This is a genomic window from Pseudomonas floridensis, from assembly GCF_002087235.1.
Lineage (GTDB): Bacteria > Pseudomonadota > Gammaproteobacteria > Pseudomonadales > Pseudomonadaceae > Aquipseudomonas > Aquipseudomonas floridensis.
Genome location: NZ_MUIO01000002.1, coordinates 1 through 230,686, shown reverse-complemented (window position 1 = coordinate 230,686; position 230,686 = coordinate 1). Strand labels below are relative to the sequence as shown.

Sequence of the window (230,686 nt, the reverse complement as noted above, 5' to 3'; positions counted from 1 at the left end):
CCATAGATATTCTTCCTTGAGGCTATAGGTTTCATCCATGAGACAGATAGCCTAGTCAATGTGAGAATCGTTCTCAAGTGAAAAGGCGCTGCAATTGCCATTTATCTGCCTGTTCAAGCGGTTTGCGTCACAGAAAGCTGACCCTGAATCACAGAGGTTTGATACCATGCGCGCCATCGCGTCTAACCAACGCAGTAGCACCCAAGACTTCATTAGCCTGAAGCAACGAAAAATCAAAAAAAGACCCGGCAAAAAGCCGGGTCAAAAACCGTGATTAGCCTGATGAGGAGATAATCTGGAAGCCGACCTAAGACTTCCAGGTTATCAAGCCAGTCTCGCGACCAGCTGATGCAATAATAATCATTATCATTTGCAAGTCAAAGTTTTTATTGCCCTCATTGAAACAAATAATCCATCGGCGACCGCTGATGGATTATTCCTCATGCCCTGATTCCCTCCATTTTTGCCCTCAGTCCAGCGGTAGCTCCGTGGTGCGCTTGACCGTGCTCATGGCGATGTTGGAGTGCGCCTCATGCACATGGGGCAGCTGCAGCAGGTGATCACGCAGGAATCGCTCATAGCTGGCGATGTCCTGAGCGACGACCTTGAGCATGAAGTCCATGCCGCCAGCCATGGTGTAACACTCCAGCACTTCAGGGTGGCCGATGATGGCTTCCTCGAACTCCGCCAGATAACGCCTGCCATGGCCGGAGAGCTTGACCTCGACGAACACGGTCATGCTCAGGCCCAGCTTTTGCGCGCTGAGCAGGGCGACGGTGCGTTCGATGACGCCGTCCTCCTGAAGCCGGTGAATGCGACGCCAGCAGGGCGATTGCGACAGCTCGACCCGCTCGGCGATTTCCGCCGCCGACAGATCCGCATCGTGCTGCAGCAGACGAAGAATCTTGCGATCGATAGGGCTCAATTTAAGCTGCATGAATTGACCTTGTTTTTTGTTTTATTCGAAAAGGGCATGCTCAATATCAGCAGATATTTGTCAATTTAGAAAGAAAAAGCCTCTTTTCTACAGGCAGTCTAATGGCAAGGCCGCCGGGCTGGACCGCCCCGGCGAAATGGACCTTACTCCTTAGAGAAAGCCTGAATAAAAACAAGAGAGGTATCCGTATGTCCCTGGCTGATATTCGTCTGGATGATAAGTACCGGCTCGCCACCGGTAACCTGTACCTCACCGGCACGCAGGCCCTGACCCGGCTGCCGATGCTGCATAAGCAGCGTGATGAAGCACGCGGATTGAATACCGCCGGGTTCATTTCCGGCTATCGCGGATCGCCGCTGGGTAATCTGGACAAGAGTCTGTGGGACGCCAAGGAGTATCTCCAGCAGAACGCCATTCACTTTCAGCCCGGTATCAATGAAGAGCTTGCGGCGACGGCTGTCTGGGGCAGTCAGCAGGTCAATCTGTTTCCGCAGGGCAAGTATGACGGCGTGTTTGCGCTCTGGTACGGTAAAGGTCCGGGTGTCGACCGTTGTGGCGATGTGTTCAAGCACGGCAATTCGGCCGGTGTGGCAGCCAACGGTGGGGTGCTGATCCTTGCGGGTGACGATCACGGCTGCAAGTCGTCAACCATCGCGCATCAGAGCGAACATGCGTTCATCGCATCGATGATTCCAGTGCTCAACCCCAGCAACGTTCAGGAAATTCTCGACTACGGCATCATCGGCTGGGAGCTGTCACGCTACAGCGGGTGCTGGGTGGCGATGAAAACCATCGCTGAAAACGTCGATTCTTCCGCAGTGGTCGAAGTCGATCCACTGCGCATGCAGACACACGTTCCCGAAGACTTCGTTCTGCCAGAAGGCGGGCTGCACATTCGCTGGCCGGATCCGCCGCTGGCCCAGGAAGCGCGCCTCAATACCTACAAGATTTACGCCGCCCGCGCCTTTGCCCGCGCCAACCAGCTCAACAAAGTGGTGATCGATTCGACGCAGCCGCGTCTGGGTATCGTCACGACCGGCAAGTCCTATCTGGATGTGCGGCAGGCGCTCGAAGAGCTGGGCATCGACGAGCAGCTTTGCGATCAGGTTGGCATTCGTGTGCTGAAGGTGGGCATGAGCTGGCCGCTGGAGCCGGTTTCGGTGCACGACTTCGCGCAAGGTCTGGACGAAATTCTGGTCGTCGAAGAGAAACGTAGCGTTATCGAGGATCAACTGACCGGCCAGTTGTATAACTGGCCCGTGGACCGCCGTCCGGTGGTGGTGGGCGAGTTCGACGAACAGGGGCGCTCGCTGCTGCCGAACCTGAGCGAGCTGACACCGGCGATGCTTGCCCGCGTTATCGCCAAACGGCTGGCGCCGTTCTATAGCAGCCCGCAGATCGAAGCGCGCCTGCAGTTTCTCAGCGAGAAAGAGAAGGCGCTTCAGGCGCCGTTGCTCAACACCCAGCGTACGCCACATTTCTGTTCAGGCTGTCCGCACAATACCTCCACCCGTGTACCGGAAGGCAGCCGTGCGCTGGCGGGTATCGGCTGTCATTACATGACCATCTGGATGGACCGGGCGACCGATACCTTTACCCAGATGGGCGGCGAGGGCGTGACCTGGATCGGTCAGGCACCGTTTACCGAAACCCCCCATGTATTCCAGAACCTGGGCGACGGCACCTATTTTCACTCCGGGCATCTGGCACTGCGGGCTGCGGTCGCTTCCAAGGTCAATATCACCTACAAGATTCTCTACAACGACGCCGTGGCCATGACCGGCGGCCAGCCAATCGACGGCGTGTTGCGGGTCGATCAATTGAGCCGTCAGGTGTTCAATGAAGGCGTGCAACGTATTGCGCTGGTATCGGACGAGCCGGACAAATACCCCAGCAAAGAGGGCTTTGCGCCGATCACCACCTTCCACCATCGGCGGGACCTGGACAGCGTGCAGCGCGAGCTTCGCGAGTTCAAAGGCGTTTCAGTGATCATTTACGACCAGACCTGTGCCACCGAGAAGCGCCGTCGCCGCAAGCGCGGCACGATGCCGGATCTGGAAAAACGTGCCTTGATCAACACGGCGGTGTGCGAGGGCTGTGGCGATTGCGGCGTCAAGTCCGGCTGTCTGTCTGTGCTGCCCAAGGAAACCGCTCAGGGCCGCAAGCGCGAGATCGATCAAAATGCCTGCAACAAGGACTTCAGTTGCGTGGAAGGCTTCTGTCCGAGCTTCGTCACTGTCCACGGCGGCACACTGCGCAAACCGGTCCTGCCCAAACAGGTTGAAGCGTTCGCCACGTTGCCGGAGCCGATCCTGCCGTCGCTGGAGCGGCCGTTCAATATTCTCCTGCCCGGCGTCGGCGGGACCGGTGTGACCACGGTTGGCGCGATGCTCGGTTACGCCGCCAATCTGGAAGGCAAGGGCTGCAGCGTGCTCGATCAGGCCGGTCTGGCGCAGAAGTTCGGCCCTGTGGTCAGCCACATCCGCATCGCTGCACGCCAGCAGGATCTGTTCGCAGTGCGCATTGCCGCGGGTGAAGCTCATCTGCTGCTGGGCTGCGATCTGTTGGTCGCGGCCGGTCCGGATGCCATCGCAAAACTCGACAGCGCGATCTCTCACGCGGTGGTCAACAGCCAGCAGACACCTACAGCCGAATTCACTCGCAACCCGGACGCCGTGTTTCCGGTCGAGGCGATGAAGCAGACCATCATCGATGCCGTGGGCGCGCAGAAGACTCATTTTGTCGAAGCGACTTCACTGGCCACCCGGCTGATGGGCGACAGCATCGCCAGCAACCTGTTCATGCTGGGTTATGCGTACCAGTTGGGGCTGATTCCGTTGACTTCACAGGCCATCGAAAAGGCTATCGAGCTCAACGGCGTATCCGTGAACCTCAACCAGCAGGCCTTTCTCTGGGGCCGTCGTACCGCTCATGATCCCGCCGCAGTCGAGGCCTTCGTCAACCCGAAACAGCAGCCTGCCGAGTCCTTACAACTGACCCTGGATCAGCGCATTCAGAGCAACATGGAAACGCTGGCGCAGTACCAGAACGCGGCGTATGCCGGTCGCTACCTGAAGCTGGTGCAACAGGTTCGCGACGCCGAAGTGCGCCTGTTCCCGGGTCAGCAACCGACGTTGACCGAAGCCGTGGCGTTCAACTACTTCAAACTGCTCGCTTACAAGGACGAATACGAAGTGGCGCGGCTGTACAGCAATGGAGATTTCACTCGGCAACTGGAAGCGCAATTCGAGGGCGACTACCGCCTGGAGTTTCATCTGGCACCGTCCTGGCTGGCCAAGCGTGACTCGCACACCGGGCAGCCGCGCAAGCGCAGCTTCGGTCCGTGGATGTTGCGTGCGTTCGATGTTCTGGCGAAATTCAAATTCCTGCGCGGCACCGCATTCGATCCATTCGGTCGCAGCCTGGAGCGTCGCCAGGAACGTGAACTGATCGAGCGCTACGTCAGTGACATCGAGCTGATCCTGCAACACCTGCAGGCGGGCAACCGCCATACGGCGTTGAGCCTGGCGCGTCTGCCCGAGCGGATTCGCGGTTACGGGTACGTCAAGGAAAGTGCGATGAACGCCGCAGCGCTGCAGGCCGATGTACTGCGCCGCAGCCTGAAAAGCGGCGAGGTGGCCGCACCGAAGCTGTACGAAGTGGCTGCCTGATCCCGAAAGCCTGATCTGTATGTCAAGCGTTGCGTCTGCGCCACGCAATGGGTGACATCGGTCAGGCGCGGTATTCGCCCTCGGTCAGGTTGGAAAAGAAGATGCACCCCACCAGCCGGGCGAACAGCCCGAGGGTCTCGGCCAGATCAGGGTCGTCGAACAGCGTCAGTCGCGAGTCCAGCGCGCACAATGCGCCGTACAGGCGACCATCCGGAAGAAAGATCGGCACACCTGCATAGCTCTCGATTTCGTATTGCTTGACCACCGCAAGGTTTGCGTATTTCCCGTTCTGGCTGATCTGCGGTACGAACAACGCCTGCGAGTTGGTACGAAACTCGTTGCACAGCGTTTGCTCCAGATCGAACGCTGCACCTTCTTCCATGCCCAGATGGCTCGGATCGTAGACCGAGCAGGCCACCCATTCTGCCTCGGTAAATTTGGCGATACCGGCAAAACGCATTCCGGTCAGCCTGGTGACCAGCCTCAACACATTAGTGGTCGCCTCGATCTCCGCGATGGCCGATCGCTCTTCAGCGGTCAACAGCCCGCGAGACACCGTCACCTCACACCCCATTTTTGCTTCTCCGAAAGACTGGCTCGATACCGTAGTGGCACGAATCATCGCACATCGGTCAGACACGAACATGCAGTTTTCAACTGCAGCCCTTGCGGTGTGTCGAGTAAAAAGACAACTACGTTGTTGATGTCAGACTTCGGACAACTATCACGCTGCATTCATATGAATGTGGTTATATGCTGGTAAAGTGTTTTTGAGTGGTCGCTGTCAGGTGTTTTTATTAAAGGCTATGACCCTTATTAAATAATTTGAATTTAATCTTTGTCATGAAGTCTTGCGGTTTTTTAACTAAAAGAATGTTTGCTCTAATTGTAAAGTTTAAAGTTTCAATGCCGAAATCTTAATGTTGACGTCACGGCAGGGAGCGAACGGCTACATTAAATTCAAACATTTATCAAGAGTGTTATATGTTTAAAACTATTCTGGGCAATATAAGCGTCAGGTCCAAGCTCGTTCTGGGGTTTACGCTGGTTATCCTGTTGACGGTACTGATTGCCTGGACCGGATGGTCGGGTATCGTGTCGTTGAGCGAACGGAGCGAGCGAACCGCCGACATTGGCAAGCTGAGCACGTTGACGCGTGACATGCGCATCGCGCGTCTATCGTTCAGCATCAATTACGATGCCGAGCGGGCGAGCAACTGGCTCAAAGCGTACGACAACCTCAACAATCACGTGCGTTATGCGGCGACCGTATTTACGTCCGACGTTAACGTGCCGTTGATCGATGCCTCGCTGGCGGCGATGAAAGACTACCGGATCCATTACGATAACTTGATGCAGGCCACTGATGCCCGCGAGGCCACTCGCGCTGTCTTCGGTCGACACGCCGACGCCGCGGCGGAGGACTTGCAAAAGTTGCAAGTATTCGCCAACTCCAGTGAAGGTTCTGAACCGTTGCGGGAAACATCGGCGCAGGCGTTGATGATGTTTCAGAAAATGCGTTTCGATGTTCGCGGCTATACGTTTTCGCTGAAAGCCGATAGCAAAGTGGTTGCCGAAAGCTCGATCAAGTCTGCGACGGAGTTCATGAAAAATCTATCGGGCTTCAGCAGTCAGGCCGACACCGTCAAACACCTTCAGGACGCCATGGCGGCGTACCAGAATGCGATAGGCCAGTTTGCCAGTGCCCAGTTCCGAATCGACGATGCCCAGGCCGGTGTGTCCAAAAACATCGAGATCCTGCTGGCGTCGGCGGATCAGCTTTCCAGAAATCAGGTCACCCTGAGAATGGAAGACATGGACCAGGCCAGGTCGTTGCTCATTCTCTGGCTGGTCTCGGCACTGGTTGTCAGTGTGCTGGCGGCATGGATCATTACCCGTCTGATTGTCGGCCCATTGCTCGAAACCCTGAAACTGGCCGAGCAGGTTGCGGATGGCGATCTGACCAACGACCAGGTCGTCACCCGCAAGGACGAACTGGGTCTGTTGCAAGGCAGCATGCAACGCATGACAGGCAACCTGCGCGATCTGATTGGCGGTCTCAGCGACGGTGTCACGCAAATCGCCAGTGCGGCCGAGCAGTTGTCCGCCGTGACCGAGCAGACCAGCGCCGGGGTGAACAGCCAGAAAAGCGAAACCGATCAAGTCGCCACGGCGATGCATGAAATGTCCACGACTGTGAACGACGTGGCCAAAAATGCCGAGCAGGCCTCGCACGCAGCAGTCAACGCCTCGAAAGAAGCACGGGAAGGGGATGGGGTGGTCGCCAAGGCGATCAGTCAGATCGAAAGCCTTGCCAGCGAAGTCGAGCATTCCAAATCCGCCATGGACGAGTTGAAAAACGAGAGCAACAAGATTGGTGGCGTGCTGGACGTGATCAAGGCGGTTGCCGAGCAGACCAATCTGCTGGCCCTCAACGCGGCGATCGAAGCGGCACGTGCCGGGGAGGCCGGTCGTGGGTTCGCGGTGGTCGCCGACGAGGTGCGCAGCCTGGCGCAGCGCACCCAGACGTCGACCGAAGAAATTGCCTCGCTCATCGGCGGATTGCATAGCCGCACGGCGCAGGTTGCGACCATTCTGGAAAGCAGTCGCACATTGACCGAGAACAGTGTCGAACTCACCCGCAACGCCGGCCAGTCGATCAATAACATCACCTTGTCGATCTCGACCATCGAGACGATGAACCACCAGATCGCCGCCGCTGCCGAGCAGCAGAGCGTTGTAGCCGAGGAGATCAACCGCAGCGTCATGAAAGTGCGGGACATCTCCGAGCAAACCGCGTCGGCCAGTGAAGAGACCGCATCGTCGAGCGTCGAGCTGGCGCGCCTGGGTGTTCACCTGCAAGGGCTGGTGAATCGTTTCAAGGTCTGATGCCCGGCTGATTCATCGTAGCCACCCGACCTCCGGCACGTGCGCAATGCACGTGCCGGATCAGCGTCCCCAGAGCTGCATCGCATAGTCGACAAAGCTGCGCAGTTTCGGCAGCCGGTAACGATCCTGGACGTACAACAGATTCATCGGGCGTCTGGGCAGTTGATAGTCCGTAAGCAGCGCGACCAGTTGGCCGTCTAGCAGATCGCGCTGCACCAGCGCATCGGGCAGCATCACAATCCCCATTCCCGCACGCGCAGCCTGGCACAGGCCTGACGATGTATTGATCACCATTGAACCGTTCACGTCCACCAGCACTTCGCCTTCGGGGCCGGTCATCCGCCAGCGTTTGCCCGCATCGCGCCATTCGTCGCCCGCCGGGTAAGCGAACGCCAGGCAATTGTGCACACGCAAATCATCGGGACGGGCAGGTGTGCCGTGGCGCGCCAGGTACTCGGGCGATGCGCAGATGGTCAGTGTGTAGTCCTGCAACGGTCTGGCAATCAAAGGCGATGACTCGGGAAGGGCACCCAACCGGATTGCGATGTCGAAGCCGTTATCGATCAGGTCAAGCCGCTGATTGGACAGCACCACGTCCAGCCGGACCTGCGGGAAGCGTCGGGAAAACTCGCAAATGGCCGGCGCCAGGCTCTCCGAGCCGAAGGTAAGAGGGGCGGTGATCCGCAGCGTACCGGCGGGTTCGTCCTGCGCCTGCTCGGCGAGCTGTTCGGATTGCGCCACCAGCCCAAGCACTTCAAGGCAGCGCTCGTAGTACGCCGTTCCGAATTCGGTCAGATGCTGGCGGCGGGTCGTGCGTCTCAGCAGGCTGACCCCCAGGCGCTGTTCCAGTGCGCGCAAATGATTACCGACCATGGTCGTGGACATCGAGCAGGCTTGCGCGGCCGCCGTCAGACTGCCTGTCTCGACCACCTTCACATACACCTTCATTGCCTGAAACAGATCCATTATCAAGCCTGACTTTAAAATGATTGAAGTATTTCGCCGTTTATCCAGCTCTAGTGGCTAACGATACTGCAAAAGACACGTTATGCACCCATGGAGCTTCACATCATGACCACCGCCTGCCTGATGAACACTTACCAACCGCTTGCGCTGAGCTTCACCCACGGCCTGGGCACTCGTCTGTGGGACAAGGAGGGGCGCGAGTACTTCGACGCGGTCGCGGGCGTGGCGGTGACCAATGTCGGTCACTCTCATCCAGCGCTGGTGGCTGCCATACGCGAGCAGGCCGGGTTGTTGCTGCACACCTCCAATCTTTACAGCATCGATTGGCAGCAGCGGCTGGCGCTCAAGCTGACCATGTTATCCGGGCTGGATCGGGTGTTTTTCAACAACTCCGGCGCTGAGGCCAACGAAACCGCGCTCAAGCTGGCGCGGTTGCACGGTTGGCATAAGTACATTGAAAAACCGCTGGTGGTGGTGATGGAGAACGCCTTTCACGGGCGCACGCTGGGCACCCTGTGCGCCAGCGATGGGCCGGCGGTGCGCCTGGGATACGGCGCCTTGCCGGGGGAGTTCATAAAGGTGCCGTTTGGTGATCTGGCCGCGTTCGACAAGGTGTGTATCACCCATGGCCACCGGATAGCCGCCGTGCTGGTCGAGCCGATTCAAGGCGAAGGCGGCGTTCGCGTCGCACCGGCCGGCTACTTCACTGCCTTGCGCGAGCGTTGCACCCGGCGCGACTGGTTGCTGATGCTCGACGAAATCCAGACGGGTATGGGCCGTACTGGCGAATGGTTCGGGTTTCAGCACGAAGGCATCGTGCCGGATGTGATCACGCTGGCAAAGGGGCTGGGCAATGGCGTGCCGATCGGCGCCTGTGTAGCGCGGGGCAAAGCGGCGAAACTGTTTACGCCGGGCAGTCATGGCAGCACCTTTGGCGGTAATCCGCTGGCCTGTCGCGCAGGGTGCACCGTGATCGATATCATTGAGAAGCAAGGGCTGGTGGAGAATGCCCGGGCGCAGGGGGCGCTGCTGCTTGAGCGGCTGCAGGACGCGTTGCAAGGCCGGCCTGACGTGCTGGAGGTTCGCGGGCGTGGGCTGATGATAGGTGTCGAATTGCAACAGGCCATTCCCGAGCTGACCAGGCTGGCCGCGCTGGAACATGGCTTGCTGATCAACGTGACCCGCGGCAAGGTCATTCGTCTGTTGCCGCCTCTGGTGCTGAACGCTGCGGAGGTCGAGATGATCGTGCAGGGCCTCGTCGAGACCCTCGACAGCGCGTCTGGCCAGCAGCTCGATCGGTTGGCCTGAGCGCAGGTCGCAGGGCCGGGTTTACGGGGCGACGCGATCCTGGACTATACCGTGATGACCGATATGCGGTAGAACAGGGGGGCATTGCGTGTGTCGACGCAATGGCTACCCCAATGGATTTGAAAGGAGCCCACCATGCTAATCCGGTCCCTGACCCTCGCCACTCTGCTTGTCGCTGCCGGCACGGCCCTGGCCGCCGACGGCGACAGCCCGCTGGCGCAGGAGCGCGGCAAGACGCGTCCCTTGATCATCATCGCTCCCAGCACGGTCGACCCGACGCTCGTCAGTATCAAGAAGGCCTTGGACGAACCCGCCAACCGTGAAGCGTTCGCGCAGCGCAACATGGTGCTGTTCACCGTGGTCAACACTATTGGTGAGCGCAACGGCAAAACGATGGACGCACAGTCGACCATGGCCCTGATTCGTGAGCTGAAACTGGGCGCCGGTGCGCAGACCAAAGTCATTCTGGTGGGCAAGGACGGCGAGAAGAAGATCGAGAAATCCGGGGCAGTCGATCCCAAGGAGATTTTCGCCACCATCGACCAGATGCCGATGCGTGAACAGGAAGCGGCCGTTGCGCCACCTGAGCCTGAGGCCAGGCCGGCACCTGCCGAAAAGGCCGCCAAGCCCGGTAAGGCGGCACCGGCGGGCAAGACGCTGGACGACTGATCACGCAAGTATGGCGCGCAGACGTGGCAGTCACTCGCCGCGTATGTACTGCTCCAGCTGCTGGATCAGGCTGGCCTGTTCGTTGATGGCCTCTTTGACCAGGTCACCGATGGACAGCAGGCCCAGCAGCTCGCCATTTTCCACGACCGGCAGATGGCGCAAGTGGCTGTCGGTCATTATTCCCATGCACGCTTCGACGGTCTGCTGCGGATTGACGGTAATCACCTTGCTGCTCATGATCGCGCTGACCGGAGTGCCGACCGACGAGCGTCCCATCAAGACCATCTTGCGCGCATAGTCTCGTTCGCTGACGACCCCGACCACCACGCCATTCTCGACCACCGGCAAGGCACCAATGTTTTTTTCGGCCATCAGCCTGAGTGCGTCGAGCACCATCTGATCCGGGCCTATAGTGTGTACTTGCTGGTTCTGTTCGGCTTTCAATTTCAATAACTGGGCGACGGTTTTCATGGCGCTCTCCGGGGTGAGAATGACCCTGTGTCTGGGCACAGTGTTGTTTGTGACAGAATCGTGCAGACCGTGCGATCCGGCAAGTGGCAAAACGACTTCAAACCGTCTATAACCCGACGGTCAGTTTTCCGACTGGCGGGTCTGAGCCTGAATGACCTCCAGGAACGCGGGCAGGGGCATAGGCCGGTTCAGGTAGTAGCCTTGCGCTTCGTCGCAGGCCAGTGACCGCAGGCGCGCCAGTTGCCGTTCGGTTTCGACGCCTTCCGCAGTGATGGTCATCGACAGGCTGCGCCCGAGTTGGATGATCGCCTGAACGATCGACAGGCTTTGGGTGTTGGCGTCTATTTCGTTGATGAAGCTGCGGTCGATCTTCAGCGCATCGAATGGAAACATTCTCAGGTAACTCAGCGATGAGTAGCCAGTGCCGAAATCATCCATCGACAACCTGACGCCCAGCGCCTTGAGGTCATTCATCAGCTTCAAAGCCGCGTGAGCGTCGTGGATCATCACCCGCTCGGTGACCTCCAGTTCCAGCCGATGGCTGGGCAGACCGGTCGTCATCAGAACCTGACGGACTCGCTCTACCAGGCCGGGAATACGGAACTCCACGGCAGAAATGTTCACCGACACGCGCAAGGCGTCGTCCCAGTCGGCCGCATCGCTGCAGGCGCGGTGCAGCACCCAGTCGCTCAAGGACAGAATCAGGCCATTTTCCTCGGCCAGGCCGATGAACTGGTCGGGCATGCACAAACCCAACGTCGGGTGCGCCCAGCGGATCAGCGCTTCGGCGCCGGAGAGTCTGCCGTCGTGGACGCTGTAGCGCGGCTGGTAGTGCAGGGTGAATTCGTCGTTCCTGACCGCCACACGCAGGCTTTTTTCCATGTCGCGCAGCTCGGTGATGCGCGTGGTCATGACTTTCTCGTAAAAACGCCAGGTGTTGCGCCCCTCTTTTTTCGCCTGATACAGCGCCAGATCGGAAAACCGGATCAGGTCCTGACTGGTCTCGGCATGCAAGGGGCAGAGCGCAACGCCGATGCTCAGGCCGATGAACACGTCCTGATTGTTGACAGTAAAAGGTCGTTGAACATGCCGAATCAGGCGTTCGCACAAATGCTCGACGTCTTCCATACTGGCCAGACGGGTGCTTACCATCAGGAACTCGTCGCCGCCTTGCCTGGCCAGCAGGCCGTCGGCTGGCAGGCAGAACGCCAGGCGCTCCGCGACCTCACGCAATACGCCGTCACCGACGCTGTGCCCGAATACATCGTTGACCGGCTTGAAGCTGTCCAGGTCCAGATTCAGCATGGTCAGGGAAAAGCCCGGCTCAAAACGGTTTTCCAGCGTGCGGTTCAGAAATGCCTGCATCTGCGTGCGATTGGGCAGCCCCGTCAGTGCGTCGTGCTGGGACAGATGGAACAGGCGCGACTGGTTGTCCACTTCCTGGGTGATATCCGAAGCAATGCCCAGATAGCCGACCACGCGGTCGTCGCGCACGATGGGTCTTACGGCAATGTTGCTGGTCCGTTCCGCGCCTTGCAGCGAGTAGTGGGTACAGCGCAGCAATGCGCGCTCATCCACCGCTCGGTCATGGCGCACCCAGTCACTGAGTGCCTGAGTCTGGCAGTTCAGCAATTGATCCAGGTAGCGTCCGATCCAGGGGTGTGCCGCATGGCCGGTCACGCGAGTGAAACGTTCCGACAGGTAGGTGATGCGTAACTCGGCATCGGTTTCCCAGACCCAGTCCGAGGCGGTTTCGGCGACGTTGCGAAAGCGCTCTTCGCTGCTGGCCAGCGCCGCGCGGTTCTGAGTGATGAGCTCGAACTGTCGGTCCATCAGTTCGGCAGTCCTGATGGTCTTGCGGGTCACGCGTCTGGCGACGAAACCCAGCGTGATCAGAAAAACCAGCAGCACCGGCAGTAGTCCACGGATCAGTTTTTTACCCGGTTTCTCCGGATCCCAGCGCAAGAGCAGACCCGGTTCTGTCTCGACCGAGGGAAACTGGCTGGCATCATCGGGGTCGGTAGCAGTACGCAAGCCGTGTATGCCGTACAACGTGCCCATCTGCTTCAGTTTTTCAGGCGTGAAGCGGTAGGCCAACACCATCACTGACTGAACGGAATCGGTCTGTTGCACTTGCTCATCACCACCGGTGGTGAGCGGCGCGGCGATCAGCAGTACCGGCACATGATCGACCTTGCGGATCTGGGTAAAGACTTCATCACTGTCAGTGCGCTCGCGGGCCTGCATGATGAGCTGATCCTGGCTACCGTCCAGCCAGTCCGTCAGTTGCAGCGAGACCAGTTCGCCGCTGTCCACGGCGTAAGAAGTCCGGTCACGACCGTCGACGACAAAGATGCCTTCGAACCCGAAATCGGTATACAGCGAAGCGCCCAGATTATTGCGCTGATACGCCCACTCCGGGTCGACCTGGATGTGCAGATGCTTGTAAGCGTCGCCCCAGTAGGCGTTGTCCTTGAACGTCGCAATCAGTGCCTTTTCGCGTGATTGCCAGACTTTTTCGACCAGCCGCTGACTCTGCAGCGCGGCATTGTGATTGAGTTGATAGGCGATGTAGAACAGGGCAATGAGTGTGACGAGCGACAGCACGCCCAGCAGGCCGACCATGGTCATGAGCGTGCGGCGTGCCAGAAATGTGTTGCCTGCGGTGGCTCTTGGCACAGAGTCGGGCAAGTCGAGCGATTTCATTGCTGCTGTTCCACGGTCAATAGCGTCGACACGACGGGGCGAAGGCATTGGCTGTCTTGAGCAGACAGACAGGCCTCACCCGCCCGGACATGTGTGCTCGGTCTGACGGTCAGTCCATGGTCAGGTACTTGTATCGGGCTATCGGCGGCGGCAATTGTTTCTTGAACCGACCGTCAGGCGCGCCTTTGCCGCCATAGCCACGTAGAATCAGGCTCCGAATGGTCTGATCGAGGTTGCAACGTTGGATTTACAGCAGGGCTTCATCCTGAGTCGGCACTGGCAGGACACGCCGGCCGGGACTGAAGTCGATTTCTGGTTGGCGACCGACGACGGCCCGCGTCATATCCGTCTGCCATGTCAGCCCTCGGTCGCATTCATTCCCGCCGAACAGCAGGAGCGCGCCCGCTCGCTTTTGCGGGCCGAGCGTGGCGTTGAATTGCGGCCGCTGCAACTGAGTGATTTCCGTCATCGGCCGGTGCTGGGTGTGTACTGCCAGCAGCACCGGCAATTGATGAACATCGAAAAACTGCTGCGCAAGGGCAACGTCGACGTTTACGAGGCCGACATCCGTCCGCCGGAGCGCTACCTGATGGAGCGTTTCATCACCGCACCCGTCCAGTTCAGCGGTACGGCGAATGATGAAGGCGTGCTCTGCAACGCTCAGATCAGGCCGGATGCAGATTACCGCCCTCGATTGAAACTGGTGTCGCTGGACATCGAAACCACCGCGCGTGGCGAGCTGTACTCAATCGCACTGGAAGGCTGCGGCCAGCGCCATGTCTACATGCTGGGCCCGGCCAACGGTGCTGACGAAACGCTGGATTTTCAGCTCGAATATTGTGACACCCGCGCACAGTTGCTGGAGCGTCTCAACGATTGGCTGGCCCTGTACGACCCTGACGCGATCATCGGCTGGAATGTGGTGCAGTTCGACCTGCGCGTTCTGCATGAGCATGCGCAACGCCTGAACGTGCCGCTCAAGCTGGGTCGTGGTGGAGAGTCCATGGGCTGGCGCGAACATGGCAGCCGCAACAATCATTTCTTTGCCGACATCAGCGGGCGATTGGTTATCGATGGCATCGAAGCATTGCGTTCGGCGACCTGGAGCTTTCCGTCGTTCAGCCTGGAGTACGTCGCGCAGACCTTGCTGGGTGAAGGCAAGGCCATCGACACGCCTTATCAGCGCATGGACGAAATCAACCGCATGTTCGCCGAAGACAAACCCGCGCTGGCGCGTTACAACATCAAGGATTGTGAGCTGGTCACGCGGATCTTTGCCAAGACGCAGTTACTGACGTTCCTGCTGGAGCGGGCCACGGTAACCGGGCTGCCCGCCGACCGCAGCGGCGGCTCGGTGGCTGCGTTCTGTCATTTGTACATTCCGCTGATGCATCGCCAGGGCTTCGTCGCGCCCAATCTGGGCGAGCGCCTGCCTGAAGCCAGTCCGGGCGGTTTTGTCATGGACTCGCAGCCGGGTCTGTATGAGTCGGTGCTGGTCCTGGACTACAAGAGCCTGTACCCGTCGATCATTCGCACGTTTCTCATTGACCCGGTCGGGCTGATCGAGGGCCTGCGTCATCCAGACGACAGCGAGTCGGTGCCAGGCTTTCGCGGCGCACGGTTTTCCCGCACCCGGCACAGCCTGCCGGCCATCGTCGAGCGGGTCTGGCAGGGGCGCGAAACCGCCAAGCGCGAGCAGAATGCGCCGCTGTCCCAAGCCCTGAAGATCATCATGAACGCGTTTTACGGCGTGCTCGGCTCCAGCGGTTGCCGGTTTTTCGACCCACGGCTGGCCTCATCGATCACCCTGCGCGGGCATGAAATCATGCTCAAGACCCGCGAGTTGATAGAGGCGCAGGGTTACACGGTGATTTACGGCGACACTGATTCGACGTTCGTCTGGCTGGGCCGTCCTCACGGTCAGGAAGAGGCGGCCAGCATTGGCAAGGCGATGGTGCAACAGGTCAATCAATGGTGGCGTGAGCATTTGCAGCGTACGTACAGCCTGGACAGTGCGCTGGAGTTGCAATACGAAACCCATTTCAAGCGCTTTCTGATGCCGACGGTACGTGGCGCGGAGGAGGGCAGCAAGAAGCGTTACGCCGGTCTGGTCACGCGCGCCGACGGCAGTGAAGAGATGGTCTACAAGGGGCTGGAAACCGTGCGCACCGACTGGTCGCCGCTGGCTCAGCAGTTTCAGCAGGAGCTTTACCTGCGCATCTTCAAGCGTCAGCCGTATCAGGACTATGTACGCGACTACGTTCGCCGCACAATCGCGGGCGATCTGGATGACCTGCTGATCTATCGCAAGCGGCTGCGTCGCAAGCTGGACGATTATCAGCGCAACGTGCCGCCGCATGTGCGCGCTGCGCGCATTGCCGATGACTACAACGACCGGCAGGGTCGCCCGCGCCAGTATCAGAGCGGCGGCTGGATCAGCTACGTGATGACCGTCGCAGGCCCCGAGCCATTGGAAATCCGCACGGCTCCCATTGATTACGACCACTATGTAACCCGCCAGCTGCAACCCTTGGCCGATGCGATCCTGCCATTCGTAGACGATGATTTCAGTACGCTGATTGGCGGACAATTGGGGCTTTTCTGACCCATCACCCGTATCGCGTTGCCAGCAGGCGGTACTCTGCGCACCGGTTACGATTCAACGTTTTAAGGATTCAGCGTGAGCAGAGAACAACTGGAACGGCAGCAGATTCCGATCTATTTCATTGCAGTGCTGACGGCGGCCGTCGGCGCGATTTTCGCACCAGTAGCCTCTCAGATGCTGGCCGGATGGGTGACACCTGCGATTGCCGTGCTCATGTATGCGATGTTTCTGCAAATTCCGTTTCTCGAGGTGCGCCAAGGGCTTGGCGACAGACGTTTCATGGTCGCGCTGCTGATCGCCAACTTCATTGTCATCCCGTTGCTGGTCTGGCTGCTGACCAGAGGTTTGACCGAACACCTGGCGATTCTGGTCGGGGCTCTGCTGGTGCTGCTCACGCCGTGTATCGATTACGTAGTGGTTTTCACTCATCTGGGCAAAGGTGATTCCAGGCTAACGCTGGCGGCGACGCCGCTGCTGCTTGTGCTTCAATTGCTGTTGCTGCCGTTGTATCTGGCCTTGATGCTGGGCAGTGAGTCATCGGTAGTGATCTCGTTGCGCCCCTTCGTCGAGGCGTTTGTGCTGTTGATTGCCTTGCCTCTGGTGCTCGCGGTGCTGACTGCCGCCGGTTGCAAACGCTCAGCCGTCATGCAGCGCTGGAACGCGGCATGGGCCTGGATGCCAGTTCCAGCCATGGCGGCGGTTCTGGTCGTGGTGATTGGTTCGCAGATCCCGACGCTGGTGAACAGCCTGGAGCGTTTGCTGCCGGTGATCCCCGTGTACCTGGGGTTCGCGCTGCTCGCGCCGCTGGCCGGTGCTCTGGTCGCACGGGCGTTCAGGCTGACCGCCATGACCGCCAGATCGGTGGCGTTCAGCACTTCGACACGCAACTCGCTGGTGGTGCTGCCGCTGGCGCTCGCACTGCCTGAGGGGATCAGAGAACTGGCGGCTGCAGCGGTCATCACCCAGACACTGGTCGAGTTGGTGAGCGAATTGATCTATATCCGTGCGATTCCGGCCTTGATCCGCGATACGCGGCCGGTCGAGGTCGCCGGTTAACGCTTAGCGGGATAGCGTCAGCTGTTCGGCCAGCAGCGGCAGCAGCTCTTCGCAGGAGGCCTCGATCTTCTGCTCCAGCAAATCGTCAGCGCGTGTCTTGCCGTGGTTGATCGCTATGATGGGTTTGCCCTGTTCGGCCATCGCCTTGCACAGGCGAAACGCCGACCAGGCCATCAGCGAAGTGCCCACCACCAGCAGGCCCTCGGCGCGCTCCACACTGGACGTGGCTTTCGCGGCCGTGGGCGGGGCGACGTTCTCGCCGAAGAACACCACGTCCGGCTTGAGCCGGTCGCCTTGGCAGTGAGGGCAATGTGGCACCTTGAAGCCTGCCTCGAAGGCCGGGTCCAGCAGCGTGTCGCCATCGGGCGCCTGCGTAGCATGAACGCCCAACAGGTAAGCATTCTGCTTCAGCAGCACGTCCTGAATCGCCGTGCGATCATGGCGCTGATGACACTCCAGGCACAGCACCCGGTGTAGACTGCCATGCAGTTCGACGACATCATGGCTACCAGCCTGACTGTGCAGCGCGTCGACGTTCTGGGTGATCAGCCCGCTAATGGCTTCGTGGTTCTGCAAGCGGGCCAATGCCTGGTGCGCAGCGTTGGGCTGCGCTGCACGAATTCTTGGCCAGCCGAGCATGGCCCGCGCCCAGTAGCGCCGGCGTGCCTCGGGGTTGCCGACGAACTCCTGATACATCATCGGTTGCTTGCCGCGTCGCACGCCTTCCTTGTCGCGATAATCGGGAATTCCGGACGCTGTGCTGATACCAGCCCCGGTGACCACCAAAAACGAGCGCTCAACCATACTTCGGGCCAGAGAATCGAGCTGTTCGCGGGTAGGTCTGTCCAGCATTTCAAACCTCGGCGGGTTGGCAGGTCATGAGCGTGACATTACCATCAAATGCCCACGCTGCATGATCGGTGCTGCGGTTCATACAGTTGTTCTGGCGGTCGATTACATGCGACCTTTGCGTATTGATAAATGACAAGGAAGCCGCGCATGCGCTCATTCGATTTCAAACAGGTCGATGTTTTCAGTGATCAGCCGTTGCTTGGCAATCCATTGGCCGTGGTACTGGGTGCCGATGGCCTGAGCGACGAGCAGATGGCAGCCTTTGCACGCTGGACCAATCTGAGCGAAACCACCTTCCTGCTTAAGCCTGCCGACCCTCAAGCCGATTATCGTGTGCGTATTTTCACTACGCTTACGGAATTGCCGTTCGCCGGTCATCCGACGCTTGGCAGCTGTCATGCCTGGCTCGAGAGCGGTGGCAGGGCGCGGGGCGAGGAAATCATTCAGGAGTGCGGTATCGGTCTGGTCAGGATTCGTCGGGATGGGCAGCAGTTGGCTTTTACCGCGCCGCCCTTGTTGCGCTCCGGCCCGGTGGACGCCGATCTGGTCGAGCAGGTGCGCCACGGACTCGGACTGGGTCCGGGGGCGATTCTGGACGCACGCTGGGCCGACAATGGCCCTGGCTGGCTGGTGGTCAGATTGAGCGACCGCGCCAGCGTGCTTGCGCTGGAGCCGGACGTCACAAAACTGGAAGGGTTGAAGATCGGCGTATTCGCGCTCTGGAACCCGGCAGTGGATGGCGATGAGGCCCAGCTTGAAGTGCGAGCCTTTGTCCCGGGAGACGGGATGCTCGAAGATCCGGTGACCGGCAGCCTGAATGCCGGTATCGCGTTGTGGGTATTGGAAGAAGGACTGACTGCAGACAGCTATGTCGCCAGTCAGGGCGCGGCCATAGGGCGCAAGGGCAGGGTGCAGGTCAATCGCGTGGGTGATGACGTGTGGGTTGGCGGTTCGACGGTGACCTGCATCGACGGGCGCGTTTCGCTCTGACCGGCTGCAGCAGTGCGGATCGTCGCGCAGCCAGTCTTCCTTGGTTAGCGAACCTCCACGGGCAGGACGGGTTGCGCCAGCGAAATCAGTCTCTATGCGCAATCTTCTTGCCGCGTCGGGTGGCGATGTCGTTGGCCTGACCGTCGCGCTGTTTGCCGGTACGGGCTTGAGTGATCAGCGCCGGAATCAACGGACCCTCGGGCAGGTTTTTCCAGAACCTGGACGGGAAATGGCCTTCCATGACCTTGGGGTTCAGGCGCGCCGGGTTGAAGATATGGCTGTAATAGGTCAGCCAAAGCTCGCCATGCGGGTCATCGACCTGACGCGCCATGGTCTGCCAGGCCTCGGGGCAGCGACGTTCATGAAACAGCTGCTTGCCGTCGAAATACACACCGTCCTGCGGCGTGGCAATCATCCAGCGATGCTGGCCCATGCGGCCGATGAAGTGCTCGCTGGCCGAGCGCAGGATGTCGTGAGCCGGTTCATGCCATGCCACGTATTCCGGGCGCATGAGTTCGTCACTCTGCCCGGCGGCGGGCAGCGCCACGAAGCGCAAAAAGGCATGCAGGTGATGCGCTTCACGGCTGATGGACTTGAGTCGTCGATGCAGCTCGCTTCCCAACTTGTCGCCCGCCATCATTGCCGTGCGGTCGCCGTGGCTGACGCGCCACAGCACCTCGTACAACAGGCTCCAGCGCTGCTCGCCGCGGTAGCGAGACGCGCTCTCCAGCAGGTGCAGCAATTCCAGCGGCACCCGTGCCTGAAACGGGCCTTGCGCCTTTGGACATTCTTCGTCGCTGCCGAACAGATCGGCGGCGTCTGGCGACTTCCAGCTGACCCGGCTGGGGTCGATCCCGTGGCTCAGTAGCCAGCGTGCCTGTTGCCGCCACGTGTCGAACAGGTCATCACAATCGAGACAGATCATCCCCACAGTCCCATTTGCTGAGGTTGCGGGCGGTCACGCAACTGATGATGCAGGAACTCGCTGGTGGTCTCGGCCTGAGGCGGATGGTAGTCGCTGGTGATGATGAACGGTTTGGCTTTGGCCAGCACGCAACGCATGCGGGTCAGGTCCTCATAGCGGATACGCCGTTGGCGGCGCAGTTCGACCAGTCGTTGGGTGGTGCGGATGCCAATACCCGGCACGCGTGCAATCAATGCCGGATCGGCGTTGTTCAGGTCCAGCGGAAATACCTGGCGGTTGCCCAGTGCCCAGGCGAGTTTCGGATCGATGTCCAGTGCCAGATCGCCGGGGCCGTCGAGCAGTTCACCGGCGGTGAAGCCGTAGCCACGCAGCAGAAAATCCGCCTGATACAGCCGGTGTTCGCGCATCAGCGGTGGCGCGGCCAGCGGAACGCTGTTCGGGCTGTTGGGGATCGGGCTGAATGCCGAGTAATAGACCCGGCGCAGCTTGAAGTTGCTGTACAGCGACTGGGCGCTGTGCAGGATGGTGCTGTCGTCGGTGGTGTCGGCGCCGACGATCATTTGCGTGCTTTGCCCGGCGGGCGCGAACTTTGGTGCGCGGGGTTCGTTGCGCACGGTCTGCTCGCCGGTGTAAATGGTCTGCATCGAACGCTTGATCGACGCCACGTCCTTTTCCGGCGCCAGCGTCTGCAGGCTCAGGTCGGTGGGCAGTTCGATGTTCACGCTCAAGCGGTCGGCATAACGGCCCGCCTGGGCGATCAGCGCGGGGTCCGCGTCAGGGATGGTCTTGAGGTGGATGTAACCGCGAAATTCGTGCACCTCGCGCAGCAGGCGGGCGACCTCGACCAATTGCTCCATGGTGTAGTCCGCAGAACGAATGATGCCGGAACTCAGGAACAGACCGCTGACGCAGTTGCGGCGGTAGAAATCCAGGGTCAGGGTAACGACTTCTTCAGGCGTGAAGCGGGCGCGCGGTACATCGCTGGAACGGCGATTGACGCAGTACTGGCAGTCGTACAAACAGAAGTTGGTCAGCAGAATCTTCAGCAGGGAAACGCAACGCCCATCGGGCGTATAGCTGTGGCAAATGCCCATGCCATTGGTCGACCCCAGGCCGGACTTGTCCTGCGAGCTGCGCTTGGGTGCTCCGCTGCTTGCGCATGACGCATCGTACTTGGCGGCGTCCGCCAGAATGCTGAGCTTGTCGATGAGCTGCATGGAATTCCCCGTTACTGTTTGCATGTACAGTATCGGGTTGTCCCTGAAGACTCAAGCAAGGCGCAAGGAAGCTGACCGAAGGTCAAGCATGAACGGCTGCTGAATGATGGCAAATTTAAGCGTTATTTTATAACGCAAGATGAATGGCTATGTAATACTGTAACGAATAGTTGCAGGTTGCTCTTTCGTGAAGACATCGCATTCCCCTTCGATTGCACGCTCGGTTCTGGCCCAGTCAGCCTGGAAGCGGATTCTGTTCTCGTTATTCGTTCTCTGCTTGTTGTGGCTGGCCATTGCCTGGTCGGTGGCCATTCCGTGAGCGCGGCCATTGCGCTGGAAAATCTCACCGTCGCTTATGAACGACGTCCTGCCGTGCATCATCTCAGCGGGCGGTTCGAAGCCGGAAGCCTCACGGCCATCGTCGGCCCGAACGGCGCGGGCAAGTCCACGCTGATCAAGGCCATCGCCGGGACCATGAAACCTGCCCAGGGTCGTGTTGATCGGGGTCGCCTGGCGACCCGCACGATCGGCTACCTGCCACAGGCTGCCGAAATCGATCGCAGCTTCCCGTTGAGCGTCGCCGATACGGTGGCGATGGGCGCCTGGCACAGCATCGGGCCGTTTCGCAGCCTGACCCGCAAACACGCTGACCTCACCCGTCAGGCTTTGCAGACCGTCGGGCTGGAAGGCTTCGAAGCGCGCAGCATCGGCTCGCTGTCGTCGGGACAATTCCAGCGGGTCTTGTTCGCTCGCCTGTTGCTGCAGGACGCATCGGTGATTCTGCTCGACGAGCCGTTCACCGCTATCGATGCCCGCACGACGCGTGACCTGCTCGAGTTGGTGCGGGTCTGGCACGGCCAGGGCAGAACCGTGATCGCGGTGCTGCATGACATCGAACAGGTACGCCAGCACTTCCCGCAAACACTGTTGATGGCCCGCGAAGCGATAGCCTGGGGCGAGACGGCCGAGGTATTGAGCGTCGCCAACCTGCGCAAGGCACGCAACATGGCTGAATACTGGAGCGTCAATGAGGCGATGTGCGACGTTGAGGAAGGGCAGTCATGATGCTTTACACCTTGGTGGTTGAGCCCTTCGTCGAATTCGGTTTCATGCGTCGCGCGCTGGTCGCCTGCCTGGCGCTGGGTATCGGCTCCGGGCCGGTCGGTGTCCTGCTGATGCTCAGGCGCATGAGCCTGGTCGGGGATGCCATGAGCCATGCCGTTCTGCCAGGCGCTGCCGTGGGGTTCATGGTTGCAGGGTTGTCGTTGCCGGCCATGGGGTTCGGCGGGCTGATCGCCGGGCTTGCAGTCGCGCTGCTGTCCGGTCTGGTCAGTCGCCTGACGGCGTTGCGCGAAGACGCCAGTTTTGCCAGTTTCTACCTCACGTCACTGGCGGCCGGTGTGCTGATCGTCTCGCTGCATGGCTCCAGTGTGGACCTGCTGCATGTGCTGTTCGGCACTATTCTGGCGATCGACAGCGCTTCTATCTACATGGTCGGCGGCATCGCGTCGTTCACGCTGATTCTGCTCGCCGTGATCTACCGCCCGCTGGTGCTCGAATGCTTCGATCCGGGGTTTCTGCGCGCTGTGGGCGGGCGCGGCTCGCTCTATCACGTGCTGTTCCTGTTACTGGTGGTGCTGAACCTGGTGGCCGGCTTTCAGGCGCTGGGCACGCTGATGGCGGTCGGCATGATGATGCTCCCTGCAACGGCGGCGCGTTTCTGGGCCAGTTCGCTAAGCGCGCTGATGCTCATTTCGACCCTGCTGGCGACCCTCGCCGGTCTGATCGGGTTGATCGTTTCCTACCATTTTGGCGTCGCGTCGGGGCCAGCCATTGTCCTGACCGCCAGTGCGTTTTACGTGATTTCGCTGCTGTTCGGGCGCACGGGCATTGTCCGTCGACTGTTTCCCAAACCTCACCTGGCTCACTGAAAAAGGTATGTCATGAAACGATTGATGTTGTTGAGTTCAATGGCCGCTCTGGCGCTGTCTGCCTTTGCCTCCATCGCCCAGGCGAAGCCGCTTGAAGCGGTGGCGTCCTTCACTGTGATCGCCGATATGGTGAGCACCGTGGGTGGCGATCGCGTGCACGTCACCTCGTTGATCGGCCCCAACGGCGATCCCCATGTTTACGAACCGACACCGACCGATGCTCAGGCCTTGAAGAGTGCAGACCTGACGTTCGTCAGCGGTCTGCATCTGGAAGGCTGGATGGATCGCCTGATCAAGGCGTCCGGCTACAAGGGCCAGCCGATCGTACTGTCCGAGGGCATCAAGACCCGCAGCATGGATGAGGACGGCAAACGCATCACCGATCCGCACGCCTGGAACAGCGCCGCCAATGGGGTGATTTACGTGCGCAACATCGTGACCGCCTTGAAAAAGGCCGATCCCGAAGGGGCCAACCTGTACCAGACCAATGGCGATCGTTACATTGCCCAGTTGCAACAGTTGGATCAGTACGCTCGCGACCAGATCAAGGCCATTCCGGCGGCCAATCGCAAGATTCTCACCTCGCATGACGCGTTCGGCTATTTCGGTGATGCCTATGGCGTGACGTTCCTGTCGCCGTTGGGGCTGTCTACCGAATCGGAAGCCTCGGCGGCAGATGTCTCGAAACTGATCCGTCAGATCAAGGCCGAGCACGTCAGCGCTTATTTCTTCGAGAATTCAGGTGATCCGCGTCTGGTCAAGCAGATTGCCGAGGCCAGCGGTGCGCAGCCAGGTGGTGAGCTGTATGTCGAGGCGCTGTCGCCGCCAGACGGGCCCGCTTCGACCTACGCGAAGATGTTTCGCTACAACGTCGATACGCTGGTTGCGGCAATGAAAAAGGATCAGTAATCCGTGTCCACGCTCAACGGGGTGTAGCGGGTCGATGATATCCAGTCGCCGTACACCTCGGTGAGGGTCAGGCAGTCGGTAAATTGCCCACGTCCGTTTTCTCCGGCGCTCGACTCTGTGTTTCTCGGGTTGCCTTCTTCAGGCGCGCCGGCCGGTGGAATCACCCAAAACGCACTGAATCCTTCAGCCGTGATCCCTTCGGTTCTGACCGTATCGATGAAGTCGTCCAGCGCGACCCATTCCAGCGCTGCGTTGTAGTGGCCGACGAAGGTGTAGAGGGGAAGAGGGTGTTGCGGCGTGGCCCTGTCGGCAAACACCAGGCCGGACAGATAGTGAGCAAGAGCCGGTAAGCGATAAGGGTCAATCTGAGCAGACATATCGTCATCCTCAATGTTCGGAGGGTGGGGGGAATGTCGTACTCCTTCACTACGCGACTCATTGATGATAACGCGCAGCCCTCGTTCGACAAGGGCTGCGCGACAGGCTGCCTCAGTGATTGAGGAATTTGAAGACGGTGGTCTGGGTGTAGGCCTTACCGGGGTCGAGTCGAGTACTCGGGAATTTCGGCTGGTTCGGCGCGTCCGGATAATGCTGGGTTTCCAGCGTGAAAGCGCCCCAATGCGGGTACACCTTGCCGCCCTTGCCGTGAATGCTGCCATCCAGGAAGTTGCCGGTGTAGAGCTGCACGCCGGGTTCGGTGGTGAACAATTGCAGTGTGCGCCCCGACTGTGGATCGCTGACTTCAGCCGCCAGTTTCTTCACGTCGCCCTTGGTGTCCAGCACCCAGTTGAAATCGAAGCCGCCTTGTTTGGGCTCGGCATATTTGAGTTGCTGATGATCATCCTTGATGTGCTGACCAAAGGCGGTGGGCTTGAGGAAATCCATCGGCGTGCCCTTGACGGCGGGCAACTCGCCGGTCGGGATGAGTTTGTCGTTGACGGGCGTGTAGTGCGAAGCGTGCAGGGTGGCGACCTGCTTGAGGATATCGCCACTGCCAGCGCCCGCCAGATTGAAATAGCTGTGGTTGGTCAGGTTCAGCACCGTGGGTTTGTCGGTGGTCGCGCGGTAATCGATCTTCAGCTCGTTCTTGTCGTTCAGGCTGTAAGTGACTTCGGTCGTCAGCGTGCCGGGGAAGCCCATTTCACCGTCGGGCGATACGTACGTCAGTTTCACGCCAACCGACTCACCCGCCTTGGTACTCTCGGCCTTCCAGAGTCGTTTGTCGAAACCCTGATTGCCGCCATGCAGGGCATTGGTCTTATCGTTGAGCGGCACCTGATACGTCTTGCCGTCGAGGCTGAACGTGCCGCCCGCCAGGCGGTTGCCGAAGCGGCCGATGGTGGCACCGAAATAGACCGTGCCGTTGTTCTGATAGCCCTGCACATCATCGAAGCCGAGCACGATGTCTTCCACCTTGCCGGATTTGTCAGGAACCATGAGCGATTGCAGCGTTGCGCCGTACGTAATGATGCTGGCCTGTATTCCATGACTGTTGCGCAGGGTGTACTTCTCGACGGGCGTGCCGTCGGGCAACTGACCGAAGCTGCTGTGGTCGCTTGAAAGCGTTGCGGCGTGCGCGGTCAACGTGCTGATCATGAGAGACAGTCCAAGGGTGCTGAGAAGAGCATGCTTTTTCATCTGATCTACCCGCTTTTATTTTTATTGGTAAGACTATTTGATCGGCTTTTTATCCGATGGAAGGATTTATAGCCCAAAAAATGCAGCTTGAAAAATTAATTGTAATACTATTTAGTAATGCAGGTGTTGCGTTTGCCTGGCAAAGCGGTTCGAGTGGTTTGACAGCCATTCATATGATGATTAGCCTCGGCCCACCAACAGGGCGCAGCGTGAGGCTTCGGGAGATGAGCAGTAATTTCCACGCGTCGACGGTGGATTGGCTGGGTGCCTGGATTGCCGCGGGCAATGTGCTGCCGGGGCAGACGCTGAAGGTTGAAGCTGCGCTGTGCGAAGAGTTGGGTGTCAGCCGCACGGTGCTGCGCGAGGCGATCAAGACGCTGGTGGCCAAAGGTCTGCTGGAAGTCGGCCCCAAGGTCGGCACGCGGGTGCTGCCGTTGCGAAGCTGGAACCTGTTCGATCCGCAGGTCGTCGGCTGGCTGGCACGCAAGGGGCTCCCGGAAGCGTTCGTGAAAGACCTGCTGGACCTGCGCAGGACCATCGAACCAATGGCGGTGCGCTGGGCGTGTGACAGGGCGACGGCGCAACAGATCGAAGAGATTCGCGAGACGTATCGCTTGCTGGAGACCTCAGTCACCGACAAAGGCGATTACAACCTGGCCGACCGGCGCTTCCATGAGGCAGTGCTGGCAGCCAGTCATAATCGCTTCATTGAGCAGATGCTGCCGGCGCTGGGTGCGTTACTGGCCGTATCGTTCGAGGTGACGTCGGGAATGCCGGGGCAGTTGGGCAAGACGCTGCCGCTGCACAAGGAGCTGGCCGAAGCCATCGCCACTCGCGATGCCGGTCGGGGTGTCTGGGCCTGCATGAGTCTGATCGAGCAGGCTGCTGGCGTGATCGATACCTATTTTGCCCGGCAGCAGGAGGAAGGGCACACAGCACGCTGACTGACACCGTTTCATGAGTATTGACCGCTACGCGAGCTTTATTGAAACACCGATATCGTTGCTACATTGACATCAAAAGTGCCTTTACAACAATAACAAAGGACATTTTCATGAACTGGTCGCCCGTCTCCGAGCACCGTTTCAAGCTGGCTGAAGGCGCCTTTTGGGACGCTGCTCAGCAGGCCCTCTACTGGGTCGATATCGCAGGTTTCCTGGCCTGTCGGCTCGTCAATGGCGAGCATCGCCAGTGGCGCATGCCCGAGCCGGTTTCCGCCTTTATCCCCACTGAGCGGGGTGACGCGCTGGTCACCCTGGCCAGCGGCGTCTACCGCCTCGATCTGGATTCCAACAAAACCTCACTTTCGTTGTTCTGCGTCGCGGACCCGGTGTCCGGGAACCGTGCTAACGAGTCCCGCTGCGATGCTCAGGGCCGCCTCTGGCTGGGTAGCATGCAGAACAATATTGACGCTGAAGGTGGTGACGTGCCGCTGATACGTCGTTCGGGCGGTCTGTTCCGCGTCGATCCGGATGCACGGGTTACCCGGTTGCTGGAAGGCCAAGGCATCGTCAATACCTTGCTGTGGAATTCAGCGGGTGACGTGCTGTACAGCGCCGACACGCTCGATGAAGTCATTTATCAGTACCCGATTCTTGATGATGGCAGCCTTGGTCCGCGCAAGATCTGGGCTGCCGGGCATGTGCGTGGATCGCCGGACGGGTCAGCCATGGACGCCGATGGCTATGTCTGGAACGCACGTTGGGGCGGCAATTGCCTGATCCGCTTTGCCCCGGACGGCCGTGTCGATCGGGTCATCGATCTGCCGGTCAGTCATCCCACCAGTTGCGTATTCGGCGGGCCTGACTTGCAAACGTTGTATGTCACCAGCGCCGCGCCTGCCGACGCCAATGGTGAATTTGACGGTGCGGTTCTGATGGCTGACGTCGAGATAACAGGTCTGAATTGCAATCGTTTTGCCGGCTGATTTCTGGCCGGTCAAGGGAGATGTCGGGTGACACTGCCGCAAAGCCTTCACCTGAAGTGACATTCGGTTACATTGCGGTCATTCATAATATGGTATGACTATTTAACCGGTTTCCAGACGCACACGCGTTGCGAAATCGCCACCTTGCTGAACGCTGTAGCTATTCAATAAAAATAAGGAGTTAGCTATGTTGAGTCATCACGGGATACGTTCCCTGTGCTGTGCCGCTGTCGCCACCGCCATCCTTGGCATGAGTGGCATCACGTTTGCTGCCGACAAGATAAAAATCGGATTTCTGGTCAAGCAGCCAGAAGAACCCTGGTTCCAGACTGAATGGACATTTGCCGAAAAAGCCGGTCAGGATCATGGATTCGAGGTACTCAAAATCGCCGTACCAGACGGTGAAAAAACGCTGGCAGCTATCGATAACCTGGCGGCCAACGGCGCGAAGGGGTTCGTGATCTGCCCGCCTGACGTGTCCCTCGGTCCGGCTATCGTTGCCAAAGCAAAAGCTCTGGGGCTGAAAGTGATGGCCGTGGATGACCGTTTCGTCGACGCCCAGGGCAAGTTCATGGAGGACGTGCCGTATCTGGGTATGGCCGCCTTCGAAGTCGGCCAGAAGCAGGGTGCGGCGATGGCGACCGAAGCCAAGAACCGCAAGTGGGATGAGAATGAGTGGAAGGGCACTTACGCAATCATCAACACCTACAATGAGCTGGATACCGGCAAGAAACGCACCGACGGTTCCGTGGATGCGTTGAAAAAGGCTGGCCTGCCTGAAAAGAACATCCTGTTCACGGCGCAGAAAACCCTGGATGTGCCTGGCAGCATGGACGCCACCAACTCGGCGCTGCCCAAGTTGCCGGGCGATGCCAAGAATCTGATCATTGGCGGCATGAATGACAACACTGTTCTGGGTGGTGTACGTGCTACTGCCAGCAACGGTTTTAGCGCTGATAACGTGATCGGGATCGGTATCAATGGCACAGACGCCATTCAGGAGCTCCAGAAGAAGAAAAGTGGCTTCTTCGGCTCTATGCTTCCTAGCCCGGACAAAGAAGGCTATGACACGGCGAAGTACGTCTATGAATGGGTGAAGGATGGTAAAGAGCCTCCGATGTACACCGCCATGGATGACGTGACGCTGATTACCCGTGCCAACTACAAAGAGGTGCTCACCAAGATCGGGCTCATGCCTGCCGCAACAGATAAAGCTGCGGCGGCCAATTGATGCGCGCGCGCGACGACTCCAGGAAAGATCAGGCCGCTATCAGCCTGTAGATGTGAGCTGAGCGGGGGACCTGAATGCAGGTCCCCAACCGTGCGAGGAGATTGGCGTCATGCAACAAGCAATCAAGCAACATTCAACAGGCGGTGCCCTGCGTTTCAACGGCATCGGCAAAGTCTTCCCGGGCGTCAAGGCGTTGTCCGATATCAGCTTCGAAGCGCGCCCCGGCAGCGTGCACGCCTTGATGGGCGAAAACGGAGCGGGCAAGTCCACGTTGCTGAAAATCCTTGGCGGGTCTTACCAGCCCAACAGCGGCAGCCTGCAGATTGGCGACCAGGAACATCAATTCAAGTCCACGGCCGACAGTATCGCGGCCGGTGTGGCGGTCATCCATCAGGAGCTGCACCTGGTTCCCGAGATGACGGTTGCCGAAAACCTGCTACTGGGCCACATGCCAAACCGCTTCGGCCTGATCAATCGCGGTGCCATGCAGCGTCGGGCAGCCGAGCTGCTGAAAGGGCTGGCCGATGAAATCGATCCTGGCACGCGCTTGGGCGATCTTTCCCTTGGTCAACGCCAACTGGTGGAAATCGCCAAGGCCATGTCGCGCAACGCCCATGTGATTGCCTTCGATGAACCCACCAGCAGCCTCTCGGCGCGTGAAATCGACCGTTTGATGGCAATCATCGTGCGCCTGCGCGACGAAGGCCGGGTGATTCTGTACGTGTCGCACCGCATGGAAGAAATCTTTCGTGTCTGCGATGCGGTGACCGTTTTCAAGGACGGACGCTTCGTGCGTACGTTCGAGCAGATGGCCGACCTTGACCATGACCGCCTGGTGACCTGCATGGTCGGGCGCGATATTCAGGACATCTATAACTATCGGCCTCGCCAGCATCAGGGCCCGAGCCTGCGCGTGACCGGGCTGATGGGGCCCGGCCTGCAGGAACCGGCCAGTTTTGCGGTGGAGAAGGGCGAGGTGCTGGGCTTCTTTGGTCTGGTGGGGGCTGGTCGCACCGAGCTGTTTCGCCTGCTGTCCGGCCTGACCCGCAGCACTGCGGGTACGCTGCAGCTGGATGGCAAGCCGCTGACCCTCAAGTCGCCGCGTGACGCCATTGCCGCCGGTATTCTGCTCTGTCCCGAAGACCGCAAGAAGGAAGGCATCGTGCCGCTGTCCAGCGTCGCGGAAAACATCAATATCGGAGCTCGTCCGCGCCATGTCAGTCTCGGCTGTCTGATCCAGGGGCGCTGGGAGCGCGATAATGCGCGCGGCCAGATCCAGGCGATGAACGTGAAAACCCCGTCACCTGACCAGCAGATCATGTACCTGTCCGGCGGCAATCAGCAGAAAGCGATTCTGGGGCGCTGGCTGTCGATGCCGATGAAGGTGCTGCTGCTCGACGAACCCACTCGCGGCATCGATATCGGTGCCAAGTCCGAGATCTACCAAATCATTCACAGCCTGGCCACCGATGGCATCGCCGTGATTGTGGTGTCCAGCGACCTGATGGAAGTCATGGGCATTTCTGACCGTATTCTGGTGATGAGCGAAGGTGCCATTACCGGTGAACTCAACCGCGACGAGGCTGACGAGTCGCGACTCCTGCAACTGGCTCTGCCACGCACGCGCGGCTGAACAACTGGTCCTGGACCATGAACAATAAAAAAGAGGTGCGTATGTCTACCGAATCCAGCCTGCGGGCTCCCCGTCAGGGCTTGAACCTGCGCCGTTTTGCCGATGAGTGGGTCATGCTGCTGGCCGCCGTGGGCATCTTCCTGCTCTGCGCGGTGTTCATCGACAACTTCATGTCACCCTTGAACATGCGTGGCCTTGGTCTGGCGATTTCGACCGTCGGTATTGCCGCCTGCACCATGCTCTATTGCCTGGCGTCCGGCCACTTCGACCTGTCGATCGGTTCGGTTCTGGCCTGTTCCGGCGTCATCGCCGGGATCGTGATCCGCGACACCGACAGTGTGATTCTGGGCGTATCTGCTGCGCTGGCGATGGGCCTGGTGGTCGGCCTGATCAACGGCATCGTGATTGCCAAACTCAGGATCAATGCCCTGATCACGACACTTGCGACCATGCAGATCGTTCGTGGTCTGGCGTATATCTTCTCCAACGGCAAGGCGGTAGGTGTGTCCAACGAAGACTTCTTCGTCTTCGGCAACGGTCAACTGTATGGCGTGCCGGTGCCCATCCTGATCACCATCGTCTGCTTCATTTTCTTCGGCTGGCTGCTTAACTACACCACCTATGGCCGCAACACCATGGCCATCGGTGGCAACCAGGAAGCGGCGCTGCTGGCAGGCGTTCACGTGGATCGCACCAAGATCATCATCTTTGCCGTGCACGGCCTGATCGGTGCTCTGGCAGGCGTAGTGCTCGCGTCGCGCATGACATCAGGCCAGCCCATGGTGGGGCAGGGCTTCGAGCTGACGGTGATTTCGGCCTGTGTTCTGGGCGGCGTATCACTGTCCGGCGGTATTGGCATGATTCGCCATGTGATCGCCGGCGTGCTGATCCTGGCGATTATCGAAAACGCCATGAACCTGAAGAATATTGATACTTTCTACCAGTATGTGATCCGCGGCACGATCCTGTTGCTGGCGGTGATCATTGACCGGATGAAGCGTCGCTGAAATATCCTCTGTAGCCACTCCTGTCTTGTGTCCTGTTTCAGAACACAAGACAGGATGTTGCGCATCAAGTAGAAGTTTTGGGGCTCAGCGCTGAAAACCTTCTGTTCGCAGTCTCGCTATACCGGCACAAGGCAACCAAGATCGTTTGGAATGACTCTTATTTGACCGCTTTCTCCTCGCACAGTGTTGTGCTGTCGGATTGAGCCTCTGTGCAGGCGCGGTCCGACCCAATGAGAGCGGGTTCACTCTGCCGGATGTTCTATGACCCTGATTGATGCGGCTGCGGCGCGCAATTCGTTTGTCGTGAAGTTGGTCGCGTATTTCGTCGTGATTGTGGTGCTCTCGATCATTTCAGTGTTCGCCTGGGTGAGCTGGCAGAGTTACGGCCAGCAGATCAGGGAGGGTGAAGGCAACGTCGCCAACCTGGCGCGGGCGGCCGCTCAGCATGCGGAAGATGCCGTCAAGGAAGTCGATGCAGTCTCGGCCGGCGTTCTGGAGCGCATCGAATGGTACGGCATCGACACCATCGACAAGGACCGTTTACGTGCGCTCTTCGCTAAAAGAAGCAGCCTGATGCCTCAGATTCACGGCTTTTTTGTTTACGACAAGGACGGCAACTGGCTGCTCACGGACAAGACCACTCCGGCGTCAGCGAATAACTCGGATCGCGATTACTTCATTTACCATCGCACTCATCCCGGTGATCGTGATATGCACGTGAGTCACGTGATCAAAAGTCGTTCCACCGGCGCTTATGTGATTCCATTATCGCGCCGCATCGATAATCCCGACGGCAGCTTTGCCGGCGTACTGCTGGTGACGATGTCGGTTGAATACTTCAACAAGTATTACGCGGGTTTCAACATCGATGACAATGGCATCTTCCTTATTTCTCTGGCTGACGGCACGATTCTTACCCGTAGGCCTTACTTCGAAAATCTGATTGGCGCCAGTGTCGCCAAAGGCAATGTCTTCACCGATTACCTGCCTTACGCACGGTCGGGCGTCGCTCATATCAAATCGGTTATCGATAATGTCGAGCGTATCAACGGTTATGTCAGCATCGAACGATACCCGCTCGTTGTACAGGCTGGCATGTCGAAGGCTGGCATTCTCAGTCCGTGGTATCACCAGATGTACACCTCTATGGTCTTCGTTTCGACGGTCATCATTGGGCTACTGCTCTTCGCATTTGTACTCATGCGTCAGATCAACTACGTGGTCACGCTGCAGACGCAATTGAAAAGGACGCAGATCATCCTCGAAAAAATGGCAGCCGAAGATGGCTTGACAGGGCTTCTCAACCGCAGAAGTCTGGATGAGATCCTCCCGCTGGAACTGGTCAATGCAACCGGCCAAAGAACACCGATCAGTCTGTTGATGATGGATATCGATCATTTCAAGACCTACAACGATCTGTAAGGCCACCCGGCCGGAGACGCCTGTATCAAGGCGGTCGCGGGCGCGATCAAGGCGTCGGTCCGACGCCCCGAAGATCAGGCGGTTCGTTATGGGGGCGAGGAGTTCACGGTCCTGTTGCCCAACACGGGCCATGAAGGCGCGCTCAAGGTGGCGCAAAGTATTGTCCGCGAACTTGCCTCGCTTGCCATTGAGCACAGTGCAAACCGCACAGGATCCGTAACGATCAGCATCGGAATCGCAACGGTCGAGGATCCGATGGGACTGACGCCGGACGCCTTATTGAAGGCGGCCGACACGGCGCTTTATGAAGCCAAGCATCTGGGCCGTAATCAGATACGCTGCTCAATCAGTTGACCTGCTGACCGGCTCTGCCCCGGCTTGCTGCGCAGAACGTGTCAACGGACATTCGCTACTCGCTGATTTGCGAAACTGCCTGAGTCCCGGCCAGCCGCGTCAGACCGAACAGCACTGCGCCCACCACCAGCATCACGCCCGCACGCCACCAGGTTTCCGGGCCCTGCTGGGTCAGTAACAACAGGCAGGACAATATCCCGAGAACCGGAACCACCCAATGAACCTGAAAGTGCCCGGATTCGACCTTGTCACGCTTGAGGACCAGCACCGCAACGTTCACGCTGAGGAAAACGAACAGCAACAGCAGCACCACCGTTTCGGCAAGTACCGTCAGGGTGCTGGTGAAGGACAGTGCGATGGCGACCAGTGTGGTTGCCAGAATGGCGAAGCCGGGTGTGCGTCTGCGCGCAAGCACATTGCCCAGCATCGAAGGTAACAATCCCTGACGCGCCATGCCGAAGGTCAGGCGGCTGGCCATAATCATGGTCAGCAGCGCGCCGTTGGCCACGGCAATCAGCGCGATCATTGCAAACCAGGATGAAGGAATACCCAGACCCGAGGCTTTCACCACGTCCAGCAAGGGAGCCTGCGAATCCTTCAACTGCTCGACCGGCAACACCATTGCCGCACCGACCCCCACCAACATATACACCGCGCCGGCGATCAGTAGTGCTCCAAACAGCGCGCGAGGGTAAACCTTACGTACATCTTTGATTTCCTCCGCCAGATTGGCGGAGGTTTCGAAACCCACGAACGAATAGAACGCCAGCAGCGACGCCGCCAGAATGGCAGTCGCCGGCGACGCGCTGTCCAGTTCGAACATTCGTTGCGGCACGCCCTGGCCCTGACCGACAAACCACGCGGCGGCGACGATCACCATAAGCAGGCCGCTCAACTCGATGGTGGTCATCAGCAGATTGGCGCCCAGTGACTCCTTGATACCGCGAGCATTCAGCAGGCCGACGATGATCAGAAACCCGACGCAGACCCATTGCGCAGGAACGCTGATCAGCGCCTGCAGGTAATCACCGGCGAAGGCAACCGCCAACCCCGCCGCGCTGGTGACGCCCGCCGCAATCATTGAAAAACCGACCAGGAACGACAGCAATGGCTTGCCAAAGGCTTTTTCTGCGTACACCGCCGCACCTCCGGCACGCGGGTATTTGGTCACCAGTTCCGCATAGGAGGCCGCCGTTAGTAACGCAAAGCACAATGCAATCAGCAGCGGTGCCCAGATCGCGCCACCGACACGGCCCGCAATGGTGCCCGCCAGCGCATAGACGCCCGCCCCGAGTACGTCGCCAAGAATGAACAGCATCAGCATGGGGGCGGTGATGGCGCGCCTCAGCGAGGTGTTTTCGGAGGTGGCCATTGGCAAAGATCCTTCTTCAGTGGTCTGCGGCGTGTAGAACTCTGAACACCGCTGGACATGATCGTTCTGACTTTCGCGGCGCAGTGATAAAGGCCTGGCACTGAAGTATCCACTCAGCGATTCTCGCGTCGTTCCCGGCATCGCTTCAACAAGCGCTTGCGTGGTCCCTCTGGACGCAATTCGCGGGCTATGGCGCGCAGTATCCATCTGATTCTGCGCACGATGTCGCTGACCAGTGATGGCTTTACGCGTCGCTGCTTTTCAGTTACCGCCGTCATTTAACTCTCCCTAATCACTGGATATAGCCAGTCATGTCTGTCAGAAAAGTGAGTATGGGCAGGAAGGGAAATTCAACGCGGTTGCAAAGGGCGCTGACCAGCGGCGTTCTGCTGAATGCTTCGGAAGATGAAAATAACCGCTGTTAAAAAAGGAGCATGACGCGGCGCGTGCGGTCTCAGCTTTTGTCGGATCAATTCTCATGAGGGCAACACATTGAATATCGCATGCCTGGGATGGGGATCGTTGATCTGGGAGTCGGGCGCTTTGCCACTGGCGGGAGACTGGTATCTGGACGGCCCTCGAATGCCGATCGAGTTCTCCAGAGTGGGCGATGGTGGTGAGTTGTCTACCGCCATTTGCCTCGATGCGCCGTCGCTTACCGTGTGCTGGGCATTGCTCGACGTCGAAACCCTGGACCAGGCGTGCGCTGCATTGCGAGAACGCGAACAGGTATCGTCGCAGCGTGAGGATGGCGTCGGGACGCTGCTGGTCGCCGACAAGCCGGTGGGCGCGATCATGCGCTGGGCGCGTGAGCGTCGTATAGACGCAGTCATCTGGACCGCGCTGCCGCCGCGTTTCAAGGGTGTGGAAGGGCGCATCCTCTCTGCGCAGGATGCCGTTGCCTATCTTCGTGGCCTGACCGGGGACACGCTTGAGCATGCGCGACGCTACATTGAGCAGGTCCCCGAGCAGATCGACACGCCTTATCGGCGCATCATCGAGCGTCAGTTGGGATGGCATTTCGATCGGGCGCGTTGATCCGCAAATATCAAGGAGATGGCCTATGAAAAGTGACAGTCATCAGGATGTCGGCGCGGTGCAGACCACGCTGAAGCAATTGCGCGAAGACCTGCGCAACCTGGAACGCAGCGAGCTGGAGCGTGTGCAGCAGCTCCGCGGGCACCAGACCGTCGATGCGGTTGAGGCGATTGAGCAGTCATTTGTCAGGCTCAATCAGTCGGTCGCGGACATCGAGCAGACGCTTGCCCTGCTCGGTGAGGCGACAGGAGAACTCGGCAAACTCTGAGCGCTCTAGAAGAGACGCGCTGTTTTACGGATGAACCTTGGCCGCGCCGGGAGGTCCTATTCGAGCCTGAAAATCACGGCCGGTCAGTTGAGCCGTGTGGTCCCCATCTCTCTTGAGCCCATGCTTACCATGCCTGAATCTTCACGTTGTTCATGGCGCGTCTGGCTGTGCCTGATCCCGTTGTCATCGCTGTATGCTGCGCCCCTGATGGCGGCTCAGGAGCGGCAACTGGTCGAATCTATCAACGCCTATCGGGCCCAGCCGCAACGTTGCGATGCGCAAGTACCCAAACCCGCCAGGCCTCTGGTGCTCAACGAAAACGTCACGTTGCCCATCGATTTCAGTGGCAGCTCCCGGGAAGCGCTCAAGCTAGCAGGCTACCAGGCGGTGACTGTAAGGACGATTCGGCTGGCGGGCGCGCAAACTGCCAGTGAAGCGTTTGCTATGCTCAAGAATCGCTACTGCGGCGCCTTGCTCGATGCCCGGTACGCCGATATCGGTGTCATCCAGAATCGTAACGACTGGCGTGTAGTGCTGGCCCGGCCGCTGCTCGACAGCACATTGAGTGACGCTCGCGCCACCGGCAAATTGCTGTTGGAACAGGTCAACGCGGCGCGATCCAGGCCGCAGATGTGCGGTAAGCGTCCATTCGCGGCGGCACGGCCTGTGGTCTGGAACGCAACACTGGAGATGGCCGCTCAAGGACATAGCCAGTCGATGGCCAGTGAGAACTATTTTCAGCACCGTGGCTTCGATGGTGACTCACCCGCCGACCGGGCGCGGGCCGCCGGTTATGGAGGGCGACAGATCGGCGAAAACATCGCTGCCGGGCAAAGCTCTGCCAGCAAGGTCATGGCCAGCTGGCTGGCGAGTCCTGGTCATTGCGCCAACCTGATGAATCCGATGTTCACCGAGATGGGCGCTGCTTATTCGACCGGTGCCCAGACCGACTATGGCGTGTACTGGACGATGCTGTTCGGCGCTCCCTAAGTGCCGTACGAAAAGTGGCTGCGCTCGGTGGCACTGCGTTAACAACAGGCTCGGAATGCTGATTTACACCACGTAGGCTCCGCCTCCTTGCCTGTGTTTGCCTCGTCTGACTTTCGCCCGCCGACTTTCCGTACAGAGCCTGGCGGCCAAGCTGCATGACGACCGTTGGTCTAACGCTTGATCGGTCAGAGCAAACCCCGGCCCCGTCCTGATGGTCTGCTGGGGTGAAGCACGAAGCGTTAAAGGCTTGGTTGTTTCTTTTGGCAATGACGTAATCAGGAGTTTCAAAAATGAGCAAGCCAGCTTTATGTCTGGGTTTTTTCTGTCTGTTGGCCTTGCACGGCTGCTTCGATAATTCCGGCAACGAAACAAAGGATAATACCGACGGTAGCAAGTCCTCGGTACAGATGCAGGAAGGCAAGTCAGAGCAGAGCAAGTAACGGCCATGACCCAAGCCATCAGCGCCGCAGACCTGGGGATCGACTTTCGCAAGGATAAGGAAAAGGCCCTGTTCAAATGGCTGGTCGCCAGTTTCCTGATGGGCAAAAGGATTCAGGCGCAGATCGCTTGCGAGGCCTACCGCGTGATCGTCGAGCGACATGATCGCGATACGGCTCGCAAACTCGCGCATTGCACTCATCGTGAATTGGTCGGCCTGCTCGGACAGGCGCACTACGTCCGTTATGACGAGTCCACTGCGCAGAGGCTGTTGGCGCTATGCAAAACACTCAATGAAGGGTACAGCGGCAAGATACTCGACATGCATGAAGCGAGTGAGGGCAGGGCGGACTTCGAGAAGCGTCTGCTGACGTTCGATGGGGTGGGGCCCAAGACAGTGGAAATCTTCATGCGCGAAGCAGCCGGAGCGTTGTATTGAGCCCGGACAGGGCGATGTATATCGGCTGCGCAGGCTGGAGCGTGGCGAGTGCATACGGTGCGGCGTTTCCGTCCGACGGCAGCCATTTGCAGCGCTATGCGACGCGGTTCAGCGCGGTGGAAATCAACAGCTCGTTCTACCACCCTCATCGACCACAGACCTACGCGCGCTGGGCCGACTCGGTGCCTGACGATTTCCGTTTTTCAGTAAAACTGCCCAAACAGCTTAGCCATGAGCGGCGGTTGCATGAGTGCGAAGCTGAACTGGATGCCTTTCTCACGCAATGCACGCAACTGGGCCAAAAGCTGGGCTGTCTGCTGATTCAGCTTCCGCCATCCCTTCACTATGAGCCGCAAGTGGCCGAACGCTTTTTTCAGTGTTTGCGGCAGCGCTATGCCGGAGCGGTTGTGCTTGAGCCACGCCATGTGTCCTGGGGGCAGGCACGACCACTGTTGATCGAGCAGCGTATCGGACGGGTCGCGGCCGACCCTTCACCGCTTCCGGCTGGCGGTGATCCCGCGGGCTGGCAAGGGATACGCTACTGGCGTCTGCATGGTTCGCCGCAGATCTATCACAGTCCTTATGGCGCAGAGCGACTCGCCGCGCTGGTCGAGCCGATGCGTCGTTCGTTGGAGGAAGACGTACCGACCTGGTGCATCTTTGACAACACCGCCAGCGGAGCAGCCGTTGGCGATGCGTTGTTGTTACAGTCTTTGCTTGCGGGCTGATCGCCCGTGTCTGGTCGTGTCAGCCCCGGTCTGTATGAGGTGAAGGCGCATGTTGTAAGTGCTGAATCTTGCAGCGCCAAGATGAGTTTCGCCTCTAGAGCTTGCGCTCGACCTCACGATTCTTTTCGTTGAGCCGTTCGGCGTCCTGTTCCTTCTCCCGGGTGGATGTGGGGGTGATCACCTTGTCAACGCCTTCGCTGGGCGAGTCCTGATCCTCAAGGTCCTTGCGCACTACCTCCACCGGCTCGCCGGACTGGTCCACGGTGGGTGTGTAGGGTTTGTCTTGCGAAGAGGTGTCTTTAGGTCCTGCGTGCGGGTCATTCATGTCGATTCCTCACTGATGATCGTATTCGTTGGAGAGACCCACGCAAGAACGAGTTCGATGTTTTTTGCTTCACATCTGCGAACAGGCCCGTTCACTGCGACGTGGCAGGGTTCAGCAGCAGATCGATGAGGGTGATGGTGGGTTCGTCGAGACTCTGGCGTGCTCGATGCACCAGGCCCACATCGCGGTGAAAGGTTCGTTCGCCAAGCTCTACGGCGCGAATACCTTCGGGCCATGCGCGGTGGCTGGCGGTTTGTGGGATCAGCGCCACGCCCAGACCACGCGCCACCAGTTTGATGATGGCCTCCAGTTCATCCAGTTCGCAGACCTCCCGGACGCTGAACGGCATCTGGCGCAGAAAGCGGTCAACCTGACGGCCGCCGAACGAGGAGCGGTCGTACCGGATCAGGGGCTGCGATGCCAGCAGCTCAGCCCAGTCGTCGCCCGGCATGTCCGCGGGCACGATCAAGCGATAAGGTTCCTGCGCCAGGCTGGTCCAGCGCAGGTCGCTTTGCAGCGAGAACGGTGGCCGGATGATCGCTGCCAGATCAATCTCGCCGGCGTCCACCTGATTCACCAGATTCATCGACACGCCCGGAATGACCCTTGTCCGACAATGCGGCCAAAGTGCATGAAACGCAGCCAGGGCATCCGGTAGCAGCGAGCATTGCATCGAGGCGATGGCACCGAGGGTCAGATGCCGCACAGCAGGCTGTCCGGCAGGGCTGGACCCAAGGTTGTGATAAAGCCGGAGCAGTTCCTGCGCCTGCAATAGCGTTTGGTGACCCATCCGGTTCAACTGCGCAGTGCGGCCCTTGCGCTCGAACAATGCAAAGCCCAACTCGGCTTCCAGGCGTTGCATTTGCGCACTCACAGCCGCCTGAGTGAGGCCGATCCGCTGACCGGCCGCAGCGAAGGTACCGGTTTGCGCCACCGCCACCAGCGTCTTCAGTTCGCGAATCATTCATCAATCTCTTTTGTGTATTGTGGAAATATATATTGATTTTTTTGTTAGGTCGCCCCGTCTATGCTTTTCATCCAGTGTCACAAGGACGCAAACCGACGTCCTCCGACCATTCTGACCGTGGAGCTATTGATGAGCCTTTCTCCGTTTCACCTTGCAATACCGGTATACGACCTGGCCGCAGCGCGGACTTTTTATGGCGAAGTGTTCGGGCTCGCGGAAGGGCGCTCCAGCGCGCAATGGGTCGATTTCGATTTTTACGGGCACCAGTTGGTGATTCACGAGCATCCCAAGACTTCATCCCAAGAGCATGTGCACAGCAACGCGGTAGATGAGCACGACGTACCGGTGCCGCATTTCGGCATCATTCTGCATTGGGAGCAGTGGGAAGCGCTGGCCGAGCGACTGAGGTCGCTGGGTACCCGCTTCGTGATCGAGCCTTACATCCGCTTCAAGGGCCAGGTGGGTGAACAGGCCACGATGTTTCTGTTCGACCCGTGCGGCAATGCATTGGAGTTCAAAGCGTTCAAGGACATGAGTCAGTTGTTCGCCAAATAGTCGGCTGCTGCGCGTTCCGGCAAAGCGAGCAGACACAAAAAAGCCCCGCCAGACCAGGTCTGGCGGGGCTTTGCTTCAAGCGTTACAGGCCTTAAAGCGCCATGTCACTGGCAGGGTTGCTTTCACGCTTTGGTGCAGGCTGACCTGCAGGAGCCGGAGCGGCGGCTGCAGAGGCCTTGTTCACTGGCGGCGGCGGAGTCAGTTGCAGGACTTCGGCGGTGTAAGCCCATTCCTGAGCAACATGATCCGGGTTGTCGTTCAGCTTGGTGCCGTAGCTTGGCACGATCTGGCGCAGTTTTTCCTGCCAGGCCGGGGTCGCTACCTTGTCCTTGAAGACTTTTTCGAGCACGCCGAGCATGATCGGCGCTGCGGTCGAGGCACCTGGCGATGCGCCCAGCAGACCGGCAATGGAGCCGTCCTTGGAAGCAACGATCTCGGTACCCAGCTTCAGGACGCCGCCCTTCTCTTCGTCACGCTTGATGATCTGAACGCGTTGACCGGCCTGCATCAGGCGCCAGTCTTCTTTCTTGGCGTTCGGGAAGTACTGCTGCAGTGCAGCGAAGCGATCATCATCGGACATCATGACCTGGCCGGCCAGGTATTCGATCAGCGGATACTGAGCGATACCGACGCGGGTCATTGGCCACACGTTGTGGGTCGTGGTGCTGGTCAGCAGGTCCAGGTAAGAACCGTTTTTCAGGAACTTGGTGGAGAAGGTCGCGAATGGGCCAAACAGGATCACGCGCTTGCCGTCCAGAACACGGGTGTCCAGGTGTGGAACCGACATGGGTGGCGCACCAGTGGATGCGATACCGTAGGCCTTGCCCATGTGCTGCATGGCCAGGGTCTGGTTCTCGGTCACCAGCCACGAACCGCCGACCGGGAAGCCGCCGTATTCCTTGGCTTCAGGAATGCCCGACTCCTGCAGCAGGTGCAGGGCTGCGCCACCGGCACCGATGAACAGGAACTTGGCGTCGGTCTCGGTTTCGGTACCGTCTTTCAGGTTTTTGTACTTGACACGCCAGCTGCCGTCGTCGTTGCGGCTGATGTCCTGGACTTCGCTGGACAGCTGCAGGTTGAAGTTAGGCTTGGCTTTGAGCGTGGCGACGAACTGGCGAGTGATCTCGCCGAAGTTCACGTCAGTACCGATCGGGCTCCAGGTCACGGCCAGCTTCTGCGCCGGGTCGCGACCTTCCATCATCAATGGAACCCACTTCTTGATCTGCTCGTGGTCTTCGGAGTACTGCATGCCGCTGAACAGCGGGCTCGATTGCAGTGCAGCGTAACGCTTGCGCAGGAACTCGATGTTGTTGTCGCCCCACACGAAACTCATGTGCGGCGTGGAGTTGATGAACGAACGAGGGTTCTTCAGAACGCCGGTCTTGACCTGCCACGACCAGAACTGGCGGGAGATCTGGAACGCTTCGTTGATCTCGATGGCTTTGGAGATATCAACGTTGCCGTTCTTGTCTTCAGGGGTGTAGTTCAGCTCGGCCAGCGCGGAGTGGCCGGTACCGGCGTTGTTCCAGCCGTTGGAGCTTTCTTCGGCCACGCCATCGAGGCGCTCGACCATTTCCATCGACCAGCTCGGCTCAAGCTCATTGAGCCATACTGCCAGGGTCGAACTCATGATGCCGCCACCGACCAGCAGTACATCAACTTTCTTGGCTTCGGCCGAGTGCGCGGGCATCATCCCGAGCGACATGGCCAGACCCAGAAGGGCCGTGTTCACTTTCTTCAACATGCTGTAATCCATTTGATAAATGCCATCCGCCGACTGCTCCTGATGACCGGGAACCGCGTACGCCGCAACGCATGCGACAAACGCCCGCACCTTCAGGGACTAGAGGTGGACATACAAGGCCAATACAATACTGCTCAAGACCTCACTTTATGTCCTACTGCGCTGGCTTCTTATCGTCATTGGATTCAGCGTCATGAAGCGACATGTGCTAATGGGTGCAACGCCGTGTTCGGGACGAATCCCGTCACGCATGCGTAATGCGCACCTGTATCAGCCTGTTCACGGAGTCTTGGACGCCGCACGGGGCCATGGAGACACGCTCTAAAGGCGTTTTTTGTCCTCGCCTGAAGCGACAAGCCATGGTGCCATATCGGCAAGACGCGGCATTTTCGCACACTGTGCCCCCTCGACGCGAGGTGCCAACATGATATCCGTCATTAATGCGCCGCCCGAGGCGCCTCAATGTCTGCCCTGATCTGTATCGCCATTTTTCCGCGCAGCTTTAACCCGTCGGCAGCAATGGCCGAAATGTCGCCTGTTCGAAATCGTCAGAAGGCTCAGGATCAGCCCGACGGCATCAGTCTTGCGGTCAGTCGTGCCGATTGATGAGCAGAACTCACTACTTCACGTAACGCACGACGGCTAATACCCGCTGTTACCCGATGCTAAGGTCCTTCAGCAGGCTCCCTCTGCCCCTGCCTCGGCAGATAAGGGCTGCGGGTGCCAATTCCTACACATGTCGCAACATCTGCCTGGCATGAGCCCCAATCGAATCGTTGAACTTTCGACGTGCCAGCCAGTTAAACATTTATTAGGACCGTAATACCAAAAGGCCCCAGCCTCACGACTGGCTTGGCCGCCCGCTGCAACGGGGGACTGACCCACCCTGATCGGTGCCTCCGCGCCGGACACAATAACGCCCGCCACTTCAGAGCAGTGACGGCTATGACCAGGTGATTCTGATGAGTGATACAAAGACGCACAAAGGACCTGTTGCCGATGATGCCGTGCAGCCTTCGCGGCGTAACTTTCTGAAGTTCGGCGCATCTGGAATTGCCGCCGCAACCTTATCGACCTGGATCCCGGCCGACGGTATGTTGCAGGCCGCGCCTGCGCCGGCGCCGGTCGTGTTGGAGGATACCGATGCACCTGGCGTCGGTGAGCACCGTATTCAATTGAAGGTCAATGGCCAGGCGCATGCTTTGAATGTCCCCGCCAATGCGGTGCTGCTCGACGTGCTGCGTGACCGCCTGCAACTGACCGGCACCAAGAAAGGTTGCGATCACGGCCAGTGCGGCGCCTGTACGCTGCTGGTCAACGGTGTGGCGATCAATTCCTGTCTGTCGATCGCTATCCAGCACGATGGTGACAGCATCACCACGATCGAAGGACTGGCCCAGAACGGTCAATTGCATCCGGTGCAGGAAGCCTTCTGGGAACACGATGCCTACCAGTGCGGTTACTGCACGTCAGGGCAGATCATGAGTGCCGTGGCGATTCTTCAAGACCCGAACATTCCCACTGACGACGCGAGCGTCAGAGAGGCCATGAGCGGCAACATTTGTCGCTGTGGCGCCTACAAGAACATTCTGTCGGCAGTGCAGTCGGCACGTTCGAAAATGCCGGCCTCGAAGACAGGGGGGGCGGTCTGATGAGAACCTTCGATTACGCGCGAGCTACGTCGCCTGCCCAGGCTGTCAGCACGGCAGCCGGACAAGATGCGCGCTTTTACCTCGCGGGCGGCACGACGCTGTTGGATCTGGTCAAGCTGGACGTCATGCAGCCGCAACAGCTCGTGGACATAAATCACTTGGCACTCAAGCAGATCGAATCGTTGCCTGATGGGCGCCTGCGGATCGGTGCGCTGGTCAGCAACACCGACATGGCTAATCATGCGCTGGTGCGCGAGCGCTATCCTGTTGTGTCACACGCCATCCTTGCCGGGGCTTCCACGCAGCTGCGCAACAAGGCGACCACGGCCGGCAACCTCATGCAACGCGTGCGTTGCCCTTATTTTCGCGATGGCTTTTCCGCCTGTAACAAGCGCGAACCCGGTTCTGGCTGTGCGGCCATTGGTGGCCTGAACCGTAGCGTGCATGCGGTACTGGGTACGAGCGATCAATGCATTGCCACACACCCTTCCGACATGTGTGTCGGCATTGCTGCGGTTGGCGCGCAGGTGACTATTCAAGGTCCCAACGGTAGCCGCGACATTCCGTTTGCCGACTTTCATCTGCTGCCAGGCGACAACCCGGAGCGCGAGCACGCGTTGGCTCCCCACGAGTTGGTCACGCATGTGACGCTGGATGCGCCATTGCCCGGCAGCCGCTCCAGCTACCTGAAGCTGCGTGACCGAACCTCGTATCAGTTCGCTCTTGCTTCGAGCGCGGTCGTGGTGGTCATGGATGGCAAGCGCGTGGCGGATGCGCGTATCGCGCTGGGCGGCGTCGGCACCAAGCCGTGGCGTGCCGTCGAGGCGGAGCGGGCGTTGATCGGTCAGCGAGCCGACATGGAAAGCTTCGCTCGGGTCGCCGCGCTGGCCATGCAGGGCGCTAAGGCCTATGAACACAACGCCTTCAAGATCCCGTTGGGTGAGCAGGTCATTGTCCGCAACCTTCGTGACCTGACGGCGTAGGAGTTTTCCATGAGTGAGCAGATTATCGGCACGCCGCAGCGTCGCATCGACGGCGGCAAAAAGGTCAGCGGCGAAGCGCGTTACGCCGCCGATCACCCGGTCAAAGACATGCTGTACGCATATGGCGTTTACAGCACCATCGCCAGCGGCCGGATACTGGCCGTCAATGACCAGGACGCACGCAAGATGCCGGGCGTGGTCGAAATTTTCCATCACGGCAACTTCCCGGACCTGCACCGCACCCCGGATGCCGCCCTGAGCTTCGCCAAGATGCTGTCCGCGAGCAAGGCCGATGAACATCGCCTGCCGTTTGAAGATGACCGCGTGTATTACCCCGGCCAGTTCGTGGCTCTGGTGGTTGCCGAGAGTTTCGAGCAGGCCCGGGCCGCGGCCCATCGGGTGAAGGTCGACTATCAAGAGGCCAAACCGGTCAAGGATCTGCAGGAGGCCTTGCGAACCCAGGGCGCTCGTGATGGCGGAGCAGGGCATACGCGTGGCAACCCGGATGGCGCATTCCTGAGCGCGACCAGAAAAATCGATCAGACGTACACCACGCCGGTCGAAGTTCATAATCCGATGGAAATGCACGCCAGCACCGCCTGGTGGCAGGACGGCAAACTCTATGTGTATGAAAGCACCCAGGGTGTAGTCAACCATCGCAACTTGCTGGCCAACGTATTCGACCTGCCGCCGGACCGCGTCGAGGTGCGCGCGCCGTTCATAGGTTCCGGATTTGGCGGCAAGCTCTGGCCATGGCCGCATTCGGTTGCCGCTTGCGCCGCGTCCAGAGTCACCCGCCGCCCCGTGCAACTGGTGCTGCCGCGAGCGCAAATGTTCACGACCGTGGGGCATCGTCCGGAAACCCGTCAGCGCCTGCGTCTGGCCAGTGATGCGGATGGCAAGCTGGTTTCGATCCGTCACGAGTCGTTCAACAGTACGTCGACTCTGGACGATTACACCGAAAACTGCGGTGGCGTTACCAAAAGCCTGTACGGCTGCGACAACGTATTGGTTAGCCACCGGATCGGCGCTGTCAATCGCGGAGCACCGACATCGATGCGTGCGCCTGGCGCTGCGCCGGGTCTGTTCGCATTGGAGTCGGCCATCGACGAGCTGGCGCTGGCTAATGGCATGGACCCTCTGGCATTTCGCAAGTTGAACCTCTCGGACAAGGATCAAAGTGCCGGGCTGCCCTGGTCCAGCAACCATCTGCCCGAAGCCATCGACAAGGCCGCCGAGCGCTTCGGCTGGCAAGCCCGCAAGGCTGACGTCGGCTCGATGCGGGACGGCGACGAAATCATCGGTTATGGCATGGGTGCCTGCAATTGGGAGGCCTATCAGGTGCCGACCGATGCGCGCGTCATTCTACGCTCCGACGGCACGGCCCTTGCGCAATGCGGCCTGCAGGACATCGGCACGGGCACTTACACCATCGTTGCCCAGACCGTCAGCCAGCTGACCGGCATCCCTCTTGATCGGGTCGAAGTGGAGCTGGGCAGTTCGTCGTTCCCGGCGGGCCCCGTGTCCGGAGGTTCGTGGGTGACCGCCAGCGTGATGCCGGCGATTGCCGGTGCCACGCGTGATGCGCTGCACAAGCTTCGACAGTATGCCGTGGGCAAGAACGCAGCGTTTGCCGGGCAGGACGCCGATTCGATCAAGGTCGAGAACGGCCAGTTGGTCTCGGGCGAACAGCGCGTCAGTTTCGTCGACGTGTTGAAAGGGCAGCGTCTCTCACGCGCCGAGGGCAACTTTCAAAGCGGCATGCCGCAGGCCGGGAAATTCTCGTTTCGTTCGTTCGGCGTACATTTTGTCGAAGTGCGCTGGGACCCGGGCATTTCCAGCCTGCGCGTTTCGCGTGTGGTCAGCGCCATCGACGTGGGTAAGGTGGTCAATCCGCTGGCGGCGCGCAATCAGGTCGAAGGTGCCATCGTCATGGGGATTGGCATGGCGCTGTTCGAAGCCGCTGAATTCGATCCGCGCAGCGGTCTGCCGGTCAATAACAACTACGCCGAGTACGTGGTGCCGGTACATGCGGACCAGCCTGACATCGATGTGATCCTGCTCGACTACCCGGATTACAACCTCGGCGAGTTCGGCGCGCGCGGTATTGGCGAAATTGGCGTGACGGGGCTGGCGGCGGCGGTGGCGAACGCCGTTTATCACGCCACCGGCAAACGGGTGCGCAATCTGCCCATTACCAAAGAAAAATTGATGGCAGGGCGGTAACGATGAAGCAACTTGACTTGCAGGTTATCCAGCAGGCGCGTGACTGGCTGGCAACTGGCAAATCCGTGTGGCTGTGCACCGTGCTCTCGACCTTTGGCTCCGCTCCGCGCGGGCCGGGGGCGATGCTGGTGGCGCTTGGCAGTGGTGAGCATCGTGGTTCGCTGTCGGGCGGCTGTGTGGAGGACGACTTTCTTGAAAGGCTGACTGCCGGTCAGTTCGAGCCGGTCAATCAGGTCGTTCGTTACGGTGACGGCGGCCTGGCTCCAACGCTGGCGTTGCCATGCGGTGGCGTGCTGGACGTACTGATCGAATGCATCACGCCCGGCCCTGAGGCCGACGCACACCTGGCCGCCGTGGAGCAAGCGCTGGCCGGGCGTAGGCTGATCGGTCGCCAAGTGCTTCTTGGTGGCGTGCAGCGAAGCAACGGCCCGGCTGCATTGGGCGAGTCGCGGGTGCACATCGACGGCGAGCGCATCAGTATCCGCATGGGGGCCGTGTATCGCGTGCTGTTGGCCGGTTTGTCGCCGGTGGCCGAGTTCTGTGCCAGTTTCGCCGTCGCCATGGGGTACGAGGTGATCGTCTGTGATCCGCGTACCGAAGTCACGGCCGGTTTTTCGATGGCTGGCGTAGAAGTGCGCGACGTCCTGCCAGCGGTGTTCATTGCTGAAGGCGGCTGCCATGCTTCGACGGCTGTGCTGGCGCTGACCCACGATCCGAAACTGGATGACCTGAGCATGCTGGAAGCAGTTCGCACCGAAGCGTTCTACATCGGCGCCATGGGTTCCATGCGCACCAGCGGCAAGCGTAAGGAGCGTCTGGCGCGGATTGGCGGACTCGATGAGCAGGCGCTCGCCCGGATACATGCACCGATCGGTCTGAATCTGGGCAGCAAGACGCCCGCGGAAATCGCCATTGCGGTCATGGCCGACATTCTAAGGGTCGCCAACGGCGTCAGTCGTCAGACGCTTTAGCGAAGGTCTGGCAGGCCAGCGCCAGTGCCGCTCGCGTGTCGGCATCGCGCAGAATGCCGGGATCATCGCAGGCCAGGACGTCACAGTGCTCAGGGTGGCTTTTGATAATCGATCTAGCGCCCTGATCGCCTTCAAGATTCAGCAGCAGCGGCCAGAAATCTCGCCCGATGATCACCGGATGTCCGCGTTGCCCGTCATGGCCAGGCAGTACGATGCGATGCGGATTCGCCATTGCGGCAAGATTGCGTAGCGTGGCGGGCTGAATCCATGGCATGTCGGCCAGCAGAACGGCCACGGCGTTGGCATCGGATGGCGTCAGCGCGGCGATGCCGCTGGCCAGGCTGTGACCCATACCCAGATCTGCCTGTGGACTGCGCACCACTGTCACGTCTGGCGCAACGCCAAGCGCGTCCGCGTCATCTTCCTCCCTCAATACCACCCAGACATCGCTGAAAGCCTGCTGCGCGTTATCGATGCTTGCGCGCAATAAGGTGCGGCCACAGGGCAGCGTGGCGCGACGCTTGTCACCTTCGAAGCGCCTGCTACGGCCTGCTGCGAGGAGCAGTGCGAACACTCGGGGAATTGGGCGGTCTATGCTGGTCAATCCAGTGCCTTAATTAGCAAGGTGGAGGAAATGGCGCCTGCTCATGATGCGCCAGAGCGCACGATGGCCTAAGCGTGAGACACGCACAATGCCTTATCTCCCTGCCTTTTTGCAGTGACAAGATTTACATTTTCGGGAGTTCCACGTGAACAATCATATTCGCCCAGTCGAACTGGAAAAGGCCTATCGCCTGCTTAACCATGGCCCGACCGTGCTGGTGTCGTCCGCTCACGACGGCGTCCACAATGTGATGGCTGCGGCCTGGGCCTGCGCACTGGACTTCTCGCCGCCCAAGGTCACGCTGGTGATCGACAAGATGACCAAGACCCGCGGCATGGTGGAAAAAAGCGGCTATTTTGCGCTGCAGGTGCCGAATCGGGAGCAATTGAACCTGACGTTCGAAGTCGGCACGCAGAGCCTGATCTTCACCCCGGACAAGCTGGACAAGGCCGGTGCAGAACTGTTTCGCATCGAGGGCCATGACACGCCGCTGGTGGCCGGATGCTCTGCCTGGATGATCTGCAAAGTGATCCCCGAGCCGCACAACCAGCAGACTTACGACCTGTTCATTGCCGAAGTGGTCGGTGCCTGGGCGGATGCCCGCGTGTTTCGCGATGGGCACTGGGAGTTCGAAAAGGCCGACCCGAAGTGGCGCAGTCTGCACTACGTCGCGGGCGGGCATTTCTACACCATTGGTGACGCTGCCGTGGTGGAGACGCAGGAGGAGTGAGGGTTGGTGGGCCAGTCTCGCGCAGTCACGGGACTTGGCGTTCTCGGGGCAAGATATGTGCACTCGACCCGACTGCAAAACAGCGATGAATCCGAAGCGGTCACGTGGCCTGATGCAGGAATTGCCACGGACAGCTTCGGGTCTGTGCATCATTCAGTTGCGATCACGCCACACCGTTTGCGCATTGGTGAACTCGCGCACGCCAAAATGCGACAGCTCGCGCCCGTAACCGCTTTTCTTCACGCCGCCGAAGGTCACACGCGGGTCTGAAGCGCTATAGCCGTTGATGAACACGCCTCCGGTGTCTAGTTGATCAGCCAGATGCTCGGCCAGTTCCAGATCGGCGGTGTACACCGTCGCGGTCAGGCCGAAGTCACTGTCGTTGGCCAGCGTCAGCGCATGCTGAGCATTGCGGGCGGTAATGATCGATGCCACAGGGCCGAACAGTTCCTCCTTGAAAGAGGTCATTCGGTCAGTCACATCGCCCAGCACCGTCGGCGCGTAGAAATTGCCCGGGCCTGCGATTTTTTCACCGCCCAGCAATAACGTCGCACCTTCGGCGAGGGTAGCCTGAACCTGGCCGTCCAGTTCGTCACGCAGATCGAAGCGCGCCATCGGGCCTATATAGGTGGTGTCCTGAGACGGATCGCCAACCACCAGTTTGCGCGTCTCTTCAACGAACCTGCGAGTGAATTCCTCGACCACACCGGCTTCGATGATCAGGCGCTTGGCTGCGGCGCAGACTTGCCCGGTGTTCTGGTAGCGACCGATTACCGCTGCCTTGACGGCCTGATCCAGATCCGCATCGTTGAGCACGATGAACGGGTCGGAGCCCCCTAGTTCCAGCACACTCTTTTTCAGCGCCGCGCCGGCCTGTGCACCAATGGCCTGACCTGCCCGGACACTGCCGGTGAGGGTCACGGCGGCGATTCGTGGATCGGCAATGGCTCTGGACACGCCGTCCTGGGTCACGTTAATGACCTCGAACACACCCTCCGGAAAACCTGCACGCTTCAATGCTGCGCGCATCAAATAGGCGCTGCCCATTACGTTGGGGGCGTGCTTGAGAACATAGGTGTTGCCTGCCAGCAACGTCGGCACCGCGCCACGCAGCACCTGCCAGATCGGGAAATTCCACGGCATCACCGCGAGGATCGGGCCGAGCGGGCGGTATTCGATACGTGCCTTGTCGTGCTCGACCTGAGTCGACTCGGCAGCCAGCATCGCTGGCCCCTGAGCGGCGTACCAGTCGCACAGCTGAGCGCATTTTTCGACTTCGCCTCGAGCCTGCTTGATCGGCTTGCCCATTTCCTGGCTGATCATTCGTGCAATGGATTCCGCGTCTTCGCGCAAGCTCTGGCCCAGTGCGATGATCAAGCGTGCACGTTCGTCGAGGCTGCGGCGCTTCCAGTCGGCAAAGCCGCTGGAGGCCCGGGCGAGGGCATTATCCAGTTCGATGTCGGATTCATAGGCGTAATGGCCGATCTGCTCGCCGGTCGCGGGGTTGATCGAAATTGCATGGGTGGTGCTGGAAATCTGGGTCATGGTGCCATCCTGTTCAGGTGGGAATGAGGCCAGACTACCGCCGTGCTATGCTTCGCGAAACTGAATAATACTGATCGTATCTTTCACATTTGGAGAATGGTGTGGATCTGGTCCAACTGGAAATGTTCAAAGCCGTCACCGAACACGGCAGTATCAGCGCCGCTGCGCAGCACATCCATCGGGTGCCTTCCAACCTGACCACGCGCATCAAGCAATTGGAACAGGATCTGGGCGTGGACCTGTTCATCCGCGAGAAACTGCGTTTACGCCTGTCGCCCGCTGGCTGGAATTTTCTCGATTACACGCGAAGGATTCTGGAACTGGTGCATGAGGCGCGCCTGTCGGTCTCCGGCGACGAGCCGCAGGGTCCGTTTTCCCTGGGGTCGCTTGAGAGCACGGCGGCGGTGCGCATTCCCGCGTTGCTGGCGGCCTATAACCAGCAGTACGCCAAGGTCGAGCTGGACCTGAGCACCGGGCCATCCGGCACGATGATCGATGGCGTACTGGCCGGGCGGCTGGTGGCGGCGTTCGTCGATGGCCCGGTGCTGCACCCTTCGCTGGACGGCGTTCCTGTCTTCGACGAAGAGATGGTAGTCATTGCACCGCTGCACCATGCGCCGGTAACGCGTGGCCGTGATGTGAGCGGAGAGAGCATTTACGCGTTTCGCGCCAATTGCTCGTACCGCCATCATTTCGAGCGCTGGTTCACCGACGATGCCGCAGTGCCGGGCAAGATTCACGAGATGGAGTCTTACCACGGCATGCTGGCCTGCGTCAGTGCCGGGGCCGGTCTGGCGCTGATGCCGCGCAGCATGCTGGAAAGCATGCCCGGTTGTGCGACGGTCAGCGTCTGGCCGCTGTCGGAAGCTTTTCGCTATCTGCAGACCTGGCTGATCTGGCGCCGCGGTACGGACTCGCGCAGCTTGACGCGTTTCGTCGAGCTGGTTCAGGCCCATGACGGTGCGCACAGGCCCGCTTGAGCGCGTGACCGTCGGCGCACGGCGTCACGCCTTTGAGAGACGGTCGGCAATGGTCTGCCCAACCGCCTGGGTGGAGCATTGGCCGCCCAGGTCCGGGGTGACGTCACCGCTGGCTATTACCTGCTCGATGGCGCTGACAATTTCGTCGTGAGCCGTGGTGAAGCGCTCGTCGCCCTGACCGAGAAATTCCAGCATCAGCGCACCCGACCAGATCATGGCAATCGGGTTGGCGATGTTCTTGCCAAAGATGTCCGGTGCCGAACCGTGTACCGGCTCGAACAGGGAGGGGAAAAGCCGCTCCGGGTTGAGGTTGGCCGACGGCGCAATACCAATGGTGCCCGCACAGGCAGGCCCCAGGTCGCTGAGGATGTCGCCGAACAGGTTGGACGCCACCACCACATCGAAGCGCTCGGGTTGCAGCACGAAACGCGCGCAGAGGATGTCGATGTGTTGCCGGTCCCAACTGATTGCCGGGTATTGGCTGGCCATGGCTTCGGTGCGTTTGTCCCAGTACGGCATGCTGATCGCCATGCCATTGGATTTCGTGGCGGAGGTAACATGTTTGCGCTCGCGCTTGGTGGCCAGCTCGAAGGCGTACTTGAGAATGCGGTCGACGCCACGCCGGGTGAACACCGATTCCTGCAGGACGAATTCGTTTTCGGTGTTTTCGAACATGATGCCGCCCAGCGACGAGTACTCGCCCTCAGTATTTTCCCGCACCACGATGAAGTCGATGTCGCCGGGCTTGCGGTTAGCCAGCGGGCACGGCACGCCTGGGAACAGCCGGACCGGTCGGATGTTGGCGTACTGGTCGAATTCACGCCGAAACTTGAGCAGCGAGCCCCACAGAGAAATATGGTCTGGCACCTTGTCCGGCCAGCCGACGGCGCCGAAGAATATAGAGTCGAAGCCCTTGAGCTGTTCGAACCAGTCGTCCGGCATCATCTTGCCGTGCTCCAGGTAATAGTCGCAGCTGGCCCACTCGAAATAGTCGAATTCAAGTTCGATGCCGTGACGCGCAGCCGCCGCCTGGACGACTCGCACGCCTTCCGGCAGCACTTCCTGGCCGATACCGTCCCCGGCGATGGCGGCAATGCGAAATTTTTTGTTGTTCATGGCAAAGCTCTCTCGATGGCTGGGTTGCTCAAGAGCCCTATGCTATAAGCACACGATGCAAAGATAATCAGTCGGTTAATGCATTCAAGGAACACGTTTCGTGAATAATTATCCCAGCCTCGACGACCTCAACGTATTCATTCATGTTGCGCGCCGATCCAGCTTCGTGGGAGCCGCCAGTGAACTGGGCATGTCAGCCGCTTATGTCAGCAAACGCATTCGCCTGCTGGAACAGAACATGGGCGTAGTGCTTCTGCATCGGTCAACGCGCCAGGTGTCGATCACCGAGGACGGCGAGCGGGTCTATGAGTGGGCCAAGGGCATTCTGGAATCGGTGCAGCAAATGGGCGACGAAGTCGCGGCCCTGCACGATGAGCCCAGCGGCTTGTTGCGCGTCGTCAGCAGTCAGGGCTTCGGCCGTCGGTTCGTGGCTCCGGCGTTGTCGGAACTGGCGGCGCGCTTTCCGAAACTCGATGTGCGGCTGGATATTCAGGACCGATTGATCGACCTGATCGAGGAGGGCGTTGATCTGGACATCCGCGTCGGCAATGAAATCGCGCCGCATCTGCGCGCCCGGCATCTGGCGAGCAACTGGCGGGTGTTGTGTGCCAGTCCTGCGTACCTGGCGCGATGCGGCACGCCCATGAGCCTGGCGGAACTGGCCAACCATGATTGCTTGGTCATCAAGGAACGCGACCGGCCGTTCGGCATCTGGCATTTGGGCGGGCCACAGGGCGCTGAGACCGTGAAAGTCACCGGCAGTCTGTCGACCAACCATGGGGAAATCGCCCGTCAATGGTGCCTGGATGGGCGAGGTGTGTTGCTGCGCTCGCTTTGGGATGTGCGTGCCGATCTGGCCGAGGGGCGGCTGGTGCAGGTATTGACCGATTATCGTCAGGATGCCGACATCTGGGCGGTGTACACCTCGCCGCTGATGCGTTCGGCCAAGGTGCGGGTCACGGTGGAGTTCCTGCGCGACTATTTCATCCTGCACCAGGCCGATGCACTCCCGAAACCGCTTTGAGACTGCTATCCCAAGAACAATTCAGTGCCAGACGCATGCTCGAGAAAGCGGACTGTGTGAGCGGACTGTGTGGGACTTGTCCGCGAAAAAGTCTATACATTCCTGACGATGAGTCGGCCGAAGCCCGGCATTCGTGGACAAGTCCACTCCTACAAAAGCGGTCCGCCATTCAGGGCCGTGGGGGCTTGTCCGCGAAAAAAACCATGCACTCCTGACGACGAGTCGGTCGAACCCCGGCATTTGTGGACGCGTCCGCTTCCCAGAATGGGTGTCGCTTCAGGGCTGAGCGGTCAGTGTGCTCCGGCGGCTTTGTTCAGGTCGCCGTTGGTCCATTGGGTGTAGATGCACGCATCCGCCGCGGTCCAGCGTACTTTCACCGCTTCTCCAGCCTGCATCGGCATGCCGGTCGCGGACAGGGCTTTGACGGTCATCGCCGTGCCGCCCGCCGTGACCACCGAGCAGGTCTGACTTTCGCCCAGAAACAGCACCTCGGTGACGGTGGCGTTGACTTCGTTCCAGCCAGGCTCCAGTGCCGTGGTCGATGCCTGCGACAGACTCAGTGCCTGGGCCTTTTCCGGGCGGATCATGGCCAGAATATTCTGATCGGTCTTGAGGCCCGTGGTCAGACGGATCGCCAGTGGCTCGCCTTCGAAGATGGCCACGGCGTTGCCCTGCGACTTGAGCCTCAAGAAGTTGGAGTTGCCCAAAAACGAGGCGACAAAAGCACTGGGCGGGTTCTGGTACAGGTCATAGCCGGTGCCCAGGCCGACGATCTTGCCGTGGCTGAAAATCGCGATACGTTGCGACAAGCGCATGGCTTCTTCCTGGTCATGGGTGACATAAACGATGGTGATGCCCAAACGACGATGCAGTTGGCGCAGTTCATCTTGCAGGTCTTCACGCAGCTTTTTGTCCAGTGCGCCCAGCGGTTCATCCATCAGCAGAATGCGCGGTTCGTAGACCAACGCCCGGGCGATGGCCACGCGCTGTTGCTGGCCACCCGAAAGCTGCGAAGGGCGGCGATGGGCGAAGGCCTCGAGTTGCACCAGCTTGAGCATGGCGTCGACGCGTTTCTCCCGCTCCGCCGCCGGCAACTTGCGGATGGCCAGCGGGAAGGCGATGTTGTCGCGCACGCTCAGGTGCGGAAACAGCGAATAGCGCTGGAACACCATGCCGATATCACGTTTGTGCGGCGGCACATTCACCAGCGACTGGCCGTCCACCAGAATCTCGCCCGAGCTGGGCGTTTCAAACCCGGCAAGCATTGACAGCGTGGTGCTCTTTCCCGAACCGCTGGAACCCAGAAACGTCAGGAATTCACCGTTCTGGATGTCCAGCGAGATGTCGTCGACAGCCGCAAAATCGCCATAGTGCTTGTTGAGGTTACACAGGCTGACCAGGGGTTGCTGATCGGGGCGGGCGAGGTCTTTGATCACGGCACTCATGAGGCACTCCTGGCTTCGTTGCGGCGACGCAGGGTCGCGGCGATGAACATGACCACCACCGACAGGGCGATCAACAGTGTCGAGGCGACGGCGATGACCGGGGTCAGGTCCTGACGCAACGTGGTCCACATTTTGACGGGAAGGGTTTGCAGGGTCGGGCTGGCCATCATCACGCTCAGCACCACTTCGTCCCACGACACCAGAAACGCGAACAGCGCGCCGGCCATCATGCCCGGGCGAATGCCGGGGAAGGTGACCTTGTAGATGGCCTGCAAGCGCGATGCACCGCAGATCACCGCCGCATCTTCGATCGACTGATCGAACAGTTTCAGTGAATTGATGATGGAAATGATGGTGAACGGCAGCGCGACGATCACGTGGCTGACCACGAACGAAAACAGTGTGCCGGTATAGCCGAACTTGAGGAACAGCGCGTACACCGCCACTGCGATGATCACCAGCGGCACGATCATTGGCAGAGTGAAAATACCGTACAGCACGTCCCTGCCGGGAAACGTGCCGCGCACCAGGGCAAAGGCGGTCGGCAGCCCCAACGCCACGGCGCAGATCGTGGTGAGGATCGCTACCTTGAAGCTGGACATCGCCGCGTCCATCCACTCAGGGTTGGAGAAGAACTGTTGATACCACTTGAATGTCCAGCCCGGCGGCGGGAAAACCAGCCACTGGGACGAGCCGAACGACAGCAGAACGATGAACAGGATCGGCAATAACAGGAACAGTGCAATCAGCCCGGTGGTCAGGTACAGCCCCGAGCGCAGACGAAGACTCATGGCATTGGGTGTCAGGAGCATGGCGGCTTACCTCCCGTTGCTGGCACCGACCGCAGATTCCGGCTGGAGCTTGAGATAGAAGTAGAACAGCACCAGGGTGATCACGATCAGCAACGCGGCTGCGGCACTGGCCAGTCCCCAGTTGAGGAAGGATTGCACCTGCTGGACGATGAACTCGGGCAGCATCATGTTCTGCGCACCGCCCAGCAGAGCGGGGGTGACGTAGTAACCCAGCGACATCACGAACACCATCAGGCCGCCGGAAAACAGCCCCGGACGGCACAGCGGCAGAAACACCCGGAAAAAGTTGGTCCAGGGGCTGGCGCCGCAGATCGAGCCGGCCTGCAGCACCATCGGGTCGATGGCCTGCATGGTCGCCTGCAGCGGCAGGACGATGAACGGGATCATGATGTAACTCATGCCGATCACCACGCCGGTCAGGTTGTGTACCATCTCAAGCGGCTGATCGATGACGCCCATCGCCATCAGCGCCTTGTTGATCACGCCCGAGGCCTGCAGCAACACCAGCCACGAATAGGTGCGGGCCAACAGGCTGGTCCACATCGACAGCAGTACGATGTTGAATATCCAGCGGCCCCAGCCGCGCGGCACCAGTGTGATCACCCAGGCCAGCGGAAAGCCCAACAACAGGCTGAACAGGGTGACCAGACCCGCGACCGAGAAGGTGTTGAGCAACACGCGCGAATAGGCCGAATTGGCGAACAGTTGTTCGTAGTTGCCCAGGCCCGGTGCTGGCTCCAGCACGCCTCGAAGCAGTAGACCGATCAGCGGCGCGAAGAAGAACAGGCCTAGAAACAGCAGTGCGGGGATCAGGTTGCGGCTGCCGCGCCAGCGTTGTGTCAGAGAAGGGGTTGGCTGCATGCGTGGCGCCTTGCCTGAAGCCGTACCGGAGATGCCTGAAGCACCTCTGGCCGGGTGGGATTGACCTGATGCAACAGCCGTCATTTTTACTTGACCAGCCATTCGTTCCACCGTGTCGCGATATCCGGACCGTTCTTGGCCCAGTATGCGAAGTCGAGAGTGATTTGGTCGTTGGCGTAGGCAGTCGGCAAGTTCGACGCGAGTGCCTTGTCAAGACGCTCTATGCTGTCCAGGTTCACCGGCGCGTAGGCGCTCAGGTTGGAGAAGTCGGCCTGGCCCTTGGGGCTGGTCGCCGCGGCAATCAACTTCATCGCCGCCTCTTTGTTCTTTGCGCCTTTTGGCACCACGAGGAAGTCGGCCATGACCAGGTTCTGCTTCCAGCTCACGCCTACTGGCGCGCCGTCCTGTTGCAGCGCGTAGACACGGCCGTTCCACATTTGCCCCATCGACGCTTCGCCGGAGGCCAGCAGTTGCTGCGATTGCGCGCCGCCGCCCCACCAGACGATGTCTTTCTTGATGGTGTCGAGCTTCTTGAATGCACGGTCCAGATCCAGCGGGTAGAGCTTGTCGGCGGCCACGCCGTCGGCCAGCAGCGCAAGTTCCAGTACGCCGGGGCTTGGCCATTTGTACAGGGCGCGTTTGCCGGGGTAGGTCTTGGTGTCGAAAATGGCGGTCCAGTCGACAGGCTTTTTGCTGCCCAGCTTATCTTCGTTATAGCCAAGCACGAACGAGAAAAAGAATGAGCCGACGCCGTGGTCGGAAACGAAGCGAGGATCGATCCGGTCACGTTTGATGGTGTTGAAGTCCAGTGGCTCCAGCAAGCCTTCGGCAGCAGCGCGCAGTGCGAAATCGGCTTCGACATCCACCACATCCCACTGCACGTTGCCGCTTTCGACCATCGCCTTGAGCTTGCCGTAGTCCGTCGGTCCGTCCTGCACAACGGTAATGCCGCTGGATTTGGCGAACGGAGCGGCCCAGGCCTGTTTCTGGGCGTCTTGAGTCGACCCGCCCCAACTGACGAAGTTGACGCTTTCGGCGGCCAGGGTGGCAGCGCTGGAGAGAGCCAGCACACCAGCCGCCAGGATCGCCGTTGCACGTTTGTTCAACACCATTTTCACGCCCTCATTTGTTGTGTTTTGAGCGGGCTTTCGTGCCCGCGTATTCGGGAGCAGTAGGTCCAATGGGCCGTTGAAACCAGTCGTCTGTCTGAGGCTTTTACTGATGCTGTCTCAGGTCGAGGAAATCCGAAAAAACGACATGGCTGTGGAATGTCATATTATGGTATTCCAAGCTTTGTGCAAGAGGTTTGCCTGTCACCTGGCCGCCCCGTGGCGGCTTTTTTCTTCGCAGATGCGGTGCTTTCATATGCGTGAAGGCCGCGCAGGCGCCGGCAGTCACGGCGCTGCCTGCTAACGGGATCAGCCTCTAAACGGAATGCTTTCAACCACCTCCAGGTCGTAGCCTGTGAGGCCCGCATATTTCAGAGGCGGGCCAAGATGCCGCAACTTGCCCACGCCCAGGTCCTGCAATATCTGCGCGCCGGTGCCGACTTCCGAATAGATTCGCGATTGCGAACGGGTGTACTGGCGTGGCGGCCGGGTCAGGTGCGGAATGCGCTCAAGCAAGGCCTGCGATGATTCGTGGCTGGCCAGCACCACCACGATGCCGCGGCCTTCATCGGCGACCCTCTGAAGCGCTGCCCAGAGTGTCCAGTTGGCCGGCCCCGTGTACTCGGCGCCCACCAGATCACGGAGCGGGTCGACCACATGCACACGGACCAGCGTGGGGTCGTCGCGGCGAATATCGCCCATCATCATCGCCATGTGTACGCCGCCTTCAATGCGGTCTTCGTAGCTGAACAATCTGAACGTGCCATGTACCGTGGGCAGTTCGCGCTCGCCAATTCTGACGATGGTATGTTCGGTGCTGAGTCGGTAGTGGATCAGGTCGGCAATGGTGCCGATGCGGATGCCATGCTTCTCGGCAAAGCGCTCCAGATCCGGGCGGCGCGCCATGCTCCCGTCATCGTTCATGACTTCGACGATCACCGCGGAGGGGGTCAGGCCGGCCAGGCGCGCCAGGTCGCAACCTGCTTCGGTGTGCCCGGCACGAGTCAATACGCCACCTTCGCGAGCCCGCAACGGAAAAATATGGCCTGGCTGCACCAGATCGTCGGGAACGGCCTGCGGATTCACCGCCGCCTGCACGGTGCGCGCACGGTCCGCCGCGCTGATGCCTGTCGTGACCCCGTTGGCGGCTTCGATCGAGACGGTGAAGGCCGTAGCGAAAACGCTGCCGTTGCTCGGCACCATCTGCTCCAGTCCGAGGCGCTGGCAGTGTTCGTCGGTCAGTGTCAGACAGATCAGCCCGCGAGCTTCACGCGCCATGAAGCTGATCGACTCGGGCGTGCAACAGTCGGCGGCCAGCAGCAGATCACCCTCGTTCTCACGGTCTTCGTCGTCGACCAGCAGGACCATCCTGCCATGGCGAAAATCTTCAATGATGTTTTCGATTCGATCAAATGCCATGCCTGCACCCCCGGTATTTTGATTGCGTGAATCGTGGTATACCATAAGACAGAATATTTCACAGATTACCTATCATTGAAACAGCGAGATCATGATGAGCGCGTATTGGATTGCACAGGTCGACGTGACCGATCCTCAGCAGTACAGCGAATATACCCAGCGCGCGCCAGCCGCCTTCGAGTTGTTCGGCGGTAAATTTCTGGCCCGCGGCGGCCGCTGCGAAGCGCTTGAAGGCAGGGCGGCAGCGCAGCGCACCGTGGTGATCGAGTTCGAATCCTACGCGCAGGCCATCGCCTGCTATCAGTCGCCCGAATATCAGAACGCAATGAGTCATCGGCAGGGCGCGTCCAGGGCCGATATCGTGATTGTCGAAGGCGTGGAGTAGCCAACCGCAAGGGGCGGGGCTGGTAACATGCATTCAGTGCGTTCTAGACTGTGCGCTCACCTGTATTAACGGACTAAACACAGTGCATGCCCCCGCTCCGACGATTGTCATTCAGTGCCTGGCCGAGACCCATCTGGAAAGCCTCACCGCGCTTTACAACGACCCTGTCGTTTGCCGTCAGGTGTTGCAGATGCCCTATCAGTCGATCGAGGTCTGGCGCAAACGTCTGGCTGCCAGCCATGAGCGGCAGATAAAGTTGGTGGCGTTGCAGGGCAGTGAGGTGATCGGTCATATCGGACTTGAGCAATATTCACGTATTCGTCAGACCCACGTCGGCGGTATCGGCATGGTTGTGACCCCGTCCTGGCACCGCAAGGGCGTCGGTTCGAAACTGCTGACCGCCGCGCTTGAGGTCGCCGACAATTGGATGAACCTGCGCCGCGTCGAGTTGACGGTCTACGCCGATAACCAGCCTGCCATTGGCTTGTATGAGAAATACGGTTTTGAAAGCGAGGGGCTGCTACGTCAGTACGCAGTGCGTGACGGCGTGATGGTGGATGCACTGACCATGGCGCGGTTGCGTTGAGTCACGACGATCAAGGGTATGTGGCGGTGCCGGGACATTGTCTGGCAGGCTGCTTTCAGCGGATGAAGTGCACTTTTCCGGTGTCGTCGTTACCGATGTAGAGACCGTAAACGCCGGCTTGCCGTTCTTCGATGTAGCGTTCCAGAATCTGGCGGATAGCGGGGTAGTAGATGCTGTCCCACGGTATGTCTTCTGGCGCGAAGAATGTACAGGCGAGGGTTTCAGGACCGAATTGACCGGTGATTTCCAGCGCGATGGCGCGGAAGATGATGTACACCTCGCTGATCTGCGGCACGCTGAAAATCGAGTAGGGCGAGAGAATCTCGGCGCGGACGCCGCTTTCCTCCCAGACTTCGCGCAACGCTGCCTGCTCGGTGGTTTCGCCGCTTTCCATGAAGCCTGCGGGCAGGGTCCACGTGCCGGGGCGTGGCGGGATGGCACGCTGGCACAGCAGGTATTTGCCCTGCTGCTCGATGATGCAGCCGGCGATGATCTTGGGATTGACGTAGTGGATATACTGGCAACCCCCGCACATCAGCCGGGCATGGGTGTCGCCTGCCGGGATGCGCTGATCGAGATCAGCGCTGCCACATTGGGGGCAGAAGCGCGGCAGGCCCATTTCACCGACCTATACGGGGTTCTTTCAGGGCCACTGGCGCCACGATCTCACGGACCGCGGCGTCGTCATCCTGTTTGGATTTTAGGTATTCAAGGGCCACGCGGGCGGCGTTGCGCACGTGATCGACCGAAGCCTGATGCGCGGCCAGCGGGTCGCCGCTCTTGATCGCTTCAACCATCAGCTCCATCTCCTTGTTGCTGTCGCCGCGGCGGTTTTCCTGCGAAACCGAGGTCGCGCGCAGGTAGCTGATACGCGCCTGCAACTGGCGCAGCTGCGTGGCCGCGACGTGGTTACCTGAGCCTTCTAGCAGCACATCGTAAAAGCCCTGGACCGAATCGATGACCTGCTGCAACTCGCCTTCCTTGAGCGACTGGCGGTTGACTTGCAGGGCTTTTTCCAGCGCCTTGATGTCTTTAGGCTTCGCACGCAGGGTGAACAGTTGAACGATCAGTCCTTCCAGTACGCAGCGCAATTCATAGATGTCGCAGGCATCTGCCAGCGTGATGATGGCCACTCGCGGTCCCTTGGCATCGGCGAACTCCACCAGCCCCTCCGACTCAAGGTGACGCAGTGCCTCGCGCACCGATGTGCGGCTCACACCCAGACGATCACACAGATCCCGCTCGACCAGACGATCTCCCGGCAACAGCTGGAAGTTCATGATCGCGCTGCGCAGCTTGTCCAGCACGATTTCCCGCAGGGTAACGGGATTGCGGTTGACCTTGAAGTTATCGTCGAGTGGCAGGCGTTTCATCGGGAGTGCTCGAAATGGGGCTGTCAGATAAAAACACGGCCTTTGCATGAGGACCGCGTTCATGTCGGCAGCCCGACATTGAGTCGGGCTGCTGCATGGCCCGGACGTGTAAACCGGGTCGCGGCCGAGTTTATCACGGCGTTGCCCGCATCCACCAAAACCGCCCCGGCCGACTCAGACCAGCGCGGGAAGCGCACCCATTTTGCCGCGGTGATACACCATCGGCGTGACGGGCGTTGCCGGCAGAATCAGGTTTTTTACCGCACCGACGATGATCGCGTGGTCGCCGCCGTCGTACTCGCGCCACAGCTCACACTCGATAATCGCCGTGGCGTTGTTCAGCAGCGGGTTACCCAGTTCGCTCAGATGCCACTCGATCCCTTTGGTCTTGTCCTTGCCTTTGCTGGCGAAGGCGTAAGCCTCGGCCTGCTGGTCGGCCGAGAGCAGATGAATGGCGAATTTCTTGCCATCGCGCAGCACCGGGTAGGTGTCCGAGGCATAGTTGGGGCAGAACAGCACCAGCGCCGGGTCGATGGACAATGCGCTGAATGCGCTGGCGGTAATGCCCACCAGATTGCCCTCCGGGTCCAGTGCGGTGACGATAGTGACGCCGGAAGGAAACGACGCCATGACTTCTTTATAAATACCGGGTTCGATCATCGCAGCGGCCTCGTTAACGCATGACAAATGGATCAGGCATGGGCGCCTGCGAAAGATTGATCCATACCGTTTTCAGTTCGGTATAGGCCAGCACGGAGTCTATCCCGCTCTCGCGGCCATAGCCGCTGTTTTTGAAACCGCCGATAGGGGCCATGGCCGATACCGCACGGTAGGTGTTGACCCAGATGATCCCGGAACGGATATCACGCGCCAGTCGGTGAGCGCGACCCAGGTCACGTGTCCAGATGCCGGCAGCCAGGCCAAACCGGGAATCGTTGGCAATCGCCAGCGCCTCTGCTTCGTCCTTGAAACGAATCACCGAGGCCACAGGGCCGAACACTTCTTCCTGCATGATTGTCATCGAGTTGCGGTCGCATTCGAACAGGGTCGGCTCGTAGAACCAGCCTTGGCTTGGAAGTTCCGGCCGCTTGCCACCCAGTTTGAGGCGTGCGCCTTCAGCCAGCGCATCGGCGACCAGTTCTTCGACCACCGCCAACTGTTGGGCAGTGGCCATCGGGCCCATTTCGCTGGTTTCATCCAGCGGATTGCCAATACGGATCCGGCTGGCGCGTTCGGCGAGGCGTTCGACGAATTCGTCGTAGATCTCGTCTTGCACCAGCAATCGTGAACCCGACACGCAGCTCTGACCGGACGCGGCATAGATACCGGCCACCGCGCCATTGATGGCGCTGTCCAGATCGGCGTCGGCAAAAATGATGTTGGGCGACTTGCCGCCCAGCTCCAGCGAAAGTTTCGCGAAGTTTTCCGCGCTGCTGCGCACCACATGCCGTGCCGTGGCAGCGCCGCCGGTGAAGGCGATTTTGCGCACCAGCGGATGGCGGGTCAGTGCCGCGCCCGTGGTCGGGCCGTAGCCGGTGATCACGTTTACCACGCCGGGCGGAATACCGGCCTCCAGCGCCAGCCGCGCCAGTTCGAGCACCGTTGCCGACGCATGCTCGGACGGCTTGAGCACGATCGTATTGCCCGCCGCCAGTGCAGGTGCCAGCTTGATCGCTGTCAGGTACAGCGGACTGTTCCATGGAATGATGCCGACCACCACGCCCATCGGTTCGTGCACCGTGTAGGCGAACAGATCGGGCTTGTCGAGGGGCAGGGTGCCGCCTTCGAGCTTGTCGGCCAGCCCTGCGGTGTAGTGAAAGAATTCCGGCAGATAGCTGACCTGACCACGGGTTTCACGGATCAGTTTGCCGTTGTCGCGGCTCTCCAGTTGCGCCAGTTGTTCCTTGTTCTGGGCAATCAGGTCGCCCAGACGGCGCAACAATTTGCCGCGAGCCGTTGCGCTCAGTCCCCGCCACGCCGGACTTTCGAAGGCTTTCCGGGCCGCTTGTACCGCACGCTCCACGTCCGCCTCGTCAGCGTCGGGCAATTGCGCCCAGGGCTGGGCCAGCGCCGGGTTGAAACTGTCGAAAGTCTTGCCTGACAGCGCGTCGACCCAAAGGCCGTCAATGCACATCTGAAAACGGGTGAGGCTCATGCAACGATCCCCTTGAGTGAAAGGTGAGCGGACACGGACTTGTCGAGAAAGTCCAGCAGCACCTGATTGACAAGGCGCGGCGATTCCACCGGCATCATATGGCGTTGTTCCGGCAGGATCACCACTTGCGCGCCCTTGATACGCTTGGCCAGTTCATGGGCCATTTCAGGGGTGGAGCCAGGGTCCAGCTCGCCAGTGGCGATCAGCGTCGGTGCTCGAATATCGCCAAGATCCTCGGCGCGGTACATATCCTGCGTGGCGAACAGCTTGTATGCAGTCAGGTAACCCTGTGGGTCGTTGCTTGCCAGATGCTGGCGGATGGCTGCGATCTGAGCGGGGTTGGCGGCCTGGTATTCAAGGCTGAACCAGCGTGACAGCGCCTCGGCCGCGTTGGCGTCCGGTCCGTGCGCGGCGGCCTGGCTGGTGCGGGCAATGACGCCTGCGCGCTGTTCCGGGCTGCGGTTGAATACGCTGTTGAGGATGATCAGGCTGGATAGATGCTGCGGAAAATGCAGCGCAAAGGCGCGAGCCACAAGCCCTCCCATGGAGAAGCCGATCAGGGTGGCCTGCGCCAGCCCCAGGTGTTCCATTAGCTCATGCAATTGTTCGGCGTAGCCAGGCAGCCCGGTATCCGGATCGGGTCGCGGACTGGCCCCGTGACCGAGCATGTCGTAGGCAATCACTTGATAGTTCGGCGCAAGCCCGACGATCTGGCCGCCCCACATTTCCTTGTTCAGGCCCACTCCGTGAATCAACACCACGGTGTGGCCTTGGCCGGCGGCCAGATAACTGGTACCCGCCGGGGTGCATTCAGCGGTGAGCTGGCTCATGGATCGCTCCTGCGCAGACATGGATGACTGAGATCACTGCGCCTTTTCGGAGGCCAGTTCTTCCAGGTCGATGTAGCGATTGCCGATGCGCGGATGCAGGCGTCCGCCGTTGGCCGCGCCCAGTACGACGACGATTTCGTCGGCACGTGGCGAGTCCTCGATGTGCATTTCCAGGGTGATGTAGTGAGAGCGCAGGCCTTCATCATCCTTGTGCATCATCGGGATCTGGATGGAAGTGCCCGGTCCGCCGCGCTTGTTGGTAAAACTCAGGTAGCTCTTGGCCTTGACCGCTTCGCGGTAATGGTTGCCGAAGCGCAGGGTGTGAATGACGGCCGAAGCATGTTCGATCTCGCCGTCGGCACCCACCACTGCGGCCTTGCCGTAGGCTTCGATCCTGTCGGCATCGCCGATGGCATCGGTCAGCCGCCTGACCATCAGCTCGCCCAGATCCGAGCAATTGGCGCGAATCTCTGGCTTCAGGTCTTCGACGAATCCACGACCCAGCCACGGGTTCTTGATCACTACCGCCAGCCCGACCATGGTCACTGGTGTGTTAGCGGCCTTGCCACCTTCGATGAAGGTTTCTTCGGTGTAATTGACGATCTTGCGAATTTCAAAGCTCATGCAGAACTCCTGATACGAGCAGTTTTGTATTTCGTATGATGGTATACCATAAGATTGTACGTGCAAGCGTTTTTCTTCGGGCAGGCGCGTGCATGGCGGGCGAGAGCTGGCGGATGGCCTTCACGACCATTCGTCAGGTCTGCGGACCATCGCTTTGAACACAGGCGTTCATGTCGTGACAGATACTCGGTGAGCAATGAATTGCCCAACGTATTTTTTTCACTTCAGGAGAGCCACGAATGAAAGCCATCGTCTATAACGGCCCGCGTGACGTCAGCGTCAAGAACGTACCGGACGCGAAGGTCGAGAAGCCCACCGATGCTCTTGTCAGAGTGACCACCACCAATATCTGCGGCTCCGATCTACACATGTACGAGGGCCGCACATCGTTTGAAACCGGACGGATCTTCGGCCACGAAAACCTGGGTGAAGTGATCGCCGTCGGCGCAGGCGTCGACCGCATCAAGGTGGGTGACCGGGTTTGTCTGCCGTTCAACATCGGCTGCGGGTTTTGTGAGAACTGTGAGAAAGGACTGACCGGCTACTGCCTGACCGTCAATCCGGGTAGCGCTGGCGGTGCCTATGGTTTTGCCGATATGGGCACTTACGAAGGCGGGCAGGCTGAACTGCTGCGTGTCCCATATGCAGATTTCAACTGCCTGTTGCTGCCGGAAGATGCCGTCGAGAAGGAAGACGACTACGTCATGCTTTCTGACATCTTTCCCACTGGCTGGCATGCCACTGAGCTGGCTGGCCTGTTGCCTGGCGAAAGTGTCGCGATCTACGGTGCAGGTCCCGTCGGTCTGATGGCTGCGCACTCGGCCATGATCAAAGGCGCGTCACAGGTGTTTGTCGTCGACAGTCATCCGGATCGCCTGGCCCTGGCCGCGAAGATGGGCGCGACGCCGATCAACTCCGCAGAACAGGAAGCCGTCGAGCAGATTCTCAATCTGACGCATGGCAAGGGCACGGACCGCGGCTGCGAATGCGTCGGCTATCAATGCTGCGACCGACATGGTCACGAAGCCAACCATCTGACCATGAACAACCTGGTGGCCTCGACCAAGCCCACCGGCGGAATCGGCGTCGTGGGCGTATTCGTGCCGCAGGATCCGGGTGCCCACAACGAGCTGGCCAAGGAAGGCAAGATGGCCTTCGATTTCGGTGCGTTCTGGTTCAAAGGGCAGCAGATCCGTACCGGTCAGGCCAACGTCAAGGCTTATAACCGTCGCCTTGCAGAACTTATCCACCACGGCCGCGCTACGCCTTCGCAAATCATTTCCCATCGTTTGAAACTGACTGAAGGCCCGGACGCCTATAAGCATTTCGATGACCGTGATGACGGCTGGACCAAAGTGGTGCTCAAGCCTGCGGCCTGATTGCGCCATTCAGTCGATTGCCCCGCGTCTTAAATGACCGGGGCCTCATCCTTAAGGAGACGTGAACATGAAAGACTTCGAAAACTACCCGAAACCCCCATTTCCTAAACAGCCGCAGAATGTACCGGGTGAGCAGGGCCGCATGGACCCGTATCCCGACTGTGGCGAGCAGAGCTACACCGGTTCGGGACGCCTGCAGGACAAGATTGCCTTGATCACCGGTGCCGACAGCGGCATTGGTCGTGCCGTCGCCATCGCCTTCGCACGGGAGGGCGCTCAGGTTGCCATTTCGTATCTGGATGAGCATGAAGATGCACAGGAAACCGCGCGCTGGGTGGAGGAGGCCGGCAGAAAATGTCTGTTGCTGCCCGGCGATCTGGCCCAGAAGCAGCAGTGCGAAGACATCGTCAGCAAGACGGTCGAGGAGTTCGGGCGCATCGACGTGCTGGTCAATAACGCTGCGTTCCAGATGAGCCATGAAACGCTCGAAGAAATCACCGATGAGGAATGGCTGAAGACGTTCGATATCAACATCACCGCGATGTTTCGTATCTGCAAAGCTGCGGTTCCCCACATGGGACGCGGCAGTTCGATCATCAATACCAGCTCGGTCAACTCTGACATGCCCAAGGCCACGCTGTTGCCCTATGCCACCACTAAAGGGGCGATCGCCAACTTCACCGGCGGCCTTGCGCAATTGCTGGGCGAGAAAGGCATTCGGGTGAACAGTGTGGCGCCCGGGCCGATCTGGACACCGCTGATCGTCTCGACCATGCCGGAAGACGAAGCGTCCAACTTCGGCAGCGAGACACCGCTGGGACGTCCAGGCCAGCCGGTTGAAGTGTCCCCCATCTACGTGCTGCTGGCTTCCGACGAGGCGAGTTACATCTCCGGAACACGCTACGGCGTGACGGGCGGCAAGCCGATTCTGTAACTGGCCCAAAGGCGGCGTCGAAGCCGACGTCGCCTGAATGGCAAGCAGCGTTTTCCTCAGATTTTCCGCTTTTCACATGTTCTTGCCATTCGGTCAGGCAGACTGGCCAAGCGTGCTGACCCGAGCGCTTTCACGAAGCCGCTTGACGATTAGGGATATATACCCCTAAATTTCGGTCAGCTTTTCTTCGAGCGTACGCTTTCGCGCTCCTTCGCAACGACCCATGGAGAGTTGCCATGTACCCTGACGTACAGCTTTATATAGACGGCCAATGGCGCGCAAGCCGCGACGGCCGCACGATTTCGGTTATCAATCCGGCCACTGGCGAGTCGCTCGGCACTGTGGCGCACGCAGGCATCAATGATCTGGACGAGGCGCTGGCTGCCGCCGAACGTGGTTTCGCCGAGTGGCGCAACACTTCGGCCTACGACCGCTACAAGATCATGCAAAAAGCCGCCAATCTGGTTCGCGAACGTGCTGATGCCATCGCACGGATCATGACGCAAGAGCAGGGCAAACCGCTGGCCGAAGCGCGCATGGAAGCCATGTCCGCCGCTGATATCATCGAATGGCTGGCGGAAGAGGGCCGTCGCAGCTACGGCCGTATCGTACCGTCGCGAGGCGTCGCCATCGAGCAGAAGGTCGTGAAGGAGCCGGTAGGCCCGGTTGCCGCCTTCACGCCCTGGAATTTCCCGATCAACCAGGTGGTGCGCAAGCTGTCGTCGGCGCTGGCTGCCGGTTGTTCGATCATCGTCAAGGCGCCGGAAGAAACCCCGGGATCGCCTGCCGAGCTGATTCGCGCATTCGCCGACGCCGGTGTGCCTGCCGGAGTCATCGGTCTGGTTTACGGGGATCCTGCGGAAATTTCCGGCTATCTGATCCCGCACCCGGTGATCCGCAAGGTGACATTTACCGGATCTACGCCGGTAGGCAAGCAACTCGCCGCGCTGGCGGGTCAGCACATGAAACGGGCGACCATGGAGTTGGGCGGCCACGCGCCGGCACTGGTGTTCGAAGACGCCGACCTGGATCTGGCTGCGCGCGTACTGGCTACCGCCAAGTTCCGCAACGCCGGGCAGGTGTGTGTGTCGCCGACACGTATTCTGGTGCAGCGCAAGGTGCTGGACGCGTTCACCGAGCGCTTTGTCGGGCTGACCCGGGAAATCAAGGTCGGCAACGGGCTGGAAAGCACCACGACCATGGGCCCGGTCGCCAATGAGCGTCGCATCCCGGCGCTGGTGGACCTGATCGATGACGCCGTCAAATCCGGTGCAACCCTGTCCGCCGGTGGTAAAGCCGTCGCCGGGCCTGGCTACTTCTTCGAGCCCACCGTCTTGAGCGGTTTGACGCCGGGAATGCGCATCATGAACGAAGAACCGTTCGGCCCTGTCGCATTGCTGGTGCCGTTCGACACTGTAGAAGAGGCGATCGCCGAGTCCAACCGCGTGCCGTTCGGTCTGGCGTCTTATGCCTTCACCACGTCGATGAAAACCGCTCAGGCGCTCAGCACCTACATCGAGGCTGGCATGCTGTCGATCAACCATCAGGGGATCGGCCTGCCGGAAGTGCCATTCGGCGGGATCAAGGACTCCGGTTACGGTTCTGAAGGCGGCACCGAGGCCATCGAGGCGTACCTGAATACCAAACTGGTGACCCAGTACAACTGACTGCACACGCTGTAACGAAAACGGCCGCGATGTCTGCACATCGCGGCCGTTTTTGTATCGGGATGCAGATCAGTCCCGCGCTTGAATGCCAGTCTGCTTCATTACCAGATTCTTTTCTTTCTTGTACTGCAAGGCCACTTCAGGTGCCGGGCCGCTCTGGCCGGTTTCCATCCACTTGCGCAGTCGGCTGGCGTCGGCAAAGTGGGTGTACTTGCCGAAGGCGTCGAGAATGACCACCGATACCGGACGGTTGGCCATGGTCGTCAACAGCACCAGGCAGTGACCGGCCTGATTGGTAAAGCCGGTCTTGGTCAGCTTGATGTCCCAGTTTTCCTTGCGAACCAGATGGTCGGTGTTGTTGAACACCAGGCTGTAAGTCGGCTTGCGGAACGTCACGGTTTTGTTTTCGGTGGTACTCAGTTCGCTGAGCATCGGGTACTTGCGCGCTGCCATGACCAGCTTGGTCAGGTCGCGGGCCGTGGACACGTTGTAGACCGACAGACCGGTGGGTTCGACATACGCCGTGTGCTTCATACCGAGAGCCTTGGCCTTGGCGTTCATGGCTAGAATGAATGCCGGATAACCGCCCGGATAACTATGCGCCAGGCTGGCGGCAGCGCGGTTTTCCGACGACATCAGGGTGATCAGCAACATATCGCGGCGATTCATTTCGCTGCCCAGCTTGACGCGGGAGAACACGCCCTTCATTTCCGGCGTCTGGGAAATGTTGACCGGAATGACTTCATCCATCGACTGTTTCGCGTCGAGTACCACCATCGCAGTCATTAGCTTGGTGACCGAGGCAATCGGCACAATGACGTCGGGGTTGCTGGAATACAGCACTTTATCGGTTTGCAGGTCGATGACCATCGCGCTGCCCGACGCCAGGTGCAGGTTGGAGGGATCGCGATTCAAAGCAGCGGTTTCGTTTGCCAGGGTGGAAGTGGAAATCGCCGAACCTGTAAGTACAAATAATAGGCTCAGAATAGACAGACGAATTTTCAAGAGCAAGGCTCACTCATAAGGTGTGTTAACGAAAGGAAGAAGGGGAAACCCGGCATTTTAGGAGCAGGCTCCGAGCAATGTCGATGGGGGTTGTAGGACGTTTCGATAATAAAGTCAGGAAATAGCGTTTCGTTAAGTTGCGGTTAAGTGGGAAAACTGCTCAAAAGCATCTGCCGTTTGAATAGTCGTGGTGTCTGGAGCCAGCACCGATTAGCATTCCCAGCCATCGAAGATCACGGATTCAAGGAGTCGCGTAATGCTCAAGGGGTTTATCGGCAAGGATTACGTTGTTCTGGTAATCGCAGCCTCACTGTTAACCGTGCTGCTGTTACTGGCCGGCTTCTTTTCACGTCCGTCTGACTGGGCGGGCTGGGTGCAGGCGATTGCGCTTATTGTCGGCATGATGGTCGCCATTGCCGTGCCTGCCATTCAGCGTCACCAGGAAGCAGCGTTGACCCGCAAGCAGTTGCGTGACCGTGAAACGGGATACGCCCGACGCATGCAATACCTGTGCGGTGAACTGAGCGAGTTGCATGCGCGTATCAATTTGAACCTGACGCACTTGCGCGCCACTGATCGCCACAGTCTGAAATTCACCCTGCAGGATTACCTGCATCGCCTGTTCGAATCGCACAAGCAGGACGTAAATGACGACCGGGTGGTGCTGGCCTACGAACTGCGACAGGTAGCCAACGATTTGATCGATGAGCTGGACAGCGGTCGTACGGACCGCGTGGTGTTCATGGCGCTGGAAAAACGCTTGCAGAAGCTGACTCACCGTTGTCAGGTCAACGCGGCCATGGCTGAGCGAACCTGACAGCGTTCACGCCTTTGGGCGAGGAATGGGGGGCGAACGGGGCCTTACCGCATTTGTTTCATGCAAAAAAAACCGCATCAAAGGATGCGGTCAAGGGAGAGTTGCGGAGCAACGCATGAGGTTTCTATGGCGGCAGGGCATCAGCTATCGAGGACGCGACTTTTCAGTTCCTCGGAAAAAGCCTGGGCCACCGGCAGTGACGCGAAGGGGCCGCTGACAGGTTCACCATCCTGAATCAGGTACCAGCACGCCAGCAAACCGCGCTCTCTGAGCGGAGCCGGAACTGCACTGCCTACCACCGACATGATTTGAACGTTGTTCATAGCGACCTCCATCAATCCATGGCGCTACTGTACGGCGCGATCGACGTGCGCAGAAATCGACGTTCTCAATAGTCGTCATTGACGGGAACGAGGGTAGGTCGGGTTGTCGTGGTGAATGCAGGTGTGCGCAAGAAATGAAAAAACCCGCCGGCGAAGGCGGGTTTTTCATCAGCAATTACCAGCGGCCGCGGGGTGGGCCGTAGTAGCCTGGAGGCGGACCGTAGTGGCGATAGTAGCCAGGCGGCGGTGCCGGGTAGCGTTCTACCACTTCATAGGCTGGCTGGTAATACACCACCGGTGGAGGTGGTGGTGGCGCGTAGTAGACCTGCGCAGGCTGCTGGTAGTAGACCGGCTGACGCTCGACGTAGACCGTTCTGTCACGGCTGGACGAAACCGCTGCGCCTACCACGGCCGCACCCACCAGGGCACCCACCACGGCAGGGCCACCCCAGCCACGATGATCGGCGTTCGCCTGGCCTGCAAGGGCCAGCGCACCTATAAACAAGGCAATCTTGGGGATTTGACGAATCATGAGTGTTCCTCGCTCTCAACCCGTTGTCGCGGGCCTGCATTACTCTCAAGCACTGCCACGGGATAACTCTAAGACATCGAATTTGTAAAAAACTGCGAAATCGTTGAGTAAATTTTATGTAAGGTACTTTCCATACAAATCGCCTGAGCAACTTTTTTGCGGTTGCCGGCCAGGCGGAGTTTACGCCTGGCGCACAGGTTTAATCCAATACCATTTAGGGGGAAAGCATGCTTGTCACTGCCAACAAGGACACGTTGCTGTGCATGTCCATGGCTGCGCGTCCGGGAAACTTCGGTGTGCGCTTCCATAACCATCTCTACGAACAGTTGGGCCTGAACTTCTACTACAAAGCCTTCGCGCCGAACGATCTGAGCGCCGCCGTTGCCGGGATTCGGGCGCTGGGCATTCGCGGCAGTGCCGTCTCGATGCCGTTCAAGGAAGACTGCATAGCACTGGTCGATGAACTGGATGCCTCGGCGGCCGCTATTCAGTCGATCAACACCATCGTCAATACCGACGGGCACCTCAAGGCGTTCAATACTGACTACATCGCGGTCGCTCAACTCATGCAGAGCCATGTAGTGCCGCACACCGCGTTCGCCCTGCGCGGCAGCGGTGGCATGGCCAAGGCCGTTGCCTTTGCATTACGCGACGCAGGTTTTACCGACGGCTTGATCGTGGCGCGCAACGAGCAGGCCGGTCGGCGTCTGGCCAAGGCCTGCGGGTTTCGTTGGCAGGCCGCGCTTGGCGATGAGCGGCCGCCGCTGCTGGTCAATGTCACGCCACTGGGCATGGCGGGGCCTCAGGCCGACGAGTTGGCATTCGACGAGCAAGCCATCGCGGCAGCCACGACGGTTTTCGATGTGGTGGCAACGCCTGCCGACACTCCGCTGATCCAGGCCGCCCGCCGTCTGGACAAGCGCGTGATCAGCGGTGATGAGGTGGCGGCGATTCAGGCGCTGGAGCAGTTCGTGCTGTACACCGGTGTTCGACCGACCGATGAGCAGTATCGCAAAGCGGCGGCCTTCGCCCGAGGCTGATCCGCCAGTCTGAACATTTCACGGCTGTTCGAGCTGTGCCAGGCGTGCTTCGAGGGCGGCAACGCGTGCCTCCAGTTCATCAATGCGCTCATTCGAAGCCGCGCTGGTTGCCGTGCGGTCCGGCGCGCTCTGGCGCTGGGCGAGCAGCGCCTGCAGATCATCGGGATCACCCAGTGTGTGCATGTAGCGATCTTCACGCTGGCCCGACTGACGTGGCACCAGCATCGCCAGGTTTCTCGCGATCAGACGCTCCAGTTGGTGGACGACCTGCTCGGCCTCCTCAAAGTCATGCATGCGCTGGCTGCGGGTCAGCAGTTCGTTTACTGTCTGCGGACCGCGCAGCAGAAGCAGTCCGGTCAGAATGACCTGTGCGGGCACCAGTTCCAGACTCTTGTCGACCCTGTGCTCCCAGCGGTCGGCGCGGCTGCCCATCACCAGACGCGTCAGGCCACGGCCTTCCAGCGCGCGCAGACTCTGACCGACCTGACCCTGCGTCAGGTTCATGACCGGATCACGACTGGTTTTCTGATTGCAGGCCAGCACCAGCGCATTGAGGGTCAGGGGGTAGGTTTCAGGGTGTGTGGCCTGCTTTTCGATCAGGCAGCCCAGAATGCGTACTTCAGTGCTGTTGAGTTGCACGGTCTCGGATGCTTCGGTCGAAGAGGGTTCGGTGGACATGGACGCTTCCCTGGGTGATGGCGGTGGATCAGCCTATGAGGTGTTGCGGTTTTTTGCCAGTGCCCAGTGCCTGTGCAGCGCTCTGAAAAAATCTTTGCAAACGTTCTCTGCGAAAAGACTCACGGCCTTCGACCCCTGTCAGGTCTATAATTGCGCCTTTCTCATTCAGGATATGTCATGTCTATTTCCCTGTACGCCGCTTCGATTCCAGTCTTCCAGCAAATGCTCAACGCCCTGAGTGATGTTCTGAGCAAAGCTGAAGCCCACGCGACCGAGAAGAAAATCCAGCCGCCTGCATTGCTGCAGGCTCGTCTGTTTCCGGACATGCTGCCGTTCACACGCCAGGTGCAGATTGCCGTGGATTTTGCCAAAGGCGCTTCGGCGCGTCTGGCCGGGATCGAAATTCCGCAGTACGAAGACAACGAGACTTCCTTTGCCGAGTTGCAGGCGTTGCTGGCCCGGACACTGGAGTTCATTGGCGGTATCAAGCCCGAGCAAGTGGATGGCAACGAAAGTATCGAAATCGTTCTGCGTCCCGGCACCGATAAGGAGCGTCGTCTGAACGGTCAGGCTTATTTGCTGAGCTACGCCTTGCCGCAGTTCTTCTTCCATGTCACCACTGCTTACGACCTGCTGCGCCACAATGGTGTGGAGATCGGCAAGCGTGATTTCATGGGCAAGTTCTAAGGCCATTCACCCCCGTTACCGCCCCCTGCGGGTGTCGTCGCCTGCGTCCCGCGCGTTCGATGACACCTGATCCGCGTCATATCGCGACTGTTCGTTACCTGTGTTTGCAGGCGCATCCTCTGGATGGGCCTGTGTCGTTGTTCTGGAGTTTTCATGCTACTGCCTATTCTGCTGTTGTCGGCTGCCGGATTCACCGTGCTGACCACAGAGTTCGTGATCGTCGGCCTTTTGCCTGCCATGGCCCGCGACCTGAAGGTCTCCGTGTCTCAAGCGGGGCTGCTGGTGACACTGTTCGCCTTCACGGTTGCTGCGTTCGGTCCGTTTCTGACCGCCTATTGCGCGCGTTTTGATCGCAAGCGACTGTTTGTCGGCATCCTGATTCTGTTCGGGCTGTCGAATACACTGGCCGCATTGGCCCCCACTATTGCGGTGATGGGGATCGCGAGGCTGATTCCTGCGCTGGGCCTGCCGGTGTTCTGGGCGCTGGCCAGTGAAACCGCCGTGGATATCGTAGGACCCGAGTTCGCCGGACGGGCTATCGCCAGAATCGGTTTCGGCATCGTCTGCGCCACAGTGTTCGGCATCCCCGTTGGTACGCTGATTTCCGATACGTTCGGCTGGCGCTCGGCGTTTGCGGTGTTGTCACTGCTGGCCTTCGCCAAGGCGCTGCTGCTGACGATGTACCTGCCCAAAACGATTATCCGCAAAGAGCCGGTTTCGATCCTCAGTCAGTTCGGCATCCTGCGCAGCCCGCTGATGCAGGGCCACGTGCTGCTCTCCGTATTGGTGTTCAGTGGCATGTTCACGGCCTACACCTATCTGGCTGACATGCTGGAGCGTCTGGCCGGTTTCGATGGCACGCTGGTGGGCTGGTGCCTGATGGGCTTCGGCGCCGTGGGGTTGCTCGGCAACTCACTGGGCGGGCGCATGGTGGATCGCCATCCGCTGATTGCCAGCATGGCGTTCTGCGCTTTTATGGTGCTCGGTATGGTGGCCGTGGTGCCGAGCATCCATTCCTACATTGCTCTGGCGCTTGCCCTGGCCGTATGGGGCCTGACCCAGGCGGCGCTGTTTCTGGTCAGCCATGTACGCTTGATCAAAGCCGCACCTCAAGCACCTGCCTTCGCCGCGTCACTGAACATCGCCGGCGCCAATATGGGGATCGGCATCGGCGCGGTCGTCGGTGGCCGGGTAATTGATCATCTGGGACTCGGCAAACTGGGCTTCGCTGCCGCAGGCATCATCTCTCTGGCGATCGTGCTGGCCTGGCTGCTGATGAAGGGCAGGCCGGTTCAAAGCCCGGCCTGAATGCTATCGGTGAACAAGGTAGTGCGCGCACCTTCGGCAATGGCGACAACGCCGGGGTGCCGGACCTTTCGCTCGACCGTGATCGTATAGAACGACTCGGTCACCGCGTCGGTCTGGCCGATCATGTCCACGCCATACTGGCTCCGCACCTCGTCAGCGATCACGCTGGGTGCCACGAACAAGCCGCTGCCCGACTTGCCGAAAGCTTTCATCAGCGCGCTGTCATCGAACTCGCCGACGATACGCGGCTGGATCTTCAGGTCATTAAACCAGCGCATCAATCGCCCGCGCACCACGGTGTCCTGGCCAGGAATCAGCAAGGGCGCGCCGTGCATGCACTGGGGGAAGTCGTTGCCGATGCGCTCAGCCATTTCCCGGGTCGCAAAAAAGCTTACGCCGCATTCTCCCAGCTTCTGGCTGTGTCCCTTGATGTCGAGGTGAGGCGGCATCGGGCTGTCGGAAATCACCATATCCAGACGCTGGATCGCCAGATCCGCCAGTAGCCGTTCAAGCTTGTCTTCGCGGCAGGTGATGCGGATCGACTCATCAAGATTCATGGTCGGCGCGATCAGGTGGTACACGATGGATTTGGGCACCACATCCGCAACGCCGATCCGGAACAGCAGTTGCTGTTCGTCGGGCCGCGAGCTCAACAGCGTTTCCAGCTCGTTGCCCAGTTGAAACATCTGCTCGGCATAGGGGAGTGCCATGCGACCGGCTTCGGTCATTTCCAGTTGTCGGCCCACTCGCTGGAAAAGATCCACGCCCAAGGTCGTTTCCAGCAGGCTGATCTGGCCGCTGACGGTCTGGGGTGTGAGGTTCAACTGCTCGCAGGCGCGCACGATGCTGCCGGTCTTGGCCACGACCCAGAAGTAATGCAACTGACGGTAATTGAGCATAATGATCGCCGATTCGTTAAAGCCGAAGTATATCGCTTATAAAATCGAATTTTCCTGATGTTTCAGCTTCCTTAGAATGCCCTTCCAACGCCGGACCGGAAGCGCGTCCGGCCTTGCCTATCGAGGGACACATGAAAAAATCATTTTGCGCTGTACTTTTGACCGCTTCGCTGTTGGTAATGGCAGGGTGCGATCAGATAGAGTCGTCCTCTAAACAGATGCTGGACACGGCCGCCGAGTCAGCCAGGCAGGCAATCGACGACACCCATCAGGCCGCCACCAAGGCGCTCGATGAGACCAAGCGGGAACTTTCAGTATTGGAAGCGCCACAAAGCTCCGCTGAATCAGACAGTAAATCCGGTAAAGACATCTAACGTTCGTTCAACTATTGGCTCAGGCAGGGCAGTGATCTATGGAATACCTATTGGAACTCGCGACAAGTCCAGCCGCCTGGATTGCACTGGCGACGCTGGTCGTGATGGAAGTCGTATTGGGTATCGATAACCTGATCTTCATCTCGATCATCACCAACAAGCTGCCGGAACATCAGCGTCACAAGGCCAGACAGTTGGGTATCGGCATGGCGCTGATCATGCGTCTGGGCCTGCTGAGTACCGTGGCGTATATCGTGCAGTTGACCGAGCCGGTGTTCGACATGTTTGGCCAGGCCTTCTCTTGGAAAGACATGATCCTGATTGCGGGTGGTCTGTTCCTGGTCTGGAAGGCGACGACGGAAATTCATCACAGCATGGACGTCAAGACCGAGGAAGAGAAAACCCTCAGCTCCACTGTCGCGCTGACCATGGGTAGCGCAATCGTGCAGATCCTGATGCTGGACCTGGTGTTCTCCATCGACAGCATCATCACTGCCGTAGGCATGACCGAGCACTTGCCGATCATGATTATCGCTGTCGTGACTGCTGTGATCGTGATGCTGGTGGCCGCCAACCCGCTGGCGAAATTCATCAACGAGAACCCGACAGTGGTCATGCTGGCCCTGGGCTTCCTGATCATGATTGGTATGACGCTGATTGCCGAAGGCTTCGGTGCTCATGTTCCAAAAGGCTATATTTACGCCGCTATGACCTTCTCGGCCGCGATCGAGGGCTTGAACATGATGGTCCGCAAGGCCAAGCGCAAAAAAGCGGCCCGTCAGGCTTCCGCCGTCTGACAGTCCGCTGCAATGAAAAACGGTCGACCCGGATAACCGGGTCGACCGCTTTGCATTTCAGGCCCATGAAAAGCCTGCGCTTACACCGCTCGATGCACCGTGACGGGACGGACCCTTGACTGCCGTTCCGGCTTCACGCGTGGCGGGGCAGGCGGGGTCACCGTGTGAGAATGATGACGACGGGATACGCGCATCACACCCCACAGCATGGCAGTGGCCACGGCGAGCCACGAGGCGACCAGCATCACGATTGTCAGTTCCAGGCTCATAAGTGCCTCCACGTTTCCTGCTTTTGGTGTTGCATTCCTGATAACTGACAGTCTAGTACCGGGTGTGTTGCGATTAATTGACCAATGGCGTTTTAGTATGAACGATTCGATCTATGCAGCTTACGGCACTGTGCTCAAACGCTATACCCGGCGCGTCGAGGGCTCTATGATCAGCGCTCAAATCGAGCGGTGACTGCTCGATGTCAGTTGAAGTGAGGGAGCATGTTGTCGGCATCGATTTTCGCAAGCGCAGTGCGTGGTAAGGGTTCATGGCTAGTGGCTGCGCTGGTACTGGCCCTGTCCGGCTGCACATCCCTGGTCACCGCCCAGATCAAGAGCCTGCCGGATCGCGTTGAGCTGACCTCGGTGCCGTTCTTCCGGGGCAACATTTACCAGAGCGGTCCGGGCGCGCTGGCCAGCATGCTTGCCAATCAGCAGGTTCAGACCACGCCAGGGCTGCTGGACAAACCCCTGCAATTGCCGGGCGCTGAAGATCGTCTCGAGCAGAACATGCCCAAGGTGGCGCGCGAATATGGCTTCATGGTGTATCCGCTGGATGGCGACCTGCATGCGCTGTTGGCGCAGGTGTCGGCCGGTTATCCGGTCATGCTGCGCTTCTCTCAAGGATCGGCATTCTGGAAGCAGCCACGTTACGCCGTGCTGGTAGGGTATAACCGGGTCAAGGAAACCGTGTTGGTCAACGTGGGCATGGACCGGCGATACGTCATGAGTTTCAGCAGCTTCGTTTCCGCCTGGAACGATGGCGGTCGTTGGGCCGTATTGATTCAGTCACCACGACAGTTGCCTGCGCAGGTCGATGCGCAGCGCTGGCTGAGGGCGGCGGCCGAGTTGTCCCAGGCCGGCCAGGAGCAGGCGGCAGGCGAGGCCATCCGGACGTTGAATCGCGCCGTTAAATGAATTAGACATCGAGAACGAAAACGGCGCCCCGAAAGGCGCCGTTTTACCATGCGGTCAGAAACCCAGGCGGTCACGCAGGCTGTAGTACCAGGCGCCCAGTGCGGTCATCGGTGTGCGCAGCAACTGGCCGCCGGGGAAGGGGTAGTGTGGCAGGTCGGCGAACGCGTCGAAACGCTCGGCCTGACCGCGCAATGCTTCGGCCAGCACTTTGCCCGCCAGATGCGTATAGGTCACACCATGGCCGCTGCACCCTTGCGAGTAGTAGATGTTGTCACCCAGGCGTCCGACCTGGGGCAGGCGGGACAGGGTCAGCAGGAAGTTTCCGGTCCAGGCGTAGTCGATCTTCACGTCTTTAAGCTGCGGGAACGCCTTGAGCATCTTGGGCCGGATGATGGCTTCGATGTTGGCCGGATCACGCGCGCCGTACACCACACCGCCGCCGAAAATCAGGCGTTTGTCAGCACTGAGGCGGTAGTAGTCGAGCAGATAATTACAGTCCTCGACGCAATAATCCTGTGGCAGCAGCGTTCTGGCCAGGTCCTCGCTCAACGGCTCGGTGGTGATGACTTGAGTGCCGCAGGGCATGGATTTGGCAGCCAGCTCCGGCACCAGATTGCCAAGGTAGGCATTGCCCGCCACGATGATGAATTTGGCGCGGACTTTGCCCTGCGCCGTATGCACGACCGGGCTGGCACCGCGTTCGATCCGGATCGCCGCCGATTGCTCATGAATCGTCCCGCCGAGGGTTTCAACCGCGGCAGCTTCGCCCAGTGCCAGGTTGAGCGGGTGAATATGGCCGCCGCTCATGTCCAGCAGTCCGCCGATGTACTGATCGCAGGCCACCACTTCGTTGATCCGGCGCTGGTCCATCAATTCCAGTTGCGAATGACCGTAGCGTTCCCACAGACGTTTCTGCGCTTCGAGGTGGGCCAGCTGTTTGCCGGTCAGCGCCGCGAAAACGCCGCCGTCCTTCAGATCGCACTGGATGCCGTATCGCGAGACCCGATCACGAATGATTGCCGCGCCTTCGAAGGCCATCTGCCCCAGCAGCTGGGCCTGACGCGGCCCCACGGTACGCTCGATCACATCGATGTCACGGCTGTAACTGTTGACGATCTGCCCGCCGTTACGGCCTGAGGCGCCGAATCCGACCTTCGCGGCTTCCAGCACCGTGACCTTGAAGCCGTTCTCCAGAAGGAACAGTGCGCTGGACAGTCCTGTGTAGCCAGCGCCAATGATGCACACATCGGTTTCCACCTCGCCGTGCAGCGCTGGGCGGTCAGGCGCCGAATTGGCCGAGGCAGCGTAGTAGGACTGCGGATAGGGCGTGTTGGCCATCCTGGAGCTCCGTTTAATATTCTTGACGATTGCGCCGATGCTACCCGAGATACCTGCGTTCTGCCAGCGTCCGTGCAAAAGACTCATCGCACCAACTTTTATAAAAGTGGCTTTAATTCATAGGGTTAGCGATAAAAACAGATTGACATGAAATTCAAAGCCGGTAGGATGCACACCCACAGCAGGCACGTAGCTCAGTTGGTTAGAGCACCACCTTGACATGGTGGGGGTCGTTGGTTCGAGTCCAATCGCGCCTACCAGACAAAATCCGCTCTGCTGGGCGGTATGAAAAAGGCGATCCGGAAGGGTCGCCTTTTTTTGTTGTGTGGCGGCTGTCAAGCCGCCAAATAATTCGCATATTCAGTCAGTTACTGTAAAAAAAGCCATTGACACATATCTGAATATCCGTAGAATGCCGACCCACAGCAGGCACGTAGCTCAGTTGGTTAGAGCACCACCTTGACATGGTGGGGGTCGTTGGTTCGAGTCCAATCGCGCCTACCAAACAAAATCCGCTCTGCTGGGCGGTAAGAAAAGGGCGACCCGAGAGGGTCGCCCTTTTTTGTCTGCGCGTTTTCAGATTGAGGCGTCGAACCGCAAAGGCCAGCGCAATGGCGGTGGCCCGACGATAGGGGGACTCAGCCCTGACGGGCGAATGATTTGACGATGGACTTGGTCGCCGTACTTGCCTTCAGATCGCTGACGTTCTTTGGAGCAAGCCACTTGCAGGCGGCTATCTCATTTTGCGGTCTGGCCTCGCTGGACTTTGGCACTACGGTAATGAATACGTAGTGGGTCACCCGGTCCTTCTCGTACTCCGCCAGATAGCGCAGCTCCAGATTTTCCAGGCCTGTCTCTTCATTGAGTTCACGCACGGCCGCTTGCGCCGGCGTTTCACCCGGTTCGACCTTGCCGCCTGGCAATGCCCATTTTGATTTCGGTTTGCGCACGTAGAGGACTTCTCCGTCCCGCTTGCAGATGACTGTCGCTCGTTCTTTCATACCCGTCCACCTGGTAAGCGTCCCTCACCTTCAATATCTGCAAGGACTTCATGAACTTGAGACCGGCAAGCAGCCAGTGATAGTCACCAAATTGTAATAAAAAGTTCATTTTCAAACTTCTAGCACGATCAGTGCCATTTTTCATCCGGGGTACGAACGTGAGGGGCGTTCGAAAGCCCTTTGGGATCGGGCTTTCGAAGCGAGCTTTTAGAGATGCCTTACGATTTCTCGCGTCGCAATATGTTGGGCGAGCTTCTGGTAGGTTCTATCGTCGGTGGCAGCGAGCAACTTTCTTCCATCCTTGAAGGTGGTCATGAAGGTGATTTCCTTTTCTTCTCCGGCGAGCATGACGCCTGCGGCGGCGCCCACAGGGCCCAGCATCAGGGCACCTGCAAGGCCGTAACCAATTGCTCCATCCATTTTTATGCTGGACGCCTGGCTGGCAATTTCCACCGACTTGATATCGTTGTGTTTAAAGCTGATACCAGGCCAGGGGAAGAGGGGGGTTACAAGGGTAATGGTGCCAGAGCGGTACTCCCCATCACCTTGAAGAAAATCACCCGCTAAAACCTTGATCTTAGCCATGTGGAATTCTCCATTGTTTGAATGAAGTCGTTTCAATCAAGTAACTATTTCGCGCCCCAAAAAAGTGCGTGTCAATGCCGCGGAGACGAGTTGCGTGTGCCGCAGGCAGCTATATGACGAAAGGTTCAGCGACGTTCGCCCGCGTTTCCGGCTGTCGCAGAAATAGGCGGGCTATAGGTGCGCAGGCTCGAGTCACAGCAGGCGCCGCGTTCTGTTGCGTAGGTGGACAGTAGAAAAGAGGGGGCAGGGGGCTGGCTGTTTCAGGACAGTCGGACTGGCTGGGGAGCCAGTCCGATCCGTTGCGGTGATCAGGCAGCAGGCCGTTCCTGCTTGAGGGTGGCCATGTCGATCACGAAACGATATTTCACGTCGCCCTTGAGCATCCGCTCGTAGGCTTCGTTGATGTCCTTCATGGCAATTTCTTCGATGTCCGATACGATGCCGTGCCGTGCGCAGAAATCCAGCATTTCCTGGGTTTCCTGAATGCCTCCGATCAATGAGCCAGCCAGGCTGCGGCGCTTGAAGATCAGATTGAACACCGCCGGGGACGGGTGTGGCTCGGCGGGTGCGCCGACCAGCGTCATGGTCCCGTCACGCTTGAGCAGTGACAGAAAGGCATCCAGATCATGTGGCGCGGCCACGGTGTTGAGAATGAAATCCAGGCTGTTGGCGTGCGCGGCCATTTCATCAGGGTTTTTGGAGACCACCACTTCATCCGCTCCCAGGCGGCGACCGTCTTCGCGTTTGCTGGCTGACGTGGTGAACAGCACGACATGAGCGCCCATCGCGTGAGCGATCTTGACACCCATGTGACCCAGGCCACCAAGTCCGACGATGCCGACCTTCTTGCCGGGGCCGACTTTCCAGTGATTCAGTGGCGAGTAAGTGGTAATGCCCGCACACAGCAGCGGCGCGACCGCCGCCAGGTTGTCACTGTGGGAAATGCGCAACACGAACTTCTCCTTGACGACGATGGTGTCGGAGTAACCGCCGAAGGTGTTTTCACCACCGAATACCGGCCCGTTGTACGTGCCAGTGAATCCGTTTTCGCAGTACTGCTCTTCACCGTCGTCGCAGGAGGCGCAGCTCTGACAACTGTCGACCATGCAGCCGACGCCAGCCAGATCGCCGACCTTGAATGTGCTGACGTTACTGCCAACGGCCGTGACCTTGCCGACAATCTCGTGACCCGGCACCGATGGATAAAGTGTGTTGTGCCACTCATTGCGTGCAGTGTGCAGGTCGGAGTGACAGACACCGCAGTAGAGAATGTCGATCTGCACATCATCGACGCCCGGCGTGCGCCGTTCGAATTGGTAGGGTTTGAGTCGTTCGGTGGCAGTCTGGGCTGCATAGCTGTAAGTCTTGACCATTGCGATCACCTGTCCGGTAGGGGGTTTGGCGAAGAGTCCGCAGGCCAGCATAGTGCTGAAAACTTGATATTGCCTGCTCCTGCGGGAACATTCTCTGACCGGCGTGGGCGTGGTTTAGTGCCGCAGTGACGCATGTATTCGACGCATTCAACGAGCGGGCTTGCAGGTACAATCCTTGCAGTACAATCACTGCAATAATGTGACAGCGCACTTTCCACCTGTGGTCAGCGGCGTCAATTATATTCGCCGTCGGTTTCTGAATCTGGTGTTTACATGACAGTACCTCCTCTGGCCCCCAGCGTTCGTCAATCGTTTGGCAGCGCAGATGAATGCGCCGGTTCGATGGATCGTCGCGATCGGCATGCCAGTCATCAGGCCATCGACGAGTTGCTGGCCGCAGCACGCCTGCAACTGCCCGATATACCGTGGGCCATCTACGTTGCCGGTGAGCAGAAGCGCTTGCTGGGGCAAAGCGATTTTCCTCACGACTGGCCGGAGCAGATTCCCGTTGACCATTTCGAGACGTTCTGCAGTCACGGCCAGGTTCATCGCTGGATGACGGGCAGGGGCGAGGAAGTGCTGGGCTGGCTGCTCGCACCTCTGGCCGAAAAGGACAACCCGGCGCTGGGAGATCTGGCGCTCAGGCTGGGTTCGCGGTTGCAGAGCGCCGCCCTGTCCAGAGCGCAGAATACCCAGCGAGTGCTGTATGAAATCAGCTTTCTGGCCAGTTCCACCCATGAGCGCAGCACGCTTCTGCATGGCATCCATCAGCAGCTCGGTACGTTGATCGATGCCGAGAACTTCTACCTGGCCTTGTACGACACTCGTTCCGGCAAGATCACCTACCCCTACTATATTGACCGTTTTGACGACGAAGCCATGGCACCCGAGACGTTCGAGTATCTTGATCCTTCCCGGATTTCCATGACGGGCTACGTCCTGACGCAGGGAGAGTCGATGTTCGTCGATGCTGCGGGCATCGCGGAGGCCGAAGCGCTTGGACGGTTCACCTGCATGGGGCGTCGTCCGGAGTTCTGGATGGGCGCACCGCTGAAAAATGCGTCGGACGAAGTGTTCGGCATGGTCGCGATGCAGGTCTACGACGTCTCCCGTGTCTACAGTGTGCAGGACAGGGCGCTGTTCTCGGCCGTGTCCCGGCACGTGGCGATGGCGATGGACAGGCTGCTGCATCGGGCCCATCTGGAGCAGACGGTGCTGCTGCGCACCCAGCAGTTGTCCGCCGCCAACGATGCCCTGCGTCTGGAAGTGGCCGAGCGCGAACGCGCCGAGCATTTGCAGAGCGCGCTGTTCCAGATTGCCGAACTCTCCAGTCGCCCTGGCGACATGAACGAGCTGTTCCAGAGCCTGCACGAAATCGTCGGTGAGTTGCTGGTAGCGCTCAACTTCTACATCGCGCTTTACGACAGTTCGACTGGCGAAGTGACCTTTCCCTATTATGTGGACGAACGCCTGACGCAGCCGCCCGCGCCCCGGCGTGGCCAACGCGGGTTCACCGAATACGTAATACGCCAGCGCTGCCCCTGTCTGATTGACAGTGAAGAGGCTTTGAGGCTCGAGGCTGTCGGCGAGATCGAAGTGCAGAACCAGATCAATCGCTCTACCTCATGGCTGGGCATCCCGCTGTTCGAAGCCGAAGACGTGCGCGGTGTTCTGGTGGTGCAGAGCTATTCGCGGCATGTGAGTTACACCCTGCGTGATCAGGAGTTGCTGACCTTCGTATCGCGCCACATCGATACCGCGCTGTCACGCCGCAGTGCCGCCGAGGCGATTCATACCGCCAACCTGCGTCTGGAAGCGCGAGTGCTTGACCGTACCCGGGAGCTGGACCAGCTCAACGCGAGATTGCAGCACGAAAACGTCCACGATTCACTGACCGGACTGCCCAACCGCAGCCATTTGCAGCAGCAGTTGCAGGTGGCCTGGCAGGACTTCTGTAATCATGGCCGTTCATTGGCGGTCATGTTCATCGACCTGGATCGCTTCAAGATCGTCAATGACAGTCTCGGCCATCACTGCGGAGACCTGTTGCTGGTTCAGGCGGCTCAGCGTTTGCGCAGTTGCATGCGCGACGGTGACCTGCTGGCGCGCCTGGGAGGCGATGAGTTTGCGGTGCTGGGCATGGGGGCGCGATTGAGCGAGGGCGTCGCGATCGCCCAGCGCATACTGACCGCGTTCGAGTCGCCTTTCGTGATCGACGAACACACGGTATTCACCTCCTGCAGCATCGGCGTCGTAGGTGCAGACGGTCAGTTTCACAAGGAACCGGCGGACCTGTTGCGCGACGCCGACACGGCGATGTACACCGTCAAGAACGGCGGACGGGATGGCTGTGCGGTGTTCAACCAGGCGCTGCGTCGGCAGATGTCCGATCAGATGGATCAGGAAGGCGCCCTGCGTACCGCGCTTAAGCGTACGGATCAGCTGATTCCCTATTTTCAGCCCATCACCTGCCTGGAAAGCGGCAGGCTGCTGGCGCTGGAAGCGCTGATTCGCTGGCGGCAACCTGATGGCGAGGTCGTCACTCCCGAGCGCTTTCTACCCGCGCTGGAAGGGCTGCGCCTGATTGGCCGTCTGGACCTGTACATGCTCAGGCAGGTGATTGCGATTCTGGCCGATCCGGCCAATGCACATCTGCCGCCGGTCCATGTGAACTGCTCCAGCTACAGCATCACTCGTCCGGCGTTCGCGGGCGAGGTGCTGGCGATGCTGGCGGAGAAGGGCGTTGCGCCGGCCAGACTGTGCCTGGAACTCACCGAAGGCGCTCTCGTCGCAGAGCCGGAACAGGCGCGGCTGTCCATGAAGCAACTGGCGGATCAGGGTATGTCGGTGGTGCTGGATGACTTCGGTGCAGGCTTTTCCTCACTCAGCTACGTGCATCAGTACCACTTCAGCGGGTTGAAGATCGACAAGTCGTTCATCTTCGAACTGACCACCAGTGTGCGCAGCCGGGCCATCGTGCGGGCAATCGTACGCATGGCCGAGTCTCTTGATCTGACGGTGGTCGCCGAAGGCGTGGAGGACCAGCAGACCCTGGAGCTGCTGCGCGAGATGGGCGCGGGCCAGGCCCAGGGCTATTACTTCGCGGAGCCGGTTCCGCTTGAGCATTTGCAGATTGGCCATGGCCAGACCGCCCACTAGCGGCGACGGATTGTCGGCAACTCTTTGCCGCGATTGACGGTTTCGACGTCGCGAAGGGTCACGCGTCATGTTTCTGTCAATGTCGTCACGTAGCAACGTTCGGAAAATCATGGGCTTACGCGGATATGGCTAATTGGCACCCCTTTTGCTGGTGCACAGGTGCATCACGTCATCAGGAGGTGAAAGATGATCATTGGCAACATTGGGCTCGAACAGCTGGTTTCCCGTGCTGTTGGAGCTGTCGGCCGCAAGAGCCTGGGCGATGTGTCGCAAGACAGCTTCGGCGCGATGGCCGCTGCGGGTCTCGGCAACGGGGCGTTACCGGTTACGTCGCACACCGGCACAGCTGTGTCCACGGACGACACGCAGAACAACGGCGGCTACAACGAGTCGTTCGCACGGATGATGGTCAATCTCAAGAGCGCCGCTGACACGTCGCTTTCCGAGAAGACGGCAGATCGCGACAACGGTGTCATCGGCTCGGCGACCGGGGCTGGTACCGCCGGTAGCGCTTCGACAGGTTCGGTCCAGCAGTTCATGGACACCCTGAAGCAGACCGCCGAAGAGAAAGTGCGTGAAAAACTCACGGGCATCAGCCAGCAACAGTACACGGCAATGACGCCTGAAGATCAGTTGACGATTGATCAGAAAGTCCAGGATGCTCTCAAGGACAAGCAGAATGATGTTGTGGATGACATCAATACGCGTATCCGGGGTATCAAAGCCGGATTGCTGGCCTGACGCTTTTCTGATGCACAGACGCTTTCGCGAGCAGGCCCGCTGCCACTGATATGTGTGACAGCGCGCCTTGTTCGTGGGGCTCTTTTACCGGGCGTTCTTTAGCCCAGCTGAGCGCGATAAGGCAGATCCGGACCTACCCGGGTACACGTCAGCGCTGCCGCCGATAGGGCGAACTCCAGCATTTCATTCAATACTTCTTTTGAAAGGCTCGACAGGCTTTTTGGCGTGTCCAGTTGGCGCTCGCCGAGAAAGGTCAATAGCGCGGCCTGGAACGTATCGCCCGCACCCACCGTATCGACCGTCACCACACTCTTGGCCGGTATCGACCAGGTGCCGTGCTCGCGGGTGAAGATACTTGCGCCTTGGGTGCCGCGGGTCACGATCACCAGATGGGTGTGCCGGTTCAGCCAGCCCTCGGCAACCTGCTGTGGGTCCCGATCTGGGTACAACAGGTGCAAGTCTTCATCGCTGACTTTGATCAAGTGCGCATACTCGGCGAACGCGGCGATCTGGCTGCGCCAGCGCTGGATATCGGGTGCCGGGTTGAGCCGCACGTTCGGGTCCAGTGAAATCATTCGCCGGCCGCTTTCGCGGGCAACCAGAGCCAGCAGCGTGTCGGCAATCGGCTGTACCACCAATGAAAAGGACCCCACATGAATGCCGTGAACCGTGTCGTCCAGCCGGGGCAGATGCTCCAGGCGCAACTGCCGGTCCGCACAGCCTTCACCCCGGAAACTGTAAGTGGGTGAGCCGTCTGCGCCTACCGCCACCATGGCCAGCGTGGTCGGTGCTTCGACATCGATAAGGTGGTCGGCGCTGACCTGTTCCTGCTCCAGCACGGCGCGCAGGCGACGGCCCAGGTAATCGGTGGACAGACCGGCGAACAGGGCCGCTTCGGCGCCCAGCCGACGCAAGCCAATGGCGACGTTGAACGGTGAGCCGCCAGCGATGGCGTCAAACCCCAGCTTGTTGAGTGCGCCATCCTTGTCAGCGCGGGTAAAAATGTCGAACAGGGCTTCGCCGCAAACCAGAAACATAAGTGCTCCGTGAAAAAAGGCAGGTTCAAACTGCTCGTAATTGGTCTCGATAACGCTGATAGACCTGTTGGTAAGCGCCCACGTTCTGTGCAATCGGACGTGTTTCGCTGGCAGGGTCCAGGCGCACGCACCGTTCGCACAGCGCCTTGAGATCGGCGGGCTGATCGCTGGCGGTCGAGCAGCACCAGGCCGCCTGTATCGCCGCGCCCAACGCCGCTGCTTCTGCATAACCGGTGCAGATGACGGGGGTGTCCATGATGTCGGCAACGATCTGCCGCCACACGGCGCTTTTCGAACCGCCGCCGATCAGACGAATTCTCTCGCTCTTGATGCCGCTGGCGCGCAGCAGGTCCAGTCCGTAACGCAGGCCGAAAGTGGTGCCTTCCACCGCAGCCCGGCACAGATTGGCCTGAGTCAGGTTGGTGCTGTCCAGGCCGAGAATGCTGCCGGTGGCGTCGGGCAGGGCGGGCACCCGCTCGCCATTGAGGAACGGCAGCATCAGCATGCCTTCCGCGCCGATGGGCGCGCTGGCCACCGCATTGTTGAACGCGGCGATGTCCAGTGCGAACAGCTCACGCAGCGCAGTCGTGGCATTGGTCAGGTTCATGGTGCAGATCAGCGGCAGCCAGCCGCCGGATGACGAACAGAAGGTTGCAACGGCCCCATGCTCACTGACCGCAGGTTGATCGGCAAACGCATACACAGTGCCAGATGAGCCCAGACTCATGGTGATCAGGCCTGGCTGAATGTTGCCGGTGCCGATTGCGCCCATCATGTTGTCACCGCCGCCGCTGGAAACCAGCGCCAGCGGATTGAGGTCCAGCAGGCGGGCGATTTCCGGGCGCAGAGTGCCGACAGCGTGGTCAGCGTCGAGCAAGGGCGGAAGCGCCTTTTCAAGACGGCCACTCGGGTCGATGTGCGCCAGTAGCGGCAGGTCCCATTCACGTGTGCGCACATTGAAATAACCCGTGCCCGAGGCGTCGCCGAACTCGGTGCGGCAGTGGCCGGTCAGCCAGTAGTTCAGGTAGTCATGGGGCAGCAGAATCTTGTCGATCCGCTCGAACAACTGAGGGTGCTGCTCCTTGGTCCACAACAGTTTCGAGACGGTGTAGCCGGGCGCGATGACCAGGCCCAGACGCTCCAGCGAGCCCTGTTCACCGCCTAAATGGTCAAGCAGACGCTGATTCTCCGGCGCGGTCTCGGTGTCGCACCACAGTTTGGCTGGGCGCAGCACCTGGCCTTGTTCGTCCAGCAACACCAGCCCGTGCTGCTGGCCGGAAACGCCGACGCCTTTGATCTGCTGTCCGGAAATCCCGGCTTGCGTCAGTGCGTCGCCGACCGCGTGTTGCAGCGCGGTCAGCCATTGCTGGACGTCCTGCTCGCGGCGGCCGTTGTGGTCGCTGATCAGGCTGTGGGGAGCCGAGCCTTCGCCCAGCACCTGACCGCTGTCTGCGTCCAGCACCAAGGCTTTGGTGCCTTGGGTGCCGCAATCGATTCCAAGAAACATAGGTGTCCCTCAGAGGCTCTAGGCCAATAGTTTTTTCAGGGTGGCGCTGACGCCCAGTTCACGCAGGTCGGCCAGGTTCTGTTCGAACGCGGCAACGAAGGGCGCGGACTGGGGGATGGCCAGGCCGAAGATTTCCTCGACCTGCAGCAAGCGTTTGGAGATCAAGGCATCGTCGGTGACCAGGCCCTGGCAAAACTCAGCGCGTGGGTCGGGAATTTTGTAGGTCACGCCGTTTTCGTCCACGCCTTTGAGGTACAGCGCCCAGGCGGCTACCACCAGCGAAGCGCGTTCGAGATTGCCTTGGTCGACGATCAGGCGATTGATGGTTGGAATCGTGAACTTCGGAAACTTCGACGACCCGTCCGAGCAGACCCTTTCCAACTGGTCGGCGATGGCCTGATTGGAAAAGCGTTCGATCAGCGTGTCCTTGTAGCTTTCCAGGTCGATGCCGGGCACCGATGCCAGTTGCGGGGTGACGTCAAGGTCCATGTAGGCGCGGATGTAACTCACGAACAACGGGTCATTCATGGTCTCGTGGACGAAGCGGTAACCTTTGAGAAAACCCAGATAGGTCAGGGCCAGGTGGCTGCCGTTGAGCAGCTTGATTTTCATTTCTTCGTACGGTGTCACGTCATCGGTGAACTGCACGCCGACGTGTTCCCAAGCCGGCCGGCCGTTGACGAATTTGTCTTCCAGTACCCATTGCACGAAAGGTTCGCAGACCACCGGCCAGGCGTCGTCGATGTGTTTTTCGTCTGCCAGCTTCAAGCGGTGTGCCGCGCTGGTCATGGGTGTGATGCGGTCGACCATGGCGTTGGGAAAGCTTACGTGTTCAGCCACCCAGTCGTGCAGATCGGCGTCGCGCAGAGCGGCGAACGACAGCAGCGCCTTGCGGGTCACCGCGCCGTTGTGTGGCAGGTTATCGCAGGACATCAAGGTGAAGGCCGCAGTCCCTTCGGCGCGACGTCTTGCCAGTGCCGCGCAGAGAAAGCCGAATACGGTTTTCGGGCTGTCCGGATTCGCCAGGTCGTGCCGGATTTGCGGCAGATGCGCCATGAACTGACCGTTGCTGTCATCGATGCAATAACCGCCCTCAGTGATCGTCAGCGATACGATACGGATGTCCGGGCTGCTCAGCTTGTCGATCAATGCCTGCGGACTGTCTTCAGCCAGCAGCATGCCGCTGATCGAGGCGATGACGCGGGTTTTGGTGTCCGGTGTGTCACCCAGCTCATAGAGCGTGTACAGATAATCCTGCTGGGCGAGGGCGTCCCGGACCGCACGGTCTTCGGGGCGCAGCCCGACCCCGCAGATGCTCCAGTCCAGGCCTTCGCCGGTGTTCATCAGTGCATCGGTGTAAAACGCCTGATGGGCACGATGAAAACCACCGACGCCGATATGGGCGATGCCTTGGCGCGTGTCGGTCGCCGAATAGGTCGGCAAATCGATATCGGCACCCAGGCGCGACAGGTTCTGTTTGTTCAATTTCATGACAGGACTCTCCAGGACTCAGGCGGCAACGGTCTGCAGGGCTTTGGGAATGACCAGGCCGTCAGCGTCGAACAGGTGGCAGTGGGCGCTGTCCAGGTGCAGGCTCAGTGTTTCGCCATATTGGCTGGCCAGGTCGCCGCGAATCCGCATGGTCAGCGCCTCGCCCGAACGGGTTCTTACGTGGCAGAAGGTGTCGCTGCCCAGTCGCTCACTGACGTCGGCAATCACCTGCAACTGGCAATCGCCGCTCTGGGCGATGTCCAGGTGCTCGGGGCGGATGCCCAGCGTCACTGGCGCGCCGACCGCCAGACCGGCGCGGCTGACGGGCAGGGTCACGGTGGTACCGGCATCGAGCTCGACGTCGCAGCTGCTGGCGTCGATCCGCCGGATGCTGCCTTTGAGGAAGCCCATTTTCGGTGTGCCGAGAAAACCGGCCACGAACAGGTTGGCAGGGTGGTGATACAGGTCCAGCGGCGAGCCGACCTGTTCGACCCTGCCGCCATTGAGAACCACCACTTTGTCGGCGAGGGTCATGGCTTCGACCTGATCGTGGGTCACGTAGATCATGGTCGCTTGCAGCTCCTTGTGCAGGCGCGACAGCTCTAGGCGAGTCTGCACGCGCAGCGCGGCATCAAGGTTGGACAGCGGTTCGTCGAACAAAAAGATCTTCGGATTGCGCACGATGGCGCGGCCAATGGCGACCCGCTGGCGTTGTCCGCCCGACAGCTGCTTGGGCTTGCGCTCCAGCAGCGGGCCCAGCTCCAGAATGCGCGCCGCTTCATCGACCTTTTTCTTGATGTCGGCCTTGTTGCCGCCCGCCAGATCCAGAGCGAACGACAGGTTCTTGCCGACGGTCATGTGCGGATACAGGGCGTACGTCTGGAACACCATCGCCAGATCGCGCTTGGCCGGAGTGACCTGAGTGATATCGCGACCATCGAGTTCGATGGTGCCGGAGGAGACCTCCTCGAGGCCCGCGATCAGTCGTAGCAGGGTGGACTTGCCGCAGCCCGACGGGCCGACGAAGACCACGAATTCACGGTCTTTCACGTCCAGGTCGATGCCCTTGATGATTTGATGACCGTCGAAGCCTTTTTGCAGATTTCTGATGCTGAGGTTAGCCATGATGGACTCCTTTTTATTCTGTGGGCCGGGGCTATTTGACGGCGCCGAACGATAGGCCGCGAACCAGTTGTTTCTGGCTGATCCAGCCGAAAATCAGGATAGGCGCGCACGCCAGTGTCGAAACTGCCGACAGCTTGGCCCAGAACAACCCTTCGGGGCTTGAGTAGGACGCGATCAGCGCGGTGAGCGGGGCTGCGGCGGACGAGGTCAGGTTCAGCGACCAGAACGCCTCGTTCCAGCACAGAATCAGCGACAGCAGCGCGGTAGACGCCAGGCCGCCCTTGCAGATTGGCATCAGTACGCGAAAGATTTCCTGGCGGGTGCTGGCCCCGTCCAGGCGCGAGGCTTCGAGAATCTCGCCGGGAATGTCCTTGAAGTAGGTGTAGATCATCCAGACCACGATCGGCAGGTTAATCAGCGTGTAGATGATGATCAGCGCCAGACGCGAATCCAGCAGGCCGAACGTCTTGGCCAGCAGGTAGATCGGCATCAGCACGCCCACCGGTGGCAGCATCTTGGTCGAGAGCATCCACAGCAACGTGCCGCGGGTGCGCTTGGTCTCGAAGAACGCCATCGAGTAAGCGGCAGGAATGGCCACCAGCATGCTCAGAATGGTCGCGCTGAACGAAATCAGCACCGAGTTCCAGGCAAAGTGGAAGTAGTCACTGCGCTCCTGAATGTGCAGGTAATTCTCCAGCGTCGGCGTGAAGAACAACTGCGGCGGCGTGGCGAAGGCGTCGATCTCGGTCTTGAAGCTGGTCAGTACCATCCAGAAGATCGGGAAAAAGATCAGCGCGGCGATGAGCCAGGACAAGGTCCCGAGCAGCAGGCTTTGCAGGCGACGTGATTGTTTGAGCGTCATCATGGCAAGGTCCTCATGACTTGTCGGTGAGGTTTTTGCCGATCATCCGGATCAGGACGATCGCTGCGATGTTGGCGATGACTACGGCGATCAGGCCGCCAGCGGATGCCATGCCGACGTCGAACTGCAGCAGGGCCTGGATGTAGATCAGGTAAGCCAGATTGGTCGAGGCAAAGCCCGGGCCGCCGTTGGTGGTGGTGAAGATTTCGGCGAACACCGACAGCAGAAAGATGGTTTCGATCATCACCACCACGGCGATAGGCCGTGCCAGGTGCGGCAGGGTCAGGTGCCAGAAGATCGCGATCGGTCCAGCACCATCGAGGCGTGCCGCTTCCTTCTGTTCCTGATCCAGCGACTGCATGGCGGTCATCAGGATCAGGATCGCGAAGGGGAGCCACTGCCAGGAAACGATGATGATGATCGACAGCATCGGGTAGTGGGCGAACCAGTCGATGGGTTCGGCACCGAAGAACTTCCAGACCGCCGCCAGTACGCCGGACACCGGGTGGAAAATCAGGTTCTTCCAGATCAGCGCACTGACGGTGGGCATGATGAAAAAGGGCGAGATCAGCAGAACGCGTACGATGCCGCGGCCAAAGAACTCGCTGGCTTCAAGCAGCGCCGAGATCAGTACGCCGAGTATGACGCTGATGGCCAGCACACTGCCCACCAGCAGCAAAGTGTTACCGGCACCCGGCAGAAAGCCGCTGTCAGTCACGAAGTATTCGAAGTTTTCGAGCCCGACGAACTCGTTGTCGCCGGGCGACAGCAGGTTGTAACGGATCAGCGAGAAATAAATGGTCATGCCGAGTGGCACGATCATCCACACCAGCAACAGGGCGACGGACGGGCTGACCAGAAACCAGCCCGGTTTGAAGCGACGGCTTTTGATCGGGGGCAGTTCGCCGGACGTGTCCGTACGAGCAGGAATGGCTGAGGTCTTCATGAGAGGCTCCGAACCGGATGACACATAGGTTGTGTCTGAAAGCAGCGAAGCGGGAAACCTGAGTTTCCCGCTTCCGTTGCGGGGTTACTTTTTGGCGTAACCCGCTCGTTTCATATCGCGTTCGGTCGAGGTCTGCGCATTTTTAAGGGCGCTGTCGACCGTCGCCTGACCGATCAGCGCCGCCGAGAACTGCTGACCCACGCTGGTGCCGATGGCCTGAAACTCGGGAATCGTCACCAACTGGATGCCCACGTAAGGCACCGGCTTGAGGGTAGGGGACTTGGGCGTGACGGCCTTGAGCGACTCCAGAGTAATGTTGGCGAACGGAGCGGCTTTCTTGTACTCATCGCTGTAAGTCGAAGCACGGGTGCCTGGCGGCACGTTGGACACGCCGTCTTTCTCGGCGACCAGTGCGGCGTATTCCCTGGAGGTGGCCCACTGCGTGAACTCGGCGGCGTCCTTGGCATTCTTGGCGCTGGCAGGAATCGCCAGGGCCCACGAGTACAGCCAGGCAGAACCCTTGTCGGTCACTTCATGCGGGGCGTAGGTGAAACCGACGTTGTCGGCGACCTTGCTCTGAGTCTTGTCGGTCACGAAGGAGCCCGCGACGCTGGCGTCTACCCAGATGGCGCACTTGCCGCTGTTGAACAGCGCCAGGTTTTCGTTGAAGCCGTTGCTCGAGGCGCCCGGCGGGCCGGACTGCTTCATGGTGTTGACGTAGAAATTGAGTGCGTTCTTCCATTCCGGCTGGTCGAACTGCGGGTTCCATTGTTCATCGAACCAGCGCGCACCATAGGCGTTGGCCACCGTGGTGATCAGCGCCATGTTCTCGCCCCAGCCAGCCTTGCCGCGCAGGCAGATACCGTACTGTTCCTTGGATTTGTCGGTGAGCTTGCCGGCGAACTCGGCGATCTGCGTCCAGGTTGGACGTTCGGGCATGGTCAGGCCTGCGTTTTTGAACAGGTCCTTACGGTAGTAGGTGATCGAGCTTTCTGCATAGAACGGCAGGGCGAAGAGCTTGCCGTCCACCGACAGGCCGTCGCGCACCGACGGGAACACGTCGTCGAGTTCATAACTGGCGGGCAGGTCCTTCATCTCCTGTAACCAGCCTTTGGCACCCCAGAGTGAGGCTTCGTACATGCCGATGGTCAGCACATCGAACTGACCGCCCTTGGTGGCGATATCGGTGGTCAGGCGCTGGCGCAGGACGTTTTCTTCGAGGACCACCCAGTTCAGTTTGATGTCCGGGTGCTTTTCTTCGAAGGTTTTGGAGAGGCGCTGCATGCGGATCATGTCGCTGTTATTGACCGTGGCGATGGTCACGGTGCCGGCCGTGGCAGTGCCACTGGCCATGAAACAGGTGCTGAGGACGGAACTGGCGAGCAGTACTTTTACTGAGGTCTTCATTGATCACTCCTCTTCCACGCCCAGAGAGCTGCAGAAGGCAGGTTATTGTTTTTGTCTCTTCCGGAGGCAGGAAGATGTGAACTGATTACAACGGCGTTCGGGATGAAAGACAAATCCTGCACTGCACTGTGACTGATACTTTTTTGCAGTGCGCTGACGGCCGCGCCTGTACCGCAAACGCCTTGCAACAGGCGTTGGCGAAGTCTGAGCGTAGACGATGGGTGGCGAGCAGGGGTGAATCAGTACAGGTTTTGTTCGGTGAGACGCTGGACGGCAAGACGTCGGTAACGCGACGGAGTCATGCCTTTGAGCTGCTGGAATCGTCGATTGAAGTTGGAAATATTGTTGAAGCCTGACTCGAAGCACACGTCGGTGACAGGCTTGTCGCCATCGGCCAGCAACTCGCAGGACTTGCTGATACGCAGACGATTGACGAACTCGACAAAGCAACGCCCGGTGGCCTGTTTGAATACCCGGGAAAAATAGGTGGGCTTCATACCCAGGTACTCTGCCACTTCTTCGAGCGGCAGTTCACGGCTGTAGTTGGCGAAGATGTAATCCACCGCCCGGTTGGTACGGTCCACGCTGTGCTCGTCGGCCGTCTGGGTGACCGCTGTGCCGGACAGCAATTGATAATCGTCACTGGCCGCCAGCAACTCCAGCAGGATAAAGAAGTGCCCCAGCCGGGTCATGCCGCTGGAGTCGGCGATTCTCTGCATCAGCTTCATCGCCTGACGGATCGTACGCTTGCAGCGAAACTCGATGCCGTAGCGGGCACGCTCCAGCAACGGCGCCAGCGTCTTGAGTTCGGCGAAGACCTGGTTGCCGCTTTCCAGCAGCTCGTCGGTGAAGTTGACCAGCATGTCGCGCTTGGGCACGACCTCGTCTTCATCGATCTGGCTGATCCAGTTGTGCGGCAGGTTGGGGCCGGTCAGGAACAGACTGGCCGGGTTGAAGTTGCCAATATAGTCGCCCACGAACACTTTGCCGGAACTGGCGACGATCAGGTGCAATTCATACTCTTTGTGAAAGTGCCAGCGCACCAGCGGACATGGAAAGCCGTGTTCGCGGTAAATGATCGACAGACCGTTATGATCGTCCATCAACTCGTAGGACGGGTCCGCAGTTCTTGTTGTTTTGATCATGGCGTGGCCGTTTGCAAAGGTTGCCAGGGCATTAATGTGCCTTATTTTTCGAATCATTGCCCGACCGAAACCGAAAAAACGCTTAGGATCGATCACTCGTGCAGTGAATTGCGAAACCGTGTGGAGCACCATGAAACAGATAGTGTTGATCGGTATGGGCGCCGGTGATCCGGAGCAGATTACTGTGCAGGCCATCAACGCCTTGAACCGGGCCGATGTGGTGTTCCTGCTCGACAAGGGCTATGAAAACGATGATCTGCTGCGTCTGCGCAAGGTCGTCTGTCAGCGATACATGACCGGCGATGATTACCGACTGGTGCAAGTCCAGGACCCACGCCGCGAGGACGATCAACAGTCCTACGAGCGAGGGGTCGAACACTGGCATGAGCAACGCGCGATGCTGTTCGAACGCTTGATCCAGGACGAGCTGACTGCCGATCAGGTCGGGGCGTTTTTGATCTGGGGCGACCCGTCGCTTTATGACAGCACTCTGCGCATTCTCGACCGGGTGCTGGCGCGGGGCAGGGAAGTCTTCGAGTACCATGTCATCCCCGGCATCACCAGCGTTCAGGCGCTGGTGGCGCGGCATCGTATACCGCTGAACCGCATCGGCGAGCCCGTGTCGATCACCACTGGTCGCCGCATCGCCGCAAGCCAGGAGCGGCAGCCGGACAACGTTGTGGTGATGCTCGACGCTCATTGCTCGTTCGAGCGTTTCGTGGGGCAGGGGCTGGATATCTACTGGGGCGCCTACCTCGGCACCCCGGACGAAATACTTATCTCAGGCCGGCTGGATGACGTCTGCGAGCGAATCAAACAGCTGCGCGCCGAGGCACGGGAGCGCAAGGGGTGGGTGATGGATACTTATTTATTGCGCAAGCCGGTCTGACCCTCGCTCACACCTTGCGATTCTTTGCCTCGATCCACTGCGCCATGTATTTGGTGCTTTTGTGGTGATGATGCCGCAGCATCGCGCCGGTGAAGTTTGCCAGGCGATGGTTCGGCAGGTCATCGCGCAGGGCTTCGATGCGTTCCATCAGGCTGGCGCAGTGTTGTTCATGGCGATAGCGGGCGTTGAGCACTGTCCACCCGGCGGTCTGTGCCTCCGTCCATAGCGCCTGATCCTGATAAAGGCGCACCGCGGCCTTGGCAATCAGTCCGGCATCGTGCTCGATCAGCCCTGGCCAGGGCAGTCCGCCGCTCATGGCCTCGGCGCCTATCGATGTGGTGACTGACGGCGTGCCGCACAGCATCGCATCGATGAGTTTGCCCTTGATGCCCGCGCCAAAACGCAGCGGGGCCAGACATACCCGCGCATTGGACATGACTTCAAGGGCATCTTCTGCCCAGTTCATCACATGAAAGCCCTGAGGCGGATTGTGCAAGGCTGTCGCTTTGGGTGGCGTATAGGCCCCGTAGACATGCAGTTGGGCCTGGGGAAGCTGTTGGCGAATCAAGGGCCAGATGGCCGTCTTCATCCACAGCACCGCATCCCAGTTCGGCGCATGCCGAAAATTGCCGATGCTCAGAAAGTGCGCTCGTTGCTCGAACGGCCTGGCGCTTTGCGGGATGTTATCCGGCATCAGCGGACACCAGTGCAACAGTGATGCAGGCAGACCGAACGCAGTAGTCAGCAGCTCGATTTCCACATCCGAAGTCATCAGGTTCAGGTCGCATCGATACAACGAGGCGACCTCGCGCTGCGCCAGATCGGTCCCGGCCATGAGCTGGAAGAGCTCGGGGCTGGACAGTTCCGACAGGCACGAACTACCACGTGCGGCGGACGCATCGTCGCTCAACCGATCTTTCAACCGTTGATGACGGGCGTGGCGCAGGCTCTGCAGATCCGAGGTCTCGAGTACGCGCAGGGCGTTCGGACATTGCTGTTCGACACGCCAGCCAAATTGCTCCTCGATCATGAACTGATCGAACAGGACGACATCCGGTTGCAGCGTATTGACGAACGTATCGAAGCTGCTGTTATTGAGCTCGATGCGGACTTCTTCAATGCCCAGGCTAGCCAGGTCGGCCCGGTGCTCGCCTTCGGTGGCAGGACTGGCAAAGGTAATCTGCCAGCCGTGTTCAAGGAAGCAGCGGATCAGTTGCATGACGTGCCCGCTGGCCGCCGAGGAACGCGGCTCGGGCCATACGTAACCGATGATCAGCAGACGCTGGCCGACAGGGCTGGAGACTGAGTGTTGCAGGCAGGGTGTGACGTGATCAGTGCTGGTCAAGAACGCTTTTTACCTTGTCGCGCAGGTCATCGATGGAGAACGGTTTGCCGATCGAATGCATGCCCGCGGGCACTTCGATATTTTCCGAATAGCCACTGGCGAACAGCACGGGCAATTCCGGGCGCAACTCTCTGGCTTTTTTGGCCAGCTCGGTGCCTTTGAGGTCTGGCAGACCCTGGTCGGTCATCATCAGATCGATATGAGCAGTGTCGTCCTTGAGGATTTCCAGCGCCGCCATAGCGTCTTCGGCTTCAAGCACCTTGTATTCCAGCTCTTCGAGAACGTCGACGATCAGCATGCGCACTATGGTGTCATCCTCGACTACAAGAATAGTGCTGGTTGCGTCCGGCATGGTTGACTCCTTAAAGCCGTAAAATAATGGTGATGCAAGAGGCGCCGCGGTTCGTGCGCTTTGCCGGTCAGTCCAAGGCTCGTGACCTTGAGCTGTCCGCTTTTAATACAGTCCCTGTATCAGTAAATAAAATGCACTCAGAAGTTCAATCCGATGCCGTTGCGTGCCTGTTCAGCATAGTAATACCTGATGCGAGCATTCCACAGACAGATCTGCAGGAGCTTATCGCCTATTTATGTGTGAAATTTCAATCCTATAAGTCAGAAATGAGAGTCTTTTTCATGGCTTTACGGCAAACTCTACGGTTTTGATCCAACCGCCAGGGATTTTTCATGAATCGGACGTCTGTCGTCGATGAACAACGCTTTCGCAAACTGCTGGGGCGTAACGTCGGTCTGCCGCTGGGTGTCGGCGTATTAAGTGCGGTTTTCTTCATTTTGCTGATCAGTTATCTGTTGTCTGCCATTCAATGGGTGGAGCACACGGATCGGGTCATCAACAACACCAACCGCTCGATGAAGCTGTCCATCGACATGGAAACCGGCATGCGCGGCTTTCTGCTAACGGGCGACCAGCATTTCCTCGACCCGTATGAAATCGCCAAGCCGCTGCTGACGGCCGAGTTGCAGGGGCTCAAGGCGCTGGTGGAAGACAACCCCACCCAACTGGACCGGTTTCGTCGCTTGCTGACCCTGCAGGATGAATGGAATGCCTTTGCGCAGGACATGATCAATCTGCGGCGTGCCAATGGCGACTATCAGACGCCGGTGCAGGCCGGGCGCGGCAAGCGTATTACCGATCAGATCCGCACTGAGTACGATCAGGCCGTCGAGATGGAGCAGCAATTGCGTCTGACCCGCAACGCCGAGGTCACGCGCAGCACCATCATGTCGGTGACGCTGTACCTGATTTTCGTGGTCATCGTCAGCGGCATTCTGGCCTGGATCGGTCGACGTGACCTGATGTCCTTGTCCGATACCTACAGCGAGAACCTGCGGCAGCAGGACATCAATGCCGAGCGCCTGCAGAAAGTCGCGTGGTTGCGTAACGGTCAGAGCGAACTGGCCGAGCAGGTCCTGGGGCAACTGACCCTGAACATGCTGGGTCGCAATATTCTGCAGTTCCTGGCTCGCTACCTGGGCGCGTCGGTGGCCGCCGTGTATGTGCGTCAGGAGCATGGCGGGCTGGTACGCGTGGCGTCTTACGGGTTTTCCCGTGAGCAGGAAGAGCGCGAGCAGACCATTCACAGCGATGAAGGCATTGTCGGGCAAGCGGCACGACAGGATCGGGTCATCAGCCTGAACGACGTGCCGGTCGATTACTTCAAGGTCAGCTCCGGCTTGGGTGAGGGCTCGCCACGCAGCGTTATCGTAGTGCCGACCAGCAACGACGATCAGGTCAATGGCGTGATCGAACTGGGATTCCTGCACGCCCTGACCGAGCAGGACGTCGAGTTCCTCGAATTGATCTCCGACAACATTGGCACCTCCATTGAGGCGGCGCGCTACCGCCAGCGTCTGCAGGAAGTGTTGGCCGAGACTCAGCAGCTCAATGAGGAGTTGCAGGTGCAGCAGGAAGAGTTGCGCACGGCCAACGAAGAGCTTGAAGAACAATCGCGGATCCTCAAGGAATCGCAGGCGCATCTGGAGACCCAGCAGGCCGAGCTTGAGCAGACCAACGAGCAGTTGGCCGAGCAAAGTCAGGCACTGGCCGATCAGCGTGACGCGCTGGATCGTAACAATGAAGAGCTCAATATTGCTCAGGTCGAATTGCAGGCGCGGGCCGATGAGTTGCAGCGCTCCAGCAAATACAAGTCCGAGTTCCTCGCCAACATGTCCCATGAGCTGCGCACGCCGCTCAACAGCTCGTTGATTCTGGCCAAGTTGCTGGCCGAGAACCCGACCGAGAATCTGACCGCCGAACAGGTCAAGTTTGCCGAGTCGATCTATTCAGCCGGCAACGACCTGCTGAACCTGATCAACGACATTCTGGACATCTCCAAGGTCGAAGCCGGCAAGCTCGAAGTGCGTCCGGAAAACAGCAGCGTGTCGCGTCTGGTGGACGGCTTGCGAGTCATGTTCCAGCCACTGGCTGCCGAAAAACGTCTGGATTTCACCGTGGAAATGCAGGCGGGCGCGCCCACCATGCTGTTCACCGATCGCCAGCGACTGGAGCAGATTCTCAAGAATCTCCTGTCCAACGCCATCAAATTCACCGAGTCGGGCGCGGTCAGCATGATCGTGTCGCGTCAGCCCGGTGCCGGCATCGCGTTCACAGTACGCGACTCGGGTATCGGTATCGCTGAAGAGCATCAACAGAGCATCTTCGAAGCGTTCCGCCAGGCTGACGGCACCACCAATCGTCGCTACGGCGGCACCGGGCTGGGCCTGTCGATTTCCCGTGATCTGGCGGCGCTGCTTGGTGGTTCCATCAGTGTCACCAGCGCGCCGGGGCAGGGCAGCATCTTCACCCTGGTGCTGCCAGAGCAGTACACCGAGCAGGCCGAAGATCTGACCGGCACCAGCAGGACCGCGGCCGTTTCGCTGCCGGTGGCGCCTTCGCCCGTGATCAGCGCGCCGACCTTGCCGCCGCTTGTCGAGCGGGATGAGGCGATTCCGGTGTTTGCCGATGATCGCGAAAAGGCGCCGTTCGACAAACGCTGCATTCTGGTGATCGAAGACGAGGTGCGGTTCGCGCAGATCCTCTTCGATCTGGCCCATGAGCTGGGTTATTACTGCCTCGTGGCTCACGCCGCCGATGACGGCTTCAATCTGGCCGCACGCTTCACCCCGGATGCGATCCTGCTGGACATGCGCCTTCCGGACCATTCGGGTCTGACCGTGCTGCAACGTCTCAAGGAGCTGGCACCAACCCGGCACATCCCGGTGCACGTCATCTCCGTCGAGGATCGCCAAGAGGCCGCCTTGCACATGGGCGCGATTGGTTATGCGGTCAAGCCCACTACGCGTGAGGAACTCAAAGATGTCTTCGCCAAGCTGGAGGCCAAGCTGACCCAGAAGGTCAAGCGCATCCTGCTGGTGGAGGACGATGCCTTGCAGCGTGACAGCATCGCCCGCCTGATCGGGGACGACGACATTGAAATCACCGCCGTCGGCTTTGCTCAGGAAGCGCTGGATCTGCTGCGCGACAACATCTATGACTGCATGATCATCGACCTCAAGTTGCCGGACATGCTCGGTGACGAGTTGCTGCGGCGCATGTCCACCGAGGAAATCTGCTCGTTCCCGCCGGTCATCGTCTATACCGGGCGCAACATGACCCGTGATGAAGAGGCCGAACTGATGAAGTATTCGCGCTCGATCATCATCAAGGGCGCGCGCTCGCCGGAACGCCTGCTCGATGAAGTGACACTGTTCCTGCACAAGGTCGAATCCCAGCTCTCCAATGAGCGGCAGAAAATGCTCAAGACCGCGCGCAGCCGCGACAAGGTGTTCGAGGCGCGCAAGATCCTGGTGGTGGACGACGACGTGCGTAACATTTTTGCCCTGACCAGTGCGCTGGAGCACAAGGGCGCGGTGGTCGAAATCGCCCGCAACGGTCTGGAAGCGATCGCCCGGCTCAATGAGGTCGAGGATATCGATCTGGTGCTGATGGACGTGATGATGCCGGAGATGGATGGCTATGAAGCGACCATCGAAATCCGCAAAGATCCGCGCTGGCGCAAGCTGCCGATCATCGCAGTGACTGCCAAGGCGATGAAGGATGACCAGGAACGCTGCCTGCAAGCGGGCTCCAACGATTACCTGGCCAAGCCTATCGACCTTGACCGTCTGTTCTCACTGATTCGCGTGTGGCTGCCAAAAATGGAACGTATTTGAATGAAGGCGGCCAAATCGAGCGTCTTCGATAACACTTCCGGGTTTGTCCATGCATCTTGATCGCAACGGCGAGATCGAGTTGAAGCTGCTCATTGAGGCGATCTACCTCAAGTACAGTTACGACTTTCGCGATTATTCCGGCGCTTCGGTCAAGCGCCGCGTGGCTCATGCCCTGCGCCAGTTCGATTGCAGCACGATTTCCGCGCTTCAGGAGCGGGTGCTGCACGACCCGGCCGCGTTCATGCAATTGCTGCAGATCCTCACGATTCCGGTCAGCGAGATGTTTCGCGACCCGTCACACTTTCTGGCGATTCGTCAGGAGGTGGTGCCGCTGCTGCGGACCTATCCGTCCATCAAGGTCTGGATTGCCGGCTGCAGTACGGGCGAGGAGGTGTACTCGATGGCCATTCTGCTGCGCGAGGAAGGGCTGCTGGAGCGCACCATCATCTACGCGACCGACATCAATCCCAGTTCGCTGGAGAAGGCCAAGCAGGGCATTTTTTCCATGGAGAATCTGCGTGCGTACACGGAAAATTACCGCAAGTCCGGCGGTCTGCGCGATTTCACCGAGTACTACACCTCGGCCTACGATTACGCGATTTTCGACAAGACCCTGCGTGAAAACGTCACCTTTGCCGACCATAGTCTGGCCACGGATAGTGTATTCTCCGAGACCCAGTTCATTTCATGTCGTAACGTATTGATTTACTTCAATAAAAAATTGCAGGATCGCGCTTTCGGGCTGTTCCACGATTCGCTTTGTCACCGCGGCTTTCTGGCGTTGGGCAGCAAGGAGACCCTGGAATTCTCGGCTTACGGCAACGCATTCGAAACCCTGGTCAAGCCAGAGCGGATCTACCGCAAGTCATGAAGACTACGTTTTCGCCTCATGCAATGGACGGTGCCCTGCCGGTCGTGGACGCGATCGTGGTCGGCGCGTCAGCCGGTGGCGTCGAAGCGCTGCTGAAGATTTTCAATGGACTGCGGCCGGGTTTCAGGTTGCCGATTCTGACGGTCCTGCACCTGCCGGATGACCGTCGCAGCCAGTTGGCTCATGTGTTTCAGAACCGCCTGGCGATACCGGTGAAAGAAGCTGATGACAAGGAAACCATCGTTCCCGGTACCTTGTACTTCGCGCCGGCGAGCTACCATCTCTCGGTCGAATCCGATTTCAGTCTGTCACTGAGTCAGGAAGACCGGGTGTTTCATTCCCGTCCGAGCATCGACATCCTCTTCGACTCGGCCTCTGACGCTTATGGCGCGCGCCTCGCGGGCGTGCTGCTGACCGGCGCCAACAACGACGGAGCGCAAGGATTGCTGCAAATCAAAAAGTATCGCGGTTTTACGGTTATTCAGGATCCTGCGCAGGCTCAGGCGAGTACCATGCCCGGGGCCGCCCTGGCGCTGCATTCGCCGGACTACCTCCTGTCCTTGAACGAAATTGGCCAATTGCTGGTCGAGCTGGAACGAATCGCATGCTAAGTGAAATCCAGGCAAAACTGCTGATCGTCGATGACTTGCCGGAAAACCTGCTGGCCCTCGAAGCGTTGATCAAGCGTGAGGATCGCCAGGTATTCAAGGCGCTTTCGGCCGACGAGGCGTTGTCGCTTCTGCTGCAGCATGAGTTCGCCCTGGCCATTCTCGATGTGCAGATGCCCGGCATGAACGGCTTCGAGCTGGCTGAATTGATGCGCAGTACCGAAAAGACCAAGAACATTCCCATCGTGTTCGTCAGCGCTGCCGGTCGCGAGCTCAATTACGCGTTCAAGGGCTATGAAAGCGGCGCGGTGGATTTCCTGCACAAGCCGCTGGATATTCACGCGGTCAAGAGCAAGGTCAACGTGTTCGTCGACCTGTTTCGCCAGCGCAAGGCAATGAAGCTGCAGGTCGAAGAGCTGGAGCGCAGTCGGCAGGAGCAGGAGATGCTGCTCAAACGCCTGCAATCCACTCAGGCTGAGCTTGAGCATGCAATACGCATGCGTGACGACTTCATGTCGATTGTCTCCCACGAGGTGCGCACGCCGCTCAACGGCCTGATCCTTGAAACCCAGTTGCGCAAGCTGCATCTGGCCAAGGGCAATGCGGCCGCGTTTACCCTGGACAAACTGGGCGCGATGGTCGAACGCGACGAACGCCAGATTCAAAGCCTGATCCGGCTCATCGAAGACATGCTGGACGTGTCGCGGATTCGCACCGGCAAGCTGTCCATTCGCCCCAGTCCGTTCGATCTCAGCGAACTGGTGGCCCAGTTGCTGGAAAACTTTTCCGCGCAGATCGCCGCTGCGAACTCGACCATCACGCTGTTGGCGGACGAGCCGGTCATCGGTGTGTGGGACGAGTTCAGGATCGAGCAGGTGATTGCCAACCTGCTGACCAACGCACTGCGCTACGGCGCTCGCAAGCCCATTGAGGTTCGCGTTTTTTGCGACGGCGGTCAGGCGAATGTCGAGGTCAGGGACCAGGGCATCGGCATTACCCCGGAAAACCAGAAGCGCATCTTTCAGCAGTTCGAGCGCGTATCCGCCAACCACGCGGTCGCGGGATTGGGATTGGGGCTGTTCATCTCCGAGCAGATCGTCATGGCACATGGCGGACGCATCGAAGTCGAGAGCGAAGAGGGTAAAGGCTCGGTTTTCCGCGTCTGCCTGCCTCAATAATCAGACAACAGCTGCCCAGGCAGATGGCATTACGGAATTATCGTATTTCCCTCGCAACCTCCGATGAGTGCCGTGGTCGTATTGGCAGCTATCTATAAGATCAAAGGCAGTTCAATGAGCGCTGATGCAGAAAACGTCGTACTTATCGTCGAAGACGAACCCCTGATCCTGATGCTGCTGGCCGACTATCTATCGGGCGTGGGCTACCGCGTCCTGCAGGCAGAGAATGGCGAGCAGGCTTTCGAGATTCTGGCCACCAAGCCACACCTTGACCTGATGATCACCGACTATCGCCTGCCTGGCGGTATTTCCGGTGTGCAGATTGCCGAGCCGGCCGTCAAGTTGCGCCCGGAGCTGAAAGTGATCTTCATCAGTGGTTATCCTGCAGAGATCGTCGATTCGGGCAGCCCGATCGCGGCCAAGGCACCCATTCTGGCCAAGCCTTTCACTATGGAAACCCTGCAATCGCAGATTCAGGAACTGCTGGCCTGACGGATCAGGTCGCAGCGCTGTCCTGTGGACGCAGCGACACGCGGACATGAGCTGTAGGCGCTGTTTCAGGCTTCGATCATTTCCCGGACTTTCGAGGTCAGGTGATCAAAGGCAAACGGCTTGGTGATCAGTTGCATGCCGGTGTCCAGAAAGCCTGCACGTGCGGCGGCGTGTTCGGCATAGCCGGTGATGAACAACACTTTGAGGTCCGGCCGCAGTTGTCTGGCGATCTCTGCCAATTGCCTGCCGTTCATGCCGGGTAGTCCCACATCGCTGATCAGCAGGTCGATGCGCTGGCCGGATTCGAGAACCGGGACCGCCGCCAGCGAATCACCCGCTTCGATGAAGGCATACCCCAACTCGCTGAGCACCTCGCTGACCAGCGCTCTGACCGCAGGATCATCTTCGACGATCAAAACGGTTTCTCCGTCCTTGGCGTACACCGCATTGCTTTGGAAGGTCTGCTCGTCTTCGTCCTGATCACCCTTGAAGCGCGGCAGGAACAGTTGCACTGTGGTGCCGCGCCCGACCTCGCTCTTGATCGCCACATGCCCGTGGGATTGTTTGCTAAAGCCATAAATCATCGACAGCCCGAGGCCAGTGCCCTGGCCGATGGGTTTGGTGGTGAAGAACGGATCGAACGCACGACTGATCACCGATTCAGGCATGCCGCAGCCGTTGTCGGTGATGCTCAGCACCACGTAATCGCCCGGCAGCAGGTTTTCGTGGGCGTTAGTAAAGGACTTGTCCAGTTGCTGATTGTAGGTCTCGACGGTTAGCAACCCGCCATCGGGCATGGCGTCCCGAGCATTGAGCACCAGATTGAGCAGGGCGTTTTCCAGCTGATTGGGATCGGCCTCGGCCGTCCACAAATCAGTGGCGAGGTGCATGTCCAGCTGCGTACTTTCGTTGACGCTGCGCTGGATCAGTTCGCCCATGGCGTTGATCAGGTGGTTCATTTCCACCGGCTTGGAATCCAGTGATTGACGCCGTGAAAACGCCAGCAGGCGATGGGTGAGGGCGGCGGCGCGGTTGGCCGACGTCACACCCAGGTCGATCAGGTTATCGAGGCCTTCGGTACGGCCACGGGCCAGACGTCTTCTGATCAGTTCCAGACTGCCGATGATGCCGGTCAGCATGTTATTGAAGTCGTGGGCAATGCCGCCGGTCAACTGGCCGACCGCTTCCATTTTCTGTGACTGGCGCAACACTTCCTCTTTGTGCTTCAACTGCGACGTGCGTTCCTCGACTTGCTGCTCGAGCGTTTCGTTGAGGCGGCGCAGCTGCGATTCGGCCTGTTTGCGCTCGGTAATGTCCGAGGTCACCCCGACCAGCGAGCTGACCTGGCCGTTTTCATTGCGGATCGCTCGAGCGCGCACGTCCACCCAGTTCAGCGAGCCATCGGGCCAGACGTTACGGTATTCGATGATGAAATCGACACCGCTGTCCAGGCTGCGTTGAAGTGCGGATTGCATGCGCGGCTGGTCTTCGGGGTAGACGACGTTCAGCCAGTCGTCGTAGCTGAACGCTTCATGTTCTTCGCGGCCATAATGGCCTCTGGTGATAGCCGAGCAGTTGATCTGCAAGCGACCCGATTCCAGCTCCCAGGACCCCAGTCGTCCGGCCTTCAATGCATTTTGCAGGCGTTTTTCGCTTTCCAGCAGGTCGTCCAGGCGCGCCCGGGCTTCATATTGACGTCGTCGCCCGCGCACCGCCGTTGCCACCAGGCTGACCAGCGTGACCGGGTGGAAAGGGCGCTCCAGAAACGTTACGTTGCCGAGCAGGCTGCCCATGCGCGCCGAGGGATTCTGCTCGGGGCCGCCGTGATGGGTCAGCAGGACAATTGGCAGATCGGACCAGGCGGGTTGTTCACCCAACAGATCCAGCAACGGCGTGATGTCCACCATGCGCAACGCTTCATCGGCAACGATGGCAAGGCCTGCACCAGTATGCAGCTCAGCGACCAGTTCGGACAGGTCGCGCGCGACGGTCGCCGGATAACCGGCTTCCTTGAGAATCATCAGGGCAATCTGGCTGTCCCGTCCACGGGGCGCCAGAATGATCGCCCGTTCTGAAAATTGCCCCTTAATACTCACAAGTCTTCGTCCGTCAGCAGCGGTTTGCTCTCGCCCAGGTAAGTAGGAACCCCGCGCAACACGCCTTGAAAGGCTTCCAGCGGTGCACCGATTTTCAGGCCCTTGCTGCTGATGCGGTACTCGCGGATGGTCGATTCGTGGGTGCCGGTGCGCTTCTTGATGATCGAAATGGCCCTGCGCACCTGACCCAGTGCTTCGAAATAGCGCAGCAGAATCACGCTGTCGGCCAGATAGGTGATGTCGACCGGCGAACGCATGTCACCGACCAGACCGTGCTGTGCGACGGTCATGAAGGTCGAGGCGCCGCGACGATTGAGGTAGAGCAGCAGTTCATGCATGTGCAGAACCAGCGCGTTCTCTTCCGGCATCGATGCCTGATAACCATTGATGCTGTCGATTACTACGGTTTTGATCTGTTTCTGATCCACGGCGCGTCTGACGCGGTGGGAAAACTCGCCGGGCGACAGTTCGGCGGCGTCGATCTGTTCGATCATCAGATTGCCGGTTTCTTGCAGTGCACGCAGGTCAATGCCGATCTTGAGCATTCGCTCGAACAGCAGCCCCAATTCTTCATCGAAAATGAACAGCCCGACGCGCTCGCCGCGCGCCACGGCCTGCGCGGCGAATACCATTGAAATAAGCGATTTGCCGGTTCCGGCAGGTCCCAGTATCAGTGTGCTGGAACCGCCTTCGATGCCGCCGCCGAGCAGTTCGTCCAGTTCCTGAATGCCGCTGCTGAACTGGTTGCGCGAGTAGTCGGAGCGATGCTCGGCCGCCACCAGGCGCGGGAACACATGAATGCCGTCTTCGGCAATGGTGAAATCGTGAAAGCCGCCGCGGTATTTCTGGCCGCGGTATTTGACGATCTTCAAGCGCCGGCGCTCGGCACCATAAGCCGGCGTCAGCGACTCAAGGCGTATGACGCCGTGGGCAACGCTGTGCACGGTTTTGTCCAGCGCTTCGGTGGTCAGGTCGTCCAGTAACACCACCGTTGCGTCGTAACGTGCGAAGTAATGCTTGATGGCCAGAATCTGTCTGCGATAGCGCAGGGAGCTTTGCGCCAGCAGACGGATTTCCGAAAGGCTGTCGATCACTACGCGAGTCGGTTTGACGCGCTCGACCACTTCGAAAATCTGCCGCGTCGCCTCACCCAGTTCCAGATCCGAGGAGTACAGCAGGGTCTGATGGTGATTGGCATCGAGCAGGCTTTCGGGTGGCGTCAGTTCGAAAATCTTGATGTGCTCGTCAAGCTCCCAGCCGTGGGAGCGGGCACCATCGCGCAACTCCCGTTCAGTTTCGGAAAGCGTGATATACAAAGAGACTTCGTCCGCCCGAGCACCTGCCAGCAAAAATTGCAGCGCCACGGTTGTCTTGCCGGTTCCGGGTTCGCCTTCAAGAAGGAAAACGTGACTGCGTGAAAGACCACCCGAAAGGATGTCATCCAGACCTTCAATGCCGGTTGCCGCTTTTGACGTATTCAAGTATCGCCCTCTGATGACTGACGGAGCAGTATGGGTGTCACCCATCACTGGACACCATGGCACTACGACGGTTCAGACTATTTGGCACGTGATCCGGCCGATGCCGACACCTGCAGCCCTTGCCGCCAGCGGTTGTTCGTCCGGCAAATGTCGTAACAGTCGCCTTACGAGAGTCGTACCCGGATTGTTATAGTCCATGGATCCAACATCATCTTGCCGAGGATCATGCCGTGCGTGACTACCAAACCTTTCTGGTCGACCTGAACGACAATATTGCCCATGTGCAGATCAATCGGCCGGACAAGCTCAACGCCATGAGCGAAGCGTTCTGGACCGAGATCATCGAGATTTTTCAGTGGGTCGAGCGTGAAGACCAGGTGCGGGTCGTGGTCCTCAGCGGAGCGGGCAAACACTTCTCTTCCGGCATCGACCTCAAGATGCTGGCGTCGGTCGCGGACCAGATGGGCAAGGACACGGGGCGCAATGCCCGGCTGTTGCGGCGCAAGATAATCGACATGCAGGCGTCATTCACCGCGGTCGACAAATGTCGCAAGCCGGTGCTGGCCGCCATTCAGGGTTACTGCCTGGGCGGTGCCATCGATCTGATCTCGGCGTGCGACGTGCGTTATGCGACCGCCGATGTGCAGTTCGCGATTCGCGAAATCGATATGGGCATGGCCGCAGATGTCGGTACGTTGCAGCGCCTGCCACGGATCATCCCGGATGGAGTCATGCGTGAGCTTGCCTACACCGGCCGGACCGTTGAAGCGCAAGAAGCGCTGCGCATCGGCCTGACCAATCGCACCTTCGCCGACACAACGGCATTGATGGACGGGGTGATGGCGATCGCGCGACAAATCGCCGAGAAATCCCCGGTTGCTATCGAAGGCACCAAGCAGATGATCGGTTACATGCGTGACCACAGCGTCGACGATGGCCTTGAGCACGTTGCTATCTGGAACGCTGCCATGTTGCAATCGGCGGACCTGAAGCTGGCGATGGCTGCTCACATGAGCAAGCAGAAGCCGGTTTTCGACAATTGATGCGCTCGTACGCTTGCGTTTGAACAGAGGAGTTTTTCCATGACGCGCCCGGTGCGTTGGACGACCGCAGTGCTGGACATCGAAGCCGGTGGCGGTTGGGCCGTGGTCCATGGCGACCAGGGGTTTCTGCTGGACGGCAACGGGGTGATGTTCCCCAGAGCCTGGCTCAAAGGGCTGGACCTTGCGGTGCAGAGCGAGCACGGGATCGGCCACTTCGACGGTGAGGCCGTGTATCTGCTGGTGCTCGATCGATCGGTGCCGGTCGAGGGCTGCTCATGGCAAGGTTTGCGGCAGTTCATGCTGGAAGGTGATTTTGCCGTCTTCCAGATGCTCGGCTATGCGGCACAGATCAGTACCTGGGCCAGAGAGCACCGATTCTGTGGCGCTTGCGGGCGCCCCACTGTGCAGGTGCCCGGCGAACGCGCTATGTACTGCGAGCATGACAACCTGCGCTTATACCCACGCATATCGCCGAGCATGATCGTGCTGATCACGCGTGGCGATGAAATCCTGCTGGCTCGTTCGCCGCGCTTCGTGACGGGCGTCTACAGTACGCTGGCGGGCTTTGTCGAACCGGGTGAGTCGGCCGAGGACTGCGTGCGTCGCGAAGTGATGGAAGAGGTGCAGATTTGCATCAAGAACCTCAAATACATGGGCAGCCAGTGCTGGCCGTTTCCTCACTCGATGATGTTGGGTTTTCATGCCGAATACGAAAGCGGCGAGATTGTGCCTCAGGCCGACGAGATCGAAGACGCGCAGTGGTTCCGGATCGACGATCTGCCGTTGCTGCCCGCCAACCGGTCCATTGCGCGCTATCTGATCGAGGCCTATCTGGCCCGGCGATCAGGCGCCCCCGAACCAGTGCTGCCAGGCCAGGCGCACGGTTAGACCGAGCACCACGGTAATGAACACGGGGCGGATGAACTTCGCGCCGCCCTTGATCGCGGTGCCGGCACCGAAGTAGGCACCGAGCATGACCGCCAGGCCCATGCACAGGCCAATCACGTAATCCACCTGACCGGAAAACATGAACACCGACAACGCCACGGCGTTGCTGACGAAATTCATGCTGCGTGCGACGCCGCTGGCCTTCACCAGATCGACCGGGTAGAGCAGGAGCGTGCTGACCGTCCAGAACGCGCCGGTTCCAGGTCCGGCGACACCGTCGTAGAAGCCCAGAGTCAGTCCTTGCGGTAGCTGCCATTTCTTTTTGATCGGCGCGTCGCTGTCCAGCGGTGCTTTGGGAGTGCCGCCAAACAGCAGGTACAGACCGCAACCGAACACGATCACCGGCAGCATCTGATTCAGCCACTCGGCGGGCAGGTAGTGGGCGATGACCGCACCGATGACCGCGCCGACGGCGGTGCCGATCAAGGCATGCAGCCACTGCCGGGGATGAAACAGTTTGCGTCGATAGTAGGTGAAGCTGGCGGTGGCCGAACCAAAGGTCGAACTGAGTTTGTTGGTGCCCAGCACCAGATGCGGCGGCAGGCCGGCGGTCATCAGGGCCGGAGTGGTGAGCAATCCGCCGCCGCCTGCGATGGCATCGATGAATCCCGCAATGAAGGCAACTACCGCCAGAATGGCAAGCGTGGTCAGGTCGACGCTGAGTTCGAAAGGCATGGCACGGAGGGCTTATGGCAAAGGGGCAGAACGGCTGCCCGAACGCGGCGCATTCTAACCCTTTGCCGGATGTTGCAGGAAGCCTCAGATATCCGCGAGCGCTATCCAGCGCTGCTGCTCGGCGGCCAGACGAATTGCCGTGGCCAGGCGTTCGATCTGCCAGGCTTCTTCAAAATCCGGACCGCGACGGCCCTGACCGCATAGGGACAGCACCAGGGCCTGGACCTCCAGCGCCTTGAGTTCGTTATAGCCCAGTTGATGGCCTGGAGCCGGGCAAAACGCGGCATAACCAGGCAGCGACGGACCGGCCAGCAGGCGCTGGAAGCCGTCCCGTCCGGGTGCGCCAGCGCGGTAGATGCGCAGTTCGTTGAGCCGCTCCTGATCGAAGGCCAATGTGCCTTTGGTGCCGCTGATCTCGAAGCACAGATGATTCTTGTACCCATGCTTGAGCCAACTGCTGCTGAACGTCCCGCGTGCACCATTGGCGAATCGCAACAGCGCATGAGTCTGATCATCGACGGCAATGTCGCGCAACTCGGCGCTGCCAGATTGAGCCGGGCGCTGGCGGTGGACAGTGTTGACATCGGCGCACACCGCCTCGACATCACCCAGCAGGTAGCGCGCCATGGCCAGCAAATGGCTGCCCAGGTCTGCCAGCGCTCCGCCTGCATGAGCAGCTTCGCACCGCCATGACCAAGGTGATTGAGCATCGCCCATGAAGTCTTCGCTGAACTCACCCTGGAAACTGACAATTTCGCCCAGCTCACCTGCGTCGATCATTTCCCGGGCCAGGCCAATCATCGGATTGTGCTGGTAGTTGTAACCGACTTGCGTGACCACGCCTGCGACCTTGGCACTGCGCCGCATCTGATCGGCCTGAGCCAGGCTGACCGCCAGCGGCTTTTCGCAATACACCGCCTTGCCTGCCGCAATGGCTGCCATGGCCATCGGAAAGTGCAGATGATTGGGTGTAGTGATAGCAACGATCTGGACCTGAGCGTCGTCGATCAAGTACTGCCAGTTGGCATGGCTGCGCTCGAAACCCCAGGCCTGTGCGCAGCGTTCGGCGCGCGCGCTGTCGGCATCGGCAAGCGCGGTCAGACGAAGACGCGCGGGAAGATCGAGGGCAGCATTGGCGTTGCCGAACGCAAGCGCGTGAGCACGGCCCATGAAGCCGGTTCCGATCAGGCCGATGCCGTACTCCGGCAGGGTGGAAGAGGATTCCCGCATGACAGTCTCCAGAAAGGATTGTTGTTATGCGGAAAATATATTCCATTTATAGGAATCTTGGAAAATATAATTCATATTTTTGCGGTTTGGAAAATCTGTCTCGAACCCATGTCAGGACAAAAACCCGCCATCGACATTCAGCGCCACGCCTGTGGTATAGCTGGACGCTTCGCTGGCCAGATAGAGCACGGCACCTGCCATTTCACTCGGCGCGGCCACGCGTTTGAGTGGGATCTGGGCAAGTGCCATGTTCAGGATTGCGTCGTTCTTGACCAGCGCCGAGGCGAACTTCGTGTCAGTCAGGCCGGGCAGCAGGGCGTTGCAGCGGATGCCGAATTCCGCGCATTCCTTGGCGAACACCTTGGTCATGTTGATCACGGCAGCCTTGGTCATCGAATAGATGCCCTGAAAGGCTCCCGGTGAAATCGCGTTGATCGAGGCCACGTTGATGATGCTGCCGCCACCGGTTTCACGCATCAGTTTGCCGGCTTGCACCGACATAAAGAAATAACCGCGAATGTTCACATCGACGGTCTTCTGGAACGCACTCAGATCGGTGTCCAGAACGTTGCAGAATTGCGGGTTGGTTGCAGCGTTATTGACCAGAATGTCCAGACGACCGAACTGCTGACGAATCTGCTCGAAAACGCTATGGATCTGCTCCATCTCACCGATATGGCAGGCCATTGCCGTCGCCTTGCCACCCTCGGCAGTGATCGCATCCGCCACGGCCTGGCAGCCTTCGATTTTTCGGCTGGAGACGATGATATGAGCGCCTTGCTGGGCAAGCAGCCGTGCAATGGCTTCGCCGATTCCACGGCTGGCGCCTGAGACGAAAGCAATCTTGCCGTCGAGGTCGAAGAGTTGGGTTCTGGGCATGGGTTTTCCTTATTCTGATGTCATCAAAGGCTGGAGTGGGCGATTACGTTCAGGCTCATCTGCTCGAGCAGTTTGTTCATCTGGATGAACTGGGCAAAGCGCTTGTCCTGCGTCTGACCATGATAGAACCGGTAATAAATCTGCTGCACGATCCCGGCCAGGCGAAACAGGCCGTAGGTGTAATAAAAGTCGACGTTGTCGATCCGGATCCCCGAGCGCTCGGCGTAATAATCGACGAACTGCTGACGGGTCAACATGCCCGGCGCATGGCTTGGCTGGCGACGCATCAGTTGCACGGGGGCCGGGTCGTTGGCTTCAATCCAGTAGGCGAGGGTGTTGCCCAGATCCATCAGCGGATCGCCCAATGTGGTCAGTTCCCAGTCCAGCACGCCGATAATACGCATCGGGTTGTCCGGGTCGAGGATGACGTTGTCGAAGCGGAAATCGTTGTGCACGATGCTGGAAACCGGGGAATCGTCAGGCATCTTCGCCACCAGCCACGCTTTGACCTGCTCCCAGGCCGGAGCGTCGGGAGTCATGGCCTTCTCGTAGCGTTCGGTCCAGCCGACGATCTGGCGTTGTACGTAGCCTTGTGGCCTGCCCAGATCACCCAGTCCGCAGGCCTGGTAATCGACCCTGTGCAGATCGACCAGCCTGTCGATGAAGCTTTTGCACAAGTCTTGGGTCTGTTGCGCGTTCAAGCCCAGTTTCGGCGGCAGGTCGGAGCGCAGGATGATGCCCTTGACGCGTTCCATTACATAGAATTCTGAGCCGATCACAGCCTCGTCGGTGCAGTGCAGCCAGGCTTGCGGGCAATAGGGAAAGGCATCCTTGAGCTGATTGAGGATGCGGTATTCACGGCCCATATCGTGAGCCGACCTGGCTTTTTGGCCGAAAGGCGGACGACGCAGTACCAGCTCCTGTTCGGGGTACTGGATCAGGTACGTCAGGTTTGATGCGCCACCTGGAAACTGACTGATCCGTGGAGTGCCGGACAGGCCAGGAATATGGGTTTTGAGGTACGGATCGATCAGGGCGACGTCCAGCTCTTCGCCGCTACGAACATCGGTGGACTGGTCGGTTAGCGTCATGCTTATCCCTTCTACTTATTATGGTAAGCCCGCATCATTGGCTAATCTAATGATCAGGCAGCCAATGAACAACCTCGATTCAGCCTTATAGGCTAGCGTGTTGCCGATCAATCAGCGGCCTTGATTGCCGTTCAGCGATGGGTTGGCGAAAAAAAACCGAAGCCTGTCGGCCTCGGTTTTCGGGTCTGCGCCACGCGTTGTCCGGTACTTATACCGGGAACAGCTCGCTCAGTTTCATGGCCAGCATCATGTCGCCTTCAGCGCGCAGCTTGCCACCCATGAAAGCCTGCATGCCATCGGTCTCGCCGCTGACGATGCCTTTGAGGGTGGCGCTGTCCATCACCAGGGTGACATTGGCGTCAGGGTTCTCGCCTTCCTGCAGGTCGCAGGTGCTGTCCTTGACGATCAGTGCGTAATACTTGTCTTCGTCGGTGATATGAAAACCGAACACCAGGTCCAGGCCGGCAGCGGCGGCTGGGTTGAACTTGGCCTGCATGGTTTTGACGGCTTCAGCGGTTGAGGTCATGTCTTGATCCTTTAGGGTGTTCTGGTTTTGGTAGGTTCTGGCGTCCGATGGGGACGCGATTGACCGGTCTCATCGATAGGTGATGAGCTCCGGCGCCTTCAGCAATTGCAAGTGCGTGTAACTGTTGAAGGAAGCCAGGGTGACTTCGCTGCCTCTGAATCCTAGCCTGTGCAACGAAGTATTGACGATGTGCCAGTTGAGTTCGAAGGCTTGCGCCGCAGGCATTCCGGTAACCAGGTGCAGCAGGGCGGTAATGGTGCCGCCGGAAGTGAACACGGCGATGCGTTCGTGCGGGCCTGCGTTATCGATGATTCGGTCCAGTCCGGCCTTGACTCTGGCGACGAAGCCCAGCCAGCTCTGCAGGCCCAGGGTGTCATGCTGGCCACCAATCCAGCGGCCGATGATCAGCGAAAAAAGCCGCTGAAACTCGGCACGATTGTTGGCCGCGTCTCGCAGGATATCCAGAGCATGAGGCTCCTCGGCCAGCATTGCCGGTATCAGGGCGCGCATCACGCCTTCAGCATCGAATTCGTCGAACGCGCTGTCGATCTCCAGTTCGGGAACCTCCAGCCCGGCCTCGGCAAACCGGGCCATCGCGTTGTGTGCGGTGTCCTTCTGGCGGCGCAGATCACCTGATACACAACGATCGAACCTTATACCCAGCCCGGACAGATGGGCGCCGACAATTTGCGCCTGACGAATGCCCACCGGCGACAGGACGTCGTAATCGTCTGCACCGAATGAAGCCTGGCCATGTCGTATCAGGTAGATGCTGCCCACGTCCGTGTCGTCTCGGTACGTTGAAGGTCCGGCGAGGTTATGAGGGATGCCGGGGAGCTGTCAATGAAAAAACATACGCTCGTTTGAAATCACCGTTTTAACGGCGTGTAACCCTTGTCGCTGGTGATCATCAGGGGGCACCGGTATGCTGACGGTATCGCGGCCCTTGATCGGTAAGGGTGCATGCAAGTGAGGAATATCCGTGGAGTTCGTTGTCGATTACGCCAGTTTTCTGGCCAAGACAGTCACGCTGGTCATTGCCATCGTCGTAGTGCTGGTCGCCATTGCGTCCATGCGTGGCAAGGGACGTCGCAAAACGGCCGGGCAGCTTCAGGTCACTCGGCTCAATGATTTCTACAAGGGGTTGCGCGAGCGTCTCGAGCAGTCGTTGCTGGGCAAGGACCGCCTCAAGGCGTTGCGCAAGGAACAGAACAAGGCGTTGAAAAAAGAGAAAAAGGACAAGCAACAGGCTGACGCGAAAGCTCGGGTCTACGTGCTCGATTTCGACGGTGACATCAAGGCTTCCGCCACTGAAAGCATGCGCCATGAAATTACCGCGCTGCTGACGCTGGCCACTGAAAAGGACGAAGTGGTGCTGCGCCTGGAAAGCGGCGGCGGCATGGTTCACAGTTATGGGCTGGCTTCTTCGCAGCTGGCGCGCATCCGTCAGGCGGGTATTCCCCTGACCATCTGCATCGACAAGGTCGCGGCCAGCGGCGGCTACATGATGGCGTGCATTGGCAACAAGATCATCAGCGCACCTTTTGCGATTCTGGGATCTATCGGTGTCGTCGCGCAGTTGCCCAACGTGAACCGGTTGCTAAAGAAGCACGACATCGACTTTGAGGTGCTGACGGCCGGAGAGTACAAACGCACCCTGACCGTGTTCGGTGAGAACACTGAGAAGGGCCGCGAGAAGTTCCAGCAAGATCTGGACATTACCCATGACCTGTTCAAGAACTTCGTCGCCAGCTACCGCCCGCAACTGTCGATCGACGAGGTTGCGACCGGCGAGGTCTGGCTGGGTATGGCGGCGCTGGACAAGCAATTGGTCGATGAGCTCAAGACCAGCGACGAATACCTGGCCGAACGCGCCAAAGACGCCGACGTGTTTCACCTGCATTACGCACAGCGCAAGAGCCTGCAGGAGCGGATGGGAATGGCGGCAGCGGCATCGGCCGACGGGCTGATGGCCAAGTGGTGGGGGCGTCTGACGCAGCAGCGGTTCTGGTAAGGCCTCGTTCATTCAGCGGCCATTTGACGTAAACCAAAAAGCCCGGACCTTCGAGAAGGTCCGGGCTTTTCAATACCGCAGATTCAGTGCGATCAGCGACGACGGAAGAGCGGCAACGGCTCGTCGGTAGCAGCCTGATAAGTCACTGAGAAATCCTTCAGGCCTTCCAGCGCTTCGTACGGGTCCTTGTCGGCACGTACCGCAAAGGCGTCGAAGCCACAGCGGCGCATGTAGAACAACTGATCGCGAAGCACGTCGCCAATGGCGCGCAGTTCACCTTTGTAGCCGTAGCGGTCACGTAGCAGGCGCGCATTGGAGAAACTGCGACCATCGGTGAACGCCGGGAAGTTCAGGGCGATGACCTTAAACTGATCGACGTCTTCACCGATCTCCTCGGCTTCCTCGTCACTGTCCAGCCACACACCCAGGCCGCCGTCGCGCGCCTTGAGGGCATTACCGTGCTCGCGCCACAGCGCCAGCGGCACGATCAGGTCGTCGCAGTTGGACAGGCTATCGAAGGTCGTTTCCTTGGGCAGCAGGTGCCAGGTCTCGTCGATGACTTCGTTGTTCTTAATGATTCGCTGCATAGACGCGCTCCTTGAAAGGGTCAATGCCAATACGCTGATAGGTGTCGATGAAGCGCTCGTCTTCGGTGCGCTTCTCGACATAAACGTCGATCAGCTTTTCGATCACGTCCGGCATTGCTTCCTGAGCGAACGACGGGCCGAGGATCTTGCCCAGGCTTGCATCGCGGCTGGCACTGCCGCCCAGCGACACCTGATAGAACTCTTCGCCTTTCTTGTCTACGCCCAGAATGCCGATATGACCGACGTGGTGGTGACCACAGGCGTTCATGCAACCGGAAATATTGAGGTCCAGTTCGCCGATGTCGAACAGATAGTCCAGATCGTCGAAGCGGCGCTGGATCGATTCTGCAATCGGGATCGACTTGGCGTTGGCCAGCGAGCAGAAGTCGCCGCCAGGGCAGCAGATGATATCGGTGAGCAGCCCGATGTTGGGCGTCGCGAAACCGTTTTCACGCAGCTCGCCCCACAGTGTGAACAGCGCGGTCTGCTCGACATCGGCCAGAATGATGTTCTGCTCGTGCGATGTGCGCAGTTCACCGAAGCTGTAACGATCGGCCAGATCGGCGATGGCATCCAGCTGTTTGTCGGTGACGTCACCCGGTGCAACGCCGGTTGGCTTGAGCGACAGGGTGACAGCCACATAGCCAGGCTTCTTGTGCGCGAACACATTGCGCTGGCGCCAGCGAGCGAAACCGGGGTGCTGCGCATCCAGCGCCGCCAGCTCTGCGTGCTGCTCGGTCAGTGCCTTGTAATCGGGATCGACGAAGTGCTTCGAGACGCGTTCGACTTCCGCTTCGGTCAGCGTGGTCTGTCCGCCGCGCAAATGAGTCATTTCCGCTTCGACCTTCTGGGCGAACACTTCCGGCGTCAGCGCCTTGACCAGAATCTTGATCCGCGCCTTGTATTTGTTGTCGCGACGGCCATAGCGGTTGTACACACGCAGGATGGCGTCCAGATAGCTCAACAGGTCTTGCCACGGCAAAAACTCGTTGATGAAAGCGCCGACCACCGGGGTACGGCCCAAGCCACCGCCGACCAGAACGCGGAAGCCCAGTTCGCCGGCTTCGTTGCGCAACGGTTCCAGGCCGATGTCGTGGACTTCGATGGCCGCACGATCACCGCTCGAGCCGTTGATCGCGATCTTGAATTTGCGCGGCAGATAGGCAAATTCCGGGTGAAAGGTGGTCCATTGGCGCACGATTTCGCACCAGGGGCGCGGGTCCACCAGTTCATCGGCCGCGACGCCGGCGAACTGGTCGGTGGTCACGTTGCGCAGGCAGTTGCCGCTGGTCTGAATCGCGTGCATCTGCACGGTGGCAAGCTCGGCCAGGATGTCCGGCACGTCTTCCAGCGCCGGCCAGTTGAACTGGACGTTCTGCCGGGTGCTGATGTGGGCGTAGCCCTTGTCGAAATCACGGGCAATTTTCGCCATCATGCGCGCCTGACGCGAGGTCAGTTGGCCGTAAGGCACGGCCACACGCAGCATCGGCGCGAAACGCTGGACATACAGACCGTTTTGCAGGCGCAACGGTCGAAACTCTTCCTCGCTCAGTTCCCCGTCCAGGTAGCGTCGGGTCTGATCCCGGAACTGCTTGACGCGGTCCTCGATGATCCTCTGATCGTAATCGTCGTATACGTACATATAGGTCCTGTTCTCAGGCTTCGTAATGACGCCATGCCGCTGCACCAATAATGCGGTTGCGCAGGGCTCTGCGTCATCTGATCAATTCTGCGCGCACGGTCGCGCACTCCCATCGGAGCGGAGGCGAAGATAGCAGTTTGCAGATATCGATAAAAGTGATGTTTATATATATGCAAATCACTAAAAGCGATAAGCGTTGCGGCTCGCAAACATGTCCCTGCTTGCCGTGTGGGCAAGTCTCGACTTAACTGACGTTTGATCACTGCCTGATGAGCGCTGCTTTTATTTTTCATATGCAATCACCCATAAGACTGACAAGAGGCGATGCGATGAGCAAGCACCCCAAAACGACCAAGCCCGACAGTTCCGTGGATGCCTGGGCCATTCTCTTCATTATCATTCTGGCCGTGGGCGCCGCGGTGTTCTGGGTCAGTGGACAATAGGCTGCCGCCAAAGAATGCGGTCATGCCCTCCAGAACCTTGGGGTTGCAGCCGATAGATCAGCCATAGAGCGATCATTCCTGCTGCTCAAGGTCTGGATATATGAAAGTGTTCCTGGTCCATTGGCTAATGCTGTTCGGCTGTCTGTGGACGGGGCTGGCGTGGGCGACCAACGTGGTATTCATCAGCCCCGGTACAGAGACCGACGGGTACTGGCGCAGCTATGTGCGGGTCATGCAGTCCGCCGCAGCGACGACCGGCATGACGTTGACGGTGCTGCACTCCGACCGTGATACGCGCAAACTGCTGGCCATGGCTCGCGAGACGCTGCAGGGCAGCGTTCGGCCGGACTACCTGTTGTTTTCCAACGAACTCAACGTCGCCCCGGAGATCTTGCGCCTGTCGCAGGGCAGTGGCGTCAAGCTGTTCGCGGTCAATAACACGTTCACTGCGGATCAGTTGCGCATCCTGGGCGATCTCCCCTCGCGCTACCCCGATTTCATCGGCAGCCTGGTGGGCAACGATGAGGAGGGCGGCTACCTGACCGCCAAGCGCCTGATCAGTCTGGCTGCACCCGTCGCTGAAGGCGCCACGTTGGAAATGCTGGCCTTTTCCGGCACCAATACCACACCGGTATCTCTGTATCGTGAGATGGGCATGCGCCGCGCCCTGGCCGAACACCCGGAGGTCCATCTGCGCCAGATCGTGTTGAGTGGCTGGCGTCGGGACCGGGCGCTCGAGCAGGCGCGGGTGCTGCTCAACCGCTATCCGGACATTCGCCTGATCTGGTCGGCCAACGAGCAGATGGCCTTCGGTGCCATGGACGCGCTGCGCGAGCGCGGCGGGCAGCCGGGCAGGGACATTCTGTTCAGCGCCATCAACGGCACTGCATTGTCGTTGCAGGCGCAACTGGACGGACGTTTGAGTGTGGTGGCCACCGGGCATTTCACCCTTGGCGGCTGGGCAATGATTCTGCTGCACCGCTACGACACCGCCCAGCGCCAGACCCACAAGCAAGCCGGCTCACGCGTCATCCAGGTGTTGCATCTGGTCGAGCGGCAGGATGCCCCGCGCTTTCTGGAAGCCACGATGCACGAGCACTATCGGCTCGACGTACAGGCGTTCAATGTGAGCGCGACTGGCGAAGACTCGCCGTTTTCCCTGAAAAACATGCTGCCCCGTGCTCATCCCAGTGCCAGATAAAGCACCAGTTGCACGACGCCAAACAGTACTGCGACGAAGATGACCGTGCACAAAAGCCCTAATAGCAGAAAGTGCGCCGGTTTGCCGTGAGTGAAATCACGCTCGCGGTTCTTGCCACTCTGTACACCGAATGCGGCCGCCAGAATGCTGTGCAGCATCTGCCGCACTGTCGGTGACTTGTTTTTGGGTGAGTCGTCGCAATGATCGTCCATAGCTCTCGCCTGCACACTGTCTGTTCAGCCTGATCGGGCCGCAGGATGCAAGCGAGCTGTCTTTCGCCGGAGGGCCCGGCGACACACTGTCGGCTACAGCGGCTTATTCATCGTAGCCCAGATTCGGTGCCAGCCAGCGCTCGGTGACGCTAAGGTCCTGTCCTTTACGGGCGGTGTAGCTTTCGATCTGATCCTTGTCGATCTTGCCGACGGCAAAGTACTGCGCCTGCGGGTGAGCGAAGTACCAGCCGCTGACCGCAGCCGCCGGGAACATGGCGTAGTGTTCGGTGAGGAACACGCCGCTGCGGCCCGGCGTATGTTGCGCAGTGCCTTCCGGCAGCGGGTCGAGCAGGGTGAAGAGGGTGCCTTTTTCGGTGTGATCCGGGCAGGCCGGATAGCCCGGCGCCGGACGAATGCCCACGTACTGCTCCTTGATCAGCGCCTCGTTGTCCAGCGCTTCGTCCTTGGCGTAACCCCAATAGTCCTTGCGCACCTGTTGATGGAGCCATTCGGCACAGGCTTCGGCCAGACGGTCGGCCAACGCCTTGACCATGATCGAGTTGTAATCGTCGCCTTTGTCCTGATAGGCCTTGGCCACTTCCTCGGCACCGATGCCTGCCGTGGTGATGAAGCCACCGATGTAGTCGGTCAGACCGCTATCCTTCGGCGCAACAAAATCGGCGAGCGAGAAATTCGGCTTGCCGTCGGGCTTGATGGTCTGCTGGCGTAAGTGATGCAGTTTGGCCAGCGGCTTGCCGTCGTCGCCATAGACCTCGAGGTCGTCGTGATCGACCTGATTGGCAGGCCAGAAACCGAACACTGCACGGGCACTGATCAGTTTCTCATCGATCAGTTTGCGCAGCATTTGTCGGGCATCGGCGAACAGAGCAGTCGCGGCTTCGCCCACCACTTCATCAGTGAGGATGCGCGGGTATTTGCCTGCCAGGTCCCACGAGATGAAAAACGGCGTCCAGTCGATGTAGTCGGCCAGCACGTTGAGGTCGATGTCGTTCAGAACGCGAGTGCCGGTGAATGTCGGCCGGGCTGGGGTGTAATTGGCCCAGTCGAATTGTGGCTTCTTGGCGACTGCTGCGCCGTAGCTCAAACGTTCGGTACGCGAGCTGCGGGCCGAGGTGCGTTCGCGCACTTCGACATACTCCAGGCGGGTCTTCTCGATGAAGGCAGGCTTGAGTTCCCTGGACAGCAACTGGGTGGCAACGCCCACCGCACGCGACGCATCGGTGACATAGATCACCGCATCGTTGCTGTACCTGGGTTCGATCTTGACTGCGGTGTGCGCCTTGGACGTGGTCGCGCCGCCGATCATCAGTGGCAGGTGGAAATCCTGACGCTGCATTTCCCGTGCGACATGCACCATCTCATCCAGCGACGGTGTGATCAGGCCCGACAGGCCAATGATGTCGCATTTCTCGTCGCGAGCCACTTGCAGGATTTTCTCCGCAGGTACCATCACGCCCAGGTCGACGATGTCGTAGCCGTTACAGCCGAGCACTACGCCGACGATGTTTTTGCCGATGTCGTGCACATCGCCTTTGACCGTGGCCATCAGGATCTTGCCCTTGGCTTCAGGCTTGTCGCCTTTTTCCAGCTCGATGAACGGAATCAGGTGCGCCACGGCCTGTTTCATCACACGGGCGGATTTCACCACCTGCGGCAGGAACATCTTGCCGGAGCCGAACAGATCCCCGACCACGTTCATGCCAGACATCAATGGTCCTTCGATTACTTCGATAGGGCGGTTGAACGACAGACGGGACTCTTCAGTGTCTTCGACGATGTGGGTGGTGATGCCTTTGACCAGCGCGTGCTCAAGCCGCTGATTGACCGGCCAGCTGCGCCACTCTTCGGTTTCGGCTTCCTTGACGCTGCCATCGCCCTTGAATTTGTCGGCGATCGCCAGCAACGCATCGGTGCCGTCGGCGGTGCGATTGAGCACCACATCTTCCACGCAGTCACGCAGCTCGGCGGGGATCTGATCGTAGATCTCAAGTTGCCCGGCGTTGACGATGCCCATGCTCAGGCCGTTGCGGATCGCGTGCAGCAGGAACACCGAGTGAATCGCTTCACGTACCGGATTGTTGCCCCGGAACGAGAACGAAACGTTGGATACGCCGCCAGAGGTCAGCGCGTAAGGCAGCTCGTCGCGGATATAGGCGCAGGCGTTGATGAAGTCCACGGCATAATTGTTGTGCTCTTCGATGCCGGTGGCGATGGCGAAGATGTTCGGGTCAAAAATGATGTCTTCCGGCGGGAAGCCCACTTCGTTGACCAGGATGTCGTAGGAGCGCTTGCAGATTTCCTTCTTGCGCGCCTCGGTGTCGGCCTGACCCTGTTCGTCGAAGGCCATGACCACGACCGCAGCGCCGTAACGTTTGCACAGTCTGGCGTGATGAATGAACTGCTCGACGCCTTCCTTCATGGAAATGGAGTTGACGATGCCTTTGCCCTGAATGCACTTCAGACCGGCTTCGATCACTTCCCATTTGGAGGAGTCGATCATGATCGGCACGCGAGAAATGTCCGGCTCGCCAGCGATCAGGTTGAGGAAGGTCACCATGGCCTTCTTCGAGTCCAGCATGCCCTCGTCCATGTTGATGTCGATCACCTGGGCACCGGCTTCGACCTGCTGCAGGGCGACTTCCAGCGCTTCGGTGTAATTGTCTTCACGGATCAGGCGGGCAAAACGGGCGGAGCCGGTAATGTTGGTGCGCTCGCCGACGTTGACGAACAAAGACTGACGATCGATGGTGAACGGCTCAAGTCCCGACAAGCGGCACGCCTTGGGAATGTCCGGAATCTGGCGAGGCGCATAGCCCGATACTGCCTGAGCAATGGCCTTGATATGCGCGGGCGTGGTGCCGCAGCAGCCGCCAACGATGTTCAGAAAGCCGCTTTCGGCGAACTCTTCGATGATCTTCGCGGTCTGGCTCGGCAACTCGTCGTATTCGCCGAACGCATTCGGCAACCCGGCGTTCGGATGCGCGGACACATGGGTGTTGGCCTTGTTGGCCAGTTCCTGCAGGTACGGGCGCAATTCGCTGGCGCCCAGCGCGCAGTTCAGGCCGACCGACACCGGTTTGGCATGGCTGACCGAGTTCCAGAATGCCTCGGTGGTCTGTCCTGAAAGGGTACGGCCCGAGGCGTCGGTGATGGTGCCGGAGATCATGATCGGCAGCTCGAAGCCCAGTTCCTCGAACACACCTTGCACGGCAAAGATGGCGGCCTTGGCGTTCAGGGTATCGAAGATGGTTTCGATCAGGATCAGGTCCGCGCCGCCTTCGATCAGGCCGCGTGTCGCTTCGGTGTAGTTCTCTACCAGTTCGTCGAAAGTGACGTTGCGATAGCCCGGATTGTTGACGTCCGGTGACAGCGAGCAGGTCCGGCTGGTCGGGCCGAGCACACCAGCGACGAAGCGCGGCTTGTCCGGCGTTTCCAGCGTCTTGGCGTCTGCCACCTTGCGTGCCAGACGAGCGCCTTCTACGTTCAGTTCATAAACGAGGGACTCCATGCCGTAGTCGGCCTGGGACACCTGTGTGGCGTTGAAGGTGTTGGTTTCGAGGATGTCGGCCCCGGCATCCAGGTATTCCTTCTCGATGGCGCCAATCACGTCCGGTCGAGTCAGGATCAACAGGTCGTTGTTGCCTTTGACATCGCTGGGCCAGTCCGCGAAACGCTTGCCACGGTAGTCCTGCTCCTCGAGCCGGTAGCTCTGGATCATGGTGCCCATGCCGCCATCGAGGATCAGGATCCTCTGTTTCAGAGCGTCGAGAAAGGCTTGATGGCGGGCGCTGCGGTCAGACATTGGGGGCTACCTTGAGAAGGTCGATACGTAAAGAACGGGATAATAGCAAACCGGAACGGATTTGGTGTTGTCAGGGCTTTTGCATGAAAATCGCTCATGTTGGGTGATGGCCGAGCCTTGTAGAATTGCGCCATTTTAATATCAAGGCTCTGGTGCCATGCCGTACCGCTTGTGGGCAGGCATCGTCCTGCTTTTTTCTTGCTGCACTCTTCACGCCCAGAGTCAGACGATGCCTCCCATGTCCTCTCCTGCCGTTTCCTACGTGCGGGACATTCAGCCGATCCTTACCGAAAAGTGCGTGGCCTGCCATGCCTGCAACGATGCACCGTGCCAGTTGAACCTGGGCAGCGGCGAAGGTGTGAGTCGCGGTGCGAACAAGATACCGGTCTATCAAGGCGATCGGACGCAGGCGGTCGCGCCGACACGTCTTTTTTATGACGCCCGGGACACTGACGCCTGGCGCGGCAAGGGCTTCTATTCGGTACTGGACGCGCAAGGCAGTCAGGCCGCTTTGATGGCGCGCATGCTGGAACTGGGGCGCAGCGCCCCGTTGCCCGCCAACAGCAAGATTCCCGACAGCATTGCGCTGGGCATCAACCGGGAAAACGTCTGCCCGTTGCCGGGTGAATTCAACGCCTACGCTGCAGCGCACGCTCAACAAGGCATGCCGCTGGCCGTGGCGGGGCTGACCGATGCCGAATATCAGACGCTACAACGCTGGCTGGCCGCCGGGGCTCCGGTCGAGCAACAGCCGCTTACGCCGACGGTAAGCGAGGCTGCGCAGATTACGGCATGGGAAAACCTGCTCAATCAGCCTGGTGCCAATCAGACCCTGGTCGCACGCTGGCTGTTCGAGCATCTGTTTCTGGCGCATATCTATTTCCAGGATGGCGAGGTCGGGCATTTCTATCAATGGGTGCGTTCACGCAGCCCGAGCGGGAAACCGGTGGATTTGATCGCCACCCGGCGCCCCGACGACGACCCTGGCAGCGATTTCTATTACCGGCTCGTGCCGGTGCAGGGCGTGATCGTGCACAAGACCCACATCACGTATGCCCTGAGCCCGCAGAAGATGGCGCGGGTCAAGCAACTGTTCTACGCCAACGACTGGAAGGTCAGCGCATTGCCGGGCTACGGTCCTGGGCATCGGGCCAATCCTTTCCTGACCTTCGAGGCAATTCCGGCCGCGGCGCGCTATCAGTTCATGCTGGATAACGCCGAGTATTTCGTGCGCACGTTCATTCGCGGCCCGGTGTGCCGAGGGCAGATCGCAACGGACGTGATTCGCGATCAGTTCTGGGTGATGTTTCAGGAGCCTGAGCATGATCGTTACCTGACCGATGCGGCCTATCGAGGGCAGGCCACGCCGCTGCTGGCCATGCCGGGACAGAACGACGACGTCGGCAGTGTCTTGAGCGTGTGGCTCTCGTACCGTGATCGCCGCAACCAATACGAAGACCTGCGTCGTGACACCTACGCCAGGAAGCCACCGCCAGGCTGGAGCGATCTGTGGACCGGCAACGACAATGCCTTGTTGACCGTCTTCCGTCATTTCGACAGCGCGTCAGTGACCAAGGGGCTGATCGGCGACGTGCCGCATTCCATGTGGCTGTTCGATTACCCGTTGCTGGAGCGGACCTACTATCAGTTGGCGGTCAACTTTGACGTCTACGGCAACGTCTCCCATCAGGCGCAGACACGGTTGTATTTCGATCTGATTCGCAACGGTGCGGAGATCAACTTCCTGCGCCTGATGCCGGCTGACCTGCGCGAAGGCCTGCTCGGTGATCTGTACCAGGACAGCGGCAAGTTCAAGATGTGGCTGGACTATCAGGCCATCGACGACGACACGCCCAGCGGTATCGGGCTGGATGAAAAGCATCCGGTGCGCGACTTCGCCGACAAGCTGATTCAGCGTGCTGGCAGCCTCAATGCGTCACCTGACCCGATCAACCGCTGCAGTGGCGCCTACTGCTCGCGTCCGGGCCTGAGTGCCGGCTTCGCGCAGGCGGAGCAGGCGCTCAGTCGGTTGACTTCGCGACCCGCCGCGGGGCTCAAGGTCATCGATCAGTTGCCGGAAGCCACCATGCTGCGCATCGAAGACGGCAGCGGCAGGCGGGTGATATACAGCATGCTGCGCAACCGTGCGCACACCAACGTGGCGTTTCTGCTCGGCGAGTCATACCGCTATATTCCGGGGCTGGACACGCTGACGATCTATCCAGGCGTGCTCAGCAGCTATCCCAACTTCATGTTCAACGTTTCGGTGGCCGATGTTCCGGCCTTCGTCGATGCCATGCAGCAGAGTAAGGATCAGGCGAGTTTCGAACGGATCGTTCAACGCTGGGGCATCCGACGTACCCATCCGCTGTTTTGGACCTACTTTCACGACCTGAACCGCTACCTGAACGAAACTGAACCGCGCGAAGCGGCGGTGTTGGACATGAACCGCTACGAGAACCTCTGAATCCGGCGATTTCCGGCTGCGTGCCATGAAATACATGGCCTGCGGCCATCCCTGCAAACCTGAACGGATCGTATTTTCCACGATCTTTTTTTCAAAAAGGCGGTCCGAAAGGAGCGCGCCACGGAACCAACGGCTGAAGTCGAGCCTTGATTCCTGGTTGAAAAGTCAGGCAGTAGAGGTTTTTTGGATGTTGATTTCGGTACAGGCCTTACGGGCATTCGCAGCGTGGGTCGTGGTGTGTCATCACTTCATGCAGATTTTTTACGACTTCAAGGCCAGTGGTCCCATTGGCGAGTTTTTTGTCTCCAAGGGCGCAGTCGGCGTCGATATCTTTTTCGTGATCAGCGGGCTGGTCATCTTCCTCTCCACCCAAAAAAGTGACATGCCCGCCGGGCGTTTCATCCTCCACCGTCTCATTCGTATCGTGCCTGCCTACTGGCTGTACACCGCAGCTATGGGCCTGTTACTGCTGGCTGCCGCGCCAATGCTGCCGCATCAGGTCATTGGCTGGCAGAACTTCCTGTTGTCGCTGGTGTTCATTCCTTCGGAAAATCCGGGAGGCTATGGGCTGTATCCCACATTGAACGTCGGCTGGACGCTCAATTATGAAATGTTCTTTTACCTGCTGTTCTCCATGGTGTTTCTGTTCAAGCAGCGCCACCGGCCACTGATCATCGCCGCCGCCCTGTTCGGCGTTAGCGAAGTGCTGGCACGGGCTGGTCTGATCAGTCGCTTCTATGGCAATGACATCATTTACGAATTTCTGTTGGGTATCGGCATCGGCATCCTCTATCGGCGCGGCTGGATCAAGGAAGCCCTTTGGCTACCCCTGGCCGGCATCGCGGTCGGGCTGTACGCGATCAATCACCTGACCAATGAGCAGCGCCTGCTCAACTGGGGATTGCCCAGCGCCTTGATCGTGTTGTCCTGCATCTCGCTGGAACCGTATTTCAGAGGCAGCAAACTGCTCAAGGTGCTGGGCGACTGTTCATATTCGGTGTACTTGCTGCATGTACTGGTGCTGTACGGCGGTCTGTTAATGGCGCAGCGTTATGGTCTGAGCCCGTATGTGGTTTTCGCCTTCTGCGTACCGGTCATCGCCATTGGTGCGTGGCTCAGTTACGAGTGGATCGAGAAGGGGCTTTATCGTCGATTGAAGGACTGGCTGGATGCCCGTCGCGCCGTACAGCCAGGCGGGGTGCTTTCCTGACAAAAACACTAGGACTTTGTGTGATGCCGGTGATTGGCGTAAACTGCCCGCACGTCTGCGAGGAATTTTCATGACCGCTATCACTATTACCGATGCCGCCCACGATTATCTGGCCGATCTGCTGGAAAAGCAGAACACCCCGGGCATCGGCATCCGCGTGTTTATTACCCAACCTGGCACTCAGTACGCCGAAACCTGTATCGCCTATTGCAAGCCGGGCGAAGAAAAGCCGGAAGACAAGGCCATTGGTCTGAAAAGCTTCACGGCCTGGATCGATGGTTTCAGCGAAGCCTTCCTGGACGATGCTGTCGTCGATTACGCCACCGATCGCATGGGCGGTCAGTTGACCATCAAGGCACCCAACGCGAAAGTGCCGATGGTCAACGCCGACAGCCCGATCAACGAGCGCATCAACTACTACCTGCAAACCGAGATCAATCCGGGGCTGGCCAGCCACGGCGGTCAGGTGACGCTGATCGACGTGGTCGAAGAGGACACGCAGAACATCGCTGTCCTGCAGTTCGGTGGTGGTTGCCAAGGCTGCGGTCAGGCCGATGTCACGTTGAAAGAAGGCATCGAGCGGACCCTGCTGGAGCGTATTCCCGAGCTGTCGGGTGTGCGTGATGTGACGGACCATACCCAGAAAGAAAACGCTTACTACTGATAAGCCGTTTGCTGGCAGAACGCCCTGACCTGTTCAGGGCGTTCTCGTTTCTGAGGGGCGTAGATCACTGATAATGGCCTGTTTCCTGGCGCGCTTTGACGAACTCGATGAACGCCTTCAATGGCGTGGGCAGGTAGCGTCGGCCAGAGTAATAGAGGAATGGCCCGGAAAATGACTGCCACCACGTTTCCTGCTGGCGCTGAACGCTGCGATCGAAGCGGCACGAGCGGGCGAGGCGGGAAGAGGCTTTGCCGTCGTGGCTGACGAGGTTCGCAAGCTGGCCACCAGAACCACTGATGCCACTCAGTAGGCTGTCGGCCTGATGGGCCGCTAACGGGCCATCAGCGCAGGCCACTCGTGGCCAGGTGTTCCTGTCGAGCAAGATCACGATCAGACGCCTGATCATGGTCCTGTTCATTGGGTCCTCGTTGAGGTGCGACGCGCTGTCAGACGATAGGGGTGTGTGCGTCAACCTCCACCAGTACAGCCCCTTCGTTGACCATATCGCCTTCGCAACAATGCAGTGCTGTCACGGTGCCTGCGGTTGCCGAACGGATGCTGTGTTCCATCTTCATCGCTTCGAGCACCACCAGCAAAGAACCCGCTTCCACCTGCTGTCCCGACTCGACCAGAACGCGCACGATGCTGCCGTTCATGGGCGCGACCAGACCACCATGCGGTGTGAGGTTTGATTCCGCCTGGGCGACAGGGTCGGTCTGACGGATGTTATACAGCTCATCGTGCCATTTGAGGTACAGATCGGCACCGCGTCGAATTGCCAGATGCTGTGTGCGTATGCCATCGACCTCAATGCTCAATGATTCTGCATCCCAATGATGGGATGTAGCGCTATGGGGGCTCAGGTGCACACTGTTGCGTTCGCCGTTGCACACCAGGCGCAAGCAGGTTTGCGCAGGCAGACCCGGGCGAAACCCCGTGTTCGAACTCCAGGGTGAGTAAGTATCATCATTGCGAATCCGTTTCGGCTGGCTCTGGCGCCAGGCTTCGCCGGCGGCTTGCCAGAACGCGTCGGGCAGGGCTTGTGGTGCAGGCAGCAGTTGCGTCTCGTAGCGAGGAATGAACCCGGTATCCAGCTCGGCCGCGGCAAAGGCGGGGTGGGCGATGATTCTGCGCAAGAAGGCCAGATTGGTCTTGACCCCGCCTACCGCACATTCATCGAGCATGCCCAGCAGGCGCAAACGTGCTTCCTCCCGGTTTTCACCCCAGGCAATCAGCTTGCCCAGCATCGGATCATAAAAGGGCGAAACAGCGTCGCCTTCGGCCACGCCACTGTCCACCCGTCGTCCATGACCCGCTCTGGATTCGCGGTACAGTTCGAGCGTGCCCGTTGCGGGCAGGAAGTCGTTGGCCGGATCCTCGGCGTAAAGCCGCACCTCGATGGCGTGGCCGATCAGCGGCACCTGCGCCTGCGTGATCGGCAGCGGCTCACCGCGAGCCACGCGGATCTGCCATTCCACCAGATCAAGTCCGGTGATGTATTCGGTGACCGGGTGTTCGACCTGCAGTCGAGTGTTCATCTCCATGAAGAAGAACTCGCCGCGTGCGTCCAGCAGAAACTCGACCGTACCTGCGCCGATGTAACCAATGGCTTGTGCAGCCTTGACGGCCGCTTCACCCATGGCCTGGCGAAGTTCTGGGGAAAGGCCCGGAGCAGGGGCTTCTTCGACGACTTTCTGGTGACGACGCTGAATCGAGCAGTCACGCTCGTTGAGGTACAGGCAATGGCCGTGCCGGTCGGCAAAGACCTGTATTTCGACGTGCCGGGGCTGGAGCACATATTTCTCGACCAGCATGCGCGAATCACCAAACGAGGACTGCGCTTCACGCTGAGCGGACGCCAGCGCTTCAGCCAGCTGGGTTTCCTGCTCGACCACCTTCATGCCTTTGCCGCCGCCGCCCGCCGTGGCCTTCAGCAGCACTGGATAGCCGATGCGCTGCGCGGCGGTGCGGAAGGTATCAAGGTCTTGCGCGGCACCGTGATAACCCGGCACCAGCGGAACGCCAGCGTCTTCCATCAGGGATTTGGCCGCCGATTTGCTGCCCATTGCGTCGATGGCCGAGGCGGGCGGACCGAGAAAGATCAGGCCGGCAGCTTCGATGGCGCGGGCGAACGCAGCGTTTTCCGATAGAAAACCGTAGCCGGGGTGAATCGCCTGCGCGCCAATGGCTTTGGCCGCCGCGATCAGCTTGTCGATCATCAGGTAGCTTTCAGCGGCCTTGCTGCCGCCCAGGTCGACACAGATGTCGGCCTCTCGACTGTGGCGTGCATTCCGGTCGATCGCGCTGTGGACGGCGACCGTGGTCAGACCCATCGTTTTCGCCGTGCGCATGATGCGGCAGGCAATTTCGCCGCGGTTGGCGACCAGTAGCGTAGTGAGTTCAAGCGTGCTCATGACTGAGAGTCCTTGTCTTGCGCGGTGCTGCGGTCAGGAGGCTGTTGCCAGCCGGGCGTGCGCTTCTCAAGGAAGGCGCGCAGACCTTCCTGGCCTTCTGCACTGGTGCGAATGCGGGCAATCGCGCTTTCGCAGTAGCGTCGCAAGGCAGGCGTCAGTTCGCCGTTGCCTACTTCTCGCAACAGATCCTTGCTGGCGCGCATCGCCTGTGGGCTGTTGAGCAATAACGTCTCGATCCATTGTGATGTCTGATCTTCCAGCGCTCGCAACGGGTAACACTCGGCAATCAGGCCGATGTGCTGAGCGCGTTGTCCATCAAAGCGCTCAGCGGTCAGCGCGTAACGCCTCGCAGCCCGTTCGCCAATCGCCTGCACCACGAACGGGCTGATGACCGCTGGCGCCAGGCCGATGCGCACTTCGGACAGGCAGAACTGTGCATCGTCAGCGGCAATTGCCATGTCGCAGCAACTGATCAGCCCCAAGGCACCGCCAAACGCCGCGCCCTGAACGACGGCCAGGGTCGGGATCTTCAGTTTGGCGAGGTTGTACATCAACTCGGCCAGCTCTCGGGCATCATCAAGGTTGGTGTCGTAGTCCAGATCGGCGGCCTGTTGCATCCAGGCCAGGTCGGCACCGGCGCTGAAATGCTTGCCTCGGCCTCGCATTAGAAGAAAACGCAGCGCCGGATTGCTCTGTACCTGGTCCAGCGCCAGGATCAGCTCGCGAATCATCTGTGCGTTGAAGGCGTTGTTCTTGTCGGCGCGGTTCAGCCACAGCGTAGCGAAGCCGCGCGGGTCGTCGATCAGTTCAATTGTCGCGAATGCAGTCATGGTCATTTCCCGGCTTACATTCGGAACAGGCCGAACGTGGTGGGTTCGATAGGGGCGTTGAGCGAAGCGGAGAGGGCCAGCGCAAGTATGTCGCGGGTCTGCGCCGGGTCGATGACCCCGTCGTCCCACAGGCGGGCGCTGGAGTAGTACGGATGCCCTTGATGCTCGTACTGGTCGAGAATCGGTTGTTTCAGTTCGGTCTGCTGTTGCGCGGTAAATGCCTGGCCGCTGCGTTCAGCCTGCTCGCATTTGACCTGCACCAGCACACCGGCGGCCTGTTCACCGCCCATCACACCGATTCTTGCGTTGGGCCACATCCACAGGAAGCGAGGGTCATAGGCGCGGCCGCACATGCCGTAATTGCCGGCACCGAAACTGCCACCAATGATCACGGTGAACTTGGGCACCTTGGCGCAGGCTACAGCGGTCACCAGCTTGGCGCCGTGCTTGGCAATGCCGCCTGCCTCGTATTTCTGCCCAACCATGAAGCCGGTAATGTTCTGCAGAAAGAGCAGGGGAATACCGCGCTGGCAGGCCAGTTCAATGAAGTGCGCGCCTTTCTGCGCGGCCTCGGCGAACAGAATGCCGTTATTGGCAAGGATCGCGACCGGATAGCCTTTCAGGTGAGCAAAACCGCACACCAGTGTGGTGCCGAACAGTGCCTTGAATTCATCGAACACCGAGCCGTCCACCAGTCGGGCAATGATTTCGCGCACATCGAAGGGCTGCTTGGTCTCGGTGGGAACAATTCCGTACAGCTCATCGCTGGCGTACAGCGGATCGACCGGTGCCTGCACATTCAACTGACCCTGCTTGCGCCAGTTGAGGTTGGCAATGCAGCGTCTGGCCAATGCCAGGGCATGCTCGTCGCTGTCCGCGTAATGATCGGCGACACCTGAGGTGCGGCAATGTACATCGGCACCGCCCAGGTCCTCGGCGCTGACCACTTCGCCGGTTGCCGCCTTGACCAGCGGCGGTCCGGCCAGGAAGATCGTCGCCTGTTCGCGGACCATGATTGCCTCGTCGGCCATGGCCGGAACATAGGCGCCGCCCGCCGTGCAGGAGCCCATCACCACCGCGATCTGCGCAATGCCCTGCGCGCTCATGTTGGCCTGATTGAAAAAGATCCTCCCGAAATGTTCGCGATCCGGAAACACCTCGTCCTGACGAGGAAGATTGGCGCCGCCGGAATCCACCAGATAGATGCAGGGCAGGCGGTTCTGTTGAGCGATGGCTTGGGCGCGCAGGTGTTTTTTGACGGTCAGCGGATAGTAGGAGCCGCCTTTGACCGTGGCATCGTTGGCGACGATCATGCATTCGACGCCTTCGACCCGACCGATCCCGGCGATCACGCCCGCTGCCGGAACGTCTTCACCGTATACCTCGTAGGCGGCCAACTGGCCGATCTCCAGAAATGGCGAGCCGATGTCCAGCAACTGATTGATCCGCTCGCGTGGCAGCAGCTTGCCACGAGAAGTATGCCGCTCCTGTGCCTTGCGACCGCCCCCTTGCTGAACGCGTGTCAGCAAGGTCCGCAGTTGATTGACTTGTTCCAGCAGGGCCGCGCGATTGAGCACGAACTGCGGATCCCGGAGGTTGACGCGGGTATGCAGAATGGCCATGAGGACTCCGGAATCAACGGGTTTCGTTGAACAGTTCGCGGCCGATCAGCATGCGCCGGATCTCGCTGGTGCCTGCGCCGATTTCATACAGCTTGGCGTCGCGCAGCAGCCGGCCCGCAGGGAATTCGTTGATGTAGCCGTTGCCGCCCAGAATCTGAATGGTGTCCAGCGCCATCTGGGTCGCGCGTTCTGCGCTGTAAAGAATCACGCCTGCGGCGTCCTTGCGGGTGGTCTCGCCGCGATCACAGGCCTGTGCCACGGCGTACAGATAGGCTCGGCTGGCGTTGAGCTGGGTGTACATGTCTGCGACTTTGCCCTGAATCAGCTGGAACTCGCCGATGCTCTGGCCGAATTGCTTGCGGTCGTGGATATAGGGCACCACCACGTCCATGCAGGCCTGCATGATCCCGGTGGGGCCACCGGAGAGCACGACGCGCTCGTAATCCAGACCGCTCATCAAGACCCTGACGCCGCCGTCGAGTTTGCCGAGCAGGTTCTCTTCGGGGACTTCGACGTCATCGAAAAACAGCTCGCAGGTATTGGAGCCGCGCATGCCCAGTTTGTCGAATTTGTTGCTGCGCGAGAAACCCTTCCAGTCGCGCTCCACGATAAAGGCGCTGATGCCGTGCGCGGCCTTTTCCAGGTCCGTCTTGGCGTAGATGACGTAGGTGTTTGCGTCCGGCCCGTTGGTGATCCAGGTCTTGCTGCCATTGAGCACGTAGTGATCGCCACGCTTGTCGGCGCGCAGCTTCATCGATACCACGTCTGAGCCCGCATTGGGTTCGCTCATGGCCAGCGCGCCGACGTGTTCGCCACTGATCAGCTTCGGCAGGTAACGGGCTTTTTGCTCGGGGTTGCCATTGCGATTGATCTGGTTGACGCACAGATTTGAGTGCGCACCATAGGACAGCGCAACAGAAGCCGAGCCGCGGCTGATTTCCTCCATCGCCACCACATGCGCCAGATAGCCCAGGCCCGCGCCGCCGTACTCTTCGCCAACGGTGACGCCCAGCAGGCCCATGTCACCGAACTTGCGCCACAGGTCGGCCGGGAACAGGTTGTCTTTATCGATCTGCGCAGCGCGAGGGGAAATTTCTGCGCTGACAAAGGATTGCAACTGGTCGCGCAGCATGTCGATGGTTTCGCCCAGGGCGAAATTCAGGCTGGGGTAACTCATGGGTAGCGTTCCTGTTTTATTCTTGGCGGATTGGCTATGACCTTTACGTTAACGTAAACCTGAGCTGCACGAGTGTCAACGCCGGTTTTCACCGGCTATGCATAAGGTCTGGGACGGGAGAGGGGGATATCAAAATCCGCAAAGCACGAAGGGGAGCCTGGGCTCCCCTTCAAGGTTTTCTTCACATGCTCTTTTTTTGTTTTCAGGCGGCCTGTTGTTGTTTTTGTCGGCCTGACCTTTCACATCTTTTTTGAGCGATCCCTAGACGGGACCAAGAGCAAACGTATTTTTTTGAGCGCTGATAAGCCTTTTATCGTATCGATCCAGTCAGTCTGGTGGCCGCCTTTTTGGCAGTTTTATTGTTCTCTGTCTGACTGCGAACGGCCTGCAATCAAGCGGTTCAGAAAAGCTATCCACTCCAAAAAAATCTGTTAGCTACGCCTCTGTCCGTGTTGTTCTTGTTATGTCAGAGCCGGTACGTGTTGTTTTTATTGGATTGCTGCGTGTTTTTATTTTTGTTGTACAAGAGATATAGCAGGAGCCGTGCCAGTTTTTAAAATCCCTTTTAAAACAAGGTTTTGTTAAGATTTCAGGTTCACGACACCTTGAGATTTGCCGCCGATTGTTTCCGTGTTACCCGTTTGTCTCGACAGGACGCGACGTAGGGTAACACTCTGCGACAACTTGTCGCACCGCGGGCCGACCGTTGACACCCTCATGCAGACAGCCGCGCCCGTGCGACACGTGAGCCATTGCTGCGATGCAGGACATCGCAGATTCTCTGGCCCGCCTGAATCACCTGGTCCATATCGATGCCGGTTTCGATGCCCATGCCCTCGAGCATATAAAGCACATCTTCCGTGGCGACGTTGCCGCTGGCGCCCTTGGCATAGGGACAGCCGCCCAGGCCCGCAACCGAACTGTCGAACACATGGATGCCTTCTTCCAGGCTGGCGTAGATGTTCACCAGTGCCTGGCCATAGGTGTCATGGAAATGCCCGGCCAGTTTGCCGCGCGGAATCTGTCCGGCCACCGTATTGAACAGCGCGTGGGTTGCACCGGGTGTGCCGGTGCCGATGGTGTCACCCAACGAGATCTCGTAGCAGCCCATCGCATGCAGTTCATTGGCCACGGCGGCCACTTGCTCGGGGGAGACGCGTCCTTCATACGGGCAGCCGAGCACGCAGGACACATAGCCCCTGACACGCAGGCCGTGCAGGCGCGCGGCTTCCATGATGGGCGCGAAGCGTTCGAGGCTGTCACTGATCGAACAGTTGAGGTTGCGCTGCGAGAACGCTTCGGAGGCCGCCGCAAACACCGCCACCTCCCGAACGCCTGCGGACAGCGCGTCTTCAAAGCCGCGCAGGTTGGGCGCCAGCGCCGAGTAGATGACGCCTTCACGCCGCTGTATCTGCTCGAAGACCTGCGCCGAGCCGGCCATCTGTGGGACCCACTTCGGCGAGACGAAGCTGCCGACTTCGATATGCCCGATACCTGCTGCGGTGAGGTCATCCACCAGGCGCACCTTGTCTTGGATGCTGATCGGGCGTGATTCATTCTGCAGCCCGTCGCGCGGGCCGACTTCGACGAGACTTACGTGCTGGGGCAATGACATGAGTGCGCTACCTGAAGGGTATCAATGTGAAGGGATCACGGTGCGGTCAAGCGCTGCCCGGCAACGCTCCTCGGCAGTGTCCAGCTCCAGTTGCATTTGCTGGATATCCAGCAGCTGTTGTTCAAGCTGGTCACGGCGCTCAGCGATCTTGCCGAGCATGGTGTGCAACTGTTTCTGGTTATCGCCGCTCGGGTCATAAAGCGAGATCAGTTCCTTGCACTCGGCCAGCGAGAAGCCGATGCGTTTGCCGCGCAGGATCAATTTGAGCGTGACCTTGTCGCGTGCGCAATAAATACGTTCCATGCCACGCCGTTCCGGGCTGAGCATGCCTTGCTCCTCATAAAAACGAATGGCGCGGGTGGTAATGTCCAGTTCGCGAGCAAGCTCGGAAATGCTGTAGGTCTGGCTGCTCATGATGACGCTCGAAAGAAAGACGTAGGCCTAACCTACGGCCTGCTTGACGTATACGTCAAGCAGGCGGGGCTGGTATTCAAGTGAGAATGAGCAGGGTTTTAAAGCTAGAAACTACTTTAGATTTAAGATTTATTTTTATTAGTATCAAGCGCTTGAGTGATCAGGCTGATACCTTTTCTAATGTCTGTTCCTGTGCAGTCACGCGTTGAGACAGTTCGATGATCTGTTCGCGCATCCAGCGATTGGCCGGGTCCTGATCGGTGCTCTCGTGCCAGTAAAGATGTGTCTCAACCGACGGCACATCGTTGACCGGCAGGTATACGAAGTGCAGGTCGTTGCGGCGCGCGAAGCGCTCGGGCACGGTCATGACCATGTCGGTCTGCTGCAATACTTGAATGGCCATCAGGTAATGTTGGGAGCGCAACGCGATCTTGCGCTGTATGCCCATTTTTCCGAGCGCCAGATCTACATGCCCCAGACCGCTGCGGCGACTGGAAATGTGAATGTGTGCCTGGGCGAGGTAGTCGTCCAGACCGAATGTCGCCTTACCGGCGGCGGGATGACCCTTGCGCATGGCGCAGACATACTTGTCTTCCATCAGCTTGACGTGACGCACCTGCGGGTCAGTATTGAGCGGCGCATCGACGGCGAAATCCAGACGCCCGGCGGCCAATTCCTTGGTAGTTTCGCGACGCTTGGACAAAAAGCTCTCGATGGTGACCGCAGGGGCCAGACGACGCAGGCGCTGGAACAGCAACGGCAGCACGACTGCCTCGGTCAGGTCGGTCATGCTGATGCGGTAGTTCTTGTTAGCCTGTTGCGGATTGAATATGCGGCTTTCCTGTACCGACACTCGCAGCAACGATAATGCATTGCGTACCGGGCCGATGATGTTCTGCGCCATAGGCGTAGGGACCATGCCCTGAGCGGTGCGGACGAACAGCGCGTCATTGAAGGTTTCGCGCAGCCGCGCCAGCGCGTTGGAGACGGCGGGCTGAGTAATGCCGACGATCTGTCCGGCCCGGGTCAGATTGGCTTCGGTGTAGATGGCGTCGAAGACAATGAAAAGATTGAGATCAACCTTGTTGAGGTTCATTGGAGGGGCGCCTCGTTCTGTTTTTGTGATCGCTGACTGTGCCGCAGCGTGGCTGAATCATATATCGGTTATGAATGTTTATACACGCTGAGAATAGATTAGATAAATGTCTGGGTGTCTAGCATCCTTTCATCACATCGACGTCCTGAACGAAAGGTAGCTGCTCATGGATTTTGCGTACTCCCCGAAAGTGCAGGCACTGCGTGAGCGTGTGACCGCGTTCATGGATGCTTATGTGTACCCCGCTGAACCGGTATTCGAGCGGCAAGTAGCTGAAGGTGATCGGTGGCAGCCGACCGCGATCATGGAGCAGCTCAAGGCGCAGGCGAAGGCTGAAGGGCTGTGGAATCTCTTCCTGCCGGAATCGGAACTCGGTGCCGGTCTGACCAATCTGGAGTACGCGCCGCTGGCTGAAATCATGGGCCGCTCGCTGTTGGGGCCTGAGCCGTTCAACTGCTCGGCACCGGACACAGGCAATATGGAAGTGCTGGTGCGCTACGCCAGCGAAGACCAGAAGACCCGCTGGCTGGAGCCTCTGCTAAGCGGCGAGATTCGCTCGGCCTTCGCCATGACCGAGCCGGAGGTGGCCTCATCCGATGCCACCAATATGGCCGCCCGTGCGGAGCGCGACGGCGACGAGTGGGTGATCAATGGCCGCAAATGGTGGACATCGGGCGCCTGTGATCCGCGCTGCAGGATTCTGATTTTCATGGGCCTGAGCAACCCCGACGGCCCGCGTCATCAGCAACATTCAATGATCCTGGTGCCCGTCGATACGCCTGGCGTGAAGATCGTACGGCCGCTGCCAGTCTTCGGTTACGACGACGCGCCGCACGGTCACGCCGAGGTGCTGTTCGAAAACGTTCGGGTGCCGTATGAAAACGTGTTGCTGGGTGAGGGGCGCGGTTTCGAGATCGCTCAGGGGCGCCTTGGACCAGGTCGGATTCACCATTGCATGCGTTCAATCGGTATGGCTGAAAGAGCACTTGAATTGATGTGCAAGCGCTCCATCGATCGCGTCGCATTCGGCAAGCCATTGGCGAGACTGGGCGGCAATATCGACAAGATTGCCGATTCGCGCATGGAAATCGACATGGCTCGCCTGCTGACGCTGAAGGCTGCGTACATGATGGACACTGTGGGCAACAAGGTGGCGAAGAGCGAGATTGCCCAGATCAAGGTCGTGGCGCCGAACGTTGCATTGGCGGTGATTGATCGCGCGATTCAGATGCATGGTGGCGCAGGGGTTTCCAATGATTTCCCACTGGCCTACATGTACGCCATGCAACGTACCCTGCGTCTGGCAGATGGTCCGGATGAGGTGCACCGGGCAGCGATCGGCAAATTCGAGCTGGGTAAATACCTGCCCGGCGATACGGGGCGCGTTCGAGGCTGAGCACTCGCCCGCTTTATTCCACCCACACCTCGACACGGCGATTCTTGATCCGGCCGTCGTCGAGGTCATTGGTGGCCACCGGCATCTCGTCACCCAGGCCCAGGACGTCGCGGAAGGTCACGCCGCTTTTCTGCAATTCGCGACGCACCGCCATGGCCCTGAGTCTTGAGAGCAGCACGGCGCGCTCCGGATCGCTCTTGGCGTCGCCGAAACCGACCAGCGTGACCTGCTGGTCGAGCTTGTCGTTGGCTTTCAGGTAGTCCGCGACGCGCCTGAGGTCCAGTTGGGCTTTGTTGTCCAGCCGGGCACTGCCTTGAGCGAAGCGAAAATTGACCGACAACCGCTCGGCCTTGCGCGTGAGCACCTGATAATCGACCGGCATCTGGGGAGTGGTCGGCACTCTGACCGCCTGTACCGTCTGCGCAACGAACCCGTTCTGAGCCACGATCGCCTGACCTTCGACGCTCTGAGTGAATTGCACCAGCGCCTGAGCCCAGCCCTGCGGTGTCAGCGGTGGCACGTACAGAAACAGTCGGCGTGAGAGCGGATAGTCTTCCGTGGCAATCAGGTTGACGGTGGGCAGCATGGGCTTCGACTCGCCATCGGCAATCGCGATGGCCTTGGCTCGCCGCACATAAGGCAGGCCGATAAAACCAATGCCGTTGCGGTCATTGCTGACTTCATCGGACAGCTGTTCGCTGGACTCGAACCTGACGGCGGCTTTGGACAGATGCTTGCCCTGCCTGGTCAGCACCAGTTCCTTGAAGGTTTCCCAGGTGCCGGAATTCTCGTCCCGCGCATACAGGTGAATGGCTCCAGAGTTGCCACCCACCTCGCTCCAGTCTTTCACTTCACCCGAGAAGATACGGGCCAGTTGCCGGGTGTCCAACTGACGCAGCGGGTTGCCGGGATGCAGGATCACCGCAACCCCGTCAATGGCAATGACCTGCTCGGCCGCAGCACTTCTCAGATCGCCCAGACGGGCAAGTTCCGCCGCTTCCTGTTCCTTGATCGGGCGGGAGGAGGCGGCCAGGTCGGCCGTGCCGTTGTTCAAGGCTTCGAAGCCGGTGCCCGAGCCATGCGCAGCAACCTCCACCCGCACCGGCCTGCCGTTGTCGGACGCAGTGCCAGTCACTCGTTGTTCATTGACGGCATCGCCAGGCAATGTCCGGACCGCCTGCAGCCCTTGCTGGCGCATCAAACCCTCAACCAGAGCAGGGCCCAGTCGGGCGTTGATGGTGTTAGAGCCCTGAATGCGCAGGACCGGGGCGTCGTTGTCCGGCACAGGCAGCATGGACGCTGCGATGCAGGGCAGGGTAGCGCTCGACATAATCAGCGCCGCAAGCAGAGCGCGCAACATCGGCGGCACCTTGAATGAACGGAAGTGCCGAGAGAATAAGACGGAGACGTTACCGCAAGGTGACAGTTTTCGTGCCGCGCGAGGCGCTACCTGCCCGCGATGACGGGCAGGGTGGTTCAAGGAAGGATTGTCAGTGCAGTTCCAGCCAGATCGGCGCGTGGTCCGAAGGCTTTTCCATGCCCCGCAAGTCGTAATCCACGCCGGCTGCCTTGATCCGCGGCTGTAAGCCATGGGACGTCATGATCAGGTCGATGCGCAGCCCACGCTTGGGCTCGTCTTCGAAACCCCGGCTGCGATAGTCGAACCAACTGAACCGATCGACCACCTCCGGGTAAAGATGACGGAAGCTGTCGATCAGCCCCCAGCCTTTCAAGCGTTCCATCCATTCACGCTCCTCCGGCAGGAAGCTGCACTTGCCGGTTTTCAGCCAGCGCTTGGCATTGTCGGGGCCGATGCCGATGTCACAATCCTGCGGCGAAATGTTCACGTCGCCCATCACGATCAGCGACTGATCATTACTGAAGCGTGATTCCAGCAGTGTCTGCAGATCGTTATAGAAGCGCTGCTTGGCAGGAAACTTGGTCGGGTGATCGCGGCTTTCTCCTTGGGGGAAATAGCCGTTCATGATGGTGACCGGCTGGCCGTTTCGGTCGGCATAGGTGCCCCATATGAAGCGCTTCTGAGACTCATCGTCGTCACTGTCGAAGCCTTTGTGCAGGGCAATCGGTGCGTTGCGCGACAGCAGGGCGACCCCGTAATGGCCTTTTTGGCCGTGAAAATGTACGTGATAACCCAAGGCTTCGATGTCGGCCTGAGGGAACTGATCGTCCGAGACTTTGGTTTCCTGAAGTCCGATGACGTCGGGCTGGTGTTTCTCGATCAGCGCTGCCAGCTGATGCGGTCGGGCGCGCAGACCATTGATGTTGAACGAGACGATTTTCATAAAACGGCAGTCCTGAGGAAAAACAAGCCGCGATGCTAGCCGACCTGTCGGCTCAGGGCCAGCATGCCGTCCGGGTGCGGAACGAGAGCCTGTCGGACAATTTGTTTGAACTGTCGCAAGGTGCCATCACTCGAAACGATGCTTGCCCAGTACTGCGCTTACGCAGTTTCGTCCATGTGAGGTCCCTTTATGTCCCAACCTGCTGCCATCGTGGGCGAAATTCGCCAGCTCGACAGTGGTTATTCCCGTGAAACCCGATCGTTGCTGTTTCAGGCTTATCGTCGCGACCCGACCTTTGCGTACCTGTTCAATGACAAGCGCTCGGGCTACGAAAATCGTATTCGCGAAACCATCCGGCAATTGGTCAAGCAGCACTTTTTGCAAAACCAGCCCGCACTGGGCCTGTTCATGGCAGACCGGCTGGTCGGCGTTGCGCTGATTGCCCCGCCGCAGCGTCGGCTGGGCATAACTGAAAGCTGGGCCTGGCGCCTGCGGATGGTGGTCGGCACCGGCCTGAGCTGTACGCAGCGGTATCTGGCCTATTACAACGCAGTCCTGGCCTGTGTACCGTCCGAGACCGTGCATGTGCTGCCGCTGATCGGTCTGGACCCGGAGTTCCAGGGACAGAAGACCGGACAGGACCTGAGTGAGCAGCTGCTGCAGGCGCTGCACGACTGGTGTTCGGAAGACGAACATTCCCAAGGCATCGTGCTCGATACCGGAAACCCCCGTTACCTCGAGTTCTATAAGCGGCAAGGTTATGAAGAAATCGGCGAAATTGCGGTAGGACCGGTCCGCGAGCATGTCTTTTTCCACCCCAATCCTAAGGTTCCACTGCCAATCCATGACGTAACGGTTTGATACACCGTTGGTTTGCGGTTTTCAGCGTAGCTTGCGGGTCGTGCTAGCATTCACTCCCATGAAGCCTCTCAGAATATTCAGTGGCAGTGTGCTTCTGATGTCCTTGAGTGCGACGGCGCTGGCCGCCGCACGACTGGACGTGCAGATCACACCCGCCAATCCGGACCTCAAGGCCAATGTCGAAGGTTACGTCGGAGACCTCGGCGAGCGCGATGCCCGTGCTCTGCGCAACTTCAGTCTGGGCGCCGAGCAGCAGGCCGAGAAAGCCGCACAGGCGCTGGGTTATTATCAAGCCCGGATCGACAGTGAGATACAGGATGGCGAGAATCCGCGCCTGATCATGAAGATCCAGCCGGGCGAGCCGATCCGTTTGCGCAACGTGGTGGTGCGGGTCGAGGGGCCGGCGGCATCGCTGAAAGCCTTCAAAGTACCGAAGAGCGATGCGCTCAAAGCCGGTGCGGTGCTCAATCATGGCAACTACGAAGACGCCAAGCGTCTGATCCAGAATCAGGCGTCGCGCTACGGCTTTTTCAGTGGTCGTTTCACCCGGCAGCGTCTGGCCATCGACCCTCGGGCCGGCGTTGCAGACATTGAGCTGGTGTACGACAGCGGTCCACGCTATTCGCTGGGCAAAGTCATGTTCAGCGGCGATGCGCCGTTCGACGATGACCTGCTTAAGCGCATGGTGCCGTTCAAGGAAAATACCCCTTACGACTCGCAACTGATTGCCGAGCTCAATCAGGCGATGCAGGCCAGCGGTTATTTCGAAGGGGTAAGGGTGGACGCAGCGCCGACCGCTGCGGTGGGTCAAGTGATCCCGGTCACGGTTCAGCTGGAAACGCGCAAGCCTCGGACCATGGGCCTGGGCCTTGGCTATTCCACCGATGTGGGGCCGCGAGGCAAGGCCAACTGGACCCGGCATTGGGCCAACGCGCAAGGTCACAGCTATGGGTTCGAGTCTGAACTGTCGGCTCCCCGTCAGAATGTCGGCCTCTGGTATGACGTGCCGCTCGACCCGCCCCTGACCGACAAACTGCGTTTTGCGGGCGGCTATCAATATGAAGAGATCGCCGGGACCGACAGCCTCAGCAAACTGCTGACGGTCGGACCCGAATGGCACAGCAAGCTGCCCAGCGGCTGGGAGCGGGTCATCTCGCTCAAGTGGCAACGCGAGGAATATCGACTCGGTGACGATTCGGGCCTGAGTACGCTGCTGATGCCGGGGATCAGTTATTCGTACCTGCGCAGCGATGATCGGATCGATCCGCACAATGGCTATCGCCTGCAGTTCGACGCGCAAGTGGCGAAGGAGGGCATGCTGTCCGACGCCAACCTGATACGCGGCAACGTACTGCTGAAGGGCCTGACCACCGTCGCGCAAAATCACCGGTTGCTCGGACGCGTGCAGTTTGGCGGTAACTTCACCGACGGCTATACCTCGATCCCTCCGTCGCTGCGTTTCTTCGCCGGTGGCGATCAAAGCGTGCGCGGTTACGATTATCAGAATCTGTCACCAACCAACTCCGATGGCGACCGGATCGGCGGTCGCTACATGGTGGCCGGCAGCGTTGAATATCAGTATTCCGTCGCTGAAAAATGGCGATTGGCAACCTTCGTCGATCAGGGCAATTCGTTCAACAGCCTGGACATGCCGAGCTTGAAAACCGGTGTTGGTTTTGGCGTGCGCTGGGTTTCGCCGGTCGGGCCGCTGCGTCTTGATCTGGCGCATGCGCTGGACGACGATGGCGGGATTCGTCTGCACTTTTCCATGGGGCCGGAGCTTTGAAACGGGTGAACATCGCACGTAGCGCGAAGATTGCCGGACTGGGTCTGCTTGCGGTCCTGCTGGTCTTGGTGGTGGCCGTCTGGATGATAATGGGCACGCAGGCAGGTAGCCAATGGGCGTTGGCTCGCGTGCCGGGTCTGCAACTGGATAATTTTCAGGGCCGTCTGGGTGGGCAGTGGAGCGCCGAGCGACTGCTGTGGCAACAGGGCGAAGATCGGGTCGAGGTGCAATCTCCGGTCTTTGCCTGGACGCCCGGCTGTTTGCTGAAGATGACCTTGTGTGTTGATCAACTGAACGCAGAAAAGGTCGTGCTGCATTTTCCGCCCGGCGCTGAACCGGCCAGTGATGCTCCGCTCACTTTGCCGGACCTCAAACTGCCGTTGGCGATACAACTCAAGGACGTTCGGCTTGGCAGTCTTGAGCTGGATGGCGTCGAACAACTGCGTGACCTCAAACTGGCGGCGCACTGGACGTCCGGCGGGCTACAGATCGACAGTGCTCATCTGCAACGAGATGCATTGGTGCTGGACCTCGGTGGTCTGGTCAATCCCGAGGGCGACTGGCCGCTGAGCCTGCAAGGCCAGTTGCAATTGCCGCCTCAGGACGAAAAACCATGGGCGCTGGCGCTGGATATTCAAGGCGAGCTGCTCAAAACGCTGCAACTGAAGGCCGACAGCACCGGCTATCTGACGGGTGTCTTGAGCGGCGAGTTGCAACCGCTTGCCGAGCATGTGCCAGCGCGGCTGAAACTCACCTCGGAGCATTTCAGGCCCAGCTCCGGACTGCCGGAAACCCTGCAGCTCGATCAGTTGCTGCTCACCGCCGAGGGTAATTTGGACAATGGCTATCAGATCGACGGATCTGCCAGTCTGCCCGCCGAACAAGGTCCGATGACACTGGTGTTGCAGGGTCGTGCAGATGCAAAGGGTGCCACCATCGCGGCCCTGAATCTGGCAGCCAGCGAGCAGCAACGACTGCTGGTCAATGGCAAATTGAACTGGGAAACCGGCTTCAGTGCCGACGCCAGTGTCGATTGGCTGGACTTTCCTTGGCAGCGGCTGTATCCCATTGACGCCACGCCGCAGGTCGCGCTCCATGCCTTCAAGGGAGATGTGTCGTATACGGATGGCAAATACCTCGGCCATTTCAACGCCAGCCTGGACGGCCCCGCTGGCGCGTTCACAGTGGGCAGCCCGTTCAGTGGTGATTTGCAGCAGATCTATCTGCCGCAACTGGATCTGGTCGCCGGGCAGGGCAAGGCCAGCGGCCATGTGAACGTGCAGTTCGCTGACGGCATCGGCTGGGACACCGCGCTCGACCTGAGCTCGCTGGACCCTTCGTTCTGGGTCGCCGAGCTGCCGGGCACGCTGGCCGGTCCGCTGCGCAGCAAAGGACAACTCCAGAACGACCAACTGGAATTGACTGCGGATCTGGACCTGAAAGGCCGATTACGCGGTCAGCCTGCGTTATTGCAGGCCAAGGCCGATGGCCATGGGCAACAGTGGAGTCTGGCCAATCTGAACATTCGCCTTGGCGACAACAGTATTCAAGGCGTCGGCAGTCTGAATCAGCGCCTGCAAGGGCAACTGGACCTGAATCTGAAGCGTCTGGGCCAACTCTGGCCACGCTTGCAGGGACAGGCCAGCGGCAGGCTGGACCTGGCCGGAACGCTGCAGGCGCCTCAGGGCCAGTTGGTGTTGCAGGGTAGCCAGTTGGCCTTTCAAGACAATCGCCTGCAATCGCTCGCCGCCACCGCCAGGCTGGACGCGGCCCAACGGGCGTCAGTCAACCTCAAGGGCGCTGGCATTCAAAGCGGCGATACCAGCCTCGGAACCTTGACCGTGGACGGGCAGGGCACGCTGAAAGCCCAGCAACTCAAACTTGACCTGCAAGGTCCACTCCTCAAGCTCGCTCTGGCACTGGACGGCACGCTGGATAACGGCAATTGGCGTGGCCGGTTAGCCAGTGGTGCCGTCCAGAGCGGCGGTCAGGACTGGCGTCTGCAGCGACCGGCGCGGCTCGAGCGGCTGGCCGACGGGAGACTTGAGTTCGGCGCCCATTGTTGGCTATCCGGTGCCGCCAGCCTGTGTGGCGAGGACCAGCGCCTGATGCCCGATCCGCGCTTGCGCTACCACCTGAAAAACTTCCCGCTCGACAGCCTGGCGCAATGGCTGCCAAAGGATTTCGCCTGGAAAGGCACGTTGAACGCCGATGTCCAGCTGGACATGCCAGCGGCCGGCCCCAACGGTCAGATCCGGGTGGATGCCGGTGGCGGAACCCTGCGGGTGCGGGACAAGGATAAATGGCTGGATTTCCCATATCAGACTCTGAAGCTGACCAGCACCCTGACACCGAAAAAGATCGACGCTCGCCTGGATTTCGATGGCGCCAGGCTGGGCCGTCTTCTGCTGACCGCCCAGATCGACCCGCTGTCGAGCAACAAGGCGCTTTCCGGTGACTTCAGCCTGTCCGGCCTTGATCTCTCGGTGGCACGCCCGTTTGCGCCGATGGTCGAGAAGCTCAATGGACGCCTCAACGGCAGCGGCAGACTGTCCGGTGGCTTGCTGGCACCGCTGGTCAACGGCAGTGTTGCATTGCAGGGCGGCGAGGTGTCTGGTGCTGAAATGCCGATGGAACTGCACGACCTGAATGTCCAGGCGCTGATCGCTGGAGAAAATGTTCAGGTCAATGGCGGCTGGAAAAGCGGCACCACCGGACAGGGGGCTCTGACCGGGCAGGTGGCCTGGGGGCAGGCGCTGGTGGTCGATCTGAGCCTGAAGGGCTCTCGACTGCCGATTCATGTTGAGCCCTATGCGCAAGTCGAGGCAGCGCCTGACCTGAAGATATCGATGCAAGGCGAGCGACTGGCGGTCTCCGGCAAGGTACTGATCCCCAAGGGTGCAATCACCATTCGTGAACTGCCACCGTCGACCGTCAAGCTCTCGGGTGACACGGTCATTGTCGGCCAGCAGACCGAGGAAGGCGCGCCGCCGCTCGCCGTCGCGATGGACATCGACGTCGAAGTCGGACAGGAAAAACTCAGTTTCAACGGTTTTGGCCTGACGGCCGATCTGGTAGGGCGTGTCCACATTGGCGACAACCTCGATACTCGCGGGGAACTGAACCTCAATAACGGACGGTATCGCGCCTATGGACAGCGTCTGACCATTCGCAAGGCCAGATTGCTATTCGCCGGCCCTGTAGATCAGCCTTATCTGGACATCGAAGCCATTCGCCAGACCGACGATGTGATCGCCGGTATCCGCCTGACCGGCAGTGCCGACCAGCCGACCACCGAAGTGTTTTCCGAACCGGCCATGAGTCAGGAGCAAGCCCTGTCCTATCTGGTCATGGGACGGCCGTTGGGTAATTCCGGCGAGGACAACAACATGGTTGCACAGGCTGCGCTGGCACTGGGTGTCGCTGGCAGTGCTTCAACCACCGGCAAGCTGGCCGATAACCTGGGGATCAAGGATTTCGAGCTCGATACTTCCGGGACGGGTGACAAAACCAATGTCGTGGCCAGCGGCAAGATCACTGACAAGCTCAGCCTGCGTTACGGGGTGGGTGTGTTCGAACCGGCCAATACTATTGCATTGCGTTACCTGCTCAGCAAACGCGTCTATCTGGAAGCGGCCAGCGGCATTGCCAGTTCGCTGGATATTTTCTACAAACGCGATTTCTGAAACATAGAGGAGGGACACTGCTGAAGCAGGTTGTCCTCGACAGCGTGGGTAGTAACCCGCTAAAACGGTTCTTCTTATTGAAATGCAGTAAAAAATGGATTCCCGGTCATCATGGATCGATTCAACGCCATGCGCGTGTTCACCCGCATCGTCGAGCTGGGCGGGTTTGCCAAGGCCGCTGAAAGCCTGCAAATGCCTCGCGCGTCCGTTACGGTGCTGATCAAGCAGCTCGAGGCTCATCTTGGGGTTCAGCTTCTGCAGCGTACGACTCGCCAGGTCAGCGCGACGCCCGACGGCAATGCGTATTACCAGCGCTGTCTCAGCCTGCTGGCCGATCTTGAAGACGCTGAGTCGGCTTTCTCATCTACCAGCGCCGGACCTAAAGGCCTGCTGCGGATCGATCTGCCCATGAGTCTGGGGTGCATGGTCGTCATGCCTGCTCTGTCTGAATTCACCCGGCGTTATCCGCAGATCGAACTTGAGATTGGCATGAGCGACCGGCAGGTCGATCTGGTACGCGAAGGTGTGGATTGCGTCCTGCGCGCTGGCAGTTCACACGATGAAGCACTGGTCGCCAGGCCGCTGGAAAAATTGACACAGATTACCTGCGCCAGCCGTGCGTACCTTGACGAGCACGGCTCTCCTCTGGACCTTGAAGATCTGACCCGCCATCGAGTGATCGAGTATTTCTCCACGGGCAGCAGCAAGCGTTACGGGCTGGAGTTCATGGTGCGTGGTCAGTTGCACGAACCTCAATTGACCCGCTCGCTGGCCGTTAACAGTGCCGAAGGTTACGTCGCTGCCTGCGAAGCCGGATTCGGTCTCATACAGGCGCCGCGCTACCACATCGCCACGCAGTTGCGCAGCGGCACGCTGGTCGAGGTGCTGCGAGACTATCGACCGCCGGCTTTGCCACTTATGGCCCTGTATCCGCCGCATCGACAGTTGTCGAGGCGGGTTCGGGTTTTCGTCGACTGGCTGGCAGAATTGTGTGCACGACCGGAGGTCAGAGACCGGCTCAATTCCTGAGCACATTCGGAATTGTCCTATATAGGTCGTGAAGCACTTTCGTGTTTAACTTCTGATTCTTACCCAAACCAAACCGAAAAAGGACCTCGTTTCATGGCCCAAGTGACTCTCAAAGGTAATCCCGTTCAAGTCAGTGGCGAACTGCCAAAAAACAGCAGCGCAGCGCCTGCTTTTACCCTCGTCGGCGAAGGCTTGGCTGAAGTGACACTGAACGACTTTGCCGGCAAGCGCAAAGTGCTGAACATCTTCCCAAGCGTCGACACCCCGACCTGCGCCACCTCGGTGCGCAAGTTCAATGCCCAGGCCAATGATGTTAACAACGCTGTGGTGCTGTGCATTTCCAACGATCTGCCGTTCGCTCAGGCGCGTTTCTGCGGTTCCGAAGGCCTTGAAAACGTCAAGAATCTGTCCGCTTTCCGCAGCCCCGAGTTCAGCCAGAACTACGGTGTCGCGATCGCCAATGGCCCGCTCAAGGGCCTGACCGCTCGCGCAGTGGTGGTTCTGGATGAAAACAACAACGTGCTGCACAGCGAACTGGTATCCGAAATTGCTGAAGAGCCTGACTACGATGCCGCCCTGGCGGTATTGAAGTAACGTTCTGCAAGGTATCGACGGCCTGAATCCGTTCAGGCCGTTTTTTTATTTGTGCTTCAACCGTTTAACGAAAGTAAGCGCTTGGTAAAGGCGCTTTGCTTGAAGCTCATCAGTGCTTATTGTTCAGCGTCCAAAGAAGCCCTCACCTGTAATGGTTGATTTATTCATGCAATCGTCTGGCCCTCGTAAATCCCGTCGCTGGTTGATCAGTCTAGTGGTCATGTTGGTCGTCATCGGCCTGTGCTGGAGATTCTGGCCGGGCTCCTCATCGACGTCAGGCACTGACGCTGCCGACAAGAGTGCGCAAACCAGCAAGACCAGCAAGACCGGTATGGCCCGGCCGGGATTCGGCGGGGCGGCTGCCGCCGTTCCGGTGCGCGTCGCGCCAGTGACCCAGGGCGATTTTCCGATCTATTACAAGGCGCTGGGCACCGTGACTGCGATGAATACCATCAACGTGCGCAGCCGGGTGGCGGGCGAACTGGTCAAGATCAATTTCCAGGAAGGCCAGATGGTGAAGGCGGGTGATCTGCTCGCGGAAATCGATCCGCGCAGTTATCAGGTCGCGTTGCAGCAGGCCGAAGGCACGCTGGCAACCAATCAGGCCTTGCTCAAGAACGCCCAACTGGACGTCAAACGCTATCGCAGTCTCTATGCTGAAGACAGCATCGCCAAGCAGACGCTGGACACCGCCGAGTCGCTGGTCAACCAGTATCAGGGCACCATCAAGACCAATCAGGCCGCAGTGGCCGAAGCCAGGCTCAATCTGGACTTTACCCGTATCCGTGCGCCTATCGCCGGTCGCGTGGGTCTCAAGCAACTGGACGTCGGTAACCTGGTGGCCGCCAACGATACCACTGCGCTGGTGGTGATTACCCAGACCCAGCCGATATCAGTCAATTTCACCTTGCCTGAAAAAGACCTGTCCAGTGTGATCGCCCGCTATCGCACTGGCGACAAGCTGCCCGTCGAAGCCTGGGATCGCGGCGACGTGAAGATGCAGGCCAGCGGTGTTCTCGCCAGCCTGGACAATCAGATCGATGTCGCTACGGGTACTCTGAAGTTCAAGGCGCGCTTCGATAATCAGGATGAAGTGCTGTTTCCCAATCAGTTCGTCAATGTCCGGCTGCGTGCCGATACGCTGACGCAAGCCGTTCTGGTGCCAACCGCAGCGGTTCAGTTTGGTACCAACGGCACATTCGTCTATGTGCTGGACGGCGATAAGAAGGTCAAGATCAATCTGCTCAAGACCGGTCCGAGCAACGAAACCTCGACCGTCATTACCGAAGGTCTGACGGCAGGCGCACGGGTTGTGCTCGAGGGCACCGACCGTCTGCGCGACGGAGCCGAGGTGGAAGTCGTCAGCGACAGCAAGGACGTGCCCGCCGGGCCGGGGCAAAAGCTTCATGGCAAGCCGGACAGCGGTACCGAAAAATCGGCATCGCTGCTGAAGGCGGATAAACCAAGCGTATGAACATGTCACGTCTGTTCATCCTGCGTCCGGTTGCCACCACACTGAGCATGGTGGCGATTGTCCTCGCCGGTCTCATCGCCTACGGATTGCTGCCGGTTTCGGCACTGCCGCAGGTGGATTATCCGACCATTCGGGTGATGACGCTGTACCCCGGAGCCAGTCCGCAGGTGATGACCAGTGCCGTGACCGCGCCGCTGGAACGCCAGTTCGGGCAGATGCCGGGGCTGACCCAGATGGCGTCCACCAGTTCTGGCGGCGCTTCGGTGATCACCTTGCGTTTCAGTCTTGAGATCAACATGGACGTGGCCGAGCAGGAGGTTCAGGCTGCCATCAATGCCGCCACCAATCTGCTGCCCACGGACTTGCCCGCGCCACCGGTGTACAACAAGGTCAACCCGGCCGATACGCCTGTGCTGACACTGGCGATCACCTCGAAGACGATGTTGCTGCCCAAACTCAATGACCTGGTCGACACGCGCATGGCGCAGAAGATTTCCCAGATCAGCGGCGTCGGCATGGTCAGTATCGCCGGTGGGCAGCGTCAGGCCGTGCGTATCAAGGTCAACCCGGATGCGCTTGCCGCCAACAGCCTGAACCTTGCCGATGTCCGAACCCTGATCAGCGCCTCCAACGTCAATCAGCCCAAAGGCAATTTCGACGGCCCGATCCGGGTGTCGATGCTGGACGCCAATGACCAGCTCAAGTCGCCCGAGGAATATGCCAATCTGATTCTGGCCTACAAAAACGGCGCGCCGCTGCGTTTGAAAGATGTGGCGCAGATCGTGGAAGGGGCGGAAAACGAACGTCTCGCCGCCTGGGCCAACCGTAATCAGGCTGTATTGCTCAACATCCAGCGGCAGCCGGGCGCCAACGTCATCGACGTGGTGGACCGCATCAAAACCCTGTTGCCGAGTATTACCGACAACCTGCCTGCCGGACTCGATGTCACGGTGCTGACCGACCGAACCCAGACCATCCGCGCCTCGGTCACCGATGTCCAGCACGAGCTGTTGATTGCGATCGTGCTGGTGGTGCTGGTCACTTTCCTGTTCCTGCGTCGTCTGAGTGCCACGCTCATTCCGTCGATTGCCGTGCCGTTATCATTGATCGGCACATTCGGGGTCATGTACCTCGCCGGTTTTTCGATCAATAACTTGACCTTGATGGCGCTTACAATCGCCACAGGTTTTGTGGTGGACGATGCAATCGTCATGCTGGAGAACATCTCGCGCCACATCGAAGAGGGCGAAACCCCGTTGCAGGCGGCGTTGAAAGGGGCGAAGCAGATCGGTTTCACACTCATTTCCCTGACCCTGTCGCTGATCGCCGTGCTGATTCCGCTGCTGTTCATGGCCGACGTCGTCGGGCGCCTGTTCAGAGAGTTCGCCATCACCCTGGCGGTTGCGATCCTGATCTCCCTGGTGGTCTCGCTGACCTTGACCCCGATGATGTGCGCGCGCTTGCTCAAGCGCGAACCCAGGGAAGAAGAACAGAGCCGTTTCTATCGCGCCAGCGGTGCCTGGATCGACTGGCTGGTCAATGTCTATGGCGGCGGTCTGCGCTGGGTGCTCAAGCACCAGCCGCTGACGTTGCTGGTGGCCATCGCCACACTGGGTCTGACGGTCCTGCTGTACATCGTGGTACCCAAGGGGTTCTTTCCGGTGCAGGACACCGGTGTGATCCAGGGTATCTCCGAAGCCCCGCAATCGGTGTCGTTCAAGGCCATGAGCGAGCGGCAGCAGGCCCTGGCGGACATCATTCTCAAGGACCCGTCGGTGGTCAGTCTTTCGTCATACATCGGCGTGGATGGCGACAACGCAACGCTCAACAGCGGTCGTTTTCTGATCAACCTCAAACCTCACGGGGAGCGCGACCTGACCGCGGCCGAGGTCATTCACCGGCTGCAGCCGGAAGTCGACAAGCTGTCAGACATCCGCCTGTTCATGCAGCCGGTTCAGGACCTGACCATCGAAGATCGCGTCAGCCGTACCCAGTACCAGTTCAGCATGTCGTCTCCCGACGCCGAGCTGCTCAGTGAGTGGAGTGGCAAGCTGGTGGATGCGTTGGCGCAACGTCCCGAGTTGACGGACGTTGCCAGTGATCTGCAAGACAAGGGCCTGCAGGTCTACCTGCTGATTGACCGCGATGCGGCCAGTCGGGTCGGCGTCAGTGTTGCCAACATCACCGATGCGCTGTACGACGCGTTCGGTCAGCGGCAGATTTCGACCATCTACACCCAGGCCAGCCAGTACCGTGTGGTTCTGCAATCGGCCGACGCCAGCGTACTGGGGCCGCAGGCGCTGGAGCAGATTCATGTGAAAACCACTGACGGCGCGCAGGTCAAACTCTCGAGTCTGGCGCGGGTCGAGCAGCGTCAGGCGCAATTGGCGATTGCCCATATCGGTCAGTTTCCGGCGGTGATGATGTCGTTCAACCTGGCACCCAACGTCGCGTTGGGCGCCGCGGTCGAGGTCATCGAGCAGGTGCAGAAGGACATTGGCATGCCGATTGGCGTGCAGACTCAGTTCCAGGGCGCTGCGCAGGCGTTCCAGGCGTCGTTGTCCAGCACTTTGCTGCTGATTCTGGCGGCAGTGGTCACCATGTACATCGTGCTGGGCGTGCTTTACGAGAGTTACATTCACCCGATCACCATTTTGTCGACGCTGCCGTCGGCGGCCGTCGGTGCATTGCTGGCGCTGCTGCTCAGCGGCAATGACCTGGGAATGATCGCGATCATCGGCATCATCCTGTTGATCGGCATCGTCAAGAAAAACGCCATCATGATGATCGACTTCGCGCTGGACGCGGAGCGTAATCGCGGTGTCGAGCCAGAGACGGCGATCTATGAGGCCGCGCTGCTGCGGTTCCGTCCGATCCTGATGACCACGCTCGCGGCTTTGTTCGGGGCCATTCCGCTGATGCTGGCCACTGGCTCTGGCGCTGAATTGCGTCAGCCGCTGGGGTTGGTGATGGTTGGCGGTCTGCTGCTGAGCCAGATTCTGACCCTGTTCACCACACCGGTGATCTACCTGTACTTCGATCGTCTGGGCCGTCGCTGGAGCCGTAAACCTGGCGCACCCGCCCGGCTGGAGCAGGCTGACGCATGAACCTGTCAGCGCCTTTCATTCGCCGCCCTGTCGCTACCGTCCTGCTGAGTCTGGCGATCATGCTGCTCGGCGCGGTCAGCTTCCGGCTGCTGCCCGTGGCGCCGCTGCCGAACATGGACTTCCCGGTGATCGTGGTATCGGCCAGCCTGCCGGGTGCCAGTCCTGAAATCATGGCCTCCAGCGTCGCCACGCCCCTTGAGCGCTCGCTGGGAACGATTGCCGGGCTGAACACCATGTCCAGCAGCTCGAGCCAGGGCACTACGCGAGTGATTCTGCAGTTCGATCTAAACCGCGACATCAATGGCGCGGCCCGTGAGGTGCAGGCGGCGATCAATGCCTCCCGCAACCTGTTGCCCAGCGGCATGCGCAGCATGCCGACCTACAAGAAGGTTAATCCGTCTCAGGCACCGATCATGGTCCTGTCACTGACCTCGACCGTGCTTGAGAAGGGCCAACTGTACGATCTGGCGTCCACCATCCTGTCGCAGAGCCTGTCGCAGGTGACCGGTGTCGGCGAAGTGCAGATCGGTGGTAGTTCGCTGCCTGCGGTACGCATCGAGCTGGAGCCGCAATTGCTCTCCCAGTACGGCGTGTCGCTGGACGATGTGCGAACCGCGATCACGGGCAGCAACGTGCGTCGCCCGAAAGGTTCGGTGGAGAATGATCAATACAACTGGCAGGTTCAGGCCAACGATCAACTGGAAAAAGCCAAAGACTACGCGCCCCTGATCATCCGCTATCAGGAGGGTGCAACGTTGCGGCTCAAGGATGTCGCCAGGGTCAGCGATGCGGTCGAGAACCGCTACAACAGCGGCTTTTTCAATGACAACTCGGCCGTGCTGTTGGTGATCAACCGACAGGCGGGTGCCAACATCATCGAAACCGTCGCTCAGATCAAGGCGCAGTTGCCCGCCCTTCAGGCCGTACTGCCCGCCAGCGTCAAGCTCGATATCGCCATGGACCGTTCGCCGGTGATCACCGCCACGCTGCACGAGGCGGAAATGACCCTGCTGATTGCCGTCGTGCTGGTGGTGCTGGTGGTGTTCCTGTTTCTGGGCAGCTTTCGCGCTTCGCTGATTCCGACTCTGGCGGTGCCGGTCTCGCTGGTAGGCACGTTCGCCATCATGTACCTGTGCGGTTTCTCCCTGAATAACCTGTCCCTCATGGCACTGATTCTCGCCACCGGTCTGGTGGTGGACGACGCCATCGTGGTGCTGGAAAACATATCCCGGCATATTCATGACGGTCTGGACCCGATGAAGGCTGCGTTCCTTGGCGCCAAGGAAGTCGGCTTCACCCTGTTGTCGATGAACGTCTCGCTGGTGGCCGTTTTCGTTTCGATCCTGTTCATGGGCGGGTTGGTGGAGAGCCTGTTCCGCGAGTTTTCCATCACCCTGTCGGTGGCCATCGTCGTGTCGCTGATCGTTTCCCTGACGCTCACCCCCATGTTGTGTGCCCGCTGGCTCAAACCGCGTGAGGCCGAACAGGAAAACGCCTTTCAGCGCTGGAGCGAGCGGCTCAACGACCGCATGGTTGCAGCCTATGACCGCACGCTGGGCTGGGTGCTGCGTCATCCACGTCTGACACTGTTCAGCCTGCTGATTACCGTTGTGGTCAACATCGCACTGTACGTGGTGGTGCCCAAGACCTTCTTGCCGCAGCAGGACACCGGGCAGTTGATGGGGTTCGTGCGCGGCGATGACGGCCTGTCGTTCAAGGTGATGCAGCCAAAGATGGAAATCTACCGGCGTGCGGTGCTGGCCGACCCGGCCGTGAAGAGCGTCGCGGGTTTCATTGGCGGCAGCGGCGGAACCAATAACGCATTCATGATCGTGCGCCTCAAGCCCATCAGCGAACGCAAGCTGTCCGCCGAAAAGGTCGTCGAACGCTTGCGCAAGACGTTGCCGCACGTTCCAGGCAGTCGCCTGTTCCTTGCCCCGGATCAGGACCTGCAACTGGGTGGAGGACGCGAGCAGACCAGCTCGCAGTATCAGTACATCGTACAGAGCGGCGATCTTGAAAGCCTGCGCAAGTGGTACCCGCAAATAGTCGCCGCGCTCAAGTCGCTGCCGCAACTGACGGCCATCGACGCACGGGAAGGGCGGGGGGCGCAGCAGGTGACGCTGATCGTCAATCGCGATACCGCCAAACGGCTGGGCATCGACATGAACATGGTCACTGCCGTGCTGAACAATGCCTATAGCCAGCGCCAGGTGTCGACTATCTACGACAGCCTGAACCAGTATCAGGTGGTGATGGAGGTCAATCCCAAATACGCGCAGGATCCGGTGACGCTGGAGCAGGTCCAGGTAATCACCGCCGACGGTCAGCGGGTGCCCTTGTCCAGCATCGCGCATTACGAGCGCAGTCTGGAAAACGACCGTGTTTCCCATGATGGTCAGTTCGCCTCGGAAAACATCTCATTCGACCTGGCCGAAGGCGTCAGTCTCGATCAGGCCACGCTGGCCATCGAGCGTTCCATCGCCGCCATCGGCCTGCCCGCCGATATCATCTCGAAAATGGCCGGTACGGCGAACGCCTTCGCCGCCACTCAAAAAAGCCAGCCGTGGATGATTCTCGGTGCCTTGCTCGCGGTGTATCTGGTGCTGGGCATTCTCTATGAGAGCTACATTCATCCGCTGACCATTCTGTCGACCCTGCCGTCGGCCGGTGTCGGCGCCTTGTTGAGCATCTACGTGCTGCGCAGCGAATTCAGCCTGATTTCCCTGCTCGGCATATTCCTGCTGATCGGTGTGGTGAAGAAAAACGCGATCATGATGATCGACCTTGCCCTGCACCTGGAGCGCGATCAGGGCATGACGCCTCAGGAATCGATTCGTAGCGCCTGCCTGCAGCGCTTGCGTCCGATTCTGATGACCACCATGGCGGCCATTCTAGGCGCGCTGCCGTTGCTGCTGAGTGCGGCGGAAGGCGCTGAAATGCGTCGGCCGCTGGGGCTGACCATCATCGGTGGTCTGGTCTTCAGCCAGGTGTTGACGCTCTATACCACCCCTGTGGTTTACCTTTATCTCGACCGTTTGCGTCACCGTTTCAGCCGGTGGCGGGGCGTGCGGACCGATGCTGCTCTGGAAAATCCGTTATGACCGATCGTCTGGCTTTCAAACCCAATCACTCATGGCTGGCTCGCCCGCTCGGCGTTGGGCTCTGTGTTCTGCTGTTGAGCGCCTGCGCGGTCGGCCCGGATTATCAGCGACCGGAACTGGCGGCACCCGCGCAGTTCAAGGCTGCCGAGGGCTGGAAGCAGGCGACGCCGCGTGACGACGCCATGGCCAGAGGGGCCTGGTGGGAGGTCTATGGCGACACGGTGCTCAATGCGCTGGTGGAGCGACTCAATACGTCCAACCAGACGGTGGCGCAGTACGAGGCGCAGTATCGTCAGGCGCAGGCACTGGTGCGCAGTTCGCGGGCGGCGTTCTTTCCGACTCTCGATCTGACCGTTGGCAAGACGCGTTCCAGTCAGGGCACAGGCAGCAGCACGTCGGGGAGCACCAACCTGAATTCGGGTATCCGCGAAACCCACAACGCGCAACTGGGCGTCAGTTGGGAAGCCGATGTCTGGGGCAAGCTGCGTCGTGGCCTGGAAGCCGACAAGGCCAATGCCCAGGCGAGTCTCGCCGATCTGGCCGCCATGCGGTTGAGCCTGCAATCGGAGCTGGTGCAGAACTACCTGCAATTGCGGGTGATAGACGAGCAGAAGCGTTTGCTGGAAGCCACGGTGGACGCCTATCAACGTTCGCTGACGCTGACCCAGAATCAATACCGTGCGGGCATTTCAGGACGCGACGCGGTTGCTCAGGCGCAGACCCAGCTGAAAAGCACCCAGGCCGATCTGATCGATCTGGCGTGGCAGCGTGCGCAGTTCGAGAATGCCATCGCCGTGCTGATGGGCATGGCGCCGGCCGACTTCAATCTGCAGGCAACGACCTCGATCCCCGCGCTGCCGCAAATCCCGGTCGGTCTGCCGTCGCAACTGCTGGAACGTCGACCGGACATCGCGGCGGCCGAGCGCTCGGTCATGGGCGCCAATGCGAACATCGGTGTGGCCAAGGCCGCCTATTACCCCGATTTCACCCTGAGCATGAGCGGCGGTTACAGCAGCAGCACGTTCGCCAACTGGATCAGTCTGCCCAACCGCTTCTGGTCGGTCGGCCCGCAACTGGCTCTGACCCTGTTTGACGGCGGCCGCCGGTCGGCCGAGGTGGACCGCACTGAAGCGGCCTACGATCTGACGGTCGCGCAGTATCGACAGATTGTGCTCGACGGGTTTCGTGAGGTCGAGAATTACCTGATCCAGCTGAAGGTCTACGAGGACGAAGCAGCGGTGCGTCAGGAGGCACTGGTGTCGGCCCGCGATTCACTGCGCCTGACCAGTAATCAGTACAAGGCCGGGCTCATCGGGTATCTGGACGTGGTCAATGTGCAGGCCACCGCATTGAGCAACGAGCGGACAGTGCTCAACGTGCTGCAAAGTCGGCTTATTGCCAGCGTTCAGTTGATCGCGGCGCTCGGTGGTGGCTGGGACGTGGAGCGCGGTCTGGCGGAGCGCAAAGCGCCATGAGAGAGGGCGGATGAGGGTGCCAGCCTGAGTCAATCAAGTGTTTGAATGAAATATTTCTATCAATCGATTGAATAATATAATGGCTTGGTGCCATATTTTCGACCAGTCACCGCGACATTTTGCAACAACTGCGTAGAATCACCAGCATCAGATCGGCAGGGACGCGTTCTTCGGGTTTTGCAGGTGCGTCTATGTTGGTCGGCAGTTACATCCCCTCGCTCGTCATGATCTCCGTCCTGGTGGCGGTGCTTTCGTCCTATACCGCCCTCGACCTTGCTGGCCGTATCGCGTCGGCCAAAGGCCGTGCGGTGTATTGCTGGATGATCGGCGGGGCCCTTGCCATGGGCATCGGCATCTGGTCGATGCACTTCATCGGCATGCTGGCTTTCGTGCTGCCATTGAACCTGGGCTACGACATTGCGCTGACGATATGCTCGCTGCTCATTGCCATGCTCTCGTCGGGTTTTGCACTGTGGCTGGTCAATCAGCCCCGAATGCCGCTGCTGCAGTTGGCGCTGGGGGCGTTGTTCATGGGGCTGGGTATCAGCGCCATGCATTACACCGGTATGGCGGCGATGCGCATGCAGCCGGGCATCGACTACGATCCGGGCTTGCTCAGTCTGTCGCTGGCGATTGCCGTCATTGCCTCGGGTGCAGCGCTCTGGATCGCTTTCCGGCTGCGGCAAAACGCGCCTCGCGTGCACCTGGCGCGTGCCGGTGCTGCCGTGATCATGGGCATTGCCATCGTCGGCATGCATTACACCGGCATGGCTGCGGCCAATTTCGCGACTGGAAGTTTTTGCGGGGCATGGGGCAACGGTCTGAGTACCGATGGGCTGGATAAGCTGGTGCTGGTCACCAGCCTTGCGGTTCTCAGCATCGCGCTGGCCGTGTCCATTCTCGATGCCCGTCTGGAAGCCCGTACCACGGTGCTCGCCCAGTCCTTGATCGAGGCCAATCTGGAACTCACCCATCTGGCCTTGCATGACAACCTCACCGGCCTGCCGAACCGCGTGCTGCTCACCGACCGTATCGAGCAGGCCATGAAAAAGGTCAACGAGCAGGGTGGCTGTTTTGCGCTGATGTTCATGGACCTCGATGGTTTCAAGCCGGTCAACGATGCCTTTGGCCACCACATTGGCGACCTGCTGCTGCGTGAAGTCGCTGCGCGCCTGCGGGAAAACCTGCATCGGCATGACACGCTCGCCAGAATTGGCGGCGATGAGTTCGTGTTACTGATAGAACTTGAGGGGCCGCAGGATGCCTTGAGTGTTGCGTGCCGCCAGGTGAACCTTATTTCTCAGCCGTTCGATATCGGTGAGCACATGGTGCAGATCTCGCTGAGCATCGGTATCTGCATGTACCCCGGTAACGGCCAGAGCCAGCACGAACTGCTGGTCAACGCCGATGCCGCGATGTACCACATCAAAGCTGCAGGCAAGAATGGTTACAGTTTTTTCGACGCGTCGATGAACAGCAACGCGCGCAACCAGTTGCAGCTCTCGCAGGATCTGCGCGCCGCCATCAGGCACCGTCATTTCTGTCTGTATTACCAACCCAAGTTCGATGCGCTCACCGGAATGCCGACCGGTGCCGAGGCCCTGTTGCGCTGGAACCATCCCGAACAGGGCCTGCTTGGACCTTCGACCTTCATCGGGCTGGCCGAGAAGACCGGGCTGATCATTCAGATCGGCGAATGGGTGCTGGATGAGGCCTGCCGCCAGATGCGTGAATGGTTCAACGAGGGCTATACCCACTGGCGGATCGCGGTCAATCTGTCGGCCCTGCAGTTTTGCCACGCGGAGCTGGTGACCACCGTGGCCGACACACTGGCCCGCCATCAACTGCCAGCCAACTGCCTGACCCTGGAGATCACCGAAACGACCGCCATGAACGATGCCGACGCCAGTCTGGCTGTACTCAAGCAGTTGTCGGAAATGGGCGTCGATCTGTCCATCGACGATTTCGGCACCGGTTACTCGAGCCTGATGTATCTCAAGCGTTTGCCCGCCAATGAAATCAAGATTGATCGCGGCTTTGTCCGCGACCTGGAACATGACAGCGACGACGCGGCCATCGTGTCCGCAATCATCGCCGTCGGTCAGGCTCTGAACCTGCGCATTGTCGCCGAGGGCGTGGAAACCTCGGTGCAGCAGAACTTCCTCACCAGCCTGGGCTGTGATGCGCTTCAGGGCTTCTTGCTCGGTCATCCGCTGCCGGCTCAGCGATTCATCGAAGACATCCGTACCGTCGAGACACGGCTCAATCTGCAATCGCGCGACAGCGTGTCAGGCGTAAACTGAAACACGGTGATGGCGCCGGATTCCAAACACTGGCAGGATCATCGCTCACCGCCAGCGCGGCTTCAGTGCCTGGCCGGTATTCACGGCCAGTTTTGAGCAGCGCAAGAGACACATTCATGGAAAAAGTTCTCGTCATCACCGGCGGTTCGCGAGGAATCGGTGCCGCAACGGCCATTCTCGCGGCATCCGAAGGCTACCGCATTTGCATCAACTACCTGTCCGATCACGCCGCCGCCGAAAAGACCTGTGCCCAGGTCAGGGCCTTGGGTGCCCTGGCGATTACCGTGCAGGCCGATGTCAGCAACGAGGATGAGATCATCCGGCTCTTTGCCCGTGTCGATTGCGAACTGGGTCGCGTCACGCACCTGGTCAATAACGCGGGAACGCTGGCTCAGGCCTGCCGTGTGGAAGAGATGTCCGAGTTCCGCATGCTGAAAATGATGATGAGCAATGTGGTCGGCCCAATGCTGTGCAGCAAACACGCGTTGCTGCGCATGTCGCCCGCTCATGGTGGTCATGGCGGGAGTATCGTCAATGTCTCGTCCGCTGCCGCCAGACTCGGCTCTGCAGGTGAGTACGTCGATTACGCGGCGTCCAAAGGCGCGTTGGACACCTTCACCGTCGGGCTCTCCAAAGAAGTCGCGCCAGAGGGCATCCGGGTCAACGCCGTGAGACCGGGTTTCATTTTTACCGACTTCCATGCTCTGAGCGGCGATCCGTTTCGCGTCAGCAAACTTGAAGGGGCCTTGCCGATGGGGCGCGGGGGTACGGCCGAAGAAGTGGCCGAAGCCATTCTCTGGCTGCTGTCGGACAAAGCATCCTATGCGACTGGCACATTCATCGAATTGGCCGGAGGCCGCTGATCGGCACTCTGCCACTCGCCGATGGTCGATAGTGTCGATCCGACTTTCAAGGAGCGGCAATGAACGCATGGTGGCAGGAAGTAGTGACAACGTTGCAGTCCGAGTTTTCGGACGTTGCCGACGCGTCGCAAATGACACGAGTAACTGTTCGACTGGTCGTGGCTGCGCTGTTGGGCGGCATACTCGGTTTCGAACGAGAGAACCGAGGCAAGGCGGCGGGGGTTCGCACTCATATGCTGGTCGCTATGGGAGCCGCGCTGTTCGTCCTGGCACCACGCCTGACCGGGGCTGACGATGCTGCAATCAGTCGGGTGATTCAGGGGCTTGTGGCAGGCATCGGTTTTCTGGGGGCGGGCACTATCCTCAAGGACAATGCGAGAAACGCTGCGCAAGTCAAAGGCCTGACCACCGCAGCCGGCCTGTGGATGACCGCCGCCATTGGCGTGGCGGCAGGCATGGGCCGTGAAATGATGGCGATACTCAGCACCTTCCTGGCGCTGGGCATCCTTCGTCTTGTGCCACATATTGTTGAGCGGGCCGACCCGTCCGGAGACAACCCTGCCAAAAGGAACGGGTCGCAAGATCCTTAATGTGACGGTCGCCGCAGGTCAGACAATGACCGGAGGCTCCTTGATCGGAGGATCACCTGCCGGCGGATCGATGATCGGCGGCATGGTTGGCGGTGGATCCTCCTCGGGCAGCGGTTCTGGGAGAACAGGGTCGTCGATATTAGGATCTACCGGTTCTGGCGGAGTGGGGAGAGACATAGTCCTGGCTTCCTTTTTAGGTCTGTTGACTTGGCTTCGACTGACACGCTTCGCCGATGATTCAATCCAATCGCCACCCGGCCGTGGCCTGTGGGTCAATCGCTCGGTGACCCTCGCCTGACCGTAGCTACGCTATGCTGTGAAGCGGCATTTCCCACTGCTCAAAACCTTTGAACTTTCGCAACGCTGACCGCTCGGAACCTAAGCAGCCGAATCAGGCGAGTTTTCAGCGCGTGGGGGATTTGTGCTGCCGTATCGTTAATTTTTTCAATTGCATGGATTGCACAGGAGCGTCCCTGGGGCGTGAAGGAGTGATGCTCGATGAATGAACAGCCATACGGCCCGGATTCCCTGGCCTCCGAAGTTCCGCACCCAAGTCGTCCACTGTCATTGACCCAAGCCCTGCAGTTACCCCGCATCGTGATCGAAGATACGTTGCCAGTGATCGATGGCGGGCAATTTGCGGCTAAGGGCATCATTGGTCAGCCGGTTACGGTGACCAGCAAGGTTTACGCAGACGGCCACGACAAGATGGCCGTCAACATTCGCTGGCGCGCTGCCGATGAAGAGCACTGGCATACAGCGTCGATGCGTGAGCTGGGCAACGACAGTTGGGTAGGGGAGTTCACGCCAACGTCGGTGGCTCGCTATGTTTTCCGCCTTGAAGCCTGGATCGATCAGTTTGGCAGCTACCGCTACGAGCTGGAGAAGAAGTTTGCAGCGGGCGTACCGATCGAACTGGAACTTGAAGAAGGCCGTATCCACCTGACGCATGCGGCAGAGCGCAGCCAGGGCGAGCAGCGTCAGGCTATCGAGAGCGTCCTGCAGCGTCTGGGTCAGTCGGACAATGACGAGAAAGTCGCTTTGTTGTTGCACAGCGAAACGGCAGGTCTGATGAAACAGGCGGACAACCACGCCTTTCTCAGTCGCAGCACCGAGTTTGCGCTGGACATCGAACGTGAACTGGCTCAGTTCGCCAGTTGGTACGAATTGTTCCCGCGCTCCATCACCGACGATCCGGCGCGCCATGGCACCTTCAATGACGTGCATTCGCGCCTGCCGATGATCCGGGACATGGGTTTCGACGTTCTGTATTTCCCGCCTATTCATCCGATTGGCCGGGCGCACCGCAAAGGTCCGAACAACTCGCTGACGGCAGGCCCCGACGATCCAGGCAGCCCGTATGCCATCGGCAGCGAAGACGGCGGGCACGAAGCCATTCACCCGCAGTTGGGTAGCCGCGAGGATTTTCGTCGTCTGGTGTCGGCAGCCGCCGATCACGGTCTGGAGATCGCGCTGGATTTCGCCATTCAGTGCTCTCAGGATCACCCTTGGCTCAAGCAGCATCCGGGCTGGTTCTCATGGCGTCCGGACGGCACGATTCGCTATGCGGAAAACCCGCCGAAGAAGTATCAGGACATCGTCAACGTCGATTTCTACGCACCGGATGCGATCCCCAGCCTGTGGATCGAGCTGCGGGACATCGTGCTGGGATGGGTCGAAGAGGGCGTGAAAATCTTTCGTGTCGACAACCCGCACACCAAGCCGCTGCCGTTCTGGCAGTGGATGATCGGTGAAGTCCGTAATCAGCATCCGGACGTGATGTTCCTCGCAGAGGCGTTTACCAAGCCGGCGATGATGGCGCGTCTGGGCAAAGTGGGGTACACCCAGAGTTACACCTACTTCACCTGGCGCAATAACAAGGCCGAGCTGTCCGAGTACTTCACCCAGTTGAATGAAGTGCCGTGGCGCGATTGCTACCGACCGAACTTCTTCGTCAATACGCCGGACATCAACCCGCGTTTCCTGCACGAGTCGGGCCGCCCTGGCTTCCTGATCCGCGCGGCGCTGGCGACCATGGGCTCCGGGCTGTGGGGTATGTACTCCGGTTTCGAGCTGTGCGAATCGGCACCGATTCCGGGTAAGGAGGAGTATCTGGATTCCGAGAAGTACGAGATTCGGGTCCGGGATTACACGGCCCCGGGCAATATCATTGCCGAGATCGCCCAACTCAACCGTATCCGTCGGCAAAACCCGGCGTTGCAGACACATCTCGGTCTCAAGCTGCTCAATGCCTGGAACGACAACATTCTGTACTTCGGCAAGCGTTCGGCCGATGGCAGCAATTATGTGTTGATCGCCGTCAACCTGGACCCGCATAACGTTCAGGAAGCGCATTTCGAGCTGCCTCTCTGGGACATGGGGCTGCCGGATGATGCGGTCACCTCGGGCGAAGACTTGATGACGGGCCATCGCTGGAACTGGTACGGCAAGGTGCAGTGGATGCGTATCGACCCGTCGTATCAACCGTTCGGAATCTGGCGTATCCAGGTCGCGCAGTAAAACTGCAAGGAGTCAGCTATGGCAAAAAAGCCCGATGACGCGGCATTCATCAAGGATCCGCTCTGGTACAAGGATGCGGTGATTTATCAGGTTCATGTGAAGTCGTTCTATGACGCAAACAATGATGGCATCGGCGATTTTGCGGGCCTGATCGACAAGCTCGACTACATCGCCGACCTTGGCGTCAACACGATCTGGCTGCTGCCGTTCTACCCATCGCCTCGCCGGGATGACGGTTACGACATTTCCGAATACCGCGACGTACATAGCGATTACGGCACGATGGCAGACGCCAGGCGCTTTATCGCTCAGGCCCACAAGCGTGGCTTGCGGGTCATCACCGAGCTGGTCATTAACCATACCTCGGATCAGCACCCCTGGTTCCAGAAGGCCCGGCACGCCAAGCGCGGCTCCAAGGCGCGAGACTTCTATGTGTGGTCGGACACCGATCAGAAATATGACGGCACACGGATCATTTTTCTCGACACCGAGAAGTCCAACTGGACCTGGGATCCGGTCGCGGGCCAGTATTTCTGGCACCGCTTCTACTCGCACCAGCCAGATTTGAACTTCGATAACCCGGCGGTGATGAATGCGGTGCTGGAAGTCATGCGCTTCTGGCTGGACATGGGTATCGATGGGCTGCGTCTGGACGCGATTCCATACCTGATCGAGCGTGATGGCACCAACAACGAGAACCTGCCGGAAACCCATCAGGTGCTCAAGCGTATCCGGGCGGAGATTGATGCCAACTACCCGGACCGCATGTTATTGGCCGAGGCTAACCAGTGGCCGGAAGACACTCAGCTGTACTTTGGCGACAGCCACGGCCCGGACGGTGATGAGTGCCACATGGCGTTTCACTTTCCGCTGATGCCACGCATGTACATGGCGCTGGCACAGGAAGACCGCTTTCCGATCACCGATATCCTGCGTCAGACCCCGGAGATTCCGGCTAACTGCCAGTGGGCCATTTTTCTGCGCAATCACGATGAGCTGACCCTGGAAATGGTCACCGATCGTGAACGCGATTACCTGTGGAACTATTACGCAGCCGACCGTCGTGCGCGGATCAACCTTGGCATTCGTCGTCGTCTGGCACCGCTGGTGGAGCGCGATCGCCGCCGCGTAGAGCTGCTCAACAGCATGCTGCTGTCGATGCCGGGCACGCCGACGCTGTATTACGGCGACGAAATCGGCATGGGCGACAACATCTACTTGGGTGACCGCGACGGCGTGCGCACGCCGATGCAATGGTCCATTGACCGCAACGGCGGATTCTCGCGCGCCGATCCGGCCAGCCTGGTGTTGCCGCCGATCATGGACCCAATGTACGGTTTTCAATCGGTCAACGTCGAAAGCCAGGAGCGCGATCCGCATTCGCTGCTGAACTGGAACCGCCGCATGTTGGCGGTGCGCAAGCAACAGAAGGCGTTCGGGCGCGGTACGTTGAAGATGCTGTCGCCGTCCAATCGCCGCATTCTGGCCTACATCCGTGAGTACACCGGACCTGATGGTCACAGCGAAATAGTGCTGTGTGTGGCCAACGTTTCCAGCGCTGCCCAGGCCGCCGAGCTCGAACTGTCGGCGTATGCCGGCACCGTGCCGGTTGAGATGCTGGGTGGCAGCGCCTTCCCGCCGATAGGCCAGTTGAGCTATTTGCTTACGCTGCCGCCCTACGGCTTCTACTGGTTTCTACTGGCTTCGGAGAATCAAATGCCCAGTTGGCACGTCGAACCGGCGCAAAGCATGCCGGACTTCCCGACCCTGGTGCTCAAGAAGCGTCTGGAGGAGTTGCTCGACGAGCCGCTCCGCAGCACCATGGAAAACACTTCACTGGCAGTCTATCTGCCCAAGCGTCGCTGGTTTGCCGGCAAGGACAAACCGATCGAGCGGGTCAACATCGCTTACGCCGTGCGCTTTGGCGACCCTGCGCACCCGGTTCTGCTCAACGAAATCGAGGTCACCTCAGGCGAGCAGACCGAGCGCTACCAATTGCCGTTCGGCCTGTTGTCTGAAGAAGAAATCAGCAGCGCGCTGCCTCAGCAACTGGCGCTGGCCAGGGTGCGTCGCGGCAGGCAAGTAGGGCTGATTACCGATGCGTTCACCTTGGAAACCTTCATCCGTGCGGTGATTCAGGGCATGCAGTCGGACACGGTCATTGCGTGCGATGACGGCGAACTGCGTTTCGAACAGACCGCGCAGCTCGGCCCGCTGGGGCTGAATAACGAATCGGAAGTGCGTTACTTGTCCGCCGAGCAGTCCAACAGCTCGGTGGTGGTAGGCAGTGGTCTGGTGCTCAAACTCATCCGCAAGGTCAGCGCCGGTGTGCACCCGGAACTGGAAATGGGCGCTTATCTGACCCGTTCGGGTTACCGCAATATTTCGCCGCTACTGGGTTCGGTGGTGCGTGTCGGGCATGACGGCCAGCCGCATCTTCTTATGATTGCCCAAGGGTACCTGAGCAACCAGGGCGATGCGTGGGAGTGGACGCAGAACAACCTCGAGCGCGCGGTGCGTGATGAGCTGGCTCATGGTTTGTCCGAGCAGGAGCAGCACTACAACGCACTGCTTGAACTGGCAGATTTTTCCCGCAACCTGGGTCAGCGTCTGGGCGAAATGCATCAAATGCTTGCCGCGCCTACCGACAATCCTGATTTCGCGGTGGAAGTGACTAGCGATGAAGACGGCGAAGCATCGGCCAGAAGCGTTACGGCGCAGCTTGAGCGTGCCTTGCAACTGCTGGAGCAGCGCAAGGCCGATCTGAATGCCGACGATCAGCAACTGGTGAGCGAGCTTCAGGCCAATCGCCAGCGTATTCAACAGCACATTGCGAAACTGGCCAGGCGCTCGGTCGGCGGCCTGCGCATGCGCGTCCACGGCGACCTGCATCTGGGGCAGGTTCTGGTGGTGAAAGGCGATGCGTACCTGATCGACTTCGAAGGCGAACCGGCTCGTGCACTCAGCGAACGTCGTGCCAGGCACAGCCCGTTCAAAGATGTCAGCGGTGTGTTGCGTTCCTTCGACTACGCTGCCGCAATGGCCGTGCGCAGCGCGCAGAGCGTGGACACTTCCGAGGAGGCCGCCGCTGCCCGTAAACGTGTCGCGAGCACTTATCTGTCGCAGGCGCGTGAGGCGTTCATCGACGGCTATCGCTCAGCGACCACCGGTATGGCGCACGCCTGGAAAGAGACTCAAGGGGAGGACGCCGCGCTGGAATTGTTCACCCTGGAAAAAGCCGCTTATGAAGTAATCTACGAAGCCGAGAATCGCCCGAGCTGGCTGGCCGTGCCGTTGCAAGGCCTGCGTGGATTGCTGCACCTGTCTGATGGAGAGCCAACATGAATGCACCTGACAAAACCGGTACGCGTCGCCAGGCGATGCCCGCCGCAGTGGACATGGATGCGTTGATCCGTGCTGAACATCGTGACCCGTTTTCGATTCTCGGCCCGCACGGCGATGGCGGCAGTGGGCAGTTCGTCCGCGCCTACTTGCCCGGCGCCCTGAGCGTGCGCCTGCTTGCTGCCGATGATGGCCGCGAGTTGGGCGAACTGCAGATGAGTGAGGTGCCCGGTTTTTTCGTGGGGCATCTAGAGCACGCGCAGCCTTATCAGTTGAAGATCAATTGGGCGGGCGGTGAGCAAATCACCGAAGACCCTTACAGCTATGGCCCTTTGCTGGGTGAAATGGACCTTTACCTGTTCGCCGAGGGTAATCATCGCGACTTGAGCAGTTGCATGGGCGCGCAGGTGACCAATGTCGATGGCGTGGACGGCGTGCGGTTTGCCGTGTGGGCCCCGAATGCGCGTCGCGTCTCGGTGGTCGGCAGTTTCAATAACTGGGACGGACGTCGTCACCCGATGCGCTTGCGTCATCCGACAGGCGTTTGGGAGATTTTCGTACCGCGTCTGCAACCGGGCGAAGTCTACAAATACGAAATCCTGGGTGCCCACGGCATTCTGCCCCTCAAGTGCGACCCGATGGCATTGGCCACGACCTTGCCGCCTGACACCGCCTCGAAGGTGTCTGCGCCGCTGCACTTCGAGTGGAATGACAGTCAGTGGATCGAATCGCGCGCTCAACGCCATGACGTCTCTGCGCCATTGTCGATTTACGAGCTGCATGCCGGCTCCTGGCAGATGGAGCAGAACGAGGACGGCACGCAGTGGCGTCAGTACAACTGGCGGGAACTGGCGGACCGGTTGATTCCGTACGTCAAGGAACTGGGTTTCACCCACATTGAGCTGATGCCGATCATGGAGCACCCGTTCGGGGGTTCATGGGGTTATCAGTTGCTGGCGCAATTCGCGCCGACTGCCCGTTATGGTTCGCCCGAAGATTTCGCCGCCTTCGTCGATGCCTGTCACCAGGCTGAAATCGGTGTGATCCTGGACTGGGTGCCGGCGCATTTCCCGACCGATACCCACGGCCTTGCACAGTTCGATGGCACTGCACTGTACGAGTATGCCGACCCCAAGGAAGGTTTTCACCAAGACTGGGACACGCTGATCTACAACCTGGGCCGCACTGAGGTTCACGGTTTCATGCTGGCTTCGGCGCTGCACTGGCTCAAGCATTACCACATCGATGGTCTGCGCGTGGATGCCGTGGCGTCGATGCTGTATCGCGACTACTCACGTAAAGCCGGTGAGTGGGTTCCGAACCGTTTCGGCGGACGCGAGAACCTGGAAGCCATCGACTTTCTGCGTCACTTGAACGACGTGGTTGCTCTGGAAGCGCCGGGCACCATGGTCATCGCGGAAGAGTCCACGGCCTGGCCTGGCGTCAGCCAGCCAACCCAGCAGGGTGGCCTGGGCTTCAACTACAAGTGGAACATGGGCTGGATGCATGATTCCCTGCATTACATGGAGCAGGATCCGATCCATCGCGGGCACCATCATGGCGAGCTGAGTTTCGGGCTGATGTATGCCTGGTCCGAGCGTTTCATACTGCCGATCTCTCACGACGAAGTGGTGCATGGCAAACACTCGCTGATCGACAAGATGCCTGGAGACCGCTGGCAGAAATTCGCCAACCTGCGTGCTTACCTGACCTTCATGTGGACCCATCCTGGCAAGAAACTGCTGTTCATGGGCTGTGAGTTCGGCCAATGGCGCGAGTGGAACCATGATCAGCAACTGGACTGGTACCTGCTGCAATACGCGGATCACATTGGTGTGAAACAGTTGGTCAGCGATCTGAACCGCATCTATCGCGACGAAAAGGCGTTGCATGAGCGTGATGCCGAGCCGATGGGTTTCCAGTGGCTGATTGGCGATGACAAGACCAACAGTGTCTACGCCTATCTGCGCTGGAGCAAAGAGGGTGAGCCGCTGCTCATAGTCGCCAACATGACGCCGGTTCCGCGTCTGGGCTATCGCATCGGCGTGCCGTTCGACGGCAAGTGGGTCGAGTTGCTCAACAGCGATGCCGAACTGTACGCCGGCTCGAACCTGGGCAATGGCGGCGGTGTGGTGGCCGATGACCAGCAGGCGCACGGGCAGCCGGTTTCACTGACGCTTGACCTGCCGCCCCTGGCCGTCTTGATTCTCAAGCCGCAGGCCAGCTCCAGTTAAAGGCGTCTGCCGATAGGCGACGTGTCCGCCCTCAGCCGTTCATGATCTTTGAGCGCAGTGGGGGGTGGACGCGTCCACCCTGCATCTACGCTTCAAGCCACTTCACCTACCAGCCCAGCCTGACGCCCAGGCTGGCGGCTGTCTGCTTCACCTCCCGGTTATCCAGATCCTGGCGGTAATCCACGCTCAGGTACACGCCCAACTCTTGCCGTGGATGCGCGACCAGACCGATGCCGAGACTGACGTTTTTCGAATCGTGTTCGGTCCGGATACGGTCCGCCCCTGCATAGATCACCGCGTCGTGACCGCTTGCGTTGCGCCAGACATCGACAGTCGTGTAGGGCTCGATCGGTGTGTCCAGCAGGGTGTAACGGCTTTCGAAACGCACGCCCAGACGCGCCGTATTGTGTGGTCGATTGTCGAATTCGATAGATGAAAGGCCATCATGCCTGTCGTTCAGGTCGATGCGCTGCTGGATGAACTGCACTTGCGGTTCTACTACCCAGTTCTCGGAAACGGGCAGCGGATAGCCTGCTTCGATGGACAGGCTGGCCACATGCCCGTCGGCGTCAAGACGAACACCCCGGTCAGAGCGGGTGGCGCCGTCAAGGCGTGTGCCCATCAGCACCGCATCGACATAGCCGTTTCCAGCGCCGATCAGTGTCCAGTACGCTCCAACGCTGTCCCCTCGCAAACTCAAGCGGCCTGTCTTGCTGTCTTTAAAGCCACCGGCGAACCCGTTGATCCTGCCTTTCAGGCGATTGTGTGCGACAAACAGGCCGACCCGTTGATGGATGCCCTCTGTGTCTTGCCATGCAAACAGGTCATAGCCTATCTGATAGCCGGTAAGTGTGGCGTTCAGGCTGGGACTGACGGTGCCAGCCCAGCTGTGTTTGAGATCGCCGCCCAGGATCCGCGCCCAGCCTGCTGCAAGCGCGCCTGTTTGCGTCAGCAGGCTCTGATCACCCTGACGCTCATGAAAAGTGCCCAGCGAAGACAGCGCCAGCATCGCTGCAGCAGGCGCGATCACCGAATAGTCAGGCACCTCCTGACGGTACAGCGCAATCGGCGCTGCGCCACGAATCGGTTCGGGCAGCGGCGGGGTGCCGGTGGCCGGAACGGGCAGAGCGGCGGCGGGCCGTGCAGCAGGTGCAGGCGTGGAGGGTGTTGGACTCACCGGTGTTGGTTGGGCAGGCGAAACCGGCGATTCGGGCTGTGGCGACGGCGTCGGTTCTGGTTCTGGTCCCGGAGAAGGCTGAGGCGTCGGCTCGGGTGCGTCGGGCAAGCTCGCGATCGCAACAGGCGGTGACAGGACGGCCGAACGCAGGAACCAATTGTTCTCGCTGCCCGCCGTAGCACCGCCCTTGAACAGATAATACTGATAAGCACCGACAGATAACGAGTTCTGCAACGAGAACGCAGTGTTGTCGCTGACGGCCCCTTGGGTAGCCTGCACCACCTCAATGCCGTTGCCCTGAGTCAGCGCGCCCAGGCCGCCGGTGTTGCTGACGATCATGCGCGTAGTGCCGCCGATACGCCCCTGCGCTATCACCAACTTGTCGCTGGGAGCGGTATCGTCCCCGAGCACTGACTGCAACAACAATTGCCCGTTGAGCCCGGTGTAATGGCCGTGCACGGTCAGCGTATCTTCAGGTGCTCCAGCGCTCAGATCGACGGTGCCTGCGTTGTTCAGCGTGACCGACGAGGTACCGTCGAACGGCGCAAGTCTGCCGGATGCAGAGGACACCCGGCTGCCAGCATCGACATTCATGACGCCGGTACTGCTGACACTGTCACCCAGGGTCAGCGTATCCGCCGCCATGTCCAGTCGAGAGTCGTCGTTCAGGTTGACGGTTTCCCATTGACGGTAACGCGCCGGTGAGGAGGAGGCCGTGTGATCGAGCGTCAGCACATCATTGCCAGGGCCGCCATCAAGCACGTTGTTGCTGCTCAGGTAGTACTCGTTCAGGTTGTACAGCGCAGCGATATCGTCGCCTTCAGCCATCAGTACGCTACCGCGCACGCGCCCACCGTCACGCCAGGTGAACCGGTCATTGCCGAAGCTGGCCCTGATTCCCCCACGTAACTCTCCACCGCTGACGATCAACTGATCGTCACCACCACTGACGCTGACCACGCCGCCGATGCTGCCTCCCGAGACGAGAATGGTATCGCGGCCAAACCCTGTCACCAGATTGCCGAGAAGGGTTCCGCCGGACAGATCGAACAGGTTGTTGTCCAGCTTCATGTCCACCCGGCCTATACTGCCGCCGCTCATCGTCGCCCGATCGCCGTCCTCGAATGCCCGGCTGATCGTGCCGCCAGTCATGCGAAACGTATCCAGGCCATCACCCTGGACCAGCGAACCGACCGCTGCGCCGCTCATGATGAATACGTCCGGTTCGTTACCCTGGCTGATTTCGCCAATCACGGAACCAGCAGAGACGGTGAACGTATCGCTTCCGGCGCCTTGGCTGACATTGCCGGTGATGGTGCCCGAGCGCATATCGACCTTGTCCTGACCTGCGCCGAAGCTGACGTTGCCCAGCACCGAACCTGTGCCTGCTTCAGGAAATATCAGCGTGTCGTAGCCGCCCGAGTAAACCACTGTGCCACTGCTGCCGCGGTCGCAGACCTGGACATCGTTTCCGGCGGTGGACGCCAGCGTGCAGGCACCCTCGGCAGGCGGGGAGACGATCCCCAGCAAGGCGACCGACAACAGCTTGCCGCGGCAGCAGGAAGGGAAACGCTTGATCGTCATGACTGCTCTCCCTGGAATCCGGGCAGGGAGGCAATGGAAGGTGGTGACGCGTGCCCGACTGCCACGCAGGTGACGTCGCGATGATAGGTGGCGACGACGATTCTGCCAGCCTGATCCGATCGTGTTCGAAGGGCCGTGATATCAAGTCAAGAAGGGATCCTGTCCAGCGTCAAGAAGTTGACCGACCGACGGTTGGCAGCAGTCTTGATAGTGCAACCTGTGGAACAAAAAAAGAAAAGCTTATTCCAGAACTGCCTTTCAACGTAACGTTCACAGCTGCAGACGGGCTCGTCGTGACAACCATAAGGTCAGACACAGGGCGCAGACGGACAGCAAGGACGCGTAGAAAAATATCCAGTCATAGCCTTGGCCCACCGCGATGGCGCCCATTACCGGGCCGGCGATTGCCAGCGCGAGGTCGAAGAACACGGCATAGGCGCTCAGGCCAGCGCCACGGCTCGGCGTCGGGACGTTCTTGATCGCTTCCACGCCCAGCGCGGGGTAGACCAGCGACAGCCCCAGACCGGTCAGTCCGGCCCCGGCGAGCGCAAAACCGCTGTTCGGTGACAGCCACAGTAATACCAACCCACAGGTTTCAACTGCCATGCACAGAATCGCCGCGTTGAAACCGCCGAGCCGGTTGATGGCGCCGATGAACAGCAGGCGGGCGAGGATGAAGCACACGCCGAACATGCTCAGGCAATAGGCAGCGCCTTCCCAGCCACGGCTAAGGTAGAAGAGGGTAATGAAGGTCGTGAGGGTGCCGTAGCCGATCGATGACAGTGTCAGCCCCAGTCCATAGGGCGCTATGCGGCCGAACACAGACCAGTAGGGCAGGCGTTCGCCTGCGATCACCGGTACCGAGGGCTTGTTGCGAATCAGCCACAGCGCCATGCCCGCCATTGCCATCAGCGCGATGCCCAGGCTGTCGAAGCCTGTGGCTCCGATCACCACCACGCCCATCGGCGCGCCGATGGCAATGGCGCCATACGACGCAATGCCATTCCAGGAGATCGAGCGAGCGGTGTGCTCCGAACCGACCTTGCCGATGCACCAACTGATGGTCCCGACGCCGATCAATCCCTGGGACACACCCAGAAACAGGCGAGCCAGGATGAGAATCGTCAGGCTGGCTGTGGCAAAGTCTTCGAGCAGCGTAGCCATCAGCGTCATTGCGCCGCTGATGCCAATTCCCCACAGGCCGAAGACAATCGAACGCTTGCTGCCCAGCGTATCGGTGGCGCGACCGGCAAAGGGGCGGCTGAGCAAGGTGGCCAGGTATTGCGAAGCAATCGCCAGGCCGGCCACCAGCGGACTGAACCCCAATTGATCGTGGATGTAACCGGGCAGTACGGCGATCGGCAGGCCAATGCACAGGAAGGCTACGAATGTGTAGAAAACGATGGAGACGATTTGCAGCGTGATCGTTGTCGAACTTGGCTGCGCGGCAGGTTGTTCAGATGAGGCGACAGACATGGGGCTCGTTCGCTGGCAGGCGGTGGGAGTGCTTCATCATGGCGTGCATAAAGTAGAAATGAAAGCACGCTAACGATTGGCTTGCCGCTTTGCAACGCGCTCCGCGTTAGCCGGTTGCCGTCCGCTCGCTATAGTCATAGGATGACTGATCACAAACAATAACAAAAAGGGCTTCCATGAAGAAAATCCTCTTGCTGGCCGCTGCGGTCGGTTGTTCATTCGGTCTGCCTGCCCAGGCATCGACCTTCGCTTATATCTCCAGTCCTGCAGACGGGCTGATCTCGCAGTATCGCCTGGACGACGCGAATGGTGCCCTTAGCCTGGTGGAGCAGACCAAAGCCGGCGATCAGGTCAATCCGATGGCCCTCGCGCCAGATGGCAAGGCGCTGTTCGCTGCACTGCGCGCAAAACCGTATCAGGTGGTGAGCTTCAGCATCGAACCGGTTACCGGGCATTTGAAGCCACTGGCACAGGGCCCGCTGGCGGAGAGCCTGGCTTACCTGTCCACCGATCGCAGCGGTCGCTTTCTGATGGGCGCATCCTACGGCGCTGATCTGCTGAGCGTTCAGCCCATTGATGCGCAGCACCGTCCCAGCGATAGCATTCAGACCTACAAGACCGGCCTGCACGCCCACTCGGTGCGCACCGATCCAAGCAACCGGTTTGTCTACGCAGGCAACCTTGGGGTTGACCGCATCCTGCAATACCGTCTGGAGCCTAAAGACGGCAAACTGGTGCCCATCGGTGAAGGTTTCGTCACGGTTGCGGACAACACCGGGCCGCGTCACCTGGCGTTCTCGCCTAACGGCAAGTTCCTGTATGTAGTGGGCGAGATGAGCGGTACCGTCAGCGCCTTCGCCATCGATGACAAGACCGGCGGATTGAAACAGGTCAGTCAGGCCAACGGTATTCCCGAGCGTTTGAAGCTGGCCCCAGGTCAAGTGCGTGACGCCCGTAACAACGACCTCAAGGACGACCCGACGCCGCGCATCTGGGCGGCCGACGTGCGAATCTCTCCGGACGGAAAATGGCTGTTCACCAGTGAGCGCACCACCAGCAGCGTGTCGGTGTTCAAGGTGGATCCTGTCAGCGGCAAAGTCACTTTCGTTGATAACTACCCGGTTCAGGAAAAGCAGCCGCGTAACATCGCCGTGGCACCCAACGGGCGTTGGTTGCTGGTGTCCGGAGAGAAGAGCGAAAAGATCGGCAGTTACAGCATTGCCCCGGACGGCGCGTTGAAGCGAGTCAGTGAAGCACCGTCGGGCAAGGGCGCGCTGTGGATCGAAATGTTGAGTCAGCCTGCGCAATAACACCGGCCAAAAACGAGAAAACCCTGTCACAGGGACAGGGTTTTTGAGTTCAGCGCCGCCAGAGCCTCTGCGGCAATGGCACGTCTTAGAACGCTACGCCCTGGCTACGCAGGTAGTCGTCGTAAGTGCCGCTGAAGTCGGTCACGCCGCTTGGGCTCAACTCGATGATGCGCGTGGCCAGCGAGGACACGAACTCACGGTCGTGGCTGACGAACACCAGCGTTCCCGGGTAGTTCTCCAGTGCGAGGTTGAGTGCCTCGATGGATTCCATGTCCAGGTGGTTGGTCGGTTCGTCCATCACCAGCACATTCGGCTTTTGCAGGATCAGCTTGCCGAACAGCATGCGACCCTGTTCACCACCGGAGATCACCTTGACCGACTTGAGGATCTCGTCGTTGGAAAACAGCATGCGGCCCAATGTACCGCGAACCAATTGCTCTCCGCCCTGAGTCCACTGGCCCATCCAGTCGAAGAGGGTGCTGTCGTCTTCGAAATCGTGAGCGTGATCCTGAGCGTAGTAGCCGATTTCCGCGGACTCGGTCCACTTGACCGAACCGGCGTCCGGCTGCAGTTCGTTGACCAGGGTGCGCAGCAGGGTGGTTTTTCCGATGCCGTTCGGACCGATGATCGCCACGCGCTCGCCGGCTTCGACGGTGAAGCTGAAATCCTTGAACAACGGCACGCCGTCGAAACCCTTGGCCATCTGCTCGACCACCACAGCCTGACGGTGCAGTTTCTTGGTCTGCTCGAAGCGAATGAACGGGCTGACACGGCTGGAAGGCTTGACCTCGGCCAGCTGGATCTTGTCGATCTGCTTGGCGCGGGATGTGGCCTGCTTGGCTTTCGAGGCGTTGGCCGAGAAGCGGCTGACGAACGATTGCAGCTCGGAGATCTGCGCTTTCTTCTTGGCGTTGTCGGACAGCAGCTGCTCGCGGGACTGGGTCGCCACGGTCATGTACTCGTCGTAGTTGCCCGGGAACAGGCGCAGCTCGCCGTAATCCAGGTCAGCCATGTGCGTGCACACGCTGTTCAGGAAGTGACGGTCGTGGGAGATGATGATCATCAGGCTGTTACGCTGGGTCAGAATGTTTTCCAGCCAGCGAATGGTGTTGATGTCCAGGTGGTTGGTCGGCTCGTCGAGCAGCAGCACTTCCGGATCGGAGAACAATGCCTGCGCCAGCAGCACGCGCAGCTTCCAGCCTGGCGACACTTCGCTCATCGGACCGTTGTGCTGCTCGATGCCGATACCCAGGCCCAGCAGCAGTTCACCGGCGCGGGATTCGGCGGTGTAACCGTCCATTTCCGCAAACTCGGTTTCCAGCTCGGCCACGGCCATGCCGTCGTCTTCGCTCATTTCCGGCAGCGAATAGATGCGATCGCGCTCAGCCTTGACCTTCCACAGCTCTTCGTGACCCATGATCACGGTATCGAGCACGGTGAATTCTTCGTAGGCGAACTGATCCTGGCGCAGCTTACCCAGACGCACGTTCGGCTCCAGCATCACCTGACCACCCGAAGGCTCGAGATCACCGCCCAGGATTTTCATGAAGGTGGATTTACCGCAGCCGTTCGCGCCGATCAGGCCGTAACGGTTACCGGCACCAAACTTGACCGAGACATTTTCGAACAAGGGTTTGGGGCCGAACTGCATCGTGATGTTAGCTGTGGAGATCAATTACCTTACCTTCAATAACATGGGCAATAACGGGGACGCTGACCGAATATGGCATCGTTCTGGTACCGATCGCACCCCTTTGGGGAGTTTTTCAGCCCGCTGACATGAGTGCGGGCTGTTTCAACGGGCATGCGTCGACGGCAACGTCAGACTGCCATGGCTGCGTTGCCGGGATATGAATGTGGGAGTTCATGCCAGACATCGGCGCGCATTGTCGCATAGGTAAGGCAACAGTTGTATGGCGGCCTGCGCCGGATACCAACATTTGCTGGCTTTGGAACCTGTTGTTCGGGCTGAAAGGAATGCCGGGAAAATACTTATAGTTCCTCGGTGGGATGAGTGAGGACCCTTTGCAACTGTTGAAACAGGTAAGGACACGTCCACACATTGCGCTTGAAAAAGGCCCTGGCACCCGATCGGCAGTCAGGACGGACAGAAGCCTTCATGGCAAACCCGGTCGCCAGTGCCGGAAGATTTCAGCAGCATCTGATGACGCGAATCGCTGAAGCATCAACCATCAACCGTTCAAGCCAGCAAGCCCGAGCATATGCCTAACCTCATCCATGTTCAGCTTGGGAACGATGTCGTCAGGCACTCTGGACGTGCCTGAGAGGTTGTAGACCTTAAAGTCATCATTGACTACCGACGAAGACATCAATTTCAAGGAAGGCAGGATTCGCGATTCATAATGCTGGTCCAGCCCGCAAGGCGAGCGCCTGGCGCCAGGCGTTTCGTAAAACCTTCCTGCGGATTGATTCAGGTCGAAGCCCACCAGAAAAACCTTGTTGAAGCCGATGTGATGAGCGACTTGCAAAGCGAGGTACATCACCGTCCGGGCATCGAAAAAACCTTGGCCCATGTCTTTGCTGAAGCCGATGTCCTTACTGCGTTTGCTGAACAAAGACAGCTTCCTCACCAGCTCGGAGTTTTGTTCGAAAAGCGTCGCAGCGCTCCACCGGCGAGCCTTTTTCAATGCGTAAACGCGGCCTGTGGGCGGATGTTTCAGACCGGAAATCTGGTTATCCCAAAGAGCCACGTTTTCGCTGCGGCGCATGGCGGCGTCGAAGAGGTGGGGTTGCTGCCTGGAGAAATCGCGATCCGAGCAAACGTAAAAGAAAGGATTGATCCCCGCCGCAGTGAACATGGAGATCGCACCATTCATGGTAATCATCGGGAAGCTGGAAAATTCTCGGATTGGAAACTGCGCCGCAGAGGCGCCGGAACCGATCAGAAACACAGGCCCCGCCCCCGTGCCCTTGCAAGCGTCGAAGTCATGCAGGCTCGAAACATCCTCAGGGACGCTTCTGGCTGCAAGTCCGCAATAATCCAACAACTTTGACTGAGATCTAATCATGGTGATGGCTTAGTAGTATCGTTCGTGACTGTTTTCTTCAGGGCGTTATCATCGTGGCATATTAACACTGAGTATGTAGGAGTGGTCCGTAAAGTTGGTAGGATTGCTCTAGCTGCGCCTAAATAGGGGCGTGGCTAGTTGGCTGATAGATGTATGCACTCGGCATTGTGACTGCTTAAAAAAGCTGGAGTCAGGATACAAAGCGGATACTAATCGTCTGGTGCGCAAGATGTTTTCTACACGGGTATGGCGCTGAATATCAAAGAAACAGGTGGAGAAAACCCGGCAAATGCCGGGCTTCGAGTCTGTGAACTATCAGTGATTATTCTGCTCCCGCTCGCGTACGAGCTTGCGTTGCTTCAAGCGATTTTTCAGGGCATGCAGCGGGTGAATGATCATCGCAATCGCTCCAAGCAGAAAGACGATGAAGATGGAAGTCAGGGCCAAGCCTTCGTGCGCAAACATTGTGAGTTACTCCTGTGATTCACGTTGTCGGTACTGGAAGCCTAGGCGCTGAAACGTTTCACTTGATGAAGATTTCTTAAGGAACTTTGGCTTGGGGGCTCTGGAATGAAGGTTTCGGCGAGCCGCTGTAGGGTGTGAGGCGGTGTGGCTGAATGAAAAAAAGGTCTGGCCGACTTGAGAACCACCCCCTCGTGAGCAAGCGGCCATTTGATGAAGAAGGCTCTTTTCCTAAAGTCGAAAATCTGCATTCAGCCGTTTGGGCGTCCTGTTCGGGGCTGTCGAACGTCCATCGTGTGGTTGAGTGCGCAGAGTATTTTCATTGAAATACGGAACTAGATGATGTCATTTCGAGACTATAGGTTCGCGTATGATCGGGAATTCATCTGATAACGCGCCTACTCTTAGAATCTGGAGATTCATGACATGAAGTCCTTCTTTCGTCCGGCGTTATTACTGGCTGTCACCTTACCGCTATTGCTTGTCGGCTGTGGCGACAAAGAGCCGGAACAGCGCGCTGCCTTCACGCAGTTCCTGCAAACGCGCATCGTCGACAAGCCCGGAGTTCGTGTTCCGACCTTGACGGAGGATGAAAAGAAATCCTTTGGCGATTACAGCGCGCATTACGCCGTTATTTCAGATTTCAATGCCGGCATGGACGCGTCGGTCAAACCGTTGAATGGTCTGGTTCAGAAGGGCGCCATTCGGTCATTGAATGATGTGATCGAGCGTCGCGCCGATATCAAGTCCGTACAGACAGGCCTCAACGATATGGGCGGGCAGTTGACCAATGAGCAGGCCAAGGCCGATGCCGCTCACGAGAAACTGAAACAGCCCGACGATCTCAAAGCGGTATATGACAAGGCGTATGACAAGACCGTCAGCGTGCCGGCCAATACTTTTCGTGAAATTCTGCCGCAGATCAACAGCACTTTCGACAGCAGCCTGAAGATAGCCGATTACGTTGACGCGCATAAATCGCAGATTGACCTGTCCGGGTCGGTTGCCAGAGTGAATGATCCAGTGGTGCAGACTGAACTCAATAAGCTGCTGCAAGACCTGAACAATCAGGCAAAAAATGTGCAGCAGGCGCAAGCGCGTCTGCAGGCCGTCATGCTGGGTCGCTGATCGGATCCTGACGCGAGGCTTGGTGTTGTGGCGCGAGCCTCGTGTTGGCTGGGTGACATAGGACAATGAGCGGGCGCTCGTGCGGTTGCGATTTGCCCGTCACCGCCTAGTCTGTCTGGCAGACAGTCTGGCGCCCTGTCAGGCTTGCAGTGAGGAGGTATCCCATGTCGACAATACCACCACTTTTCAACGACGAAGTGCTTGCGTGGGACCGCTATGCAGCGGCCGCGCTCAGCACGACGATCATTCAGACCGAGACCGCGGAGGAAGCCGCGGCTGCGGCTGCCGACCTTGCAGATAAGCTCGTCAAGGAACGCGAGAAACGAATAAAGGCGGCCAAAGAGCACCTGTTCCAGCACTGACCGACGTTGCGGGCCTGGCCTTCGCGCCGGGTCCGGCGGCGTGCCCCTGTATACTGCGCGCATTCCCCTGCATATTCCGGTTGAGTCCCGTCGATGATTAATACCACCGCATTTGAGATGACGCTGCGTGTAGCGGCTGCCGATGACGTTCGTTGCGTGGCAGCCTTGGGGCTTCAGGTGTTTCTGGATACTTATGCCACCCAGGGTATTCGCGATGCGATCGCCCGGGAAGCCATGGAGGCGTTCTCGTGTGAGGCCATTTCAGCGCTTATCGCGTGTCCTTCTACCTTACTGACGCTTGCCGAGTCTGACGGGCACCTGATTGGTTTTGCCCAGGTCGCGCTGCGCGCCAAGCACGAGATGATCGACAGTAAACACGCCGCTGAGCTTCAACGCTTGTACATACAGGAGCGATTCACCGGGCGTGGCGTGGGCCCGCGGCTGCTCGGTGCGGTAGAGCGGCGGGCTGCTCGTGGCGGCGCATCCCTGCTGTGGGCCACGGTCTGGGCGGGTAACGAGAGGGCACTGGGGTTTTATCCTCGCCAGGATTACCAGTTCATCGGCTCGCCCATGTTTGTGTTTCAAAGCGAAGCGCACGAGAATCGGTTATTTGCCAAAATGCTCAATGGCGATGGGCCAGATAATACACGCCAAGAGTCCTGATTCTTTTAACGGAGCTGTTGCAGTGATCCTGATCAAAATCACCGCCGGTGGCTATGAGTTCATCGCCGAAACCAACCCTGATGCACCTAAAACGGTTGCCGCGTTTCTGAACCTGCTGCCTTATCGCCAGAAGTTCATTCACGTGCGCTGGAGCGGCGAGGGCTGCTGGGTGCCGCTCGATGATTACCAGCTGAAGGTCGATGATGCGCAGGTCGGTTTTGAAAACGCTACCAGCCATCCTTCAGTTGGCGACATCCTGTTCTATCCGGGCGGCTATAGCGAAACCGAAATTATCCTTGCGTACGGCTCATGCTGCTTCGCCAGCAAGATGGGGCAACTGGCGGGCAATCATTTCCTGACCGTCATCAAAGGCAAAGAAAACCTGCGCAAGCTGGGTGTCAAGACGCTTTGGGAAGGGGCTCAGGACGTCGTGTTCGAGCTGGCGTGAGTCTTCGCGCAAAACGGGGTGCTAATTCGCCAGTATTTTTTGGAACCGCTGATCTTCACCAAAGGTCTAGTCATCAATGCTTCCACGACCTGGAAGCCGAACTGGAGATCAGTCCTTGAATATTTTTGAAGCACTACGCGAAAGCCATGACCGTCAACGTGGTTATGCCGATGCACTGATTCAAACCAGCGGCGATTCGCAAGAGCGTGCGCAGGCCTACAAGCACTTGAAGGAAGAACTGCAGGCTCATGAGACAGCCGAAGAGCGCTTTTTCTATATTCCATTGATGGAGCACGACCAGGGCGTCGATCTGAGCCGTCATGCCATTTCCGAGCACCACGAAATGGACGAGATGATGGAAGAACTGGATGAAACCGAGATGTCCAGTCCTGCCTGGCTGGCAACGGCTAAAAAGCTGTCTGAAAAAGTACATCACCACTTGAAGGAAGAGGAGCAGAAGTTCTTCCAGATGGCCGGCAAGATACTGGACGAAAAGCAGAAGCAGGCGCTGGCCGGCAAGTATGTGAAAGAGTATGAAGAGCAACTGGCTGAAGGCTGATGCGTGGCTGCAGTGCTAGAATCGGTGTTTTTTCAGTGAAGGCATGACATGAAGTTCTCGATTCTGGTGATTGCAGCAACAGTTCTGGCCGGATGTGCGGCGCCGTCCAATTCGGCTCGTTCGCAAGGCCCGCTGAAGGTCCTGTCCAGCAGCAAGCAGGCGGCGGCGGTCGCGCAGTGCATTCAAGTGACCTGGCAGAGCGAAGCGATGTTTGGCACGTCTTCGGACGTGTTTATGGACAAGCTGTCGGAAGGTGGATTTACGGTGTTTACCACTGAAACCCGTTATTTTGCAGATGTCCGACCCAAGGGCACGAATACCGCTGTCGAGTTTTATGCAGCTCAAGGTGATTCGCAAACCGGCTTGCGTTCTGCTGCCATTGCCACCTGCCTCTGACACCTTTGGATAGGCCCGCCTTGTCGGGCTTTCTTCAATACCCTGCGTGTGTCCCCCCCTGTTGCTGATTGCAATCGTGCGAACCGGTGTCCGGTTGTTGTGTGCCCTTATGCGGCGCACATGCACGATGCTGGGGCTTTGTTACTCGCGTGTTGCCATCGGTAGCGGCCTCCCTTCCTGAATTTCTGTTGCGTGTGCGGCCTGCCGTTTTGCATTCCTTTGATTCGCCTTGAGTTTTTCATCTACCGCCTGACCCTCAGGTTCTGTGGCACACTTTCTGCTGTCTATTCCGTTGTTACATACACATTTCCGCTATAGCGGAAAAATACACTCTCGGTGGAGTTCATGTGATGCGCTACGGACCTTCTTTTCTGAAAACATGTGTGTTGGCTGTCGCGGCTGCGTTGGCGCTGATCAATACGGTACAAGCGGCAGAAGCCAGTAAGCTGGATGCCGTCCTGAAGCGCGGCAATCTGGTCGTCGGTACCGGCAGCACCAACGCGCCTTGGCATTTCCAGGGGGCGGACGGCAAGTTGCAGGGGTTCGATATCGACATTGGCAGGATCATCGCCAAAGGGTTGTTCAATGACCCGAGCAAGGTCGAGTTCGTGGTGCAGTCCTCGGACGCGCGTATCCCCAACCTGCTGACCGATAAGGTCGACATCAGTTGCCAGTTCATCACGGTCACTGCCAGCCGAGCGCAACAAGTAGCATTTACCTTGCCTTACTACCGCGAAGGTGTGGCGTTGCTGCTGCCAGCCAACAGCAAGTACAAGGAAATCGATGACCTGAAGGCTGCGGGTGACGATGTCACGGTGGCAGTGCTGCAGAACGTGTACGCCGAAGAGCTGGTGCATCAGGCCTTGCCAAAAGCCAAGGTCGACCAGTACGACAGCGTTGACCTGATGTACCAGGCCATCAACTCGGGACGTGCCGATACCGCCGCCACCGACCAGTCCTCGGTCAAGTACCTGATGGTGCAGAACCCGGGCCGCTATCGCTCGCCGGCGTTCGCCTGGAGCCCGCAAACCTATGCCTGCGCTGTCAAGCGTGGCGATCAGGACTGGTTGAATTTCGTCAACACCGCTTTGCATGAAGCCATGACCGGCGTTGAATTCCCGGCCTATGCCGCTTCGTTCAAGCAGTGGTTCGGCGTGGACCTGCCGGTCCCTGCGATTGGTTTTCCGATGGAATACAAGTAAGCGTATCGGACCTCTTGAAGGGCAGGGTGGCGGCAAAGCCAACCCTGCCGGGTACAGGCAAGCATGAATTATCAGTTGAACTTTGACGCCGTGTGGCGTGATTTTCCAAGCCTGTTGGCGGGGCTGGGACTGGGGCTGGAACTGGCGTTGATTTCGATCGCGATCGGTTGCGTGATCGGCCTGATGAATGCATTTGCCCTGTTGTCTCGTTATCGGGCGCTGCGCATCGTGGCGTCGATCTATGTAACGGTGGTGCGTAACACGCCGATTCTGGTGCTGATCCTGCTCATTTACTTTGCGCTGCCCGGTCTCGGTATTCGCCTGGACAAGCTGCCTTCGTTCGTGATCACGCTGTCGCTGTACGCCGGTGCCTACCTGACGGAAGTGTTTCGCGCAGGTCTGCTGAGCATTCACAAGGGCCAGCGTGAAGCAGGTTTGGCCATCGGACTGGGCGAATGGCAGGTCAGGGCCTACATCATCGTGCCGGTAATGCTGCGTAACGTATTGCCTGCATTGTCCAACAACTTCATCTCGCTCTTTAAGGACACGTCGCTGGCTGCTGCCATTGCAGTACCGGAACTGACCTATTACGCACGCAAGATCAATGTCGAAAGCTACCGGGTGATCGAAACATGGCTGGTGACCACCGCGTTGTATGTGGTGGCCTGCTATGCAATCGCGATGTTGTTGCGCACCCTTGAACAACGTCTGGCGATTCGCCGCTAGGAGGCATCATGTATCAACCCCCAAGCTGGCTGCAGGAGCTGTGGAATGCCCGTGAGGTGCTGTGGTCCGGCTTCGTGACCAGCCTTCAGTGTTCGGCGCTGGCCATTCTTTTCGGCACCCTGATCGGCATGCTCGCCGGTCTGGTGCTGACTTATGGCGGATTCTTTGCGCGCTTGCCGATCCGGCTGTATGTCGATCTGATTCGCGGCACGCCAGTGTTCGTGCTGGTGCTCGCGGTGTTCTACATGGTGCCTGCGCTCGGCTGGCAGATCAGTGCCTTTCAGGCCGGTGCGCTGGGGCTGACGCTGTTTTGCGGCTCGCACGTGTCCGAAATCGTGCGCGGTGCCTTACAGGCCATCCCGTACAGTCAGCTGGAAGCGGGCAAGGCGATCGGTTTGCGGTTCGGTCAGTCGCTGCGTTACGTACTGCTGCCTCAGGCCATGCGTCAGATCCTGCCGACCTGGGTCAATTCTTCCACCGAGATCGTCAAAGCCTCAACCCTGCTGTCAGTGATCGGCGTCGCCGAGTTGCTGCTGAGCACCCAGCAGGTGATCGCCCGGACCTTCATGACCCTTGAGTTCTACCTGTTCGCCGGATTTCTGTTCTTTCTCATCAATTACGCCATTGAGTTGCTTGGGCGACACATCGAAAAACGGGTGGCCTTGCCATGACACAAACCCACACAAAAAGCCTTGCACCGGCGCTGCTCAGCATCGAAGGTCTGCACAAGTCCTACGGCACCGTGGAGGTGCTTAAAGGCGTCGATCTGCGCATGCAGAAAGGTAATGTCGTGACCCTGATCGGCTCAAGCGGCTCGGGCAAGACCACCTTGCTGCGGTGCGTGAACCTGCTTGAGGATTTTCAGGGCGGGCACATTCGTCTGGAAGGTCAGGACATCGGCTACAGCGAAGTCAACGGCAGACGCACCCGGCATCCCGAGCGGCTTATCGCGCAGCATCGGGCGATGACCGGCATGGCTTTTCAGCAGTTCAATCTGTTCCCGCACCTCAGTGCCTTGCAAAACGTCACGCTGGGGCTGCTCAAGGTCAAAAAGATGCCCAAGGACCAGGCGGTGGCGCTTGCCGAGAAATGGCTGGATCGGGTGGGGCTGCTTTCGCGGCGCGATCACTTTCCCGGCCAGTTGTCCGGCGGACAGCAGCAGCGCGTGGCGATTGCCCGGGCGATTGCCATGAACCCGAGCCTGATGCTGTTCGATGAAGTGACGTCGGCGCTGGACCCGGAGCTGGTCGGCGAGGTTCTGAGCGTCATCAAAGACCTGGCCGAAGAAGGCATGACCATGTTGCTGGTGACCCATGAAATGCGCTTTGCCTATGAAGTGTCGGACCAGATCGTCTTCATGAATCAGGGGCGGATCGAAGAGCAGGGCCCGCCCAAGCCCCTGTTCGAACAGCCCAAGTCCGCGCGCTTGAGCGAATTTCTCAAGAACATTCGGTTTTAATATTTTTTCAAGAAGGAGAACCCCATGAGCATTACCCGTTATGGTGCTGGCAGCACTGCTGGAGGCGGTCAACCCCGTCCATTCGCCCGGGCCGTCGAAGCCGATGGCTGGCTGCACGTGTCCGGACAGGTTCCGGCGGTGGATGGCGAAATTATCGTGGGCGGTATCGTCGAGCAGACCCACCAGACCATGCGCAACCTGATCGCGATTCTCGATGAGGCCGGTTACGAACTCAAGGACGTGATCCGCGTCGGTGTATGGCTTGAGGACCCGCGTGACTTCTGGAGCTTCAACAAGGTCTTCGGCGAGTATTTCACCCCCGAGCACGCCCCGGCCCGTGCTTGTGTGCAGGCCAGCATGATGGTGGACTGCAAAGTCGAGATCGACTGTATTGCCTATCGGCAGAAATAGCGGCTCACATTTGCCGTCGGCCCGGGCTGGCGGCTCAATTCCATGGACAGTAGCCAATGACCGATGTGACTCAAGCGAGCGATGACACCATCAGGCGCCGGGCCCGCGGGCTTGACCGGGCGTTCGATATCCTCGATTTCCTCAAGGAAAAGGCCACGCCCATGCGGCCCAATGAAATTGCCAGCGGCATCGGCAGTCCCAAGTCGACGGTCTATGAGTTGGTTGCTTCGTTGCTGGAGCGACGGATTCTGGAGCCGGTCGGCAAGGACGGGCACGTTTATCTGGGGCGTCAGCTGTATTTTCTCGGGCAGGCGCACCTGCGGCACTTCGACTTCACCCGCGAGGCCGAAATCTGTCTGGGCGAGATCGTCAGCCAGACCCGCGAGACCGCTCAGATGTGCCTGCTCAACGGCCGCAAATACACCGTCGCGCTGATGAAAGAGGGCGAGCGTCATTTCCGGATCTCGTCCGACATCGGGGAGAACGCTCCAATCCCGTGGACGGCTTCCGGGCGGTTGTTGCTCAGTCATCTGAGCGATCAACAGATCGTCGATCTGATCGATCCCGAGGATTTTATCCTGCCCGACGGCGAGCGTCTGCCGCTGGACACGTTCCTGCGTGAGATACGCCAGGCGGGCGAGGAAGGCTTTTTCTCCTTCGACAGTGTGGCTGACACCTTCACCCATTGTTTCGCCGCACCCGTCAAGAACGGGCAGGGCCAGTGCATTGCCACGCTTTGCATCGTCGCCCCGCGTGCCGACGCCAAGACTCACTACAGCGACTACCGCCGAGTGCTGATCGACAGCGCCAATGGCCTGGCGAGGCGCATCAACGAATAACCCGGACTGATTGAACAGCAGGAGATTACTGATGAGCATTGCCGTCATCGACAAAGGTTTTGCCCGACCTGGCGACCGCCTGGTGAGTGATGTAAGCCTGCCCGCGCTGGTCATTCACCAGCAGGAACTGGATCACAACATTCGCTGGATGCAGACGTTCGTGACCAACAGCGGTGCTGAACTGGCGCCCCATGGCAAGACCAGCATGGTCCCCGCGCTGTTTCGTCGACAAATAGAAGAGGGCGCCTGGGGCATGACGCTGGCCACGGCGGTGCAGACCCAGGCCGCGTATGCCCATGGTGTGCGCCGCATCCTGATGGCCAACCAGTTGGTGGGCGAGCCGAACATGGCGTTGATCGCCGGACTGCTGGCCGACCCGACGTTCGAGTTTCATTGCATGGTCGACCATCCGGACAATGTCGCCGCGTTAGGCGAGTTCTTCGCTGCCCGCGGGCTGCGATTGAACGTGATGATCGAGTATGGCGTGCCTGGCGGGCGTTGCGGTTGCCGCAGCGAGGCGCAGGTGCTGGCCCTGGCGGACGCCGTTCTGGCACAGCCGGCACTGGCCCTGACCGGAATCGAGGGCTATGAAGGCGTGATTCATGGTGATCAGGCGATCGAGGGTATCAAGGCCTTCGCTGCTTCGCTGGTGCGTTTGGCGGTCGATTTGCAGGATAAGGGCGCCTTCGCGCTTGATCGACCTATTGTCACGGCATCGGGGTCGGCCTGGTACGACCTGATCGCCGAGGCGTTCGACGCGCAGGCGGTGCGTGAGCGCTTCCTCAGCGTGCTGCGCCCCGGCAGCTATGTGGTGCACGACCACGGTATCTACAAGGATGCGCAATGCTGCGTGCTGGATCGGCGCGCCGAACTGAGCGAGGCGCTGCGTCCGGCGCTGGAGGTCTGGGCGCACGTACAATCCATGCCGGAGCCGGGGTTTGCCGTGATCGCCATGGGCAAGCGCGATGTCGCCTACGACGCCGGCCTGCCCAATCCGTTGCGACGTTACCGGGCCGGTGTATTGCCCGCCAGCGCGGATGACGTCAGTGCCTGCAAGGTCACGGCCGTGATGGATCAGCATGCGTTTATGACCGTTGCACCCGGTTGTGAATTGAAGGTCGGCGATATCATTGCCTTCGGCACGTCGCATCCCTGTCTGACCTTCGACAAGTGGCGTTCAGGTTGTCTGGTGGATGATGAGCTGCGGGTGATAGAGCCGTTCAGCACGTATTTCTGATTCCAGTCTTCACAGGAGTTACCGTCATATGAGTCTTCCACGGGTCGCCCTGATCGGCGAATGCATGATCGAACTGCAACAGCACGCCGATGGCGGTCTGCGACAAAGCTTCGGCGGCGACACCTTGAACACGGCCGTCTACCTGGCACGTTTGCTCGGCAGCGGGAAGGTGGATTATGTGACAGCGCTGGGCGATGACAGCTTCAGCGATGCCATGTGCAAGGCATGGTCGGAAGAGGGCATTGGCCTGGGCAAGGTCCAGCGCCTGCCCGGACGCCTGCCGGGGCTTTACTGCATCCAGACCGACGCCCGTGGCGAGCGACGTTTTCTGTACTGGCGCAACGAGGCGGCGGTGCGCGATTGCTTCATGACCCCGGCCGCCGAACCGATCCTGGCGGCGTTGACCGGCTATGACGTGCTGTATTTCAGTGGCATCACCCTGGCGGTGCTGGGCGCTGAAGGTCGGGCGCGGTTGCTGACCATGTTGGAGAAAGCGCGGGCGCGAGGCGCCAAGGTGGCGTTCGACAACAATTATCGGCCCCGGCTGTGGGCCAGTGTCGATCAGGCGCGTGAGGCGTACCTGGCCTGTCTGCCACACGTAGACCTGGCGCTGCTGACCGAGGATGACGAACAGGCGCTCTACGGGTATACCGACAGCGAGCAGTTACTGGCGGCGTATCGCGAACGCGGCACCGATGAAATCGTCGTCAAGCGGGGTGCGCAGAGTTGCCTGGTGGAAACCGGCGGCAAACGGTTCGAGATCCCGGCGCAAAGCGTTGCGCGTGTGGTCGATACCACCGCGGCGGGCGATTCATTCAGCGCCGCTTACCTGGCCGCCAGGCTCAAGGGTGAGCACCCGCAGCAAGCAGCCGAAGCCGGGCATCGGTTGGCCAGCGTCGTCATTCAGCACCCTGGCGCGCTGGTCCCCCAATCGGTCATGCCCCAGTAATGGCATTTGTTGCATTACATGCAGTTGATCGGCTAACACCCTGACGGCAAAGCATTTCGCTGGAACCTGAGCGCGAATCCGGCCACCATAGGCGTCCTTTTTGCCTACGAGCCCACCACTGGAGTCTGCGTGCCCGACGACCTGCCTTCCGCGCTTCCTCATGACCTGGATGTCGATCTCACTGCACCTGAACAGTTGCCGTTCTTCAAGCGCCTGTTGTCGCGGCTGATTGGCCGCAGCCTGACGCGATTGGGCGCGCAGCACACGCCCTCCTGGTTTCAGGGGCATGCCGATGGCTATCTGAACGGACACATCGAAGGCGTCAGAGAAGGCTATGCCGACGGTTATCTGGATGGTGAGGAGCAGGGGCGTCAGGTCCTGGTGATCAGTGACACACGTCCGGCGCGGCACCGTGGGCCCAAGGTCGATGATCATTTGTTCGACGACTGGCGGCTGGCCTTGACCCCCGAGTTGAAGAAACGCATCAAAAGCGATGTGGCCGAAAAGCTTTCAGCCCACGCCCAGCCCAGTGCGGCGCAGTGGAAAATGATCTTCAGCGACACGCCATCGACCTACGTCATCGCCGGAGCCGGGGCGGGCAAGTCCACGTCGCTGGTGTTGCGAATCCTGTTGCTGCATCACTACCTGGGGTATGAGCTGGATGCGATGACCGTCGTGACCTTCACCCGGGAGTCGCGCAAGGATTTCATCAGCAAGCTGATCGACATCATGGCCCTGTGGGGGCATTCCCTTGGTCACAAGCAGGCCCGCGACGTGGTGCGCACATTCCACTCACGCATCCTGCCGCTGGTGCGCAGCCTGCCGGGGTTCGAACGGCTTAGAGCCTTCGAGACTCTCGACAGCCAGATGTCTTCGCAGGAGGATGCTGACAGTAATCCATTCGATCTACGAATCAACGATGCCCAGCGCCAGCAGATGAACCTCTGCTATCGAGATCTGTACGCCAGTAATGAGCGTTTTCGCGAGGTCATGGCACCGCTTTATCGTCATGCCTTGCAGCTCAAGGACCTGGACCGCGATCATCCGGATGTGCAGAAGCGTGTGGCGGTTACCGAACTGTCCTCGAAACGGGATGAAGAGTGGTGTGACACGGTCGAGGATTTGTGGATACGCGCAAAGGCGTGGCCCATAAAAGGCATTGAACCCATGCGCCAGACCGTTGAAATAAACGGCTTTGCGTTCAATTTCCATGGCTACATCGCCGAGCTGGACGCCTGGGTCGTGTTGGGGCTCGACGCCCGTGAAGACCAGCAGCTCAAGCGACCTGGAGCCAAGCTGCCCATCTGGGCGGAAGGCGTCATCAAGCGAACCCTGTTTCAAGCTTTCTGTAGTAAACCCTTGATATGGATGGATAACTACGAGTCGGCGAACAGGCTGATGCAGTCGTTGGCCGGTAGCGCCGTCGCCGGTCCCGGCTTTGAGTACCGCGTCAAAGGCGAACTGAGCGCTGCGCCGTTGCTGGACTGTTTCGTGACAGCTGCCAGTTTCATCGAGAATCTGGGGCTGGACGTGCCGAGTGCCGTGGCTGAAATGAGTTTTGCCAGCGATGACCCAGACCGCTTCTTCTTCGAAGCGCTCAGCCTGTTCTGGAAAGCTTTCGAACAGCATCTGCTGGCGCAATCGCCGCCAGTGATGACCTATAACCGGATGTTCGCGCTGTTCGGCGAAACCTCGCCGGAAAACCTCAAGCATGTCAGCGACCCGGTGTTGCGCCCCTTGTCGCACTTGATGATCGATGAGTTTCAGGACGTCTCGCCGCAGATTGTTTCGTGGATCCGTGCCTGCCTGCGGGAAATCCGGCGGCGCGGGCCTGCCATGCACGTCGGGCGTATTGCCCAGCATTCCTCGCTGCTGTCCGTGGGTGACGACTGGCAGTCGATCTATGGCTGGCGCGGCAGCTCGCCGAAGTACTTCATGGAATTTGCCAAGGAGTTTTCGTCGCCCGCGGCCACCAGGGTCATGCTCAGCGAAAACTATCGCAGCCATCAGCACATCATTGACGCTGCCGAGCATATCGTACGTGCAGCCCCTGCGATTCCGGGCAAGAAAGCCCGCGCCAGTGGTGCGCCACAGCAATTGCTGCCGGTTGTCGTGCTGGACCGTGACGAAGATGAACTCGCCGAACGTGTCGCCGAGCATTACAGCGATGGCGACTCGATTCTGCTGCTGTACCGCAAAGGCAGTGAAAAGGCGCGTTTTTCTCCGCGTTTGCAGGCGCTGATCGACGCGGATGCCTCGCAAGGCATTGAGGCTCGCCGCATCAAGACGTTGACTTATCACAGCTCCAAAGGCTTGCAGGCCGATGCCGTGTTTCTGCTGGGTGATTGCCAACACCTGACGGTATCGCCCTACAAAAACCAGGTTTATCGTCTGGCCGGGCTGGGAGAGGCGAACGACCTGCAGCCGTTCGATGCGGCGCAGAAGGATGAAGTGCTTCGTCTGGCCTACGTCGCCATTACGCGCGCGGCCCGCCATTGCTACTGGTACATCGAGGAGGGCGCGGGCGGCTCGGACACTGCACAGATGCCCAAGGCGTCGGACAGGGTGGCAGGTGACAAGCCGTTCTTCGAGGACCTGCGCCAGGCATCAAGCGCAGGTCTCGAGCATCAGGATCAGAGCCGGATTCAGGAAAAGCCTGCAACCTGAGCATGAGCGCCAAACAGCTCCAGTTCGGTTTCGATGGCTTCGATGATGCGCTCCACATCCGTGGCATTCATGACCGTGGCACATGGCAGTCCGGCAATCGCCAGCACTGTCTCGCCACTGGCGCGATCGAACAGGCGGGCGATCATGCTGCTGGGTGCATCCATGCTGGCTTCAAAGCCCACCGGATGAAAATGCCAGCGCATGAGTTGGCAGGCATTGGGAAACGTGACTTTGTTCATGACGATGGCCCACCTGATTCAATCGAGCACTTGCGTGACTCCAAAGGGTAGGGAGACCCACCGAGATTCAACCTGCAAAAGCCCAGGCGACCGAACAAGGATTTTCCAGATAAATCCCTGCCGCATCATGCTGCTTTCCTACGGTGTTATCAGAGCGGTCTGACCAGCACTAAAAATAGCACTCGGCAACACGTCGGGGGAAAAATTTTTTATGACGTTGTCAGAAATTTTCAATTAATTGATCAGCGTCAATCCCGGATATTAATCAGGTGTGTTCTGTGTAGCTATTGAAGCCTTGTCATGGACTAGGGCAAGCTGCTGCCATTGACCCGAGGAAAACAATAATGCTCAGAAAATCCCTTGCTGCACTGATGTTGCTGGCGTCCACCAGCCATGCGGCAGAAACGGTCAATATCTACAACTGGACCGATTACATCGCCCCGGACACGCTGAAGAATTTCGAGTCGTCGTCAGGCTACAAGACGTCCTACCAGACTTATGAAACCAACGAAACGCTCAATGCCAGACTGAATGCTGGCCATTCTGGCTACGACGTGGTGTTTCCTTCGGTGCACTTCATGGGACGGCAGATCGAGAAAGGCCTGCTCAAGACCCTCGACAAGCGCCAGCTCCCCAACTGGAAGAACCTCAATCCGGTGTTGCTCAAGGCACTCGACGCCAGCGACCCCGGCAATCAGCACGGGTTTCCCTACCTGTGGGGCAGCACCGGGATCGGTTATAACGTCGCGCAGGTCAAGGCCGTGCTGGGCAAGGATGCGCCGCTCAACTCGTGGGACCTGATCCTCAAACCGGAAAACATCAAAAAGCTTGCCCAGTGCGGCGTTGCAATCGTCGACAGCGCGCCGGCCATGCTGCCCATCACGCTCAATTATCTGGGGCTCGAGCCTCACAGTGAAAAGCCCGAGGACTATGCCAGGGCTCAGGCAGTGTTGAATGAAGTACGCCCCTATGTGCGTTATTTCAGCTCGTCGCAATACATCGCCGATCTGGCCTCGGGCAAGGTTTGCGTGGCGGTGGGTTATTCAGGTGACATCTCTCAGGCTCAGGAACAGGCCGGGCAGGCTGGGAACACATTGTCGATCAATTACGTGGTTCCGAAGGAGGGTGCGCCAATGTGGTTCGACATGGTCGCTATCCCCGAGGACGCCCCTGATCCCAAGGCGGCCTATGCCTTTCTGAATTATCTGCTGCGCCCTGAGGTCATCGCCGGCATCACCAACGTCGTGCACTACGCCAACGGCAACGAGAAGGCCGACGCGCTGATCAAACCTGCGTTATGGACCGATACAGACGTTTATCCGGATGCCGACATGCTTGATCGCTTGTTCGCCATGGCCCCGGTTTCGGTAAAGACCGATCAACTGCGAGCCCGCATCTGGGATTCGATCAAGGCCGGTCAGTCAGTAAGCACTGTTTTCAAATCAGATGCGCCTGCTGCAACTCGGTCAGCGCCTGCACCTTGAGGCCGGCCAGTTGCGGATCGCGCCGGTCTCGAGGCGCGGTCAGGCCAACCGTCAGTTCGTGGACGATTCTGCCGGGGCGGCTGCCCATGACCAGCACCCGATCACTCAGGTACAGTGCCTCATCCACGTCATGCGTCACCAGCAGCAGGGTGATTGCATGACGCTCCGCCAGTTGCAATAACAGGTCCTGAAGTTTCATGCGGGTGAATGCATCCACTGCGCTGAATGGCTCATCCAGCAACAGCACGGTCGGGTGCGAATACAGACCGCGAGCGATGGCCACGCGCTGTGCCATGCCACCGGACAATGCCTTGGGCAGTGCGTCAGCGAACCCGGTCAGGCCCACTTCCTCGATCAACTGTGCGACCCAGGCCTGGTCATAGTGGTCGTCATCGCTCAGGCCGATATTCTGCTCGACACTCAGCCACGGCATCAGACGCGGTTCCTGAAAAACAAAGGCCACGTCGCCGTGCAGCCTGTGCACGTCGCCCTGAAAGTCCCGTTCAAGGCCAGCAGCGATTCTCAGCAGGGTACTTTTGCCACAGCCGCTGGGGCCGAGCAGGCTGACGACTTCGCCTGCCTGCAACGACAAATCAATGTCCTGCAAAACCGTGCTTTCAGCAAATGCCTTGTGTGCGACGCGAATATCCATCAACGATGCTGACATCGGTCAATCCTCCCGGCTCTGGCCATTGAATGCATCACGCCAACTCAGAAAACGCCTTTCCAACGCCGCCAGTACACCGTCGCTCAACTTGCCCAGAGTCGCCAACACGACAATGGCGGCCAGCACGATGTCCGGGCGTGAGGTTTCACGTCCGTCGCTCAGCAAGTAGCCCAGTCCTTTAGTGGCGGCGATCAGTTCAGCGGCCACCAGAAACATCCAGGCCAGACTCATGCCACTGCGCAGGCCGGTGAACAGACCCGGCAGGGCAGCGGGCAGAAGGATACGGCGTGTCAGTCGGTAGCGACTGAAACCGTACATCTGACCGACCTCCACCAGCTTGCGGTCAATGCCGCGAATCGCCGCCACGCCATTGAGGTAGACGGGAAAGAACGCACCGATGGCAATCAGCACAATCTTGGAGGTTTCACCGATACCCAGCCACAGCAGCAGCAGAGGCACCCACGCCAGGCTTGGGATGGAGCGTAACCCGGCGAAGGTCGGCTCCAGATAAGCCTCTGCCTCACGGCTCAGGCCCACCCAGGCGGCAAACACCAGCGCCAGACTCGCGCCGATGGCGAAGCCGCTGAGTACACGCAACAGGCTGGCGCTGACATGTTTCCACAGCGCGCCATCGGCCAGATCGGTCAAGGTGACCACGATCTCGCTAGGCGCCGGCATCTGATAGGACGGCAGCCAGCCGATCCGCACGACGAACTCGAGACAGATCACGATCAGCGCGGGTAATACCAACCCTTTACCAAGCGTCTTATAGCGTCCCCCCAATCCGCGTTTTGACTCGGTCAACAGGGCAGGCTGCGCGCGGGGCAGCGTTTTCTGTGCGCTGTTCATTGCCGCGCGATCACGGCGGTCGAGAAATCAGGTGTGATCAATTGATCGACCACTTGCCCAACGTTCACCCCTTTGCGTACCAACTCTTCGGAAACAAGGATTGGCGCGGCGGCTTTTGACGCCTCCACGTCCCTGGCGCTCAGTTGCGGGGTGCTCAGATCGGTTCGCGACAGTTGCAACCTGGCGACTTCCAAGGGCAGGCCAGATTCATCAGCCAGCAATTTAGCCAGTTCGTCCGGGTTCTTGATGGCCCAGTCACGTGCCTTGTCGTAAGCGGTCAGTACCGTTTTTATCGCTTGCGGGTGCTCCTTCGCATAGTTCTCCGTAACGCTCAGTACGCCATAACTGTTGAAATCCTTGTTGCGGTACAGCAACCGCGAACCGGCCTGGATCTGGCTGGCGGCCATGTGTGGATCAAGACCTGCCCAGGCGTCGACATCACCTTTTTCAAGCGCAATGCGGCCATCCGGGTGTTGCAAGTGCAACAGTTCCACATCGTCTTTTTTCAATCCGGCCTGCTGCAGCGCACGCAACGTGAACAGATAAGGATCAGTGCCTTTGGTGGCGGCGATCTTCTTGCCTTTCAGGTCGCTGACCGTTTGCAGCGTTGAATCCTTGCGGACCACGAACGCAGTCCATTCGGCCCGGCTGTAGACATAGACCGATTTGATCGGGCTGCCGTTGGCACGGGCCAGTACCGCGGAAAGGCTGGCCGAGGATGCGAAATCAACGCTGCCGCTGTTGAGGTATTCAAGGGACCGGTTGCTGCCCTGGCTCAACACCCAGGTCACTTTCGACTGCGGCAAGGCTTGCTCCAGCCAGCCGAAATGTTTCAACGCAAGGCTGACGGGGGAGTAGTAGGCGTAATCCAGGCGCACCTCGGAGGGCCCGGTTTCAGCTGCCTGCGCACCCGCTTGCAGGGTCAGGGCCAAGGAAAAGCTGGTCAGCAGCCAGGTGGCGAGTACGCGAGGCGTGTGCAACCGAAACGTAAAACGAGACTGTGGCATAAGGGCATCCAGATCCGATAAGAAGCGGCGACGACTGAATTTTATATTTCAAAATCAGCAGTCGAGCAGGAGTAACCATAGGGAAATGGAATAATGCACGCTTTGTGCCAGCAGAATGTGCGACGGATTAGCCGGTACTTGAGCTTTTCATGCGGCATGCGTGTTGCTGGGGCGACACAGTTGTCTAGTCACTGTTGCTCAGCAAACAGTGACGTGGTCTTTTCAGTTGGATTTTCTGTGGCTATTCGTCAGAAGTTCAGCCTATTTCATCGGGGCAATGCAACAGAAACGCATTTCTGCACTCCTATCGTCGACATTCTTCATTCCGCAACATAGCCGTATTAGGCTTCAGGTGTGATCAAGGGGCACGTATTCGACTGATCCGCAGGGATTCAAAGGGTGGCGAACCCGCCATGGCTGGCGCATTCGCAGCAGCGACACGCTGACTTTCCCTTAACCGCGTACCGGACTCAGAAAATAATGAACATTCCAAAAATAGCCTTGAGCAGCCGCCTTAAGCGCCGCGTTGCCTGGATTTCTCTTCCCTCGATTGTCATGGTCTCGGCGGTGCTGCTGTTTTCCATGGGCAAGGGTGTCTATGCCGACCCCAAAAACGGCACGCAGACCTTGGTTTTCCTGCGTCACGCTGAAAAACCCTCGATGGGCCTGGGGCAACTGAACTGTCAGGGGCTGAATCGGGCCATTGAGCTTTCGGAGCTGTTACCCAAGGAGTTTGGCAAGGCTGATTTCATTTTCGCCGCCAATCCCAGTCGGCATGTGGAAGAGGGCGACGGCGACCTTTCCTACAGCTATGTGCGGCCTTTGATGACGGTCGGGCCGAGCGCAATCAAGCTTGGCCTGCCGATCAATATCGACTTCGGTGCCAACGACACCAGTGATCTGGCGGACGAGTTGATGCACGACAAGTACCACAACGCGATCATTTACACCGCCTGGTCTCATGGCTATCTGCCGGAACTGATCAATAAGGTGGCCAAGGAAGCATCGGGTAGCGATGTCAAACTGGTCAATGACTGGGAAGGTGATGATTTCGATTCAGTGGTGGTCGTGACTCTGAAGTGGGTAAACGGCAAGGCCACGCTGGACTACAAGAATCACAAACAAGGTTTGAACAACGGAACCGAGGCCTGCCCGGTTTCGACCTGATCGGTCCTTGTCGTACACATGAGCCTGCTCGCGCACGACGGTGTTCGCGAGCAGGCTGTTAAGCGACCCTGCAAAAGGTCAGCCGTTGAGAAACTTCATCGACTCGGCGCCATAGCGTTCACCGGCTGCAGCGCCCTCGGCCGGGAAGATCGCATTCAGTTGCGCCAGCTCACCCTCGCTCAGGCTCAATGAAACCGCAGCGACGTTGCTTTCCAGGTACTTGCGCTGCTTGGTGCCGGGAATCGGGATGATGTCATCGCCTTGAGCCAGCACCCATGCCAGTGCCAATTGCGAAGCAGTAACGCCTTTGGCCGCCGCCAGCGTCTTGACCTTTTCCACCAGGACTAGATTGCGGTTGAAGTTTTCGCCCTGAAAGCGCGGACTGAAACGACGGTAGTCATTTTCTGCAAAGTCGTCCGGCGTGCGCAGTTCGCCGGTCAGAAAACCTCGCCCCAGCGGGCTGTAGGCCACGAACGCAATGCCCAGACGACGGCAATTGGCGAGCACGCCGTCATGCTCGGGATCGCGTGACCACAACGAATATTCACTTTGCACTGCGGCCAGCGGATGAACTTTGTGTGCCCGTTCGATGGTGCTCGCGCTGGCCTCGCAAATCCCGATATGACGGACTTTACCTGCCTGGACCAGTTCAGCCATGGCACCAATGGTGTCCTCGATCGGCACGTTCGGGTCTATTCGGTGCTGGTAATACAGATCCAGATAATCCGTGTTCAGACGTTTTAGGCTGCCCTCGATGGCCTGGCGGATATAGTCGGGACGACCGTCGACCCCACGGGCATGCGGATCATCACTGCGCAGGATGCCAAACTTGCTGGCCAGGTAAATGCTTTCGCGCTTGCCCTGTAACGCGCGGCCAATAAGGGCCTCGTTGGTGTGCGGGCCGTACATGTCGGCGGTATCGAAAAAAGTAATGCCCAACTCCAGAGCACGATGCAGGGTCGCGACGGATTCCTGCTCATTGCTGCCGGTGGTGTAGAAATCCGACATCCCCATGCAACCCAGGCCGATGGCGGAAACCTGCGGGCCTTGCTGGCCGAATTGACGTGTGATCACGATGATTTCTCCTGCGAATGATAAGACCTGTTCAGTCTCTACCTTTTGAGGTGCTCAATAAACCGGGTGTATTTGATTTGACTGTTCGGATTATCTAAACAATTGGCGCAGTAGGGCTGGACCGGTTCCTACACTTCAGCTGGCGCGATCTGAGCAATCAATCCGACAGAACGCTCTAGCCAGAAAAAAAGCAAAAGAGTACAAATGTACTCCATGAGCACATTATCTCCCCGCCGTAGTGCAATCCTTACCTTCATCCGCGATCGCATCGCGCAGCAAGGGCAATCGCCGAGCCTGGCAGAAATCTGCGAGGCTTTCGGTTTTGCTTCGCGCAGCGTGGCGCGCAAACACATTGTGGCGCTGACCGAGGCCGGCCTGATCGAAGTCGTGCCGCACCAAGCGCGTGGCATTCGTCTGCCGCAGAACGAATCGCGCCCCGAACTGCTGGAGATTCCCGTACTGGGCCGCGTCGCTGCCGGTGCACCCATCGGGCCTGACCTGGACGTGCATGCCACGCTGCATCTGGACCGCAGCACCTTTACCCGCGTGCCGGACTACCTGCTGCGGGTGCGGGGCGATTCGATGATCGAAGACGGCATTCTCGACGGTGATCTGGTGGGCGTGCATCGCAATCCGCAGGCCAGCGATGGCCAGATTGTCGTGGCCCGTCTGGACGGTGAAGTCACCATCAAACGTTTGCGTCGCAGCGCCGACGGGTTGCAGTTGCTGCCGCGTAACCCGGCCTATCGACCGATCCTCGTGACGCCGGATCAGGACTTCGCCATCGAGGGCGTGTTCTGCGGCCTGGTCCGGCGCGAATGATGGGCGCGGTGGTCAGCCTGGACGCCCTGCTGGATGAACGCAGGGTCTGGAAAGGGCGTCAGCAGTCAGCGCCGCCGGTCAGCCAGCAGCCCAGCGGCCATGTCTTGCTCGACAGTGCGTTGCCCACTGGCGGCTGGCCTGCGGGAGCGCTGACTGAAATCCTGATTCCGGCCAATGGCAGTGGCGAGTTGCGCCTGCTGTGGCCCAGTCTGGCGCGTCTGTCCGGCATGGGGGAGCGCATTGTGCTGGTAGCACCGCCTTACCTGCCGTACCCCCAGGCCTGGCTGGCGGCCGGGGTCGATCTGCGCCAACTGACCCTGATCGAGGCAGGCAGCAAGGATGCCTTGTGGGCTGCCGAGCAATGTCTGCGCTCAGGGAGCTGTGGCGCGGTGGTGTGCTGGCCGGGCATGGTCGACGACCGGGCATTGCGACGCTTGCAGGTGGCGGCTGAAACCGGGCAGACCCTGGCCTTTGCGTGCCGATCTCAGCAGGCCGCCGCCAACCCGTCGCCCGCTGCGCTGCGCATTGCCGTCGACACTCGCCCCGCGCAACTGCGGGTACTCAAATGCCGTGGCGGGCTTGCTCCCGCCTTGCCGATCCCGTTTCCAACCGACGCTTGAGGTTCTTATGCTGTGGGCCTGCATTGTGCTGCCGCAATTGGCACTTGATGGCGTCATGCGCCGCCATACCGATCCGGATGAACCGCTGGCCTTGATCAGCGGCAGTGCGCAGCGCCGGGTGTTGCAGGCAGTCAACCCGGCGGGGCGGGCACTGGGCCTGCGCGCCGGTCAGTCGCTCAGTACGGCGCAGGCTCTGGTCTCGGGCTTTGCGATGGTCGCGCACGACCCGTCCGAAACCGAGCGATTGCAGCAGTTTCTGGCCGCCTGGGCGTATGGGTTCAGCTCCAATGTCAGCCTCAAATACCCCCGTGTCCTGCTGATGGAAATCGAGTCCAGCCTTCGTCTTTTCGGGCCTTGGCCGGTGTTCGAGGCACGACTTCGCGAGGAGTTGGCCGGGCTCGGCTTTCGCCATCGCATCGTCGTGGCCCCCAATCCGGTGGCGGCCCGCATGCTGGCCAACATGCACGACGGACTGAGCATCGATTGCCCCCATGACCTGCGCCGTACGCTGGAGCAGATGCCGGTGGACCGTATCGGTCTTGGCCGCGAGGTGGCGACCGCTTTGGCTCGCATGGGCCTGCGCAATGTCCGGCAGGTCCTGGCCCTGCCACGCGACACCCTGGCGCGGCGTTTTCCGGCCAGTGTGCTGCAGCATCTCGATACGTTGCTGGGCGAACGCCCGGTGGCGATGGAATGCTATCTGCCGCCGGACTTTTTCGACCAGCGCATCGAACTGAATTTCGATGTCGAGTCGCACCAGGCCTTGCTGTTCCCGCTCAAACGCTTGATCGCCGATCTGGCAACGTTTCTGACCGGGCGCGACAGTGGCGTTCAACGGTTCGCCTTGCATCTGGAGCATATCGACGGCCCTGACACGGTTGTCCAGGTCGGCCTGCTCAGCGCCGAGCGCGATGCGTCGATGCTGTTCGAACTGGCCCGTGGCCGACTGGAGCAGGTGTTGGTGACGTCCCCGGTGCGTGCGGTACGCTTGCTGGCGCAGGATTTGCCGGATTTCGTTCCCGCGCATCGCGAGCTGTTCGATGAGCGCGTGCAACAGACGTTGCCCTGGGAACAATTGCGCGAGCGCCTGCGTGCGCGGCTTGGCGACGAGTCGGTCAATGGCTTGCGGGCTCTGGCCGACCATCGTCCCGAATGTGCCTGGCAGTCCAGAACCGAAAGCAAGGCCACCGCGCTCATGCAGGGTCATTCCCGTCCGGGCTGGCTGCTGCATCAACCGCAGCCGTTGCCAGCACATTCTGCGCGAATCGTGGCCGGCCCCGAGCGAATCGAGTCGGGCTGGTGGGACGGTGGCGATGTACGCCGCGATTACTATCTGGTCGAGACCGCCACCGGCCAGCGAGCCTGGGCCTATCGCACCGTGGGTGAAAACGGCGAGCTTCTGCTGCATGGCTGGTTCGCGTGAGCATCGATTACGCCGAGCTGCATTGCCTGTCGAACTTCAGTTTCCAGCGCGGCGCGTCCAGTGCACAGGAGCTGTTTCAGCGAGCCAACCGCCACGGTTACGCTGCGCTGGCGATCACCGATGAATGCACCCTGGCCGGTATCGTGCGGGCGTGGCAGGCGTCGAAGGACAGCGGTTTGCCCTTGATCGTCGGCAGCGAGATGCAGATTGAAAACGGGCCGAAGATCGTGCTGTTGGTAGAGGACCTGATGGGCTACCAGACCCTGTGCCGGATCATCACGGCGGCCCGTCGCCGTGCCAAAAAGGGCGAGTACCGGCTGCTGCGTGATGATTTCGCTGCGCTGTCGGGTGGCTTGTTGGCTATCTGGCTGCCGGACATCGATGGCGATGCGCAAGACTGCGTGACTCAGGGCAACTGGTTGCGCGAACGGTTTATCGAGCGTCTGTGGCTGGGGGTCGGGTTGCATCGCGGGCCGGATGACGAGCAGCGTCTTGCCGACCTGCTCGCGCTGGCGCAGTCCCTGAGCATTCCGGCTGTGGCCAGCGGCGATGTGCACATGCATGCGCGGGGGCGGCGCGCCTTGCAGGACACCATGACCGCGATCCGCCATCACACCACTGTGGCGGAGGCCGGTCACCGGCTGTTCGCCAATGGCGAGCGCCACCTGCGGACAAAGGATGCGCTGGCCGGGCTTTACCCGGACTGGCTGTTGGCCGAGTCGGTGCGCATCGCACGCCGCTGCACCTTCGATTTCGGGCACTTGAAGTACGAATACCCTCATGAGCTGGTCCCCAAGGGGCAAACGCCGTCGTCGTGGTTGCGCGAGCTGACTGAGCGTGGCGTGCGCAGGCGCTGGCCCGACGGACTGCGCGCCTCGACTCGCGAGCAGGTCGAAAAGGAACTGGTACTGATCGCGGAGATGAAGTTCGACAGTTACTTTCTGACGGTGCACGACATCGTCCAGTTTGCCCGCAGCCAGTACATTCTCTGTCAGGGACGTGGCTCTGCGGCCAACTCCGTGGTGTGTTACGCGCTGGGCATCACCGAATTGAATCCGGAAAAGAGCAATCTGCTGTTTGAACGCTTCATTTCCAGAGAGCGCAATGAGCCGCCGGACATCGATGTGGATTTCGAGCATGACCGCCGTGAAGAGGTCATTCAGTATGTGTTCCGTCGTTATGGTCGGGGCAGGGCGGCGCTGACCGCCGTCGCCAGTACCTACCATGGCTCCGGTGCGATGCGTGATGTGGCCAGGGTGCTAGGGTTGCCGCCGGATCAAATCAACGCGTTGGCCGATGCATTCAGCCGCTGGAGCGATACGCTGCCGACGCCCAAGCGCCTGCGCGAATATGGCCTGGATCCCGAAGCTCCGATGCTCAGGCGCGTGCTGGCTCTAAGTGATGAGCTTATCGGCTTCCCTCGGCACCTGTCGCAGCATCCGGGAGGCTTCGTGATTTCCGAGCATCCGCTCGACACACTGGTGCCGGTCGAGAACGCGGCCATGGCCGAGCGCACCATCATCCAGTGGGACAAGGACGACCTCGATCTGGTGGGTCTGCTGAAAGTCGACATCCTGGCCCTGGGCATGCTCAGTGCGCTACGCAGGACTTTCGATCTTGTGCATTTGCACCGCGGCAAGCAGTGGACGTTGGCCGATGTGCCGTCCGATGATCGTCCGACCTACGAAATGATCAGTCGTGCCGACACCATTGGTGTGTTTCAGATTGAATCACGGGCACAGATGGCCATGCTGCCGCGCCTGCGGCCCGAGAAGTTCTACGATCTGGTGATCGAAGTGGCGATCGTGCGGCCGGGGCCGATTCAGGGCGACATGGTGCATCCGTACCTGAGGCGGCGTAATGGCGAAGAAGCCATCACCTATCCGCCTGCGCTGGAAAAGGTGTTCAAACGCACCCTCGGCGTGCCGCTGTTTCAGGAGCAGGTCATGGAAGTGGCGATCCTGGCCGCTGACTACACGCCCGGTGAAGCCGATCAGTTGCGCCGCTCGATGGCTGCCTGGAAGCGCCACGGCGGGCTGGAGCCGCATCGCGAGCGTCTGACTAAGGGCATGTTGAAGAATGGCTACGAACGGTCATTCGCCGACCGCATCTTCGAACAGATCAAAGGCTTCGGCAGCTATGGCTTTCCGGAATCCCATGCGGCCAGCTTCGCCTTGCTGACTTATGCCAGTTGCTGGCTCAAGTGCCACGAACCAGCAGCTTTTACCTGTGCGTTGATCAACAGCTGGCCGATGGGCTTTTACAGTCCGGATCAATTGCTGCAGGACGCCCGTCGTCATCACATTGAAGTCCGCCCGGTGGATGTGCGCTACAGCGACTGGGACTGTACGCTGGAGCCCGTCGAGCATCCGGATTACACGCGCAACCTGGCGATCCGCCTGGGGTTGCGCATGGTGCGCGGCTTTCGGGAAGAAGATGCGCTGCGCATTGAACGAGTCCGTGCGGTGCGAGCGTTCGTCGATGCCACAGACCTGACGATTCGTGCTGCACTGGACCATCGCGCTGCCGAGTCGCTGGCCGATTCCGGTGCCTTGCGCGGCCTGATCGGCCATCGGCATCGCGCCCGTTGGGAAGTGGCGGGCGTGGAAGCCCAGCGCCCGTTGTTCGATGACTTGCCCAGCGAAGAGCGTCAAGTCACGCTGCCGCTGCCCACCGTGGCCGAGGATCTGGTGGCCGACTACGCCACGCTGGGCACCACGCTTGGGCCTCATCCACTGGCTCTGCTACGACGGCAGTTGGCCGCCAGGCGCTTTCGCAGTTCGCGGGACCTGCTCACGCTGGAAAATGACCGGACCCTCAGCGTGGCCGGGCTGGTCATAGGTCGGCAACGCCCCGGCACGGCCAGCGGTGTGACATTCGTGACCCTGGAAGATGAGTTCGGGATGGTCAATGTGGTTGTCTGGCGCGATCTGGCTGAGCGTCAGCGTAAAGTTCTGGTGGGTTCACACCTGTTGCAGGTGTTCGGACGTCTGGAGTCCAAGAGCGGTGTGCGCCACCTGATTGCCCAGCGGCTCTACGACCTCACGCCATTGTTGACCGGTCTGGATGTACGCAGCCGTGATTTTCAGTGACCCGTCAAGCCAGACAGGCTCGTAACTTGCAGCGTTGATCGCCCCGATTCTGTAAACGAGAGGCCTTGCATGTACAAAGACTATCCGGCTGCTTATCAAGTGAGCAAAGGTGCCGCGCTGCAAGTGGATACGGCGTTTTACGAGCGCATACGCGCCAACGTGCAGCAGCGCACGCTGGTCGAGCAGTTCGAGGTGCCGATTCGTACTGGGAGGGCGTGGAAGGTCAAGGCCGGGCAGGTGTTTCGTGTCACCACACCGGTGGGGCCGCAGGTGGGTGATTTCAACGTCTGGAACGCCGATGACCCTCGTGAGCGGCTGTGGGCGGCCAGAACCCGTCAGTTGCAGGGCGCGCATGTCAGCACCCATGACCGGCTCTGGTCGAACCTGCCGTTTCTGCGGCCGATGGTCACCATCACTGACGACAGTCTGGCCGGGTACGGCATCGACGAGCACGGCGGTCGGCTTCACGATCTGCTGGGCACGCGCTGCGACCCTTACGTCAACAAGATGCTGACCGGCGAAGACTTCCACCATCACTGCCATTCGAACCTGACGCGCGCGGTTCTGCCCCATGGCCTGACCGAATTCGATGTGCATGATGTACTGAACATCTTTCAGTGCACCGGGCTCAACCAGGACGACATGTATTTCATGAAGGCCTGCCCGGCGAAACAGGGCGATTATCTGGAGTTTTTTGCGGAAATCGACCTGTTGTGTGCATTGTCGACTTGCCCGGGCGGTGATCTGTCGCTGCCGATGTGGGGCCCGGATGCGCAGGATCCGCTCAGCGTATGCCGACCGCTGGGGGTCGAGATCTACAGCCTCGAGGCTTGCCTGCTGGAAGGCTGGCAGCCACCCTCGCGCGCGGCCTACAACGGACTGCATGGTTTGGAGATCGCCAAAGCCGCGTGGGAGAAATGACCGCTCACGCCGAACGTGCCATCCTGCGCAACCCGTAAATCATCGCAATGCCCATGCCCAGCATGGCGACCAGCAGCGCAGGGTAGCTGACCCACCAAGGCAACGGCGCGGTCATCATGCTGAATTCGGACATACCGCCAATCCCGGCAATCAGGTTCAACGGCAGAAACACTACGTTGATCAGGGTCAGTTTGCGCAGCAGGGTGTTGGTGCTGTTGTTGACCAGGTTGCCACGGGCGTCCATCAGGCCGGCAAACACGGTCGAATAAATCTCGGCCTGTTTGTAGCACTGGTCGTTCTCGATGATCATGTCATCGATCAGCGCCAGGCTGGCGCTAGCGTATTGCTTGCCTTGGGCATGATTTCGCAACCGGGTCAGCACCGTGCCGTTGCTGTGAATCGCATTGATGTAATACACCAGGCTTTCACTGAGGTTGAACATCTGCAGCAGATGGCGATTTTCCAGTGACGAATTGAATTTCTGCTGCAGTTCACGCGCCACCATCTTGATTACCTTCAAGTGCCCCAGATAGTGATGAATGTTGTTGAACAGCATCTCCAGCAAGATATCCAGTGGCTGCTGCAGCGGTCGCTGGGCGTTCAGCGAGGTCAGCGGCTGGTCATCGTCGCAGATCAGCAGCAACTGATCCTGCCTGAGCAGGACCCCGAAAGAAGATACATCGAACGAAAAGCTGTCCTTGCCCGAATAGTTCTCGGGGCGTTTCCAGATCAGAAACAGCGCGTCGGGATGAAACTCGATACGGGAAATCTCGTCCGGGTCCAGCGCCGAAGCGACGGCATGCTCATCGAGGTGAAAGCGCTCGAGCAGCAGTGTGCGTTCGCGAGCGTCGGGCTTGCTGAACCACAGCACCTGGGCAGCCTGTGAATTGCAGGGTTGCAGACGGTTTTCATGCAGCTTCAGGCCTTTGATCATCGGGCTTCACCAGGCCTGGCCAAGGCGTTTGAGCTCCAGGCGGCGAATGAACTCCTCCAGCACCAAGCCGTACAGGTCGTCCTGCAGGCAGGCGTCTTCGATACCGGCGTCCAGATTGGGGTTGTCGTTGACTTCTATGACCACCACCTTGTCGCCGGACTGCTTCAGATCGACGCCATATAGCCCGTCGCCAATCAGGTTAGCGGTCTTGAGTGCGAGTTCGACCACGGCACGGGGGGCTTCGTGCACTGCAAGGGTGCGGCATTCACCATTGATCTCGGCACCGATGGCCTTGTGGTTGTAGATCTGCCAATGGCCCTTGGACATGAAGTACTGGCAGGCAAAGATCGGCTTGCGGTTGAGAATGCCGATGCGCCAGTCATATTCGGTGTAGAAAAACTCCTGGGCGAGCAACAGCACTGAATGCTCGAACAACTGAGTCGTGGCTGTCTGCATTTCTTCAGCCGTACTGACCTTGATCACGCCGCGAGAGAAACAACCGTCGGGGATTTTCAGCACCAGCGGGAAACCCAGGCGTCGGGCGACGTTCTCCAGCTCTTCGGGGCGGTCCTTGTAGAGAATTTCGGTGCGCGGCATGCCCAGGTCATGGCTCTTGAGCAGGTCGGTCAGGTACACCTTGTTGGTGCAGCGCAGGATCGACGTCGAGTCGTCCATGACCACCAGCCCCTCGCTCTCGGCTTTCTTGGCAAAGCGATAGGTGTGGTTGTCGACGCTGGTGGTCTCGCGGATCAGCAGTGCATCGTATTCGGCCAGTCGGGCGTAATCCTTTTTCTCGATCAGCTCGACATCGACCCCCATCCGTTGGCCAACGCGGATGAAATTGGCCAATGCCTGCGCGTTGGACGGCGGCAGTTGCTCCTGCGGGTCATGCAGAATCGCCAGGTCATAGCGCGCCACACGACGTGAACTGGGTTGCCGCCAGATCTTGCGGCTGAAGCCGTCCAGCGCGCTGGCGAATTCGTCCTGCTGATCGTCTCGCAATCGTGGCAAGGCGCCTGCCTTGATGCCTGCGATGTGCCAGTTTTCCCGCTTGCGAAACTCGACCAGCAGGAGGGGGCAGGGAAAGGCTTCGAACAATTGCTGCGCCAGGTCTTTCAACGGTTCCAGCGAAGTCTGACCAAAGTAAAGTGTCAGGGTAAACCCCTCAGTGTCATCATAAGGATGATCCTGAAGTGCATTGTCGAGAATCTTGTCCAGGTCATCCAGCACCAGCCCGTACAGAGACTTGCGGGTCAACTCGCTGAGGGTCCGCACTGAAGGAATGACATTGTGCTGGCGCGCCTCGGCCAACAACGAACAGTAATAGCCATGCCCCAGGTATTTATAACTTCGGCACAGGTTAATCACCTGAACACGCCTGCCTGCCGTGGCTTTCAGCGGCTTTTCAAGATAATCCTGAGCGCTGATCAGGTCTTCGCTGGGGAAATAAGATGCCCAGTCTTCCAGCCGCTCTACAATAATCACCAACTGACTCTGTGCTACAAAAGGCACTGCGGGATAGGCACGTTTCGTTGTTGCTGAAAGTGCAAGTTGAGCCGATACTTCGTTCATCTTCACCTGCGCCGCTGACATGGGTAATCGATCCGATGGAAAACAGTCCTTTCTATTAAGCATGCGCTTATAGAAATGTCCCGTTTCGTTACACAACTTTTACGGCGGTGCAGATGGACTTTATATTTCGCGACGCAGTGGACGCCGATGTCGAGGCGTTGCTGTTTCTGGAGAACCAGTGCTTTGAAGGCGACCGGCTGACGGCGCGCAGTTTTCACTGGATGATTCGCCGCGCCAACGCGTGCCTGGTCGTGGCCGAGCGCGAAGCGCAGCTCGTAGGTTATGCGCTGGTGCTGTTTCATCGCGGCACGTCGCTGGGGCGTCTATATTCGCTGGCCATTGCCGATACGGCGCGAGGGCTGGGGCTTGGCCGGCAATTGCTGCAGCGCGCCGAACAGCAGGCGGTCGAGCGCGATTGCGCCTACCTGCGTCTGGAAGTGCGCCCTGACAACCTTGCCGCCATCGCTCTGTACGAGCGCAGCGGTTATCGACGCTTCGCGCAGGTCGAAGACTACTACCAGGATCACGCCCCGGCCCTGCGTTACGAAAAACGGATTGTCGAGCACGCCCGGCACAACGGTCGTTCAGTGCCTTACTATCAGCAAACTCTGGACTTCACCTGCGGCCCGGCCTGCTTGCTGATGGCCATGAAAGCCTTGCAACCGGCGCGCGCGATGGTGCGAGCCGAGGAATTGCAGATATGGCGTGAAGCAACCACCGTGTTCATGACCTCCGGGCACGGCGGCTGCAGCCCGCAAGGTCTCGCGCTGGCCGCCTGGCGGCGCGGTTTCGCGGTGAAACTGCTGGTATCGGTGTCCGGCCCCCTGTTTCTGAGCGGGGTGCGCAGCGAAACCAAGAAGCAGGTGGTTCGACTGGTTCACGAGCAGTTCTGCCGCGAGCTGGACGCCTCCGGCGTACAGCGCCTGACCAATCAATCGCTGAACCTGCCCAAGGTGCTGGCGCAAGGAGGGCGGCCGCTGGTGCTGATCAGCAGCTACCGGCTGACGCGCTCCAAGGCACCGCATTGGGTCATGGTCACCGATTGCGACAGTGATTTCGTCTACCTGCATGATCCCGATATCGACCACAGCCTGCACCGCCAGGCGATCGACTGTCAGCACCTGCCGGTTAGCCACGCCGACTTCAGCCGCATGAGCTGTTTCGGCACCGACAAACTGCGGGCCGCCGTGATTGTCTATCCGGTCACGCCCACCGACTCCGATTGCGCACAGGTTTCATGAACAGGCATGGCTTTAAATCTGGCGCACGGCTAGTGTGTGCGCCGCAGCACCGGCAAAAGGTTTTAGACCGGTCATTCGGAAAATACAGTGATGAAGTCTGTTTTTACCGCCCTTTGGGTCCTGACGATTGCCCTGAGCCTGTCGGCCTGTATCAGCGCGCCGATACCGTTGACGCCAGAGACGAGCGAGCGATTGCGTCAGCAGGCCCCCGTTCGCTTCCTGCTGTCGTTCGACGACGGGCCAAGCGCTTCGACCTTTTACAATCCGACGCTGACCGTGCTCGACAGTCTGGCCGAGAATCCGATACAGCCGCACATCAAGGCTGTGTTTTTCGTGCAGACCGGCGCAACCGGGGCCGGGAACAGTGATCAGGGGCGGGCGATCATGCACCGCCAGCATGCCGAGGGTCATGTTCTGGGGTTTCACACGGCAACGCCACACCACACCAACCATCGCTCGTTGAGCCCTCAAGAGCTGGATCAATCCTTGACTCAGGGGGGCGCGATCATCGCCGCGATAACCGGCGCGCCGACCACGTTACTGCGCCCGCCGTTCTGGAATTATGATCAGCGCACGTTCAGCGCCTACGAGCAGCATCATCTGCATGTGCTGCTTACCGACTTGAGTGCCAACGACGGCAAAATATGGGGTTACAACTTCAGCCTCAGGCGTCGCTCGAACATGGTCAGCCAGTTGTCGCAAGTGCGCGAACGTATCGCCGCTGGAGAGTTGCCGACGGTCGATGGCGTGATTCCGGTGGTGGTGACCTTTCATGACCTGAACCGCTATACCGCCCGGCACGCACGGGAGTACCTGCAGATTCTGCTCGACAGCGCCGCGCAGACCGGCGTGAAGCTGGCGGCCAGGCCGTTTTATGACGACAGCGCGCAATTGCAGCGCGCCGCCCTGGCCCGTACCGTCAAGGAAGGTGCCGAGCCCGTCAGGTTACCCGGCTTGTGGAACTGGATCTGGGACCATAACGGGCATTGATCCGTCGGGTGGCTCAGTTCAGGGTGTTCTTGCGAACACGGCCGCCCTGGACGATCATCGCCAGCCGTTCGCCCTGGCCGACGAGGCAGTCGATATCGGTCAGCGGATCGCCATCCACCACGAGTACGTCGGCCAATGCACCCTTGGCGATGCAGCCCAGTTCACCCTCGCACTGCAGAATCTGCGCCGCCACGGTGGTCGCGCTGCGCAGCGCTGCCAGGTTGCCGAGCAGCTCGGCGCGGATTTTCAGTTCGTGGGTCTGGTACTCATGCATTTCACCCAGCAGGTCCGAGCCGTAGCCCATCGGCACACCCGCTTCGGCGAACAGTAGCAGGGCGTTGCGCCCGGCCTGACGCACGTCTTCGATCTTGGCGACCGAGTCGGCGGGCAGCCCGAAGCGTTCGCCGTATTCGGCCAGCATCTCGTAGGTGACTTGGGTCGGGACCGCAAACGCACCTTTCTCGGCCATCAACCGGGCGGTGTCAGCGTCCACCAGGTTGCCGTGTTCGATGGTGCGCACGCCGCACTCGATGGCCCGGCGAATCGCACGTGCCGTATAGGCATGTGCCATGACGTAGGTGTTGGCGGCGGCGGCCTCGTCGACAATTGCCCGAATCTCGGCCTCGCTGTACTGGGTGTTGGCAATCGGGTCGGTCGGTGAAGAAACGCCGCCCGAGGCCATGATCTTGATCTGGTTGGCACCTTGCTGCAGCTCTTCGCGCACCGCCAGCCGCACATTGTCAACGCCGTCCACCACTCGGGCGATGGCGCCAGCGCGAAAGCAGCACGAGCAGGGTTCATTGAGCAGCAACTCGCCACGCGCACGCATGTCTCCATGCCCGCCGGTCTGCGACAGCGCCTTGCCCGAGGCGAAAATCCTCGGTCCCGGGATCAGCCCCAACTGGATGGAGCGGGCCAGTGCCCAGTCGGCACCTCCTGCATCGCGCACGGTGGTGAAACCACGGTCGAGCATGGCCGACAGAATCGGCAGCGCACGATACATGATGATCGCATTGGGTTGCAGCGCGTTCATACCCAGGTTGGCGTTGGATGCCAGAACATGCACATGGCAATCGATCAGCCCCGGCATCAGGGTTTTGCCGTCCAGATCGATCACCTGATCATCCGGACCGGCCGGTTCGCCCGTCGGGCGCACATCGACGATGCGTTCGCCTTCGATCACGATGTCCTGGCCCGCTATCAAGCGGCCTTGGTGCAGGTCCAGCAGGCGACCGTTGCGCAGGATCAGGCGTGAAGATTCAGCAGTACTCATTGAAAAGCTCCAGTCAGTGGGCGATGGACAGCCGGTGCCCGGTCGCGATAAAGCATCGCGCCAATGCCGCTGATGATCGCGGCGAACATGATGTAGAAGGCCGGAGCAAGCGTGCTGCCGGTCGAGGCAATTAGCCAGGTGATGGTGAACGTGGCGAAGCCGCCGAAAATGGTCACGGCAAAGTTGTAGGCCACCGACAGTCCGGTGGACAGCACATGGGTGGGCAACAACTCGCCGAACGCCGCGAGGATCGAGCCGATGTAACCGGAAATCAGCAGGCCGAGCACCAGCTCGAACACCAGCAGTGAAAACAGCCCTGGCATCTGATTGATGAACAGGAACATCGGGTAGGCACTGAAGAAGATGGCGATGGCCGAGCCCAGCAGCCACGAGCGATTGCCGCTGCGATCCGCCATGGCGCCGACCAGCGGTGTGGCGATGATCAGGACCGCGCCACCCATCATGCCGGCGCTGAACCCCATCCACGATGGCAAACCCAGTACACGCTGGGCATAGGAGGGGATGTAAAACAGAATGGCGTAGGTACAGACGGTCCAGAGCACCACCAGTGAAAAGCTGATCAGGGTCTGGCGTGGATAGCTCTTGATCACTTCACGCAGAGGCGAATCGACCGGATTGCTGGCAGCGTAGGCCGGCGTTTCGTCTACCCGGCTGCGAATATAAAAGCCCACCGGGCCGATCAGCGTGCCGATCAGAAAGGGTACGCGCCAGCCCCAGCTTTCCAGTTGCGCCTGTGTCAGGTAGCTGGACAGCAGCGCGCCGAGCGCAGAACCCAGCAGCACCGCGACGCCGATGCTGGCCTGAATCCAGCTGGAATAGAACGCTTTTCTGCCTGCCGGAGCATGTTCGGTCAAAAACGCCGTGGCGCTGCCCATCTCACCGCCTGCGGAAAAGCCCTGAAGCAGACGCGCCAACACGATCAGCACCGGTGCCAGGTAGCCGATCTGCGCGAAGCCCGGCGTCAGGGCAATGATCAGCGTGCCCAGTGCCATCAGCAGAATGGTCAGCGACAAGGCCGCTTTGCGCCCGCGTTTGTCGCCATAGATGCCCAGCACGATGCCGCCCACCGGCCGCATGAAGAAGCCTACGCCAAAGGTGGCCAGGGCTAGCAGGTAGGAGGTTAGTTCGCTGCCGGTCGGGAAGAATACCTTGGCGATGATCACCGAGAAGAAGCTGTAGACCGTGAAGTCGAACCATTCCAGACCGTTGCCGATGACCGTGGCTGTGATAGCCCGGCGTGCCTGTTGGTTGTGAGGCTGCGTGAGGGATTGTTGTGCTGTGCTCACTTTGTGCTCCTGCATGCAATACACGCAGGGAACAACCCTGCATCGATAAAGGGGGCAGAGTCGAAAGGTGAAACAGAATCAGGTCTAGCGCCCGTTAGGGTTGAGAGTAGGGTGTGGGCGGATTTTGAGAAAACGCTCATTGCGCAGGTTTGCATGCGCGAGACGCATGCAGCGGATCATGCCTGCGCTGCGATTTCTTGCGTCAGCCACTTCTCGAACGCCCGCGCCGCACGCCTCGGCATCTTGCCAGCGGGTGTCAGCAGGTAGTAGCCACCCACCGCGCCGACACTGGTGTTGCAGGCCGGCACCAGTGCGCCGGACTGAACATGACGATCGATCATCGGCTGCCAGCCCAGCACGATGCCATGCCCGGCGACCGCCAGATCGACCAGCACCGGGTACAGGTTGACCGTCATGCGCTTGCGGATCAGCGAGGCATCGACGCCTTGACGTCCGAACCAGTCATTCCAGGACAACCACTGGCGCTGGCCGTCTTCGAGCATCAACAGGCAATGGTCGAGCAACTGCGCCGGTTCAAGCACTTGGCCGTTGAGGTACGCGGGCGAGCAGTAGGCGTTGACCGATTCGGCGAACAGCAACCGACTGTCCAGCCCGGCAGGCGAGCTTTCGCGCAGGAAATACAGCGCCAGGTCGAATTCGGCCCGGATCAGTGAGTCCAGCCCGTCGACGACCCGCAGACGAATATCGACCGCCGGGAACTGCTCGCGGTAGCGCCCCAGCAACGGCCCGAGCCACAGTGCCGCGACACCACTGGAACAGGCCAGCGTCAGTTGCTGTTCGCCGCTGTGAGTGATGACCTGCGCGGTGGCTTCGGCGCACAGCGTCAACACACGATGGATCTGTTCAGCGTAAATCTGCCCGGCAACGGTGAGGTGAATGCGTTTGTGCTCGCGGCGAAACAGCGCTCGGCCCAGAAACTCTTCCAGTTGCGCCACTTGCCGACTGATCGCACTTTGCGTTAGGTGCAGTTCGGCTGCGGCACGCGTAAAGCTGCCATGACGGACAGTGGCCTCGAACGCGATGAGGTTCTGCAGCGGTGGAAGCGGCTCGATGCGCATGAAAGCTCCGGGTCAGAGGCTGTCGGGAAACGGAATGGACAGCAACCAGTCCCTGAATACGCACAGCGACGGCAGGTTCTGAAAGCGTGTGGCGTAGGCCAGATAATAATTGCGACCGCTGTCCAGCGGTTCGAACAGGGTGACCAGTTCGCCGTTGCCGATCTCGTCCTGAACCAGAATGCGTGGCACCAGCGCGATGCCGATACCGGCTGCCACGGCCTGAATCAGGTGCGACGTGAGTTCGAAACTCGGGCCGGGGCGCATGATGTGATGGTCCAGCCCGTTGCGCTCGAACCAGTCTGACCAGGCGTTGGGGCGCGATACCACGCTGAGCAGCGAGTGTTGTGCAACCTGAGCGGGCGTCAGCGAGGCATAGTCCGCCAGTGCGCCGGGGCTGGCGATGAGCACCAGTTTTTCGCTGACCAGCGGGTGGGCGATATAGCCCGGCCAGTTGCCGGTGCCTGCGCAGATGATCGCGTTCATTTCGCTGGCGGCCGGGGTCAGGTCAGCGTGCACAATGCGTGAATGCACATGCACCACATACTCCGGATGCCTGGCGTAGAAATCATTCATGCGCGGCAACAGCCATTTCGAGCCAAACGTGGGCAGCACGGCCAGATGCAGGGTGCCGCCTTCAGCCTTGTGAGCGATGGTCTGCAGGGTGGCGCTGCGGATGCGACCCAGTGCAGCGGCCAACTCATGCTGGTAAAGCGCGCCTGCGGTGGTCAGCTCGATACGACGGCCATCGCGCTTGAACAGCTCGACTTCTAGCTGAGCCTCCAGCGCTTGTACCTGACGGCTAACGGCGCTCTGGGTCAGGGCCAGCTCTTCAGCGGCCTTGGTGAAACTGCCGTGCCGTGCTGCTGCCTCGAAAGCGATCAACAACGACATCGAGGGCGTCAGTCTTCTGGGATTCATTCATAAAGCTCATGGAAAAACGGCAGGTTTTACGTTTGCGCTGAGGCTTCGCAGGCCGGAGAATCATGCTTACCGTTGATAATGCCACGCTTGCAAACCAAGCGAAGCATACGTGCTCTGCATATAAAAAGCCTACCCCGTCAGGAAAACCACCATGATTGCGCTGTTGAATCCGACGTCCGCACAGGTCAGCCATTACGACCGCTTCCTCAACGCCCTGGCCGAGGGCGGTTTTCGCGGGGAGATCGCCAGGGACCTTGGATCGCGCACCGTGCTGGCGACCGACAACTCTATCTACCAGCGTCTGCCGCAGGCGGCGGTCTTTCCGATGGATGACCATGACGTGGCCATCGTTGCGCGACTGGCGGCACGGCCCGAGCACAGACAGGTGGTTTTGACCCCGCGTGGCGGGGGCACCGGCACCAACGGCCAGTCGCTGACCGATGGCGTGGTGGTTGACCTGTCGCGGCACATGAATGCGATCCTCGAGATCAACGTCGAGGAGCGCTGGGTGCGGGTGCAGACCGGGGTGGTCAAGGATCAGCTCAACGCCGCGCTCAAACCGCACGGGCTGTTTTTCGCGCCGGAACTGTCGACCTCCAACCGCGCAACCATCGGCGGCATGATCAACACCGACGCCAGCGGGCAGGGCAGTTGCACTTACGGCAAGACACGTGATCACGTGCTTGAACTGTCGACCGTACTGCTGGGCGGTTCGTACGTGCACACCCGGGCCATGAACGACGAACAGTTGGCAAGCGAGCAGGCCCGCGTCGACCGGGCGGGTGATGTGTATCGCACGGCCCGACAGATTGCCGACACCCAGTCGCAACTGATCGAGGACATCTTCCCGCGCCTCAACCGCTGTCTGACCGGGTATGACCTGGCGCACCTGCGTGAGGATGACGGGCGTTTCAACCTCAACAGCGTTCTGTGCGGCTCGGAAGGCTCGCTGGGGTTCATCGTCGAAGCCCGGCTGAATGTGCTGCCGATTCCCACCCACTCGATCCTGGTCAACGTTCGCTACGCCGGTTTCATGGACGCCTTGCGCGACGCCAAGGCGTTGATGGCGCACCAGCCGCTGTCCATCGAAACGGTGGACTCCAAAGTGCTGATGCTGGCGATGCAGGACATCGTCTGGCATGGCGTGGCCGAATATTTCCCGCAGGATCCGGCCACCCCGACGCTGGGGATCAACCTGATCGAGTTCAGCGGCGACGAATTGAACGAGGTCGAGCAGCGGGTTCATGCCTTCATCGAACATTTGCAGACCGATACCTCGGTCGTGCGCCTTGGCCACACGCTGGCAACCGGCAGCGCCGCAGTCAACCGTGTGTACGCCATGCGCAAGCGCTCGGTCGGCCTGCTGGGCAACGTCAAGGGTGAAGCGCGTCCGCAACCGTTCGTGGAGGACACGGCAGTACCACCGGAAAACCTTGCCGATTACATTCAAGAGTTTCGTGCGCTGCTGGACAGTTACGGTCTGCAGTACGGCATGTTTGGCCATGTGGACGCAGGCGTCCTGCACGTGCGGCCGATTCTGGACATGAAAGACAAGGCGCAGGCTGCCTTGATCCGTCCGATTTCCGATGCCGTCGCCGCACTGACCAAGCGTTATGGCGGGCTGCTCTGGGGTGAGCACGGTAAGGGCCTGCGTTCGCAGTACGTGCCTGAATATTTCGGCGAGTTGTACCCGGCGCTACAGGCGCTCAAGGCCGCCTGCGACCCGTTCAATCAGCTCAATCCAGGCAAGATCGCCACGCCTGCGACTGTGCCTGAAGCACGGCTCACACGAGTGGATGAGGTGACGCTGCGCGGGGATCTGGACCGCACTATTGATGAGCGCGTCTGGCAGAGTTACGACAGCGCTTTGCATTGCAACGGCAACGGCGCCTGTTACAACTATGACCCGGACGACGCGATGTGCCCGTCCTGGAAAGCCACCCGTGATCGCGTGCATTCACCCAAGGGGCGGGCCTCACTGGTGCGCGAATGGCTGCGTCTGCAGGGCGAACAGGACGTGAACGTCTTGACCTCCAGCGCCAGGGCGCGCACCGCCAATGTGCTCAAGAGCCTGGCCGAGCGCACGGTCAACAGCGTGGCCCGGGTTGCCGGGCAGAAGGATTTTTCCCATGAGGTCTATGACGCCATGGCCGGTTGTCTGGCGTGCAAATCCTGCGCGGGGCAATGTCCGGTAAAGGTCAATGTGCCCGAGTTTCGCTCGCGGTTTCTGGAGCTTTACCACAGCCGGTATCTAAGGCCGCTCAAGGATTACCTGATCGGCTCGCTGGAATTCAGCATTCCGTATCTGGCGCGTTTTCCCAGACTCTACAACGCCGTCATGGGCGCAACACCGGTGCGCTATCTGCTTGAGCACGTGGCCGGAATGGTTGACAGTCCGCTGCTGAGCCTGACCGACTTGCGTGCCGCCTGTGCACGCTGGAACGTCGGCATCGCCACGCCTGAGCGGCTGGCAGCGCTGACCGAACAGCAACGCCAGCGTACCGTGGTGCTGGTGCAGGATGCGTTCACCCGCTACTTCGAGACCCCACTGGCGGCCGACTGGCTGGAACTGATCTCGCGCATGGGTTATCAGGTTTATCTGGCGCCGTTCGCGCCCAACGGTAAGCCCTTGCAGGTTCAGGGTTTCATGGCCGCCTTTGAAAAAGCGGCAGCGTTCAACAGTCGCTCGCTGCGCAAACTTCAGGACTGCGGTATCCCGCTGATCGGCCTGGACCCGGCGATGACGCTGGTCTATCGCCAGGAATACAGCAAGACGCTGGGCAGCGAGCAGGCACCGAGCGTGATGCTGCCTCAGGAATGGCTGGCTTCGGCCCTGGCAGAGGACGGCTCGCAAGCGTCGGCCGAAACGTACTACTTCCTGCCGCACTGCACCGAGAAAACCAACGAACCGGCCAGTGTCGGTCTGTGGCAGAAGGCGTTCGCTCGCAGCGGTCTGACCCTGCAAGTGCTGGCCAGCGGCTGCTGCGGCATGTCCGGCACTTATGGTCATGAGGCGCGCAACGTCAAGACCAGTGAGACCATCTACAGCCAGTCCTGGCAGCCGCTGGTGGCCCGCCATGGCGGTGATGGCCGCCTGGTCGCCGACGGTTACTCGTGCCGCAGCCAGGTCAAACGTCAGGATGGCAAGGTGGTGCAGCACCCGTTGCAGGTGCTGTTGGAGCGGCTGCGCGCCGCTCAGTGAAACAAGGTTAGACCAGGTATTTCCTGAACCACCCCAGCGTTCGATCCCAGGCCAGCTTTGCGGCGGCCTCGTCATAGCGCGGGGTGGAGTCATTATGGAAACCGTGGTTGGCGCCCGGATAGGTGAAGGTTTCGTAGGTCGTGCCCGCCGCCTTCAGTGCTTGCTCATAAGCCGGCCAGCCTTCGTTGATCCGGGTGTCCAGTTCGCCATAGTGAATCATGACCGCAGCCTTGATCTTCGCAACGTCTTCGGCTTTCGGCTGACGCCCGTAGAACGACACGGCAGCGCCCAACTCCGGGTAGGCCACGGCGGCGGCGTTCGCCACGCCACCGGCGTAACAGAAACCGGTGATACCGACCTTGCCGGTGGTGGCGTCGTGTTTCATCAGCCATTCGATGGCGGCGAAAAAGTCATTCATGAGTTTCTCGGGGTTGACCGTCTGCTGAAGCTCGCGGCCTTTGTCGTCGTTGCCGGGGTAGCCGCCCACCGATGACAGCCCGTCCGGTGCCAAGGCAATGAAGCCGGCCTTGGCCACGCGTCGGGCAACGTCTTCAATGTAAGGGTTCAAGCCGCGGTTCTCGTGCGCCACGACGATGGCCGGCACCTTGCCGGTGACCTTGGCCGGACGCACCAGATAACCGCGAACCTGACCGTGCCCTTGGGGCGAGGGGTACAAAACGTATTCGGCAACGATGTCCGGATCGGTGAATGCCACTTGCTCGGCCAGCGCGTAGTCGGGACTCAGTGAAGCCAGCAGGGCGCTTGCGGTCAGACCACCCAGCGTGAACACCGCCGCGCGATCGAGAAACTCGCGCCGGTTGATGTGGCCATGGGCGTAATAGTCATAAAGCTCGAGCAGTTCTGGGGCAAAGTCTTTCGCGGTGAGACGTTCCATCCGTACCCTTCCTTTCGCTTGATTCGGGACCATCCGCTGCATGGCGGCGGGCTGACGAGACGGTTTCCATTAAAGCAGTGTTTGGCCCTTGTGGGGCATGTCGGCGACGTCCCTGGCCCTGCGTTTGAAAGCATTCTTGCTACTCAATAGCTCAATGCCGGCACTTTCCGCGAGTTGTGCCTTCAAACGAATCCTGTTCGGTCCGGTTGTGACGACATTTATTGTCGTGCGACGCATCAAGCGGAGCCGGTTCATGCCGACAACACATCATGAATCGTGCCTCTCGCCTGGCAGGCGCATTCAACCTGCAATTTCGAGATAACGTGATGATTCTCTCCGCCGATGACCGTTCCCAGCTGTTCAAGGAAACTGCTGTGCAGTTCTGGAAGCACATCATCCCCATCGTGTATGTCGCGCTTCTGATCCATTTCATCCTGTTCGGGTTGTTCATTGTGCTGGACGTGCCGGTTCTATGGGCCGCCAATTTCCTCAGCACCCTGATTTACATCAACTGCCTGTACCTGATTCGCGGTCGGCGCTACCGGCAGGCGGGGCAACTGATGAGTCTGGAAATCATCGGCCATGCCATTTTGGCAACGTGGATACTGGGCTGGGACAGCAACTTCAGTTTCTATCTGTTCTGCGTGGTGCCGATCATTGCCTTCACGTTCCAGTTGGCCACATTCAGGCGGGTTGCCTACAGCCTGGCGGTCTTGTTTGCAGCCGTCGGTTGCTTCACCTTTCGCCGGTACATGGGGTTGACCTCAGGACTCAGCAGAGAAGTGCTCGATGCCTTTGGCATTGTCAACGTGCTGACGGCAACCTCGTTATCGATTTACGCGACGGCCTTGTCGGTACGTTTTACCTCGGCCATGCAACTGAGCCTGTTTCATATTGCCAACAGAGACAGCCTGACCAATCTGTATACCCGCCGTCGAATACTGCACCGGGTGCGGCAGATGGAGGCGCAGCGACAAGGGCTCTCAGCCTCGCTGATCCTGCTGGATATCGATCACTTCAAACAAATCAACGATGTTCATGGCCACGAGTCGGGCGACCTGATCCTTCAACGGGTGGCCGCCGTAATCAGTTCCAGCGTGCGTAGCGGCGATATGGCGGCGCGTTGGGGCGGTGAGGAGTTTCTGGTGCTGATGCCTGACACCTCGACCGCCGATGCGCAGCGAGTGGCGGAGCGTATCTGGCTGCGTATCGGTCAGGAGGCCGGGCGGATTGACACCCGAAAGCTTAAGGTTACTGCGACGCTGTCAGTCGCGAAGGTTGATCCTGGCGAAGCGTTCCAGGAGGCCCTGAACCGGGCCGACGCCTTGCTCTATCAAGGCAAGGAGCAAGGGCGCAACCGGGTGATGGCAGCGACCCCGGCAATCAGCGCTGCACAGCCTTGAGAAAGATGAGCCGCAGGTAGTCGCTGATGGTCTGCGCACTGCCGTAGGCCTGGACGAGGTAGTTTTCCGCTGCAGCCAGATGGGAATGCAACTGGTCCGCGACTTTCTGTTCGCCATACAACGCGACCAGCGTTGATTTTCCTTTGTCCTTGCCTTGATCCTTGGCGTTATCAACGGCGTTGTCCTGCAGATCGTCGTAGAGCTGGAATGCCTGGCCCAGCTCGCAGGCAAAACCCTGCAGTGCCGTTCGTACCCGCTCATCGGCGCTGCTGATCAGCCAGGCCATGTCCATGATTGCGCCGAACAGCACCCCGGTTTTCAGGCGGTTGGTCTGGGCGATCTCTTCAGCGTCGCGACTGCGCTGGCCGTCGCGCAAATCCTGATACTGACCACGCACCAGGCCCTGCATGCCCACGGTATCGGCCATGATTTCGACGATCCGGGTGCGTATGGCCGGCGGCACCTCATGGATTGCCGCGACCACGCCGAACGCACGGCTCAGCAGCGCGATTGCGGCAAGAATAGCCACGTCCTGCCCAAACTTCAGGTGCACGGTGGGGCGTCCGCGTCGCAGTCGCGCATCGTCCATGCACGGCATGTCATCGAGCACCAGCGATGCTGCGTGGATCATTTCCACGGCACAGCCCAGATCCAGTGCATGGCGCCCGGAATGCCCCAGACCTTCGGCGGCGAGCATCAGCAGCATCGGCCGAACGCGCTTGCCGGGTGCCAGCGTCCCCTCGCGCATCGCCAGTGCGACCAGATCGCGTTCGTTACCGTCTTCTGGCAGTAATTCGTCCAGACGTCGCTCGATCTGTTGACGCATTTTTGCCAGATACTCGATCAACTCGCTGTCGAGGGAGGCGTCCATTTCCATTTTTGTCATCGCTTCTACTCTGGCTATATAGGCTCGGCAGTCCCGGCTGTCTTGTCTCAGGCTCTTTTCCCGTCTTTCAAACAAACGGAACGACCTTCGCTCCTGAGTGCCTCAAGAATCTAGAGACCACACGCACGGAAAAATGATCCAGCTAAAACGGAGCCGTCATGGACAAAAGCGACTTGAGCCGACGCAAGGATGATCATCTTGACATCGTGCTCGAACAGCGCAGCGCAGGCTCTGGAGCGGGCTTTGATGCCCTGCGTTTCGAGCATTGCGCGTTGCCGGAACTGAACCTGGCCGATATCGATTTAAGCAGCCGCCTGCTTGGCATACCGCTGCGCGCGCCGTTGTTGATCAGCTCGATGACTGGCGGCGCGCAACGTTCGGCCGCGATCAATCGGCATCTGGCGCAGGCAGCGCAGCAGTTGGGGATCGCCATGGGCGTCGGCTCCCAGCGTGTGGGGTTGCGCAGCCCCAACGATCAGGGCCTGACCCGTGAGCTGAGACGCCTGGCGCCCGATATACCGTTGCTGAGCAACATCGGCGCGGCACAGTTGCTGGAGCCGGACGGTCTGGATCTGGCACGGCGCGCAGTGGATGCCTTACAGGCCAACGCGCTGATCATTCACCTCAATCCGTTGCAGGAAGCCGTGCAGGCCGAAGGTGACAAGGATTGGCGGGGTGTCGTGGAGGCTATTGCGCGCACCGTCGAGCAGGTCGGTGTGCCGGTCATCGTCAAGGAAGTCGGAGCCGGGCTGTCCGCTTCAGTGGCTCAGGTGCTGGTCGCCTCTGGCGTGCAAGTGCTCGATGTGGCGGGCAAGGGCGGAACAAGTTGGGCGGCGGTCGAGGGCCAGCGCGCGAGCCGTGCTGCGGACCGTGACGTCGCGATGGCGTTTGCCGACTGGGGTATTCCGACTGCGGAGAGTCTGGTCAGCGTACGCCAGGCACTGCCGCACACGCCGTTGATTGCCTCTGGCGGTATTCGTAACGGTATAGACGCCGCCAAGGCCATTCGGTTGGGCGCAGACCTGGTAGGGCAGGCGGCCGGGGTGCTGCATCAGGCGCTGGAGTCGGAAGCGGCTGTTGTCGAACATTTTGAAACAGTAATCCGGCAATTGCGCATCGTGTGTTTCTGCACTGGATCACAGAATCTGGCCACATTACGCAAGGCACGACTCATCACTCTTTCCGGGTCGAGTGAAATTCAGCAAGGCGAGCCTCGATCATGAGTCATTTCGGTGTTGTCGCACCTGCGTTTTACAGTCACTTTCAAGCGCTACAGGCGTTGTCGCTGGAGCTGATTCGGCGGGGTCACACGGTGACGTTTTTCCATCAGGCCGATGCCCGGCACTGGTTGACCGATCCACGCATCCGCTTCTATCCGCTGGGCGCTATCAGCCACCCGGTCGGTAGCCTGGCCGCCGCGCTACGCCGCGCCGCCGCGCCCAACAGCCCGTTTGGCCTGCGGCGGGTGATCCGTGATCTGAGTGCCACCACGGACATGTTCTGTGCGGAGCTGCCGGCAGCGCTGGCGCATGAGGCCATCGACGCGTTGGTCTGCGATCAGATGGAAGCGGGCGGCGGTCTGGTAGCTGAAGCGCTTGGTTTGCCATTCGTTTCCGTCGCCTGCGCCTTGCCGATCAATCGCGAGCCACACCTGCCCCTGCCGGTGATGCCCTTCGCGTTTGGCACCGACCCGCGCAGCAAGCGGCTTTACGAGACCAGCACGCGCATCTACGACTGGCTGATGCGACCGCTGAGCAAAGTTCTGCATAAGGCGTCGCAGCGATTGGGGGTGACGCCGCGTGACGGCATGCACGAATACCTGTCGCCGTTCGCGCAGATCAGCCAGACCGTGGATGGCTTCGACTTTCCGCGGGAAAACCGTCCAGCGCATTTTCATGCAGTCGGCCCTTTACGCACGGTGGTGAAGCACACTCAGGGTGAATGGCCCATTGACCCGAAGAGGCCATTTATCTTTGCCAGTCTGGGGACGATGCAGGGCGGGCGTCTGGGTATGTTCAAACAGATGGTGATCGCCTGTCAGAAGCTGAATGCGCAATTGCTCATCGCTCACTGCGGCAGACTCGATGCGGCTCAGGAGCAGGTTCTTCGCGAAATGGGTGATGTCTGGGTCACGGCCTTCGCGCCTCAGCAGTGGGTGCTGGAGCAGGCCGATGTCGTGATCACTCACGGCGGACTGAATACCGTGATGGATGCGATTGCCGCCTGCACCCCGATGCTGGTCATGCCGATCGCCTTCGATCAGCCCGGCGTGGCGGCCAGGGTCTGTTACCACCGACTCGGCAAGCAACTGAACCGTCGTGCCCGTGCGGAAAAGATCCGAACCCGACTCGAGCATCTGCTGGTTCATTCGGACAAACCATTGCGACAGGTGGCCGCGCAACTGGACGCGGCCGGCGGCACATTCAGGGCCGCCGACATCGTCGAAGAGGTGGTGCGCACTCGCCAGCCGGTGTTCGCAGGGGGCGTTCATGCACTATGACTTGATTCTGGCTGGTGGCGGCCTGGCGAACGGCCTCATCGCCTGGCGGCTGAAACAACGGCGTCCCGAGTTGAGAATCCTGTGTGTCGAAGAACAGCCGACTCTGGGCGGCAACCATACCTGGTCCTTTCATGATGGCGACCTGAGCTTTCAGCAGCATCAGTGGCTGCGTCCGCTGGTGGTCAAAAGCTGGCCTGCCTACGACGTCTATTTTCCGCAGCGTTCGCGGCTTCTTGAGAGCGGCTATGCCAGTATCACCTCGGAACGCTTTGCGCAGGTCATCGAACCGGCGCTGGGTGACAGTCTGCTCGTCGGGCAGCGCATTGCCGAGGTCAACCCTCGTTCGGTGCTGCTCGACAACGGTGACAGGCTACAGGCGGGTGCCGTGATCGATGGGCGCGGCATGCAGCCCAGCGCGCATCTGGTGCTCGGGCAGCAGGCCTTTCTGGGCCAGTTGTTACAGTTGAAGCAACCGCACGGGCTAGACATGCCGATCATCATGGACGCCCGGGTCGCTCAGGCAGACGGCTATCGTTTCGTTTACGTGCTGCCGTTTTCCGCTGATACGTTGCTGATTGAAGACACCCATTACGTCGACCGGCAATCGTTGTCAGCCGACCAGCTTCGTCAGCACATTGCCGACTACGCGCATGCGCACGGCTGGGCGATCAAGGCATGCCTGCGCGAAGAGCAGGGCATATTGCCGATTACCCTGGCTGGCGACTTCGACGCGTTCTGGCGCGAGCAGCCAGGCCAGCCGCGTTCCGGTCTGCGGGCCGGTCTGTTCCATTGCACCACCGGTTATTCATTGCCCCAGGCAGTACGTCTGGCTGAATGGATCGCCGAGCAGCATGACCTTGAAGCCGATTCGCTGGCGCAGGGCATACGTACGTTTGCCCGCACGCAATGGCAACGCCAGGGTTTCTATCGTTTGCTCAACCGGATGTTGTTTCTCGCCGGACGGCCGCAAGACCGCTGGCGCGTCATGCAACGTTTTTACGGCTTGCCCGACAACCTGATCAGTCGCTTTTACGCAGGCGAAACACTGGCCCGCGACAAGCTCAGGGTGCTGGTCGGCAAACCGCCCGTACCGGTCGCTGAAGCCATGCGCGCCGCTGTACGTTATCTGCCCAGACATTACGAGAACTCTCTATGACCCCAGCAAAAAACGCCGTTGTGATTGGCGCCGGTTTCGGTGGCCTGGCACTGGCGATCCGCCTCCAGGCGGCCGGTGTGCAGACCACTTTGCTCGAGAAGCGCGACAAGCCGGGCGGCAGGGCCTATGTCTATCAGGATCAGGGATTCACCTTTGATGCAGGCCCCACGGTGATCACCGACCCGTCGGCCATCGAAGAGCTGTTTACCGCAGCGGGCAAGTCGATCAGCGATTATGTCGACATGCTGCCCGTCTCACCGTTCTACCGGCTGTGCTGGGAAGACGGCACGCAGTTCGACTACGCCAACGATCAGGCGTCGCTGGATCGCCAGATCGGCGCGCTCAATCTCAAGGACGTTGCGGGCTACCAGCAGTTTCTGGCTTATTCCAGGGCGGTGTTCAAAGAAGGCTATCTGAAACTGGGCGCGGTGCCGTTCCTGTCGTTTCGCGATATGGTTCAGGCAGGCCCGCAACTGGCGCGCCTGCAGGCCTGGCGCAGCGTGTACTCCAAGGTGTCGCAGTTCATCGAGAACGACAAGCTGCGTCAGGCGTTCTCGTTCCATTCGCTGCTGGTGGGCGGCAACCCATTCGCCACCTCGTCAATCTACACGCTGATTCATGCACTGGAACGCCAGTGGGGCGTGTGGTTTCCCAAAGGCGGGACCGGCGCGTTGGTGCAGGGGCTGGTCAAGCTCTTCGAAGACATCGGCGGACGCATCGAGTTGAACGCCGAGGTGGCCAGCATCGAAGTCAGCGGCGCACGTGCCACCGGTGTCAGGCTGCGCGATGGTCGGGTACTGAATGCCGACTGCGTGGCGTCCAATGCTGACGTGGTGCACACCTACGCCGACCTGCTGGGAGAATATCCACGCGGGGTGAAGGAGGGCGCTCGCCTCAAGGGCAAGCGTTTCAGCAACTCGCTGTTCGTGATTCACTTTGGCCTCAAGCGACCGCAGCCCCAGTTACAGCACCATACTGTGTGTTTCGGCCCGCGCTACCGCGAGCTGATTCAGGAAATCTTCAAGGGCGACACGCTGGCCGAAGACTTTTCGCTGTATCTGCACGCACCCTGCATCACTGATCCAAGCCTGGCGCCGCCGGGCTGCTCCAGTCACTACGTACTGTCGCCGGTACCGCATCTGGGCAATGCGCCCATCGACTGGGACATCGAAGGCCCTCGTTACCGGGACCGGATTTTTGCCTACCTGGAAAAATACTACATGCCAGGACTGCGTGAGGACCTGGTCACCAGCCGGATCTTCACACCGAATGATTTCCGCGACGAACTGAACGCGCATCTGGGTTCGGCGTTCTCGCTGGAGCCGGTACTGCAACAGAGCGCCTGGTTTCGCCCGCATAACCGCGACGCGAATCTGGCCAACGTGTATCTGGTCGGAGCCGGAACTCATCCGGGCGCTGGCGTGCCAGGCGTGATCGGTTCGGCCAAGGCCACTGCGGGCTTGATGCTGGAGGGCGTCCACGCATGACTTCACCGGATACAAACGATCAACAACTGGTCGAGCACGCGTTACACAGCATCGCTGTAGGTTCGAAAAGTTTTGCCGCAGCATCCAGGTTGTTCGATCCGTCTACACGGCGCAGCGCCGTGATGCTCTACGCGTGGTGTCGTCACTGTGATGACGTCATCGATGGTCAGGAAGCCGGGCACGCGGCCACGGTCGTGTCGCAGACCGAAGTGCGTGCACGGCTGGCGGACCTTATCGCTCAGACCCATGACATCTATGCCGGTTTGCCGCCCAAGGCCCCGGCCTTCGCGGCGTTCAGGGATGTCGTGTATCGACACGGCATTCGCCAGGATTATGCGCTGGACCATCTGGCCGGGTTTGCGATGGACGTGGAGCAGCGGGACTACCGTGGCATCGAAGACACGCTCGAATACTGCTATCACGTTGCCGGTGTGGTCGGTCTGATGATGGCGCAGGTCATGAGCGTGAGTGATGAGAAAACCCTCGACCGCGCTTGCGACCTGGGCATGGCGTTTCAATTGACCAACATTGCCCGGGATATCGTCGAAGACGCAACGGTAGGACGGTGCTATCTGCCCGGCGAATGGCTGGCTGAACTGTCCATTCCACGAGATCGACTCGCCGAGCCCCAGTATCGCCCGCAACTGGCAGAGCTGGCCCGACGGCTGGTGGACATGGCGGAACCGTTCTACGCCAGCGCTCAGGCCGGACTTGCGGCGTTGCCGTGGCGCTCCGCCTGGGCGGTGGCGACCGCAGGCTCGGTGTACCGCGAAATTGGTGTGAAGGTGAAGAACGCAGGCGCGCAGGCCTGGGACTTGCGCCAGTCGACCTCGAAAGCCGACAAGATCCGGCTGGTCATCACGGGCGCATGGCGGGCGTCTATTTCACGCGGGAGACGGTATCCTGCGCGTCCGATCGACCTGTGGCAACGTCCTCGTCGTGTCTATTGAGCGGCCCGCCGTGCAATTCCCGCAACTGCGCCTTCAACCTTGAAACCGAGGGCGCATACAGAAAGCCGAACGACACGCAGCGCTCTTTGCCGGACACGGCGTGATGCATCAGATGCGCCTGATAGAGACGTTTGGCATAACCGGTGCGAGGCACGAAACTGAACGGCCAGCGTCGATGCACCAGACCGTCGTGCGCAATGAAATACAGCAAGCCATAGGCGGTCATTCCGGCTCCGATCCATTCGAGCGGGTGATAACCTCCGGTGCCCAATGCAATCAGCACGATCGCAACGCCCGCGAAAACCACCGCATACAGATCGTTTTTCTCGAACCAGCCGGTCCGGGGTTCATGGTGCGAACGATGCCAGCCCCAGCCCCAGCCATGCATGACGTACTTGTGCGCCAGGAACGCGAAGCCTTCCATGCCGATCAGCGTGGCGAGAAACACCAGCGAGTTGAAAATCATCCGTTTTGTCCTCCAGGGTTGCCTGGGTTGAGACTGTGGGGGGAGGGTGAGGGTTCGATTGGATCGACCAGTTGGTTACCAAAATAGTTTACTGTGAATAATTTTAAACTCCTATCAACTGAGAAGATGCTCGACAGCGGAATGAAATTTCAAAGCACATAGAAAATGTGCGCTCGATGATTTTGGCCAGGTGATATGTTAGCTTTATCGAAAGCTGAGCGATGTGGTTTCTGTTATTTAGAAGATGTTGGGTTATCGACTTTCAATGACATGCAGCCATCTATCTCTTAGCTTTCACAATCGACTATGAAGATTAGAAGATATGCTCCTGTATCTAAAGGTATCCAGCTTCTATGAGCGTCACTAGGGATGCTCCGATCAA

194 protein-coding genes, 2 tRNA genes and 5 pseudogenes are annotated in these 230,686 nt (G+C 59.6%); 111 read left to right on the top strand and 90 right to left on the bottom strand.

The window, feature by feature from the left end; all coding sequences use genetic code 11:
- Nucleotides 1-469 precede the first annotated feature (469 nt).
- Nucleotides 470-937 (bottom strand): Lrp/AsnC family transcriptional regulator, encoded by a 468-nt coding sequence (locus tag BZK31_RS01155; RefSeq protein WP_024687791.1) that lies wholly within the window; start codon nucleotides 935-937, stop codon nucleotides 470-472.
- 188 nt (nucleotides 938-1,125) lie between these two features.
- On the opposite strand from BZK31_RS01155, the gene BZK31_RS01150 reads away from it, so the two are divergent.
- Complete coding sequence (locus tag BZK31_RS01150) at nucleotides 1,126-4,608, top strand: indolepyruvate ferredoxin oxidoreductase family protein (protein WP_083180918.1); 3,483 nt, start codon at nucleotides 1,126-1,128, stop codon at nucleotides 4,606-4,608.
- A 61-nt stretch (nucleotides 4,609-4,669) separates the two neighbouring features.
- On the opposite strand, the gene BZK31_RS01145 is transcribed toward BZK31_RS01150, so the two are convergent.
- Entirely contained in the window at nucleotides 4,670-5,182 is a 513-nt protein-coding gene (locus BZK31_RS01145) for a GAF domain-containing protein (RefSeq protein ID WP_083180917.1), read from the bottom strand.
- Nucleotides 5,183-5,592: 410 nt separating this feature from the next.
- On the opposite strand from BZK31_RS01145, the gene BZK31_RS01140 reads away from it, so the two are divergent.
- On the top strand, nucleotides 5,593-7,497 hold the full coding sequence (locus BZK31_RS01140; protein ID WP_083180916.1) for a HAMP domain-containing methyl-accepting chemotaxis protein: 1,905 nt from the start codon (nucleotides 5,593-5,595) through the stop codon (nucleotides 7,495-7,497).
- Between the two features lie 60 nt (nucleotides 7,498-7,557).
- On the opposite strand, the gene BZK31_RS01135 is transcribed toward BZK31_RS01140, so the two are convergent.
- Nucleotides 7,558-8,463 carry a LysR family transcriptional regulator gene (locus tag BZK31_RS01135; protein WP_083180915.1) on the bottom strand — a complete coding sequence of 302 codons (906 nt, stop codon included), beginning with the start codon at nucleotides 8,461-8,463 and terminating at the stop codon, nucleotides 7,558-7,560.
- Between the two features lie 105 nt (nucleotides 8,464-8,568).
- Here BZK31_RS01135 and BZK31_RS01130 point away from each other — a divergent pair, with 105 nt between their 5' ends.
- The gene (locus BZK31_RS01130; protein WP_083180914.1) at nucleotides 8,569-9,771 is read left to right on the top strand and encodes an aspartate aminotransferase family protein; all 1,203 of its coding nucleotides are present in this window, start codon (nucleotides 8,569-8,571) and stop codon (nucleotides 9,769-9,771) included.
- A 135-nt stretch (nucleotides 9,772-9,906) separates the two neighbouring features.
- Nucleotides 9,907-10,440, top strand: coding sequence for a DUF4174 domain-containing protein (locus BZK31_RS01125; protein WP_083180913.1), 534 nt, complete (start codon nucleotides 9,907-9,909; stop codon nucleotides 10,438-10,440).
- A 30-nt stretch (nucleotides 10,441-10,470) separates the two neighbouring features.
- Here BZK31_RS01125 and BZK31_RS01120 read toward each other — a convergent pair whose 3' ends face one another.
- The gene (locus tag BZK31_RS01120; protein WP_083180912.1) at nucleotides 10,471-10,911 is read right to left on the bottom strand and encodes a CBS domain-containing protein; all 441 of its coding nucleotides are present in this window, start codon (nucleotides 10,909-10,911) and stop codon (nucleotides 10,471-10,473) included.
- A 120-nt stretch (nucleotides 10,912-11,031) separates the two neighbouring features.
- Nucleotides 11,032-13,617: a bifunctional diguanylate cyclase/phosphodiesterase gene (locus BZK31_RS01115; RefSeq protein WP_083180911.1), complete on the bottom strand. Its 2,586-nt coding sequence runs from the start codon at nucleotides 13,615-13,617 to the stop codon at nucleotides 11,032-11,034.
- A 241-nt stretch (nucleotides 13,618-13,858) separates the two neighbouring features.
- Here BZK31_RS01115 and BZK31_RS01110 point away from each other — a divergent pair, with 241 nt between their 5' ends.
- Together BZK31_RS01110 and BZK31_RS01105 are read left to right on the top strand one after the other, a co-directional pair.
- Entirely contained in the window at nucleotides 13,859-16,222 is a 2,364-nt protein-coding gene (locus BZK31_RS01110) for a DNA polymerase II (RefSeq protein WP_083180910.1), read from the top strand.
- Between the two features lie 75 nt (nucleotides 16,223-16,297).
- Entirely contained in the window at nucleotides 16,298-17,278 is a 981-nt protein-coding gene (locus BZK31_RS01105; RefSeq protein WP_083180909.1) for an arsenic resistance protein, read from the top strand.
- Between the two features lie 3 nt (nucleotides 17,279-17,281).
- On the opposite strand, the gene BZK31_RS01100 is transcribed toward BZK31_RS01105, so the two are convergent.
- Complete coding sequence (locus BZK31_RS01100) at nucleotides 17,282-18,130, bottom strand: NAD-dependent protein deacetylase (RefSeq protein WP_083180908.1); 849 nt, start codon at nucleotides 18,128-18,130, stop codon at nucleotides 17,282-17,284.
- A gap of 147 nt (nucleotides 18,131-18,277) precedes the next feature.
- On the opposite strand from BZK31_RS01100, the gene BZK31_RS01095 reads away from it, so the two are divergent.
- The gene (locus BZK31_RS01095; RefSeq protein WP_083180907.1) at nucleotides 18,278-19,120 is read left to right on the top strand and encodes a PhzF family phenazine biosynthesis protein; all 843 of its coding nucleotides are present in this window, start codon (nucleotides 18,278-18,280) and stop codon (nucleotides 19,118-19,120) included.
- Nucleotides 19,121-19,205: 85 nt separating this feature from the next.
- On the opposite strand, the gene BZK31_RS01090 is transcribed toward BZK31_RS01095, so the two are convergent.
- Both BZK31_RS01090 and BZK31_RS01085 read right to left on the bottom strand, forming a co-directional pair.
- Complete coding sequence (locus BZK31_RS01090) at nucleotides 19,206-20,045, bottom strand: TIGR03915 family putative DNA repair protein (protein WP_083180906.1); 840 nt, start codon at nucleotides 20,043-20,045, stop codon at nucleotides 19,206-19,208.
- The gene (locus tag BZK31_RS01085; protein ID WP_083180905.1) at nucleotides 20,042-21,262 is read right to left on the bottom strand and encodes a putative DNA modification/repair radical SAM protein; all 1,221 of its coding nucleotides are present in this window, start codon (nucleotides 21,260-21,262) and stop codon (nucleotides 20,042-20,044) included. The genes BZK31_RS01090 and BZK31_RS01085 overlap by 4 nt, the downstream gene beginning before the upstream one ends.
- 187 nt (nucleotides 21,263-21,449) lie before the next feature.
- Here BZK31_RS01085 and BZK31_RS30260 point away from each other — a divergent pair, with 187 nt between their 5' ends.
- Genes BZK31_RS30260 through BZK31_RS01070 form a run of 4 tightly spaced genes read left to right on the top strand, consistent with a single transcriptional unit; the run spans nucleotide 21,450 to nucleotide 24,102 of the window.
- On the top strand, nucleotides 21,450-21,581 hold the full coding sequence (locus BZK31_RS30260; RefSeq protein ID WP_279628778.1) for a hypothetical protein: 132 nt from the start codon (nucleotides 21,450-21,452) through the stop codon (nucleotides 21,579-21,581).
- Nucleotides 21,578-22,327 carry a zinc ABC transporter ATP-binding protein AztA gene (gene aztA / locus BZK31_RS01080; RefSeq protein ID WP_083180904.1) on the top strand — a complete coding sequence of 250 codons (750 nt, stop codon included), beginning with the start codon at nucleotides 21,578-21,580 and terminating at the stop codon, nucleotides 22,325-22,327. The genes BZK31_RS30260 and aztA overlap by 4 nt, the downstream gene beginning before the upstream one ends.
- Nucleotides 22,324-23,193, top strand: a complete 870-nt coding sequence (locus BZK31_RS01075) for a metal ABC transporter permease (RefSeq protein WP_083180903.1) — start codon at nucleotides 22,324-22,326, stop codon at nucleotides 23,191-23,193. The genes aztA and BZK31_RS01075 overlap by 4 nt, the downstream gene beginning before the upstream one ends.
- 12 nt (nucleotides 23,194-23,205) lie before the next feature.
- Nucleotides 23,206-24,102 carry a metal ABC transporter substrate-binding protein gene (locus BZK31_RS01070; RefSeq protein ID WP_083180902.1) on the top strand — a complete coding sequence of 299 codons (897 nt, stop codon included), beginning with the start codon at nucleotides 23,206-23,208 and terminating at the stop codon, nucleotides 24,100-24,102.
- Here the strand turns inward: BZK31_RS01070 and BZK31_RS01065 are convergent.
- Both BZK31_RS01065 and BZK31_RS01060 read right to left on the bottom strand, forming a co-directional pair.
- Complete coding sequence (locus tag BZK31_RS01065; RefSeq protein WP_083180901.1) at nucleotides 24,096-24,479, bottom strand: hypothetical protein; 384 nt, start codon at nucleotides 24,477-24,479, stop codon at nucleotides 24,096-24,098. The two genes, BZK31_RS01070 and BZK31_RS01065, sit on opposite strands and share 7 nt — an antisense overlap.
- A gap of 112 nt (nucleotides 24,480-24,591) precedes the next feature.
- On the bottom strand, nucleotides 24,592-25,740 hold the full coding sequence (locus BZK31_RS01060; protein WP_083180900.1) for an aldose epimerase family protein: 1,149 nt from the start codon (nucleotides 25,738-25,740) through the stop codon (nucleotides 24,592-24,594).
- Nucleotides 25,741-25,964: 224 nt separating this feature from the next.
- Here BZK31_RS01060 and BZK31_RS01055 point away from each other — a divergent pair, with 224 nt between their 5' ends.
- The 6 genes and pseudogenes from BZK31_RS01055 to BZK31_RS30335 all read left to right on the top strand — a co-directional run bounded on the left by BZK31_RS01055 (nucleotide 25,965) and on the right by BZK31_RS30335 (nucleotide 33,314).
- Complete coding sequence (locus BZK31_RS01055; protein ID WP_083180899.1) at nucleotides 25,965-26,684, top strand: FadR/GntR family transcriptional regulator; 720 nt, start codon at nucleotides 25,965-25,967, stop codon at nucleotides 26,682-26,684.
- A 110-nt stretch (nucleotides 26,685-26,794) separates the two neighbouring features.
- Nucleotides 26,795-27,667, top strand: coding sequence for an SMP-30/gluconolactonase/LRE family protein (locus BZK31_RS01050; protein WP_083180898.1), 873 nt, complete (start codon nucleotides 26,795-26,797; stop codon nucleotides 27,665-27,667).
- 187 nt (nucleotides 27,668-27,854) lie between these two features.
- A complete protein-coding gene (locus BZK31_RS01045) occupies nucleotides 27,855-28,898 on the top strand; it encodes a substrate-binding domain-containing protein (protein WP_083180897.1) in 1,044 nt (347 codons plus the stop codon).
- A 109-nt stretch (nucleotides 28,899-29,007) separates the two neighbouring features.
- Nucleotides 29,008-30,531 (top strand): L-arabinose ABC transporter ATP-binding protein AraG, encoded by a 1,524-nt coding sequence (araG, locus tag BZK31_RS01040; RefSeq protein ID WP_083180896.1) that lies wholly within the window; start codon nucleotides 29,008-29,010, stop codon nucleotides 30,529-30,531.
- Between the two features lie 41 nt (nucleotides 30,532-30,572).
- Nucleotides 30,573-31,538, top strand: a complete 966-nt coding sequence (araH, locus tag BZK31_RS01035) for an L-arabinose ABC transporter permease AraH (RefSeq protein ID WP_167377813.1) — start codon at nucleotides 30,573-30,575, stop codon at nucleotides 31,536-31,538.
- A gap of 261 nt (nucleotides 31,539-31,799) precedes the next feature.
- Nucleotides 31,800-33,314, top strand: a pseudogene (locus BZK31_RS30335) (sensor domain-containing diguanylate cyclase).
- Nucleotides 33,315-33,369: 55 nt separating this feature from the next.
- Here BZK31_RS30335 and BZK31_RS01025 read toward each other — a convergent pair.
- Nucleotides 33,370-34,686, bottom strand: coding sequence for an APC family permease (locus tag BZK31_RS01025; protein WP_083180894.1), 1,317 nt, complete (start codon nucleotides 34,684-34,686; stop codon nucleotides 33,370-33,372).
- Between the two features lie 492 nt (nucleotides 34,687-35,178).
- Here BZK31_RS01025 and BZK31_RS01020 point away from each other — a divergent pair, with 492 nt between their 5' ends.
- The 6 genes from BZK31_RS01020 to BZK31_RS01000 all read left to right on the top strand — a co-directional run bounded on the left by BZK31_RS01020 (nucleotide 35,179) and on the right by BZK31_RS01000 (nucleotide 38,587).
- Complete coding sequence (locus BZK31_RS01020) at nucleotides 35,179-35,724, top strand: hypothetical protein (protein WP_244182615.1); 546 nt, start codon at nucleotides 35,179-35,181, stop codon at nucleotides 35,722-35,724.
- A gap of 25 nt (nucleotides 35,725-35,749) precedes the next feature.
- Nucleotides 35,750-35,992, top strand: coding sequence for a DUF1515 family protein (locus tag BZK31_RS01015; RefSeq protein WP_083180893.1), 243 nt, complete (start codon nucleotides 35,750-35,752; stop codon nucleotides 35,990-35,992).
- A gap of 129 nt (nucleotides 35,993-36,121) precedes the next feature.
- Nucleotides 36,122-36,982 (top strand): CAP domain-containing protein, encoded by an 861-nt coding sequence (locus BZK31_RS01010; protein ID WP_083180892.1) that lies wholly within the window; start codon nucleotides 36,122-36,124, stop codon nucleotides 36,980-36,982.
- Between the two features lie 290 nt (nucleotides 36,983-37,272).
- Nucleotides 37,273-37,422 carry a hypothetical protein gene (locus BZK31_RS29645; protein ID WP_167377811.1) on the top strand — a complete coding sequence of 50 codons (150 nt, stop codon included), beginning with the start codon at nucleotides 37,273-37,275 and terminating at the stop codon, nucleotides 37,420-37,422.
- 5 nt (nucleotides 37,423-37,427) lie between these two features.
- Nucleotides 37,428-37,859, top strand: a complete 432-nt coding sequence (locus BZK31_RS01005) for an HhH-GDP family DNA glycosylase (protein WP_083180891.1) — start codon at nucleotides 37,428-37,430, stop codon at nucleotides 37,857-37,859.
- Nucleotides 37,860-37,873: 14 nt separating this feature from the next.
- Nucleotides 37,874-38,587: a DUF72 domain-containing protein gene (locus tag BZK31_RS01000; protein ID WP_083180890.1), complete on the top strand. Its 714-nt coding sequence runs from the start codon at nucleotides 37,874-37,876 to the stop codon at nucleotides 38,585-38,587.
- Between the two features lie 94 nt (nucleotides 38,588-38,681).
- On the opposite strand, the gene BZK31_RS00995 is transcribed toward BZK31_RS01000, so the two are convergent.
- Nucleotides 38,682-38,912: a hypothetical protein gene (locus tag BZK31_RS00995; protein ID WP_083180889.1), complete on the bottom strand. Its 231-nt coding sequence runs from the start codon at nucleotides 38,910-38,912 to the stop codon at nucleotides 38,682-38,684.
- Between the two features lie 91 nt (nucleotides 38,913-39,003).
- Entirely contained in the window at nucleotides 39,004-39,876 is an 873-nt protein-coding gene (locus tag BZK31_RS00990; RefSeq protein WP_083180888.1) for a LysR family transcriptional regulator, read from the bottom strand.
- 132 nt (nucleotides 39,877-40,008) lie between these two features.
- Here BZK31_RS00990 and BZK31_RS00985 point away from each other — a divergent pair, with 132 nt between their 5' ends.
- The gene (locus tag BZK31_RS00985; protein WP_083180887.1) at nucleotides 40,009-40,434 is read left to right on the top strand and encodes a VOC family protein; all 426 of its coding nucleotides are present in this window, start codon (nucleotides 40,009-40,011) and stop codon (nucleotides 40,432-40,434) included.
- A gap of 91 nt (nucleotides 40,435-40,525) precedes the next feature.
- Here BZK31_RS00985 and mqo read toward each other — a convergent pair whose 3' ends face one another.
- Nucleotides 40,526-42,178, bottom strand: coding sequence for a malate dehydrogenase (quinone) (mqo, locus tag BZK31_RS00980; protein ID WP_167377810.1), 1,653 nt, complete (start codon nucleotides 42,176-42,178; stop codon nucleotides 40,526-40,528).
- Between the two features lie 462 nt (nucleotides 42,179-42,640).
- Between mqo and BZK31_RS29345 the strand changes: the two genes are divergently transcribed.
- From BZK31_RS29345 to BZK31_RS00960, 5 genes are all read left to right on the top strand, one after another.
- The gene (locus BZK31_RS29345; protein WP_157900686.1) at nucleotides 42,641-42,784 is read left to right on the top strand and encodes a hypothetical protein; all 144 of its coding nucleotides are present in this window, start codon (nucleotides 42,641-42,643) and stop codon (nucleotides 42,782-42,784) included.
- A gap of 356 nt (nucleotides 42,785-43,140) precedes the next feature.
- Complete coding sequence (locus tag BZK31_RS00975) at nucleotides 43,141-43,830, top strand: (2Fe-2S)-binding protein (protein ID WP_083180885.1); 690 nt, start codon at nucleotides 43,141-43,143, stop codon at nucleotides 43,828-43,830.
- Nucleotides 43,830-44,813, top strand: coding sequence for an FAD binding domain-containing protein (locus BZK31_RS00970; protein WP_083180884.1), 984 nt, complete (start codon nucleotides 43,830-43,832; stop codon nucleotides 44,811-44,813). The genes BZK31_RS00975 and BZK31_RS00970 overlap by 1 nt, the downstream gene beginning before the upstream one ends.
- Before the next feature lie 9 nt (nucleotides 44,814-44,822).
- A complete protein-coding gene (locus BZK31_RS00965; protein ID WP_083180883.1) occupies nucleotides 44,823-47,039 on the top strand; it encodes a xanthine dehydrogenase family protein molybdopterin-binding subunit in 2,217 nt (738 codons plus the stop codon).
- 2 nt (nucleotides 47,040-47,041) lie between these two features.
- On the top strand, nucleotides 47,042-48,010 hold the full coding sequence (locus tag BZK31_RS00960) for an XdhC family protein (protein WP_083180882.1): 969 nt from the start codon (nucleotides 47,042-47,044) through the stop codon (nucleotides 48,008-48,010).
- On the opposite strand, the gene BZK31_RS00955 is transcribed toward BZK31_RS00960, so the two are convergent.
- Nucleotides 47,991-48,614, bottom strand: coding sequence for a nucleotidyltransferase family protein (locus BZK31_RS00955; RefSeq protein ID WP_083180881.1), 624 nt, complete (start codon nucleotides 48,612-48,614; stop codon nucleotides 47,991-47,993). The genes BZK31_RS00960 and BZK31_RS00955 overlap by 20 nt on opposite strands.
- Before the next feature lie 145 nt (nucleotides 48,615-48,759).
- Here BZK31_RS00955 and BZK31_RS00950 point away from each other — a divergent pair, with 145 nt between their 5' ends.
- Nucleotides 48,760-49,344: a flavin reductase family protein gene (locus tag BZK31_RS00950; RefSeq protein WP_083180880.1), complete on the top strand. Its 585-nt coding sequence runs from the start codon at nucleotides 48,760-48,762 to the stop codon at nucleotides 49,342-49,344.
- Between the two features lie 153 nt (nucleotides 49,345-49,497).
- Here the strand turns inward: BZK31_RS00950 and BZK31_RS00945 are convergent, their stop codons facing one another.
- Complete coding sequence (locus BZK31_RS00945; protein ID WP_083180879.1) at nucleotides 49,498-50,889, bottom strand: aldehyde dehydrogenase family protein; 1,392 nt, start codon at nucleotides 50,887-50,889, stop codon at nucleotides 49,498-49,500.
- Between the two features lie 101 nt (nucleotides 50,890-50,990).
- On the opposite strand from BZK31_RS00945, the gene ptrR reads away from it, so the two are divergent.
- Complete coding sequence (ptrR, locus tag BZK31_RS00940) at nucleotides 50,991-51,869, top strand: putrescine utilization regulator PtrR (protein ID WP_083180878.1); 879 nt, start codon at nucleotides 50,991-50,993, stop codon at nucleotides 51,867-51,869.
- Between the two features lie 24 nt (nucleotides 51,870-51,893).
- Here ptrR and BZK31_RS00935 read toward each other — a convergent pair whose 3' ends face one another.
- On the bottom strand, nucleotides 51,894-52,985 hold the full coding sequence (locus BZK31_RS00935) for a tartrate dehydrogenase (RefSeq protein WP_083180877.1): 1,092 nt from the start codon (nucleotides 52,983-52,985) through the stop codon (nucleotides 51,894-51,896).
- Nucleotides 52,986-53,085: 100 nt separating this feature from the next.
- On the opposite strand from BZK31_RS00935, the gene BZK31_RS00930 reads away from it, so the two are divergent.
- Nucleotides 53,086-54,009, top strand: a complete 924-nt coding sequence (locus BZK31_RS00930) for a LysR substrate-binding domain-containing protein (RefSeq protein WP_083180876.1) — start codon at nucleotides 53,086-53,088, stop codon at nucleotides 54,007-54,009.
- Nucleotides 54,010-54,299: 290 nt separating this feature from the next.
- Here the strand turns inward: BZK31_RS00930 and BZK31_RS00925 are convergent, their stop codons facing one another.
- The 5 genes from BZK31_RS00925 to ribBA all read right to left on the bottom strand — a co-directional run bounded on the left by BZK31_RS00925 (nucleotide 54,300) and on the right by ribBA (nucleotide 59,655).
- The gene (locus tag BZK31_RS00925) at nucleotides 54,300-55,454 is read right to left on the bottom strand and encodes an ABC transporter ATP-binding protein (protein ID WP_083180875.1); all 1,155 of its coding nucleotides are present in this window, start codon (nucleotides 55,452-55,454) and stop codon (nucleotides 54,300-54,302) included.
- Nucleotides 55,451-56,266: an ABC transporter permease gene (locus BZK31_RS00920; RefSeq protein WP_083180874.1), complete on the bottom strand. Its 816-nt coding sequence runs from the start codon at nucleotides 56,264-56,266 to the stop codon at nucleotides 55,451-55,453. The genes BZK31_RS00925 and BZK31_RS00920 overlap by 4 nt, the downstream gene beginning before the upstream one ends.
- Before the next feature lie 6 nt (nucleotides 56,267-56,272).
- A complete protein-coding gene (locus BZK31_RS00915; RefSeq protein WP_083180873.1) occupies nucleotides 56,273-57,229 on the bottom strand; it encodes an ABC transporter permease in 957 nt (318 codons plus the stop codon).
- Complete coding sequence (locus tag BZK31_RS00910) at nucleotides 57,214-58,239, bottom strand: ABC transporter substrate-binding protein (protein ID WP_083180872.1); 1,026 nt, start codon at nucleotides 58,237-58,239, stop codon at nucleotides 57,214-57,216. The genes BZK31_RS00915 and BZK31_RS00910 overlap by 16 nt, the downstream gene beginning before the upstream one ends.
- 306 nt (nucleotides 58,240-58,545) lie before the next feature.
- Nucleotides 58,546-59,655: a bifunctional 3,4-dihydroxy-2-butanone-4-phosphate synthase/GTP cyclohydrolase II gene (gene ribBA, locus BZK31_RS00905; RefSeq protein ID WP_083180967.1), complete on the bottom strand. Its 1,110-nt coding sequence runs from the start codon at nucleotides 59,653-59,655 to the stop codon at nucleotides 58,546-58,548.
- Between the two features lie 94 nt (nucleotides 59,656-59,749).
- On the opposite strand from ribBA, the gene BZK31_RS00900 reads away from it, so the two are divergent.
- Nucleotides 59,750-60,040, top strand: coding sequence for a DUF1330 domain-containing protein (locus BZK31_RS00900; RefSeq protein WP_083180966.1), 291 nt, complete (start codon nucleotides 59,750-59,752; stop codon nucleotides 60,038-60,040).
- Between the two features lie 82 nt (nucleotides 60,041-60,122).
- Nucleotides 60,123-60,626, top strand: coding sequence for a GNAT family N-acetyltransferase (locus tag BZK31_RS00895; protein ID WP_083180871.1), 504 nt, complete (start codon nucleotides 60,123-60,125; stop codon nucleotides 60,624-60,626).
- A 55-nt stretch (nucleotides 60,627-60,681) separates the two neighbouring features.
- Here the strand turns inward: BZK31_RS00895 and BZK31_RS00890 are convergent, their stop codons facing one another.
- From BZK31_RS00890 to BZK31_RS00865, 6 genes are all read right to left on the bottom strand, one after another.
- Nucleotides 60,682-61,245, bottom strand: a complete 564-nt coding sequence (locus BZK31_RS00890; protein ID WP_083180870.1) for an NUDIX hydrolase — start codon at nucleotides 61,243-61,245, stop codon at nucleotides 60,682-60,684.
- A 1-nt stretch (nucleotide 61,246) separates the two neighbouring features.
- A complete protein-coding gene (locus BZK31_RS00885) occupies nucleotides 61,247-61,999 on the bottom strand; it encodes a GntR family transcriptional regulator (RefSeq protein ID WP_083180869.1) in 753 nt (250 codons plus the stop codon).
- Nucleotides 62,000-62,173: 174 nt separating this feature from the next.
- Nucleotides 62,174-62,659, bottom strand: a complete 486-nt coding sequence (locus tag BZK31_RS00880) for a flavin reductase family protein (protein ID WP_083180868.1) — start codon at nucleotides 62,657-62,659, stop codon at nucleotides 62,174-62,176.
- 13 nt (nucleotides 62,660-62,672) lie between these two features.
- A complete protein-coding gene (locus BZK31_RS00875; RefSeq protein WP_083180867.1) occupies nucleotides 62,673-64,154 on the bottom strand; it encodes an aldehyde dehydrogenase in 1,482 nt (493 codons plus the stop codon).
- Nucleotides 64,151-64,984 (bottom strand): alpha/beta fold hydrolase, encoded by an 834-nt coding sequence (locus BZK31_RS00870; protein ID WP_083180866.1) that lies wholly within the window; start codon nucleotides 64,982-64,984, stop codon nucleotides 64,151-64,153. Before BZK31_RS00870 ends, BZK31_RS00875 begins: the two co-directional genes overlap by 4 nt.
- A gap of 33 nt (nucleotides 64,985-65,017) precedes the next feature.
- Complete coding sequence (locus tag BZK31_RS00865) at nucleotides 65,018-65,608, bottom strand: amino acid synthesis family protein (protein WP_083180865.1); 591 nt, start codon at nucleotides 65,606-65,608, stop codon at nucleotides 65,018-65,020.
- A 239-nt stretch (nucleotides 65,609-65,847) separates the two neighbouring features.
- Here BZK31_RS00865 and BZK31_RS00860 point away from each other — a divergent pair, with 239 nt between their 5' ends.
- From BZK31_RS00860 to BZK31_RS00850, 3 genes are all read left to right on the top strand, one after another.
- Nucleotides 65,848-66,987 (top strand): glutathione-independent formaldehyde dehydrogenase, encoded by a 1,140-nt coding sequence (locus BZK31_RS00860; RefSeq protein ID WP_083180864.1) that lies wholly within the window; start codon nucleotides 65,848-65,850, stop codon nucleotides 66,985-66,987.
- 67 nt (nucleotides 66,988-67,054) lie between these two features.
- Nucleotides 67,055-67,921, top strand: a complete 867-nt coding sequence (locus BZK31_RS00855; RefSeq protein ID WP_083180863.1) for an SDR family oxidoreductase — start codon at nucleotides 67,055-67,057, stop codon at nucleotides 67,919-67,921.
- Nucleotides 67,922-68,157: 236 nt separating this feature from the next.
- Nucleotides 68,158-69,588 (top strand): NAD-dependent succinate-semialdehyde dehydrogenase, encoded by a 1,431-nt coding sequence (locus tag BZK31_RS00850; RefSeq protein WP_083180862.1) that lies wholly within the window; start codon nucleotides 68,158-68,160, stop codon nucleotides 69,586-69,588.
- Nucleotides 69,589-69,657: 69 nt separating this feature from the next.
- Here BZK31_RS00850 and pbpG read toward each other — a convergent pair whose 3' ends face one another.
- A complete protein-coding gene (gene pbpG, locus BZK31_RS00845; protein ID WP_083180861.1) occupies nucleotides 69,658-70,599 on the bottom strand; it encodes a D-alanyl-D-alanine endopeptidase in 942 nt (313 codons plus the stop codon).
- A gap of 250 nt (nucleotides 70,600-70,849) precedes the next feature.
- Here pbpG and BZK31_RS00840 point away from each other — a divergent pair, with 250 nt between their 5' ends.
- The gene (locus BZK31_RS00840) at nucleotides 70,850-71,410 is read left to right on the top strand and encodes a hypothetical protein (protein WP_083180860.1); all 561 of its coding nucleotides are present in this window, start codon (nucleotides 70,850-70,852) and stop codon (nucleotides 71,408-71,410) included.
- Nucleotides 71,411-71,550: 140 nt separating this feature from the next.
- Here BZK31_RS00840 and BZK31_RS00835 read toward each other — a convergent pair whose 3' ends face one another.
- On the bottom strand, nucleotides 71,551-71,733 hold the full coding sequence (locus tag BZK31_RS00835; RefSeq protein ID WP_073161985.1) for a hypothetical protein: 183 nt from the start codon (nucleotides 71,731-71,733) through the stop codon (nucleotides 71,551-71,553).
- 175 nt (nucleotides 71,734-71,908) lie between these two features.
- Entirely contained in the window at nucleotides 71,909-72,265 is a 357-nt protein-coding gene (locus tag BZK31_RS00830; RefSeq protein WP_083180859.1) for a hypothetical protein, read from the bottom strand.
- A gap of 227 nt (nucleotides 72,266-72,492) precedes the next feature.
- On the opposite strand from BZK31_RS00830, the gene BZK31_RS00825 reads away from it, so the two are divergent.
- Entirely contained in the window at nucleotides 72,493-73,305 is an 813-nt protein-coding gene (locus tag BZK31_RS00825) for a shikimate 5-dehydrogenase (RefSeq protein WP_083180858.1), read from the top strand.
- An 18-nt stretch (nucleotides 73,306-73,323) separates the two neighbouring features.
- Here the strand turns inward: BZK31_RS00825 and BZK31_RS00820 are convergent, their stop codons facing one another.
- Entirely contained in the window at nucleotides 73,324-73,983 is a 660-nt protein-coding gene (locus BZK31_RS00820) for a YceH family protein (protein WP_083180857.1), read from the bottom strand.
- Nucleotides 73,984-74,160: 177 nt separating this feature from the next.
- Between BZK31_RS00820 and BZK31_RS00815 the strand changes: the two genes are divergently transcribed.
- Both BZK31_RS00815 and BZK31_RS00810 read left to right on the top strand, forming a co-directional pair.
- Nucleotides 74,161-74,670: a DUF1993 domain-containing protein gene (locus BZK31_RS00815; protein ID WP_083180856.1), complete on the top strand. Its 510-nt coding sequence runs from the start codon at nucleotides 74,161-74,163 to the stop codon at nucleotides 74,668-74,670.
- 153 nt (nucleotides 74,671-74,823) lie between these two features.
- Nucleotides 74,824-75,978, top strand: coding sequence for an MFS transporter (locus BZK31_RS00810; RefSeq protein WP_083180855.1), 1,155 nt, complete (start codon nucleotides 74,824-74,826; stop codon nucleotides 75,976-75,978).
- Here the strand turns inward: BZK31_RS00810 and nhaR are convergent.
- Nucleotides 75,963-76,877, bottom strand: coding sequence for a transcriptional activator NhaR (nhaR, locus tag BZK31_RS00805; protein ID WP_083180854.1), 915 nt, complete (start codon nucleotides 76,875-76,877; stop codon nucleotides 75,963-75,965). The genes BZK31_RS00810 and nhaR overlap by 16 nt on opposite strands.
- Before the next feature lie 131 nt (nucleotides 76,878-77,008).
- Between nhaR and BZK31_RS00800 the strand changes: the two genes are divergently transcribed.
- Together BZK31_RS00800 and BZK31_RS00795 are read left to right on the top strand one after the other, a co-directional pair.
- Nucleotides 77,009-77,251, top strand: coding sequence for a hypothetical protein (locus BZK31_RS00800; protein WP_083180853.1), 243 nt, complete (start codon nucleotides 77,009-77,011; stop codon nucleotides 77,249-77,251).
- A gap of 38 nt (nucleotides 77,252-77,289) precedes the next feature.
- Nucleotides 77,290-78,048, top strand: a complete 759-nt coding sequence (locus tag BZK31_RS00795) for a TerC family protein (protein ID WP_083180852.1) — start codon at nucleotides 77,290-77,292, stop codon at nucleotides 78,046-78,048.
- An 80-nt stretch (nucleotides 78,049-78,128) separates the two neighbouring features.
- Here BZK31_RS00795 and BZK31_RS00790 read toward each other — a convergent pair whose 3' ends face one another.
- Complete coding sequence (locus BZK31_RS00790) at nucleotides 78,129-78,317, bottom strand: hypothetical protein (protein ID WP_083180851.1); 189 nt, start codon at nucleotides 78,315-78,317, stop codon at nucleotides 78,129-78,131.
- 222 nt (nucleotides 78,318-78,539) lie between these two features.
- Between BZK31_RS00790 and BZK31_RS00785 the strand changes: the two genes are divergently transcribed.
- Nucleotides 78,540-79,235, top strand: a complete 696-nt coding sequence (locus BZK31_RS00785) for a peptidase C39 family protein (protein ID WP_083180850.1) — start codon at nucleotides 78,540-78,542, stop codon at nucleotides 79,233-79,235.
- Nucleotides 79,236-79,289: 54 nt separating this feature from the next.
- Here BZK31_RS00785 and BZK31_RS00780 read toward each other — a convergent pair whose 3' ends face one another.
- Nucleotides 79,290-80,573 (bottom strand): NAD(P)/FAD-dependent oxidoreductase, encoded by a 1,284-nt coding sequence (locus BZK31_RS00780; RefSeq protein WP_083180849.1) that lies wholly within the window; start codon nucleotides 80,571-80,573, stop codon nucleotides 79,290-79,292.
- A 183-nt stretch (nucleotides 80,574-80,756) separates the two neighbouring features.
- Between BZK31_RS00780 and BZK31_RS00775 the strand changes: the two genes are divergently transcribed.
- Nucleotides 80,757-80,833, top strand: a tRNA-Val gene (locus tag BZK31_RS00775).
- Nucleotides 80,834-81,000: 167 nt separating this feature from the next.
- Nucleotides 81,001-81,077: transfer RNA gene (locus BZK31_RS00770), tRNA-Val, on the top strand.
- A gap of 134 nt (nucleotides 81,078-81,211) precedes the next feature.
- On the opposite strand, the gene BZK31_RS00765 is transcribed toward BZK31_RS00770, so the two are convergent.
- From BZK31_RS00765 to BZK31_RS00755, 3 genes are all read right to left on the bottom strand, one after another.
- Complete coding sequence (locus BZK31_RS00765; protein WP_083180848.1) at nucleotides 81,212-81,574, bottom strand: NUDIX hydrolase; 363 nt, start codon at nucleotides 81,572-81,574, stop codon at nucleotides 81,212-81,214.
- Between the two features lie 207 nt (nucleotides 81,575-81,781).
- Nucleotides 81,782-82,159: a hypothetical protein gene (locus tag BZK31_RS00760; protein ID WP_083180847.1), complete on the bottom strand. Its 378-nt coding sequence runs from the start codon at nucleotides 82,157-82,159 to the stop codon at nucleotides 81,782-81,784.
- Nucleotides 82,160-82,467: 308 nt separating this feature from the next.
- Nucleotides 82,468-83,532 (bottom strand): NAD(P)-dependent alcohol dehydrogenase, encoded by a 1,065-nt coding sequence (locus tag BZK31_RS00755; protein WP_083180965.1) that lies wholly within the window; start codon nucleotides 83,530-83,532, stop codon nucleotides 82,468-82,470.
- Between the two features lie 273 nt (nucleotides 83,533-83,805).
- On the opposite strand from BZK31_RS00755, the gene BZK31_RS00750 reads away from it, so the two are divergent.
- Nucleotides 83,806-86,691: a putative bifunctional diguanylate cyclase/phosphodiesterase gene (locus BZK31_RS00750; protein ID WP_167377808.1), complete on the top strand. Its 2,886-nt coding sequence runs from the start codon at nucleotides 83,806-83,808 to the stop codon at nucleotides 86,689-86,691.
- A gap of 186 nt (nucleotides 86,692-86,877) precedes the next feature.
- Complete coding sequence (locus tag BZK31_RS00745; protein WP_083180846.1) at nucleotides 86,878-87,432, top strand: hypothetical protein; 555 nt, start codon at nucleotides 86,878-86,880, stop codon at nucleotides 87,430-87,432.
- 98 nt (nucleotides 87,433-87,530) lie between these two features.
- Here the strand turns inward: BZK31_RS00745 and BZK31_RS00740 are convergent, their stop codons facing one another.
- From BZK31_RS00740 to BZK31_RS00705, 8 genes are all read right to left on the bottom strand, one after another.
- The gene (locus BZK31_RS00740; protein WP_083180845.1) at nucleotides 87,531-88,469 is read right to left on the bottom strand and encodes a carbohydrate kinase family protein; all 939 of its coding nucleotides are present in this window, start codon (nucleotides 88,467-88,469) and stop codon (nucleotides 87,531-87,533) included.
- 25 nt (nucleotides 88,470-88,494) lie between these two features.
- The gene (gene xylB / locus BZK31_RS00735; RefSeq protein ID WP_083180844.1) at nucleotides 88,495-89,976 is read right to left on the bottom strand and encodes a xylulokinase; all 1,482 of its coding nucleotides are present in this window, start codon (nucleotides 89,974-89,976) and stop codon (nucleotides 88,495-88,497) included.
- Nucleotides 89,977-89,994: 18 nt separating this feature from the next.
- The gene (locus BZK31_RS00730; protein WP_083180843.1) at nucleotides 89,995-91,467 is read right to left on the bottom strand and encodes a mannitol dehydrogenase family protein; all 1,473 of its coding nucleotides are present in this window, start codon (nucleotides 91,465-91,467) and stop codon (nucleotides 89,995-89,997) included.
- Between the two features lie 18 nt (nucleotides 91,468-91,485).
- Nucleotides 91,486-92,592, bottom strand: coding sequence for an ABC transporter ATP-binding protein (locus BZK31_RS00725; protein WP_083180842.1), 1,107 nt, complete (start codon nucleotides 92,590-92,592; stop codon nucleotides 91,486-91,488).
- 31 nt (nucleotides 92,593-92,623) lie between these two features.
- Complete coding sequence (locus tag BZK31_RS00720; RefSeq protein WP_004884895.1) at nucleotides 92,624-93,457, bottom strand: carbohydrate ABC transporter permease; 834 nt, start codon at nucleotides 93,455-93,457, stop codon at nucleotides 92,624-92,626.
- Between the two features lie 10 nt (nucleotides 93,458-93,467).
- Nucleotides 93,468-94,400 carry a carbohydrate ABC transporter permease gene (locus BZK31_RS00715; RefSeq protein WP_083180841.1) on the bottom strand — a complete coding sequence of 311 codons (933 nt, stop codon included), beginning with the start codon at nucleotides 94,398-94,400 and terminating at the stop codon, nucleotides 93,468-93,470.
- A gap of 84 nt (nucleotides 94,401-94,484) precedes the next feature.
- Nucleotides 94,485-95,807, bottom strand: a complete 1,323-nt coding sequence (locus BZK31_RS00710; RefSeq protein WP_083180840.1) for an ABC transporter substrate-binding protein — start codon at nucleotides 95,805-95,807, stop codon at nucleotides 94,485-94,487.
- Between the two features lie 239 nt (nucleotides 95,808-96,046).
- Nucleotides 96,047-96,952: an AraC family transcriptional regulator gene (locus BZK31_RS00705; protein ID WP_083180963.1), complete on the bottom strand. Its 906-nt coding sequence runs from the start codon at nucleotides 96,950-96,952 to the stop codon at nucleotides 96,047-96,049.
- 130 nt (nucleotides 96,953-97,082) lie between these two features.
- On the opposite strand from BZK31_RS00705, the gene cobF reads away from it, so the two are divergent.
- Nucleotides 97,083-97,841, top strand: a complete 759-nt coding sequence (cobF, locus tag BZK31_RS00700) for a precorrin-6A synthase (deacetylating) (protein ID WP_083180839.1) — start codon at nucleotides 97,083-97,085, stop codon at nucleotides 97,839-97,841.
- 7 nt (nucleotides 97,842-97,848) lie between these two features.
- Here cobF and BZK31_RS00695 read toward each other — a convergent pair whose 3' ends face one another.
- Both BZK31_RS00695 and BZK31_RS00690 read right to left on the bottom strand, forming a co-directional pair.
- Nucleotides 97,849-99,120: a glycosyltransferase gene (locus BZK31_RS00695; RefSeq protein WP_167377816.1), complete on the bottom strand. Its 1,272-nt coding sequence runs from the start codon at nucleotides 99,118-99,120 to the stop codon at nucleotides 97,849-97,851.
- A gap of 52 nt (nucleotides 99,121-99,172) precedes the next feature.
- On the bottom strand, nucleotides 99,173-99,538 hold the full coding sequence (locus BZK31_RS00690) for a response regulator (RefSeq protein ID WP_083180838.1): 366 nt from the start codon (nucleotides 99,536-99,538) through the stop codon (nucleotides 99,173-99,175).
- A 332-nt stretch (nucleotides 99,539-99,870) separates the two neighbouring features.
- Between BZK31_RS00690 and BZK31_RS00680 the strand changes: the two genes are divergently transcribed.
- From BZK31_RS00680 to BZK31_RS00660, 5 genes are all read left to right on the top strand, one after another.
- Complete coding sequence (locus tag BZK31_RS00680) at nucleotides 99,871-103,377, top strand: response regulator (RefSeq protein ID WP_083180836.1); 3,507 nt, start codon at nucleotides 99,871-99,873, stop codon at nucleotides 103,375-103,377.
- Between the two features lie 49 nt (nucleotides 103,378-103,426).
- Entirely contained in the window at nucleotides 103,427-104,248 is an 822-nt protein-coding gene (locus BZK31_RS00675; RefSeq protein WP_167377807.1) for a CheR family methyltransferase, read from the top strand.
- On the top strand, nucleotides 104,245-104,859 hold the full coding sequence (locus BZK31_RS00670; RefSeq protein ID WP_083180834.1) for a chemotaxis protein CheB: 615 nt from the start codon (nucleotides 104,245-104,247) through the stop codon (nucleotides 104,857-104,859). Before BZK31_RS00675 ends, BZK31_RS00670 begins: the two co-directional genes overlap by 4 nt.
- Nucleotides 104,853-106,034, top strand: coding sequence for a hybrid sensor histidine kinase/response regulator (locus BZK31_RS00665; RefSeq protein WP_083180833.1), 1,182 nt, complete (start codon nucleotides 104,853-104,855; stop codon nucleotides 106,032-106,034). Before BZK31_RS00670 ends, BZK31_RS00665 begins: the two co-directional genes overlap by 7 nt.
- A gap of 114 nt (nucleotides 106,035-106,148) precedes the next feature.
- Nucleotides 106,149-106,526: a response regulator gene (locus BZK31_RS00660; protein ID WP_083180961.1), complete on the top strand. Its 378-nt coding sequence runs from the start codon at nucleotides 106,149-106,151 to the stop codon at nucleotides 106,524-106,526.
- Between the two features lie 65 nt (nucleotides 106,527-106,591).
- Here the strand turns inward: BZK31_RS00660 and BZK31_RS00655 are convergent, their stop codons facing one another.
- Nucleotides 106,592-108,622, bottom strand: coding sequence for a response regulator (locus tag BZK31_RS00655; protein WP_083180832.1), 2,031 nt, complete (start codon nucleotides 108,620-108,622; stop codon nucleotides 106,592-106,594).
- Complete coding sequence (locus BZK31_RS00650) at nucleotides 108,619-110,103, bottom strand: ATPase domain-containing protein (RefSeq protein WP_083180960.1); 1,485 nt, start codon at nucleotides 110,101-110,103, stop codon at nucleotides 108,619-108,621. The genes BZK31_RS00655 and BZK31_RS00650 overlap by 4 nt, the downstream gene beginning before the upstream one ends.
- 230 nt (nucleotides 110,104-110,333) lie before the next feature.
- On the opposite strand from BZK31_RS00650, the gene BZK31_RS00645 reads away from it, so the two are divergent.
- Together BZK31_RS00645 and nudC are read left to right on the top strand one after the other, a co-directional pair.
- Entirely contained in the window at nucleotides 110,334-111,146 is an 813-nt protein-coding gene (locus BZK31_RS00645) for a crotonase/enoyl-CoA hydratase family protein (RefSeq protein WP_083180831.1), read from the top strand.
- Nucleotides 111,147-111,185: 39 nt separating this feature from the next.
- Nucleotides 111,186-112,034, top strand: coding sequence for an NAD(+) diphosphatase (gene nudC, locus BZK31_RS00640; RefSeq protein ID WP_083180830.1), 849 nt, complete (start codon nucleotides 111,186-111,188; stop codon nucleotides 112,032-112,034).
- Here nudC and BZK31_RS00635 read toward each other — a convergent pair.
- From BZK31_RS00635 to BZK31_RS00610, 6 genes are all read right to left on the bottom strand, one after another.
- Nucleotides 111,990-112,769, bottom strand: a complete 780-nt coding sequence (locus BZK31_RS00635) for a sulfite exporter TauE/SafE family protein (protein WP_083180829.1) — start codon at nucleotides 112,767-112,769, stop codon at nucleotides 111,990-111,992. The genes nudC and BZK31_RS00635 overlap by 45 nt on opposite strands.
- Before the next feature lie 84 nt (nucleotides 112,770-112,853).
- Complete coding sequence (locus BZK31_RS00630; protein WP_083180828.1) at nucleotides 112,854-113,999, bottom strand: Gfo/Idh/MocA family protein; 1,146 nt, start codon at nucleotides 113,997-113,999, stop codon at nucleotides 112,854-112,856.
- A gap of 111 nt (nucleotides 114,000-114,110) precedes the next feature.
- Entirely contained in the window at nucleotides 114,111-114,878 is a 768-nt protein-coding gene (locus BZK31_RS00625; RefSeq protein ID WP_083180827.1) for an SDR family oxidoreductase, read from the bottom strand.
- Between the two features lie 23 nt (nucleotides 114,879-114,901).
- Nucleotides 114,902-115,969, bottom strand: coding sequence for a phosphotransferase family protein (locus BZK31_RS00620; RefSeq protein WP_083180826.1), 1,068 nt, complete (start codon nucleotides 115,967-115,969; stop codon nucleotides 114,902-114,904).
- A 208-nt stretch (nucleotides 115,970-116,177) separates the two neighbouring features.
- Nucleotides 116,178-116,495, bottom strand: a complete 318-nt coding sequence (locus BZK31_RS00615; RefSeq protein WP_083180825.1) for an SCP2 sterol-binding domain-containing protein — start codon at nucleotides 116,493-116,495, stop codon at nucleotides 116,178-116,180.
- Between the two features lie 69 nt (nucleotides 116,496-116,564).
- Nucleotides 116,565-117,275, bottom strand: a complete 711-nt coding sequence (locus BZK31_RS00610) for a histidine phosphatase family protein (RefSeq protein WP_083180824.1) — start codon at nucleotides 117,273-117,275, stop codon at nucleotides 116,565-116,567.
- A gap of 202 nt (nucleotides 117,276-117,477) precedes the next feature.
- Here BZK31_RS00610 and sohB point away from each other — a divergent pair, with 202 nt between their 5' ends.
- Nucleotides 117,478-118,509 (top strand): protease SohB, encoded by a 1,032-nt coding sequence (gene sohB / locus BZK31_RS00605; protein WP_083180823.1) that lies wholly within the window; start codon nucleotides 117,478-117,480, stop codon nucleotides 118,507-118,509.
- A 92-nt stretch (nucleotides 118,510-118,601) separates the two neighbouring features.
- On the opposite strand, the gene BZK31_RS00600 is transcribed toward sohB, so the two are convergent.
- Both BZK31_RS00600 and BZK31_RS00595 read right to left on the bottom strand, forming a co-directional pair.
- A complete protein-coding gene (locus tag BZK31_RS00600) occupies nucleotides 118,602-119,096 on the bottom strand; it encodes a DUF934 domain-containing protein (RefSeq protein ID WP_083180822.1) in 495 nt (164 codons plus the stop codon).
- Nucleotides 119,080-120,738, bottom strand: coding sequence for a nitrite/sulfite reductase (locus BZK31_RS00595; protein ID WP_083180821.1), 1,659 nt, complete (start codon nucleotides 120,736-120,738; stop codon nucleotides 119,080-119,082). The genes BZK31_RS00600 and BZK31_RS00595 overlap by 17 nt, the downstream gene beginning before the upstream one ends.
- Before the next feature lie 543 nt (nucleotides 120,739-121,281).
- Here BZK31_RS00595 and BZK31_RS00590 point away from each other — a divergent pair.
- A complete protein-coding gene (locus BZK31_RS00590; protein ID WP_167377806.1) occupies nucleotides 121,282-122,382 on the top strand; it encodes an ABC transporter substrate-binding protein in 1,101 nt (366 codons plus the stop codon).
- Here BZK31_RS00590 and BZK31_RS00585 read toward each other — a convergent pair.
- Nucleotides 122,364-122,594, bottom strand: coding sequence for a DUF2970 domain-containing protein (locus tag BZK31_RS00585; protein ID WP_083180819.1), 231 nt, complete (start codon nucleotides 122,592-122,594; stop codon nucleotides 122,364-122,366). The two genes, BZK31_RS00590 and BZK31_RS00585, sit on opposite strands and share 19 nt — an antisense overlap.
- Nucleotides 122,595-122,697: 103 nt before the next feature.
- Entirely contained in the window at nucleotides 122,698-126,417 is a 3,720-nt protein-coding gene (gene metH, locus BZK31_RS00580) for a methionine synthase (RefSeq protein ID WP_083180818.1), read from the bottom strand.
- A 334-nt stretch (nucleotides 126,418-126,751) separates the two neighbouring features.
- Here metH and BZK31_RS00575 point away from each other — a divergent pair, with 334 nt between their 5' ends.
- From BZK31_RS00575 to nfuA, 3 genes are all read left to right on the top strand, one after another.
- A complete protein-coding gene (locus BZK31_RS00575) occupies nucleotides 126,752-128,884 on the top strand; it encodes a fatty acid cis/trans isomerase (protein ID WP_167377815.1) in 2,133 nt (710 codons plus the stop codon).
- A gap of 187 nt (nucleotides 128,885-129,071) precedes the next feature.
- Nucleotides 129,072-130,094, top strand: coding sequence for an acyltransferase family protein (locus BZK31_RS00570; protein ID WP_083180816.1), 1,023 nt, complete (start codon nucleotides 129,072-129,074; stop codon nucleotides 130,092-130,094).
- A 70-nt stretch (nucleotides 130,095-130,164) separates the two neighbouring features.
- Nucleotides 130,165-130,758 carry a Fe-S biogenesis protein NfuA gene (gene nfuA, locus BZK31_RS00565; protein WP_004884435.1) on the top strand — a complete coding sequence of 198 codons (594 nt, stop codon included), beginning with the start codon at nucleotides 130,165-130,167 and terminating at the stop codon, nucleotides 130,756-130,758.
- A 64-nt stretch (nucleotides 130,759-130,822) separates the two neighbouring features.
- Here nfuA and BZK31_RS30430 read toward each other — a convergent pair.
- A pseudogene (locus BZK31_RS30430) lies at nucleotides 130,823-130,948 on the bottom strand (LysR family transcriptional regulator); the annotation flags it as partial.
- Between BZK31_RS30430 and BZK31_RS00560 the strand changes: the two are divergent.
- Nucleotides 130,949-131,065, top strand: a pseudogene (locus BZK31_RS00560) (methyl-accepting chemotaxis protein); the annotation flags it as partial.
- Between the two features lie 139 nt (nucleotides 131,066-131,204).
- Here BZK31_RS00560 and BZK31_RS00555 read toward each other — a convergent pair.
- Genes BZK31_RS00555 through BZK31_RS00540 form a run of 4 tightly spaced genes read right to left on the bottom strand, consistent with a single transcriptional unit; the run spans nucleotide 131,205 to nucleotide 136,801 of the window.
- A complete protein-coding gene (locus BZK31_RS00555; protein WP_083180815.1) occupies nucleotides 131,205-133,172 on the bottom strand; it encodes an acetyl/propionyl/methylcrotonyl-CoA carboxylase subunit alpha in 1,968 nt (655 codons plus the stop codon).
- Nucleotides 133,169-134,008 (bottom strand): gamma-carboxygeranoyl-CoA hydratase, encoded by an 840-nt coding sequence (locus BZK31_RS00550; RefSeq protein WP_083180814.1) that lies wholly within the window; start codon nucleotides 134,006-134,008, stop codon nucleotides 133,169-133,171. The genes BZK31_RS00555 and BZK31_RS00550 overlap by 4 nt, the downstream gene beginning before the upstream one ends.
- Before the next feature lie 8 nt (nucleotides 134,009-134,016).
- Nucleotides 134,017-135,624 (bottom strand): carboxyl transferase domain-containing protein, encoded by a 1,608-nt coding sequence (locus tag BZK31_RS00545; RefSeq protein ID WP_083180813.1) that lies wholly within the window; start codon nucleotides 135,622-135,624, stop codon nucleotides 134,017-134,019.
- Nucleotides 135,625-135,637: 13 nt separating this feature from the next.
- Nucleotides 135,638-136,801 (bottom strand): isovaleryl-CoA dehydrogenase, encoded by a 1,164-nt coding sequence (locus BZK31_RS00540; RefSeq protein WP_083180811.1) that lies wholly within the window; start codon nucleotides 136,799-136,801, stop codon nucleotides 135,638-135,640.
- 126 nt (nucleotides 136,802-136,927) lie between these two features.
- Between BZK31_RS00540 and BZK31_RS30330 the strand changes: the two are divergent.
- Nucleotides 136,928-137,236: pseudogene (locus BZK31_RS30330) on the top strand (hypothetical protein).
- A gap of 280 nt (nucleotides 137,237-137,516) precedes the next feature.
- On the opposite strand, the gene BZK31_RS00530 reads toward BZK31_RS30330, so the two are convergent.
- The 3 genes from BZK31_RS00530 to BZK31_RS00520 form a co-directional block, all read right to left on the bottom strand.
- Nucleotides 137,517-138,416 (bottom strand): hydroxymethylglutaryl-CoA lyase, encoded by a 900-nt coding sequence (locus BZK31_RS00530; RefSeq protein ID WP_083180809.1) that lies wholly within the window; start codon nucleotides 138,414-138,416, stop codon nucleotides 137,517-137,519.
- Between the two features lie 21 nt (nucleotides 138,417-138,437).
- Complete coding sequence (locus BZK31_RS00525) at nucleotides 138,438-138,830, bottom strand: MerR family transcriptional regulator (RefSeq protein WP_083180807.1); 393 nt, start codon at nucleotides 138,828-138,830, stop codon at nucleotides 138,438-138,440.
- A 160-nt stretch (nucleotides 138,831-138,990) separates the two neighbouring features.
- Complete coding sequence (locus tag BZK31_RS00520; protein ID WP_083180806.1) at nucleotides 138,991-139,926, bottom strand: LysR family transcriptional regulator; 936 nt, start codon at nucleotides 139,924-139,926, stop codon at nucleotides 138,991-138,993.
- A gap of 166 nt (nucleotides 139,927-140,092) precedes the next feature.
- Between BZK31_RS00520 and BZK31_RS00515 the strand changes: the two genes are divergently transcribed.
- Complete coding sequence (locus BZK31_RS00515; protein ID WP_083180804.1) at nucleotides 140,093-141,322, top strand: acyl-CoA dehydrogenase; 1,230 nt, start codon at nucleotides 140,093-140,095, stop codon at nucleotides 141,320-141,322.
- A gap of 13 nt (nucleotides 141,323-141,335) precedes the next feature.
- Here the strand turns inward: BZK31_RS00515 and BZK31_RS00510 are convergent, their stop codons facing one another.
- Entirely contained in the window at nucleotides 141,336-142,682 is a 1,347-nt protein-coding gene (locus BZK31_RS00510; RefSeq protein WP_083180802.1) for a substrate-binding domain-containing protein, read from the bottom strand.
- Between the two features lie 130 nt (nucleotides 142,683-142,812).
- Nucleotides 142,813-143,625, bottom strand: a complete 813-nt coding sequence (xthA, locus tag BZK31_RS00505) for an exodeoxyribonuclease III (protein ID WP_083180800.1) — start codon at nucleotides 143,623-143,625, stop codon at nucleotides 142,813-142,815.
- A 189-nt stretch (nucleotides 143,626-143,814) separates the two neighbouring features.
- Here xthA and BZK31_RS00500 point away from each other — a divergent pair, with 189 nt between their 5' ends.
- The 12 genes from BZK31_RS00500 to BZK31_RS00445 all read left to right on the top strand — a co-directional run bounded on the left by BZK31_RS00500 (nucleotide 143,815) and on the right by BZK31_RS00445 (nucleotide 164,497).
- A complete protein-coding gene (locus tag BZK31_RS00500) occupies nucleotides 143,815-144,486 on the top strand; it encodes a GNAT family N-acetyltransferase (protein WP_083180798.1) in 672 nt (223 codons plus the stop codon).
- A gap of 58 nt (nucleotides 144,487-144,544) precedes the next feature.
- The gene (locus BZK31_RS00495) at nucleotides 144,545-146,272 is read left to right on the top strand and encodes an autotransporter assembly complex protein TamA (RefSeq protein ID WP_083180796.1); all 1,728 of its coding nucleotides are present in this window, start codon (nucleotides 144,545-144,547) and stop codon (nucleotides 146,270-146,272) included.
- 5 nt (nucleotides 146,273-146,277) lie between these two features.
- Nucleotides 146,278-149,958: a translocation/assembly module TamB domain-containing protein gene (locus BZK31_RS00490; RefSeq protein WP_167377805.1), complete on the top strand. Its 3,681-nt coding sequence runs from the start codon at nucleotides 146,278-146,280 to the stop codon at nucleotides 149,956-149,958.
- A 111-nt stretch (nucleotides 149,959-150,069) separates the two neighbouring features.
- Entirely contained in the window at nucleotides 150,070-150,987 is a 918-nt protein-coding gene (locus tag BZK31_RS00485; RefSeq protein ID WP_083180792.1) for a LysR family transcriptional regulator, read from the top strand.
- Nucleotides 150,988-151,080: 93 nt separating this feature from the next.
- The gene (gene tpx, locus BZK31_RS00480) at nucleotides 151,081-151,581 is read left to right on the top strand and encodes a thiol peroxidase (protein WP_083180790.1); all 501 of its coding nucleotides are present in this window, start codon (nucleotides 151,081-151,083) and stop codon (nucleotides 151,579-151,581) included.
- Nucleotides 151,582-151,732: 151 nt separating this feature from the next.
- Nucleotides 151,733-153,055, top strand: coding sequence for an MdtA/MuxA family multidrug efflux RND transporter periplasmic adaptor subunit (locus BZK31_RS00475; protein WP_083180789.1), 1,323 nt, complete (start codon nucleotides 151,733-151,735; stop codon nucleotides 153,053-153,055).
- Nucleotides 153,052-156,162 (top strand): MdtB/MuxB family multidrug efflux RND transporter permease subunit, encoded by a 3,111-nt coding sequence (locus BZK31_RS00470; RefSeq protein ID WP_083180787.1) that lies wholly within the window; start codon nucleotides 153,052-153,054, stop codon nucleotides 156,160-156,162. Before BZK31_RS00475 ends, BZK31_RS00470 begins: the two co-directional genes overlap by 4 nt.
- Nucleotides 156,159-159,266 carry a multidrug efflux RND transporter permease subunit gene (locus BZK31_RS00465; RefSeq protein ID WP_083180785.1) on the top strand — a complete coding sequence of 1,036 codons (3,108 nt, stop codon included), beginning with the start codon at nucleotides 156,159-156,161 and terminating at the stop codon, nucleotides 159,264-159,266. Before BZK31_RS00470 ends, BZK31_RS00465 begins: the two co-directional genes overlap by 4 nt.
- Complete coding sequence (locus BZK31_RS00460; RefSeq protein WP_083180784.1) at nucleotides 159,263-160,741, top strand: efflux transporter outer membrane subunit; 1,479 nt, start codon at nucleotides 159,263-159,265, stop codon at nucleotides 160,739-160,741. Before BZK31_RS00465 ends, BZK31_RS00460 begins: the two co-directional genes overlap by 4 nt.
- A gap of 191 nt (nucleotides 160,742-160,932) precedes the next feature.
- Nucleotides 160,933-163,044, top strand: a complete 2,112-nt coding sequence (locus BZK31_RS00455) for a putative bifunctional diguanylate cyclase/phosphodiesterase (RefSeq protein WP_083180782.1) — start codon at nucleotides 160,933-160,935, stop codon at nucleotides 163,042-163,044.
- Nucleotides 163,045-163,160: 116 nt separating this feature from the next.
- Complete coding sequence (locus tag BZK31_RS00450) at nucleotides 163,161-163,907, top strand: SDR family oxidoreductase (protein WP_083180780.1); 747 nt, start codon at nucleotides 163,161-163,163, stop codon at nucleotides 163,905-163,907.
- A gap of 59 nt (nucleotides 163,908-163,966) precedes the next feature.
- Nucleotides 163,967-164,497, top strand: coding sequence for an MgtC/SapB family protein (locus BZK31_RS00445; protein WP_083180779.1), 531 nt, complete (start codon nucleotides 163,967-163,969; stop codon nucleotides 164,495-164,497).
- 18 nt (nucleotides 164,498-164,515) lie between these two features.
- Here the strand turns inward: BZK31_RS00445 and BZK31_RS29640 are convergent, their stop codons facing one another.
- A complete protein-coding gene (locus tag BZK31_RS29640) occupies nucleotides 164,516-164,674 on the bottom strand; it encodes a hypothetical protein (RefSeq protein WP_083180777.1) in 159 nt (52 codons plus the stop codon).
- Nucleotides 164,675-164,995: 321 nt separating this feature from the next.
- On the opposite strand from BZK31_RS29640, the gene BZK31_RS00435 reads away from it, so the two are divergent.
- Genes BZK31_RS00435 through glgB form a run of 3 tightly spaced genes read left to right on the top strand, consistent with a single transcriptional unit; the run spans nucleotide 164,996 to nucleotide 172,593 of the window.
- On the top strand, nucleotides 164,996-167,017 hold the full coding sequence (locus tag BZK31_RS00435; protein WP_083180776.1) for an alpha-1,4-glucan--maltose-1-phosphate maltosyltransferase: 2,022 nt from the start codon (nucleotides 164,996-164,998) through the stop codon (nucleotides 167,015-167,017).
- An 18-nt stretch (nucleotides 167,018-167,035) separates the two neighbouring features.
- Entirely contained in the window at nucleotides 167,036-170,362 is a 3,327-nt protein-coding gene (gene treS / locus BZK31_RS00430; RefSeq protein WP_083180774.1) for a maltose alpha-D-glucosyltransferase, read from the top strand.
- Nucleotides 170,359-172,593: a 1,4-alpha-glucan branching protein GlgB gene (glgB, locus tag BZK31_RS00425; RefSeq protein WP_083180773.1), complete on the top strand. Its 2,235-nt coding sequence runs from the start codon at nucleotides 170,359-170,361 to the stop codon at nucleotides 172,591-172,593. Before treS ends, glgB begins: the two co-directional genes overlap by 4 nt.
- 106 nt (nucleotides 172,594-172,699) lie before the next feature.
- Here glgB and BZK31_RS00420 read toward each other — a convergent pair whose 3' ends face one another.
- Nucleotides 172,700-175,354 carry an autotransporter outer membrane beta-barrel domain-containing protein gene (locus tag BZK31_RS00420; RefSeq protein ID WP_083180772.1) on the bottom strand — a complete coding sequence of 885 codons (2,655 nt, stop codon included), beginning with the start codon at nucleotides 175,352-175,354 and terminating at the stop codon, nucleotides 172,700-172,702.
- A gap of 270 nt (nucleotides 175,355-175,624) precedes the next feature.
- Nucleotides 175,625-176,830 (bottom strand): MFS transporter, encoded by a 1,206-nt coding sequence (locus BZK31_RS00415; RefSeq protein WP_083180771.1) that lies wholly within the window; start codon nucleotides 176,828-176,830, stop codon nucleotides 175,625-175,627.
- 176 nt (nucleotides 176,831-177,006) lie between these two features.
- Between BZK31_RS00415 and BZK31_RS00410 the strand changes: the two genes are divergently transcribed.
- On the top strand, nucleotides 177,007-178,140 hold the full coding sequence (locus BZK31_RS00410; protein WP_083180770.1) for a lactonase family protein: 1,134 nt from the start codon (nucleotides 177,007-177,009) through the stop codon (nucleotides 178,138-178,140).
- Between the two features lie 85 nt (nucleotides 178,141-178,225).
- On the opposite strand, the gene BZK31_RS00405 is transcribed toward BZK31_RS00410, so the two are convergent.
- The 3 genes from BZK31_RS00405 to BZK31_RS29635 all read right to left on the bottom strand — a co-directional run bounded on the left by BZK31_RS00405 (nucleotide 178,226) and on the right by BZK31_RS29635 (nucleotide 181,634).
- A complete protein-coding gene (locus BZK31_RS00405; protein ID WP_083180769.1) occupies nucleotides 178,226-179,815 on the bottom strand; it encodes an ABC-F family ATPase in 1,590 nt (529 codons plus the stop codon).
- Nucleotides 179,816-180,332: 517 nt separating this feature from the next.
- Nucleotides 180,333-181,094: a lipopolysaccharide biosynthesis protein gene (locus BZK31_RS00400; RefSeq protein WP_083180959.1), complete on the bottom strand. Its 762-nt coding sequence runs from the start codon at nucleotides 181,092-181,094 to the stop codon at nucleotides 180,333-180,335.
- Nucleotides 181,095-181,484: 390 nt separating this feature from the next.
- Complete coding sequence (locus BZK31_RS29635) at nucleotides 181,485-181,634, bottom strand: hypothetical protein (protein ID WP_083180768.1); 150 nt, start codon at nucleotides 181,632-181,634, stop codon at nucleotides 181,485-181,487.
- Nucleotides 181,635-182,057: 423 nt separating this feature from the next.
- On the opposite strand from BZK31_RS29635, the gene BZK31_RS00390 reads away from it, so the two are divergent.
- From BZK31_RS00390 to BZK31_RS00320, 15 genes are all read left to right on the top strand, one after another.
- Nucleotides 182,058-182,759: a DUF3053 domain-containing protein gene (locus BZK31_RS00390; RefSeq protein WP_083180767.1), complete on the top strand. Its 702-nt coding sequence runs from the start codon at nucleotides 182,058-182,060 to the stop codon at nucleotides 182,757-182,759.
- 164 nt (nucleotides 182,760-182,923) lie between these two features.
- Nucleotides 182,924-183,121 (top strand): hypothetical protein, encoded by a 198-nt coding sequence (locus tag BZK31_RS00385; RefSeq protein ID WP_083180766.1) that lies wholly within the window; start codon nucleotides 182,924-182,926, stop codon nucleotides 183,119-183,121.
- A gap of 93 nt (nucleotides 183,122-183,214) precedes the next feature.
- The gene (locus BZK31_RS00380; RefSeq protein ID WP_083180765.1) at nucleotides 183,215-183,784 is read left to right on the top strand and encodes a GNAT family N-acetyltransferase; all 570 of its coding nucleotides are present in this window, start codon (nucleotides 183,215-183,217) and stop codon (nucleotides 183,782-183,784) included.
- A gap of 22 nt (nucleotides 183,785-183,806) precedes the next feature.
- Nucleotides 183,807-184,232 (top strand): DUF3830 family protein, encoded by a 426-nt coding sequence (locus BZK31_RS00375; protein ID WP_083180764.1) that lies wholly within the window; start codon nucleotides 183,807-183,809, stop codon nucleotides 184,230-184,232.
- Between the two features lie 115 nt (nucleotides 184,233-184,347).
- Nucleotides 184,348-184,791: a hemerythrin domain-containing protein gene (locus BZK31_RS00370; RefSeq protein ID WP_167377804.1), complete on the top strand. Its 444-nt coding sequence runs from the start codon at nucleotides 184,348-184,350 to the stop codon at nucleotides 184,789-184,791.
- 48 nt (nucleotides 184,792-184,839) lie between these two features.
- Nucleotides 184,840-185,187 (top strand): 2-oxoacid ferredoxin oxidoreductase, encoded by a 348-nt coding sequence (locus tag BZK31_RS00365; RefSeq protein ID WP_083180762.1) that lies wholly within the window; start codon nucleotides 184,840-184,842, stop codon nucleotides 185,185-185,187.
- 350 nt (nucleotides 185,188-185,537) lie between these two features.
- Nucleotides 185,538-186,389 carry a transporter substrate-binding domain-containing protein gene (locus BZK31_RS00360; protein WP_083180761.1) on the top strand — a complete coding sequence of 284 codons (852 nt, stop codon included), beginning with the start codon at nucleotides 185,538-185,540 and terminating at the stop codon, nucleotides 186,387-186,389.
- Nucleotides 186,390-186,452: 63 nt separating this feature from the next.
- Nucleotides 186,453-187,115: an amino acid ABC transporter permease gene (locus BZK31_RS00355; protein ID WP_083180760.1), complete on the top strand. Its 663-nt coding sequence runs from the start codon at nucleotides 186,453-186,455 to the stop codon at nucleotides 187,113-187,115.
- An 8-nt stretch (nucleotides 187,116-187,123) separates the two neighbouring features.
- Nucleotides 187,124-187,786, top strand: a complete 663-nt coding sequence (locus tag BZK31_RS00350; protein ID WP_083180759.1) for an amino acid ABC transporter permease — start codon at nucleotides 187,124-187,126, stop codon at nucleotides 187,784-187,786.
- Nucleotides 187,783-188,574 (top strand): amino acid ABC transporter ATP-binding protein, encoded by a 792-nt coding sequence (locus BZK31_RS00345; RefSeq protein WP_083180757.1) that lies wholly within the window; start codon nucleotides 187,783-187,785, stop codon nucleotides 188,572-188,574. The genes BZK31_RS00350 and BZK31_RS00345 overlap by 4 nt, the downstream gene beginning before the upstream one ends.
- Before the next feature lie 24 nt (nucleotides 188,575-188,598).
- Complete coding sequence (locus BZK31_RS00340) at nucleotides 188,599-188,985, top strand: RidA family protein (protein WP_083180755.1); 387 nt, start codon at nucleotides 188,599-188,601, stop codon at nucleotides 188,983-188,985.
- Nucleotides 188,986-189,041: 56 nt separating this feature from the next.
- Entirely contained in the window at nucleotides 189,042-189,824 is a 783-nt protein-coding gene (locus tag BZK31_RS00335) for an IclR family transcriptional regulator (RefSeq protein WP_083180754.1), read from the top strand.
- 31 nt (nucleotides 189,825-189,855) lie between these two features.
- Complete coding sequence (locus BZK31_RS00330) at nucleotides 189,856-191,061, top strand: amino acid deaminase (RefSeq protein ID WP_083180753.1); 1,206 nt, start codon at nucleotides 189,856-189,858, stop codon at nucleotides 191,059-191,061.
- Nucleotides 191,062-191,089: 28 nt separating this feature from the next.
- Nucleotides 191,090-192,010 (top strand): 2-dehydro-3-deoxygluconokinase, encoded by a 921-nt coding sequence (gene kdgK, locus BZK31_RS00325; RefSeq protein WP_083180751.1) that lies wholly within the window; start codon nucleotides 191,090-191,092, stop codon nucleotides 192,008-192,010.
- Nucleotides 192,011-192,139: 129 nt separating this feature from the next.
- The gene (locus BZK31_RS00320; RefSeq protein WP_167377803.1) at nucleotides 192,140-194,677 is read left to right on the top strand and encodes a UvrD-helicase domain-containing protein; all 2,538 of its coding nucleotides are present in this window, start codon (nucleotides 192,140-192,142) and stop codon (nucleotides 194,675-194,677) included.
- Here BZK31_RS00320 and BZK31_RS00315 read toward each other — a convergent pair.
- Nucleotides 194,656-194,916 carry a DUF1652 domain-containing protein gene (locus BZK31_RS00315; protein WP_083180748.1) on the bottom strand — a complete coding sequence of 87 codons (261 nt, stop codon included), beginning with the start codon at nucleotides 194,914-194,916 and terminating at the stop codon, nucleotides 194,656-194,658. The genes BZK31_RS00320 and BZK31_RS00315 overlap by 22 nt on opposite strands.
- Before the next feature lie 344 nt (nucleotides 194,917-195,260).
- Here BZK31_RS00315 and BZK31_RS00310 point away from each other — a divergent pair.
- Nucleotides 195,261-196,337, top strand: a pseudogene (locus BZK31_RS00310) (polyamine ABC transporter substrate-binding protein); the annotation flags it as partial.
- Between the two features lie 16 nt (nucleotides 196,338-196,353).
- On the opposite strand, the gene BZK31_RS00305 reads toward BZK31_RS00310, so the two are convergent.
- From BZK31_RS00305 to BZK31_RS00295, 3 genes are read right to left on the bottom strand one after another with little or no spacing between them, the layout of a single operon-like run.
- The gene (locus BZK31_RS00305; RefSeq protein ID WP_083180744.1) at nucleotides 196,354-197,067 is read right to left on the bottom strand and encodes an ABC transporter ATP-binding protein; all 714 of its coding nucleotides are present in this window, start codon (nucleotides 197,065-197,067) and stop codon (nucleotides 196,354-196,356) included.
- Between the two features lie 3 nt (nucleotides 197,068-197,070).
- A complete protein-coding gene (locus tag BZK31_RS00300; RefSeq protein WP_083180742.1) occupies nucleotides 197,071-197,916 on the bottom strand; it encodes an ABC transporter permease in 846 nt (281 codons plus the stop codon).
- Complete coding sequence (locus BZK31_RS00295) at nucleotides 197,913-198,923, bottom strand: aliphatic sulfonate ABC transporter substrate-binding protein (RefSeq protein WP_083180740.1); 1,011 nt, start codon at nucleotides 198,921-198,923, stop codon at nucleotides 197,913-197,915. Before BZK31_RS00295 ends, BZK31_RS00300 begins: the two co-directional genes overlap by 4 nt.
- Nucleotides 198,924-199,403: 480 nt before the next feature.
- On the opposite strand from BZK31_RS00295, the gene BZK31_RS00290 reads away from it, so the two are divergent.
- Nucleotides 199,404-200,090 (top strand): hypothetical protein, encoded by a 687-nt coding sequence (locus tag BZK31_RS00290; RefSeq protein ID WP_083180738.1) that lies wholly within the window; start codon nucleotides 199,404-199,406, stop codon nucleotides 200,088-200,090.
- A gap of 78 nt (nucleotides 200,091-200,168) precedes the next feature.
- Here the strand turns inward: BZK31_RS00290 and BZK31_RS00285 are convergent, their stop codons facing one another.
- Nucleotides 200,169-201,164: an aldo/keto reductase gene (locus BZK31_RS00285; protein ID WP_083180736.1), complete on the bottom strand. Its 996-nt coding sequence runs from the start codon at nucleotides 201,162-201,164 to the stop codon at nucleotides 200,169-200,171.
- 204 nt (nucleotides 201,165-201,368) lie between these two features.
- On the opposite strand from BZK31_RS00285, the gene lexA reads away from it, so the two are divergent.
- The 5 genes from lexA (at nucleotide 201,369) to BZK31_RS00260 (ending at nucleotide 208,042) form a co-directional block, all read left to right on the top strand.
- A complete protein-coding gene (lexA, locus tag BZK31_RS00280; RefSeq protein ID WP_083180735.1) occupies nucleotides 201,369-201,986 on the top strand; it encodes a transcriptional repressor LexA in 618 nt (205 codons plus the stop codon).
- Complete coding sequence (gene imuA, locus BZK31_RS00275) at nucleotides 201,986-202,606, top strand: translesion DNA synthesis-associated protein ImuA (RefSeq protein ID WP_167377802.1); 621 nt, start codon at nucleotides 201,986-201,988, stop codon at nucleotides 202,604-202,606. Before lexA ends, imuA begins: the two co-directional genes overlap by 1 nt.
- A gap of 7 nt (nucleotides 202,607-202,613) precedes the next feature.
- Complete coding sequence (locus BZK31_RS00270; RefSeq protein ID WP_083180732.1) at nucleotides 202,614-204,029, top strand: Y-family DNA polymerase; 1,416 nt, start codon at nucleotides 202,614-202,616, stop codon at nucleotides 204,027-204,029.
- On the top strand, nucleotides 204,026-207,121 hold the full coding sequence (locus BZK31_RS00265; protein WP_083180730.1) for an error-prone DNA polymerase: 3,096 nt from the start codon (nucleotides 204,026-204,028) through the stop codon (nucleotides 207,119-207,121). The genes BZK31_RS00270 and BZK31_RS00265 overlap by 4 nt, the downstream gene beginning before the upstream one ends.
- A 69-nt stretch (nucleotides 207,122-207,190) precedes the next feature.
- Nucleotides 207,191-208,042, top strand: coding sequence for an urea carboxylase-associated family protein (locus BZK31_RS00260; protein ID WP_083180728.1), 852 nt, complete (start codon nucleotides 207,191-207,193; stop codon nucleotides 208,040-208,042).
- A gap of 4 nt (nucleotides 208,043-208,046) precedes the next feature.
- On the opposite strand, the gene BZK31_RS00255 is transcribed toward BZK31_RS00260, so the two are convergent.
- Both BZK31_RS00255 and BZK31_RS00250 read right to left on the bottom strand, forming a co-directional pair.
- On the bottom strand, nucleotides 208,047-208,976 hold the full coding sequence (locus BZK31_RS00255; protein WP_083180727.1) for a magnesium transporter CorA family protein: 930 nt from the start codon (nucleotides 208,974-208,976) through the stop codon (nucleotides 208,047-208,049).
- A 6-nt stretch (nucleotides 208,977-208,982) separates the two neighbouring features.
- Complete coding sequence (locus tag BZK31_RS00250) at nucleotides 208,983-210,569, bottom strand: RimK family protein (RefSeq protein WP_083180726.1); 1,587 nt, start codon at nucleotides 210,567-210,569, stop codon at nucleotides 208,983-208,985.
- A gap of 92 nt (nucleotides 210,570-210,661) precedes the next feature.
- Between BZK31_RS00250 and BZK31_RS00245 the strand changes: the two genes are divergently transcribed.
- Together BZK31_RS00245 and BZK31_RS00240 are read left to right on the top strand one after the other, a co-directional pair.
- A complete protein-coding gene (locus BZK31_RS00245) occupies nucleotides 210,662-211,789 on the top strand; it encodes a GNAT family N-acetyltransferase/peptidase C39 family protein (RefSeq protein ID WP_083180725.1) in 1,128 nt (375 codons plus the stop codon).
- 90 nt (nucleotides 211,790-211,879) lie between these two features.
- Complete coding sequence (locus tag BZK31_RS00240) at nucleotides 211,880-212,779, top strand: polysaccharide deacetylase family protein (RefSeq protein WP_087881623.1); 900 nt, start codon at nucleotides 211,880-211,882, stop codon at nucleotides 212,777-212,779.
- A gap of 13 nt (nucleotides 212,780-212,792) precedes the next feature.
- Here BZK31_RS00240 and BZK31_RS00235 read toward each other — a convergent pair whose 3' ends face one another.
- The 4 genes from BZK31_RS00235 to BZK31_RS00220 all read right to left on the bottom strand — a co-directional run bounded on the left by BZK31_RS00235 (nucleotide 212,793) and on the right by BZK31_RS00220 (nucleotide 217,356).
- Nucleotides 212,793-214,052 carry a metal-dependent hydrolase family protein gene (locus tag BZK31_RS00235; protein ID WP_083180723.1) on the bottom strand — a complete coding sequence of 420 codons (1,260 nt, stop codon included), beginning with the start codon at nucleotides 214,050-214,052 and terminating at the stop codon, nucleotides 212,793-212,795.
- A complete protein-coding gene (locus BZK31_RS00230; protein WP_167377801.1) occupies nucleotides 214,049-215,374 on the bottom strand; it encodes an MFS transporter in 1,326 nt (441 codons plus the stop codon). The genes BZK31_RS00235 and BZK31_RS00230 overlap by 4 nt, the downstream gene beginning before the upstream one ends.
- Nucleotides 215,375-215,535: 161 nt before the next feature.
- Entirely contained in the window at nucleotides 215,536-216,438 is a 903-nt protein-coding gene (locus BZK31_RS00225; RefSeq protein WP_083180721.1) for a LysR substrate-binding domain-containing protein, read from the bottom strand.
- Nucleotides 216,439-216,450: 12 nt separating this feature from the next.
- Nucleotides 216,451-217,356, bottom strand: a complete 906-nt coding sequence (locus BZK31_RS00220) for a LysR substrate-binding domain-containing protein (protein ID WP_083180716.1) — start codon at nucleotides 217,354-217,356, stop codon at nucleotides 216,451-216,453.
- 154 nt (nucleotides 217,357-217,510) lie between these two features.
- On the opposite strand from BZK31_RS00220, the gene ydiJ reads away from it, so the two are divergent.
- Entirely contained in the window at nucleotides 217,511-220,561 is a 3,051-nt protein-coding gene (gene ydiJ, locus BZK31_RS00215) for a D-2-hydroxyglutarate dehydrogenase YdiJ (protein ID WP_083180714.1), read from the top strand.
- A 7-nt stretch (nucleotides 220,562-220,568) separates the two neighbouring features.
- Here ydiJ and yghX read toward each other — a convergent pair whose 3' ends face one another.
- Nucleotides 220,569-221,456: a YghX family hydrolase gene (gene yghX / locus BZK31_RS00210; protein ID WP_083180712.1), complete on the bottom strand. Its 888-nt coding sequence runs from the start codon at nucleotides 221,454-221,456 to the stop codon at nucleotides 220,569-220,571.
- A 326-nt stretch (nucleotides 221,457-221,782) separates the two neighbouring features.
- Between yghX and BZK31_RS00200 the strand changes: the two genes are divergently transcribed.
- Nucleotides 221,783-222,859, top strand: coding sequence for a diguanylate cyclase (locus tag BZK31_RS00200; RefSeq protein ID WP_083180957.1), 1,077 nt, complete (start codon nucleotides 221,783-221,785; stop codon nucleotides 222,857-222,859).
- Here BZK31_RS00200 and BZK31_RS00195 read toward each other — a convergent pair.
- Nucleotides 222,840-223,745: a polyprenyl synthetase family protein gene (locus tag BZK31_RS00195; RefSeq protein ID WP_244182614.1), complete on the bottom strand. Its 906-nt coding sequence runs from the start codon at nucleotides 223,743-223,745 to the stop codon at nucleotides 222,840-222,842. The genes BZK31_RS00200 and BZK31_RS00195 overlap by 20 nt on opposite strands.
- Before the next feature lie 158 nt (nucleotides 223,746-223,903).
- Here BZK31_RS00195 and fni point away from each other — a divergent pair, with 158 nt between their 5' ends.
- From fni to BZK31_RS00170, 5 genes are read left to right on the top strand one after another with little or no spacing between them, the layout of a single operon-like run.
- Nucleotides 223,904-224,968: a type 2 isopentenyl-diphosphate Delta-isomerase gene (fni, locus tag BZK31_RS00190; RefSeq protein ID WP_083180709.1), complete on the top strand. Its 1,065-nt coding sequence runs from the start codon at nucleotides 223,904-223,906 to the stop codon at nucleotides 224,966-224,968.
- Entirely contained in the window at nucleotides 224,965-226,245 is a 1,281-nt protein-coding gene (locus BZK31_RS00185) for a glycosyltransferase (protein ID WP_083180707.1), read from the top strand. The genes fni and BZK31_RS00185 overlap by 4 nt, the downstream gene beginning before the upstream one ends.
- Entirely contained in the window at nucleotides 226,235-227,401 is a 1,167-nt protein-coding gene (gene crtY / locus BZK31_RS00180; RefSeq protein WP_083180705.1) for a lycopene beta-cyclase CrtY, read from the top strand. Before BZK31_RS00185 ends, crtY begins: the two co-directional genes overlap by 11 nt.
- Nucleotides 227,398-228,888, top strand: coding sequence for a phytoene desaturase (locus BZK31_RS00175; protein ID WP_083180703.1), 1,491 nt, complete (start codon nucleotides 227,398-227,400; stop codon nucleotides 228,886-228,888). The genes crtY and BZK31_RS00175 overlap by 4 nt, the downstream gene beginning before the upstream one ends.
- Nucleotides 228,885-229,838 carry a phytoene/squalene synthase family protein gene (locus tag BZK31_RS00170; protein WP_083180701.1) on the top strand — a complete coding sequence of 318 codons (954 nt, stop codon included), beginning with the start codon at nucleotides 228,885-228,887 and terminating at the stop codon, nucleotides 229,836-229,838. Before BZK31_RS00175 ends, BZK31_RS00170 begins: the two co-directional genes overlap by 4 nt.
- Here BZK31_RS00170 and BZK31_RS00165 read toward each other — a convergent pair.
- Nucleotides 229,768-230,304, bottom strand: a complete 537-nt coding sequence (locus BZK31_RS00165) for a sterol desaturase family protein (protein ID WP_083180700.1) — start codon at nucleotides 230,302-230,304, stop codon at nucleotides 229,768-229,770. The genes BZK31_RS00170 and BZK31_RS00165 overlap by 71 nt on opposite strands.
- Nucleotides 230,305-230,686: the final 382 nt, after the last annotated feature.

Bases quoted from the DNA above. Each gene is read 5' to 3' on its own strand.
- BZK31_RS01005 (WP_083180891.1), top strand. From the start codon at position 37,428: ATGACCCAAGCCATCAGCGCCGCAGACCTGGGGATCGACTTTCGCAAG.
- BZK31_RS00915 (WP_083180873.1), bottom strand. From the start codon at position 57,229: ATGGCTGGTCAAGTAAAAATGACGGCTGTTGCATCAGGTCAATCCCAC.
- BZK31_RS00475 (WP_083180789.1), top strand. From the start codon at position 151,733: ATGGTTGATTTATTCATGCAATCGTCTGGCCCTCGTAAATCCCGTCGC.
- BZK31_RS01045 (WP_083180897.1), top strand. From the start codon at position 27,855: ATGTTGAGTCATCACGGGATACGTTCCCTGTGCTGTGCCGCTGTCGCC.
- BZK31_RS00250 (WP_083180726.1), bottom strand. From the start codon at position 210,569: ATGTCAGCGGCGCAGGTGAAGATGAACGAAGTATCGGCTCAACTTGCA.
- mqo (WP_167377810.1), bottom strand. From the start codon at position 42,178: ATGTTGAAGAAAGTGAACACGGCCCTTCTGGGTCTGGCCATGTCGCTC.
- tpx (WP_083180790.1), top strand. From the start codon at position 151,081: ATGGCCCAAGTGACTCTCAAAGGTAATCCCGTTCAAGTCAGTGGCGAA.
- BZK31_RS00875 (WP_083180867.1), bottom strand. From the start codon at position 64,154: ATGAGCCTCACCCGTTTTCAGATGTGCATTGACGGCCTTTGGGTCGAC.
- BZK31_RS01065 (WP_083180901.1), bottom strand. From the start codon at position 24,479: ATGTCTGCTCAGATTGACCCTTATCGCTTACCGGCTCTTGCTCACTAT.
- BZK31_RS00235 (WP_083180723.1), bottom strand. From the start codon at position 214,052: ATGAGTACTGCTGAATCTTCACGCCTGATCCTGCGCAACGGTCGCCTG.
- kdgK (WP_083180751.1), top strand. From the start codon at position 191,090: ATGAGTCTTCCACGGGTCGCCCTGATCGGCGAATGCATGATCGAACTG.
- BZK31_RS00690 (WP_083180838.1), bottom strand. From the start codon at position 99,538: ATGCCGGACGCAACCAGCACTATTCTTGTAGTCGAGGATGACACCATA.
- BZK31_RS00230 (WP_167377801.1), bottom strand. From the start codon at position 215,374: ATGCAGGAGCACAAAGTGAGCACAGCACAACAATCCCTCACGCAGCCT.
- BZK31_RS00385 (WP_083180766.1), top strand. From the start codon at position 182,924: ATGTCGACAATACCACCACTTTTCAACGACGAAGTGCTTGCGTGGGAC.
- BZK31_RS00925 (WP_083180875.1), bottom strand. From the start codon at position 55,454: ATGAGTGCCGTGATCAAAGACCTCGCCCGCCCCGATCAGCAACCCCTG.
- BZK31_RS00200 (WP_083180957.1), top strand. From the start codon at position 221,783: ATGATTCTCTCCGCCGATGACCGTTCCCAGCTGTTCAAGGAAACTGCT.
- BZK31_RS01135 (WP_083180915.1), bottom strand. From the start codon at position 8,463: ATGGATCTGTTTCAGGCAATGAAGGTGTATGTGAAGGTGGTCGAGACA.
- BZK31_RS00240 (WP_087881623.1), top strand. From the start codon at position 211,880: ATGAAGTCTGTTTTTACCGCCCTTTGGGTCCTGACGATTGCCCTGAGC.
- BZK31_RS00170 (WP_083180701.1), top strand. From the start codon at position 228,885: ATGACTTCACCGGATACAAACGATCAACAACTGGTCGAGCACGCGTTA.
- BZK31_RS00330 (WP_083180753.1), top strand. From the start codon at position 189,856: ATGAGCATTGCCGTCATCGACAAAGGTTTTGCCCGACCTGGCGACCGC.
- BZK31_RS00445 (WP_083180779.1), top strand. From the start codon at position 163,967: ATGAACGCATGGTGGCAGGAAGTAGTGACAACGTTGCAGTCCGAGTTT.
- BZK31_RS00305 (WP_083180744.1), bottom strand. From the start codon at position 197,067: ATGTCAGCATCGTTGATGGATATTCGCGTCGCACACAAGGCATTTGCT.
- xylB (WP_083180844.1), bottom strand. From the start codon at position 89,976: ATGTTTCTTGGAATCGATTGCGGCACCCAAGGCACCAAAGCCTTGGTG.
- BZK31_RS00665 (WP_083180833.1), top strand. From the start codon at position 104,853: ATGCTAAGTGAAATCCAGGCAAAACTGCTGATCGTCGATGACTTGCCG.
- ribBA (WP_083180967.1), bottom strand. From the start codon at position 59,655: ATGGCATTTGATCGAATCGAAAACATCATTGAAGATTTTCGCCATGGC.
- BZK31_RS00355 (WP_083180760.1), top strand. From the start codon at position 186,453: ATGAATTATCAGTTGAACTTTGACGCCGTGTGGCGTGATTTTCCAAGC.
- BZK31_RS00755 (WP_083180965.1), bottom strand. From the start codon at position 83,532: ATGGTCAAGACTTACAGCTATGCAGCCCAGACTGCCACCGAACGACTC.
- BZK31_RS00830 (WP_083180859.1), bottom strand. From the start codon at position 72,265: ATGATTCGTCAAATCCCCAAGATTGCCTTGTTTATAGGTGCGCTGGCC.
- BZK31_RS00255 (WP_083180727.1), bottom strand. From the start codon at position 208,976: ATGATCAAAGGCCTGAAGCTGCATGAAAACCGTCTGCAACCCTGCAAT.
- BZK31_RS29635 (WP_083180768.1), bottom strand. From the start codon at position 181,634: ATGTTTGCGCACGAAGGCTTGGCCCTGACTTCCATCTTCATCGTCTTT.
- BZK31_RS00345 (WP_083180757.1), top strand. From the start codon at position 187,783: ATGACACAAACCCACACAAAAAGCCTTGCACCGGCGCTGCTCAGCATC.
- BZK31_RS00900 (WP_083180966.1), top strand. From the start codon at position 59,750: ATGAGCGCGTATTGGATTGCACAGGTCGACGTGACCGATCCTCAGCAG.
- BZK31_RS00785 (WP_083180850.1), top strand. From the start codon at position 78,540: ATGTTGTCGGCATCGATTTTCGCAAGCGCAGTGCGTGGTAAGGGTTCA.
- BZK31_RS00540 (WP_083180811.1), bottom strand. From the start codon at position 136,801: ATGAGTTACCCCAGCCTGAATTTCGCCCTGGGCGAAACCATCGACATG.
- BZK31_RS00245 (WP_083180725.1), top strand. From the start codon at position 210,662: ATGGACTTTATATTTCGCGACGCAGTGGACGCCGATGTCGAGGCGTTG.
- imuA (WP_167377802.1), top strand. From the start codon at position 201,986: ATGGGCGCGGTGGTCAGCCTGGACGCCCTGCTGGATGAACGCAGGGTC.
- BZK31_RS00220 (WP_083180716.1), bottom strand. From the start codon at position 217,356: ATGAATCCCAGAAGACTGACGCCCTCGATGTCGTTGTTGATCGCTTTC.
- BZK31_RS00450 (WP_083180780.1), top strand. From the start codon at position 163,161: ATGGAAAAAGTTCTCGTCATCACCGGCGGTTCGCGAGGAATCGGTGCC.
- BZK31_RS00510 (WP_083180802.1), bottom strand. From the start codon at position 142,682: ATGTTGCGCGCTCTGCTTGCGGCGCTGATTATGTCGAGCGCTACCCTG.
- BZK31_RS00460 (WP_083180784.1), top strand. From the start codon at position 159,263: ATGACCGATCGTCTGGCTTTCAAACCCAATCACTCATGGCTGGCTCGC.
- BZK31_RS00745 (WP_083180846.1), top strand. From the start codon at position 86,878: ATGATCATTGGCAACATTGGGCTCGAACAGCTGGTTTCCCGTGCTGTT.
- BZK31_RS00635 (WP_083180829.1), bottom strand. From the start codon at position 112,769: ATGCCTTTCGAACTCAGCGTCGACCTGACCACGCTTGCCATTCTGGCG.
- glgB (WP_083180773.1), top strand. From the start codon at position 170,359: ATGAATGCACCTGACAAAACCGGTACGCGTCGCCAGGCGATGCCCGCC.
- BZK31_RS00750 (WP_167377808.1), top strand. From the start codon at position 83,806: ATGACAGTACCTCCTCTGGCCCCCAGCGTTCGTCAATCGTTTGGCAGC.
- BZK31_RS00995 (WP_083180889.1), bottom strand. From the start codon at position 38,912: ATGAATGACCCGCACGCAGGACCTAAAGACACCTCTTCGCAAGACAAA.
- BZK31_RS00720 (WP_004884895.1), bottom strand. From the start codon at position 93,457: ATGATGACGCTCAAACAATCACGTCGCCTGCAAAGCCTGCTGCTCGGG.
- BZK31_RS00590 (WP_167377806.1), top strand. From the start codon at position 121,282: ATGAAAGTGTTCCTGGTCCATTGGCTAATGCTGTTCGGCTGTCTGTGG.
- BZK31_RS00840 (WP_083180860.1), top strand. From the start codon at position 70,850: ATGCTCAAGGGGTTTATCGGCAAGGATTACGTTGTTCTGGTAATCGCA.
- BZK31_RS00415 (WP_083180771.1), bottom strand. From the start codon at position 176,830: ATGTCTGTCGCCTCATCTGAACAACCTGCCGCGCAGCCAAGTTCGACA.
- BZK31_RS00390 (WP_083180767.1), top strand. From the start codon at position 182,058: ATGAAGTCCTTCTTTCGTCCGGCGTTATTACTGGCTGTCACCTTACCG.
- BZK31_RS00300 (WP_083180742.1), bottom strand. From the start codon at position 197,916: ATGAACAGCGCACAGAAAACGCTGCCCCGCGCGCAGCCTGCCCTGTTG.
- BZK31_RS00225 (WP_083180721.1), bottom strand. From the start codon at position 216,438: ATGCGCATCGAGCCGCTTCCACCGCTGCAGAACCTCATCGCGTTCGAG.
- BZK31_RS00945 (WP_083180879.1), bottom strand. From the start codon at position 50,889: ATGACCCAGATTTCCAGCACCACCCATGCAATTTCGATCAACCCCGCG.
- BZK31_RS00705 (WP_083180963.1), bottom strand. From the start codon at position 96,952: ATGATCAAAACAACAAGAACTGCGGACCCGTCCTACGAGTTGATGGAC.
- BZK31_RS01150 (WP_083180918.1), top strand. From the start codon at position 1,126: ATGTCCCTGGCTGATATTCGTCTGGATGATAAGTACCGGCTCGCCACC.
- BZK31_RS00860 (WP_083180864.1), top strand. From the start codon at position 65,848: ATGAAAGCCATCGTCTATAACGGCCCGCGTGACGTCAGCGTCAAGAAC.
- crtY (WP_083180705.1), top strand. From the start codon at position 226,235: ATGCACTATGACTTGATTCTGGCTGGTGGCGGCCTGGCGAACGGCCTC.
- BZK31_RS01050 (WP_083180898.1), top strand. From the start codon at position 26,795: ATGAACTGGTCGCCCGTCTCCGAGCACCGTTTCAAGCTGGCTGAAGGC.
- BZK31_RS00660 (WP_083180961.1), top strand. From the start codon at position 106,149: ATGAGCGCTGATGCAGAAAACGTCGTACTTATCGTCGAAGACGAACCC.
- BZK31_RS00810 (WP_083180855.1), top strand. From the start codon at position 74,824: ATGCTACTGCCTATTCTGCTGTTGTCGGCTGCCGGATTCACCGTGCTG.
- BZK31_RS00525 (WP_083180807.1), bottom strand. From the start codon at position 138,830: ATGAGCAGCCAGACCTACAGCATTTCCGAGCTTGCTCGCGAACTGGAC.
- BZK31_RS01120 (WP_083180912.1), bottom strand. From the start codon at position 10,911: ATGAAAACCGTCGCCCAGTTATTGAAATTGAAAGCCGAACAGAACCAG.
- BZK31_RS00670 (WP_083180834.1), top strand. From the start codon at position 104,245: ATGAAGACTACGTTTTCGCCTCATGCAATGGACGGTGCCCTGCCGGTC.
- BZK31_RS01115 (WP_083180911.1), bottom strand. From the start codon at position 13,617: ATGAAATCGCTCGACTTGCCCGACTCTGTGCCAAGAGCCACCGCAGGC.
- BZK31_RS00970 (WP_083180884.1), top strand. From the start codon at position 43,830: ATGAGAACCTTCGATTACGCGCGAGCTACGTCGCCTGCCCAGGCTGTC.
- BZK31_RS01090 (WP_083180906.1), bottom strand. From the start codon at position 20,045: ATGATCTGTCTCGATTGTGATGACCTGTTCGACACGTGGCGGCAACAG.
- BZK31_RS00270 (WP_083180732.1), top strand. From the start codon at position 202,614: ATGCTGTGGGCCTGCATTGTGCTGCCGCAATTGGCACTTGATGGCGTC.
- BZK31_RS01100 (WP_083180908.1), bottom strand. From the start codon at position 18,130: ATGCTGGACAGACCTACCCGCGAACAGCTCGATTCTCTGGCCCGAAGT.
- BZK31_RS00165 (WP_083180700.1), bottom strand. From the start codon at position 230,304: ATGATTTTCAACTCGCTGGTGTTTCTCGCCACGCTGATCGGCATGGAA.
- fni (WP_083180709.1), top strand. From the start codon at position 223,904: ATGGACAAAAGCGACTTGAGCCGACGCAAGGATGATCATCTTGACATC.
- BZK31_RS00295 (WP_083180740.1), bottom strand. From the start codon at position 198,923: ATGCCACAGTCTCGTTTTACGTTTCGGTTGCACACGCCTCGCGTACTC.
- BZK31_RS29645 (WP_167377811.1), top strand. From the start codon at position 37,273: ATGAGCAAGCCAGCTTTATGTCTGGGTTTTTTCTGTCTGTTGGCCTTG.
- BZK31_RS00365 (WP_083180762.1), top strand. From the start codon at position 184,840: ATGAAGTTCTCGATTCTGGTGATTGCAGCAACAGTTCTGGCCGGATGT.
- BZK31_RS00740 (WP_083180845.1), bottom strand. From the start codon at position 88,469: ATGTTTCTGGTTTGCGGCGAAGCCCTGTTCGACATTTTTACCCGCGCT.
- BZK31_RS01070 (WP_083180902.1), top strand. From the start codon at position 23,206: ATGAAACGATTGATGTTGTTGAGTTCAATGGCCGCTCTGGCGCTGTCT.
- BZK31_RS00975 (WP_083180885.1), top strand. From the start codon at position 43,141: ATGAGTGATACAAAGACGCACAAAGGACCTGTTGCCGATGATGCCGTG.
- BZK31_RS00890 (WP_083180870.1), bottom strand. From the start codon at position 61,245: ATGGGCCTGCCGCGCTTCTGCCCCCAATGTGGCAGCGCTGATCTCGAT.
- BZK31_RS01075 (WP_083180903.1), top strand. From the start codon at position 22,324: ATGATGCTTTACACCTTGGTGGTTGAGCCCTTCGTCGAATTCGGTTTC.
- BZK31_RS00920 (WP_083180874.1), bottom strand. From the start codon at position 56,266: ATGCTCCTGACACCCAATGCCATGAGTCTTCGTCTGCGCTCGGGGCTG.
- BZK31_RS00465 (WP_083180785.1), top strand. From the start codon at position 156,159: ATGAACCTGTCAGCGCCTTTCATTCGCCGCCCTGTCGCTACCGTCCTG.
- BZK31_RS29640 (WP_083180777.1), bottom strand. From the start codon at position 164,674: ATGTCTCTCCCCACTCCGCCAGAACCGGTAGATCCTAATATCGACGAC.
- cobF (WP_083180839.1), top strand. From the start codon at position 97,083: ATGAAACAGATAGTGTTGATCGGTATGGGCGCCGGTGATCCGGAGCAG.
- BZK31_RS00350 (WP_083180759.1), top strand. From the start codon at position 187,124: ATGTATCAACCCCCAAGCTGGCTGCAGGAGCTGTGGAATGCCCGTGAG.
- BZK31_RS00885 (WP_083180869.1), bottom strand. From the start codon at position 61,999: ATGAAACGCCTGCCACTCGACGATAACTTCAAGGTCAACCGCAATCCC.
- BZK31_RS00935 (WP_083180877.1), bottom strand. From the start codon at position 52,985: ATGAACAACAAAAAATTTCGCATTGCCGCCATCGCCGGGGACGGTATC.
- BZK31_RS00315 (WP_083180748.1), bottom strand. From the start codon at position 194,916: ATGAACAAAGTCACGTTTCCCAATGCCTGCCAACTCATGCGCTGGCAT.
- BZK31_RS00520 (WP_083180806.1), bottom strand. From the start codon at position 139,926: ATGAACCTCAACAAGGTTGATCTCAATCTTTTCATTGTCTTCGACGCC.
- BZK31_RS00815 (WP_083180856.1), top strand. From the start codon at position 74,161: ATGTCTATTTCCCTGTACGCCGCTTCGATTCCAGTCTTCCAGCAAATG.
- BZK31_RS00630 (WP_083180828.1), bottom strand. From the start codon at position 113,999: ATGCGGGAATCCTCTTCCACCCTGCCGGAGTACGGCATCGGCCTGATC.
- BZK31_RS01140 (WP_083180916.1), top strand. From the start codon at position 5,593: ATGTTTAAAACTATTCTGGGCAATATAAGCGTCAGGTCCAAGCTCGTT.
- BZK31_RS00800 (WP_083180853.1), top strand. From the start codon at position 77,009: ATGAAAAAATCATTTTGCGCTGTACTTTTGACCGCTTCGCTGTTGGTA.
- BZK31_RS00340 (WP_083180755.1), top strand. From the start codon at position 188,599: ATGAGCATTACCCGTTATGGTGCTGGCAGCACTGCTGGAGGCGGTCAA.
- BZK31_RS00435 (WP_083180776.1), top strand. From the start codon at position 164,996: ATGAATGAACAGCCATACGGCCCGGATTCCCTGGCCTCCGAAGTTCCG.
- BZK31_RS00675 (WP_167377807.1), top strand. From the start codon at position 103,427: ATGCATCTTGATCGCAACGGCGAGATCGAGTTGAAGCTGCTCATTGAG.
- BZK31_RS00485 (WP_083180792.1), top strand. From the start codon at position 150,070: ATGGATCGATTCAACGCCATGCGCGTGTTCACCCGCATCGTCGAGCTG.
- BZK31_RS00570 (WP_083180816.1), top strand. From the start codon at position 129,072: ATGTTGATTTCGGTACAGGCCTTACGGGCATTCGCAGCGTGGGTCGTG.
- BZK31_RS00985 (WP_083180887.1), top strand. From the start codon at position 40,009: ATGAGCCTTTCTCCGTTTCACCTTGCAATACCGGTATACGACCTGGCC.
- BZK31_RS00870 (WP_083180866.1), bottom strand. From the start codon at position 64,984: ATGAGCCAGCTCACCGCTGAATGCACCCCGGCGGGTACCAGTTATCTG.
- metH (WP_083180818.1), bottom strand. From the start codon at position 126,417: ATGTCTGACCGCAGCGCCCGCCATCAAGCCTTTCTCGACGCTCTGAAA.
- BZK31_RS00625 (WP_083180827.1), bottom strand. From the start codon at position 114,878: ATGCCCAGAACCCAACTCTTCGACCTCGACGGCAAGATTGCTTTCGTC.
- BZK31_RS00880 (WP_083180868.1), bottom strand. From the start codon at position 62,659: ATGATCGAACCCGGTATTTATAAAGAAGTCATGGCGTCGTTTCCTTCC.
- BZK31_RS00470 (WP_083180787.1), top strand. From the start codon at position 153,052: ATGAACATGTCACGTCTGTTCATCCTGCGTCCGGTTGCCACCACACTG.
- BZK31_RS01085 (WP_083180905.1), bottom strand. From the start codon at position 21,262: ATGCAGCTCATCGACAAGCTCAGCATTCTGGCGGACGCCGCCAAGTAC.
- BZK31_RS01130 (WP_083180914.1), top strand. From the start codon at position 8,569: ATGACCACCGCCTGCCTGATGAACACTTACCAACCGCTTGCGCTGAGC.
- BZK31_RS00765 (WP_083180848.1), bottom strand. From the start codon at position 81,574: ATGAAAGAACGAGCGACAGTCATCTGCAAGCGGGACGGAGAAGTCCTC.
- BZK31_RS00855 (WP_083180863.1), top strand. From the start codon at position 67,055: ATGAAAGACTTCGAAAACTACCCGAAACCCCCATTTCCTAAACAGCCG.
- BZK31_RS00500 (WP_083180798.1), top strand. From the start codon at position 143,815: ATGTCCCAACCTGCTGCCATCGTGGGCGAAATTCGCCAGCTCGACAGT.
- BZK31_RS01000 (WP_083180890.1), top strand. From the start codon at position 37,874: ATGTATATCGGCTGCGCAGGCTGGAGCGTGGCGAGTGCATACGGTGCG.
- BZK31_RS00850 (WP_083180862.1), top strand. From the start codon at position 68,158: ATGTACCCTGACGTACAGCTTTATATAGACGGCCAATGGCGCGCAAGC.
- BZK31_RS29345 (WP_157900686.1), top strand. From the start codon at position 42,641: ATGTCTGCCCTGATCTGTATCGCCATTTTTCCGCGCAGCTTTAACCCG.
- BZK31_RS00585 (WP_083180819.1), bottom strand. From the start codon at position 122,594: ATGGACGATCATTGCGACGACTCACCCAAAAACAAGTCACCGACAGTG.
- BZK31_RS00710 (WP_083180840.1), bottom strand. From the start codon at position 95,807: ATGAAGACCTCAGTAAAAGTACTGCTCGCCAGTTCCGTCCTCAGCACC.
- BZK31_RS00725 (WP_083180842.1), bottom strand. From the start codon at position 92,592: ATGGCTAACCTCAGCATCAGAAATCTGCAAAAAGGCTTCGACGGTCAT.
- BZK31_RS01025 (WP_083180894.1), bottom strand. From the start codon at position 34,686: ATGGCCACCTCCGAAAACACCTCGCTGAGGCGCGCCATCACCGCCCCC.
- BZK31_RS00290 (WP_083180738.1), top strand. From the start codon at position 199,404: ATGAACATTCCAAAAATAGCCTTGAGCAGCCGCCTTAAGCGCCGCGTT.
- BZK31_RS00455 (WP_083180782.1), top strand. From the start codon at position 160,933: ATGTTGGTCGGCAGTTACATCCCCTCGCTCGTCATGATCTCCGTCCTG.
- BZK31_RS00910 (WP_083180872.1), bottom strand. From the start codon at position 58,239: ATGGTGTTGAACAAACGTGCAACGGCGATCCTGGCGGCTGGTGTGCTG.
- BZK31_RS01010 (WP_083180892.1), top strand. From the start codon at position 36,122: ATGCCTGAATCTTCACGTTGTTCATGGCGCGTCTGGCTGTGCCTGATC.
- ydiJ (WP_083180714.1), top strand. From the start codon at position 217,511: ATGATTGCGCTGTTGAATCCGACGTCCGCACAGGTCAGCCATTACGAC.
- BZK31_RS00730 (WP_083180843.1), bottom strand. From the start codon at position 91,467: ATGAAATTGAACAAACAGAACCTGTCGCGCCTGGGTGCCGATATCGAT.
- BZK31_RS00960 (WP_083180882.1), top strand. From the start codon at position 47,042: ATGAAGCAACTTGACTTGCAGGTTATCCAGCAGGCGCGTGACTGGCTG.
- BZK31_RS00550 (WP_083180814.1), bottom strand. From the start codon at position 134,008: ATGACCATGACTGCATTCGCGACAATTGAACTGATCGACGACCCGCGC.
- BZK31_RS00760 (WP_083180847.1), bottom strand. From the start codon at position 82,159: ATGGCTAAGATCAAGGTTTTAGCGGGTGATTTTCTTCAAGGTGATGGG.
- treS (WP_083180774.1), top strand. From the start codon at position 167,036: ATGGCAAAAAAGCCCGATGACGCGGCATTCATCAAGGATCCGCTCTGG.
- BZK31_RS00410 (WP_083180770.1), top strand. From the start codon at position 177,007: ATGAAGAAAATCCTCTTGCTGGCCGCTGCGGTCGGTTGTTCATTCGGT.
- BZK31_RS00495 (WP_083180796.1), top strand. From the start codon at position 144,545: ATGAAGCCTCTCAGAATATTCAGTGGCAGTGTGCTTCTGATGTCCTTG.
- BZK31_RS01015 (WP_083180893.1), top strand. From the start codon at position 35,750: ATGAAAAGTGACAGTCATCAGGATGTCGGCGCGGTGCAGACCACGCTG.
- BZK31_RS00680 (WP_083180836.1), top strand. From the start codon at position 99,871: ATGAATCGGACGTCTGTCGTCGATGAACAACGCTTTCGCAAACTGCTG.
- BZK31_RS00865 (WP_083180865.1), bottom strand. From the start codon at position 65,608: ATGAGCTTTGAAATTCGCAAGATCGTCAATTACACCGAAGAAACCTTC.
- lexA (WP_083180735.1), top strand. From the start codon at position 201,369: ATGTACTCCATGAGCACATTATCTCCCCGCCGTAGTGCAATCCTTACC.
- BZK31_RS01055 (WP_083180899.1), top strand. From the start codon at position 25,965: ATGAGCAGTAATTTCCACGCGTCGACGGTGGATTGGCTGGGTGCCTGG.
- yghX (WP_083180712.1), bottom strand. From the start codon at position 221,456: ATGGAACGTCTCACCGCGAAAGACTTTGCCCCAGAACTGCTCGAGCTT.
- BZK31_RS00195 (WP_244182614.1), bottom strand. From the start codon at position 223,745: ATGACAAAAATGGAAATGGACGCCTCCCTCGACAGCGAGTTGATCGAG.
- BZK31_RS00380 (WP_083180765.1), top strand. From the start codon at position 183,215: ATGATTAATACCACCGCATTTGAGATGACGCTGCGTGTAGCGGCTGCC.
- BZK31_RS00795 (WP_083180852.1), top strand. From the start codon at position 77,290: ATGGAATACCTATTGGAACTCGCGACAAGTCCAGCCGCCTGGATTGCA.
- BZK31_RS00965 (WP_083180883.1), top strand. From the start codon at position 44,823: ATGAGTGAGCAGATTATCGGCACGCCGCAGCGTCGCATCGACGGCGGC.
- BZK31_RS01060 (WP_083180900.1), bottom strand. From the start codon at position 25,740: ATGAAAAAGCATGCTCTTCTCAGCACCCTTGGACTGTCTCTCATGATC.
- BZK31_RS00420 (WP_083180772.1), bottom strand. From the start codon at position 175,354: ATGACGATCAAGCGTTTCCCTTCCTGCTGCCGCGGCAAGCTGTTGTCG.
- BZK31_RS00360 (WP_083180761.1), top strand. From the start codon at position 185,538: ATGCGCTACGGACCTTCTTTTCTGAAAACATGTGTGTTGGCTGTCGCG.
- BZK31_RS00615 (WP_083180825.1), bottom strand. From the start codon at position 116,495: ATGACCTCAACCGCTGAAGCCGTCAAAACCATGCAGGCCAAGTTCAAC.
- BZK31_RS00990 (WP_083180888.1), bottom strand. From the start codon at position 39,876: ATGATTCGCGAACTGAAGACGCTGGTGGCGGTGGCGCAAACCGGTACC.
- nfuA (WP_004884435.1), top strand. From the start codon at position 130,165: ATGACCGCTATCACTATTACCGATGCCGCCCACGATTATCTGGCCGAT.
- BZK31_RS00790 (WP_083180851.1), bottom strand. From the start codon at position 78,317: ATGAGCCTGGAACTGACAATCGTGATGCTGGTCGCCTCGTGGCTCGCC.
- BZK31_RS00515 (WP_083180804.1), top strand. From the start codon at position 140,093: ATGGATTTTGCGTACTCCCCGAAAGTGCAGGCACTGCGTGAGCGTGTG.
- nudC (WP_083180830.1), top strand. From the start codon at position 111,186: ATGACGCGCCCGGTGCGTTGGACGACCGCAGTGCTGGACATCGAAGCC.
- BZK31_RS01125 (WP_083180913.1), top strand. From the start codon at position 9,907: ATGCTAATCCGGTCCCTGACCCTCGCCACTCTGCTTGTCGCTGCCGGC.
- BZK31_RS00185 (WP_083180707.1), top strand. From the start codon at position 224,965: ATGAGTCATTTCGGTGTTGTCGCACCTGCGTTTTACAGTCACTTTCAA.
- BZK31_RS00175 (WP_083180703.1), top strand. From the start codon at position 227,398: ATGACCCCAGCAAAAAACGCCGTTGTGATTGGCGCCGGTTTCGGTGGC.
- BZK31_RS00715 (WP_083180841.1), bottom strand. From the start codon at position 94,400: ATGAAGACCTCAGCCATTCCTGCTCGTACGGACACGTCCGGCGAACTG.
- BZK31_RS00600 (WP_083180822.1), bottom strand. From the start codon at position 119,096: ATGCAGCGAATCATTAAGAACAACGAAGTCATCGACGAGACCTGGCAC.
- nhaR (WP_083180854.1), bottom strand. From the start codon at position 76,877: ATGCTCAATTACCGTCAGTTGCATTACTTCTGGGTCGTGGCCAAGACC.
- BZK31_RS00595 (WP_083180821.1), bottom strand. From the start codon at position 120,738: ATGTACGTATACGACGATTACGATCAGAGGATCATCGAGGACCGCGTC.
- BZK31_RS00530 (WP_083180809.1), bottom strand. From the start codon at position 138,416: ATGTCATTGCCCCAGCACGTAAGTCTCGTCGAAGTCGGCCCGCGCGAC.
- BZK31_RS00835 (WP_073161985.1), bottom strand. From the start codon at position 71,733: ATGAACAACGTTCAAATCATGTCGGTGGTAGGCAGTGCAGTTCCGGCT.
- BZK31_RS00780 (WP_083180849.1), bottom strand. From the start codon at position 80,573: ATGGCCAACACGCCCTATCCGCAGTCCTACTACGCTGCCTCGGCCAAT.
- BZK31_RS00825 (WP_083180858.1), top strand. From the start codon at position 72,493: ATGCTTGTCACTGCCAACAAGGACACGTTGCTGTGCATGTCCATGGCT.
- BZK31_RS00260 (WP_083180728.1), top strand. From the start codon at position 207,191: ATGTACAAAGACTATCCGGCTGCTTATCAAGTGAGCAAAGGTGCCGCG.
- araG (WP_083180896.1), top strand. From the start codon at position 29,008: ATGCAACAAGCAATCAAGCAACATTCAACAGGCGGTGCCCTGCGTTTC.
- xthA (WP_083180800.1), bottom strand. From the start codon at position 143,625: ATGAAAATCGTCTCGTTCAACATCAATGGTCTGCGCGCCCGACCGCAT.
- BZK31_RS00335 (WP_083180754.1), top strand. From the start codon at position 189,042: ATGACCGATGTGACTCAAGCGAGCGATGACACCATCAGGCGCCGGGCC.
- BZK31_RS01145 (WP_083180917.1), bottom strand. From the start codon at position 5,182: ATGGGGTGTGAGGTGACGGTGTCTCGCGGGCTGTTGACCGCTGAAGAG.
- araH (WP_167377813.1), top strand. From the start codon at position 30,573: ATGTCTACCGAATCCAGCCTGCGGGCTCCCCGTCAGGGCTTGAACCTG.
- BZK31_RS00545 (WP_083180813.1), bottom strand. From the start codon at position 135,624: ATGGCCATTCTGCATACCCGCGTCAACCTCCGGGATCCGCAGTTCGTG.
- BZK31_RS00820 (WP_083180857.1), bottom strand. From the start codon at position 73,983: ATGTCCACCGAACCCTCTTCGACCGAAGCATCCGAGACCGTGCAACTC.
- BZK31_RS00555 (WP_083180815.1), bottom strand. From the start codon at position 133,172: ATGAGCACGCTTGAACTCACTACGCTACTGGTCGCCAACCGCGGCGAA.
- BZK31_RS01095 (WP_083180907.1), top strand. From the start codon at position 18,278: ATGCGCTCATTCGATTTCAAACAGGTCGATGTTTTCAGTGATCAGCCG.
- BZK31_RS00620 (WP_083180826.1), bottom strand. From the start codon at position 115,969: ATGACGCTAACCGACCAGTCCACCGATGTTCGTAGCGGCGAAGAGCTG.
- BZK31_RS01155 (WP_024687791.1), bottom strand. From the start codon at position 937: ATGCAGCTTAAATTGAGCCCTATCGATCGCAAGATTCTTCGTCTGCTG.